The organism is Carnobacterium mobile DSM 4848, from assembly GCF_000744825.1.
In the GTDB taxonomy this organism is placed as follows: domain Bacteria; phylum Bacillota; class Bacilli; order Lactobacillales; family Carnobacteriaceae; genus Carnobacterium_A; species Carnobacterium_A mobile.
In genome coordinates, this window is the sequence record NZ_JQMR01000001.1 from 461372 (window position 1) to 692057 (window position 230686).

Sequence of the window (230686 nt, forward strand, 5' to 3'; positions counted from 1 at the left end):
TTTATCCCCAGAAGATTTTCCGAATTTGAAAAACTATCTAGGTCAAACCCTCATTACAACTGACGGGACTACTTTGTTAGGTGCTGATGATAAAGCAGGAATAGCAGAAATCATGACGGCAATGGAAATTTTACTTGCTGATTCAACAATTAAGCATGGAACAGTACGGGTTGCATTTGGACCAGATGAAGAAATCGGAATAGGAGCAGACCGATTTGATGTTGCAGGTTTTAATGCGGACTTTGCCTATACGATGGATGGGGGGCCGGTCGGAGAATTAGAATACGAAAGTTTTAATGCAGCTGCTGCGATTGTGAACATCCAAGGAAAAAATGTTCATCCTGGCACAGCTAAAAATACAATGGTCAATGCATTAAAGATTGCGCTAGCTTTTGATGCTGCCTTGCCGCAAGATGAAGTTCCTGAAAAAACAGCCGGCAGAGAAGGATTTTACCATTTGCTTGGATTATCAGGTGAAGTTGAAGAAGCACGTATGGAATATATTATTCGTGATCATGACCGCACTAAATTTGAAGACCGTAAGGCTTTTATGTTAGGAATAGCTGAAAAATTAAATGCTGATTATGGTACTGAGCGTGTAACAGTTGATCTCAACGATTCTTACTACAATATGGGAGAAATCATCGAAAAAGATATGACGGTGATCGATCTTGCGGAACAAGCTATGAAAAACTTGTCTATTGAGCCTATCATTGAACCTATCCGAGGCGGTACAGATGGTTCGAAAATTTCATTTATGGGATTACCGACTCCTAATATTTTTGCTGGCGGTGAAAATTTCCACGGTCGTTATGAATTTGTTGCTGTTGAAAGTATGCAAAAAGCTACCGATGTCATCGTTGAAATCATTCGCTTAAATGCTGGAGAAAAAGATTAACATGCTCTATCTCTTTAGTTATGTCGTTATCTTAAACGGTTGGCTCTTTGTTTTAATGGGAATAGATAAAAAAAAAGCTCAAAACCATCAGTGGAGGATTCCAGAGAAAACATTACTGCTGTTCGGTATAATTGGCGGAGGTTTAGGCGGTTTACTGGGAATGCAGCTATTCCATCATAAAACGAGTAAACTGCGCTTTAAACTCAGCTACAGTTTAGGAACAGCACTAGTGGTTGGTTTATTCATTTATTTTTCCTAATCATCGATAAAAGACGAAACAGACTTTAGCTATAATGAGTCTATTTCGTCTTTTATGATATATAAAATAATGGATAGTACTTTTTTTAGCAGATCATTTAAAAGAGAGCCAGTTTTTTTATGGATATGTTAAAATAAAGAAGCGAAGAACAAACAAAAGAGGTGAAGGACCGATGGGATTACAATTTATTTTAGGCCGGATCAATCGAGACAAAAGAGGCGCCATGTTAGATGAAATTGCGGAAAACTTAACTAACAATAAGCAAGCAAAAGTCTTTTATTTAGTTCCAGATCATATTAAATTTGAAGCAGAAATGACCGTTTTGAAACGTCTTGGGGAAATCCCGCCTTTTAATGAAAAACCTTTAATGGGCATGATGAATCTGCAAGTCTTTAGTTTTAGCCGCCTAGCATGGTTTTGGCTGCAAGATACAGATCTATTCGTTAAACCGCAACTATCCGCTTCTGGTTTATCTATGTTGGTAAGAAAATTATTGATCCAATATGAAGAACAATTGACTATTTATCGAGGAGAAGTTCGTAAAGCAGGATTTGTTGAGCAATTGACCGACTTATTTACTGAATTAAGAACGGGTCGTATTACTCAAGATGATTTGGCTTATTTGATTATGCAATTAGGCTCAACTCCTCAAGAAGCAGATTTTCAATTGAAATTGAAAGACATCTCATTACTTTATCAAGCATTTGATCAAGCTTTAGCAGGAAAGTACATTGAAACTGAAGATATATTAACAGCATTGACTGAAAAAATAAATGAAATGGATTTATCTGATACAACAATTTACATTGAAAGCTTTTTTCGGTTTACTGCTCAAGAACAAGCATTAGTTGTGGCGTTAATGAAATCCGCTAAGCAAGTCACTGTGGCATTAACATTAGATAAAGGTTACCCGACAGAAAAACCGGAATTGCATGAATTATTTCAAGCAGCGGGTGAAACATATTACCAATTGTATCAAAGCGCTCGTTCAGAGAATATCCCAGTAGCTCCTGATCGAGTGATTCACCAATTGGATGCAGCTTATTGTGAGGAATTGAATCAGTTAGAAGATTTCTGGGTAGAAACCAATAAACTTTCACCAATAAATTATCCTCCGTCTCAGCAGCAAACGACAATGGAAAACTGCATTGAAGTGTGGGCAGGAGAAAATAAACAAGCAGAAGTTGCCCATGTGGCCAAGGAAATTCGTAAACTGGTCAAAAGCGGACAATATCGTTATCAAGATATTTTGGTTTTAACGCGGAATATAGATGATTATTTAACCATTTTAGACCCGGTTTTTAATGAAAATGGCATTGAAACGTTTATTGACAGTGCAGACGTGATGAACCAACACCCATTAGTTGAATTTTTAGATGCTTTACTGATGATCAAACGTAAAAATTGGCGTTATGCTGATGTCATGCGTTTTTTGCGTACAGAGTTGTTTATTCCTCAAACTGATATAAACTTACCAGCTGAACGCGATGTCCGTGTCCGTATCATGCAGCAACAAGTTAATGCTTTCAGAGAGCATATTGATGTAACAGAAAATGTAGTGTTAGCTTACGGGTATGAAGGATACCAATGGACGATGAAAGAGCCGTGGCATTATACTCGGTTTTATTACGAAGATACCAACTTCCAATCAGACACCGATCAGCGCATTGAACAAATCGCTAATGAAATCCGCTTTATTTTAAAAGACACGTTGCTGCCTTTCTTTAAGCAACTCGACCAAGCAGAAACGGGGAAAGAGGCTGCTAAAATTGTCTACTTATTTTTAGAAAAAATTGGAGTCGATCGTCAATTGGTTTTCTGGCGAGATCAAGCGATAGAAAAAAACGACTTAGAAACAGCTAAAAAACAAGAACAGACATGGCAGGCTTTTTTGGGGCTGCTAGATGAATATGTGGAAGTATTAGGCGAAGAAAGTTTTGATTTAGAAAGCTTTCAAACGATTCTGGCTGCTGGTTTTGAAACGGCTTCTTATAGTATTGTTCCGCCAAGCATTGACCAAGTTGTTTATTCAGGTCTGGAAGGAACCCGTATCGGAACTGCTAAAGTGACTTTTTTATTAGGAATGACCGATGCTCATTTGCCAGCAAGAAGTGAGAATAAAAGTATCTTAACTGAAGAAGATAGAGAGTTAGTTGCAAGCTTTTTAGATCCATCAAAATATTTGAGACCATCTGCAGAATCATTGATGGCTACAGAACCTTTTATTGCTTATGAAGCTTTTTTAGCTTCTTCAAAAAAATTGGTTTTTACGTATCCTGTTAGCGATGACTCTAAAGACGCGCCTAAATTATCTCCATACGTATCAAGAATTGTTGAGGGATTTCACTTGCCGATTCAGTTTAAAGCTGGTGAGGTTACCTCATTGGAAAACCCTACTTCTGCTGAATTATTAGATTTTATTGGGACACGCCGGAGTACTATGAGCCAATTATTATTAGTTTTACGGAAAGAACAAGATCAAAAAGGACAACTAGACCCTTTTTGGATCGGTATCTACCGTTACTTTAAACGCCATAAAACTATTTCTGCCACCTTTAATCATTTACTGGTCAGTTTAGTGAAAAAGAATATTCCGCACCCTTTAAAGAAAGAGATTGCTACTGCTCTGTATGGCAAAGATTTATATTTGTCTGTTTCTCGTCTCGAAACCTTTTATGCAGACCACTATGCACATTTCTTACAATATGGTCTCCGCTTAAAAGAACGAAACGTTTTTGGATTATCTCCAGCCGGAACCGGAGAGTTTTTCCATGACGCATTAGACCAATTGTTTAAATCACTTTTAAGCCGTAATGTGAGTTTTCATGAAATAGATCAAGAAACGATCAATGGGATTACCGATGAAGTATTAACAGCTCTTTATGGTAAAGCCAGGTTCTCGATTTTATCTGCTTCTAATCGCATGAAATTTATTCGTGAACAATTAGGTAAAACAGTCAAACGGATCGCTTGGGCACTTGGTAAACAAAGCAGAAGAACAAATATGAAAAACGTGCAGACAGAAGTTCTTTTTGGACAGTTGGCTAATCAAAAAGGAATAGAAGGGTTAGCTTTTCCTTTAAAAAATGGCGGAAACTTATTTATCCGCGGGAAAATCGATCGTGTGGATGCGCTTGAAGTCGGACAACAACATTATTTAAGTATTGTAGATTACAAATCAAGTGCTCATGCCTTTAGTTATCAAGATGCTTATTACGGATTAGCTATGCAAATGATCACGTATTTAGATACCGCACTTGCAAATGCTCCGCAATTGATTGGGTATAAAGCTAAACCTGCCGGAGCTTTTTACTTGCATGTTCAAAATCCTTTTATTAAAGGAGATAAAATCATAGATGGCGACACCTATACAAATGAACTATTAAAACAATTTAGATTAGATGGTCTTCTGCTGGAAGAAGAAGACTTATTGATGGCACTCGATCCTACAATTGAGCCTTCGACAGCTTCTTTGGTCTATCCTTTCAATCAACTTAAAAATGAAACTTTAAAATCGAACAAATTTGTAACACTTGAAGAGATGGAGGCACTAAGAAAACACAATCAAAAGTTGATTTTAGATGCCGGCAATCAAATTATGGATGGTGTGACAACTCTTAATCCTTTTTATGAAAAAAGACAGTTCATTTCTTCAGTCAATGGAGAATTACGTGCTGTATCACAATTTGATGCCATGCTCCCTGAAAATAATTACCGCAGGATGGAAAAATTATCACGTGAAGAAATTCTTAAAAAAATAAAAGAAGAAGAGGAGGAATGACTGTGATTCCAATTAAACCTCAAAATAGCCGTTTTACTGATAGTCAATGGGAAGCTGTCTATCAAGCAGGTCATAATATTTTGGTCTCTGCCTCTGCAGGATCTGGTAAAACCACTGTTTTAGTGCAACGTGTTATTGAAAAAGTTAAATCGGGTACCAATATCGATGAATTGCTAATTGTGACGTATACGGAAGCTGCCGCTAAGGAAATGAAAGAACGTATTCAAGTCGCTATTCAACAAGCCATTACAAGTGAAAGCGAGCCGGATAAAAAACGACACTTAATACGCCAATTGTCTCTCTTAACACAAGCTTCTATTAGTACACTGCATGCTTTTTGCTTGCAAGTTATTCGTCGGTATTATTACTTGATTGATCTAGATCCAGTTTTTCGCTTATTAACAGATGAAACGGAAATCCTCTTACTAAAAGAAGATGTTTGGGAAGAAGTTAGAGAAGAACTTTATGGAGAAGAAATGAGTGCGTTTAAAAACTTAGCCAGTTCTTATTCAAATGATCGCAGTGACAGCGGTTTAACAGAACTGATCTTTTCCTTGTATGAATTTTCAAGAGCCAATCCCGACCCTGATTATTGGCTGGAACACCTTTCAGAACTGTATACGACGGATACAGAAAATTTTACAGCAGGGACGTTATTTCAAAAGTTAGTAAAGCCGCAGATTTTAGATATTTTAGTCAGTTTGATTGAACTTGGCATCACAGCTAAACAAATCGGAGAAGGTACAGAGGAGTTGAGGCAGCAAACAGAACTCATCGGTGCGGAAGTAGTCCATTTACAAGAACTACAAGATAGAATAGCTGCTGATGACTATCAAACAGCTTATCAGTTATCTCAGTCCTTTGAGTTTAACCGTTGGAAAGCTGTAAAGAAATCAGCTGATGACAGTATAAAAGAAGCTGGAGCTGAAATGAAAACGATCCGTGATCAGATCAAAAAACGCTATAGTGAAATGCAAGGCTCCTACTTTAATACGTCTTTAGAAAATCAAGTGGAAATTATGGGCAAAGCTGCTCCTTTAGTCGAAGAAATGGCACGTGTAACAGCTCTTTTTACTCAAGCTTATCGAGCACGAAAAGACGAACGTAATTTGTTGGATTTTAATGATCTAGAACATTTGACGTTGCAAATATTAGCTCACTACACAGGATCAGAATGGATTCCAAGTGAAGCTTCTTATCACTATAAAGAGAAATTTAAAGAAGTCATGGTCGATGAGTACCAAGATATTAATCAATTACAAGAAAACATTTTACGCTGGCTTGTTCAAGCCGATTCGGAAAAAGGAAATTTATTTATGGTAGGGGATGTAAAACAATCCATTTATTCTTTTCGTTTGGCAGATCCCGGATTGTTTTTAACTAAATACGAAGCGTATGAACAGAAAAATGGGGGTGAGCGGATTATTTTAGCTGAAAATTTCCGTTCCCGCGGTGAAATCCTGCATTTTACTAATCTCATTTTTGAACAACTGATGGATAAAGACGTTGGCCAAATGGACTATGACGAATCTGCACAACTGATTCAAGGATTTACAGCATTTCCAGAAACCAATCAACACGAAACAGAGATTTTGATCTATGAAAAAGGAACAGATACAGTTGAAGAAAACGAAGAAGATGCAGTAGACTGGAACATGCGGATAGACGATAAAACAGAAGGCGAACTTTTGATGGTCGGACAAAAAATACAACAATTGATTCAAGAAGGGTTTCAGATTTATGATAAAAAACTACAGCATAATCGGCCTATTTGTTATCAAGATATCGTCTTATTAACACCTACTAAAAAAAATAATTTAGTTTTATTAGAAATTTTCAAGCGTCTTTCAATTCCTTTACAAGTAAACGATACACAAAATTACTTTCAAACGACTGAAATCACTATTATGATGTCCTTACTAAAAATTATCGATAACCCTTATCAAGATATTCCTTTAGCTGCTGTTTTACGTTCGCCAATCGTCGGCTTAGACGAAAATGAATTAGCTTCTATTCGAATCAGCCAAAAAACGGGTGAATATTACGAAGCACTGCAGACATTTCATGCTTCTTATCCCGGTTTTGAAAAAGCTAGCCACTTTACAACAGCTTTATACAACAAAGTGCATCTTTTTCTAGAACGGTTAGTCAAATGGCGTGAAGAAGCGCGAAGAAATCATTTAGTTAGCTTGATTTGGTCCATTTACGAAGATACACATTTTTTAGATTATGTTGGAGGAATGAGTTCAGGAAGGCAACGGAAAGCTAACTTACATGCCTTATATGAACGGGCTGCAAGTTATGAACAAACTAGTTTTAAAGGATTGTTTCAATTTGTTCGTTTTATCGAGAAGATGCAGGAAAAGGATAAAGACCTAGCTGAGCCTACAGCTCTTGCCATGGATGAGGATGCGGTTCGGGTGATGACCATTCACGCAAGTAAAGGGCTAGAATTTCCAGTTGTTTTTGTACTGGATTTAACGAAACGTTTTAATCTGCAGGATATTCGTAAAGGCTATCTTTTTAACGAGGAATATGGAGTCGGAACGGATATCAAAGATTTAGAACGGCGGATTCGTTACCAATCTTTGCCGGAAGTTGCTTTAAAAGTAGAGCAGAAAACAAAATTATTATCAGAAGAAATGCGTAAATTATACGTTGCCTTGACACGTGCTGAGGAAAAACTGTTTTTAGTTGGCTCTTATAAAAATGCAGAAGCTGCTTGGAAAGAATGGGGCATTATCAGTGCTCATCAACCAACCGTTTTACCAAATGACATTCGTTTTACAGCAAACAGTCTGATGAAATGGATTGGCTTGTCGTTGATTCGCCATCCAAATGGCCAAAATCCTTTTCTATCTGTTACTGCAAACAATCGGACAATCAGTCAACACCCTGCAACGTTTTCTGTACATTTTTATAATGAGTCCATGATTCAAGAGCAATTGATACAAGAAGACCAAGAAATAGATGAACAATGGATTGAAAAGCTTAATACTGCCAGTGCAGCCAATAAACTTTCTGAACAAGCACAAACCACTTTAAATGAGGCACTAGCGTTGATGAATTATGACTATCGGTTTGAAAAAGCGACACATACTACCAGCTATCAATCAGTTTCTGAAATCAAGCGTCTCTTTGAAGAACCCGATGATGGCCAAATGGTAAAGATCGATATCAATCAACCACGAAATCAAAATCGGTATGTAGAAGACCGGCTAGCTCGTCCTAAATTTATGGCTGAAGTGACCGTTCCTACAAATGCTGAAATTGGAACAGCTACTCATCTTGTGATGCAATCGATTGATTTAACCAAACCGGTCTCTAAAGAATCTATTGAAGCTTTGATTCAGGATTTGCTTGACCGAGGCATGCTGCAAGAGAAAGTAGCCTACAAAATTGACAAAACCAATATCGTACGTTTCTTTGAAACGGAACTAGGGCGACTGATCTTATCGCATCCTCAACAAGTTACACGAGAAGCACCTTTTTCATTATTGCTAAAAGCAGAAAAGATTTTTTCTGACTTAGATCAAGCGGCTGATGATAAAATATTGGTCCACGGAATCATTGACGGTTATTTAGAAATGGGTGAAAAAGTGATTCTCTTTGATTATAAAACAGATCAGGTAGCGCATTATGGGACAGCTGCTGGTGAGAAGATGAAAGAGAAGTATCAAGGCCAATTGAATCTTTATCGACGTGCTTTGGAATCTATCTTGGACAAACCAATAACTGCGACTTATCTTTGCTTATTAGCGAATGGAGAAGTGATTTCACTTTAGGTTATAAAAGAGAGCAGAACGAATAAAAGAAACCATGAGTTTAACTGGGAAAAAACAACAAAAAAAGAAAGCAGTTTTTTATTCTGCTTTCTTTTTTTGTTGTTTAATTTAAGTTGTAGTTCACACCTGGAGTATAAGTATTATTGGCATCCCATAATAGGAACTCGTCTACACCTGCTTCATGTAACGCACGAATTTGGTCTTCTACTTGTGCTGCACCGTATTCGATATAGTTGCCAGCACCCAAATAGGAAGCTGTAAAGTCTTGTAACCAAGGTCTTGATTTAGGCGGAGTTTCTAATCCTTCTAAAAGTTCATTTTCAACTTTCATATATTCCGTCACTAATTTGTAAGGTTCTAAATCAGGCTTCGAAATGCCAAAGTAAGAACCCCAGTGGCTTGGATAAATCATTGAAGAAATAACATCTACATTATTAGATATTTTACTGAAATTTTGACCAATGCCAGGAGCTTCAGGTACGGTTGCTGAATAACCAAAGATATCTACTGAAACTTCAACTCCATACGGCCGTAGTTCTTCACGAGCGTATTCAACAAAATCTGTAACCGCTGAGACGCGTTGTTGAACTTCATCTATTTCACTATCTTGGTAGTCGCCGCGTGAGTAAGTTAAGCTATCACTTTGCGTTTCGAACCCTTCAGGGAAACGGACATAGTCAAATTGAATTTCTTTGAATCCCATTTTAGCTGCTTGTTTAGCTACTTCAACGTTATAGTCCCACACATCTTTTGAAAATGGGTTAACAAAAGCATCGCCATTGCCATTTTTCCAAACGCTGCCATCGGCACGTTTAAATGACAATTCAGGTTTAGCTTCCGCTAATAAAGTATCTTTAAAGACTACGATCCGTCCAATCGGATAAATTTGATTTTTTTCCAAATTTTCCATCATTGTCTTAGGATCACTGACAAAGTCTTGCGTGCTTTTCTTCACCGTCTCATTGTCTGAACCGATATCCATTGTAATGTTCCCAGTATCATCTTTAACATCAATTACCATTGAATTCAAACCATTTGTTGTTACAAAATCAGATAATTCAGCCATTTTTTGTGTTCCGCCAGCTGAGTAGGCTGTAACATAAATACCTTTAACGCCTTTTTCCGGATAGGGGATATCAATGCCGCTGTCATATGAAAATTGAGCCGGAAATTTCTTTGGAATACTTAAAAGAGGTTGACTATTGATTTCGATGGGCTCAGCTTGCTTTTCATCTTCTGCTTGTGCAGCAAAAGGAACAGCTAGGAAGAGTGATGCACTTAAAATAAATGTACCCATCCATTTTTTAGTATGTGTCATTCGTTTGATCCCTCGCTTTCTGGAGATTCAATTAGAGCAGGATCGATCAGAGTATACCCTTGATCTTTTAATCCTTCTGCAATATCAACCGCTGCTTCATTTGTCCAAGCACGGTCGTGCATTAATAAGTTAGCTCCATCACCTAGATACTCGGTATGCAACATAATATCAGTCAAGGCTGCAGCATCTTGGTATTCAGGTTCCCAGTCGTAACCATAAGTCCAATTCATAAATACCATATCTTCTTCTGCTATTACTTCAGCTGAAGTATCTGTATTTATTCCGAATGGCGCACGGAAGAAGCGAGGTTTAACACCGATCGTTTCATAAATCAGTTCATTTGTTTTCAAAATTTCTTCACGTTGTTCTTCCGGGCTGATAGAACTTAGATCTGCATGAGTTTGTGTATGGTTTCCAATTTCGAATCCCATATCGTAAATCTCTTTTAATTTTTCTTTTCCTTCATCCGATTCAATATACATTCCATTGATGAAAAAGACTGCAGGAGCGTTGATTTCCTTCATTTTAGTAGCGATTTCAACCGCGTGCTCATCTGGAGCATCATCAAACGTCAACAAGGCAACTTTTGTATCATCTCCGTCATTTAACGGTTCAATAACGAATGTATCTGGATTCACTCGGTATGTATATTCTTGAGGTTGTGTTTCATCTTTTTTCGCTTCTGATGAATCAGCTTGCGATTCACTGCTTTCAGTGCTAGCAGACTCTGAAACGGCTTCAGAAGATTGAGTTAAAGCTGATTCTGAAGACTTTTCATCAGATTGTGCCGGGTCATTCGTTTGGCAAGCACTTAACAATAAAGCACTCATTAAAGTAAAACTTAAAACTGTTTTTTTCATTATTTTACACTCCTTAACTTATTTACTTGATTCTGATAATGAGTTTAATTTTTCTTCTGCTTCGGTACGTTGTTTTTTCAGCGTTTTAAATTGCTCATTCAGTTGGTTCAAAAGCTCTTTTGTTTTAGTATCTTCTTCATTCAATTTAGTAATGCCGTCTGTCAAAGTTTTATAAGTAGCTTCTTCATCAGCTAATGATTGGTAATATGTTTCTTCTTCCTTCAAGTTTTTTTCATATTGCTTCGAATAGTCATCAAGAGAAGCAGTAAGTTTTTTTATTTCTTCAGATAAGCCCTCAATTTCTTCTTTAGGTACTTTATCGCCATCGTTTTCAGCTAAACTTTTTTGTGTTTCTTTCATTTCACCAGTGGCTTTTTTTATCGCCGATATTGCTGTTTTCCGGTTCTTAACGTTTTCAAAAACAGGAGCAGTTCCATCAGAGAATTGAGTCAAACTATCGCTTTCATCCAATGTCTTTTCAAAAGTTTCCTGTAAAGCTTTTTCTTGCTTAGTCACTTTGTTTAATTCTGACAACAAGGTGTTTTCTTCAGGTTCGATTGCTTCAGTACTTTTCAAAGCATCTGCAATGCCGTCATTTGCACAGCCAGTTAAAAAGAAAGCGGCAGCTAATGCATAAACTGTTTTGGTTCTTTTTTTCATTATGTAAGTCTCCTTTTTTTCTAAGTATCGTTCAGTCAATTCTATTTTTATCGTTCCTGATAAATAATTTTATTCCTTCCATTACATTATATTTACTAGCAACTTTTATTAGTATAACAAAGCTGACACAATTACCCAAATGATAACAGTTGTTTTCGGACTATTATTTTTTCTCAAGAGGGAATAATAAAAAAAAAAATAATCCTCATCCAGTAACTGGAGGGATTTTAAAAAGACAAATTAGACTGCAACTCTCATGGACGAATTGCTCAGTCTAACTAGGCAACAGAATACAAACTTTGTTTAGCATCTTCTTTGTGAGTATAGACGACAAAATCTTCTTGATCATAACCTATTTCCATTCCTTTTTGGTAGGGTACGGAATCGGGATGAACAATAATATACCGCATTAAAACTCGGTGTGTGCTATCTTCCAAATCTAGTGCCAAATGATAATCCTCATTTTTAAACAAGAGGCCTTTAATTTGCCAAACTTTTTCAATAGTTGCTTGTTCCATTTAAACATCTCCTTTCTTTATCCTTTAACTATTTTACTCTTTTTCTAATCAAAAGCCAATAAAAACGTCTTACAATATGCACTTTTTTTTCCTGCTGGTTTAAAATAAAAAGCTATCTCTTATTTCATATATCAGGTAAAATGGAAATAGACTAGTTTCAATAGATTATGGGTAAAGAGAGGGTTACAAATGTTTTTATATTATATTTTCGCAGCTGTTATTATTGGAATTGATCAATGGACAAAATATTTAACGGTTACGCATATTCCTTTACATGATGTAGTAGAAGTGGTCCCGGGTGTCTTATCGTGGATGTACCTACAGAATTCTGGCGCTGCATGGAGTATCTTAGAAGGCCAAATGTGGTTTTTTTATCTGATTACGCTTGTGGTAGTCGGCGTCATCATCTATTACTTACAAAAATATGGCAAAAACAGCCGTTTGTTGTCTATTGCCCTGGCTTTTATTTTGGCAGGAGCAGTCGGTAATTTTATTGATCGTCTCCGAATCGAATATGTGGTAGATATGATTCGATTAGAATTTATTGATTTTCCTATTTTTAATGTAGCCGATATGTCATTATTTATTGGCGTCGCATTAATGCTGTTGTATGTCGTGCTCGATGAAACAGATAAAAAAAGAAAGAGTCAGCAATAAAAGGCAGGGCCTATTATAAAAAAGGAGTTTTTACATGTCACAAACCTATCAATTTAAAATAAATCAAGAAAAAGGACGTTTAGATAAAGTTATTGTAGAATTACTGCCGGCGATCACTCGTTCGCATATCCAACAATGGATTAAAGAAGGGGCTGTAACAGTCAACGATAAGCAAGTCAAAGCCAACTATCACGTGCAAGCGGGAGATATGATTTACATTGAGGAGCCTGAGCTAGTTCCTTTGGATGTACAGGCAGAAAACATTCCCATTGAAGTTGTTTATGAAGATGACGATTTGTTAGTCGTCAATAAACCGCAAGGAATGGTGGTTCATCCATCTGCTGGGCACCAAACAGGTACGCTGGTCAATGCGTTGATGTACCATACTAAAAATTTATCTGGTATCAACGGAACCATTCGTCCTGGTATTGTTCACCGTATCGATAAAGATACCAGCGGATTATTAATGGTCGCAAAAAATGAACGTGCCCATGAGAAGTTAGCTGCCCAGTTAAAAGACCATACTTCTTTACGTGAATACTATGCTTTAGTTCATGGAGTCATTCCTCATGATAAAGGAACGATCGATGCTCCATTGGGCCGGTCAAAAAATGATCGAAAAAAACAAGATATTATCGACGACGGTCGTTCAGCTATTACTCATTTCCAAGTGCTAGAACGCTTTAACGATTTCACACTGGTTTCTTTACAATTGGAAACTGGAAGAACCCATCAAATTAGAGTGCACATGAAATATATTGGTTACCCGCTTGCAGGTGATCCAACCTATGGACCGCGCAAAACTCTACCAGGAAATGGTCAGTTTTTGCATGCACGCGTTCTTGGCTTCAACCATCCTACAACAGGCGAATTTTTAACTTTTGAAGCTCCGCTACCGGAAATTTTTGAAAATACTTTAACTGAATTAAGAGAAAACCGTTGACTTTTATTTAACTGAACGGTAAAGTCGTTACTAACAAAGAGAAAAAGATATCCTTTAATCCCAGTCCTGTGAGGCTACAAAGGAGCATACACGTATGAGTGGACCATTGTCAGATTATCGCCTGCAGTGGAACTCATGATGCCCTTTTGCCAAATAGGTAAAAGGGTGTTTTAATGAAGTACAGTACTTATTCATTAGTCATTAGATCCAAGGAGGAACAAACATGAAATTTAAATCTGAAGTAGAAGTGGTAGATGAAGCTGCTATGAAACGTGCTTTGACTCGGATTACTTACGAGATCATTGAACGAAATAAAGGTATCGAAGATTTAGTTCTGGTGGGCATCAAGACCCGTGGAATTTATGTCGCTGAACGAATTGCTGCACGCATGCAGCAGATTGAAGGAGTTGCTATTCCGGTCGGCAAATTAGATATTTCTCTTTATCGCGATGATGTACACACTAGTGATGGACGTGAACCCGAAATAAAAGGAACGGATATTCCTTTTTCTATTGAAGGCAAACAAGTCATTTTAATTGATGACGTTTTGTTTACCGGACGGACGATTCGAGCTGCTTTGGACGCATTAATGGATATTGGACGCCCCAGTAAAATATCGTTAGCTGTGTTAGTTGACCGTGGGCATCGAGAATTGCCAATTCGAGCTGATTTCGTTGGAAAAAATATTCCTACTTCCTTAGAAGAACAAATCAAAGTAGCTATGCAAGAAGTGGATGGCGAAGACCATGTACTGATTCAAAAATTAAATTAATCATTGTGAAGCTTTAATTGAGTCCAGAGAGACACAAAAGGTCACTACTACTATTCAGCCGTGTTAAGGTTGCCTTCGCGCGGAGTCTGAATAATGATAGAACCCAACTGTCTCAATAGACGGTGGGTTCTTTTTTTTACCAAAAAAGGTCCTGCCATTACACCTCATCCAAGAGCTGGAGGAAAATATATTAGGTAATTGAGAAATCAGGATGCCGGGTTTTAAGTTTGGCATTTGCCATGGGTTCATACATAAAAGGAGGAGTAAAAATGAAAGAAGCTATAGAGCGTACACGTTTAGATCATTTTGTTTCGGTTGAGACATTGGAAAACGAAGAGGTGACAGCATTGATTAAGCGAGCAGGCGAACTTAAGTGGGGTGCAGCTCCTCAATATGCTAGAACCAAATATGCAGTTAATCTTTTTTTGAAAGCAGTACAAGAACCCATAAAAGTTTTGAAATGGCAGAAAACAAGCTAGGGTTGAACGTAATTGATTTTGAACCTTCGACGAGTAGCCTGACAAAAGGAGAGAGTTTATACGATACAGTGTTAACAATGGCTGCTATTGGGGTCGATGTTGCCGTCATACGACATGGGTCTGAATCTTTTTATACCGAGCTGATCAATAGTCCGACTATTTCTTGCTCTATTATCAATGGCGGTGATGGAGCCGGACAGCATCCAAGTCAGTGTTTACTAGACTTGATGACCATCTATGAAGAGTTTGGTACTTTCGAAGGACTGAAAGTAGCCATTGTAGGCGATTTAACTCATTCACGTGTTGCAAGATCCAACATGCAGATGCTGCAACGTCTAGGCGCTGAGATTTACTTTTCAGGTCCTCCAGAATGGTATAACCCATCCTTTGACCAATATGGACAATATCGGCCACTAGACGAGTTAGTTAAAATGGTTGATGTGATGATGCTACTGAGAGTGCAACATGAACGCCACGAAACGTATGGGAATTTCTCTACAGCTTCGTATTTAGAAAAATACGGATTAACTGCTGATAGAGAACGTAACATGCTAGGTCATGCGATTATCATGCATCCTGCACCGGTTAACCACGATGTGGAATTGCAAGGTACATTAATGGAATGCCCGCGTTCTCGCATTGTGACTCAAATGCAAAATGGCGTCTATGCTAGGATGGCTATTTTAGAAGCTGTTTTAGCACATTAAGAAGCTGCCGGTACAAAAAGCAGTTTACAAAAAGACTAACCAAACAATAGAAGGAATGAGGGATAACAGTGTCATTATGGCTTAAAAATACAACGATTATCAATCAGCAGGGGCAGCTGGAAGCAAGTGAAGTATTTCTAAATAAAGGCATCATTGAAGCTGTCGGATCTGACTTGTCTTTTCAAGGAAAACGGGCAAATCAGATCATCGATGCTCAAGGAGCTTTACTTACGCCTGGGTTGATTGATGTACATGTTCATTTACGAGAACCGGGTTTTTCAGAAAAAGAAACGATTAAAACGGGAACAATGGCGGCTGCTCGCGGCGGGTTTACGACTATTTGTGCAATGCCTAATGTGAAACCTGAACCAGATACCGTCGAAAAACTGAGGGCTGTACAAGAAAAAATAAGAACTGACGCTGTAGTAAAGGTTTTGCAGTATGCGCCGATTACCAAAGGGTTAAGCACTGAACCACTCACCGACCAAAAAGTATTGCTTTCAGCTGGAGCTTTTGCGTTTACAAATGACGGAGTGGGAGTACAAACTGCCGGGACAATGTACTTGGCTATGAAAGAAGCGGCTAAAAATAAAACCGTTATTGTTGCACATACAGAAGATGAGTCTTTATTATTTGGCGGAGTGATGCACGAAGGCACCCGCAATAAAGAACTGGATTTGCCCGGTATCTTAAGTGTTACTGAATCCAGTCAGATTGCGCGCGATGTATTGCTCAGCGAAGCTACAGGCGCTCATTATCATGTCTGCCATGTTTCTACTAAAGAAAGTGTTCGGATTATCCGTGATGCTAAACGAGCTGGAATTCCTGTAACAGCAGAAGTAACCCCTCATCATCTGCTATTGACAGAACAAGACATTCCCAAAGACTCAGCACTTTATAAAATGAACCCGCCATTAAGGAGCCCGTCAGACCGTGAAGCTCTGATTGAAGGGTTGCTAGATGGTACGATTGATATGATTGCAACTGATCATGCACCTCATACAATTGAGGAAAAAAATGGCAGTATGATGCAGGCACCCTTTGGGGTAACCGGCAGCGAAACAGCTTTCTCTTTATTGTATACGCACTTTGTTGAAAAAAATATCTTTACATTAGCTCAACTAGTAGAGTGGCTGACGATACGACCAGCAAAAGTTTTTGGTCTGAGTGCAGGTACTATGGAAATTGGACAAAAAGCTGATTTGGCTTTGTTTGATCTGCAAACTGAAAAAGAACTTCTTGCTGAAGAATACCAATCAAAAGCAATTAACACACCCTTTACCGGATGGAAAGTAAAAGGACAGACATTTATGACTATCGTTGATGGAAAAATCGTTTATACAGGAAATTGCTAAAAAAGAAACGCTTATGATTATAAAAAAGCGGCACAAGGATAGATGAAAAGCAGTAAAAAAGAAAAGCAAACTTTAGGAGGCGGTTAGTATCAATAAATTAAGCGTATCATTACCAGGACTGGATTTAAAAAATCCTATCATGCCGGCAAGCGGAACTTTTGGTTTTGGCGATCTTTATACAGATCGCTACGATTATAGTATCTTAGGAGCTCTGATCATCAAATCAACAACACTTGAATCGCGAATCGGCAATGCTGAACCATGTTACCATCATTTGGACAATGGAGTATTAAATGCCGTCGGTTTACGCAACCCTGGTGTTGATGTGATCGTTAATGAAAAATTGCCAGCTCTAGAAAAATTTGACACGCCGATTATTGCAAGTGTAGCTGGAACAACGATTTCTGATTATGTAGAAGTAACAAAAAAACTTTGTCACTCGCCAATTGTGAAAGCTCTTGAAATCAATCTGTCTTGTCCAAATGTAGCAGATGGAGGATTAACGTTCGGTTCAAATCCTGAAGCTGTTTATCAGATGACCAAAGCGGTCAAATCAGTGGCTACTGTTCCAATTTATGTTAAATTAACACCTAACGTAACGGATATTACTGAGATCGCTAAAGCTGCTGAAGCTGGCGGAGCAGACGGGATCAGTGTGATCAATACACTTTTAGGCATGAGTATTGATTTAGAGACCAAACAACCTTTTTTAGCCAATAAAACGGGCGGCTTATCCGGTTCGGCTATAAAACCGATTGCCGTTCGAATGATTTACCAGGTTTCCCGGGCTGTATCGATTCCCGTCATCGGGATGGGTGGCATTTCGACAGTCGATGAAGTTCTTGAAATGCTGATGGCAGGTGCTAGCGCAGTAGCCATAGGAACAGCTAATTATAACAATCCTATGATTTGTAAAGAATTGATTGAAGCTTTACCAGGGCGAATGGATGAACTAGGAATTGCATCTATCGAATCCTTGATCAAAGAAGTAAAGGCAGGTCAGAATAGTGAATACTAAACCCATTATTGCGTTAGATTTTTCAACAAGTGAAGAGATAAAACAGTTTTTAAGTCATTTTAAAGATGAATCGTTATTTGTCAAAGTAGGGATGGAGCTTTATTATCAAAATGGTCCTGAAATCGTTAAGTATATGAAAGAACTAGGGCATGAGATTTTTTTAGATTTGAAATTACACGATATACCGAACACGGTCAAGCGATCCATGAAAGGTCTGGCAGCTTTGGATATCGATATGATCAATGTACATGCAGCTGGAGGCAGTGAAATGATGGAAGCTGCAATGGATGGTATTCTTGCGGGCACTCCAGCCGGGAGTACGCGGCCGGATTTAATTGCCGTTACTCAGCTGACTTCGACTACGCCCGAAGCTATGCGGAGAGAACAATTGATCGAAGTTCCTTTATTGCAAAGTGTTATCCATTACGCTCAATTAACTCAAACAGCCGGATTAGATGGGGTCGTTTGCTCTGCTTTAGAAGCACGGCTGATCAAAAAGAATACCGCTTCGGACTTTTTATGTGTAACTCCCGGGATCCGACCTAGCGGCGAAGAAAAAGGCGATCAGAAACGGGTCGCTACACCTACATCAGCTTATGAAGAAGGGGCCAGCCATATCGTGGTCGGTCGTCCCATTACATTGGCCCAAGACCCCGTAGCAGCTTATCATTTAATCAAAAATCAATGGAACGGAGATAAATATTAAAATGACAGTCGAAAAAACAATAGCAAAGCACTTATTAGATATTAAAGCCGTAAGTTTAAACCCAACTAGTCCCTTTACTTGGGCAAGCGGAATGAAAAGCCCAATTTATTGCGATAATCGTATTACGATGGGGTATCCGTCGGTTCGAAAAAAGATCGCACAGGATATGGCAGATTTGATTCGAGAAAATTATCCTGATGTAGAAGTGATCGCCGGTACGGCTACAGCGGGAATCCCACATGCGGCGTGGGTTGCGGAAGTATTAGATTTACCTATGGTCTATATCCGCAGCAAAGCAAAAGATCATGGCAAAGGCAACCAAATTGAAGGCCGGTTAATACCCGGACAGAAAATGGTCGTGATCGAAGATCTCATCTCAACAGGCGGAAGTGTCATTGAAGCTTGTGAAGCAGCAGCCAAAGAGGGGGCAGAGATCCTTGGGGTAGCTGCTATCTTCACTTATGAATTGCCAAAAGGGATAGAAAATTTTAAACAACACGACATCTCATTAAAAACATTAACGAACTACACGACTTTAATTGAAGTTGCATTAGAAACGAAAACCATCGAATCAGAAGAGGTCAGTCTATTAAAACAATGGAAAAAAGATCCGTTGAATTGGAAAAAATAATGGCGTTCAGCAAACCTGTTTGCTGAACTACTGCGGTAATAGGAACAAAATAAAAAAGCCTTCAAGAATAGTGTGTGAATAATATCCTTGAAGGCCTTTTTGTCTTAATTTACTAGTTACTAGAACTGACAAACCGATTTTTTGCAGCACCTTGACCACAAACGAAGAGCAACAGAGCTGCTCCTACTAACAGCCATAACGGACTATCCCAGCTATTCGTTACATCATGCAGATATCCAAAGAGCATAGGGCCAATTGCAGCAAGCAGGTACCCAAAAGACTGAGCCATACCGGATAATTCTGCTGCTTGATGTGCATTTTCGGTTCGTAAGCCGAAAAACATCATCGCTAGGCCAAAAGCACATCCTCCTCCAATACCAATCAAGACAATCCATAAAATAATTAAACTCGAACCGCCATAAAGCAATCCCAAAATACCTGTTATTAGTAAAATTGATGTTATGCTGACTAATAAGCGTTGATCAGACATACGACCAGCAACAATAGGGATAATAAAAGTAAAAGGAAGCAAAGCCAGTTGCATCATGGAAAGCAGCCATCCTGACTGATCAGAACTTATTCCTTGTTGCATCACTATTTCAGGTAACCAAGCAATTAGGACATAGAATACCAATGATTGGAGTCCCATGAATAAAGTTACTTGCCAAGGCTAATGGCGAACGCCATAAATTGACTTTAGCCTGTGTTGGTTTGATATACGTGTCGGCTGCTTTTAGATGGTGCTGTTTTTTCATTTGCGGCATCCAAAAGAAGATGGAAAGAAAGCTTAATATTCCCCAAATTCCTAGAGCACCTTGCCAGCCATAACCTGATTTCATCATAATAGGGATGCTAATACCTGAAGCTATAGCTCCAAACAAATTCATCGAAATAGAATACACACCAGTCATTACCCCAATTTTTCTAGGAAATTCTCGTTTAATAAGACTTGGCAGCAAGACATTACACACAGAAATAGCGAGTCCTAGCATAGCTGTTCCAATATATAAATTAGCCGTACCAGATGTAGAACGGATGAGGATACCAAAAGTCAAAAAAATAATTGCACATAAAACCATAAACTCTATACCAAATTTCCGTCCTAACCTAGGCACAAAAGGTGAAATAAAGGCGAAAGCGAGTAGAGGGAGTGTAGTAATCATACCAGCTAATGCATTCGATAGTTGTAATTGATCTCTAATGTGACCAACTAACGGTCTGACCGAGGTTAAAGGAGCTCGCAGATTGGTCGCTATAAAATGATTCCTAAAATCATCATCCAAGCTTTCGGTTGATTCTTAACCTCTTCGGTTGTTTTTATACGTTGGTCGATATTAAAGTATTTTGGCAAATTCATCTTCATTCCTCCTGATAATTCTCATAACTGAATAGTGCTAACTAGTTTTTCTAGCTATTATCATTCCAACAGTTACTTTCCAAACTTCTTTTTCTTTTTGTATATTGTAATAAATAAAAAAACAAATACAGTATGTATTATACAAACGATGGGTTGTCTATTTAAATTTTTATGTTACCTAAAAAGCCCATAAAAAAGTAACACTCGGTTATCCAGTAGGATAGATAATCGAGTGTTACAGCTTAGGAATTGTTAGCTAATGATTTAAAAAGAATCATTCTAGATCTTCTTCATGATAATTAGAACCTTTAACAAATTAAATCTAAACCTTTAATTTATCCACTAACGCTTTATCAGGCGTTACAAAAACCGTCCGTTGCCCTTCATAAATCACAAAACCTGGTTTAGCACCATTGGGTTTGCGTATCTTTTTCACTTCTACGACGTCAACAGGAACAGAAGCTGACAGCTGTGATTTTGAAAAGTAAGCAGCGATATTAGCTGCTTCCAAAATGGTTGTTTCAGAAGGATCATTGCTTTGAATGATCACATGTGAACCAGGAATATTTTTCGTATGCAGCCAGATATCGGATTTTCTAGCTGTCTTCAAGGTCAACTGATCATTTTGTAAATTGTTTTTTCCAACCAGAATGGAATCACCGTCACTTGACACATATTTGTCAGGCGCACTGGCTTTTTGTCTTTTTTGTTTTTTCTTCGTTTTCTTTTTCAAATAGCCTTGCTGAATCAATTCTTCTTTGATCTCAGCAATGTCTTTAGGCGTTGCAAGTTCTAATTGAGTTGAGACAGAATCCAGGTAAGCAATTTCTTCATTAGTCAATCGAATTTGTTCAGTAACAAAAATAATGGCATTTTTTAATTTTTGGTATTTCGAAAAATATTTTTGCGCATTTTGAGAAGGAGTGCTTCTTGGATTTAAAGCAATGGTCACCGGCCGATCGTCATCATAAAAATTAGCTAACGTGACTTCCGTTTGCCCTTTATGCAACTCATGCAGATAAGCAGTCAACAGTTCGCCGCGGATTCGATAATCATCTGCTAATTCTGTTTCATCCATTGTTTTTTCAAGTTTTTTTAATTTTTTAACGTTTCGCTGCAACTCAGTTTGTAACACATGGATTAAATCTGCTCCTTGCTGCTGTACGCGGTCCTTTTCCGCTTTACTTTGATAATACTGGTCTAAAAGAGTACTCAATGTGGGATAGCTTTCAGATTCTCCAGCTAAACTAAGATAAGGAACCGGTGTAAAGAACGTTTTTTTCTTTACTTGTGTTAAAGTAGGTGCAATTTTACCTTGCCGAATCGTTTCAATAAAAGATTGCAGAACTTCCGGAAGCTTATCCAATTGCTCCTCACTGCGGTAGACTAGTTCACTGGCTGTATCCGAGCCAATTCCTTGATAGGTTTGTTGGAATTTTTTAGTCAAGGAAAGCTCAACAGGATTTTCAAGCACTTCAATTAAGGTTGCATTGGTCGTTTCAAATGGATTTAATTTATCTTGATGAGGAGGCGTAACATACGTTGCACCTGGCATCACTGCTCGATAAGTATTTTGACTAGCAGGAACGTGTTTGATCGTGTCCATGATTCGCTGCGTGTCTTGTTCAACCAAGAACAAATTACTGTGTCGTCCCATCAATTCAACAATCAGCATGATATTTTGGACGTCCCCTAATTCATCACGACTTTTAAATGTAAAATGAATCATGCGGTCATTTCCAACTTGTTGAATATTTTCTAAAACAGCACCTTCTAAATGTTTCCGCATCACCATACAAAAATTAGGCGGAGAACTTGGGTTTTCATATGGAATCTCAGTCAACTGAATCCGAGCATAACTAGGATGCGCAGATAACAACAGCTTATGATTTTTCCCATTCGCACGTATGACTAGTATGATTTCATTTTTATACGGTTGATGTACTTTAGATACTCGGCCGTTGCTGAGTGCATAACGTAACTCATCAACCATTGCATGGGTAAAGATACCATCAAATGACATATTTTTCCCTTCTTTCTTTAGAATAGATTATTTAAACAGCTGCTTTCTTTCATTTAAAGAAAAACAACGACAATCTATCGTTATTATGATCGTATGTTTAATTATAACATGTTTAGTAAGAATGTATATGCATCAAGGAAGCCACATAGAAATTCAACTTAAAAATACAAAACAGTTGAAAAAGATATTTAAAGAAAGGTAAAATACAACTAATGACTATTTTAGAAATAGGAAAATCTAACTTTAAAGGAGAATATAATGGATTGGTATTATGAAGGAGAACGAGGACCTGAACACTGGAAAGACATCTGCCAAGCTTTCAAAACAGCAGAAGAGGGCAGTTTGCAGTCTCCCATTCAATTGAGTGAAAACGAGGTCACAAACAAAATCAGTCAACAGTCGCTAACGATTCATTACCATACGACACGTTTTGAGACATCTTTTTTTAACCATACAGTGCATTTGAGTCCCTTGGCAGGAGAAGGGTTGAATTCAGTCTTTTTTAATCATAAAAGATACATACTAGAGGATCTGCATTTTCATTTACCAAGCGAACATGAAATCAATCATGAGTCTTTTCCGTTAGAATTGCATTTGGTGCACCGATCAAGAGAAAATGAATTACTCGTTCTAGGAATTACCGTTCTTCCAAACAAAGAACCAGCAAACCAAGAAATGGCTCGTATGGACAGTTTAGCTTTAAACCCAAGAATTTCTGGGCGCGGGCTAGAAGTTCCGATTGACTTAGCTAATATTTTACCGGCCAAACAACAATTTTTTCATTATAGCGGTTCTTTAACAACACCGCCGACTTCCGGACCCGTAGAATGGATTGTTTTTCGACATCAAACTTATATGCGCAAAGGATTGTTGCAAGCTTTCAAAGAGAACGTTGGCAAAACAAACCGTCCGTTGCAGCCGATCGCTAACCGGCCTATTTTTTTATCTGAATAAAATAAAACATTCTTAAAGAAAATGATTATTTGTCTTGACTCTTATGAAAGCAACGAGTAAGATAAATCTAATAAGTTTTTAATCAACCAAAAGGAGTGTTTGTCATGAATCCATTTTTACCTATCGCTATGAATTTAAATAATCGTTGGCAAAGCCAAGATAGATAGGTTGATTTATGAAGCTTCTTCATAGGTACAACCTTCAGGGAACACGCTGAACTTGTATCTATGTTGGTTTATTTGAACACACGTGAAAACGACCTGCATAGAGTAAAACATTTATTCTATGTGGAGTCGTTTACTATAAACAGCTACCACAAGTACTTTTGTGGAGCTGTTTATTTTTTTATCTTCAGTAGTCAAAATAATAGAGATAAAGGAGCAAAATAAGATGTCTTTTCTTTTTATGAAACGATGGCAGTACTTGGAGAAAACAATTCAATAGGAACGAAAGATTCGTTAACTACTTACTTTGGAGGAAAAAACATGAAAAAAATGATTGGGTTTATCAGTGTATTAGCACTAATTTTAACATTTGCATTTTTTACCGAACAAACTAAAACAACCACTTCAACAAAAAAAGAGTTACCCATAGTAGGTGTCTTACAACTAACCAGCCATCCTGCTCTTGATAAGATTTATGAAGGTATCATTGATGCTTTAAACGAAGAAGGATTCATCGATGGAAAAACCATGGTATTGGACTTTCAAAATGCTCAAGGCGATCAAAGCAATTTGAATTCTATGAGCGCTCGATTCGTAAGTCGGAATGCAGCAGTTATGGTGGGCATCGCCACTCCAGCTGCTCAAGCTCTAGCGAATAGTTCTCAAGAGATCCCGATTATTTTAGGAGCCGTTAGCAATCCCGAAGAAGCTGGGTTGGTTGCCAGCAATGAAAAACCTGGTGGGAATATCACCGGTGTCAGTGATCTGACTCCAATTAAAGAACAGTTTGAATTGATCAAGGAACTTTTACCAGAAGCAAAAAAAATCGGTATTCTTTATTCATCGAGTGAAGACAATTCGCTTGTTCAAGCTGAACAAGCTGCTGAAATTGCTGCCGCTATGGGATATGAAACAACTACTTTAACTGTCTCTTCAACGAATGACGTTTCACAAGTTAGTTCTTCATTGGCTAGCCAAGTAGATGCTATTTGGGTTCCAACAGATAATACCATAGCCAGTGCGATGAATACCGTGATTGCGGCCACTGACGCCAAACACATTCCGGTTTTTCCTGCTGTGGATACAATGGTAGAAGAGGGCGGACTAGCAACGATCGGGTTAAACCAATACGAATTAGGAAAATTAACGGGTAAAATGACAGCAGCTGTTCTTAAAGGCGAAAGTGATCCGGCAACCACTCCGGTGCAATACCTTGAGCAAGGAGAAATAATACTCAATGAAGAAAAAGCAAAGGAATTAGGAATTTCTATTCCGCAAACCTTGTTAGACCAAATGGCAAATCACTAATTTAACTATATCTAAGAAAGAAGGTCATATCAATGGATTTAATTGTAACCGCAACAGCACAAGGTTTGTTATGGGGCATAATGGCTTTAGGCATTTTTATTACTTATCGGATTCTAGATTTACCGGATATGACAGCTGAAGGCTCTTTTCCATTAGGAGCTGCTGTTTGTGCCCGTTTGATTCTTTCTGGCGTTCATCCGCTGTTGGCATCACTAACAGCCTTTGCTATCGGAGCTCTGGCAGGGCTTATCACCGGTTTTCTAATTACTAAAGCAAAAATACCAGGACTATTAGCGGGTATTTTGACTATGACGGGACTTTATTCTATCAATTTGCGTATTATGAACCGTGCAAATTTAAGCTTATTAGGCAAACAAAAAATAACGGACTCGCTAAGCCGATACAACTTGCCGCCTCAGTTTGATACTATTTTTATGGGGATCTTTCTAACGGTCTTAATTATCGCTGCGTTAGTTCTTTTCTTTAATACAGAATTAGGCCAAGCAGTGATTGCTACGGGAGATAATGAAAAAATGGCACGGTCATTAGGAATATCAACCAACCGAACAAAAATACTGGGTTTGATGTTATCGAATGGCATTGTAGCTGCAGCAGGAGCCTTGATCGCGCAAGACAATGGTTATGCAGATATCAGTATGGGTATTGGTACCATCGTTATCGGATTAGCTTCCGTGATTATTGGAGAAGTTATTTTTGGTAATTTATCTTTTGCCAATCGATTGATTTGTGTAATCCTAGGAGCTATTATTTATCGCTTCATTATTATGTTTGTCTTGCTGGTAGGGCTTCAGCCAAATGATTTAAAATTGATCTCTGCCATTATTTTAGCTTTCTGTTTAGCTTTACCAAGTTTAAGAAATAAACTAAATTTAAACTTTTTTAATAAAAAGGAGGTTCTTTAATTGACAACATCCTCAGTCTTATCGATTCAACATATTACTAAAACTTTTTATCCTGGAACAGCCAATCAAAATCAAGTATTAAAAGGCTTGAACCTAGAAGTCCGACAAGGTGATTTTATAACAATTATTGGGGGAAATGGTGCTGGGAAATCTACGTTGTTGAACAGCATTTCAGGGAATTTTCTAATTGATCAAGGATCCATTAAAATCGAAGACAAAGAAATTACTAAATTAAAAGAAGAACAACGTGCAGGGATGATCGGACGGGTATTTCAAGACCCATTACTGGGGACTGCGCCGCGTATGACGGTCAGCGAAAACTTATCCATCGCTTATCGCCGCGGGAAGAGAAGAACGCTACGCAAAGGCAGTTCTCTAAAAGAAAGAGAATTCTTCAAAGAGATTTTAGCTAAATTGGGCTTGGGTCTGGAGAACCGCTTGGACAGCGAAATGGGTTTGTTGTCTGGCGGACAGCGACAAGCGATAGCCTTATTGATGGCTACTATGAAAAAGCCAAAATTACTGTTACTAGACGAGCATACTGCTGCACTTGACCCTAAAACGGCCAAGATCGTCTTAGAATTGACAAATAAGCGAATTGCCGAAGAACAGTTAACTGCACTAATGATTACCCATAATATGCAAGATGCTTTAAATTACGGCAATCGTTTGATTATGTTGGACCAAGGAAAAGTAGTGGTGGATGTCAAAGGAGAAGAAAAAAGTAAGTTAACTGTAGCTGCTGTGTTAAATTTATTCCAAGCTTCGACAGAAAAATCCGTCCTCTCAGATGAAATGCTTCTTGGATAATGGGCTTTTACTAAATTTCAAGAAACAATCATAAAACAATTGCAGTAAAAAGAGCATTTCCCTTGAAAAATCAAGCTTTATTCGCTATAGTTGCTATATGAAACAATAATGATTGCATATAGCAACTATAGCTTGGTGAAGGAGTTTTTTTATGGATACCCTCATTTCTACTCATGAATTAATAAAGGAAATAGATAGTTTTCAAACTCGATATACTTCCATTGAACAATCGGTATTGAAAAAAAATCGACTTAATCGATCTGCTTTTTTTATTATGCGTCACCTTATTGAACAACCATTGACCTTAACCGAATTAACTTCTTCTTTCTCCTTAAATAAGTCTACATTAAGTAGACAAGTAAATGACTTAGTAAAAAAAGGGTGGGTTATTAAAGATAGTGGAAAAGACAAGCGGTTCATGTACCTAGTGTTATCAAAAGAAGCTAAACAGCTTATTAATAGCGTACACTTCGAAATAGAACAACAAGTGACTCAGATTTTTAGCTCTTGGCCCAATGACGAAAAACAGTTATTCATTATTCTTCTGAGACGCATCAACCGAAGAATAGAATTAGCAACTGATTAAAGAAGAGTTTATAAAAAAGGCAGGAGGAAATAAAATGGATGAAAAGACATTAGGGGAGCTTCCCAAAGATGAGCTGATTCAATTAATCATTGAACAAAGTACTGCACTAAGCTTATTAGAAGATCAATTAGAGAGTGAGACGGAAGAAAATCGCTTTTTTAAAAGTTTAGGATTTGTAGAAGGCTATATAGATTATAGTGACTATTTCATCACTTTTTTTGAGGACGAAAGTGACGGAACAGCTAAAAAAGGCAGTATTTTTTTAGGGCTTTTTAATGACTTCATTCAAGATTACGGTACAGATGCCGTTTTAAAACTATTAGACCAATACATGGAAGACCATATTTAACCAAAATAAGCTAGAAGAGTTTACAGACTCTTCTATTAATTGGTACACTAAAGTTATTATTAGAATGGTGGTGACGGTTGTGACTATAGAAAATAAAAAAATCATTGCACTGGTCAGCGACGATTTCGAAGATTTAGAGTTATGGTATCCTGTTTACCGATTAAGAGAAGCGGGTGCGACTGTAAATCTAGTCGGAGAAGAAGCAGCGAAACAATATACTGGTAAATACGGTGTTCCTGCGGTTTCTGATCTTAGTTTTAAAGAAATAAATGTAGAAGAATACGATGGAATTTTGGTTCCTGGTGGCTGGTCTCCCGATAAATTAAGACGTTATCCGGAAGTTCTTGATTTCGTGCGTCATTTTGATCAAGTAAAGAAACCAATCGGACAGATTTGTCATGCAGGATGGGTACTGATTTCAGCCGGAATTTTAGAAGGAGTTAACGTAACAAGCACACCAGGGATTAAAGATGATATGACAAATGCTGGAGCAATCTGGCATAATGTACCAGCTCTTACAGATGGGCATATTATTTCAAGTCGTCGTCCTCCTGATCTTCCTGAATATATGAAACACTATATTGCAGCTTTTGAATCGGATAAAAAATAAATAAGAAAAGAACAGAACAGCAATCTTTTGAACGGATTGCTGTTCTTTTATCTACTCTCTACGAGTAATGGAGTTAAGCTTAATTTAAGAAAGGTGTTGAGAAACTATGCTTAAACCAGGTGATATGATTGGTCTAATTTGTTGTTCAAATGGAAAAAGACCATCAGAAAGACAGCTTATTGAACGATTAGTTGTTTGTTTAGAGCAAGAGTTTCAATTACAGGTTCGTCTAGCTACTACTATCTACCAAAAGAATTCAACTATTTTCAGCGGAACAGCGCAAGAACGTGGAAAAGCTTTAATGGCTCTTTATAATGATCCTGAGATCAAAATGATTTTTGACTTATCAGGCGGAGAAGTTGCTAACGAAGTTCTTCCTTATCTTGATTATACTTCCATTAAATATGCTAAAAAACCCTTTGTCGGTTACAGCGATTTAACAGTTATGTTGAATGCTATTTATGCACAAACGGATGGCGTCGGTTATAATTTCCAATTACTCACTATTCTAGAGGGTCAAAAACAAAAAGAGCAATTCCGAAAGGCTTTTATAAACAAACATTCTCTATTTTTTTTACGCTATGAGTGGTTAACTCCTCCAGTCAGCTTTTCAAAACCTGTTATCGGTGGAAATATACGGTGTTTTTTATAGCTTGCCGGTACGCCTTATTGCCCAAATGCAGCTGGACGTGTTTTGTTGCTGGAAGCAAGAGGAGGAAAGATAGAGCAGATGGCTGCTTATTTTGCTCAACTAGAACAAATAGGCATATTAGAAGCCTGTAGTGCCATCTTATTGGGACAATTCACAACTATTGAAGCTGAAAACCAAACAGAAGAATTAAAAAAATTAGTCTTAAGCTACTCAAGACGTCACCATTTTGCTGTTTTAAAAACGAATCAAATTGGTCATTCTTCAGACTCTTTACCTTTTCCAATAGGGACACCGGTAACTTTTTCTTAATTTGTCCTACTAAACGTAAACGGATTCTGTCTGCTTTTCTAAAATCATTTTGTTTTTAATGCTATTTTTTTATACTTGTTGTAAAATGAATTTATATATTTTTACATAGAAAGAAGGGTGACAATGTATCAAAAAAATAGAAAAGCTTATCGGATAGCTATTTTAGGGATCTTATCAGCTATTATTATTGTTCAAAATTTCGTACCGCTTTTAGGTTATATCCCTATTCCGCCATTAAATCCAACGATTATTCATATTACCGTTATCATTGCTGCATTAACTCTAGGTACAAAAGATGGAATGATTATCGGTGGCGTATGGGGGATCAGCCGATTTATTAAAGCTTTTATTGCCCCAGCATCACCATTAGATTTATTATTGTTTACTAATCCGCTTATTTCTATTGTGCCGCGTATTCTTGTTGGGTTTGTTGCCGGATATGTTTATCATTTATTTAAAAATAAAAAAGAGAAAGATTCATTGGGAATGATTCTTTCTTCTGTGTTGGCTTCGTTAACCAATACCATACTAGTTTTATTTTTTATTTACCTCTTTTATAAAGACGATTATGCCACAGCATTAAATGTGGATGTGTCTAATTTAGCAAAAGCTTTAGGTGCAGTAGTCTTAACAAATGGACTGGCGGAAGCTATAGCTGCTGCTATTATCGCTCCAGTCGTTGCAAAAGCTTTAAAACGTTTTAAGACAACTTGATAAAGTCAACCTTCTTCAAATAAAACTAAAACCCCCTTTGAAATTAGTTGTAGAAAGCTAACTTCAAAGGGGGTAGTTTATTTAACCGTTTTTATATTACAGTAACTCTTTTCTTAATTCTTCTGCAGACTTACTTGAAAGATACGCCGGAGGAACATCTAATACACTGAAAGCGCCAGATTTTCCGTCTTCTTTAAAACGATAAGCTGCTCGTGCATAAGCTACTAGAATAGAGGATGTAAATTCAGCGTTGCTTTCTAATTCCAGTTGAAATTCAGCTTTTTGTTTATTTCCGGTAGCTGAAGTAGCTGTCCGAATAACAAAACCACCATGAGGCATTTTTTGGTGTTCTTTAGCAAATGTTTCTTCATCAATAAAGTGAACAGTTGTATGGTAAGGTTCGAAATAATCCGGCATTGTTTTGATTTTTTTCTCAATCAATCCTTTGTCTGCATCTTCCTCAGCCACTACGTAACACACACGTTCATGTTTTTCTCGAGTGGATAAAGTAGGATTAGATCCGCTTCTAACTTCTTCAAGGGCTTTTTCAATAGGGATCGTATATTGTACTCCTGCTTTAACTCCATCAATTCGGCGGATAGCATCTGAATGTCCTTGACTTAACCCTTTACCCCAAAACGTATAGGTTTCTCCAGCAGGCAAGACCGATTCTAAAACAGCACGATTTAGTGAAAACAAACCTGGATCCCAGCCAACCGAAATAATGCTGACATGATCATTTGTTTTCGCCGCTAGATCCATATCTTTAAAGTATTGAGGGATATGGTTATGGTTATCATAACTATCAATTGTAGAAAAATATTTCGCTAAGGAAGGTCCTTGTTGAGGCAAATCTGTTGCTGAGCCACCGCACAAAATTAGAACATCGATTTTATCTTGATAATCTAATATGTTATCTATACTTACAGCTGGGAGTTTAGAAGTCAGTTCTTCTGGATTCCGTCTTGTAAATACTGCAATACCTTCCATATCTGGGAAATTATCCAGGGCTAATTCTACGCCTTTTCCTATATTTCCATAACCGACTAAGCCGATACGAATGTTTTTAGTCATATTACCACTCCATTCATCAATTTCTTTTGGTACTTGCCTATTATAACCCAACAGCAAAAAAAAGTATTTATTTTTTTAAATCACGAACATACGTTCTAATTATATTTAAAAAAATAACTTAATGTGGTATGATTTAAATATAGAAATGTTTAAGGCGGTGGCTAACTCTCATTAAAAAGGGGTGATGCCTATGTTTTTTTGTTTGGCTTTCCCCAGAAAGGAAAACCCATGAGTATTTTCGAATCCTTAATGTTTGCATTAGCTTTTGCAACGTTGGTTTTAAAAATCTCAACAAACAACAAAAAAAAGTAACCGTCTGAACTTTAGCGAGTAGGACGATTACTTTTTGTTTTCTCTTATTGGCTACCGTCTTTAACGGTTCTATAAAAGAGGGGAATGTTGACGCATTTCTCTCTTTTCTCTTATAGTTTAACATGCGGTAACTGTTTTTTCAAATACATCTATTTTTCTTTGAAACAAGTTGTAATCATAGAGGTATAAAACTGTAATCTATTGCTAATATCCAACTGACCAATATATGCTATTATGATATGGGAAACAGAAAGGACAGATACAAAATGAAAAACTCTAATAAACCTACACGTTCTGATAAATATAGTAAAAATCGGACTATTGCTAAAGTCGCTACATTAATTGCAGTAGTAACGGTCTTTTTAATGTTTGTTATTTTTGGTATTTGGTTACTCGGAGAAGGAGATAATCAAGCTTCAAACGAATCTATGCAACAATTATCTAGCAGCATCAACACCGCTTCTACTTCAAAAGAACAAGAAACAGAAAGCCAGTCAGCTTCCTCTAGCATAAACAAACAAGAAGACGAAAAAGATGAGGATGAAAAAGAAAGTGAAGATCAAGATGCTGTTGAAACTGAAGAAACAGAACCTTCAGATGATAATGTTACTTCAGCGATTACCGGCGACTGGAAACCAGTAGCAACAGAACAAGAAGGACCACATTCGACTAATTATAGTGACGGTTCTCAAGATAGGAAAGAAATCAAACAAGCAAATGCCAATGCTACTGGTATTGCGGTAGATGATATGATTGAATGGCGAGTAGAGAATGGCGGAGATCAAAAAGTAGTCGCGACCGTCTCAGATAGTCAGCAAACTAAAACTTTCCGTGTTTATTTAACTTGGGTCGACAATGAAGGTTGGCGACCAACTAAAGTAGAGCAATTAAAAGCAAACGATAAAAGATAATAGCATCTAAATTGAATGAGAAGCTGATACTAAAAGAGATTTTCAATTAGTATCGGCTTTTTTTCACATGTAAGGCCAATAAGCGCTTATCATTTCTATTCCTACTTAAAAAAGTGATATGATGGTTTTAAGAAACTGTAACAAAGAATATGTTGTAGGGAGGGTGAAACCATGCGCTGGAAAGACAGAAGAAAAAGCAGCCATGTAGAAGACCGCAGAGGGAGCAGCATGGGAGGAAAGACATTAGTAGGGGGAGGAATCAGCGGTGTTCTCATTCTATTAGTCTTTACTTTTTTAAGCGGCGGAGATTTTGGAGATTTCTTAAATTCAGCCTTATTGGATACGGGTACTAATACAACTACTGCTCCATATCAAGAAACTGAAACAGAAGCCGAGCGAGCTGATTTTGTTTCTGTAGTCTTGGCAGATACAGAAGATGTTTGGACGGATGTTTTTCAAGATTATGGGTATGTTTATAAAGACCCCACATTAGTCCTTTTTTCCGGTTCTGTTCAATCAGCTTGTGGCGTTGCAGGCTCTTCAACTGGTCCGTTTTATTGTCCAGGAGATGCAAACTTATATATTGATCTAAGCTTTTATGATGAATTAAGCCAGCAATTTAATGCCCCAGGTGATTTTGCAATGGCTTATGTGGTAGCCCATGAAGTAGGCCATCACGTCCAAACGCAATTAGGGTTAACAAAACAATTGGATAGTTTGCGAAATCAATTAAGTGAAACTGAATTTAATCAATATCAAGTCCGGTTTGAACTGCAAGCAGACTACTTAGCTGGAGTTTGGGCTCATTATGCTCAAGGATTAGGCTATTTAGAAGAAGGGGATTACGAAGAAGCTATCAATGCTGCCGGTGCAGTAGGGGATGATCGCCTTCAACAACAAGCACAAGGGTATGTGGTGCCTGAAAGTTTTACTCATGGTACTTCTGATCAAAGAATGTATTGGTTTGATCGCGGATTTAAATCTGGCAACTTAGAAGATGGCGATACATTTAATGGCGAAGCTAAGTTTAAACTTCCTTAAAAAAATAGTTTTCCAAATGGTCCTAAGACAGCTTTATTGCAAAGCAGAATGATGGAGGTAATGATGAAAAATCTTGAAAAAAATTTTAATATTGTCGAAGAAGTTTTAAATAAAACAGAAAATGAAATAAAAAAGATGAAACCAGTTAATATTTTATTAATAGGGAAAACAGGCGTTGGTAAAAGCACTTTAATCAATAATGTTTTTCGAGAAAATTTAGCAAAAACTGGGATTGGTCGTCCGATCACTAAACATTTAAGAAAAATTACAAAAGAAGGAATTCCCATTGCTTTGTATGATACTCGAGGTTTAGAACTGAATCTTGAAGTACAAAAAGAAATCCAGAAAGAAATATTTTCTACTATTTCAGAAGGGAAAAAGCACTCAACTAATGAAGAAATTCATTTAGTTTATTATTGTATCAATGCTAATTCTTCACGAATCGAACCTCTAGAATTAGAGTTGATTAAAACCTTAAGTGCTGAAGTTCCTGTTCTAGTAGTTTTGACTCAATCAATTGGCAAACCGGCAAAGGAGCTTAAAGCCTTTATTGAAAATCTTAATTTAACTATTTATGGTGTTATCAATGTCATGGCTCAAGAATTTCCTGTTTCTGACGAAATTTCCATCCCTTCTTTTGGTTTAAAGGAATTGATTGAACGCAGTTTTGAAATTATTCCAGAGGAACAAAAAAAAGCTTTTAACAATGCCCAACAAGTAGATATTGAACGCAAAGCAAAATCTGCCCGTAGTTGGGCGTCTACCTATATCGCAACTTCATTCGGAATCGGCTTTGTTCCCATTCCGTTTTCCGATGCTTCTATTTTAGTGCCTATGCAAGTAACGCTATTGGCTCACATTACCGCTATTTTTGGCATCTCTATGGATAAAGCGACTATTACCAGTTTAGTAGCTGCGATTGGAGGAACCGGTGGAGCTACCTATGCTGGTAAGTATATTGCCTCTAACCTTGCTAAGCTGATACCAGGAGTCGGAACTATAGTGGGCGGATTGATTAGCGGAACAACTGCTTCTATCCTTACTACAGCATTGGCAATGAGCTATATCGAGGTTATGACGGTTATTGCAAAAGGCGAAAAAGAAGGGAAATACCCTGATTTAAATAATATTGAGCAGCTTATGCGTGAGAAATTTGAAAATCGTTTAAAAAAAGGGAAGATAGCAACTGATAGGAAAGATCCTGATTCAGATTTACCAGTAAATGAAAATCAGCAACAAAAAACTAAAAAGAGATGGTCCTTATGGAAGAAAAAGAAGTAAATAATAAAGATTTTAGCAGACGCGTTTTTATTGGAGTAGAACTAGAAAGTATAAAAGAAGAGTTAGTCTCATTACAAAATCAATTAAAACCTTATGTTAAAAAAGGAAATTTTGTTTTTCATGACAATTTTCATCTAACGCTTCAATTTATTGGAGAAATAAATGAACAAGATTTATGCCCGTTAAAAGAAATTATCACAACAACTGCCCAAAGTGTAAGACCCTTTGAGATCAAAGTAGATCATCTAGGACAATTTACCAAGAAAAAGAAACAAGTGGTTTGGCTGGGGCTTAAAAACAATCCATTATTATTTGAATTATATACAACCTTACAAAAAGCTTTTCAGGAAAAAGATTATTTTGAATTAAAAAAACCAGCTTTTTTGCCTCATATCACTATTGGCCGACAAATGGTTTTGAAAGATCCTTTAGAAGAACTAGAAGGTAACTTAGATAGGCCAAATGCTAAACTACAAGTAACAAAAATTGTTTTATATGAGAGTAAGCAACTAAATGGGCGTCTTCGGTATGTACCGATTTTTCAGCAAGTGCTATAAATTTTTTAAACAAAGAAGTACTCTAGCTTGCTACTTGTTCTTTTTAGCTCTCTTTTTATAAAAAAGAGAGCAGGGAGTAAGAGAGAAGAGGGAGGGGAGCTGAAAGTTCTAGTATTCCAAAAGAACTTCTGGCTAATTTTTTATATGGATCTTGATATACAGTAAAATAATTGTAGAAAAGAATCAAAAAGTGCTTAACTCAGTCGGTTTAAGCGCTTTTTGATTTTTTGTCTATTTTTGCTAAATTTATAATGATTAGATTAAAAAGCCCCAAAATCTTCCTCTTTTTTTGTTGAAAAATCCTAATAATTTTTATATTGATTACTATTTCTCCTATTGTAGATTTACTAAAACCGAGTCTAAACATAAAGGAGAAGGCTATTATTCTATCAAAACCAAAAAAATTATCTAAATAAAGGGAAAAGCGCTATTTTTCCCTTTAAATAAAAGGGTTTTCTTTGTTGCTTAGAACAAGCAATTTCAATGCGTAAACCTTATTTGGTTAGCAAATAAACTAAGTTTTTGCTTCATTAAAGCTCTTTAAAGGGATTTTCATCCAAAAAAAGGTTTGTATTGCTTTAATCAGCCTGATTTTTCAAAATAACCCTTTATTCTCTAAATTATGAACATCAGCATTAAATACACTAAACAAATCCTACAGCTAAAATTCATTTTAAAAATTGAATACATTCAATTCAGTTTTTTACAGATACGATCAAGTGAATAAAAAATATTGGCTAGTCGATTTAAAAACATTTTTTATTTTCTACTGTATAAATAATTTTAGCGAGCGAATCAAAAAAACTAAAAAATAAAATATTCTAAACATCATGACCATACAGTATAAAATATTTTGCTAAAGACAATAATTTTCTATAGAGAAGTATTTTTATTTACTAAGAAACACTAAAATTGTATCTGAACGGTTAAATGATTTAAAAAATAGAAAACGAATCAGAAAGAGAGGATAATGGACAAAAGTTATGGAACCTATATAAGGTACTAATTTCAATTTTCGTTAGTTTACATAATATATATTATACGCAGTAGTATATAAACTAGAAACGTACGTTTTTTCAAAATTCGACTGTTTTTACAGACCCTTTTAAGCTCATTTCAGATTAGTTCTATGGATATTCCTATTACTTGTTCTCTAAAACGTTTTAAATGTAAGTTTCTTTTACTCATAATTGCTATCAAAACGAGTAGGAGGAACCTTACGGTTCCGACCTCTCACACCACCGTACGTACCGTTCGGTATACGGCGGTTCAATAACTTGAGTATCTTGTTTGGGCAGACGCATACAGTTGGGATAAATCTTTTAATCCCCACTTTATGAGTCTGTCTTTTGTTATAGCTGTATGAATAATGTGGTTTTTGGATGTTCTCCAGTACCCTTTTCGAGAAGCAGCTAATTTTAATGCGTCATCATGTTGGATACCATATCTTTTTAACATAGTATAACGTGTTTTAACTTTCTTCCATCGTTTCCAGATAAGTTGCCGAAGCCTGTGGTTTAACCAGGATTGTGTTTCTGCTATAAAGGTTTTCATATAACTGATACCATAATAATTAATCCAACCAACGGTAACTTGATTAATCTCTTTTACAATGTTCAGGAAAGTTCCTGGTCGTTTACGACTAGTTAGTTTTTGAAGTTTGTCTTTGAATCTTCGTTGTGCCGACTTAGCAGGTCGGCATCCAACTTTCCCATGTGGTTCATAATATGGAATCCTAAAAACTTCGCTTTTGTTGGAGTGGTCACCTTGCTTTTCTTTTGATTTACTGTTAGTCGTAAATCTTTTTCTATATACTCAGTAACACTCTCCATGACTCTTTCACCAGCACGCTGACTTTTAACATAGATAACGAAATCATCCGCGTAACGAATAAATTTATGCCCTCTTCTTTCTAGTTCTCGATCTAGTTGGTTTAGATATACATTTGCGAGTAAAGGTGACAGTGGGCCACCTTGCGGTGCCCCCTTATCTGTTTCGATATAGATATCTTTATCTAATATCCCAGAGCGAAGAAATTTCCAGATTAACTTTAATACAACTTTATCTTGGATAAATTCTTCTAAATAGGCTCTAAGCTTTTGATGGTGGATGGTATCGAAATAACTTTTCAAATCGCAATCGACCACTATTCTATACCCTTCTTCATAATATTCTTCCGCTTTTTGTATGGCTTGATGGGCACTTTTACCTTTACGGAAACCAAAACTATTATTTGAAAAATAGGGGTCAATCATTGGGTCGATAACTTGCAAAATAGCTTGTTGAACAACTCTATCAAGTACACTTGGAATACCTAAATAACGTTTAGAACCATCTGGTTTTGGTATGGGCACTCTTCGAACAGGTTGAGGTTTATACGTACCGTCCTTTAGTTTCTGTACTAACGTTGGGTAATATTTCTTCATATGGTCCTCTAGCTCTTCGACCGTGATACCATCTATTCCTGGAGCTCCTTTATTTTTTCGTACTTTTTCATACGCTTGCCATAGATTACCACTCTCTATGACTTTATCTATTAACGTGATACCATCTTGTTCTTTCATCTCCATGCTGTCACTACTACGCGCTCTTACATACTCTTTCGCTTCCAGCTTGTCCCTTTGTAAGAAGCCATCTTTTCGGTCTTTACCACGATGTTTTCTGCGATTTTGTAGTGACTTCACCTCCTTGTTTCTTCAAGATTATTATTGTTCTGCCCTTCAGAGAACGGCGTTCTCCTACTATGGCATCTGCTGACTTCTCACTATTCGTTGTTACTACGGTGTTTGCCGCTAGTGAGACCTCCCCGGGTAAGAATGATAACCTTCCACTCATGTCACTGCCTCATTTACTGTAGGAGATTCGTGCAGTATAGGACTTCACTTTATTTGGCAAGCTCGTCCATCTCCAGTCAGCCTTGTATGAGATTTCTGTTCGTCAGTGCGAGTGTTTGCGTCCAGCTTCCTTCAGATTCCTCCTCACGGGGGACACCCTTGCTATTCGCTAACAGTTCCTACTGCAAAGCCTGTAGTGGACTTTCACCACCAAGTTATCACCCATGCCGGGCGCACCAAAAAACCAGATTGAATTCAACTATTCAATCTGGTTTACTCTACTTTTATTTTGTTTCTTTGTTATTTAGTTAATGCAGCTGTTAATTGCGGCACAACTTGTTTTTTTCGTGAAACTACTCCTTTTAAAGTAGCTTTGTTATTTTCTAATGTAACTTTAAAAGCTTCTTCTACAGCTTCCATTGGTGTTCCTGCCGCTAATACAACTGAATCACTATCTAAAATATTCGTAACGACTAAAACAAATAAATCATAATTATTTTCTAAATTAGCTTGAGTCATTGCTGATTCTAATTCAGCTTGTTTAGAAAACACATCATTTACGTCTACAACGTTTACTTGAGCGATTCGAACACTTTTATCTCCCATTGGGAAACTTTTAGCATCCATAGTCAATAATTCTTCTACTGATTTTTGACTTAGATCCGTACCGGCTTTTAACATGTCTAAACCATACGTTTCACTATCTACACCCGCAATGTCAGCTAATTCTTTTGCTGCTTTAACATCTTCTGGAGTGCATGTTGGAGATTTAAACAACAAACTGTCTGAAATAATAGCAGATAACATCAAACCAGCTAATTCTTTAGGGATCTCAACTGAATTTTCTTTAAATAATTTTAAAATGATCGTATTTGTACAGCCCACAGGTTCTGCACGGTAATACAGCGGATTAGCTGTTTCGAAATTAGCTATACGATGATGATCGACAACAGACGTTATTTCTACGTCTTTTATATCTGAAACACTTTGTTGGAACTCATTGTGATCGACCAACATGACTTGTTCTACTTCATTTGCTGCGGTTTCTATAACACGCGGCGCTTCAAAGTTAAAATAGTCCAATGCATAACGGGTTTCTTCTCCTACTTCGCCTAAGGCAACTGCTTCAGCTTCTACCCCCAACTGATTTTGCAGGTAAGCAAACGAAATAGCCGATGCAATCGCATCTGTATCGGGGTTTTGGTGTCCAAAAATCAATACTTTCTTCATATTATAACGCTCCTTTATTTTCATAACTTCACCTTCTATTATTCACTAAATCAGGATTTTAGTCTAGTAGAATAGTCGGTTTTTTCTAAATACAATTTAAAATCAATTAGAAATTTTTTAATTCTCGGAATCAATTCTTTATCCTTACGGTAGATAAAAGACAATTGGAAAAAGATAGGCGGATCAAAAGAAAGCGCCGGAAACTCGAGCTTTTGCTGATGATTGAAAACAAAGGAATAAGGCAATGCCGTAAAACTCTTTGTCGACTTACTAAACTTATATAATTGCTGTGGAGTGGTAAAAAAGCCAGAAATAGATGGCCAATCCCTCATTTGGTTTTTAAATTCTTCACGTAATAAATCATTCATATAGTATGTATCTGGATAGACGGTCCATTGGTGATTCGTTGTTTGTGCTAATGTAATCGCTTCTTGGCCATTCAATTCTTCTTTATGATGGATAAATAACAATTCTTCTTCAAAGATTTTCTCGGCAGTATAGGATTTCCAATTTTTTATTTTTTGATCGGGCAAATACATAATAGCTAAATCAATACCATTGTTTTCCAATTTATTCCAAATTTCATCGCGACTCAGCATCAATAAAGTTAGTTGTATACCAGGATTTATTTTAAAATAGTAACTGAAAAAATCAATAAACACTTTATCTTCAATAGAAGATAATAAGCCTATTTTGATTTCTCCTTTATTGGTATTTGAATTCTTTTGTATCTTATCAGCTGCATTAATCAGAACCGCGTAAATAGAATGGGTCGTTTGCAGCATCGTATGTCCTGCTTCTGTCAAATACAGCTTTTTACCAACTGAATAAAATAAAGGAGTGCCTATTGTTTTTTCTATTTTTTTAATTTGTTGAGTCAATGCCGGTTGTGTAATCCCTAAAATCTGAGCAGCTTTTGTATAATTCATCGTTTCTGCCAATTGAAGAAAATAGTCTAATGTCTTTGAAGAAAACATTTCCGGCTTTTTCTGTTCCATCGTATCCCCTCCTTTGTCCTATTATAACGTAAATCTTATAAATTAGTTCAATGAAATCAAAATATAGAAGTGCAAAAAAGCGTTTAGCTCTCAATCTAACAAAGGATGTATCCTTCCTAATAAATCAAACAGGTAGGCTGCTTTTTAGAATACATATAAATGAACATATAAAAAAGAGCGAGACTTTTGTCTCACCCTCTTTTCAACTGCTTATTCTTCTTACATCATTTCATATAGTTTGTATTGGTCTACATGCAATAACCTTTTAGCATTCTCAATACGTTCTGTAGTGGGAGGTTCAATATCCTTTAACTTGTAAGGAATATTTAAAGCAGCATACTTATAGACACCTAATTTATGGTAAGGTAAAATTTCTACTTTCACTACATTTTTTAAAGAGTGAATAAACGTATCTAGACGAATGAGATCTTCGTCGAAATCCGACTTTTCAGGGACCAGCACATGTCGAATCCACACTGGCTTCTCGATTTCAGATAGGTATTGAGCCATATTTAAAATATTCTTATTCGACATCATCGTTAACTCTTTGTGTTTTTCATCATCAATATGTTTGATATCAAATAATAATAAATCCGTATACTCCATCAGTTCTTGAAATCGGTCGAAAAAAGGTTGATCGTATGTGAATGGCTGGCCACATGTATCTAAGGTTGTATGCACTCCTTGAGCTTTAGCTTTTTTAAACAATTCAATTAAAAAGTCTATATGCAGCAAAGGCTCACCACCACTGATCGTGATCCCCCCTCTTTCTCCCCAATATTCACGATAACTTAACGCTTCATCCAGCAATTCATCTGCTGTATAAGGTGTTCCCCCGCCCATATTCCATGTATCAGGATTATGACAGAACTGGCACCTCATACGACATCCCTGCATAAAAGCAATGAAACGAATGCCTGGGCCATCAACCGATCCGAAACTTTCAGTTGAATGAACATAACCAACAGCTGAATTCCCCATCTAAAAAGCCCCATTTCCTTTAAATTCTTTCTTTGTAACAAGCCAGTGAATAAGATTATGCTAATGGTTTTAGCAATTTCTATTTTTACATATTGTCGTGCATTGTCCGATTGATAACATCCAATTGTTGTTCTCTTGTAAGCTTAATAAAGTTAACCGCATAACCAGATACACGAATTGTAAGTTGTGGGTAATCTTCTGGATGGTCCATGGCATCTACTAAAGTTTCCCGATTAAAGACGTTTATATTTAAATGGTGTCCGCCTTTTTGAGCATAACCATCTAACATGCTTGCTAAATTAGCTTGTTGTACGTCATCTTCTTTCCCCAAAGCTTTCGGGATGATAGAAAAAGTATTAGAGATTCCATCTAATGAATAACTATAAGGCATTTTTGCTACAGAATTTAAACTTGCCAAAGCGCCATGTGTATCCCGCCCATGCATTGGATTTGCTCCAGGAGCAAACGGTTCACCAGCACGGCGTCCATCAGGTGTATTTCCTGTCTTTTTGCCGTATACAACGTTAGAGGTAATCGTTAAAATAGAAGTCGTGTGTTTTGCATCCCGGTAAGTTGGGTGTTTTTTGACTTTTGTCATAAAGGTTTTCAGTAACCAGATACCAATTTCATCTGCCCGGTTATCATTATTGCCGTATTTAGGGTATTCCCCTTCAATTTCATAATCCACTACTAAGCCATCATCGTCACGAAGAGTTTTTACTTTAGCGTACTTAATAGCAGATAAAGAATCAATAACGACTGAGAAACCAGCGATTCCTGTAGCCATTGTTCGCATGATTTCACTGTCATGCAAAGCCATTTCAAGGCGCTCATAAGAATACTTATCATGCATATAGTGAATAACGTTCAACGTATTTAAATATAATCCTGCAATCCATTCCATCATATCTTCATATTTTTCCATTACTTCTTCGTAATCGAGGTATTCTGAAGCGATTGGTTGATACTTAGGTCCTACCTGAGCTTTAGATTTTTCATCAATGCCCCCATTGATAGCATATAAGAGAGTTTTTGCTAAGTTGGCTCTAGCTCCAAAGAATTGCATTTGTTTACCAATTCGCATAGCAGAAACACAACAAGCTATCCCATAGTCATCTCCCCATTCAGGACGCATGATGTCATCATTTTCATATTGAATCGCACTTGAAGCAATTGAAACTTTTGCACAAAAGTGTTTAAAGTTTTCCGGTAAACGAGTTGACCAAAGAACCGTTAAGTTTGGTTCTGGTGCAGGACCTAAATTAGCTAACGTGTGAAGAAAACGGAAGCTGTTTTTTGTGACCATATGGCGACCATCTTCGCCAACACCGCCAATCGATTCTGTTACCCATGTAGGGTCGCCAGAAAATAATTCATTATAGTCAGGCGTACGTGAGAACTTGACTAATCGAAGTTTCATAACAAAATGGTCCACTATTTCTTGAGCTTCTGCTTCATTCAGTGTTCCATTCAGTAAATCACGTTCTATATAGATATCTAAGAAAGTGGACGTACGGCCTAAAGACATCGCTGCTCCATTTTGTTCTTTTACTGCTGCTAAATAACCCAAATACAACCATTGGAAAGCTTCTTGTGCAGTTTCAGCAGGTTGAGAAATATCAAACCCATATATCTGCCCTAATTCTTTTAATTCTGTTAACGCTCTGATTTGTTCATTTAATTCTTCTCGGTTTCTTATAACCGTATCACTCATGGTACCATAACCAGTATTGTTTAAATCTTTTTTCTTATCTGCAATCAAATGATCTAACCCGTAGAGTGCGACACGGCGGTAATCGCCAATAATTCGTCCACGGCCATAGGCATCGGGCAACCCTGTAATAACACCGCTGCGGCGAGCAGCTCGCATTTCTGGAGTATAGGCATCAAAAACACCTTGGTTATGAGTTTTACGGTATTCGCGAAAAATATGTGAAACTTCTGGATCAATCTCAAACCCATAAGATTCAGCAGATTGTTCGCTCATGCGGATGCCTCCAAAAGGCTGTAACCCACGCTTGAATGGTTTTTCTGTTTGAAAACCTACAATCTGTTCTAATTCTTTATTTAAATAACCTGCAGAATGAGATGTAATGGTAGAAACGACTTTTGTATCCATATCCAATACCCCGCCTGCTTCACGCTCGGCTTTATTTAATTCCATAACTTGATCCCAAAGATCAGAAGTTGCTTGAGTAGGTCCTTCTAAAAACTCATCGTTTCCATCATAGGGTTTATAATTCTGTTGGATAAAATCACGAACATCGATTTCTTCTTGCCATATTTTCCCTTTAAAGCCTTTCCATTGTTCCATTTTAAATAAACCTCCTTATTGTTATTCGACTGGATAAACTAATACTTTACATTGCTCATTATAACACATGCAAAGGATAAAACAACTGAGATTTCGAAAATAATTTCTTTCTCGTTAAAAAAATTCTTTGGTATTTACCTAAACAATCTTTTTTCGCAATATCGTTTAATAATCATCGTTAAAAAGTAAATTTGATTACCATTTCACATACTTTGTTGAAAATGGGGTATAAAAAAAGCATGCAAACTAGCTGCATGCTTTTTAGGTTAATTATTTACTTCATAAATCATTTTTTCATGAACATCGATTGGAGTACCATCTGCTACTTCATCTAATATAAAGGAACCATTAGAGTACCGGTCACTCATTTGATAGTTCGAGCTAGCTAAATGTATGGATTTGCCTTTTTCAGTCTCTATTGTATATTCATGGTCTTTATTTCCATCTAACAAGAATGCCACACGATGCGGATTGTTCTTTAATTCTCTTAAAACCAATAAACCGCGTTTTGCTCTGCCTAATGTATCAAAATCATTAAGGTTCATTTTTTTAACGGAGCCTCGATGAGTAAGGATCAGTATTTCTGATTTAGAAGCCTTACTATCAAACAGCACACCATTTACAATATAATCGTCCTTTTTCAAGTTGATGGCTTTTACGCCGGCTGCTTTCGCTCCTACTATAGGCACTTCCTCCAATGGAAAACGTAAGCCAAAACCTCGGTGAGTGACTAAGAACACATCCTTACCCAGTTGTTCTTGCGAATAAATAACATTGGTAACTAGATCTGTTTCAGTTTTCAGTTTCATTGCAACAAAAGACTTGGTTCGATAACTCCGACCGGCAGTCAAACTTTCTGCACTGGTTTGCTTAATAAAACCTTCTTTACTAATAAGTGTAAAGGTCGTTTCCGGGTCAAATTCGTTTAATCCAAACGCTTTAAGCACCATTTCGTCTTTTTCAAATGTAATGTTTTGAGAAAGGTGTTCACCCATATCTTTCCATTTTAATTCTGCAATTTCGTGAACTGGACGATAGATCACATTTCCTTTAGTCGTAAACAGCAAGAGATGATTTAAGGTATTTAATTGTTCAATAAAAATAGGGTAATCGCCTTCCCGTACACCGATCTCTTCTGGCTTGGATGCACCATAAGAACGTAAGCTCGTTCGTTTGATATAGCCTTCTTTTGTAACCGAAACAATTACTTCTTCTTGCGTTACCAGCAATTCAGTTTCTACTTTTAATTCTTCTATTTCTGCTTCAATCATTGTTCTACGAGGATTGCCATAATTTTTTTTGATTTCAGCAAGTTCTTTTTTCATCACTCGCTTCATTTCCGCAGAACTGGTTAAAATCTTTGTAAAAGAAAGAATAGCTTTCTTGAGTGTTTCAGCTTCTAGCTCTAGAGCTGTAATATCTGTATTGGTTAAACGGTATAATTGTAAAGAAACAATCGCTTCTGCTTGTGCTTCAGTGAATGCAAACTGTTCCTTGATATTTTCTTTTGCATTTTTCTTATCTTTACTACTGCGAATCGCAAAAATAACTTGGTCTAAAATAGAAAGGGCTTTGATCAAACCTTCAACGATATGAGCCCGACTTTCTGCTTTTCTCAAATTAAATTGTGTCCGTCGAGTAATGATTTCACGTTGGTGTTCAAGATAAGCTTCTAACATACGAATAATGCCTACTTGTTTAGGCCGCTTTTTATCGATAGCTACCATATTAAAATTATAAGAAATTTGCAAATCAGTGTTTTTGAGCAAATAAGTTAAAATCCCTTGAGTATTTACGTCTTTCTTAAGTTCTACTACGATTTGCAGTCCAGTCCGGTCTGATTCATCGCGAACTTCAGCGATTCCGTCTATGCGTTTATTGATACGGATTTCATCTAATTTACGGACCAGTACAGCCTTGTTGACATCATAAGGAATTTCATTGATCACGATTTGTTGTTTCCCGCCTCTTAAGTCTTCGATTCTAGTCTTAGAACGAACAATTACTTTTCCTCTTCCAGTCTCATAAGCTTTTCTTATCCCGTTTACGCCTTGTAAAATTCCGCCTGTTGGAAAGTCGGGTCCTTTCAAATGAGTCATCAATTCCGGCACGGTTGCCTGAGGATGATCAATCAAATGGATCGTTGCATCAATTACTTCAGTTAAGTTATGTGCTGGAATATCCGTTGCATAACCGGCAGAAATACCTGTTGCGCCATTAACCAGTAAGTTAGGGTAGCGTACAGGTAAAACAGTAGGTTCTTCATCCGTATCATCAAAGTTTAATACAAAATCGACGGTTTCTTTATCAATATCCTGTAGTAATTCTGAGGCTATTTTAGCTAGACGTGCTTCTGTATACCGCATAGCAGCCGGAGGATCTCCATCCATACTACCGTTATTCCCATGCATTTCAATCAATTCTTCACGTTGCTTCCAATCCTGGCTCAATCGTACCATGGCTTCATAAACACTGCTATCGCCATGCGGATGGTAGTTACCAATCACATTCCCAACCGTTTTAGCCGATTTGCGGAACCCTTTTTCATAGGTATTTCCTTCTACATTCATTGCATATAAGATCCGGCGTTGCACTGGTTTTAAGCCGTCACGAATATCTGGAAGCGCACGTTCCTGGATAATGTATTTGGAGTACCGGCCAAAACGGTCTCCCATTACTTCTTCAAGCGTTAATTCTTGAATATCCGCTCTATTCTCCATCTACAGCACTTCCTTTATGTTCTAATTCTGATGTTTCCATTAGCTGTTCGTTTTCCAATATACTGTTGCTTTCTTCAAGCGAAAACTCCACATGAGATTCGATCCACTTACGACGCGGTTCAACTTTATCTCCCATTAAAACAGCTACACGGCGTTCAGCTTGAGCAGCATCATCGATTCTGACACGGATAAGCGTTCTAGTGTCTGGGTCCATGGTCGTTTCCCACAGTTGCCCAGCATTCATTTCTCCTAATCCTTTATACCGCTGCAAAATATAATTCTTGCCAAAAGCTTTCGTCACATCGACCAATTCGTCATCAGTCCAAGCATAAGCAATTTTTTCTTTTTTCCCAGTTCCCTTTGATAATTTATATAAGGGCGGCATCGCTAAATAAATTTTTCCGGCTTCAAATAAAGGTTTCATATATCGGTAGAAAAACGTCAATAATAACACTTGAATATGAGCCCCATCCGTATCGGCATCTGTCATGATAATAATTTTATCGTAATTACAAGCTGCTAAATCAAACTCTGGCCCTACTCCGGCACCAATCGTATAAATCATAGTATTGATTTCTTCATTTTTCATAATGTCTTGTAATTTCGCTTTTTCAGTATTGATGACTTTTCCGCGTAAGGGTAAAATCGCTTGGAATTTACGGTCCCGTCCTTGTTTTGCAGAACCTCCAGCTGAATCTCCTTCGACTAAATACAATTCATTTCGCTTCGCATTTTTGCTTTGCGCTGGTGTGAGTTTTCCTGATAACAGCGAATCATTCTTTTTCCGTTTTTTCCCATTTCGGCTTTCTTCCCGTGCTTTTCTAGCCGCGTTTCGTGCTTCTCTTGCTGAAAGAGCTTTGCGAATCAATTGTTGGCTTGTTTCTCCATTCTCTACTAAGTAAAAACCTAATTGTTCGCCGATTACTGCTTCAACTGCTCCACGGGCCTGTCCTGTACCTAGCTTGCTCTTCGTTTGCCCTTCAAACTGAAGCAAGTCTTCAGGAATACGTACAGAGATGATTGCCGCCAATCCTTCTCTAAAATCGCTGCCTTCCAGATTTTTGTCTTTTTCTTTTAACAAATTGACCTTACGAGCATAGTCATTAAAGCTCTTTGTTAAAGCTGTTTTCATACTAGATTCATGAGTTCCGCCGTCTTTTGTTCTGACATTATTAACAAAAGACAAAATATTTTCGGAATAGCCATCATTGTATTGGAAAGAAAATTCTACTTCAATCTCATTATTCTCTCCTGAAAAATAAGCTACAGGGGTAAGGGTATCTTTATCCTCATTTAAATAAGCTACAAATTCTTTTATTCCTTCTTCATAATGAAAAACATCTGATTGGTCATTTCGTTCATCAATCAATTCAATTCGAAGGTTTTTTAATAGAAAAGCTGATTCTCTTAAGCGTTCAGAAAGAACATCATAGGAATATTTTATTGTAGAAAAAATTGTCGCATCTGGTTTAAAATGGACAGTTGTTCCATTTTTTTTCTGACTATTTTTTTTCTTCGTTAACGTTCCTTTAGGTTTTCCACCATTAACAAACTCTTGCTTGTACTCAATACCATCTCTAACAATCGTAACCGTAAGCCATTCTGAAAGTGCATTAACAACACTGGCTCCAACGCCGTGTAACCCGCCAGAAGTCTTATAGCCGCCTTCTTGTCCGAATTTACCACCAGCATGCAATACCGTGAAGATAACTTGAACTGTTGGAATGCCGGAAGCGTGCATCCCTATCGGCATCCCGCGTCCGTTATCTTTTACACTGACACTATCGTCTTTATGCAACGTCACTACGATTTCATTTCCATAGCCAGATAAAGCTTCATCTACTGAATTATCTACGATTTCATAAACCAAATGATGCAATCCTCTTGTATCTGTAGAACCAATATACATTCCTGGTCGTTTACGTACAGCCTCTAGCCCTTCTAGGACTTGAATAGAAGCATCGTTGTATTCTGTTTTTCTTTGCATGTATAAAAACTCCTTAAATCCTTATTACGTCATACGTAGCGGCAAAAATTAACATGCGTTCAAAAGAAATTTCTTCTCTTTCAACGTCTTTCATTAACATTTTCACTTTGTAGTCATCCGTTTATTTCGTTAAGCATCTATTCAATAATACTCTAACTATAAGGGATTGAAAAGAAAAAATCACCCTTTTTATTTAAAAACCGAAAGTATGTTCGTATACAAAAAGTATACGCCATGCTTTCTTATTAAACAAGTTTCATTATAAAAAAGCAAGTTAAACTCTATAAAGAATTTTTATGGTCATTTTTTTCTTTAAGTTTAGCTCTATTCTGCTTTCAGCTCATTCGCATTACTCGATTTTTACTAGCCTTAAAATAAAATAAATGGTAAAATATGGCGTATCGGCAATTAAATTGCTGAGTTAGGAGTGAATAAAGTGCTTAAAATAATCCTTATGTTCATTACAGCCTATTTACTCGGTTCCATTCCATCTGGAGTATGGATAGGCAAAAAAATCTACGGAAAAGACATCCGGAATTATGGCAGTGGAAACTCTGGAACGACGAATACTTTTCGGGTTTTAGGAATAAAAGCTGGAATTCTTGTTTTGTTTGCTGATGTTTTAAAAGGAACTCTTGCAGCTAGTCTGCCTTACTTGCTCCATTCTGATCTTAATCCAATGGTGGTAGGACTCGGAGCAATCATAGGACACACCTTCCCTGTTTTTGCGCAATTTAAAGGTGGCAAAGCCGTAGCAACGAGTGCCGGTGTACTATTAGCCTATAACCCGTCATTTTTTATTTATTGTGTGTTGTTGTTTTTGGTTATTTTATTTTTTTCACGTATGGTCAGTTTTTCCAGCATGCTTTCCTTGCTGATTATAACACCCTCTACTCTTTTAACAAATGACTGGATTTTAACAACTATTGCTGCACTCTTAACTATTTTTATTATTTACCGACATAAAGACAATATAAAAAGAATACGCACGGGTACAGAAAGTAAGGTTCCATTCGGTTTCGGTTATAAAAAAGATTCCAAGTAATGAATTTAACCTTGCCAAACCAAACGCCTGACAGAATTAAACTGTCAGGCGTTTTTTTGATGGTTTACTCGATTGTGATGTCGTAGTGACAATTAAATTGTCCATTCGGTTCCAATAGCTGTATTCCCATTTTTTCTTCTAATTTCCCGCTTGCATCAGTTGCATCAGCAATTCCAAACCAGGGTTCAATACAAACTAACGGAGCATCCTGTTTAGCAGGAGACCAAATCCCTACATAAGGGAAATTCTCAAAAGAAACAGCAATTCCATGCGGTGTTTTATCAGAGCGAATAGAAAAAGTATTTTTATTCTTTGTCTCATAAATTAAAGCATCTTGATCAAATAAAGCTCTTCTCAAAGCAATGTCTGTATTTGTCTGCCCCAATGTCCGGTTTTCGAGATCCAAATAGGAACCTTTCAATGGGATAAGTGTTCTTGAGCGTTTAGGAAGAAAACTCAAGTAATAGTCTTCAAAAGAAGTCTCATTCGTTAAAGGAATATTAAATCCCGGATGTCCTCCGATTGAAAAATACATCTTTTCTTGATGGTTTAAATTTTCTACTCGATAAGCTACTCTAATCGTCTGCTTTTCTAACGAGTAGGTCAGCGTCAAACGGAAATCAAATGGGTAATGTTCTTTAGTAGCTTCACTTGCTGTTAATTCTAAAGCTACTTCAGATTCACTTTGATGGGTCACATTAAAAATATAATCTCTGGCAAAGCCATGTTGTGACATATGATAAGTCTTATTATTGTATTCATATTGGTCATTTTTTAACCGGCCGACAAAAGGAAATAAAACCGGAGCTTGCCTTTTCCAGAAAGAAGGATCTCCTTGCCATAAATATTCAATCTGGTTTTCTTTGTTTTTGACACTAGTTAATTCTGCCCCTTTTTCAGAAACAGTAACGACTAGATATTGATTTTCTAATGTGATCACTTTTATTCCCCCAGTAACCTTTTATTTATTAAACAAACCTATTATTTAATAAATTCGCTCTTTGTTTAATGCATCGATGAATTTTGTATTGTGAACTCGGATATAGGTTCCTTTCATTCCCAATGACTTAGATTCAATAATACCACCAGACTCTAACTTTCTCAACGCATTCACAATAACGGAACGTGTTATCCCGATTTTAGCTGCTACGTTTGAAGCAGTCAAACGACCTTCCAGTCCATTCAATTCTTCAAAAATAGCTTGGACTGCTTTCAGCTCACTATAAGATAATGTCTTCATAGCGATTTGAACATTTGCAATGTCTCTAGCTTCTTCTTCGATTTGGGTTGATTTTTTATATAAAATCTCAATCCCTACAACTGTAGCAGCATGTTCCCCTAATATCAAATCGTCATCGTTAAACTCCGGTGATAAACGAGCTAGCAGCAAAGTGCCTAACCGTTCTCCAGCTGCGTAAATAGGAATAATGGTCGTCAGTCCATTTTTGAATAAATCTCGTGTTTCAACTGGAAAAACGGTATAGTCGCTCTCAATTCCAATGTTTGAACGTGTTTCGCTGATTTCAAGCATGCTGGCAGCATACTCGCAAGGAAATTCCTTTGCCGTTAACATCTCTTTTACACGTTCATTGTTGATTTCGTGTTTTTCATTGTATCCTAACAGGGTTCCTGCTTCATCGATGAGATAAGCATTCACATTCAATATATCTGCAAGTATACCAGCCATATCAGTAAAAGGCAGCTTGCCTTCTTCAGTCGGATCGTTATTCACTACCCCGCCTTTTTTTGTAGCATATTATTTATTTTACGCATTTTTTGAAGCAAACCACTCATAGGCTAATCCTCCAAGCATATATTATAAAATGTATCGGCTTAAATCTTTATCTTCAACGATATGGGCAATTTTTTCATTGACATAATTTTGCGTGATCGTGATTTCTCCCATTTGCATATCTGGTGCTTCAAATAACAGATCTTCCAATAGTCTTTCTAAAATCGTGTGTAAACGACGAGCTCCGATGTTATCCGTTTCTTGGTTTACCCGATAAGCAATATCTGCTAGCTGCTCAATGGCTTCAAAAGTAAAGGTTACTTCAATATTGTCTGTCTCTAATAAAGCAACATATTGTTTAACCAACGCGTTATTCGGTTCTGTTAAAATTTTAACAAAGTCTTCTTTTGACAGATCATCTAGTTCTACACGAATTGGAAAACGTCCTTGTAATTCCGGAATTAAATCACTCGGTTTAGATACGTGGAAAGCACCTGAAGCAATAAACAGGATATGATCTGTTTGGATCGTTCCATATTTTGTAGTCACTTGTGAGCCTTCAACAATCGGCAATATGTCACGTTGAACACCTTCACGAGATACTTCCCCTGAGTTGCTGCTTCTAGATGTGATCTTGTCAAATTCATCGATGAAGATAATTCCAGAATTTTGAGCTAATGTGATAGCTTCAGCATGGATATCTTCTCGGTTAACTAATTTTTCTGATTCTTCTTGAATTAAAATATCAAGAGCTTCTCTAACTGTTACGGAGCGCTTTACTTTATTTTTTGGACGTAAAGCTCCTAATGTATCATTCAAATCAATACCCATTTGTTCTAAACTGGCATTCATAGGAGAGTTCATTGTTTTTTTGCTTTCTTCAACAGCAATCGTCACTTCTCTGTTATCTAATAAACCATCACGAATTTGTTGTTTAATGGTTTCCCGGTTTATCGAAATAGATTCTGGAACTTCTGTTTCAGTTTCATCATCTTCTTCGCTATCTGCACTTGGATTCAATCCCATACCTTTCAGCATAGCTTCAAATGGATTAGGCGCAGCTGTTTCTTTTTTCTCTTTTTTAATACCTGGCACTAAGATTTTAGCTAAGCGATCAATGGCTATTTTTTCAGCTTTTATATACACACTTGAATATTGACGCTTTTCAACCAGCAAAATCGCTGCTTCAACTAAATCGCGTACCATCGATTCTACATCACGACCAATATACCCTACTTCAGTAAATTTAGTAGCTTCTACTTTAATAAAAGGTGCTTTAACAATCGTAGCTAAACGGCGCGCAATTTCTGTTTTCCCTACCCCTGTTGGCCCAATCATCAATATATTTTTAGGTGTAATATCTTTTTGGAAATCTTCATCTAGTTGCAAACGACGGTACCGATTGCGTAAAGCTACAGCAACTGATTTTTTTGCGTTGGTTTGTCCAATAATATAATTGTCTAATTCTGCAACAATTTCTCTGGGTGTCATATTTTCTAAAGTATTCATTCTTTTCTCACGTCCTTATAATTCTTCAACAACGATGTTGTGGTTAGTATAAACACAAATATCTGCAGCTACATTTAAACTTTCTTCTGCAATTTCTGCTGCAGTTAGGTCCTTGCCATATTTTTTTAATGCTCGTCCTGCAGAAAGAGCAAAATTCCCACCGGAGCCAATCGCTAAGATACCATCATCTGGTTGGATAACTTCGCCTGAACCTGAAACGAGCAACATCTCATCTTTATTCATCACAATCAGCAAAGCTTCTAATTTTTGAAGCGCTCGGTCTGTCCGCCATTCTTGTGCTAATTCAACTGCAGCACGCGTTAAATTACCTTTGTATTCATTTAATTTTGCTTCAAATTTTTCTTCTAAAGTAAATGCATCGGCTACGCTTCCAGCAAAACCAACTAGTACTTTATCATTGTAGATTCGGCGCACTTTACGAGCTGTGCCTTTCATAATGACACTTTCACCCATCGTGACTTGTCCGTCTCCTGACATGGCACAAGCCCCGTTGTGTTGGATTGCAAAAATCGTTGTAGCATGAAATGTTGTCATTCTTTTTTCCTCCATCATCATCTCGTCAGCTAACTTAACGTATTAAGCACGTGGATGAAACTGACGATAATTTTTTTGTAAATGTTCTTTTGTCACGTGTGCATAGATTTGCGTGGAAGACAAACTGGCATGACCCAACAATTCTTGAACGGTCCGCAGATCTGCTCCATTATTTAATAGATGAGTAGCAAAAGTATGCCTTAACATATGAGGGTGAATATCCGCAGTTAAACTGCTCTTTTTTATAATCTGATTCAAAATATATTCAATTCCTGAAGCCGATAGTTGATCGCCATATTGGTTCACAAATAGATAGTCATGTTCTTTATGGTATTTTGTCATTAACAGAGAACGCCCTTTTCTAAGGTACTCTTGTAAAGCGACAGCTGCATAATGACCAAACGGAACGTAACGTTCTTTGTTGCCTTTCCCATGGATCAAAACGACACTTAAATCAAAATCGATATCTTTTAATTGAATGTTTTTACATTCACTGAGCCTTATTCCTGTTCCATAAAGAACCTCTAAAAGAGCTTCATTCCGAAAATCAAGCGGCTTTTCTCCTTTAACAGCTTGAAATAAAGCATCCATCTCTTTTTCATAAAAAAATCGAGGCAAACGAAGCGTTTTCTTTTTTAAATGGATATAAGAAAACGGATTTTCCGTTACAGCTTGATTTTTTAAAAGAAATTGATAGAATGCTCTCAGGCTTGATATTTTTCTTGAAATGGTATTACGGCTTAATTCTCGTTGGCTCAATTCTCCCAAAAAAATGCGAACATCTTGTAAAGTGACCTTTTCGTATTGAGTGTCACCAGTTGCCGCTAAGAAATCTGAAAATTCAGTAATATCTTCTTCATATGCTTTTTTAGTGAGCTCAGAATAATGACGTTCAGTAATCAAATACCGCAAAAAAACTTCTTTCATTTCCAAATTATCCAAAAAAACCCTCCACTCATATGACAAAATTACTTTATCATAGAAATAAAGGGAATACAATTGAATATGCTGAATGCTTTTTAAACTTATTGATTTTTTAATCTATTTCATTAAGAGAGCTAAAAAAGAACATCTAAACTCATTAACTTTGAACTTCCTCTTTATAATCACAATTGCTGCAGATAACTTGTTTTTTCCCTTTAGTTTTCTTTTCAACTAAATAATGATCACATTTTGGACAGTTTCTGCCAATCGGTTTATCCCATGACACGAATTCACAAGCTGGGTACCGATCACACCCATAAAACAAACGATTTTTCTTAGATTTTCGTTCAATGACCTGACCTTCTTTACATAACGGACAAGTGACACCAATTTCTTTGACAATCGCTTTCGTATTGTGACATTCTGGAAAATTACTGCAAGCATAAAACTTTCCATATCGCCCAAGCTTAATGACCATTGGATGGCCGCATAGATCACAATCGAATCCAGCAGGTTCATCTTTGATTTGAATTTTTTCAATCGTTTCTTCAGCATTTTTTACTTCTTTAATAAAAGGGTGATAGAACCGATCAATTACATTGACCCATTCTTCTTTTCCTTCTTCAACAGCATCCAAGTCTTTTTCCATTTCTGCTGTAAAATGAATATCTACGATTTGCGGAAAGAATTCTACAACTAAGTTATTTACAATAACACCTAATTCAGTTGGTTCAAAACGTTTACTTTGCAATTTCACATAGTACCTTTTTTGAATCGTGTTCAGCGTCGGGGCATACGTAGATGGACGTCCAACACCATTTTCTTCCAGTGTCCGAATCAATGTCGCTTCAGAAAAACGCGCAGGCGGCTGTGTGAAGTGTTGTTTAGGTTCAATATCAACAGACTTAACCACATCTCCTATTTCTAATTCAGGCAAGCTGTTTTCTTTTTCTTCTTTGCCGTCATCTGTCCCTTCCACATAAACTTTTTGGTATCCAGGAAATTTAAGAGTGGAACCATTTGCTCTAAATAGAACTGTATTTTGAACAATATCCACTTTTACCGTATCAAAAATAGCAGCTGTCATTTGACTGGCAACTAAACGTGACCAGATGAGGTTATACAATTTATATTGATCTTTAGTTAAATATTTTTCAATTTCTTGAGGTGTTCGCATCACACTTGAAGGACGAATTGCTTCATGCGCATCTTGAGCACTAGCTGCTTTTTTAGCAATACGCGGTTTTGAAGCAGCGTATTCAGCACCAAACTCTTTAGTAATGTATTCAGCAGCTTCATTTTTAGCCGAATCGGCAATACGTGTGGAGTCTGTTCGCATATATGTGATCAGCCCAATAGCACCGCCGCGACCTAATGATATTCCTTCATACAACTGTTGAGCAATCATCATTGTTTTTTGTGTTCTGAAATTTAACTTCCTAGCGGCTTCTTGTTGCAAACTACTCGTTTTAAATGGCAAAGCAGGATTCCGTTTGCGTTCTTTTTTGGTTACTTTGGTTACTTCAAAATCTTTGCTTTTTATTTCTTGGATGACTTTTTGAACATCTTTATTGTTTTTTAACTCCATTTTTTTACCGTTTAATCCATAGAAAGAAGCTTTAAATTTTTTGGTGCCTTTTTTAAAGTTTCCTCCAATACTCCAATATTCTTCCGGTTTAAAGGCATTGATTTCATTTTCTCGATCACAAATCAGTTTTAGTGTAATCGATTGGACACGACCAGCACTTAAGCCTTTTTTTACTTTTTTCCATAAAATCGGACTTAGTGTATACCCAACCAAACGGTCGAGTATTCTTCTCGCTTGTTGAGAATTAACTAATTCCATATTAATAGAACGAGGTTCTTTAAAAGCGCCTTTAACAGCTTCTTTTGTGATTTCATTAAAGACAACTCGATTCTTGTCACTTCTGTCTAAACCAAGAAGGTAGCTAAGATGCCAAGCAATAGCCTCTCCTTCTCTGTCCGGGTCAGCTGCTAGAAAAACTTTCTCAGCCTTTTTTGCATAACCTTTTAATTCTTTTATTAGTGGTCCTTTGCCGCGAATAGAAATGTATTCTGGTTGATAATTATTTTCTACATCAATTGCCATGCGGCTTTTCGGTAAATCCCGAATATGACCTAAACTGGCAACAACTTTATAATTTTTGCCTAAATATTTTTCAATTGTTTTTGCTTTAGCCGGCGATTCAACGATCACCAAGTATTTATAGGCCAATGGAATGCTCCTTTCAAATGAGCTCTTATTTTCTCCTTTCAGCTTTTTTAATAGTTGAAAGAGAAATCGTTAATCATCTTATGCTATCCAATGCCCTTTTGTCAACTATTGAAATCCCGACCCAGCTAAAAACTTGTTTTTTTAACTATAATATAGAAGAGTTTTTTCACTATTTCTCTTTTTTTGTGAGGGTTCAATAGGACAATTCCTCTAAAATATGCTCAGCTGTCAAAACACATTTGGCCCCATGTAAAATCAATTCATTTGTACCTGTTGAATAAGGGTTAGTAATTGCTCCGGGAACAGCAAAAACTTCTCGTCCTTCTTGCAACGCAAGATTAGCTGTAATCAAACTTCCGCTACGAGACTGTGCTTCGACCACTAATGTCCCTACAGATAGTCCTGCGATAATACGATTTCTCATTGGGAAATGTTGTTTCAACGGTTTTTCGCCTATAGGGTACTCAGACAGCAGCAAATGATCTCTGCCGATTTCAGCTTGTAACGCTTTGTGTTCAAATGGATAAGCGAGGTCTAATCCAGTTCCGACTACCGCAATCGTTTTTCCTTTTTTTGAAATGGTCTTTTGATGAACTGCATAATCAATTCCTTTGGCTAATCCGCTGACCAGAACAAAGTCATTTTCTATCAATTCAGGAAGCAATTGGTCTAAAACAAAGAGGCCATATGCTGTGTTTTTCCTAGCTCCTACAACCGCTAGCAGCTTCTGTTCCAATAAAGCTAAGTTTCCTTGGTAAAAAAGCACAACAGGAGGATTGTAAATTTGTCTTAAATATTCAGGATAGCGGTTATCTAAAATCGTCAACCAATGAATGTGTTCTTTTTTATACCGCTCCATCACTGCTTCTAGTTGAATAGCTGCATAACTGTTTAAAAAAATGGCTGTATTCTTTGAGGATAAGGCTGCTTTTATTGCCAGCTGTGCAGCAGATAAACCAGTATCATCTAATAAAGCCGTTAACATTCGAATTTGGGTGATGGGGCCTACTCCCCGGCAATGTGCTAGATGAAAAATTTTATTTCTTAGTAAATGATCTTCCATTCTGTTTGCTCCTTTTCCTAATAGTAATTATGACACTAATATCAAAAGTACTATCCGCAAAATCATCCCCTATTCATTTATTTTCAAAAAAAAAATAGAGAAGGATGAGACAACAGTCTTATCCTTACTCTATTTTTTAATTCTTTTTCTTAGCGTGTTTTAAAATAGAGTTAATTTTTCTCTCACTGGAGCAAAAGAATGGCGGTGAATCGGACAGACTCCTAATCGGTCCAATCCCTCTAAATGATTTTTAGTTCCATACCCTGCATTTTTAGCAAAGTCATAACCCGGATAGAGAAGATCGTACTCAGCCATTATTCGGTCACGTGTCACTTTTGCAATAATACTAGCCGCTGCAATCGACAGACTTTTAGCATCGCCTTTAATGAAACTTTCTTGCGGAATCGCTGTCGGCAATTGCATCGCATCAATTAAAAGATGGTCGGGAACGATCGGTAATTGCTGGATAGCCTCTAACATAGCCAATTTAGTAGCCTGGTAGATGTTTACTTCGTCAATGATATCATGTTCTTTTATGCCAATACCGATTCCTAAAGCCGTTGCTTGAATTTCATCAAATAATTGTTCTCGTTTTTCATGGGAGAGTTGTTTTGAGTCATTGATCCCCAAAATAGAAACATCTTTTGGTAAGATGACTGCTGCTGCTACCACTGGTCCAGCTAAAGGACCACGTCCGACTTCATCAATTCCAGCAATCATACTATCCTCTTGGTTGTTCCACAATCGGTTTTCAATCTGCAGCATTCTTTGTTGTTGTTCTTTTAAGTCTTGCTGTTTCTTAAAACTTTTTTGCCATGATTTTAAAGCTGCGGCGACTCCTTTTCTCGGATCGGCTTGCAGAACAGCCAATCGTTCATCGAGTGGGTGATCAATCGTTAAAAGTAGTTTTTTTATAGCCGCAATCGATAAAGGTTTATCCATCTTATTTTTCACCTGTTTCTGATAAGGGGGTAGATGGAACTGTATCAAGTGTATAACGGCCTACTTTTCCATTTCGTATTTCATAAATAATCATTTCTGCTGCGCGGCTGTAATCTTCTCTAAATCCTCTTCTTTCACTAATCAACATTAACAACTCTGGAGGCGTCAAAGCCAACTCTGCTGCAGATAAATTATAGCGAGCCGCTAAATTTTCAGGATAATTTTTTTGAAATCTTTCTATTCCATATAAAGCTATATCATCCAACTGCAAAATAGTATCTTTTATGGCACCTGTCAAAGCTAGTTTTTTACCTGTTTCTGGATCTTCAAATTTTGGCCATAAAATACCCGGCGTATCCAATAAATCCAGCTCTTTATTTAATCTTAACCATTGTTGTGCTTTCGTAACACCCGGTCTGTTCCCTGTTTTAGCAATATTCTTTTTGACAAATCGATTGATCAAAGTAGATTTTCCAACGTTTGGAATGCCGATACTCATTGCCCGGATAGCTCGTGGTTTTCGCCCTTGAGCCGCCATACGGTCAAATTTAGGTTTTAATAATCTTTTGGCCTCACTCATTACTTTTTTCATCCCAATACCTTCTTGAGCTACGATCGGCACAGCAGAAATTCCTTGTTTGTTAAAATAAGCTACCCATTTTTGAACTAAAGCAGCATCAGCTAAGTCGCTTTTATTTAAAATGACAATGCGCGGCTTCTCTCCAATTAATTCGTCTAAAATAGGGTTGCGACTAGAAAGCGGGATTCTGGCATCTACTAATTCAAAAACGATATCTACTAGCGTTAATTTTTCTGTTACTTGTCTTCTGGCTTTAGCCATGTGTCCTGGAAACCACTGAATTGTTGTCATTTTTTTCTCTCCTTTACTATTTTTCATAAAAAAAGGTGACGAGCATGCTGCTCATCCCTTTTTTAATGAAGCTTTTTTTTATTAATGGTTGACCATTCCAAAATCTTTTAAAGGCCAGATGCGTATATCTGTTGTTCCTGTGACTGTAGCAGCATCAACAAATCCAAAAGAACGGCTGTCTTTTGAGTTGGTTCGATTGTCTCCCATTACAAAATAAGAACCTTTTGGAACTTTTTCCATACCGGTCACTGAAGCTAATGTGAAATTATCCGTCAGTACCTCTCCAGGTGCTAGGTTTGCTTTAGCTTCATCTAAATAAGGCTCCTTAACAGCTTCTCCATTCACATACAGCTGATCATCAGTAACCATTATTTCATCACCTGGCACGCCAATGACACGTTTGATGTATTGTTTACCAGGATCATCGGGTGCAGGGAAAACAATCAAATCAAACCGTTCTGTTTTTTCGATTTTATTTAAAATCAGTCGATCTTGATCATGCAATGTTGGGTACATTGACTCTCCATCCACACTTACGGGCACAAATAAAAAATGACGAATAAGTAAAAAGATAATCACTGCTACAATAATGTATAAAAGCATACTGCCCGCTTCTGCCGCCCAGCTTTTTTTCTGATTGTCTTCGGGTTTCTTTTCCCCGTTATGACGAATACGCCTAGCCTCAAAAGACTCTGTTTGAGAATCTCGTCCATCCGAATAAGTTGTTTTACTCATTAATTACCACGACCTTCTGCTAATTTATTGAACAATAGACAAACGTTGGAACGGAAAATAAATCATTGATGTTTCACCAATAATAGCAGATGCAGGTACGGAACCAAAATAACGACTATCATTACTTGATCTGCGATTATCCCCTAAAACAAAATATTCATCTTTAGGTACCACAATTTTACCTGTCAACTCTTCTAATGTAAAATCAGAAGTCCATGAACCGCCAACATTTTTCACAAAGTCATTTTCTAAAAAAGGTTCTTGCACTAATTTATCGTTGATATACAATTCATCATTTTCGTATCTTAACGTTTCATTAGGTAATCCAATCACTCTTTTAACAAGTATCCGATTGGAAGCATCTCTAAAGACGATTAAATCAAACCGATTGATATGATAAATTGTTTTCACAATAATTTGATCATTCGGTTGAAAAGTCGGCATCATGGAATTTCCTTCAATGGTCATTGGCAGAAAGACAAAGTTTCGAAAAAAAGCTGTCAGTACCACTGCTAATAAAAAGGGTTTAAACCAATTCCATAACTGGTTCTTCCATGTCTTTTTCTCCATATCTGTCGCCCCAAACTTATCTATTTATCTTTATCATACAAGAAAACAGCAAAAATAACTATTTATTTCCAACGGTTATTCGATAAAAAAAGGAAGAAGCATTTACTCATCTTCCTTTTTCATCCTTAAGGGTTTCGTTTAGTTCTCTTTTAAATAATCTAGCCCTTTTTTATATTGTGTATCGTTATCTTTTATTAAATTGCGCAGACTTTCGAGCATTTCCGCAGTTGTATCTCCAGTCACTATACCATCTTCATCCAATTGGTGATCGGCTTGAAATTGTTTTACCGCTGCTGTCGTTTTTTCATCAAAGTAACCATCAGCTGATCCAACAGAATAGCTTAAAGCATCTAGTACTTGTTCGATATTTTTTACTTCATCTGACACATCGCCTGATTTGTATTCCTTCGTACTGTCGATGACTAATAGTTTTGTATAAGCAGGTAATTCTACTGGTAGAGTGGGTTCGATGCCTTTTTCATTGATCCATTCACCATTAGGCATTAACCATTTAGCGATTGTCAATTTCAACTCACTTTTATCAGGAAAAGCGGCAACCGTCTGAACAGTTCCTTTTCCAAACGTTTTTGTTCCAATAATTTGCATATTAGCTGATTCTTTCAACGCTCCTGCTAAAATTTCAGAAGCACTCGCACTACCTTCATCCACCAATAAAACAGACGGTTCGGTAACTTTAAAATCGCCCATCGTTTTGTTATCTGCCACAATTTTAACCGCTTCTTGGTCTTTTTCTTGTGTCTGCATGATGGTTGAACCTTCTTCAACAAACATATTAGAGATGTTCAATGCTCCCTCTAATAAACCACCAGGATTTTGTCTAACATCAAATATAAACGATGTTGCTCCTTGTTTTCTTAACTCTTTAACCGCTGTTACCAATTCATCATAAGTCGGATCTGAAAAACTAGTAATTGCAATATATCCGATCGTTGGATCCGTTTCATCTAAATTGTAAATCACTGTTTCTACAGGAATCGTATCACGTGTAACAGTCACTTCAAATGTATTGTCGCCTCTTTGAATCGTTAAAACGACATCGGTTCCTTTTTCACCTCGAATAAAGGATACGGCCTCATTTAAAGCCAAACCAGATAAGTTTTTGTCGTCTGCCTTTAAAAGAATATCATTGGGTTTTAAACCCGCTTTTTCTGCAGGCGAACCTGCGATTGGAGAAACAATCATGATGGAATCTCCTTGTTTCATTACTTCTGCACCAATACCTTCAAAAGAAGCAGATATCGTGTCATTTAAGGAAGTTGATTCTGAAACGTCCAGATACTGTGTATAAGGGTCCCCGACAGCGTCTACCATACCAGTCAATGCACCTTCGATTAATTTATCTCCGTCAACGTCTTGATAATATTTGGTTAAAAGCTGCTGATAAACAGCTTCTATTTTAGAAAATTCTCCGTTATTTTGCGTCGTCTGTTCTTCAAGAAGCGCTTTTTGTTCATTTCTTTCTGTTATAACGTAGGTAATTCCAACTGAAACAACAGCTACAGCTAACAGGGACATAAGATAAGTTCCTATTTTTACGTTTACTTTCTTTTTCTTTTCTGGTTCTTCCTGCATACTGCAACTCCTTTCATAAGTGAATAGAATAAAATGCCTCTCTAAGCGATAAGTTTCCATTGCTCCTTATCCATTGGTAGAACTAAGAGCACTGTTTTTCTTCCACTTGTATCTGTTTCTTTATGATTAACTTTCTTTTGATTTCACTACTGCTTCAAGTGCCACGATCATCATATCATTAAATGTACGCTCACGTTCTTGTGAAGATGTTTCTTCTCCTGTGAGTAAATGATCACTGATGGTTAAAATAGCCAATGCTTTACGGTTGTATTTTGCTGCTAGAGTATATAGACCTGCTGCTTCCATTTCAACAGCAAGGACTCCATAATCGGCTAATTTCTTTTTATCTAATTCTTCATTATAAAAACGGTCTGCTGATAAGACATTTCCAACTTTTATATTCATACCTTTTTCCATTCCCACTTCATAAGCGGTTCTCAGCAAATCAAAATTTGCTAACGGAGCAAAATCCACTTGGTTATGGAAAGTATGCCGGTTAATACTTGAATCCGTTGTAGCGCCTTGAGCTAACACAACATCTCGCACTTTAACATCCATTTTCATTCCGCCAGCAGTGCCGACACGTATGAGGTTTTTAACTTGGTAACTTGTAATCAACTCTTCCGCATAAATCATCATAGACGGTAATCCCATGCCCGTTCCTTGAACAGAAATACGTTCTCCTTTATATAACCCCGTATAACCGAACATATTTCGTACGCTATTGTATTGTTCTACATCCGTTAAAAAAGTTTCAGCTATATATTTCGCCCGTAAAGGATCTCCTGGTAATAAAACCGTTTCAGCGATTTGTCCTTCTTTTGCTTCAATATGCACACTCATTTTAGTTTCCTCCTAGTTTAGTAGTTTGTTATGCTTGGTCTTTTTCGATGTATCTTTCCCAAGCTACATCAAATATAGTCATTTCTGGTAAATAGTCACCATTTAGTTCTAAATACTGGCTGATTTCTTGGTAGTTCTCTGATTGTTTAGGAAAACCTACATCTAAGTATACATCATTAGCAAACAAGGTAACTGCATCTTTTTTATGAGGATCCCTTTCTGTCATCAAATAATGGTAAAACGAACGTCGCATAATGCTATTTCTCCTCCTTAGCGGTCACATAATCTTTCCGTTCTTGCTGTTCTTGTTCATAACGCACTGGATGGTGCCGGTAAAAGTCTTGATGTGCTGCTTCTGCCGGATAAAAAACAGTAGCGGTTTCGATTGTTGTCACTATCGGTTTGCTGTATCGACCACTCAACTTAAGCTGCTCTTTTGATGCTTCTGCAGCCGCACGCTGTTCCGCGTTCTTTACAAAAATAACCGGTCGATAATTGTCGCCACGATCCTGGAATTGACCCATCGCATCCGTTGGATCTGTTTGATTCCAATAAATTTCCACCAATTGTTTATATGAAATAATCGTTGGGTCAAAAGTAATCTCTACTGCTTCTGTATGTCCAGTAGTTTGGGTCAGTACTTCCTCATAAGTGGGGTCCGTTGTATGTCCACCCGTGTAGCCTGATACAACACTGTCAATTCCCGGCTGCTCATCGAACGGTTTTACCATACACCAAAAGCAGCCTCCCGCAAAAATTGCTGTCTCTTTCATACTTTTCCCCCATTTCTATTTTATCGATCAGTTATTAATCAGCTGGCAAGTAAACCGTTAGACGAATATCATCTTCTGCTAAATCAATTTTATTGGCTGAAAAATGTATCCCGCTCTTTAAATAAAATTCATTTAAATTGAATACAATCATTTCTTTTTGGCTATTGATAGCCACCCATTTTGGTATTTTCAATTGATCTTTTATCATATTCATCGCAAATGAAATCGGTAAATTTAATGTACCGACAGAAATGTTGGTGGCTTTAAATTGTAAATTGCCGTTTTCCATCACAAAAGGCTCTAAAAAAAGTGCGAACTGCACATCATGACCGAATAATTGAAAAGTTCCCTTTAATTGTGCCTGATCTTCTAGACTAAACTCAAAATCAACTTGATCGTTTGCAAGTTCTTCATCAATGTATTTTGTGACTAATTGATTCAGGTCTTTTTTATGGGCTTGGATTTGAAAAGCCATTTCATCTGTTCTTGGTTCCTCAATTGTAAGATTCGGTTCTCCTTGAATAACAGCGGTTAATTGGCTGAATACCCAGATCACAGTGCCTAATACAATTGAAAGCAAAATAAGAAAAGCCCATTTCCAAAAGTTTGGCGTTGTTTTGTTGTTAATTGGTTTGTTGGTGGTTCTTTTTTCTTTCATACTAACTCCCTTTCTTAAACATAAAAGTCACTGCTCAATCTGCAATCGTCCGGTTTTTTACAAGCGCTTGATACAATTCATCCGCCATCAATTCATAGCCTTGATCATTTGGATGAAACAGGTCTTCTTCATACAATAAAGGATTATTAGCCGGCTGGTCATCCGATGAATCCCCAATTGTATCTGCCGGTGTTGTCTGTCCATTCAAGTCAAATAACTCACTTAATGAAAGATAAGTCGCTTGTTCTTTTTCAGCTAGCTGTTCAGTTTCTTCATTCCAAGAATCTAACACTTCCTGCATTTCAGTCACTTCAGGAAAAAGATACGCATAAGGGTTATAAATGCCAAAAATATAGACTTGCGCTTTTGGATTCAGCGAGTGAAATTCTGTTAGAATAGCTGTTAGATTTTCTTGATACTTTTTTTTCGGTTCAATAAAACTGTCTTGATTTATTTTCAGCTGTTCTCTTTTAAAGGTTTGAATCAGATCATTTCCGCCAGCAGTCAATACAATAACTGTTGCTTTTTCCAAGTCAGAACGCACATCTTCTTGTTGCTTGATTCTTTCTAAAATCTGGTCACTGCGTTCGCCGCTTATCCCATAATTTTTTGTCGTTACTTCTTGGATGCCGGTTGTTTCTCTCAATTGGTTGGCAACCAAAGGAACATATCCTCCGTTTTGCGTACTGTCCCCAACTCCTTCTGTTAACGAGTCACCTATGGCAACTAAATAAACTGATTGGTCAATTTCTTCCTGCTCTTGCTTTTTGGCTTGTTCTGTTTTGTTTAAAAAAAAGTTTAAACCTTGGATAACGATGAACGTTCCCAACGCCACAATCACACACATGAACAAAAAAGAACGCACTTTTTTCATCGTCTTCAACTCCATTTTTTATACTAAGACACTTTCTTTATCTTTTCGTGCTTTACTTTGTATAATAAACAATCGCATAAGCACCTTTTCCGGTATGCGTAGCTATAACAGGACTTGTCTGATCCATCGTCATCGGAACATCAGGCATCGCCTTTTGAAAGTCCTCTTTTAATGCCTCAATATAGTCATAATCAGCTGCATGTGAAAAAGAAACTTCCATCACGCCTTCCGTTTGAGCTAATTCTTCTTTCAGCTTTTGATTCCATTTATTGATTGGCTTCATTCCTCTGCCTTTAACTCGGCTTTCTAACTTGCCTTCAACAAGTTCAAAAATCAATTTCATATCGATCAAATTTGAAACAGCTCCGACTACTCGGCTGACTCTTCCCCCTTTGACCAGATTTTCCAATGTGCGTACACAAATAAACAAACGGGTATTTTTTCTAACTGTTTCAATATGATTTAAAATGGTCTCTTTATCTGCGCCGGAAGCTGCTAGTTTTGCGGCTTCGAGAACTTGAAAAGATAGTCCCCGATCGGTAAATTTGCTGTCAACGACTGTGACTGCTGTCTCCGTCATTTGAGCCGCTTGTCTGGCCGCATTAACTGTACCGCTTAAGGATTCAGTCATATGAATGGAAATCACTTCTCCGCCTTCCATTCCTAATTGGTTATAGCATTCTATAAAAGTCCCTATTGGAGGCTGACTTGTTTTAGGCAAGGCTTTAGCTATTTCCATTCGATCCATAAATTCCTCTTTTTGCAGCGTTTCTCCATCTACATACGATGCTCCATCAATTAAAATAGTTAAAGGCAACACGTGAATGTTAAACTTCTCTATTTCTTCTGGAGTTAATTGAGCTGATGAATCGGTAACGATTGTTATGTTTTTCATTTCTATTTCATCCCATCTTTCTTCATGCAATTTCTGTAAGGCTCATGTTATACTGACTGTAAACACTAAACTCATTTGATTTTGCTTATTTATACAAGATTATTTCCCTATTTACACATAGAATAGTATAACAGATTCTCGAATCTTCGTATACTTATCTGTGGTGGTTTAAGTAAGCAATATTGGGATAGGAGGCAAATAAATGGAAAAAAAGAATCTTCAGGAAAAAACGGTCTTTTCTCAAAGATACCTCGTGATAAATGAAGTCTTTAATGCTGTGACACATGGAATCGGTTTTGGATTAAGCATTGCCGGATTGGTCATTTTATTGTATAAAGGATCTCAAACTGGATCTGCTCTTGAAATCGTTTCGTATGCCATCTATGGTTCGACTCTTATTCTCTTGTACCTTTGTTCTACGCTTTACCATAGTTTAATCTTTACACGAGCCCGTAAATTATTTAAGACAATTGACCATATGAGTATTTTTCTCTTAATCGCCGGCACTTACACTCCATATACACTTATTACGATCGGAGGCCCAATGGGGTGGAGTTTCTTTGGCATTGTGTGGGGCATTGCTATTCTCGGTGTTATTTACAAAGCCATTTGGATCAATCATCTTCAGAAATTTTCTACTTGGATTTATATAGCTATGGGTTGGCTTTGTGTTTTTGCCTTAAAGCCCATTTATCAAGGGTTAGGATCTCAAGGCTTTTTACTGCTTGTCTTAGGCGGTTTGTCGTTTACGATTGGCGCTATTTTTTATAGTCTTCGAAACGTTCGGTTTATGCACGTGCTTTGGCACCTATTTGTATTAGCTGGTACTGCTTTTATGTACTTTTCTATTCTCTTTTATGTTTAAATTTGTTGTCACTAAAAACGCTTTAGGATAAAAGTCCTAAGGCGTTTTTAGTTCTATTTTATTTTCTTCGATAGGTTTCAAATGTATGAGCGTACTTATTGCGCTCATCGACTATTCCTGTATCCATATCAACCAATTGCCATTTAGACCAATCCAGATCCGGCATAAAGGTATCTCCTTCGAACTCACCATCGATCATTGTCCGATACAACACATATGCATTTTTCTCAAACAATTTAAAAATATCCGAACCACCAGTAATAAAAGTAATGCCTTGATAATGATCCGCAAAGTCCAGTACTTCTTTTGGGCTGTGCATCACCAATACCCCTTCTGCTTGATACTTTTCATCTGTCGTCATCACAATATTGATACGATTAGGTAAAGGCCGTTTATTCATTCCTTCAAATGTCTTTCTTCCCATTACAACAGCATTTCCTTGAGTTTTTTCTTTAAAAAATTTTAGATCATTCGGCAAACGCCAAGGAAGCGTTCCTTTATTTCCAATAAGACCTTGTTGATCTTGTGCCCATAAAAATGCAATCATTTTTTTCACCACTTTTGTTTTATTGTTTAAACTGCAATTGGAGCTTTGATACCAGGATGGGGTTGGTAATCTTCCAATAAAATATCTTCCATTTCAAAATCAAATATACTTGTTTTTTCTTCATTTAATTTTACAGTTGGAAACTCTTTTGGTTCTCGCGTCAGCTGTTTTTCCATTTGTTCCATATGATTTAGGTACAAATGAGCATCACCTAAAGTATGAACAAATTCTCCTACTTTTAAACCTGTTTCATGAGCAATAAGATGGGTTAGCAGCGCATAGCTGGCAATATTAAAAGGTACACCTAAAAAGATATCTGCACTTCTTTGATAAAGTTGACAACTCAACTTTCCGTCCGCTACATAGAATTGGAAAAGTGTATGACAAGGCGGTAAAGCCATACCTGGTACATCTTCAGGATTCCAAGCAGATACAATTAATCTTCTGGAATCAGGAGATTTTTTGATCATATCAATCACATCTTTTAATTGATCGATTGTTTCGCCTTGAGAAGTTTTCCAATTCCGCCATTGGGAACCATAAACATTGCCTAGTTCTCCATATTGAGCAGCGAATCGTTCATCATCTAAAATACGCTGACAAAAATCAGCTTTTTCACTTTGATAAACTGCATTAAAAGCTTCATCTTTTAGGGCTCTTCGGCCAAAATCGGTCATATCTGGACCTTCGTAATCTGCGCTTTTCACATAACGCTCGAATGCCCATTCATCCCAGATATGATTATTATGCTGTAAAAGGTAGCGTATATTTGTGTCACCTTTGATAAACCAAAGCAATTCACTTTTGATTAATCCAAAAGGAACTCGTTTTGTTGTCAATAAAGGAAACCCTTTTTGAAGATCAAAACGCATTTGGTAACCAAATAGGCTTTTTGTGCCTGTTCCAGTTCTATCTGTTTTCAAAGTGCCTTCTTTTAAAACTTTTTTCCCTAAATTTAAATATTCAGTCTCCAAGGTTGTTCCTCCTACTTGCCTTTAATTGCTCTCAAATTGACTTAGGTATTCCCAACGGGTCATTTTTTCTTCTAATTCCTTCTCATTCAATGTCAAAGATTCTTGAAGTTCTTGCAACAGTGTAAAATCGCTGCTATTTTCACTCATCTTTTTTTGTATCGTTTCAATTTCGCTCTCTAACTCAAAAAGTTCATCTTCAATGGTCTCCCATTCTTTTTGTTCTGTATAGGTTAATTTCTCTTTAACATCTTTACTTTTTGAAGCTTTTGGTTTTTCTTCAGAAATAGGTTTTTTATGATCTGAACTTTTTCCTTGATTGGCTGTTTTTTCCATTTCTTCTTCTGCAATAAACGTGGTGATATTCCCATAATAAGGAACAACTTTTCCTTCACCTTCAAATATTAATAATTTTTCAGTGGTTTTATCAAGAAAATACCGGTCATGCGAAACTGAGATGACGGCTCCAGGGAATGTTTCAATGTAGTCTTCCAAGACAGTCAATGTAGCAATGTCCAAGTCATTTGTGGGCTCGTCTAATAATAAAACATTTGGCTGCTGCATCAATAATTTTAACAAATACAACCGTCTTTTTTCTCCACCGGACAGTTTGCCAATCAGTGTTCCATGACTAGATTTTTCAAATAAGAATTGTTCCAATAAATTAGTCACGCTGATTCTTTCTCCGTTAGAGGTTTCGACTTCTTCTCCTACTTCTTGTAAAAATGAAATAACCCGTTTGTTAGGATCCATTTCTTCAGTGGTTTGAGTATAGTACGCAATTTTAACCGTTTCGCCTACAACTAGCGTACCAGAATCTAACGGGATACGGCCTGCCAGGACGTTTAGCAACGTTGACTTACCAGCACCGTTTTTGCCGCTGATTCCAATGCGATCTTTTGCTTGAATCAATAAATTAAACTCTTTAATGATGGGGTGTCCTGCAAATGTCAAAGAAGCCTGTTGTAAATCGAGAACTCGTTTTCCAATACGTGCTCCTTCTAAATTCATTTCAACAGATTCATCGCTTTTTACTTGATGCAAGTTTTCTTCTAAGTCATTAAAACGATTGATACGCGCCTGTTGTTTTGTTGAACGAGCTTTTGCTCCTGTTCGCATCCAAGCCAGCTCTTTTGTATACAATTGTTTGCGCTTATGCTCAGCCCGAATAGAAGCCTCTTGACGTTCTGCTCTGGCTGTAATATAGGCTTCATAGTTGCCGGTATACATAATGGCTTGACCATGCGAAAGTTCGATCATTCGATTCACGATTCGGTCTAAGAAATACCGGTCATGTGTCACTAACAAAAGCGCTCCTCGGTAACCACTTAAGTAATTTTCAAGCCAAGTAATGGTTTGGAAATCAAGATGGTTTGTTGGTTCATCCAATACCAATAAATCGGGCTCTTGTATCAACACTTGAGCTAATCCGACTCGTTTCCTTTGTCCGCCTGACAGCGTCGCAATGGATTGATCTAAATCGATAATACCTAATTTACTTAAGATGGTTTTAGCATTTGTTTCTGCCAACCACGCATCATGATCATTCATCGCTTGTTCTGCTTTTGAATACGCATTTTGATAAGCCTCGTTCATCGGATCGAGTGTCAGATGTTCTAACGCTTTTTCATAATTTCTCAGCGCTACTAAAATCGGTGTATCTCCTTCAAAAAGAGCATCAAAAACTGTTTGTTCAGATTTTAATTCTGGTTCTTGCAATAAGTACCCAATACGATAATCTTTCGGAGTTTGAATTTCACCTTTTTCGCCGCTGTCTCTGCCTGTAATAACGTTCAATAAGTTACTTTTACCCGTACCGTTAACGCCAATCAACCCTACGCGTTCTCCAGTTCTAATGGAAAAACTAATATTATCGAATAAAACCTTTTCTCCATAGGTTTTCGTTAAATCGATTACTTTCATTTCTTTCATCATTAATCTCCACTTTCCCATAATTAGTGCTCTTTATTTGATCTATTCTATCTTAACATAATTGAACTGAAAAAAATTTACCTTGCTTACTATTATTAGAGGTAAGTCTTAAAGGCTGCCAAGTCTTGATAGATCGTTTCTAGTAATGTACGATTATAAAAAATTGAAGCTGGATGAAAAGTCGGGAAAACACGGTATTGTTTTTTTGACCACGAAAAACTTTGTGCGTCTAGTGAAGCTACTTCTTGAATAGGTCCCACATACAATTGTCCGTGTACTTGAGTGATCTTTGCTTGATCTCCGACTAACCGTTGAAAACCAATATTGCCCATCGCTAAAATAATCGGCGGGTCTATTTCTTTGATTTCATAATCCAACAGGGGTGCATGGGCTAGAATTTCTTTTTTACTCGGTGTGCGATTGTACTTACGCATAAAAAATTCTCCGGTTTTTCTATCTACTTTTTCTTTTTCACGATAGGGCCGGCTTCTAAATGTACTCGTCATATATACTTCTTCACGGGTCACACCTAAAAACTCGAAAAAATTCATGAGTTCTTTTCCTGCTCTGCCTGTAAAAGGAACACCGCTGACTGTTTCAACTTCTCCAGGAGCTTCTCCTACCAGCATAAAACGCGGATGTTTAGGCCCTATTCCCCATAGGAAACCTTCTACAGAAAATCCCGCGTTGCGTTCTTTTGCCAGATCCATTAATTCTTGTGTTAAAGCCGTTTCCATTTTTCAGGCATCTCCTTTCATTAGAGTCATTTAGCTGCCTCTCGTTCTAAAATAAACCCGTTATTTTTCCATCTTCTGTAATATCCATTTTTAAAGCTGCTGGTTTTTTTGGTAAACCTGGCATCGTCATGACTTCTCCAGTCAATGCGACAATAAAGCCAGCGCCTAACTTTGGAACAAATTCTCTAATGGTGATATCAAAATTTGTCGGACGGCCTAATTTTAGAGGATCATCTGATAAGGAGTATTGTGTTTTGGCCATACAGACCGGCAAATGCTCCCAACCATTTTCTGAAAATAATTGCATTTGCTTCAAAGCTGTTTTTGAAAACTGCACTTCAGAACCGCCATAAATCGTTTTTGTGATTTTCTCTACTTTTTCTCGAACAGTAGTAGCCGCAGCTTCATATAAAGGAACAAATTCAGGTTTTTGGTTTTCAATCACCTTCATTACTGCTTCGGCTAGTTCTACTCCGCCCGCTGGACCATTTTCCCACACTGAAGTAACGGCTACCGGTATCGCTAAAGCATGAAGCAAATCAATTAAACAAGCTTCTTCTTTAGCCGTATCTTCTGAAAATTCGTTGATTGCCACAACTACCGGCAAGCCATAGCGATGGATGTTTTCGATGTGTTTTTGCAAATTAGTAAAGCCTTTTTTCAAAGCTTCCACATTTTCTGTTTTCAAATTTGTTTTAAGAACACCGCCATGCATTTTCAGTGCACGAATCGTTGCCACAATCACGACCGCATCAGGCGCTTTTTCTAGCTGCGGAACTTTGATATCTAAAAATTTCTCTGCCCCTAAATCAGCGCCAAATCCTGCTTCTGTTACAGTATAATCCGCCAACTGCAAGGCGGTATGTGTAGCTAGAACGCTATTGCAGCCATGAGCGATATTGGCAAATGGACCTCCATGTACTAAAGCAGGGGTATGAAATAACGTTTGAACCAAGTTAGGTTTGATGGCATCTTTCAGTAATAAAGCCAAAGCTCCTTGAACCTCTAAATCAGCTACTCTAACCGGTTTATGATCATAAGACTCACCTATCACGATTTGGGACAATCGTTTTTTCAAGTCTTCTATATCTCTAGCTAAACATAAAATTGCCATCATTTCACTGGCGACAGTAATGTCAAACCCATCTTCACGCGGCACACCGTTGACTCGGCCGCCTAATCCGACAACTACATTTCTTAAAGAACGGTCGTTCAAATCTAGGGCCCGTTTCCACGTAATCGTCGTTGGATTGATTTTACAGGTATTTCCTTGATAAATATGGTTATCGATAAAAGCCGATAACGCATTATTCGCTGTAGTTAAAGCATGCATGTCTCCAGTGAAATGCAGATTAATATCATCCATTGGCATAACTTGCGCATGACCACCACCGGCTGCTCCACCTTTCATGCCCATAGTAGGTCCCAAAGAAGGCTCTCTAAGCGCTAAAATAGCAGATTGGCCTAAGTGACTCAAAGCATCGGCTAACCCCACAGAGACTGTTGTTTTCCCTTCTCCGGCAGGTGTGGGGTTAATCGAAGTAACTAAGATCAGTTTTCCCATCGTCTTTCTCTTCTCAAATGTGTGATTGAGACGGGTTAAATTAATTTTAGCTTTATACTTTCCATAGAGATCTAAATCATCTTCCGATAACGCAAGCTTTTCCGCAATTTCAACAATCGGCTTCATTTCATTTTTTTGAGCTATTTCAATATCTGACAACATGCACATTTCCCCTTTCGACTAAAACAATCAGACGCTATATCTTCAATTGTTCATTTTCGCTATTTTCAATTATACAATAGTTGACTCAAAAGAAAAACCTTCGCCTGCTTGGATGGCAATCGAATAAGAAATAAAGCTAAAAACACTCTCTATCGCTACTTTCCATTTGACGAAAGCGGTTAACATTCCTATAATAATAGGGGTAAGCCGTTTCTTCTTGTATCCTCTTTATTTTTTTGCGCAAGTTGGCTTAAGGTTGGTTGAAAAATTCGTTAAGGGGGACTGTCAGATGGAAAATGGAACAGTTAAATGGTTTAGTAATGAAAAAGGGTATGGATTCATTGAATACAATGAATTGGAGGATATTTTTGTTCATTTTACCGGGATTGAAAATGAAGGATTTAAATCATTATCAGAAGGACAGCAAGTTGCATTTAAAATCGTAGAAGGCACACGAGGACCTCAAGCAACGAACGTGGTTGTGATTAACCAACTTTAAACGTCTTATTCAACTAATGGATTGCTTTTAATTAGTTTAACTTACAAAAAAAACGATAACTCGTCTGAGTTTATCGTTTTTTAAGTTTTTATTCTTTATTCAGATTAATGGTATTTATTTTTACTATTCCTAAAGCTGGACTAGTATGCTGAAGTGCACTTAATAAGTGTTTTTTATTTTTTTTGTTTAAATAAAAAATAATGGGCTCAACCGAATCAACTTGTTCCATTTGAATCAACCGCTGTTCTGAAAAAGTTAATTTAGTTAAATTAGAAACCGGGTAATCCGTTACTTTGATCCCTCTAAAATACCTTAATGTAAGCTTGCCTTCAGATAAAGTCAACGAAGACCCCAAACCAAAATATAAAAGAATGAGACTCGCCAACCCGAGGACAATACTGATACTAAAATGTTGGGCTTCTAAAAATCCTATCAGACTTAAGAAAAAAAATAGCCAGCAAAACGACCAATAAATAATTTGATAAGCGGGCTCTAAAGAAAGCCTAACTTTTAATTGCCTTTCTATTTTGCATACCCCCCGTTCATTTAGCACATCTTTAAAATTATCATAACACAATTTTTTTTTAAAACCAATGTAGAAGAAGAAAGGAAAAAGTTTATATGTTAAGAATGTATACAGACGCATCAACTAAAGCTGATCCAGGTCCAAGCGGTGTTGGGCTTGTCTTTATCAGTGAAGGACTACATAAACAATTAGCTATCCCCCTAAAAAAAGAAATGAGCAACCATGAGGCAGAATTTGAAGCAGTAATTGCAGGCTTAAATTATCTGGTAGAAGAGCAATTGGCCTCTCATGATTTATTGATGTTTTCAGACAGCAAAATCGTTGTAACTGCTGTTGAACGTAATTATGTTAAAAATCAAAAGTTTCGGCAGTATCTCCTAACGATCAACCAACTTTTGCAGCACTTTCCTTCATTCAGTATGCAATGGATCCCTGAAGCACAAAATAAAGAAGCAGATCATTTTGCACGTCAAGCGTTACAGCTGCGGTTAAAAGCAAATCCTTCATCTTCGTAAAAAAATAGTTTAACACTCATAATTCCCTATTCTACAAAAAAAGGTCCTTTGTAATCGTGTTGGTAATTCTCAGATAGTGAAATTTCCTCCGAAAACTTCAAGACTGTAGAATAGATTCATTTTTCTTACCAACATCAAAAATAATAGAACCCAAAAAAAGCGCTAAGAAAAGTCATTCTTAGCGCTTTTTTTCAATGTTTATTTTTTTGGCCCACGCGGCGGGCGAGTTCCCCAATATTGAAATAAATCGGTTCTGAGAGCGCCATTGTATAATTTGCGTTTTTTCGTTGCTCGTTCACCGTAATGTGTTTCAAAAGTTAAATCGCTTGTTAGAATATATTTGCTCCAAGTCTTTAAAGGTCGATAAACTTCACCCATCTGCTTGTAGAGCGCTTGAATTTCTTCTTCTTCACCTAACCGTTCGCCATAAGGAGGGTTAGCCAGAATAACACCGTATTCTTTTTCTGTTGTAAAGTCTGCTAATTGCATCTGTTTAAATACAACACTATCTCCTACTCCAGCTTCGATCGCATTTTGTTTGGCTATTTCAATCATTTTAGCGTCTATATCAGTTCCCACGATATCTAATTCAATTTCATGATCGATTGCTGCTTTGGCTTCCGAACGCACTTCTTTCAAAATCGATTGATCAAACCATTCCCATTCCTCAAAAGAAAAACTACGGTTAAGACCCGGTGCAATATTCCGACCAATCAATGCAGCTTCGATTGGAAGTGTTCCTGAACCACAAACTGGATCATAAAACGGCCGATCTTTGCGCCAAGTTGTCAGCGAGATCAAAGCTGCTGCCATATTTTCTTTTAATGGCGCTCCACCCTTAGCGATTCGATAGCCGCGTTTAAATAAACTAGGCCCGGTAGTGTCTAATGTCAAAGTTACTTTGTCTTTTAATAGCGCAACTTCTAATTGATACAAGGCTCCAGTTTCAGGTAACCTCGTCCGGCGATGATAAACTTCGCTCAAACGATCCACGGTAGCTTTTTTTACTAATGCTTGACAATCAGACACACTGTAAAGAGTTGACTTGATTGATTTGCCCGCTACTGGAAAATTAGCATCCATTGGCAAATAATCTTCCCAAGGCAATGCTTTTGTCTTTTCAAACAGTTCATCAAACTCATAAGCGTCAAATTCTCCTACAATGATCTTTACTCGATCAGCAGTTCTTAACCACAAGTTTGTTTGAGCAATGTCTTTCTCCGTACCTGTAAATAAGACTTTGCCGTTTTCTACTTGGCATTCATAACCCATGCCACGTAATTCTTTCCCAACCAAGGCTTCTATACCGCTAGCTGCAGTTGCAACAAGTTGAAATTGTTTCATTATTTTTTCTCCAATTCTTTTTTATTCGTTTTATGAAGAGCATCGAAAAGCAAAGATAAATATAAAACCCTCCGAAAAGGAGGGTTTTATACCTGAATCTGTAAATTTCTGTAAGCCATGTTCTGTCTCAGATAAAATGTCAGGGTCACTTTTATCCGGAGGTAATTATCTGTCTGCAATTACTGCCTCTTCCATCGGTTCAATTCCCTAGGAAAAGTGCCCCTACCAAAGTTTGGGTTGCTCGCTCGAGGGGTTTACCGCGTTCCACCAATACCGTTTCCCGCATTGCTTCGTCACTGTGGCACTTTCAAGAATACTCAAGCATAGTCTAAGACCTTAGCCCTTTTTTCTGCCGTCACTTTATCCAAAGATAAAGGCCTTAGCTTATTGTTTCGCTAAGCACGAACACTACAAGCATCGCAGCTTGTGCGAGCATGGACTTTCCTCAGCCTAGTCAAGCTAGACCGCAATTACCCGAAATTTACAAATAAATTAATGCTTGTTTCTACTCGTTTTCTTCTGTTTCATCTAATCTTGAACCAAATACGTGTCTTTCTAAATTAGATAAACGTTTTAAGATATCAAAGTTCGTTACCGTATTATTAGGCTGTGCTGATGAATAAGCTGGTTTAGATAAAGTAGCTTGTTTCGTTAATTCATCTACTTTACTTAGCAAACGTTCATTTTCGGCCTTCAACTGCGTAAGTTCTTTGTTATATGATTCATAATCACGAATCACATCATCTAAGTATTCGTCCACTTCTGCAGGATTGTATCCACGCATACTTGTTTTAAATTCTTTTTGCAAAATATCTTTTGTTGTTAACGTTCTATTTGCCATGACTGCACCTCTTTTTATCCTTCATTCATGATACGGCATTAATTCTTAATAGAATAGAATCTCTTAAGGGTATTATAGCAAAGAAAAGCAGAAATAAAAACTAAATTTTACATAATTCCGTATAATTCCTTTTCTCTTCCTCTTTTGCGTTGTTTTTATCAAATAAAAAAAGCGTTTATTCTTCAATTGCCGTGTTTTGTAATTGGTCAAAATCGATTAAGCGGCATTCATAATCGATTGATTCTTGTTTTGCTAAAATAGCTTTATACAACCATTTGGTCTTTCCTTCGCTTTCAGTATCATAAACCAACAAAGCTGCTTGGGTATGCTCCAACAGAAAAGACTGATGATTTTTTAGTTGAGAAGGATCTTTATACGGCTGATGTGAGACCGATTCAACAAAGTCGGCTAATGTTTTTAATTTCGCTAGTTTCCCTTGATTTTGTTCATTCCAGTTAGAACCGAATTCAAGAAAAGGAAAAATCAATCCCTGCTTAATATCTGGGTATTCTTGTTTTAGCTCATCAACGACTTCCATCGTCCACTGTTCCACTCCAAATTGGCCAGTTGTCAATATCCATTTGACACCCTCTTCAATATAGAGACGAATTTCTTCCTTTAAACATTTTTTTATGACCGCTATTTTAGGATCATCCTCTTTAAAAATCCCTAATTCAAATGACCGATAGCCGCTAACTAATAAATTTGTTACCAAGTCTTCTCATTCTCCTTTTCTTTCGAGTGCCGTATTTGATATAATAGGATACAGGAGTGTGATAGAATTGGTTATAAAGTATCCAAATGGCAAGAGCTACTCTCATGATGCCGAAAAGATAAAGAAAAAGCAAATAAAAAAGAAAGACCTTTCTTTTAGTAAAAGGGGTATGACTTTAGAAGAGGAGTTAAATGAAAGCAATGCTTACTACTTGGCTTTTGGCAAAGCGGTCATTCACAAAAAACCGACTCCTATTCAAATAGTTCAAGTGGATTACCCTAAACGCAGCGCAGCCGTTATTAAAGAAGCTTATTTTCGGCAAGCTTCTACTACAGATTACAATGGAGTGTACCGGGGTTTTTATTTAGATTTTGAAGCTAAAGAAACAAAAAATAAACTTTCATTTCCGCTTAAAAATTTTCATCAACATCAGATTACACATATGCAGCACTGTTTGAAACAATCTGGACTTGCTTTTGTCATTTTGCGATTTTCAGCCAGTAACCGAATCTTTCTTTTAGAAGCAGCCCATTTGATCCAATACTGGGAAAATCAAACTAAAGAAGGACGAAAATCGATTCCTTTAAAAGACCTTGAAAAAATAGGTTACGAGTTGTATTATGGACTATCGCCTCGTATTCCTTATTTAGATATTGTTGACCAATTGATCGCCCAAGTAAGGAAATAAAAACAGTTTTACTGCTGTTACATCTCACAGAATTTGAAGGAGAAGAATACTATATGTCAGAAAAAAAAGAAACGATGTCTCGTGTCTCGAAAAAGCAAAACGATAAAAAGAAACGTTCTCAATCAACTAAAAAGAAAAAAACTTCAACAAAGTCTCTCTGGAAAAAGATTATTTGGGGTATTTTGTTAGCTATTCTAGCAGTTTTGATTGCTGGTGCTGGTTTATTTGTGTATTATGCTTCTTCTGCTCCTAAATTATCTGAAAAAGACATTACGGGTTCCATTTCGTCAGATATTTTAGATGATCAAGGGAATGTCTTCTATACTTTAGGAGGTCAAAAGCGCGAACTTGCTAAAGAAGATGAAGTACCACAAGTTCTAAAAGATGCGATTATCTCGATCGAAGACCAACGTTTTTATACGCATAAAGGAATCGACCCTATCCGGATCGGCGGTGCGGTAGTAGCGAACTTTACGAATGGTTTTGCTTCACAAGGCGGTAGTACCATTACCCAGCAGCTGGTTAAACTCTCGGTTTTCTCCACTAATGAATCTGATCAAACGTTAAAAAGAAAAGCTCAAGAAGCCTGGTTAGCTTTAAAGTTGGAAAGAAAATATACTAAAGAACAAATTTTGACTTTCTATATCAATAAAGTTTATATGTCGGATAATAATTATGGAATGAGTACAGCGAGTGAATATTACTATGACAAACCACTTAGTGACTTAACTTTACCAGAAGCTGCTACTCTTGCCGGATTGCCACAATCGCCTAATTCATATAATCCTAAAACGCATCCTGAAAAAGCGAAAAAAAGACGCGATTTAGTTTTAGATATGATGGTAGAAAATAAGAAAATAACCGCTGCTCAAGCGGAAGAAAGTAAAGCCGTACCGATCGAAGAAGGTTTAATTGATCGAACAGAAGAACAAACGAATGAATTAGTTTTCGACTCTTATATTAAAGAAGTCATTTCAGAAGTAGAAGAAAAAACGAACTTAGATCCCTATACTGCCGGATTGACCATTCAGACTAATTTAGATATGGATGCACAACAGCGCCTGTATGATATTCTAAATTCTGATGAATACATTGCTTATCCGGATAAAGACATTCAAGCCGGTGTTTCAATGGTCGATGTGCAATCGGGACAATTAAAAGCTATTGGCGGTGGCCGTAACCAAGAAGTGCAATTGGGTACAAACCGTGCCTCAGAAATGAATCGTAGTATCGGTTCTACAATGAAGCCTCTTTCAGTTTATGGACCTGCTATTGAATATTTAAATTACTCTACCTATGAACAAGTAAAGGATGAACCTTATACCTTTAAGAGCGGCGATCCTCTTTATAACTACGATAAAAGTTATTTAGGACAGATCAGTATCCGGAAAGCTTTAGTAGATTCAAGGAATGTTCCAGCTGCTAAAATTCTTCAAGAAGTCGGTTACGCTGATTCAACGAAGTTCTTAAACAATTTAGGTATTGATCCTTCTAGTTGGAACAACAATAGCGGTTTAGTCGAATCAAATGCTATTGGCGGAGAAGTAACACCTATCCAACTTTCAGCTGCTTATGCTGCTTTTTCTAATGGCGGTGTTTACACTGATCCTTATACTGTTTCAAAAGTTACTCTTCAAAATGGACAAGAAATTGATTTAACTCCAGATTCTAATCAAGCGATGAAAGAATCAACAGCTTATATGATTACAGATATCTTAAAAGAAACGGTTAACACAGGAACGAACAGTGACTTGGTCCCTATTGCTGGAGTACCTCAAGCAGGAAAAACCGGTACGACCAACTATACGGATGAAGAAAAAACTAAGCACAATATCCCTAGTAATGGAGTGCCAGATTCATGGTTTAGCGGCTATTCGAGTAATTATTCGATCTCTGTTTGGGTGGGCTACGATAAAAAGTATGAGGATGGCCATTGGCTAAGTCCTAGTTCTCAACAATTGCCACGAAAAATTTATCGTTCGCTGATGTCTTATGTTTCAGAATCAGTTACCAATAACGATTGGACTAAACCGGCTTCTGTTGTGGAAGTTGCAGTGGAAAATGGATCAAATCCAGCTAAACTGCCAGGACCTAACACTCCTTCTGATAAGATTGTTAAAGAACTATTTGTAAAAGGAACACAACCTACAACTGTTTCTACTTCTTTTGGTGAAAAATTAAAGGCACCAAGTGGATTAAAAGCAGCTTATGATGAAGAAAAAGATGAAATCTCTATCAAATGGGATGCTTATTCGCTTACAAATAAATCCGATTCTGCTAGTTATGTCTTAACCGTTGGCGGGCAATCGTACGAAACTTCTGACTTATCTTATGTGGTACAAAATCCACCAGAAGGAAAAGTAGACATCACCCTAGCTGTTAAAGTAGAAGAGAAAACTAGTCCAAAAGCAACAACTTCAGTAACTGTTTCACCTAAAAAAGAAGAGGAAGACAGCAGTTCTGACAGTTCTTCAGAAAGTTCAGAAGACAGCTCTTCAGAAAGTTCTTCAGAGAGTTCGAAACCAGACAGCAGCTCTGATACCGCTTCTGATTCTGCTAGCGAAAGCAGCAGCTCAACTTCTTCCTCTTCTGAGGAATCGTCATCCTCATCTACATCTTCTGATAGCGAAAAAGAAGATGCACAAGAAAGCTCTTCAGAAACAGCACCTGAATAAATACAAGAAAAGCTCTTTATCCTTTTGGATAAAGAGCTTTTCTGCTGCTTTTGTTGGTTCTTTTTTTCTGGTGTTGGTAAGGAAATTTCCTCCGGACTACAGGGTTACTTGTGGAAAGCCATGGGATCGTTTTGAGCCGAAGAACGTGTCTCAAAACTTACAAGTTCAAACTCAGCGTAGCGGCTAAAGCCTAACGCTAAGTAATTCTCCTTGTATCCTTTTCCATGGCTACAAGCAACTCCCTATTCCTCCAAAAATTTCTGAGATGTGTTTCTAAATCGTTTCGAATGAGAAGAAAACCAGTTTCGTTACTGACCAACGTCAAATGTTGTAAAACCCTTTTGTTCGCTAGACCGTCTCTAATGAATACTTCCTTCTTTACTAACTGCTTAACAAAAGAAAACTCTATAAAAAGCTTAATCGTTTACCATTTTTTATAATATGCTATACCAATAAAAGACTAAAAACCGTTTCGTACTCTGATACAAAGCAGTTTTTAGTCTTTTCTTTTTTCCAACACTTAGAATAACTCAATTGGGTTTTATTTTAAACCCACTAATTGAAGGCAAACCGTATGGTCATGGTTTCTTGCTGTACATTGATAGCGTCCAAAAAAAATCAATCGATGATGAGCTATGCTCCACATTTCAGGCGGTAATTTTTTCATTAGAATTTCTTCTACTTGCCGCACAGTTGCATCCGGCGGACAAATCCCTAAGCGCTTTGTTACTCGTTCTACGTGAGTATCAACTGCTATTGCCGGAACATTAAAAGCTACACTCAACACTACATTTGCTGATTTTCTGCCAATACCTGGAAGAGATTCTAATTCTTTTCTTGTACGAGGAACTTCCCCATTAAACTCATCCACTAATTTTTTGCAGCAGCCTTTTATATATTTTGCTTTATTCCGATATAATCCAATCGTCTTAATGGCATTCATAATGTCTTCTAACGGTGCTGTTGTAAAGGCTTCTGGAGTTGGATAGCGGTCAAATAAGTTAGGCGTAATCTTGTTGACAGATACATCCGTTGTCTGAGCGCTTAACATTACAGCAATCAAAAGTTCAAAAGCATTACGGTGGGTCAATTCACACTTAGCATCTGGAAAAAGCTCTCCCATAGCTTCAATTACTTCAACTGTCTTTTTTTTGCTTAACATCCGATCTCTCCTATGTTACTCATTATCATTTAACCAGTTATGCAAGGGTACTTTTGTGCCGATTTTTTTATCTGTTGATGGATTAACGGAAGTAGCTTTATTTTGCCGGTGACGTTTAGCTTCTTTTTCTACTTGGTCTTTAGAACGAATATTTTTACGCTCCCAGTTTAATAAAATCCGATCCACGTACTTCAAATTGTAAACCTGACTTAAAACGGCTTCTCTTAAAGCCAGCTCAATTAATTCAACAGGGTATTTATCCTCATCAAGCCACATACCGATTGTCTGAATTTCAATTGGTGATAATGTTCTGCCGAATTCTGCTTCAAAACGACGGAATAGTTCTTGTTCAGACAATTCTTGTTCCTGATGGTGTTCTTCTTTTTTTGTTTGCTCTAATAAGAGTGCCAGCCTATCCCAAAGCAGTGTAAGACTATATTGATCATTTGTCTTTCCCTCAGTATTTTTTTCGGTCTCAATGCTCAATACTTTCTTTTGGATCAGATCATGAATACACTGAAAAACTTCAGCGGAAGAAATATCCATCCGTTTGGCAATTTCTTCCGTGTCAGGGAATAAAATACCGCTGTCTATAAAAGATTTTAGCTGTAAAATCAAAATCAACTGTTCATTCGTCAACCCAATTTCCCGGTATTTTTTTAAAAGGATAGTTGAGACAGTCGTATTTCCAGCTTCAAGCCAGGCATGTAAAAGTTGATGATTCATTTTTATTCTCCTTAATAATTTCCTTTTTTCCATATTTACCAGAGATGGTAATTAAGTTAAATCTTATGCATTGAGAAAAAGACAGTAACTCAAGAAAACTTAAGTTACTGTCGTTCATTTATGTTAAGGATAAATACGGTTTAACAAACGTGGAAACGGAATAGATTCTCGAATGTGTTCTGTACCACAAATCCAAGTTACTGCTCGTTCTAGCCCTAAGCCAAAGCCTGAATGCGGAACAGAACCATATTTACGTAAATCTAAATACCAAGCGTAATCTGCTTCTGTTAGCCCGAAATCTTTGATTCGTTCTGTTAAAGCTTCGAAGTCAACTTCACGTTCACTTCCGCCGATAATTTCTCCATACCCTTCAGGCGCAATTAAATCTGCACATAACACAACATCTTCACGCTCTGGGTGCGGCTTCATATAAAATGCCTTGATTGCTTTTGGATAATTCAAAATAAAAACAGGTTTGTCAAATTGATTCGCAATAAAAGTTTCATGCGGAGAACCAAAATCATCACCCCACTTGATATCATCAAAGCCGTTTTCATTCAATAATGAAATAGCATCATCGTAGGAAATTCTTGGGAAAGGCAGTTTCGTATAATTTTTCAATACTTCTTTATCGCGCTCTAAGACGGATAAGGCGTAATCACAATTATCTAAAACGCTTTGAACGATATAAGCTACATATTCTTCTTGTACTTCTAAACTTTGTTCATGATCCATAAAAGCCATTTCCGGTTCTATCATCCAAAATTCAATCAAATGACGGCGTGTTTTAGATTTTTCTGCCCGGAACGTTGGTCCAAATGAAAAGACTTTACCGAAAGCCATTGCTCCAGCTTCCATATACAATTGTCCACTTTGAGATAAGTAAGCTTCTTGGTCAAAGTACTCTGTATGGAACAATTCAGTAGAATCTTCAGCAGCATTTGCTGTTAAAATAGGCGGATCAATTTTTATAAAGCCTTCTTTATGGAAGAAGTTATACGTTGCCATAATAATTTCATTGCGGATTTGCATAATGGCATGTTGCTTAGATGAACGCAACCATAAATGGCGGTGATCCATCAAAAATTCTGTACCATGTTCTTTAGGTGTAATTGGGTAATCGTGGCTTTCTCCAATTACTTTGATTTCTTTTACAGTTATTTCATAACCAAATTTTGAACGGCTGTCTTCTTGGATCACTCCGGTGATTTCGATAGCTGTTTCCTGTGCTAACCCTTTAGCTAATTGAAAAACTTCTTCATCTACTTCGCTTTTTACGACAACCCCTTGAAAAAAGGCTGAGCCGTCACGTAATTGTAGAAAAGCAATTTTTCCACTGGATCTTTTATTCGCTACCCATGCTCCGATAGTTACTTCTTCGCCAACATGGTCTTTAGATTCAATAATTGAAATATGTTTCACTGTTGTAGACTCCTTTGGTTTAAATATTAACTACTTTCACTTCATTCCGTATTCAAAAGTAGTATGGACGTTTCCTATTATAACCAACTTATTCAAAGTTAGCATTAAAAATTACGAAAAATTTTGCCATTCCTTAACTTAATAAATTTACTTAGATATTTTCAATATCTTTTACCCATTTTCCTTCTTTAGCTGTTACAACATAATACCCCAAGCGCCCGTTTTTTTGCTTATAGGCAACTTCCCATACAGGAACACCTTCTTCAATCCCGACACGTGTTTCTAAAAGTTCGGCAGGCTTTTTTGTTTCCCAGACAATTTTTTTAGCAGCTTGTTCAGAAATGAATTCACCTTGTTTTAAAGTGAGCACTTTTCCTCCCTTTTGTTCTACAATAACCAGTAACTTTTCTTTTTTCTGATTTGTGCCTGATACACTGAAATAGGTTTCTTCATTATTATACCAATAAAATTCATCAGTAGTTGTCATTCCAGCTGTTTCTTTGGCAATTTTAATGGCTTCAGCTTTTGCTTGTTTTAACGGCTGGCGACTTGTATTAAATAAAAAAATAGAAAAAACTATTACAATGGCCATTAAGATCGTCAATAGACTAATTATCGTCTTTTTCATAACATCCCCACTTTTACTTGTTTCTTTTCATTGTATTTATTGTTCGTCTTTTAAGAAAAGCGGCAATTCACGCCCTAAGTCTTCTTTCGAGATAACCTCTTTTGTCATTTCAGACGGTAAAGCTGTCAACATCTGTTGACCATAAGACGTATGAACCAATCGGTCGTCTAAAACAAGCAGGACGCCCTTATCTGTTTCCGATCGAATCAGCCTTCCTAAACCTTGTTTCAAGCGAATGGTTGCTTTTGGTACCGCATCTGCCATAAAGGGGTTTATGCCTTCTCTTTCTAGCCATTGATACCTCGCTTTAGTAAAAGGCCGGTCTGGTGATTCAAAAGGTAAACGCGTGACTACGATCAATCTTAATGATTTGCCTGGTAGGTCCACCCCTTCCCAAAAACTATCAGCGCCTAATAGAATCCCTCCAGCTGAATGGAAAAAGCGTTTTAACATGCGGTCACGACTGCCGGATAAACCTTGTGCCAGCAATTCACGGCCTAAAAAGGCTGAATGTTGCTGGATCAGATCATAAACAGCTTGCAATGTCTCATGTGAATTAAACAAAACCATCATGTTTTCATTTGAACAATGGACGAGCACTTCTAAATATTCCACTATCATTTGAGCAAACTGTTTTTTAGACAATTGTTTGATTGGTTTCAATTCTTTCGGTATCCATAACTTTGCTTGATCTCGATAATCATATGGCGTAGGAATAAGCAATTTGCGTAACGGTTGCTCCCCTAATTGTTTTTCGAAGTACGTAAAAGCCGAATTTAACTCTAATGTGGCACCAGTATATAAAATAGATTTTGTTTGTTCCACTAATTTTTTCCTTAAAAATTCGCTGCTGTCGATTCTGGAACGCTTGATCACAAAACTATCCTTAGGGCTCTTTTGTTTAAACGAAAACCAAGTTACTTCATTTTGTTCGCTATTTTGAAAAATGTGCTGAAAAATAGCTGTTTGTTCTTCAAGCGTCTGCATCAATTCAAAAAAATCATCCATTAAGTGACGTTCTCGTTGCGTCAACTGTTTTCTTTGAGCAAGAGCTTGTTGGGTTACTTCCATTCCTAAAATAGTGACATCTTGCAACAAAGCTACTACTTTTTTAGTGAGTTTCCTTAATTCGAGCGACCAACTTGTTGTTCGAACAAACTGTAAATCAATTTGATCTTGTTTTTTTTGCGCTTCAGTCATTTCTATGTGGCAATACATTACTAATTCTTCAAAAAAAAGAGACAGCTCTTCTTCTAGAGCCAGTGTACTCATTTCGATCAAATTTAATTGAGACGTTTGAATCCCAACATTTTTAGGAACCAGTTGATTCAACCGGCCTAAAAAGCTTTTTTCTTCCGCTAATTTGCCAACCAATCTTAAAAGGTGCTGATTGCGATAATAAGAAAAAATTTCGCTTGACGCTTCTGTAGCAACATCTGCTAAGTGATGGGCTTCATCAATCACGATTTTTTGAACATCGGGCAATATAGGTTCTTTACGATGTAAATCATGGCATAAAAAAGCATGATTCGTAATGATGATACTCGCATTCTTAATCTTTTCTTGCGCAAACAAATAAAAATCCTGTTCATAAAACGGGTCTTCTTGCATAGTATCTACCCAACCGCGATGGCGAATTTTATCCCAAAAAGGCTGAAGGTAATTCGTTAAGTTTAATTCATCTAAATCGCCCGTAGTGGTTTCCGTTAACCACGTTAAGGTACGCATTCTTAGTAGAGCATCCAGTTGATTTTCAACAGGATCTTTTAACACTTCTTGGAACTTGGCAAGGTGAATATAGTGTCGTTTGCTTTTTAAAACAGCTGTTTGGATTGTAAACGGTAAAATTGCGTTTAATTGTTTGCTATCTTTTTCAAACAACTGTTTTTGTAATAAAGTAGTATACGTACTAATGACCACCGGCTCTTGAGGAGTAGCTAGGTAAGCTAGCGGCAACAAATACCCTAGTGTTTTTCCTGTTCCGGTAGCTGCTTCAATCGCAAAATGTTCAGATTGGTGTTCTGATTGATGTTCTGAAAAATAATCATAAACTTCATCCATCATTTTAATTTGCGGTGTGCGCATCGTTAACTTCTGTTGAAATAATTCTTCTTTTTCTTTGTTTGTGACTGGATAATGGACGGGAACGCGATGGGTTCTCTGTTCATAATCCACCGTCTTTTGCTGTAAGGCCAAACCTTCTTTGACGATTAATTGCTTAGGCAATGGTGGGCGTTCTGTATACATCTCGCTCAGTGTATCTTTAAAAAACTGACCTGTTTGCATTGTACAATGATAAGCTAATTCTACCAGCTTTTCAACCGTTACTAATGGCAACTGTTTCAACTTTTTCTTTAACATTAAAAATAGCTCCGCAGTTACATAAGCATCACTATCTGCCTGATGCGGATTTTCGTGTGAAAAATTAAAGGCTGCGGCTAAATCATTTAAACGAAAACTGGGTTCCGTCGGCAATAATATTTGAGCTATCTCAACCGTATCTATTCCACTGATTGACAACGGCGGCAGTCCACAGCGAACGAATTCTTCTGAAAGAAACCGATAGTCAAATTGAATATTGTGCGCCACAAAAATACACCCATCTAATAAGTTGAAAATAGTGGTCGCGACATCTTCAAAATAAGGTGCATGAGCAACTTTTTGATTTGTAATCCCGGTTAACTGTTCGATTTGTTTTGAAATGCTCACAAGCGGGTTAATATCAGTGGCATATTGTTGGACGATCTTTTCATCTTCAATCAATACACAACCAAACTGAATAATGCGGTCTCCGCTGGCCACATTTCCTCCCGTAGTCTCAATATCTACTACGGCATATGTAACTTTTTCCTTCACTCTAGTCACCTAATTCTAGTTTCTTATTCGGTATTCTTTTCATCTATCATACTATGAAGCAACGGAAAATACAAAAAAACTATGAACCATTATAGTCCATAGTTTCTGATTTTAGTTGTTAGCTAACTGGGTAAATTTCTTCAGCCTTTTTATTTGGATCAATCACAACATATAAATGATTTTCTGCAGAAACAAAGCCTGTTTGATAAGCATTGTCATTTCCGTCAACATCTGATGGGTTATAAGGGAAGTACACACAATCTGCCTCTACGATCACATCTGATTTAGGATGGTCTCCGTCTTTATAAAGAATATCCATTTTTTCAATATCCGGGTGTTTTGTTACCCGTTCAAACATACCTAATTCCAATCCGCCTAAATTAATATCATTGGTGTTCACATTATCAGCTTCTGGGGAAACTTCAATTTTTAAAGATTCGCACGGGAAAATTTCTTGTAATTCTCCACCTTTGATTCGTCCGAAACTTTTACTGATTTGTTTGATCCACAAGTCTCCAATAAATTCTTTTTTAATCGTCCAAGTTTCACCGTTTCTAAAATAAAACTTCAAAGCTGCTACTTCTTTTTTCATTATCATTTCCTCCTTGTGATTGTTTTAACATGTTCATTATATCACAATTAAAAGAAAAATAAAGAGAAATATGCTAATTTGTGAAAAAAATATTTTGAGAGGATAGAAAAACCAATAGCTCGATTTTTCCTTCTCTTCTTTCCCAGGAATTGTGCTTAAGGAGATCTTGTGTTTATGTTGCAAGTGACGTTAGCCTAGTGATCTTTTGATAAAAAATGTGTTAAAAATAAAAAAGATGAAGAATATATCCCTACGATATTGGTAATCACTGAAATCGAAAGCAACAGTTATCTGTCAGAAAGTATACTAATTCCCGCATCAAAAAAAGCAGCATGAGTTGTGAAGTACTCATGCTGCTATACAAATAATGAATGATTAACGTTTCGAGGATTTAGAAGCTTTACGAGCTTTCTTAAGACCTGGTTTTTTATTTGACGTCTTGAATGGGTATGAAAAGACTTGATATGACAGTATTTTGAAAAAAATCATATTGGAGGAATTTGAATAGACTCGAACCTAATGTGTTCTAATTTTGGGTTCTAAAATTGGTAGTATATTTCGTTGCTTTATTTTATATAATCAAGTTTCTAGCTCAACTTATAATACCACTGAATACAAATAAAAAAATGTTTAATTTATTTGTAGGAAATTAAGTATGATACTAGTCTAGATACTTCTATTTTAATCGATGTGTCTATTTATTTTCCGATATTTGAGACAATCATTTAGACTTTCCTGTTATAATTTAATTATTACCTAGGATTGAAGAACAGGAGAATAAAAATGACCCTAAAAAATCACATTGAGCAAATTTTTAAGGATAATACCCAATATATAAACCCTAGTCAAGCTGTGAATCAAGCTAGTTCCTTAGATGCGTTATCTGGAGATCTTTATACAGATTCGACAAGATTTATCTATGAACTTTTACAAAATGCTGACGACTCTTCATCAAATAACAATTTAATTAAAGTATGGATTAAAATCTTCGATGAATATTTAGTTATCGCTCACTCAGGAACCCCATTCAATATACAAGACATTCGTGGAATTTGTAATGTAAATAATGGTACAAAAAAATCTGATATTACTAAAACTGGTTATAAAGGAATTGGATTTAAATCAGTATTTGGGCAGTCTAATTATGTAACAATTTATACTAATAATGAATATCTTAGGTTTGATTCATCGTATAAACATAAATGGGACTGGGAAAAATCTCAAGAAGAATGGGAAATTAATAATGGTAGAGCGTTCCAATTTCCTTGGCAAATTATTCCTATATACACTAAAGAAGAAGAAATTCCAAAACACATCACTCAATTTATAAAAGGAATTAATGCCAACGTTGCAACAATAGTCAAGTTAAATAACGCTAGTGAAACATCTATATCAGTTGAAAAAATATCTCAGAATACAAATTTATTTTTATTCTTAAAAAACATATGTGAAATAACTTTTGATATTGAAAAGTTAAGTACTGTTAAAATTAATAGACCATCAAAAGATAAAATTTCCATTCAAAAAAATAATAGCGAGGAAATTAATTGGTTGGCAAACACTATTCAACTACCTGTTCCAACAAATGTAAAAAATATTTTGATGAAAGAAAAAAACATACCCGATAAATTAATTAATGCTTCTTCAATAGAATTAACTTTAGTAGCTAAATTAGGTAAAAATGGAATTAGTAAATTAAGCCAAGGCGATAAACTGCTATATTCTTATTTACCAACCGATGAACGTAATTATCCTTTGCCGGTATTAGTTAATACCAATTTTCTTACATCTGCCAATAGAGAATCTCTTCACATAGATTCAAAATGGAATCAATGGATTTTCAAAGAAATTGCTATAGAAATTTTTAAATGGATTTCAAAATTAGCTTTAAGCGAATTTAAGTCTCAAGCATATCAGCTAATACCTTCTGAGCTTACTGATAATGATTTAGGTAAAGAATTTAACAGTGGCATTAAAGATGCCCTTAATGAAATTCCATTCATACTCTCCAAAGAAGATGAACTTCTCAAAGTTGAGGAGACCATTGTTGACTATACTTTGTTATCTGATAAATCATTTATAGATTCTCAGAAAATAAAAAATTTCGTATCCAACTGTGGTCCGGATGAAAAAAAGAATATACCTAAAAAATTTGCTAAAGACTTTCAATATTTTCGTAATTTTAAACTACTAGGAGCAAAAAGCTTTGAGTGGAAAAACTTAAAAAACTTTTTAATGTCTCCATACTTTCGTCAATCTCACACTATTGATAGAAATATCGAATTAATAAAGTTTCTTAAAAAAGTTGCTAATTCAGAAAGGTTTGAAGAAGTTTCTAATCAGTTTGTTACAGGACTTCCTTTTATTTGGGATCATAAAAATGTGCTGAATTATCCAAATCAAGTTTGTTTTCCAGAGGCAGGTGACAAGAATTGGCAAAACAAAGATAATGAACTATCATTCATTCACCCTTCACTACTACAATGGTTATCAGAAGATTTAGAAACTAGAAGATGGTTAGAAGATTTAGGGATGACTGAAAAAACAGATATAACTTATATTACTCAAAAAATAATACCAAACATTGAAACTTACATTACTAAAGAAAATGCTATTACTATTGTTAGAGAATTATTCAATTTATATAAAAATGGATCTCTATCTAAAGAAATACTACAACAATTAAATGGACTAAAATTACTAACCACTACTGGTTCTCTTCATTCGGCAAAAGATTGTTATTTTTCGAATTATTATAATCCGAGATTAAAAATTGAAGATTTACTAGAAATAGATAATTTAATAAGTGAATTGTATTGTACTAACCTCAATGAAAAAGATGATTGGAAAATTTTCTTTAAACATCTTGGAGTAGAGGAAGGGATTTCAAAAAAAATATTAAAAGATAAATTCTCCAGTTCAAGTACTGATATAGATATAATCAGCACTTATTTTAATACAGATGATAAAAAATTTAAACCCTTTGTTTCAGAATTTACTGCAAACGAGTTTAGCAATATCACAACTTTAAAGCTTAGCAAATTTACTGAAAATAATTTTAAATTTGCTTCCCCTTTTTGGTCAGATTATATTAATAACTTCAATCCTGACAATATAGAGATTCCTGCGATAGCTTTTTGGGGACGTAATAATTACGAAGGCCGTACAACTGGGGATAAAATACAAAATTATGTTCCTTGGTTGATCAGAAATAAAAAATGCATACCAACACTTTCAAATACATGTGAAACTACACATGAAGTATTTCTTAACACAAATGATATTAAAGATATATCTTCAAAATATTTACCTGTTTTTAATGGTCCAGATTTAACTTCAGATTGGAGAGCTTTTTTCGGATTTAAAACCTCACTATGTCTCAATGATTATTTAACAATACTCGAAAAAATTTCTAATGATATGGATGATAATGGTCGAATAAAGAAATCAAATATTGAAAGAGTTCAATTGATCTATGAAATCTTATTAGATAAATGTGTTAATTGGAGCTCTTCTGAAATTGAAATAGTCAGTAAATGGGCTGAAAATGAGACCTTGTTAAATACAAAAATGGGATTCAGTGAATGTAAAAATCTGAAATGTTTTATTGATGGCAATGAGTCTATTTTTCAAGATCAATATAGTTTCATACTACTCAACGCTGAAAACAGAAAAAATCCCCATTTAGAAATTTTATTCCAGTACTTTGGGGTGCAACTGCTTAAACAAGATGAATTTCAATTAATTTCTACCAAAAAGGAAGAATGTGTACCTCTAAAAAGTAATTTACAATCTATTATTCCTTACTTATTGCTTTGGATTAATAGTAGCTCCTATGCTGATAATTTAAGTATTAACATTGAAAAATTAAATAATATGATTAGTTCATTGATGATTTTTCAATCTGATAAACTAGAAATCACTTATGAAGGGATTAATTTTGTAAAAAGTGTAAATACTCATTATTCAAATTCTACTTTATATGTGACTAATCCATGGAATAGCAATAGTGTATTTTTAAACCTATCAAATATTCTTTGTAATTATCTTGAGTTAACTGGACATGAAGAAAAGTTGGATTTTCTATTAAGATCAACAAAAGAAGAAATTCTTGACTATTTTATACAAGAAGAGCTAGGTATTCCTGAGCAAAGTCTGTATGATGATTTGTCCGATAGCCAAACAACAATAAAAAATATTAATTCGTTTAAAGATATACGAAATGCAATAGATACAGAAAATGTACGTCCTGAATTTTTCCATTTATCTAGATCTGATTATAACTCAATGCTTTATGTTGAAAGTTTAATTTCTAGAGCAGTTCCAAATATACTTGCTCACCTAGGAAAATTACCTGAATATGATTGTTCTCATCACTATAATATTACTGATAGTATAATTGGAGGTATAACTAAAAATGGAAACAACGTAACAATCGTTGCACGTCCCTCTGATAATCATCAAGTATTAATTTACTACACTTCTGAGTTTGATGTTCTAGAACATGTTGATGCAGAACTTTGGTATGAGGATGGGATAAATGTTCCAAAAAAGATTACTCTTGGACAACTTTTGAAAACAACAGGTATAAATAGAATTCCAATAAACAATATTGATATTAAAGAATATAATTGGGAACATTTAGAGCAAAAAACTAAATCTGAAGTATTTGAATTTAATGCAGTTCCATTCGATCCTTATAAAATAGCTCAGATTATTTCTTCTTTTGCTAATACTAAAGGTGGAAAATTAATTTTCGGCATGAAAGAAATAGATATGAGTAAAAATGAAATAGTTGGCCTTAGTGACGATTTCCCAATGTTAGACATTATCCAAAAATCAATTTCTTTACTTTCTATACCTTCGGTTATCACTTATAACTGGATAAAGAATGATGATAAAAAAATATTTATAATAGAAACAAAAAAAGCAGAGGAAGAAATTCTACTTGAAGGTAAAAAATATATTCGTCAGGGTATCCAAAGCATTCACGAAAGAAAAGAAATTCAAATAATCGAACCAGAATATAATAGAACTGTAGCTGTTATTATTGCAATTGAAGAATATGCTCCTAGATCGAGCAACCAAATATCTAAAGTTAAATATGCGAAAGCTGATGCATATTTGTTTAAAAAGATGTTAGAAGAAACTATGTATATCACCGAAGATGATATCACAATGATTATTAACGAAAAGGCATTAAAATCTAATTTAGAATATGATTTAAAAAGCTTGTTCGCTTCTTTGACTGAACAAGACAGATTAATTTTCTATTATGTTGGACATGGGTTCCATAACGGAGTTACTAACTACTTATCAACTTATGATATGCATCCATCCAATATAAATGAAACTGCGATCTCTTTACAACATATATTACTCAATCCTTTACAAGAGTCTAAATGTAAAAATGCTCTTATTTTTATAGATGCTTGTGCACAAGCTTTTCAAAATCCAATGCAACGAAACAGTATTACTGATATAAACGATGAAGAAATTAGAGTTCTTATTAGTGAATTTCCCTACTATGCGACTTTCTTATCATGCCAACCTGGCGAAAGTTCTTATTCTAGTGATGATTTAAAACACGGAATATGGACATATCATTTAGTTGATGCAATGAATGGTAATGTTTCGGATATTCTTTTGGAAAAGAAATATCTTACAGATATATCATTACAAGAGTATCTTTCAAAGAAAGTTCCGATATATACAAAAGAAGAACTTGAATATGAACAAAATCCAAAAGCTGTCTTAGATTCCAGTAGATCAAGTATTATTGTTAAAATTAAGAAAGATATATCTTTTAAATGATTAAATAGGTATGAAAAGACTTGGTATAACATCTTTTGAAAAATTCGTATTGAATGAGTTTGATTACATTTGAATCTAATATGTTCTAAAATTGGTAGTATGTTTCGTTTATTCTATCTATTAAAAATTAAATTTTAAAGGTGATTAGAAAAACATTCTAGTCATTTTTTTATCTGCTTAATTGCTCTAAATTACTTTAAAGCAAATTTAGCTTTCACCTCTTAAATACTAACTGGTAATCTATGAATATAGAATATACTATACTTATTCACTTCAGTAGTTTAGATCCAAGTCTTCTTATGTATATTTTTACTATCTGTAGTTATTGATAAAATTTTGTATTTTAACTATATATAATGATCGTATTAATATTAATAATTTTCGTACTCTTGTAGAAAGTTTTGAAACTTTTACTTTATTTTATTGGTAAGTATTTATAAACCATATTATTTGATTTAGGAAACTTGTTTTCAAATCCTAAACTATGATAAAAGTTAATTAATTCAGATTGGTTTAGTTCGTTTTCTATTTTTTCTATAGCGGTACTAGCAAACAATGTTAACTCTGAAAATCTTTGAACTTCCCCCCAGGCAATTGCTTTTTTCATCATGTAAGTAGCAATCCCTTGGTTTCTATACTTTTTAGCTACACAGACCTTTTCTATCTTTGCTTGATTCTCAATAATTAATCCAAATTCCAATTTACCAATAAGCGTTGCAAAACTTTCATATTGAAGACTGAATCCTAGATCAAATATCCATTGCTCAGCCGGACAATCTAACTTATAGATATAAATTGCAGTAACATTTGTGATATCCAATTGATCAATGACTATATGGTTAGTTCCTTCTAGAATATGCTTTTGATGCTCTTTACAACGTTTATCGTTTACTCTCTGTTGTTCAACTGTTTTTTTATAATAAGAAAGATCTTTTATTTCTTGTTTGTAAAAAGAAAGCTCATTTAGTAATTTTTCTTTCTTAGAGTTTCGATAAAACATTAATTTTCTCTCCTTTAAACTAACTATAATTTCAACCTATATTATACTTATTATTGAGAAGTGCTATAATTAAAATAACATATTTTTTGTTTTTTCCTTAATATAATAAATTATTCCGTAAATTTGCATTACATTAAATAAAAGGAGATAGTTATGAAAAAGATATTCGAACAAGGCGAATTTAAAAATTATTCTCAATATAGTTTAAATGAAGCAAGAGCATCAATAAAAAAAAGCTATCAGTTCTCAGAACCTACAACTACAATTTTTATTTCACATAAGCATGATGAACTAGAAGATCTTAAAGATATTTTAGGATTTTTGGAAAAAAATTTTGATGTGAAAGTTTACATTGATAGTAAAGATCCTTCACTCCCAACAATTACATCAGGAGAAACCGCTTCAAGAATAAAAAAAAGAATTAATGATTGCGACAAATTTATATTACTTGCTACAAATGGAGCTATCGAATCAAAATGGTGTAATTGGGAATTAGGTTTTGGTGACGCAAAAAAGTTTGAAAAGAATATTGCCTTGTTTCCTATGAAGCCGGCAAAAACATCTGATTGGAGTTATAAAGGCTCGGAATATATGTCTATTTATCCTTATATTACGTTTTTTGATGGGTCTGAAACTGATATTGAAGGAAACTTTGTTTCAAAAGGATATTATATTTTTACTGAAAAAAAAGATGGTACCTATATAACCCCTTTCAAAGAATGGCTTTTAGAAAAATAATTTTACTAGCATTTTATGATTTAAGAACAAGGAGTGCATTAAAATAGCAACTATAGAAGAATTTATACGGGAATATACTAGAGCCGTATCAGAAGGTTATGCTGCTGTATTCGCAGGTGCTGGGTTATCCAGAAGCTCGGGATATGTCAATTGGAAAGAACTTGTACGCCCACTTGCTAGAGATATCGGATTAAATGTTGATAAGGAAGATGATTTAATTGCAGTTGCACAATACTATAAGAATGTTCGAGGAAATAGATCTGGTATCAATTCAAAAATTTTAAATGAATTTAATAAAGAAGTAGAAATTAATGAAAATGTCGAAATTATTACTAGATTACCTATTTCAACTTATTGGACCACCAATTATGATAATCTTATAGAAAAAGGCCTAGAATTGAATGATAGAAAAGCTGACATAAAGATGACACAGCAGTCATTAGCAGATAATATTTATGATAGAGATGCTGTTGTCTATAAAATGCATGGAGATTCGAAATTACCTGCACAAGCAGTTTTAACTAAAGATGATTACGAGATTTACGAAAACGAACGCCCTCTTTTTAGAACCGTACTACAAGGTGACTTAGTGTCGAAAACATTTGTTTTTATTGGGTTTAGTTTTGAAGATCCTAATCTAAATTACGTTCTTGGTCAAATTCGAGTTCTCTTAAAGGAATCAACTCGTGATCATTATTGCTTTTTCGAAAAAGTAAAACAAGAAAAAGGAGAAATACAAGAAGACTTCTTGTATCGAAAAGCTAAACAGAAATTACGTATAGAGGATCTGCAACGGTATGGTATACAAGCTATTACCTTAGATAGTTATTCAGAAATTACAAACTTATTATCTGAAATTGAAAATGGATATCTCCGAAAAAATATTTTTATTTCTGGTAGTGCATCTATATTTGCAAAACCTTGGACTAAAGAGAAGTGTGAAAGTTTAGCATATTTATTATCAAAAGAACTAGTTTGCAAGAATTATAAAGTTATTTCAGGTTTTGGTTTAGGAATTGGTTCTTCTGTTGTTAATGGTGCATTAGAAGAAATTATGTCTAGTAAATTTAAACACATTGATGAACACCTTTCTTTAAGGCCTTTTCCACAAACAATTAACGGACTTATCCCAAAAGAAGATAAATGGAAAGAATATCGAACTGATATGATCAGTCAATCAGGAATTGCTATCTTTATGTTTGGTAATAAACTTAAAGATGAAAATCCTGAGATAGCGATGGGGGTTTTAAATGAGTATAAAATTGCTAAAAAAAACAACGTCGCATTGATTCCAATCGGAAGCACTGGATGGGCAGCTAGAGAAATATTTAATGAAGTCAGTCAAAATATTTCTGATTACCCTTATTTAGAAGAACATATTGATATCCTTAGTAAAAGTAATGATCAAAAACAATTGATTAATACTATTTTAAAAATTATAGACAGTTTACAAGTATTTTAGCATATTAAGGAGGAGAATTTATGGCAATAAGACAAGTATTTTTCAGTTTTCATTTTTCGAATGATGTTTGGAGAACTGGTCAAATTAGAAATATCGGTGTTGTAGAAAGTCAACCAATTTTTTCTGATAACGGTTGGGAAAAAGTTCGTTTAAAAAGTGATACATCTATTAAATCTTGGATTGATAATGAAATGAAAAGACGATCATGTCTCGTTGTTCTTATAGGTAGCGAGACGTCTTCAAGAAAATGGGTTCGTTATGAAATTGAGCAAGCTTGGAAACAAGGAAAAGGTATTGTAGGTATCTATATTCATAATCTTGAAGATATAGAGGGCAAGCAATCTTCAAAAGGAGATAATCCATTCAAAAATTTCTGTATAGACAAAACATTTAATTATACTGCACAGCATGATTTACCCGCAGATTCTAATGAAATAAGACTTAGTTCGATTTGTAGTACCTATGAATCAAGTTATCAAACAAGTAAGTATGTATACAAAGATATAAAAGATAATATAGAACAATTGATTGAAGAAGCTATTCAGATTCGCAATAGATACCCAAAATAAATTAACAATATCTTTCGTTAATCATTAAACGCACTATTTTTTAAGACGCTCAAAAATGAGCGTCTTTTTTCTTGTACTAATTTTATATCTAAAGGAGTTAATATTATGATACTTATAAAACAAGTGCGCTCTCCCCCTTCCACAAGTATTACAGCATTTTTATTCAAAAACTAATTAGACATTTAAAGAAGGAAAGAGGAAAAACATATGGAACTAAAATTTGTAATTCCAAATATGGAAGATACATTTGGCAACCTAGAATATGCTGGAGAAGGTCAAATGGAACAACGTCGGATCAATGGTCGGATGACTACCCTTTCTCGCAGCTACAATTTGTATTCAGATGTCCAACGAGCAGATGACATTATCGTGGTCCTACCACAAGAAGCAGGAGAAAAATTCTTTGAGTCAGAAGAACCGGTTAAATTAATCAATCCACGTATTACAGTTGAAGGTTATAAAATTGGAGAACGAGGTTTCTCTAATTACCAATTACAGGCAGACGATATGGTGAAAGCATAAGGAGGAAAAATACATGAGACTCGCACAAGGTATTACGATTGATAAAGAAAAAACATTCGGCCAATTAAAATTCTCTGCACTCCGGAGAGAAGTCTTTTTACAAAATGAAGATGGAACAGTTTCTATAGAGGTCAAAGAACGGACCTATGATTTGAAATCCAAAGAACAAGGGCGTATGATTCAAGTCAGCTTACCTGCTGCTGTTCCCCTAAAAGAATTTGATTATAATGCAGAAGTTGAACTGATCAACCCTATCGCAGATACAGTGGCGAATGCTACATTTAGAGGGGCCGATGTGGACTGGTTTATTAAGGCAGATGATTTGCTTCTAAAAAAACCAAAGATGACTCCCCCTACTCCAAAAGCACCTGAACCAAAAGACAAGTAGGACTAGGTCATGAGGATAAAAAGCCAAAAAGGAAAACGGATTCGAGCAAGTGATACCCATTTGCTCTTCCAGTTTTCCTTTTTTTCTCTTTTCAGTTGTTGGTTATTGTTTCTACTCCCTTTCCATCTTCACTTTCTTCTGTCTACTCATTGGCAACTAGAAGAATTCAAAACCTATTTTTTGAGTTCCTATAGTCTTTGGGTAGTTATTATCAGTGGTTTCATTGTTGCCGTTTTAGCTTATGGCTTTTATCGCTATCGATATGATTCCATTAAAGAACGGCTTCATCGACAAAAATTAGCCCGAATGGTCCTCGAAAATGGTTGGTATGAAACCAAACAAGTAGAAGCATTCAATCTATTTGAAGATGCTCCGTCAAAAACCAAAGAAAAAATCAGTTACTTTCCTAAAATCTACTATCGTTTAGATAAAGGGCTGATTCACATTCAAGTAGAAATCACTTTAGGTAAATACCAAGATCAACTGTTGAAGTTGGAAAAGAAACTAGAGAGCGGCTTGTATTGCGAATTGGTTTCAAAAGAACTCAAAGATTCTTTTGTAGAATACACCCTTTTATATGACATGATTGCCAATCGTATTTCCATTGATGAGGTGCAGGTAGAAAATGGACAATTGCATTTGATGAAAAATCTCTCTTGGGCCTTTGATTCATTGCCACATATGTTAATTGCAGGCGGTACCGGTGGTGGGAAAACCTATTTCATTTTAACGATGATCGAATCATTGTTACGAACGGATGCCGAGTTATTTATTCTGGATCCTAAAAATGCCGATTTAGCGGATTTAAACACCGTCATGCCACATGTTTATTATCAAAAAGAAGAAATTACGTCTTGTGTGGAAGATTTTTACACCCGTATGATGGAACGCAGTCAAGAAATGAAAGAAATGCCAAACTATAAAACCGGTGAGAACTACGCTTATTTAGGATTAGCTCCCAACTTTTTGATTTTTGATGAATATGTGGCTTTTATGGAAATGTTAACGAACAAAGAAAGTATGGCGATCATGAATAAGTTAAAACAAATCGTTATGCTAGGTCGTCAAGCTGGCTTCTTCTTGGTTTTGGCTTGTCAACGCCCAGATGCAAAATACCTTGCAGATGGGATTCGAGACCAATTTAACTTTCGTGTAGCACTCGGCCGAATGAGTGACTTAGGATATGGCATGATGTTTGGAGACGTAGACAAAGATTTCTTTTTGAAACAAATCAAAGGTCGTGGTTATGTGGATACAGGGACGAGTGTGATTAGTGAATTTTATACTCCCCTCGTGCCCAAAGAGCATGACTTTTTAGAAACCATCAACCAATTGAATAAAAAACGCTTAGATAAAGTGAACGCAGAGGAGGAAATTCAGCATGGAGTTTGATACATTAATTTATACATTGAACCAGATTGCGAGAGAAACACAAGATAGTGTAGTAACCGAACACTTCTCTTCCCTAGCGTCGGCTATAGCAAAAAATGGTATTACTGGACTCGTTCCTTTAGAAGAAGATGGGTTAGAAGATGGAGTTCCTTTTGATCACATTTTAGCGGAGTTAAGACAAGGACTAGAACAAGTCTCCTCTTCCCTTGATCGAGGAAAGATAGAAGATGTCTATCGGCAATTGCTCACCTATGGTGTAGACAGCTATGTAAACGAGTAAAACATAGTTATTTAGTATTCCAACTAGATAAGAAACTTGGTTCTAGGATCCGGCCAGACTTGTTTCAGCGGAACTAACCTATAAAGCGCGGTATAGTAAAAGAAAGAGTTTGGAGGAGATCTAATGAAACAGTTTGTTCATGCCGTTTTTACAAGTCTGCAACTGTCTTATTTCATTCGTCAATATGTGTTTAGTGGGATGATCGCAGCACTCGTCTATTTTGGAATTAACCGAACGCCCTCTTTCGATCTGCTCTTAATCCTAAACTTCCTTCTCTATCCGTTTGCCATGTTTGCTTATGATTCTCTTATCCATCTATTGCTAGGAAACACGGTATGGATCATGAGTGGTCTATGGTCGCTTATTTATGGAGCTTTAAAACGAATTCTGATTTTCTTTTTCAGTACTTTGATCGCCCCAATCGGTATGCTCTTGCTTTACTTCATGAATCGAAAAAGAGAAAACTGAAACACACAGGCAGCCTAGGCGATGATGTGCGAAGCGTAAATCATCGTCTAGGCTTGCCTTGTTGGTGTGGCGTAGCCACGCCAACAGGAAGCTTAACCCCCCCTTTCTAACAGGGGGGTAGAAATACACAAATGAATAAGAACAAAGACATAGGAACCTTGAAATACCAGTCTTTGTTCATACGAATAAGATGTCAACTGATACAGAGCTAGTTGACATCTTTTTTGTTTTACAAACAATTATTGGAGGAGTAGATGAGATGCGCTTAGCACAAAGAATTCAACAATTACGCGAAAAACGATTCACATACGGCATTTCACAAAACAAATTAGCAACAGATGTTGGCATTTCGAGGCAATACCTCAGTGAAATTGAAACAGGAAAAGTGATTCCATCGGAATCGCTACTGGATGAACTGGAAGAACTACTTGAACGATACAATCCGGATTTACCGCTAGAAATGTTATTTGACTATGTACGCATTCGCTTCTCTACTACTGATCCACAAAAAGTCATTGAACCGATTCTCAAATTAAAAATGACGTACATGTTGCACGAAGATTATGCCTTCTACTCTTATAACGAACAATATGTCTTTGGCGATATTGTCGTCATGGTCTCTCATGAAATGGAGAAAGGCGTACTCGTTGAATTAAAAGGAAAAGGTTGCCGGCAATTTGAAAATTTTCTATTAGCCCAACAACGAACCTGGTTTGATTTCTTTTTAGATGTCTTTGCAGCTAAAGGGGTATTTAAACGTTTGGATTTAGCGATCAATGACAAAGTTGGCTTGTTGAATATTCCAGAGCTGACAAGGAAATGCCGCAATGAAGAATGTATCTCCGTCTTTCGCAGCTTCAAAAGTTACCGATCGGGTGAATTGGTTCATCCATACGAAAAAGCAGATATGGGCAATACCCTTTATATCGGCTCACTAAAAAGTGAAGTTTATTTTTGTTTATACGAAAAAGATTACGAACAATATATCAAAAATGGGCTTCCATTAGAAGATAGTCCAGTTAAAAACCGATTCGAAATTCGCTTGAAAAATGAACGGGCATTACATGCAGCTATTGATCTTCTGAACAATGGCAATGTTGGGAATACAACCTTCTCTATCATTAATCGTTACATTCGCTTTGTCGATAAAAAACCAGACGCACGTCGGAGTCAATGGAAAATCAATGCAGATTGGGCCTGGTTCTTAGGCGAGAACCAGCGAAAATTACGTCTGACTTCTGAACCTGAACCCTACTCCTTTGACCGTACATTGAATTGGCTGGCTTATCAAGTAGCTCCTACCTTAAAAGCAGCCTTAACGATCGATAAGATCAATCAAACAACCGTCATTAAAGATATGATTCGTACTACAGAACTTTCTGATCGGCACAAAAAAATAGTGCAGCAACAAACCCTTCCAATTGAGGAAGTTATTACAGAATAGGAGGAAATAATTATGAACTTTGGACAAAACCTCTATAACTGGTTTCTATCCAATGCAGAATCATTGGTATTGATGGCCATTGTTGTCATTGGGGTGTATTTAGGATTTAAGAGAGAATTTTCTAAATTAATTGGCTTTCTAATTATCGCTTTGATTGCAGTTGGTTTAGTTTTTAATGCAACAGGTGTGAAAGATGTATTATTAAACCTATTTAATCGCATTATTGGAGCTTAAATTTCATGGTATAATTTGAAAAAAGGATGTGTTTATAGTGGCGAAATCTGACATTTCAAATATATTACCAAATGAATTTTTATCAACACATGAATTATTGTTGTACTATAATGATATAATTGTTGATTTATTGCATAAAGCAGATGAGTTTGATTTATCTAGTTCTAAATTCCAAATCAAGTCTGAACAAAGTTTACCAACAGATGATGAAGATTTTATTGAGTGGATGTTTACCCATGGTTTCGAGACTGAAGCATATGATTATCTTAAAAGTCATTTATTTTTCAGCCTTTTAAGAGACTTCATTTTTTATATGCATGAATCTTTTGATTGCGCTGAACGTGGGAAAGTGACAGTTGCATATACAATTAGTAGAAAACCTATAAAAGATACTCTTTACTATCTCTGTTGGTTATTGGTTGATGATAAGGACTTGCTTGACAACTTAATGTTAAATGAATCAAAAGAATATGATATTTCATCAATCAATTTTAAAACAAAAAAAAGACTCATTAATGAAGCAACAAAAATAACGAAAGCCCCTTATGAAAAAGATTTTATTTTCGATTTAATATATAAAAGAAACTTTAAAAATGGACTATCTAAAGTATGGGATCAATCTTTACATTTAGTTACTGGAAGTCGACATTACCCTACGGAACCGGGAAATTTAAATTTTATTTTTGCTTATGATGATATATGGGATGAATATTGGAGTTTTTACTATGCTACCATGCCTATAATCATGAATTTTTCTATTGAGGTTATTATAAAAATATTCGAATCAATTGCTAAACCTGATTCGACAACGGTAGAAGCTAACAAATGGATCCGGAATTTCAAATTTTTGAATGCAACAAATCATCTCACTAAAGAAACCAATGAGCTATTTAGAAGTGTTCTTGAACACTTAACTGTTACTTGTGAAAAATGTCAAAAGGAATACCAATGTATTGGTACTGTGGCGGATGAATTTATTAATGACTATCTCTATACTTGCCCACACTGTGAAACTCAAGAAAGAGTTGGAGAATATTTTATGAATAAAAATAAATAATTAAACACACGCAGTGAACTGATAACATAGTTCACTGCTTTTTTATCTATACAGAGGACGGTGAACATAATGGAAATGCTAGTCTATATTTCTAACTTGGGGAAATACAATGAGGGTGAGCTAACAGGCGAATGGTTTTCTCCTCCTATTGATATGGAAGAAGTCAAAGAAAAAATTGGGCTGAATGGTGAATATGAAGAATACGTCATTCATGATTATGAACTTCCTTTTAGCATTGATGAATATACACCAATCCATGAAATCAATCAGTTATGTGCGATGGTCGAAGAACTCGAAGGAACACCTCTCTATGATGAATTATCAGAAATTCAAAATATGTGGTTCACTAATTTAGAAGACTTATTTGATCATCGAGATGACATTATTTGTTATAGCGATTGTGAATCTATGGAAGATGTAGCCGCATTTTATGTAGAAGAAACAGGAAAATTAGGTGAAGTTCCTTCAAATATTCAAAGTTATATTGACTATAAAGCTCTCGGTCGTGATATGGAAATTGAAGGCAATTTCTTAGTGACAAGTCATGGAATTTTTGAATACTTGAATTGATACTGATTTAAATCATGATATACTTTGAGTAAAGATCATAAAAGAGTTTTTTTGAATGTGTTATATTTCAGGAAATTTAAAACAATTAAAAAAAGGTAGGGCAAGCAAAGGTTGTGCCATTGAGACCTTTGTATTCTCAGTTTAAAGAAATCAAATATATTGTATTGGTTAAACTTCTTATGGAAAAAGAAAAAAACTCTCTATGCTTTGTTAAAACTAACCTTTTTATAAGCATTTGGCAATATTCGTTCCTACATCTTTTAGCGAAAAGAAACTCTAGAAAATCAGACAATACCTTAAGAGAAAGAAGTTCTTTTAATAATAATAAAACAAAAATTTACAAGTCATTTCTATATGAAAAGCTAGGTAAGGATTTAAATTTAAGCTTATTTTACTCGTCTGATCCTAATGAAAGTTTTTCAGATGAAGAGATCATTAGCGGATGGAACTAGAATAGTTACTCAAATAATCTGTAACTCTTATTTCCTTTCCTTATCAGCCTTTCACAGTAATTAATTAAAAAAATACAAGTGAAATATTTTGGTATGGCACTGAATATTGAACAACCCCTTCAAACTATGTATTAAAGATAAAGACATTTACAATACAAATGTTATTTGGAATAAAAATTAATATTATCTTTGTTTAAAAAATGAAATCTGATACAATTAAGAAAAGAACTTATGTTCGAGGGGGAGCTTAAATGTCAAAAACCAAGAGTAAAGATAATAAGGACTTGTCTTTCGGTAAGATTGTATATTTAGATGAGCAAGCTGTGTTAGATTTTTTACAATTAAATAATGATGGTGAAGAAATAAAAATAATTAAGCAAGTTACTGAATCTGTTGCAGAAGTAGAGGCGCAAGGCTCAGTCGGAAAAGGTTTTTTAATATTGCAAAACTAAAATTATCTGGTAATGCTTCATATAATAAAAATAACGTTATTGAAACACAGCTAACCAATACTTTAATTAGTAGCTTCATGAGTATAATTAAGAAAAATAAATCAGTAATTGTCTCATTGACAGATATAAAACTTTTTATTTATAAAGATTCCCCTGCTTATTATAGAAATCTTGTTCCTATAATGCATATGATTGACGATGTAAATAAGGTTCAATCCTTAAGCGAAGAAGACCGTAAGAACTTTAGTGGCTTTAATATACAAGCCTTGGGAAAAACTTTAGATTTGCTTTCTGGTTATTATGACTTCATTTGTGAAAATAAGGAAGGAGAAAAAATGATAGTTCGTTTTAATATTACTGGGTTGAGAAACAATTACAATTTAAACGATCTAACAAAAATGAATTTGAAACTTTTTGGAATAAAAGTTGGAGAAACTCAAGATGCAAATCTTGAATTTGGAAATCAAATAGATAATATGACTCAAGAACTTTCTAATGAAAAAGTAGGAGTGGACTTTGATGAAGAGGAAGAACAGAATAATTCAAATTACAGTTTACCAATTATCGATATTTTGTTGGCAGGTGTTTAATAAATGGAATTAGACATAAAAGTTTTTTTTGAACCGAAAATAAAGTTTTCTGAACGTTTATCTCAGTTTGACAATGTAGTTTCTTTTAGCGAAGTTACTAAAAATTGGATATCTAATTCATCAATTGAGTCAATTATTGAACCTCTTTTAGATAAAGATATTTGTATAATTACTACTGAAGACTGCTCTGGACTAAACAGTCATGTTTTAGAAAATTTTGATTTTCTTATTAAACTATTTGATTTATCATCTATTGATAAAGTTTGGATCAATAATCCGCCCCACTTTTTCTTAGAAAAAATAACTCAGCATTCACCAGATATCCCTATAGAGTATTATAAGTATTCAAAAATAGATGAATCAATTATCAAAAAAGTTAATCAACAATTTGATGACAATATCATTGGGCAAAAAAAAGCTAAAAATGCAATTTGCAGAAAATTAATTGCCCAAATGATCAGACCATCAAATAAACCACTAGTTTTAATGTTTTATGGAAAACCAGGTATTGGAAAAACAGAAACTGCAAAATATCTTTCAAAAATTTTATATGGTAACGATGGAATTTTACGAGAACAAATGACTATGGTGGGTGGAGAAACAAGTATCAAGTATTTCAAAGCTACTTCTCATTCAGAAGATTCCTTTTCAAAGAAGCTGTTAAATCGCAAATCTAATATTATTTTATTGGATGAGTTTGCTCTAGCTCCACATTTTTTCCATACTTCTTTTTTTCAAATGTTTGATGAGGGAGTATATATGGATCAAAATTTTAATGTTGACGTTAGTAATTCCATAATCATTTGCACATCAAATTTATTATCTATCAAGGAAATGGAAGGAAATATTGATGAAGCTCTATTGAGCAGATTTGATGGATTTATACATTTTACGGATTTTACTAAAGATGAAAAAAAAGTTATTATCAAAAAAATTTTTGACGAATTGGTTGCTGAAGGTGTCATGGACCCAAAATATAGAAAAGTAATTAATGAAGAGGCGATACTTTTACGTGTTAATCACAAGCTAGAAAAACTTCCAAATATGAGAGCTATTAGAAAGTATGTAGAAGATTGTGTCTCTGATAGCTTGCTTGAATATGTTCTAAAATAAGATAATCCAAAAGCATCATAGTGTAATTACTATGGTGCTTTTTTGTGAGGTGAAAAAATTGAAAAAACTAAAAAGCTATACCAGTATTTGGTCTGTCGAAAAAGTTATTTACGCCATCAACGATTTTAAACTCCCCTTCCCTATCACGTTTTCTCAAATGGCATGGTTTGTCTGTAGTTTATTTACTGTCATGCTATTAGGAGATTTACCGCCCCTTTCATTCATTGATGGGGCTTTATTAAAGTATGTTGGTATTCCTGTAAGTTTAACATGGTTTATGAGCCAAAAAACCTTTGATGGGAAGAAACCCTATCGCTTTATTCAAACAACGATCACTTATTTCGTTCGCCCAAAAGTCACCTATGCTGGAAAAACAGTCAAGTTTCAAAAAGAATGGATGAATCAAGACACAACAATTGTAAGGAGTGAGCTGATTGAACTACCCGATTAAATATATTGAAAATAACTTGGTTTTTAATCATGAGGGAGAATGCTTTGCCTACTACGAGCTGCTTCCCTACAACTATTCTTTTTTGACTCCTGAACAAAAAGTACAAGTCCACACAAATTTCCGTCAATTGATCGCTCAAAATCGTGAAGGAAAAATTCATGCCCTACAAATCAGTACTGAACGATCCATTCAAGCGATTCAAGAAAAAAGCAAACAAGCTGTAACAGGACGATTGAAAGACGTTGCCTTTCAACGAATTGATGAACAAACAGAAGCGTTAGTTTCCATGATTGGTGACAATCAACTGGACTATCGTTTTTTTATTGGGTTTAAACTACTGGTCAATGAACAAGAAGTGAATTTAAAAAACTTACGCAAATCGGCCAAAAATACCTTAACGGCTTTCTTCCGTGAAGTGAATCATAAATTGATGAATGATTTTGTTGTGATGCCGCAAGATGAAATCCGTCGGTTTACCAAAATGGCTGATTTGCTTCAATCAAAAATCGAACGCCGCTTTCAGATTCGTCCATTAGATAAGAATGATTTTGGGTATTTAATTGAACATGTCTATGGCAAAACGAGTACGGCTTTTGAAGATTATGCGTACCCTCTCCCATTAAAGAAACAAAAAGAAACGACACTAGTAAAACGTTATGATTTAATCAAACCGACTCGTTCACTGATCGAAGAAAATCAACGATACCTTAAAATCCAAAATGAAGAAGATACCCTTTATGTGGCTTACTTTACTATTGATTCGATTGTCGGGGAGTTGGATTTCCCTTCTAATGAAATCTTTTATTACCAGCAACAACAATTCGATTTCCCAATCGATACATCAATGAATATTGAAATTGTCGCAAACAAAAAAGCCCTCTCTACGATTCGAAATAAGAAAAAAGAATTAAAAGATTTAGATGATCATGCTTGGGAAAATAACAACGAGACCGGAAACAATGTCTTAGAAGCTCTAGAAGATGTAACCGAGTTAGAAACGACTCTCGACCAAAATAAGGAAGCGATGTACAAATTGAGCTATGTGATTCGAATCTCAGCTGATTCTTATGATGAACTCAAACGGCGGTGCAATGAAGTCAAAGATTTTTATGATGATTGGAGCATCAAATTAGTTCGTCCTTTTGGGGATATGATGGGACTCCATAAAGAATTTCTTCCGGCAAGCAAACGCTATATGAATGACTACATTCAGTATGTGACATCTGATTTTATTGCTGGACTCGGTTTCGGTGCTTCCCAACTATTAGGAGAAACAGATGGCATCTATATCGGCTACAACTTGGAAACTGGTCAAAATGTCTATCTCAAACCTAGTCTTGCCAGTCAAGGTGTCAAAGGGTCGGTTACCAATGCTTTAGCTTCGGCTTTTCTAGGTTCTTTAGGTGGCGGGAAATCCTTTTCGAACAATTTGCTGGTTTATTATGCCGTATTATTTGGCGCACAGGCGGTAATTGTTGATCCAAAGGCAGAACGCGGGCTTTGGAAAGAAACCTTGCCAGAGATCGCGCATGAGATTAATATCGTTAATCTAACCAGTGAGGAAAAGAACCAAGGGTTGCTTGATCCTTATGTCTTAATGAAAAGAAAAAAAGATGCAGAAAGTTTAGCGATCGATATTCTCACTTTTCTAACAGGTATTTCGAGTCGTGATGGGGAAAAGTTTCCACTTTTACGAAAGGCCATTCGTTCCGTTACGCAAAAAGAAATACGAGGTTTGTGGTTAGTGATTGATGTCTTACGAGAAGATGAGAATCCGCTTGCTTCTTCTATTGCGGATCACATTGAAAGTTTTACGGACTATGACTTCGCTCATTTGCTTTTTAGTGATGGCTCAACGGAGAATTCGATTAGTTTGGATAAGCAGTTAAACATTCTTCAAGTCGCCGATTTAGTCCTTCCTAATTCTCAAACCAATTTCTCGGATTATACCACTATTGAATTGCTGAGCGTGGCTATGTTGATCGTGATTTCTACCTTTGCGCTTGATTTCATTCATACTGACCGTCAAACATTCAAAATTGTGGACTTGGATGAAGCCTGGTCTTTCTTACAAGTGGCACAAGGAAAATCTCTATCCAATCGCTTAGTACGTGCTGGGCGCTCCATGAATGCGGGGGTCTACTTTGTTACCCAGAATGCGGACGATTTGATCGATGAAAAATTGAAAAACAATATCGGACTGAAATTTGCTTTTCGTTCTACCGATATTCAGGAGATCAAGAAAACGTTAGAATTCTTTGGAGTCGATAAAGAAGATGAAGACAATCAAAAGCGTTTGCGTGAGTTGGAAAATGGACAATGTTTGATGCAAGATCTATATGGTCGCGTGGGCAGGATTCAAGTGCATCCCGTCTTTGAAGACCTCTTTCATGCCTTTGATACTCGGCCGCCTTTACACCAAACGAAATGAGGTGAGCAAATGAAAACAAAAACGAAAAAAGTACTGCTGATCATGCTACTGATGGGATTGACTGTTTTTTTATTGCTTGTTCTCACTGCAACTCTCGTTCAAGCCGCTGGATTAGTGGATGATACCATAGACACTCAAAACCTCTACTCACACTACCCACTTTCTCATTATCAATTAGATTTCTATGTCGATTCAAGTTGGGATTGGCTGCCATGGAATTGGACAGATGGCATCGGTAATCAAGTGCAATATGGCTTATATGCGATTTCCAATTTCATTTGGACGATTAGCTTGTATTTGTCCAATGCAACCGGTTATTTAATCCAGCAAGCTTATACACTTGATTTCATTTCAGATACCGCTAATCAAATTGGCGAGAACATGCAGATTTTAGCGGGTGTATCTTCCAGTGGCTTTTCTCAATCCGGCTTTTATGTGGGCTTCTTATTACTGTTTATTCTGATTATAGGTGTTTATGTTGGGTATGTCGGACTGATCAAACGAGAAACGTCAAAAGCCATTCAAGCCGTCACAAATTTTGTGGTGGTTTTTTTATTGTCCGCAGGGTTTATCGCTTATGCCCCTTCCTATATTCAAAAGCTTAATGACTTTTCAGCCGATATCAGTCAAGCCAGTTTAGATTTAGGTTCAAAGATTATTCTTCCTCACTCAGATAGTCAAGGAAAAGACAGTGTGGACTTGATTCGGAACACCTTGTTTTCGGTCCAAGTTGAACAGCCTTGGCTCTTATTGCAGTTTGATCAGTCCAGTAAAGAAGAGATTGGAGAATCACGTGTAGAAGCACTGGTGTCGATTGATCCCAATACAAATAAAGGAAAAGATCGAGAAGAAGCCGTTAAGGAAGAGATTGAAGAACATGACAATCAGAATTTAACATTAACCAAAACGACTACACGATTAGGAACCGTCTTCTTCCTCTTTTTATTCAATATCGGTATTTCGATTTTTATCTTCTTACTGACTGGGATCATGATTTTTTCTCAAGTCTTGTTTATCTTGTACGCCATGTTCTTACCGGTCAGTTTTCTATTGTCCATGTTGCCGACCTTTACGAGTATGGGAAAATCGGCTTTGATGAAACTCTTCAATACTATCATGTTACGAGCAGGGATTACGTTGATCATTACAGCAGCCTTCAGTTTATCCACGATGCTCTATAGCTTGACAGCCGGGTATCCTTTCTTCTTGATCGCGTTCTTGCAAATTGTTACGTTCGCAGGCATTTATCTCAAATTAGGCGATATCATGAGTTTCTTCAACCTGCAAACAAGTGATTCACAACAAGTCAGCCGCAGTGTCTTTCGTCGTCCACGTCAAATGGCACATCATGGTGCTAGACGGTTGCAGCGCACAGTGAGTCAGACTTTGATTGGCGGAACTGCCGGCTGGGTGGCTGGCAGCACACGCAAACGGCAGAAACAACGTGCTTTGACAGATACTCCAGCTGATCAAACACCAGCAAAAAAGGCGGTTGCTTCCCCTACTCAATCTCAACCTGTCTCACGCAGTTACCGAACTGGACAATCGATTGGAAAAGTAATGGATACAAAAAATCGTGTCCGTCAAACGATGGCAAACAATAAGCAGCAAGTCCAAGAATTGCCAAAGCCTCTTCAAACGAAGAGGCTTCAATCTGTCTCTGATTTAAAACAAGGCATTACGGATGAACAGACACAAACGTCAGCTAAAAAGAAAAAGAGCCTTCCTGTTTCATCTAGTCAAGTAAAGAAAGGGGTAAGAGTAGACAAAAAAGAAGCAACTTCTCCAACGAAAGCACATCAAAGACCGACGACTATCGGTAAAAAAGAAAAACTTCAAAAAGAGAAACCAAGAGATTTGAAGCAAACAAGAGAAGCCGTGACGGCACAAAAACGGCAGCAAGGATCTCATTCAGAACTGTCTGTTATTAAAAGTCATTCTACTGTTCCTAAGCAATGGGTACCCTCGAAGAAAAATATACCTGTTGAGTCACAACGAAAAGAAACAAAGCCCACTCGGTCTTACAAAGTCAAAAAAGAGTTCCGACTCTCTAAAGGGCAACCCTTTAGAAAACGTTCCACTGTTCGCTTGAAACGCCTGCCTCGAAAGAAAGGGGAAATCAAATGAAATGGAAACGAAACTTGATTATTGGTAGCGTGGCTTTTCTTTCTTTTTTTAGTTTATTGCTGTTTGTGGCGATTTTTATGTCAGACGATTCTTCCTCCTCTTCTTCCGCGGGGATGGATTTGGAGGGAAATTCGTTGTCTGTTTCGCAGGATACACTGAAATATCGTTCACTTGTCGAAAAACACGCCAAAAAAGAACACATTGAGGACTATCTCAATGTGTTGTTGGCGATCATCGAAGTTGAAAGTGGCGGTAAACTGCCAGATGTTATGCAGTCTTCCGAGTCAAAAGGTTTACCACCTAATACGATCGATAATCCAGAAGAATCGATCCAACAAGGAGTAACTTATTTTGCAGAGCTTGTTCATTCAGCCAAAAGTTTAGCAGTAGACGATCAAAGTGTAATTCAAGCTTACAACTACGGGGGTAGCTTTTTAAGTTATGTCGCTCAACACGGGAAAAACTATTCTTTTGAGCTAGCCGAAAGCTTTTCAAAGAAACAAGCCAACGGAGAAAAAGCCGCTTATACTCATCCGCTTGCGGTCAATAAAAACGGCGGCTGGCGCTACAATTACGGCAATATGTTTTACGTTGAATTGGTAACTCAATATTTGACCACCACTTCTGAGAAATTCAATGACAAAACCGTTCAAATCATTATGGATGAAGCCCTGAAATATGAGGGGTATCCTTATGTTTTTGGCGGCTATAATCCTACTACTTCTTTTGATTGTAGCGGTTTGACCCAATGGGTTTTTCAAAAAGCAGGGATCTCTCTTCCTCGAGTGGCTCAAGATCAATACGATGTGATGGAACATCTGCCCCTTTCAGAAGCAGAACCTGGAGACCTTGTCTTTTTCCACTCTACCTATGATGCAGGAACCTATGTCACACATGTGGGTATCTACGTTGGAAATAACAGGATGTATCAAGCAGGGGATCCAATTGGCTATGCAGATTTGACGAGTGACTATTGGCAAGCTCATTTGATCGGTGCAGGACGAATCAAAGAATAAAAAAGAAATGAGGAAACTAAAGATGAAAATCCATATCGAACGAAAACCCAAAAAAGCAAAACAACAGAAAATAAAGAAGCCTAAAACGATGCACATTGGAACCCATAAAAAAAGTGTTCTGGCTTTATGGGTCCTTCTGCTTTTGAGTTTGGCTTTTGGTATCTATAAAAATTTTCCTGCCGTTGATCAGCATACGATTCATGAAAATAAAACCATTGAACCCCTGATCGTAGACACTCATGCCATTGAAAGTTTTACTATAAATTTTATTCAAGATTTCTATTCATGGGAAAACAAAAAAGAAGTAATCGAAGGACGTTCTGAAGCAATCAAACACTACCTCACCCCTACTTTGCAAGAATTGAATATGGATACTATTCGTTCCGATATTCCGACAAGTTCAAAAGTGATGGACTCTCAAATTTGGGAAATTGAACCAATAGATAAACAAAATTATGCGGTTATTTATACCGTTACACAAGATATAATCGAAGAAAAAGAATCCAAAGTTTTTTCCTCAAATTATCGTCTAGTCATCTATCAAGATGATCACAAAAATCTAGTGATTACTCAAAACCCCACCATTTGGACAATTCCAGAAAAATCTGATTATGAACCTACTCCTATCTCATCTGATTCTTCCGTAGATTCTGATACAGAGAAGGAGATTCTAGAATTCTTAGAAACCTTCTTCAAACTCTATCCTACGGCGTCAGAAAGTGAATTGACTTATTATGTAAAAGAAAACGTACTACCGGTGATTGGCAAAAACTATCAGTTCTCTGAAGTTGTAGATCCTATCATACAAAAAAATGGTCATCAATATCAAGTCAGCTTAGTAGTAAAATATTTAAATGATGGTTCAAAAAGTGTAATTGTTTCTCAATATGACTTGATTCTTGAAAAACAAAAAAATTGGGAAATTATTAATATAAATAACAAATAGCCGTGGTTAAATCTAATAGAGAATCTGCTTAATTTAGGTTCTCTATTTTGCAATTTTAAAATTTTACATTATCCTGAATCATTCATAGAATTTCATATAGGAACATTTTTTATCAAAAAATTCAGTGAAATGATTTTTTTCCTCCTTTTTCTCTTTTTTAAAAGAAATTTATTCAGTTCCTTCCTAGCGGAAGAAAAGCTTGTTTCTCGTAAAAAAGGGTGCACTAACCCTTTGGTTTTAAAGCAATTTTTAAAATTATTGGTTTACTATAGGTAATTTAAATTCTGAACAATCGTTTCAAATTCTTTATCATATACATTTGCACGACTGAACTGGACTTGAATTCGACGAGCATGATAAGTCAGACGAGAAGCAACTTTAAACAATCTAAAAAGAATGGTATCGATCAGCGACTTTCTTTCTGTTTTTGGAAAGACCAGGTATTTCATTAAAACCATCAGATTATAAGCGATTCCGCTAATCGTCATTCGAATAGCATTCGTCAAAAATGCAGAACTATCTGTTTTATCAAAATAAAAGCCGGACTTGATTTCTTTAATAAAATTCTCCATCGTTCCACGATTTTGATACTTTTCAACTACCTGGTCATTACGAATAGCCTTAGAAAGATTGGTTATCACAAACTCATGACGAAAAAGTAATCCATCATGTGTTGATTTTATCACGACTCGTTGTGGTTTCTTCCATGATTTTGCTTGGTAATCAATCTCAAAGTATTGAACTTCTGTTTCTTCCCAATTCGTATCATCTCCATAGGTGATTAGGTGTTCTGCAATAGTTTGAAGCTTCGTATTGGCTTTTAACCGGATCACAAACTGAATAGGATAATCATCTGCTAGTTCATAAATTTCGGGTGTGGCAAATCCACTGTCTCCACGTATCAGAATGTTTAATTCGGTCGTCCGGTTTTGATAGGAATCTAGTAAGTTGCGAACAAAAGAGCCTACGCCTTTTGAGGCGTATTGATTTCCTGAACGAAGCTTAGCCCCAAGAAAAAGACCGGTAAGTCCATCAAAAGCAAGTAGTGGCTGATATCCGGTGGTCCCATAATGTGCATTATAATCAGTTGATTCTTGCTTACCAAATGTATCAGAATGAGTAGAATCTAAGTCTAAGACCATCTCTTGTGTGGCTTGAGATTCATGGAAAAGTTTGACTAAATTCTGTGTCAACTGATTCAGTTCCTCCAATTTTTTCTGTGGCTTCTGAAAGAAGTCGAGAAATAGTCGATTGTGAACTTCGTTCATCTTCATCTAGGATGAGCTTAAAAATGGGAACATGTCGCAAGGCATTGGCTGCGCGATCCGCCTTAGAACCTGAAATGATTTGATACAGTAATTGAAGAAACGTTGTATTTTTTGAATAGGTAAAGTATTTTCGATTATCTTCAAAGTACACATTTTTCTTTACCAATTGGTCAAAATGAATCTTTTCAAGGAACTCACATATTAGAATAAGTCCGCCATGGGAAGATAATTCTTCATTTTTTGAAGAACTTCGAATATTTTTATTGAAACTTAAACATTTATCGCGTAAGTTTAACATATAGAACACCTCTGTTTTGTATTTTCGTCAAATCTACATTAACAGAAAGCTGTTCTTTTTTCATGCACCAAATGGATGAAAAAGGACATTTCTTATAAAGGTTAAAGAAATACGGTTTGAGAGAGTAAATTAAAAAACTATGAATTATCTGATTATTTTGGAGTAAATTGAGCCAGTGTTTCGGACGGTTAGAGCCATAGTTTCGCCAAAACAGAGCCACCTGTAATAATGGTCAAGGTTGATCCATAATCGCATCTGTAAGCGCTCCACCACCAAGGCGTTTATGCCAGCCTTCTTTAGTAAATTGAGAACAGGAGATGGTGGCGTGTGTCCGATATCGTCTTTCTAAAACTTCTAAAATATCTTGTTGCGTAATGGTATCCGCCGGGATGAGTAACCATTCATCGATGATTAGTAATTCGCAATTCTGATAATTTTTGAGTGTTTTCTTGTGCGTACCTTGCGCTTTTGCGAGTGCTAATTCAGTTAATAAATTTGGCAAACGGATATTACATTTTATCAACGGCAATGTGATAGTTGTACTGAACAGTTGCGATTTTACACAAACCATATTCGTATCGAACTCTCGGAAGTTTATATAGTCGAGGTTTTTCTTCACGTGAACCTTCTCTTTTCTGAAATGGGGAAGTATTGAATTCCTATAACAAAAGTTGGACCGCTTGATTCGCTTCATAGACGCTGTAGAATAAGTTACGCCGTAATTTAGCGAGTATATTTGTGGATACTTTTCCTACCGTCCCTTCAACACTTGCTTTCATTTTAGGTTTTCTAGGCTATGCAGGAAGAATGGCTGTATTGTAATAATCAGACAGTTCACGACATTGAGTGTTTAATACAACTTCTCCATTACGCGGGTGATTAATAACCCCAATTTTTAAGTTATCGCAGATAACTAGCGGTGTAACACCACCAAAAAAATGAAACATATTAACATGAGCAGTAATCCAATTTTCTTGTTTCATATCTGATGTTACTTCTACATAGCTATACTGACTGTAAGGGAGTGTAGCGACAAATAAATAAGCTTTCCTAGGTTCATTCGTGTCAGGATCAATAATGGTCATTGTCTGCCCAGTCCACTTCAACCTTCTCTCCTGGTTGGTGTTTAAAGTACATAGTTGCCTTGTTCGTTTCAATAAATTGATTAAAGTAATGACAAAATTGTGTATAACCGAAGGGAATGCCACCCGTAAGTTGAGTTTCTTTTAAATATTCTCCCAAAAGTAGTTTTTTGTTACGCCAGATTTCCTCAACTCTTGTGTCAACTGTTCATAGTCTGGCATTACCTGAAACGTTTCTTGTTGAGATTTTGGAAATAACTTCTCTTCCAACTCTTGTTCAGTAAGAGAGCGGGCTTTTTCCCAATCCAATCCTATCGCCTTAGCCGCATGTATAACCTTTGAAACTGTATTTCTTGAAACGCCTAAAACTTCTGCAGTTTGCCTCTGTGACAATCGAGCATTTTGATAACGCAAAATTTCCTTGTGCTTATCCATACCAAAAACTCCTTCCGTATAATTAATAATGTAGGTAATTCCTACACTACTGATTATACAGAAGGAGAGTGGCTCTAATACTCCGAATTGCTGGCTCATGTTAAGCGATACAGTGGCTCAGGAAAGACCGAAAGGCCTGGCTCCGCCATGACGAAATAATTAAATGATAATTATCTAATTAGTGTTGTACTCTTAGAGTAGAAATCATAGAGATAAAGTATTTAGTTTTTGGCCTATAAGACCTTTATAAAAATGTGTACATAGTTGTCCTCATTTTAAACTCTTTTGCTTAATATAAGACTTATCATAGAGTATATGAGCTAACTCTTCACTTATGAAAAATATAAGAACCTTGTTTTCTAGGCAATTTCTAATATTATCTCAAATGTTTTCATATTGAGAAACCGAAGAGGGGGCATTTTCTGTGGCTTTCTTTATATTGTACATGATTCCTATAGTATTCTCATAAGTGGTGAGGTTTCAATACGTGAAAGAAATAGATTGAAGGCAGTAAAATAATTCCTTTAGAAGTGAAAGCTAGAATTGCTTGCTACTATTTCCAAAGCTATTTATCGGCCAATATTATGATGGAAATTGAAGAAAAGTTCTTCCATTCTATTTAGAAGAGGAAGAACCGTTAGAAGAAGATATAGTAAAACTGACACTAACTATTTTAAATAATACTTTAGAGAAATAAGAACCTTGCCACTGATATGGAAGAAGTCAGTGGATTTTCTTCCGCATTGGGTGGCTTTATGCCTCGCACTCACTGGCTCTATTCCGCCTAGGAGTCTCAAGCTGTTCGCAATACATATTTTATTCAAACTTCGTAAATACTATTATCTCAAATCGGTAAAAACAAAAAATAACCCTTCTTTGTACACCAATTTTATAAAATTGTTTAATATACCAAGTCCTAATTACCTACCCTCTAAAATTAATTTGTATGTCAAAATTTTTTCTCCGTGTCTAGTGTTTTAGAATTTCAAATAATTTTTTTGATTGAATTTATATTAAAATAGTTTTAGATAAAAACTTTTTATATAGGAACATTTTAATTAATCGAAGTTTTTCTCAATCCAATTTTTAGAATATTCAATTACTGTACCAATCGTCGATCGAGAAAAACAATGTCCTACATTTGGAATTTTCTTATGAACGACTTTCTTAGAATTTAGTACCACCTCATATTGAAGTGGATTATCGAGCTCTCCCGTTACTAACAATTGAGGTGTATCTGTTAGTTGAGAATATAGTTTGCGAATATCTATATTCTTTTCTTCTTTAAGGTAGTCAATGCTTAACCACAATGGACTCAACGGAAAAAGAAATTCCTTATTTCTTTTTATTAGCTTTACTTGATTCCCCTCAGAATGGCATATAGGTAACATAGGACTCCAAAAAATTACTCCATTTAATTTTTCCCCAAGATTTTTTTTTGCAAGTAATGAAGTAATCGCTCCTGCACTCCAAGAGATAAGAATTATATTAGAATCAGGAATTGAATATTGCTTTTTTAAAAAATCCAAGCTACGTTCTAATTCTTGTACGTAGTTAGAAAATAAAGTCTGTTCAAACTTACCACCACTCAAACCTGTACCGATATGATCATATCGGTAACAAATATAACCGGCATTTTTTAATTTGTTAGCTAAAGTATGCCACGAACCATACTCTCCTAAAGAATCATTAGCTAGTGCATGTTCGAAAATAACTATATTTTTTTTTCGGATTGTTTTAGGAATGTACAAAGAACCAGATAACACGTCAGTTGCCATTGGAGTTGAAACAAGATCAAAACCGTCACTATTATTTAATATATAGTTATCCTTTCTTAACAGCGCAAAATTTTGATTATCAATTTCAAAATTAACAAGAAATTGTGCCGATAATTCTGCTATTAACCTATCATATATTAAAGAAGAATTTAGATAATATGTTTCTTTAGTAAAGGAACCTATCTTCTTTTTCTTGGCTTCAAAAGGAAAATCATCTTTATTCCTTAATTCGTTCCAATAATAAACTGTGATATTTTTAGAATTATTCCACTTTAATGAACAAGGCAAGCTTTCTATAAAACCATAGCCTAAACTCTCATTCTCTCCTGAATAAAAGGGCCCACAGATGCTGTCCCACATCCTAATTTCTTCATCCGGTTTAGCCAAATCCAAAATTGTAAATATATCATCAGATCCATTTTCGACAAGCAATTCATATTTTGATTCAATATATTCCAAATCTATATTAGTTACATTTTTTAGAAATGTAGTTGGTGCTGTTACATCTGGATTAATATACACTACTTCTGTAATATTAAATTTTTCAGCAATTTCATCTAGCAAAAAATTTCCTGCTCCTAATCCAATGATTACTTGATAGCTAAGCGAATAATTACTATTAAAACGCTTAACTACATTAATACAAGTCTCTAACATCTTTTTATAAGTTAGATTTTCAATATCTACCCCACTATTTCCTGTATGAGGATAATCAAAAATAGTAACATTATTTCCAGAATTAAATAACGATTTAGCTATTTCAGTGGCAGTAAAACGAATACCAGAAAGACTTCTGTGGTTTACAGAGGGGCAAATTAATATATTTTGCTTATGATTTTTTGAAACCCACTCTTGTATATAAAAAGGAGTATTATTTACAATTTCCCAAGTTTTAATCATCATGTGTTATTTTCCTATATATATAACCTGATAATCCTTTAAAATCCACCACCTCTTGTGTATATATATCTTCTAATGAGATATTAAAAGTCTCTTCAATATGAACATATATCATCATGATATCTAAAGAATCAATTCCTTGATCAGTAAAAGGAATGTTTTTATTTATTTTTGTGACTTTTAATACTTCTGTATTAATTAAGTTTTCGAGTTTCTCTTTAATTGTTTCAAGGGTAATCATATCATAAATCCTTCTTTCATTATCTTATTTATTATCAATTTGAAAACTTTCAGGAGATAAAATTAATCGTTTTAAAATATTAAAATCTCCATCGGGATGAATTGTTTTCAAAATTTCAAGATTTTTTTCTATAGATTCTTCAATATTTCTGTTTCGCTTGTGTGGAATATGATAATTTTTAGCAAATTTATTAGGTAGAATAAGAATGTTTTTAGTCCATAATCTATATCCATATTCAAAATGTTCAAAGCCCCAATCATTAAATCTTTCATCAAAAAGCCCTATTTGATGAATAACATCTCTTGAAAAAGCTGCATTTCCAATTAACATAATAACCCAGTAGTAATCATGGTAAAATAAATTATCCACCGAACTTAACAAGTTGAATACAAGTTTAGGATAGTAGGGTAGTCTACTATACTTTTCCAAAGATTCCTCCGATACATTAAATATGTTTTTAGAGTAATAATCGAAGGGACTTCCTACAGAAACAACCGAATCATACTTTTTAAGTAGTTCTATATGTTCTCTTATGAATTGTCTACCTGGGATTCTGTCCCCATCACAAAAAATTAAATAATCCCCTTCACTATTTTTTATTCCAAAATTTCTTGCACAAGCTCTACCTAAATTTTTAGTATGAAAAATCTTGCAATAATCTGTTTTAACTATCTTTTTTATCATGTCGGAAGATACATTTTGAGTTCCATCTGTGGATCCATCATCTACAATAACTATTTCAAAATCATCTCTCGAAATAGATTGATTTGAAAACCCATTAAGTGTTGCTAATAAAGACTCTTTCTGATTATAAGCAGTGATTATCACACTTATTTTAATTCTGATCATCTCCTACAATTATCATTTATCTAATTGTGAATTAGCGCTGAAACTATTTTCTTTGCTTGTTTCCTATCTTTTTTTCTATTCACATTAATAGGTACAGCATTCAAATAGTAAAATTTTCTTGGTATCTCTCTAGCAGCTAATATATTAGAAAATTTTTCTTTTAGGCTTATTTCATCTAATTCTATTCCAGAGTATATACATACAAGGTAATCTATCTCATTATGATTCATTGGTACAACAATGGCCTCGTCAATTTCTTGACAACTTTCAAATACATTTTCTATTCTTTCTATAAGAATCTTATATCCATTAATATTAACAACATTATCTTTTCTCCCAACTATAACGAGTTGATTATACATATCAAAGTACCCTAGATCATTCGTAAGTAGCCAATCATTTGTAATCCACTTTTTACTATTATCAACATAACCACTAAATATTGAAGGAGTTTTCACACAGACTTCTCCAATTGTTCCCTTAGCAGCATAATTTCCTAGGGAATCAATTATTTTTATTGAAACGTCTTTGATAGGATATCCAACAGACATTGCATCATTTTTATTTGTTTGTACACAAACTCTAGGTCCACATTCAGTCAATCCATATGCATTATATATTTGAGCATTCACAAAAATTTTTTTAGCTTTTTTCTTAATAGAATCGGTTAAAATAGACCCGCTTGAATATATTTTTCTTATATCAGATATTGATATTTTATCTTTTTCTAGTATTTTAATGTATATTTTTAATAGTTTTGGATTTGTAAAAAATATCGTCGTTCTAAGCTCAATAACTTTTCTTAGTTGCCATAGTGGTGACACTTGTTTTGCACCAATATAAATTGGTGTTTTATTTTTCAGACAAACTAAGACTTCTCCAATCATTGTAGATGAATGACAGATACTTTTTGTTATAAATACAGAATCATCTTTTTGTAGATCTAAGTAGGAAATAATATTATCTGCATTAATATTAATAGCAAAATGTGACAGTATTACACCTTTTGGAATTCCAGATGATCCCGAACTAAATAAAATCAAGGCATCGCTTTTATCATATCTTGGAACAAATTTATCTACTATTTTCTGGCAAATAAATGTATACTTTGCATGGTTATCACAATACTTGTAGTCTATTTTTTCGGCATTAAAAAATGCTATAACTCTCTCATTACGTGTAAATCTTTCCTTTAAATTTTTATCTATCACACACTCACTTACCTGAGCTTTTCTAAGTTGATCGGTAATTATGTCTACCGAAAGTAGACTTTCAATTAAAACAACACATTTATTTTGATTCCAACTATCAATAATGTATTCAATGGTTTTTTCAGAATTATCCATTATCAATGCTACTCTTTTTTTCATAATTCACCTCAAATCTCTATGTCAGTTCAGTCACTATGCTTTTATACTCTCTACTTTCAGACAAAAATTCTTCTATTTTCCCAAATAATTGTTTATACAGAGATAAGTTCACTTCATAGCTGTTAATCATATAGTTGCATCCGGAATAGGCTTGGACAATATTATAGACTTCTGTGACATTATTTATAATTTTTTTCTCAATACACCACTCTCCACTCTCTTTTTTTGATAAAATTTTCCCTTCATAAATAAAAGACAATACTCTGCATAGATTTAAAATAGTTGATTCAGGGGCACTTTCTAATTCTTTTTCAGAACCTTTAATGTCGATATAAATACTTTTTACGTATGAATAATCAGGAACACTAGAAAATACCTTTTCTATAGGTGGTCCGTATAAAACTAGTCCACGGCTGTAAAGTAACTTGAAATAAGTTACTAAATCCCAATCATCTTTAAAGTCATCATTTATAATCAACTCGATATTTTGCTTATATATATCCAGCCAATTTTCTGAAAAATGAAGCTCATATGGGATAGGATACTTGATATCTAAACAGTTTTCTTCTTTAACAACGCTGAATTCTACACCTTTTTTGGGAAAGCTGTCCCATAAATTTAAAATACCCTTTAATATAGAAATTTTTTGTTCTCTAGTTACTTCCTTTCTTACAACAATAATTAAATCAATATCGCTAAAATTTTCATTAAAGCAATCGTATGCTATTGACCCATGGATATATATACCGACTAAATTTTCTTTCAAGTTTTGAATAAATAACTTTTTTAATTGATTTAGATTTGTTAAAACGTGTTTATCCATCTCTATTCACTTTCCTTATTTTTCAGTTCTACAATTAATTGTTTTAATATCGCTCGCTCTTTTTTTTCCATAACATCTAATATTTCTACAATTTTATCAGTTGTTGTCTTGCGTACAATATTTTTAGTAACAATGTTATATTTTATAGATAATTTCTTAAGCAATAGTGCTAAAGAAACAATTTCATTCATACTGCCTTTGTAACTACTGCTATCTATAATTATTAACTCCTTTATAAGAAAACTAACAATCTCTAATAGCCATTTTTTATGTTCTAATAGTTTATGTGGTAGTCTTAAATCAATGTTGTCATGCATATTTTTGTAGTATTTATTTATAACAGAATATGTTTCTATTCCAAAGGCTATTTCATTAGATGTATAAAATATATCGGGTATTGTATAAGACAAGTCCCTATCTGATAAATTTACACTTAGTATATAGTTTTCCAATTGTGCTATTAGGTATTGAACATTAAATTTATACTTACATTCATTAACCTTAACGAAAGTAATTTTTTTTTGTTCGTTATTATAGGCTTTCAAGTAATCAAATGAATATGAAAATTTGTCATATTCTACCATTGTTACTTCTTGCTTTCCTCTATTGCTGTATCCTAACAATTTAAATGAAGATAGTTTGTCATCATATCCAACAATTAATTGATCATGAGTAAAATCATTTTTTTTATAATACTCCCTATTTGGTAAAAAAAATTCATTTAAATGAATAAACACATAATAACCTTGAGTTAACTTATTTTTAATAAAATCAATAGTATCTTCCTTTAAAGAGTAGAAAAAATTTCTAGATAATTCATTTACTTCTAAACCAGGAATATCAAATGGTCTAATTAAATAATTCATTATTGCTAAATCTTCATTTTTAAAATTTTTAGAGATAAATACCCCAATATAATTATTATATAACCATCCTTCATAACTTTTATAGTTGGATACTATGTTATATGGAAAAGACTCGTTATTAAAACAATCCATAGTCGGGTGATTATTGATAACTAATTCTACGTTCACAATTATCCTCCTTAACCTTCATTAGCTATCCTAGAAACCTACACTTACTGAGTTTTTTCTAGGTGTTAGAGTATATAAGGTATCAATAAGTATTATATTTACGCTAAAGTCCTTATAATTTTCAATTTTAATATCTATTTTATTATTATTAATTGTTATTTTAATTATGGAGTTTCTAAATAAAAAATTTAAAGATAGGTCTTTAATTTTCAAACATAATTTAGGATTTATTGTCAATATATCATTTTCGATTTGTATCCCTAAAAATCCGTATAATAGTATCAACCATGAACCTGCATAAGCAGCTAAATGGAGCCCATTTCTATATTCTTCTCTTGGATAAAAATCTAAATTAAAACGTGCTGACATTTCCATATAGTTATAGGCTGTTTCTAGTAATCCAGCTCTTGCCGAAACAATACCTGCATGTGTTAGGCTTAAAGAAGATTCATGCATTGTTCTTTTATCATAAAAAATAAAGTTATCAATCATTTCTTCTTGAGAAAACATTGCAGGAAACATTGACATAAACATTAATACGTCACATTGTTTAATAATCTGTGTTTCAATATTTTCAAATGAATTCACTCTATTTCGGAAATTTGTTGAAAATTCTGGCAACCCATTTTTCGCATAATCGGATATAGTTTCATCCTTAAGATTAAAATACCCGTCAAATTGCTCAAACAAATTTCCTTTTTGGAAAGGCACTTTCATCTTATTTAATTTACATTTCCATATCTGGATATTTTTTTCTAACTTACTTTTCGATACAGTCAATTTATCACTACTCAGTTTCTCCAAAAATTGTACACAAAATGAGAAAGCCCATTTTAACATTTCATTAGTGTAGTAGTTATTGCTAACGGAAAGATGGTACTCATCAATTCCCATTACATTTGGAACCTCATAAACATCTAATTTGCTATTATAAACTAAAAGGCTTTCAAAAAAATGACACGACTCTATGAATAGTTCTATGCATTTTTGATTTATAATATCATTATCACCAGTAATATCTAAATATATTTTAATTGAATATATAATATCACTAGTAATATGCATTACCGATTCTCCTGTTTTTTCTTCCATTTTTTTTTGGTTAAGAAAGTCATGTAAGACACTTGGTCCACTTGGAATCCCAGTAGAACCACTTTCTTCCGACCAAAACGCTCCCTTTCTTCCAATATTTTCTGCATTCAATTTTGCTTGATCAAGCGTAGATATCCTATATTCAATTATTTGTTTTGCTTTCTCTGGATAAAAAAATGCATAAAATGGGACAAGATAAATGTCATTATTAAAGAAAAAATGCCCACTGTGGTATTGACTAGTTAAGCCGCGTGCAGGAATATTGTTTTTATCAGGGGAACTTATACTTGCTAATTGGTAAAAGGAATATAATAGACCTTCCATGTCTTTATCTGAGTTATTAATATTAAAATTCAATTCGATATACTTTTTTTCTAATATATCTGTATTATTTTTTTTATAATACTCAAAATTTTTATTTAATTTGTTAATTTTTTCTATTTCCTTTTTTACTGCATAGTACTTTCCATCTGCATAAAATATGTTTTTTCTGACAATACATAGCTCTACTCCTGGGGTTATATACATTGAATGTGCTACTCCATCTCGCTTATATTGCCTAATTTTTGTAGAACTAGAGTTAACAGATGTTTCAACAATTGTTTTAACTCCAAAAAAATTACTATCATTTAATGTTTTGTAAATATACTTTGTCCATCTATCTTTTAAGTCATAATTTAGTAGTTTCCAATGATGTGATTTCACGTTATTTCCAAAAAAACCTCCATGATAGTCGTTTCCATATCGATAATTTACACATGATTCAAAGCAAACAGATCCAGAAAAAGTTTTTGATAGTAGTTTAAAGCGACTAATTTGAACGTTTGAATAAGATAAAGATAATATATCCTCTTTCTTGAGAGTGAATTCATGGCCTGAATCTAGCTTAAAATTTATCAAACTAGTGACCATTCCAGAACAATAATCTAAGCTTTTTTCAAAATTATTAATCTGTATATGATCGAAATTTATATATTCTCCATCAATTATTAACTTAAAATCCATCCAGTTAGGAATCGATATTAATTGATCTTTAGTAGACAAACTATAATCATATACATTAGATATAAATATTCCTGGAATGCTAAAATCACTATCAAATTCTAAAGTATTACGTATGCCAACAAAAGTATTTTCTTGACTAAATACTGTTTCCAAAAATGAATTTTCTTCTTTTATATATTTAAATTCTTTATATTCCATATATCTGTCCTCTTTTAAACCATGACAATTTTTTCAAAAATATTTAATGTCTCATCAAGAATTTCTTTTGTATGAATAGGAGTAATACATATTGGTTCAGGGCATCGTGATAACGGCAATAAAAAACCATACAGTTTGTTTTTGAACGCCTCGTCATAGACTCTCATATGCTTTTCTTTATCCCATGTTTTTATAACTGATTCATAATTATCTTGTAACTCAGTTGTTCCAAAATGGATACTAACACGTCCTCCATATCCACGTGCAATACCCTCTACTTTTTTTCTGTTAAGAATCTCATTAACATTTTTTATGAAATAATCCATATTTTTTTGATTTAACTCATAAACATTAGGATTTTCTTGTAAAAATTTCACTGTATGATAAGCTCCAATGACACTTAGAATTCGCCCATTATTAGTTCCACTAACGATACAGTCACCAACCGGATCCAAAATATCCATATACTCTTTCTTACCAACTATCGCAGAAATTGGAAAACCACCTCCTAAAATTTTACTGATTATCGTAATATCGGGCGTAACTGCAAAATCCTTTTGAGCCCCTCCAATGTTATTTCTAAACCCTGACATAACTTCATCAAAAATTAAAATGATGTTACTTTCAGTACATAGCTTTCTAAGTTTTTTTAAAAAATCATTTTTTGGAAACATTATTGCTGAAGCTAAACATATCGGTTCTAGAATAACGCCCGCTATTTCTTCCTCTGATATTATTTTTTCAAATGATTCTATATCATTATATGCTAAAGATATTACATACTTGGACATTTCAAGTGGTATACCACTTGATCCAGGAAGAGATTCGATAGTCCCATTTGATAGTCTCTTACCAATATTACTAACATCATTAGAGAAATTAAGATAGTCATTTACTCCATGAAAATGCCCTTCAAATTTAATTATTTTTTCTTTAGATGTGATTGACCTTGCCATTCTGATGGCTTGCATTGTAGACTCTGTACCAGTATTAGTAAATCTTACCTTTTCAGCAGAGGGAACATTCTTTACGATTTGCTTAGCCAATTTAAGATGATACTTATTTTCGTATTGAAATCCAAACCCGATATCCTTTGCTTCTTCAAAAACACGACTTAAGTAATTAGGATTATGTCCCAAAAAAAGAGAACCCCATCCCATGCAATAATCTGTATAAATATCATTTTTATCATCCAATAAAAAGCATTTTTCTGCTTTTTTTACAATTAAAGGGTTAATATTCTCCATCTTGTTCCAGCCAGAAGAAACGCTCCCAACAAAATATTTATCAGCATCATTATAATCATACATAATAATTCTCCTCATCTCTAATTTAAATTTTAAAGTATTTATTGTATAATTCTGTTGAAGAATTTGTTCTTTCGTCTGTAAAGATTACTTTTATTTTGTTATCTTCACAGAATTTTTTTTCCATTAAAAAATTTTCATTATCTGAATTCTTGTAATCACTTCCTTTAACAAAATAGTCTGGAGATACCGCTTTCAAAGAATTAATAGCATTAACAGAATTTGACACAATTACTTTATCTACAATATCAATATGAGATAGTATTTGCTCTCTTTCATGTTGGTTATATGCTGGTCTATTAGGCCCTTTATTAATAAATTGATCACCAGTTATACTTACAATCAAGTAATCCCCATACTCCTTTGCTTTAAGCAAATGATACAAATGTCCAATATGAAATATATCAAAACAACCGTGACATAAAATAACTTTATCCAAAAAAGCAACTCCTTAATTTTTATAACGTATCAAAAAATTTTTTAATGATGTACACAATATATTCTATTTCTTTAAATTCATGTTTAGGGTGAATTGGTAGTGATAGTATTTTCTTATTTAAATCTATTGTTTTTTTTATTTCTTTTCTTTCGTTTAAATACAGCTTTTGTTCAGTGATTAGTTTTGGATAGTGAATTTTAGTTTCAATACCGTACTGTTTCAAGTACTCGCGCAATTTATTTCTATCTTCATAAAAAATCATGAATGTATTAAATACTGGAGATGTATTTTCAAATACATGAGGAAAAGTAATTGGATATTCTTTTAAATTTTCTTTATAAAAAGTTGCATATTCAACTCTTTTTCTATTATTACTATTTAAAAATTCCAAATTCAATCTACCTAATACAGCTTGCATTTCATCTAATCTTGAATTTCCTCCAATCATAATACTAGTATCTCGATTGATTAATCCATGATTCCTTAATAACTTCACTTTTTCAAACAACCTAGTATCATTTGTTGTAATAAAACCTCCATCTCCAAATACTGATAAGTTTTTCAATGGATGAAGACTAAAACAACCAAAATCCCCAAAGTTTCCTACCATTTTATTATTAACTTTTACACCAATTGCTTGAGCACAATCTTCAATTACTAGTAAATTATTATTTTGAGCAAATTTTATAATTTCTTCTATATTTGCAGCTAATCCAGCTAAATGTACAGGTATTATTGCTTTAGTGCGATTTGTAATAGCTTTATTAATACAGTTAGGGTCTAGATTCATTGAATCATCTACGTCAATAAATACTGGGGTTGCACCAACTAATTTTATAGCATTAGAGGTTGCTATAAAACTGTTTGCTACTGTGATCACCTCATCTCCTTCTCCTATCCCCAATGCTGAGAGAGACAAAAATAAGGCATCTGTACCATTTCCAACTGAAATTACATGTTTACAATTTAGATACTCTGCAAGTACATTTTCAAATAACTCCACTTCTTTACCTAAAATAAAGGAACCAGATTGTAAAACATTATCGATTTCCTCAAGATAGCGCTCTCTAATTTTTTCGTCAGTTACAGATAATTTTACATATTCAATTTTGCTCAATAGATATCACTCCTGTTTTAATTAATTCTTTTACTAAATCTATATTTCTATATTTTTTTTTCGAAAAGTCTTTTTCATAATTTAATTTAAAGTAATCATCTAGCTCTTTTATTCCTTCTTTTAATGAATATATACATTTAAAATTTAAATCTCTTTCAACTTTTTCAGAACATAATCTATAGCTACGTTGATCAACAATATTTTTAATTACTATCTTAGTTTCATTATCTAATGTTTCAACTACACAATCTGCAATTTCGTTTATAGTTAAATTTTCTTTAGAGACATTATAAATTTCACATTTAGTTTTATCGAAATCTTTAGAAATTATTGCAAGATATGCTCGAACCATATCCTTGATGTGTAAATTAGGACGCTCTTGCTTTCCACCAAAAACCTGGATTTGTTTAAATAATGAAGCTTGATATGTTAAAATATTTACTGATAAATCTAAACGTAATCTATCAGAATAGCCAAATATTGTTGCAGGTCTTAATATAGTATAATTTAGACCAAATTTATTATATGTTTTTAATAAATACTCTTCAATTTCAACTTTAGACTCAGCATAGATAGTTATAGGTTCTAAAGGTAACTCCTCTGTTACATCATCATTATCTTTTATTCCATATACACTTGCAGATGAAGCAAAAATAAATTTTTTCACTTTGTATTTTGCACAAAGATCAATTAAGACTTTACTTGCGTTAACATTAATACTCTTTGTCAATTCTGGATTTATCTCACTGGTTGCGTCATTAGACATAGCCGCTAAATGAATAACAATATCTTTTTCTTTAACTACTTTTTCTACTATTTCTTGATTCCTAATATCTGACTTTATAAAACAAAATTTTTTCAGATATTGCTTATCTATTATCCAATTTTCTCCAAAAATTGCCCAATCAATGACTGTCACATTATGGCCTTTCTTTAATAGTTCTGGAACTAGTAAACTCCCTACATACCCCGCTCCACCTGTTACTAATATATTCATAATAATTCCTCCTTATATATTTTATTGTTTATTCAGGTCTACTTATTGTACAAACATATAATTTACTAATGACTACTTATATTTACTAGCTTGTATTTCAAATAACTTTTTATAATCTCCGTTTTTATTCATTAGTTCTTCGTGATTCCCATATTCAGAAATGCTCCCTTCCTTCATAAAGTAAATCATATCTACATCTTTAACCGAAGAGAGTCGATGTGTAATAAGTACCATAATATTATGTGTAAAATATTCTTTTATTTTTTTAAATAAATTATATTCTGACTGTGGATCTAATGCACTTGTAGGCTCATCTAAAATTATCAAGTCAAATTTACTGTAAAACGCTCTAGAAACTGCTAACTTTTGATTCTGACCACCTGAAAGAGTGACACCCTGTTTATCATACTCTCTTGTTAATTCGCTCTTTATTCCATTTTTTAAACCTTCTATTATTTTTATTAAATCAACATTTCTTAGAGAATTCCAAAGAACTTTACTATCTATATTATTTTCTTTTAATGATATATTTTCTTTAACACTTATAGCAAAAACATTGAATTCTTGAAAAATACACCCTACCTTGTCATAATAATCATTTTTATTTAAAAGCGAAAAATCAGTGTCATTAATTCTGATTTGTCCAGATGTTGGTTTTAATAACCCTAATATAAGTTTAATTAAAGTTGTTTTACCGCTACCATTTTCTCCAACAATAGCAATTTTTTGATTCTTTATTAGCGTAATTGATATATTATTTAGAGAATTTGCTTCTTGATTGTTGTATCTGTAACTCACGTTATCTAACGAAATCTTATTAATCTTATCTTTAAAATGTTTTTTATTTCCCATAATATTATCCTCTTTAACCACTATTTTTCTATACTTTTCAATATAAACACTTGACTCAGAGAAAAATTTTATTGAATTAGATATACTTGATGAATTGAAGGCTATGCTACCAATAGAATTCATTATTGCCGCAAATAACCCTAAAGATATGGTTCGCAGAACAAACAATTCGTACATTGCATATATGGGCAATGACACATAAAGAATAACAATTTTAAATACTTCAGCTAACATTTGATAATAGAAAATTTTCTTTCCCCAATGCATTTTTTTAATAGTAAATTCTTGTATATTATTTCTAAATATTGATAACAGGATATTCTTTAAATTAAGAATTCTTATTTCGCCAGCAAATTCTTTTAAATAGAAAACCCTATCTATATACTCACTTTTTTTATAATATTTTTTTTCAGCAACCGTCTGCTCACTTTTAAAACCTGCTATCTTATTTTCAAATAGCGTATAACTCCCTTGAAATATAAAAACTAGAATGAAAAAATTTTGTCTCATTTTTAACATAAATACTATTACCGTAATAAGCATAGATATATTAAAAACTAAACTCATACATTCATCGATATACGTAGGTCCCTTTTTCTTAATTCCTTTAAACACGAAAAGAAAATCTTCACGTATTTCATTAATGCTTTCCATACTTTTTAAGACACTTTGAAATAATTTTACATTAATAGAACTATTCAACTTATCTATCTGTATGTCTTTATAGTATTTTTCATATAATGAATAAATTAAATGAGTTATAACTAGGTATCCACCAAACCATATAAAAACATTAATTAAGTAACTAAAAGAAACCTTTGTTTGTATTAAATCAAATAAATAGCCTAAAAAAATAACATTCACAAAACCCATAGAAACTCCGTTTAGTAAGCTAACCATACTTGCAACCACAATAAAAATGGAATTTAATTTAAATAGTTTTTTTAAAACAAAATAATTCTCTTTTATTATTTTTATCATCTTTATCCCTCTATGATTTTTTAATTTAAGTAATTCTCAGATTGCCTTTTAAAACTTTTAGCATACTCCCCATTCAATCTAATAAGTTCATCGTGGGATCCACTTTCAATAATTGATCCATCTTTTAAATAGATTATCTTATCGGCTTGCATAGTAGTTGTTAATCTATGTGATATACAAATCACAGTTTTTTCCCAATATTTCTCTTTAACTAGTTCATATAGTTTGCTTTCAGAAATTGGATCCATGGCGCTCGTTGGTTCATCCATAATAACAATCTCTTTCTTTTGATAGACACTTCTTGCAACAGCTAGCCTTTGTTTTTCTCCATACGATAATTCAACACCTTGACTATCAAAATCTGTATATAGAACTGTCTGTACCCCTTCTTTTAACGTTTCAATCTTATCAAATAATCCCACTCCCTTTAGTATATCAATAACATTTATATCAACTACATTATCATTATTTAATGTAATATTTTTATATATTGAAAAAGGAAAAAGTTGAAAATCTTGAAATATAGTTGAGAAAATGTTTCTATAACTCTTAGAATCAAGGTCTGTAATATTTTGTGAGTTACAATATATATTTCCTTTAGTCGGTTCATAAAAACCAAGTAATAATTTAATTAATGTGCTTTTACCTGAACCATTTTCTCCTACTATAGCTATTTTTTCGCCTTTAGATATATTTAAATTAATATTATCCAAACTATTTTTATCGTTACCGTTATATCTAAATGAAACATTTTTGAAACAAAAGTTTAAATTATTAATATTTGATAGTACTTTTGATTCTTTTTTTTCACTTTTGGGAATATATTCGAGAAACAATCTAAAATCTTCTAAATATCTTGAATTTCCATATACTTTTATAATAATTGCAACTATACGCTTAAGAGATTGACTTACATCTCCTAGAGAATCAATTAATAGGAAAAAATCTCCTAATAATAGTCTTTTACTAATTAAAACTTCATACGTTGTATAAACATATGTAATTAAATCAGTTATCACTTCATTTGATAAATAAAAATAATACTGAAGCTTCCATCTTTTTTTTCCATCTCTTCTTAATTGATTTTGTATTTTTACTGAAGACTGGCTGTATTTATTTATTAATAAGTTACCAATTGAAGTTGTAAACAACTCACTTTCAAACTTTTTCATATGAAACACTCTAAATATATATGACCTTCTACGTTCCTCTTTTTGGTTTTTTTCATACAATAGATACTCAATGTTTGTTATTTCTTTACTAACAAACCCACCTACTATGATTGGTAGTATAAGAACTAAAATGAAAAAAGGATTGATTTTATATATAAAGTAACAAGCTACTATTGAATAACTTAAAAGCTTTACAGATTCTTCAAGTAATTTTAATAAATCGAAAATTGTAACACTAGTCCGTTCTAATACTTTAACAAAAGTATCATAAAATTTTGGATTATCGAATTCTTCCATATCAATATTAATTGACCTTCTATAAATCATTTCAAGAACATTTTTTTGTATTTTTAAATTTGATTGCTCTACATAAACGTTCTCGAAGAAAGAATTCATTACATTCGTTACAAGTTTGCAAAATGCTATTCCAATTACTACTACTATCACTTTCTCTAATTCAACATTTTTAGTGAAAGAGTTCATAATATAACTTATCAAAAAAACTGAGCTTGTAAACTCCACTATGCCATTAGCTATATTTAATCCAATGCTAAAAGGGATTCTTCCCTTAGTGACCTTGTTAATAAGTTTTAAAGTATATATTTGAGCTTGAATTATTTGTTTAACATTCACAATATTCATTCTCTCACTTTCTATAAAATTCCATAAATATTTACTAATGATTATAGGCGATATAATAAGTCACTTAGTATTAACATCCAGCTTAGATAGATATTCATTCAAACTATTGATGCTTTTTTTAAATGTACTTTCTTCTTCTGCTAAAGAAAGTCTAAATATCAATTTATTTTCTTTTAATTTTTTAGTTGGAACTAATGTAAAGCAATTAAGTGGATATATAATTAAATTCTGAGACTCAAATAAATCTTTTGCAAATTCAAATTCATTACACGAAAAGTTTAATTTAATCAAACAATTAAATCCTGAATCTATACATGTTATATTATCGATGTACTTTGATAAAGTAAGCGAAAAAGTTCTTAAGTTAGATAAGATAGTTTCTTTGTAATCATTTATATCTTTTTTTTGGACATCATAACTACTCATATGAACTAAATTTGTAACCTTTCCCCTTGCTTCTAGTGCGACAAGAGAAGATAATAACAAGTCTTTTTTTATAGCCTCATGTCCAATTGTAATTGGACAATCACCAAACCTAATAAGATTTGCATAGTTACATACTTCTTTATTAGCTAGAACATATCCTATTCTTAAACCACTTATAGCTCTTTTTTTTGATAAACTATCAATAATAATAAATTTATCCCAGTATTTATATAGCTCTATAGAAAATCCATGGTCTATATTTGAAGAATCACTATATCTACACGGAATGTCTGATCCAATTTTTTCATATATAATATAAATATTATTTTTTTTGCACATTCTAACTACTTTAGAAAAATCTTCGTTTTTGTATAGAGTTCCTGTAGGATTATTAGGTTGAGTTAAAAATAACGCACTAAATTTTATGCTTGATTCGTCTAAAAAACATTGTATATCTTCTGGTTTTGGAAGATATCCATCATTAAAGCTATGACCAAGTAGTTGATAAAATGATAGATTTACGTTTGTTATTGACTGAAAAACAATCGGATATTGCAATCCCAAAACCAAAATATTATCCATTTCTTTCTCTTTAAGAAACTGGAAAATAATTCTTAGTCCATCTGCAGCACCACTAGTCATAAAAGGAGTATAATCATCAGGGAAATTTATATTAAAATAACTAGTCTCATATTGCCTAACCGCATTTCTCAATGATGAAGTTCCTAAGGGACTAGTGTAAATATTAATATCGCTTATACTTATATTCTTTCTTAAAAAATTATCTTTAATAATTGTTGTTGGGTTCAACAAGTTTGTACCGGATGATAATTCAGAACTACTTTGAGTTTCATTTTCAAAAAAAATAGAATCTAATTGAATGTACTCTGTTTCACTCCAGTTAATTTTTTTATACAAAATTATCATCTCCTAATAATTAAAAAATAGAATATTACACAATAGTTTCGCAAATTCAATGAAAGGTTTAATTCGATTGTGAATATATGTGATTTTTGAAGAAGAAATAGATTCGTTCTCAAAACTAATACTTTACAGAGTAAAATAAACCGTCTCATGCTTGTAAAATATAATAAATATTATATTTTACAAGCAATAATTGCTTTTTGATAATTTGCAGCTTGGCTTAACTAAATATAATAAATATTATATTTTAGAGCAAAATTTAAACACCTGACATATTTCAATTAGATTGAAAGCCCATAAGAAGAATTACTAGTTGCTCTAAGTTCACGTTGTTTCCCTCATTTATTAGTATTAACTATATTTTACTACTAAATTGAAGCGCTTTCAACTTTTTTTTTGTGTTTTTTTTAAGTTAACGGATAACTGATTCGCAAATTAAGAAAAATATGCAGAAACGAGTGAAGTTTTAACTAAAGAAATTAAAATAAATAAAATACAAACTTAAACTTGCTCCGAGAAAAATATTATTTTTTGACAAATATTCTTCTCATAGTATAAGCCAGTTTACATGATTCATTACATCATTTTTAGTTAATAAAGCGTACTAGGAGTTTAAGTATTTCTATAATTTAAAAAAGTACATCCGTTTTTTTGTCCGTACTTCTTTTTACTTAACGGCTTTAAAAACTAAGATTTTTAGAAAAAAGTAACTATTTTCTTTATTTTAACTAAGTATAGCCAAATTATTTATTTGGTATACTCAGTTTTTCGGATAATGATAGGTAATAATTTAGAGTTGTTTCGAAAATAGATTTTAATGCATTTTCTGATAGCTCCCATAAACCTTCTTGTAAATCTTCTAATGATAGTTTATTTTCATTATAATTTTGAATCATTTCTTCTATTATTGTCATTTCTTCATTATCCTTTGTGCCCGCCAACCATTTGACTTCTTTGAATGGCTGTTCCGCCTCTTAATAAGCTGCTAGCATGCATTAAAGAAGTAAAACCATACCGTTCTCGGATTCTGTCTATTACTATTTCTAACTCTTCTTTATGGATTGTTTTTTCTGGTGGTTCAAAAAAATTTAATTGTAAATTATTTTTATAATCTATTTTCCCGCAATGAATTGCGATTTGTCTAACAGGTTGTTCGTTATAGTGACTTCTAAACAAATGTAAACCAGGTTGGATATATTTTCATCTGATGGTTAAAACCTTCGTCAACAATATCTCTAGAAAAACCGATAGATAACTGTACTACGCTTATTTCTGCATGGTGTTGCCTTAAACGTGAAGAGATCTCATCAGCCATTTCTCTAATTACGACTTCAATTTCATACTGTTCGGTATAATCTCTTTTTAAAATTTGGCTCTTTCCAAATGATTTTGTTTGAGGTCTATCTTTTTCGGATAGGATACTTTGATCTATACCGTGAGCATGGTAAAAAAGTTGCTCTCCTATTACACCATGAATTCTTTTTAGAGCAGCTACATCGTATTGCGAAAGCTGATAAATAGAATTAATGCCTAATTTGTAAAGATTATGCGCTGTACGTTCTCCAATTCCCCACATGTCTGTTATTGGATGTATTTTCCATATAGTTTTCTGTACATTTTCGTATCGCCATTCTGCTATAAAACTGCGTTTATTTTTTGCTTCGTTATCCAATGCTAACTTGGCAAGCAGAAGATTATCACCTATACCGATAGCTGTTACCAACTTTAACCTTTGCCATATTGTTTGCTGTACTTTTCTAGCAATTTCATAAGTTGTTCCATAAAGTGCATGAGAGTGAGTAACGTCTAGAAAACTTTCATCTATACTATAAATATGAATGTCTTCATCTGATACAAACTCTCTGAAAATATCATTAATCATTCCATTTACTTGAATATATAAATTCATTCGCGGTTCGACTATTTCTATTTTTGAGTTTTTTGGAATTTCAAGTTTTCTTGAACCGGTTTTTATTCCATACTCTTTCTTTACTCTTGGTGAAGCAGCTAGAACTAATCCACCCGCTAATTCAGGATTACTCATAACAACTATATAAGAATTTAAAGGATGGATTCCTCTCTTTACGGATTCAACTGAAGCAAAAAAAGATTTTACATCAATACAAATAAGATCCCGCCTATGTTGACAGGAATAATCCATTTTTATCACTCTTAACACACCCTTTTCAATTATAAGAAAGCATAACTAGTTTAATAATCTCCAATAAATTTTATATCTCAAACCATTTTGTTGTTTTATATTCCTCCACATTCCGTATTAAATCGAAATTGCAAATAACTAATTCTTCTTTTGTTTGTATGTAATCATTTCCTTCATAATAACCACACACCATTCCTATGATGTCCTCTTCGTAAAGGCCATTAAATAACAAGCCCATTTGAACTGCTATCGGTCTATTTTGGCGGTAAGAAGATTCTACTAATTGCGAAATAGTTTCTGGTGATTGTTTTTCTTTTTTATTATTGCTCTGTTCATTTTTAACCTTTAAATTATTCATCATTTCACTATGTTCGGATAATAACATGCCTTGCCACTTAGCCATTTTTCTATCGTTGTAACCAGAAGTAGATGGATTGATGGTTTTATCTTTTTCTCGGTAATTTTTTCCAAGTCAAATCACCTTCTTTATGTTGTTTTTTTATTAATTATACGAACTTACGTTCCCGTTGCAAAGTAATATATAGATTAATGTGTTATAAAATAAAACAGCAACCATTCTAAAAAAATGGTTGCTTCATATAGCTAAATGCATTTCCTTTACTTTTTTTTAGTTTATTTTTCTATCTGTAATTTTTCTGATTCATTATCATATTGGAGGCAACATTTTTTATGTAAATCCTTAATGTTTACTTTCCATCAAAAAACTTCAACCAGATATAAACCAGAGGTGCTACAAAATAAAGCACGACAAGCAATCCTTTAAAAATGGTATAACTGGAATGGCAACAGTTTTTTTGACAAATTTTATAAGGTGTTGATTTTCTTCTCGTATGCTATTCCGATTGTCCTTGACAATGAGCCTCCTCGGATGTGACGATCTTCGGCAGGAGCCAACGGTTAAAGTTAGACTGCCGCGCTAGCGTTAGCACATCCGAGCTCATTATCAAGGATTCGCTGCGCCAACCTCTGGTTACGGTAACCAACCGGTGTCTCGTAGCCAAGTGTGCCGTGCAACCGAAGGTGGTTCCACCAATTGACATAGTCAAATAACTCTAAATCCAATTGTTGTAAGGTTTCAAATGTGTATTGATAGACAAATTCTACTTTCAACGACTTATAAGTTGATTCAGCTACGGCATTATTAAAAGGACAGCCTTTATGACTCAAGGATCGGTTAATGTCAAAAGTTGTTAATCATTCATCAATAGCTTGGTTATCAAACTCTTTTCCATAATCGGTATGAAAAATCTCAACCTCTGTCAGAGGTTGTTTGATACGGCTAAATGCCTTTTTTACTAGAACGGCATCTTTATGTTCACCACAAGAATAGCCGAGATTTTCTCGATTGAACAGATCCAAAATGAAACAGATATAATGCCATCTTTTCCCGACTCGTACATAAGTCAAGTCTGTTACGATCGCTTCTAATGGGTTGTCTCTTAAGAATTTACGATTCAATACGTTTGTCGTTTTTGCTTCATTGCAAGTAGAACGATGTACTTTAAAATAAGCAACAGTATAGCTCGATTTTAATCCTCTATTTTTCATCATTCGACTGATTTTTCGTCGGCTGATCTGAATGCCTCGTTTTGATAAGGCTTTTTTTATTTTTCTTGAGCCGTAGGCCTTTCGGCTGCAGACAAATTCTTCAGCGACCGCTTCTTCAAGTTCTGATTCGTCTTTCTTTGGTTTTGATTGATAATAATAGGACTGACGTGATAGACCTAATATTCTGCACATCGCTGATATAGGGTAAAGATGCTTATTCGCATCGATTACTTGTCTCTTCGTCCGAATATCAGCGCTGCTTGCTTTAAAATATCATTTTCCATTTCTAATTGCTGGTTTCTTTTACGTAGTTCTAACAATTCTTTTTGTTCAGGCGTAAGATTATCTTTTTCTATGAATGAACCACTCGTTTTAGATTGCTTTACCCATTTGTCAAATGCTGAAGCCGTTAGTTCATATTCTCGAATGATTTCTACACGTGGCTTTCCAGCTAAGTAAAGATTGACGATTTGTTGCTTGAATTCTTGTGAAAAAGTTCTTCGTGTTCTCTTAGACATAAAAATTCCTCCTGGTATGTTTTCTTCTAGTCTACACACCTTAATTTTTCTGTCTAGTTAATTGTAGCCTATCCATAAAAATTTGATGAAAGATATGGAGAGTATATTTTTTAAACCATGCAGTAAGGAATATCCTCTTATTTAAGTTTTCCGTTAATTTAAATTTTACTTCAATGTAGCACCTTTTTTAGTCTTAAAAACTATTGCAATTCCAATATATTAACAGTATACTATAACTCCCTTTTTAATAATTACATCAAACAAGACATATCATAAAGCTATTTTCATTTTTTATTTATCTTTATTTCGAAAGGAATTTTTAACTATGAGTAATTTTTATTATTTAATTGAAAAAATTGCAAGAGATACCTTTAAAAGTAACAAATTAACTTTAAATAAACTTCTTTATTTTATAAAAAGTAACAAATTAATTTTCAGTCTTTTTATCGTTGTTGAATTACTTTTGATTACGCTAGTCATATGTAATAGTAGATTAGGTAATTGGAATTGGATTATTCTTCTTGTTATATTTGTCTGTATGCTTTTTATATGCTACAAATCTAGTAAGTTAGAAACAGCTTTAATTATTCCACACAATGAGCTTACAATATTTAAAGAAGTTTTAGAACAACATGGATTCAAAAGAAAAGAAGATATTGAGATGCTGCAAAATGAGATTGAAATCTATTTGTCTAAAGAGATAAATTATCTCACTTCTATTTTTAGTTCTACATCTAAATTATTTTTCTTTCTATTCTGGGTCCCTTCAGGCTTTCTTTTAAATTATTTTTTTTCGCAATTAACAGAAACCTTGAATTTAAGTCAATTAATACAAATTATGTCGTCATTACTACTTGTTACAGTTAATGTAATAGCAATACTTATAGTAGCTATACCTATAGTTAGAACATCAATTTATTCAAATAAAAAACAAATATTTCTTTATTTAGAAGATGTAAAATATTATTATGACGGTTGTGTATTAGAGATTACTGAAAAATAATTCATTTAACTTTTTCTTGCTTAAACAAAAATACAATATTATCAGTTCCATTTCTATTAACGAGAACCAAAAAGACTTCAACTAAGATCATTTTATATGAACTTAATTGAAGCCTTTTTAGTTTATTTATTGTTACATTAAAATATAAACTAACTACTTACAAGTACCTACTAATCTCTATTCCTTAATGCATTTTCTGCTAATCCTTATCAGCAAAAATAATATTTATGGCACTACCGGTAATTTCCAGTAGCTGATATCAATTTGACAACTAATTCTTGTATTAATAAAAAGCAACAGTTCTAAGTTTAATTGTAGGCTATATGAAAATAAGTTTACAAATATTTTTGAATTATATCAGCACCTTAACATTTGATATGTTTTTTGAGTTATATTACATTAAAAATGTAATTGTAACTGCTTACTTTTTAGAAATGGGGTTTAAAAAAATTAATAAAAAGGGGGGAAAACTAAAATAATAGGATTTTAACAAGATAAAATATAATATATATTATATTTTCAAAAAATGCTTATACATAAAAATTAGTTTTCTTTCTTTCTGTTTTTGTTGTCTCTATAGATGTATAAGTAAATGAATGCACCTAAAAAAGATCCTACGAATGTAAAAAAGACTTCATTGATGCCTTTTCCTCTTAAAATTTGGAATAAAGACATAATTAAGCCAAATATCAAAGCTTCAATCCATATTTTCATTTAACTTCCTCATTTCCGAATATTAATTAATATTCTTATATATTTTTTCGTTATAATTATATTGTAAATCAAAACTAATAGGAGGTAAAGAAATGTTAAAAAAGCTTATTGTCGCTCTAATGTCTATAACGGTTCTTTTTTCCATATCAAGTCCAGCAATTGCAGCTGTTAATGAAAACAAATTAAATGAAAATACTAATTGTAGTGATTGTTTAACAGAAGCTCCTGATTCTACCGGAAGCAAAGAAAACATCAAGAAAACAGAAAATATGGTATATGCTTCAGATGCCTTCAAAAACGAAACTAAAACAATGAGTGGCACATTTGATAAAAGCCAAGCGATTATCAACGCTCCTGATAAAAAGGATAATACTGAAGATTCTGATTTTGCGTTCATAACATTGCCAGTAATAAATTCTGAAGATGGACTAAGCAATGTTATGTTTGCGGTTAACTTAAAAGATAAAGAAATCGTTAATGTAAGAAAAGTCTTCATAGATTCTATTGATGACGAAATTGTACAATTAAAGATCGAAGATAATGGAGAAATAATTGCTGATTATTCTTTAACGCCTGAACTGGTTAAAGATAATTTAAATTCTACTGAGCAAAGTTATGAAGAATTATTAGATAATGACCAAGATGCTGGAATCCAACCTTTTGGTTGGTGCGAAACTGCAGTTTATGCATTAAAAGCTTTCGCAGGTACTGCCCAATGTTATCTCACTTGTGGGGCTTTAGGACTTGTAGCAGGACCAGCTGGTTTAGGTTGTGCAGCGATTTGTGCATTATTATTAAATAAACCAATTGACAGTGTACTGAATGATGTATGTAAGTAATATAAGCTTTATAGTTTATGATTGATATGAAGAAAAATATTTAAAGAAATTTAACGGAAGAAAAGCCTAGATATTTTAATAGGTTTTTCTTCCGAATTTTTTATACTACTAGATTATAGATAGTGCTTAGCTTTCTTTCTTTTAATTATTTTTTTATTCAATCCTCAAAAAATAATAATAAATTTTTTGAGTCCATGTTATAATGTTCTACTACTTCTCCATTATTAGAAACTTTTATTACACTAGGAACAAATTCAATTTCTAATTGATTTCTTATCTCACTTATATTCACATCAGTATCCGTATTTTCTGTATCTAAATAATAAATCACGGTTTGCTTTTTTTTCTGCACTTCATTTAATTTAGCTACAAAATTTCTGCAATAAGGATACATAGCTCTCCCAAAATAGACATAAACTTTATCTTCCTCTTCAAACTTTTTGGTTAAACCTAAAGGAGAAATATCGGTTAAGTTTTTTGTATTCTTTTTATATTCATTTTTTTGATCGTTGCTTAAATCATTTTGTGTATTACTTACTACAGATTCTTTATCAGTAGGTGAATCAATATCTACATTCATGTTACTGTTACATCCACTTAGGAATAGTACAATTACTAAAGTCACACAAGATAATATTTTTTTCAAAAAAATTCCTCCTTAATGTAATTTTTCTTATTCATTTTCACAAATATCTGAATTTTTTCAATTGTTAGACAACTATACTTAGCTGATTTGGGTCATAAATGATTTTTCTGATTTCATCAAGGCCTTTCCCTTCAGCTTATTCGCACTATATACACTAAAAAACAAAAATATATTTTTATCTTAACAATCATTCATTTATATTGTTGAAATTAAACTGTTATTCTTCTTTATCTGATCTTCTAAGTAAATAATAACCTAAAATCAATAAGCTATAACCTGCAACTATTTTATGAGTAATTAGTTCAAAAATAACGAGACTAAAAATAACAGCTGAGAGAAACTTGAAGAGTAAACTCCTATTCACTTAATAACCTCCATGCAAACGTCCTATCCTTTTTTTACTTCTATTGTCTAAAATACCAAAATATGAAAAGTATACAATGATGTACAGGCTAACAACCGTTAATTGACTGTTTTATTTTAAGCTACTTTTATCCTAATATAAGCCAGTAAGAACTAAAAAGGCTTACTACTAAATCTTCAAAAACTAATATTATCGATAACATAGAATACAAACACTTTCTAGTACAAAAAAATTTTAAGAATCAGTTTACTAATTATATGAAATTAAAAAAAGTAGTTAGAAACACTAGATTTGAAAAACCTCAACTAAAATAGGTCCAGTTTTTTTACTTTTTTACACAATTCTTTTAAGGATTGAACTTGATTTGTTATATTAGAACCGTAATTCAGTTTTACAAAACCAGTATTGAAATAAATATAATTCATGAACTCATCTATAATAATCAGTCTTTTATTAGCACAAGAAACTCATGCTCTTGAAGATTAAGTAATGAACGAACAACGAAGTTGTGTTTAGTTAAGGTTGCTAACAGATTTGCCTCTTTATCGACAAAACCCTAGATAACTGTATCCAACGCCTCAATAACATGATTCGCGAAGCTTATGTATATAAGAAATCTTATGTCTAAAACTATAGCTAAAATTTTCTGGATTCTAAAATATAATCGTTGTCTACAGCTGATTCAGGGTATTTATAGCTTCCATACTACTTCAATGAATCTTTTTATTTAACTGTGAAATTTTATCCTTTTAAAAAAAGAAGTAGCTGTTTTGATAAAACAACTACTTTGTCGTAGAATAAACTTCCTCAGCACACAAAATATAATACATATTATATTTTGTGTGCCATAATACAAACTTTAATAGTTTAAAGTTTGACTTAACTGAATATAATATATATTATATTCTTATGCAGAATTTAAACATGGGAAGTATTTCCATTAGGTTGTAGGTCACTAAGAAGCTCTACTAATTGTTCTAAATTCATGGTATCACCTCACTTATTAATATTATCTCTATCTTACTACTATATTGAAGTGTCTTCAATCATTTTTGGGAGGTTTTTATGAAAGTTAACGGCATATTAGTTCGTGAATTAAGAAAAAGTAAAGGGTATACTCAAAAAGATTTATGTGGTGGTATATGTGAACAAGCAACTATTAGCAATATCGAAAGGAATGGAACTTGTTCTAATGTTCATATCTTAGCCAAAATATGCAACCGATTAAACATTAAAGTTGATGAAATCATTATCGAAGATTATGAGACTCATGTTAAATCTGTTCTTCAAAGAGTGAAAAAATTATGTTTAGTTTCAAAACATACTGAAGCAAATGAAATTCTAATTAAAGAGATTGAAATGGACCAAGTTACGAACTTAAACTTACTTCGCGAAATCCATTATTATTTAGGAAATACTCTCCTCATAGCAGAAATTAATTTAGATGATGCACTCTATCATTTTCAACGTGCAATGGAACTAGCTCATTATCCTGATATTCTTACTTCTCTTTCAAAGAATGGTATCGGTATTTATTATGAACTAAAGAAAGATAATGAAAAAGCATTAGTTCACTATAAAGAGTCTATTCACATTGCTCGTTCAATCGAAGACTGTCCCCTTCTGCTTAATCGAGTTTTCTTTAATGCAGCCAAATTTTATAGCTTAGAAAAGAAATATCAAGAAGCAGTTCTTTTATGTAATGAAGCACTTAATATAAATGAAAAGAACCAATCCACAGAATTAATGGAATATATTATTTACGAAAAAGCATATAATTCTTACTTTTTAGACGATCCCTCTTATCTGGAACAGTATAATGATGCCTTATCTATGGCTCGAATAAATAAAAATGTACATGTTATAGAGACGATATACGAGGATTTAAAAGACATGGTTCATTTCTCTCCATCAGCTGATTTATTAACTTACTTAGTACGTTCGTCTCAACATTACCAAAATGAGAAATACACTAAAAAAACAATGACTGAGGGAAATAACGGATGAAAAATGAAAATGCTCTGTCTTGTAACTTTAATCCCTTATTCGTTATTTGTTCGGCAATTAATGGATATATTGAAGCAGTCAATCTAATTTTAAAGCGTTATGCTCTCTATATAAATAAGTTATCATTGAGAATCATTTGTGATATGAGAAAAGAGTTTTACATAAAATTGTGAAAGAATATATGCGCTGTAGACTGGAAACAAAGTTAATTATTGCTATTACTAAATTTAATTTACGTTAATTTGTGCAGTTTTCCTTCTTTACCTCTTATAAAGTTCAAAGCTCATACTGTTTCTTCCTTAATTAAGACATAGATCTGGAGGAAAAAGGAGGAGAATGAAAAATTATTGAATCTTTAAATTTGAAAATGGATACTTTTCGCTTGCTGATGTTATTATTCAAAAAACAATTTGATTTTATTGGAAAAACGTGACCGTTTGATAGTATATTTTTTTATTTAAGAAGTAAAACTAAACTTTTAAAAATAATATATTAATAGTCTCTCTTTTAGTGTTGGCAAAATCTTAACGATTTTTAAGCTAACACTTTTTTTGTTGCTTAAAAATACTAGAAACGTTTTTTATATAAGTTAAGTTTTTTATTTCTTGGCAAAACCTCCTTTTCAATTCGTTCTAATAGTGAAGGAGGAACAAGAGCATATAATGATCGTTTCGAAAAAATGGAGGGAATTATTATGTCACCCACAGCCTATGAAAAAAGGCGTATAAGTGAATTTGATAGTTATTGTAAACATGTTCTAAGAAACGAAGCAAAAGACATTCAAAGACAACTGGCACGAAAAAGAAAAGTAGAAATTTCTTTTTCTGATTTATCGGATATGGATTTAAATCAGCTTTATGTATTTGATGACTATAAAACAGATAAACATTTTTTTCACGTAATCAATGAAAAAGTGGCTTTGCAAAGTAGTCATTTGAGCAGCGCCCTTAAAAAACTTTCTGATACTAAACAAAAAGTCATTTTGTTATCTTACTTTCTAGAAATGACGGATCAAGAGATTGGAGAAGCGTTGGATGTAGCTCGAAGTACCGTTCAATATAGACGGAGCGTAGCATTAAAAGAATTGAAAACTGAAATGGAGGAACATGAGCATGAATAAGCCCTTTTATCCACCTGCTTCTTTTACCCATCAGTTCTTATCTCTCTCAGTTATCCAATCTGCTCAATATGGAAATGCAGAGGCTATTCATCTTATTTTGAAGCAGTATGAGCCTTATATGAAAAAATTAGCTTTACGGTTTGTTTATGATGCAAATGGTATACAACAGCAAGTTGTTGATTACTATACTTATCGTCGTTTGGAAACAAAATTAATGACAGCTATTTTGAAATTTTTATAATTGGTATCACTACTATTTTTGAGTGTTCCTTCCTCCTTCATTTTTCTATACCTATTAGAGCTTATAAACAAATTTATGCTTTATAAGTTCTAATAGGTATAGATTACCTACTTGTTCATTGAAAAAGAAAGCACGGAAAAATACCGTTGCAGCATATAGATAAAAATCAGATACACTTTGTTAATGTGGAGCGCCTTGATAATTACGCCATGACTTCTTGATTGAACGAGCGATTCGCTAATTGTCATAAAAGTTATTATGGTGATAACCTCGCTAGGATCCATTGACAAGATAATAATACACCTCTATCGTCATTGTTCGAGCGTTTGAAGCGTCGCAGGCAATGAATGGAGCTGGATGAGACCCATGCAGGGATGAAATTTCCGTGGAGCTATGACTAATAGCCGTCTGATTTTTGAATCTTTTATTTAAAAGAGGAGATGAGATTAATAGCAACACGAATCTATTTAAATAAAAAGCAAACTTGTGATTTTTTAGGAATTGATAACAATACTTTAGATAAGTGGATTAAGCAATATCATTTTCCCATGATTAAAATTGATGGCGTCATTCGTTTTGAAGTGGAAGATATCAAAGAATTCATGGATACTTTCAAAATCCTTTAATTTTTAAGTTCAGCCATCTATAATTGAGGTAACGAAATATACTACCTCATTTTTGATCTTAAGGAGATGAGGAAAATGCCTACAAAACAAACAAACGGAAAGTACAAAACAAATTTACGTTATCCTCAAGAATTTAGAGAGTTAACGGGCATTAAATCAGACAAATTTCAAAAGACTTTTGCAACGAAACAATTAGCCATAAAAGCTGAAAAGGATATGAAGAAAACAATTGCAAAAGCTTTAAGAGAGGAGAATGCGAACGCTCTAGAAGTTAAAGGGAAGATGAAGTTCAAAGAGTTTTATAACACTAAGTGGCTTCCCAGATATGAATTAGGACAAACAGGACGTGGAAATAAAATTCCTAGTGATATTACGATTGAGAATACCAAAGACTTATTCAGATTGCATATCTTACCGATGTTCGGTCATTATGCTATGAATCATCTCAATGGAAACACTGAAATCATATCTGATGAATTAACCACAAAATCTAGAAACTATGCCAATATTAAAATTTTAAAAAGCTATATTCGTTCAATGTTTGATATAGCTGAAATATTAGGTTATATCGAGTTTAATCGAACCACAAAAGTCATTCAAAGTATCACTGCGCCTAAAAAGATTGCATTAGAAGAAAAAAGAATACGTGAAGGAAACCAATCTTTAGCAGTAAACGAATTATTAGATTGGCTAGATGTAGTAAAAACTGAGTTAGAAAAGAAATCACTAAGTCTTCAAGACTATACCCTTTTTATGCTTACTCTATATTTAGGAGATCGCAAAAGTGAAACGTATGCTCTGCAATGGAAACACATTGATTTTGAGAAACATACCATCCACTTAAAATATGCTTTAGATAAAAAGCAAAAACAAAAAAATACTAAAGGTGGAAAAGATACACTTGTTCAAGTATCAGATATAGTCGTAGTCTTACTTCAAGAGTGGAAAGAATTGCAGAAAATAGAATTGCAAAAATTTAAGATCAATCAAACTTCTGAGCAATTCTTATTTACCTACAGTAAACCATCTGGAGAAGTTAATTGTCCGTTGCACATTGATTATTTGAACTACCGAATTGACACTTTAAGAAGACGTCATAAACATCTAGTGCATTTGACTCCGCATAAATTACGCCATACTTTTGCGACTCTAGCTAAACAAGGCGGAGCAGATATTAGTAAAATTTCTGAAGCCTTAACACATTCAGAAATAGCTACAACAAGAATTTATGTGAACACACCAAACGTAGTAAATTTAGATGTCTACAATGCTTTTGATCGGGTTCTAAAACGAAGTGGCTCTCACTAATGTGTTCTAAAATGTGTTCTAAAGGTCAAAAAAAGACACCTTCCAAAATTTGGAAAGTGCCTTGAAACATTGATATATAAACAATATTAACGTTTTGAGAATTGAGAAGCTTTACGAGCTTTCTTAAGACCTGGTTTTTTACGTTATTAGATTAGTTAAATGAAAGAACTCGTTCAGAGTCATCCATATAGTCTTTACCTTGAGCTGGTGCTTCGATTGAACCAAATGGCATTTGTGCGCGTAGTCTCCAATCAGAAGATAAGTTCCATTCTGAATGAACAGCGTCATCGATCAATGGATTGTAATGTTGCAAACTAGCACCAATATTTTCAGTTGCTAATGCAGTCCATACTGAGTGTTGAGCGATTCCAGAAGCTTGTTCTGCCCATACAGGGAAGTTATCTGCATATAAAGCAAATTGTTCTTGTAGGTTTTTAACAATACTCATGTCTTCGAAGAATAAAATTGTTCCATAACCAGCACGGAAAGAATTTAATTTTTCAACAGTTGGAGCAAAGTCTTGTCCTTCAGGAACACCGATTTTCAATGCCGCTTCTGTTAAATCCCATAGTTTTTTATGAGCATCTCCAAATAACACAACTGCACGAGATGTTTGTGAATTAAATGAAGATGGACTTTCTTTAACTGCATTTGATACTAATGCAACGATTTGATCATCAGCTAAAGATACGTCTTTTCCTAAAGCATAAATTGAACGACGCTCTTTTAGTAAATTTGTGAATTGGTTTTCCATGTAAATAATTCCCCCTTAAATGTAACTTACTTAAGCAGTATAACAACTTTCTTTTCGTAAGTAAATAGTTCTTTTGAACCTTCTCTTTGAGTTAAGAATTATCACGCTTTTTCTTGAGATAAGAATGCGCCCAATCCAGCAACTGGTCTCTTTCATTGACAACTTCATCTAATAAAATAGCCCTTTCTATTGCGTCTAAAGCTTCTCCTAACCATTTTCCAGGTTTAGCATTGAACTGCTGCAATAAATCATTCCCCGAAACAGCCATCTCTTGTTTGTTTCTTATTGGTAACGATGCTTTTACTTCTTCCAAATAAGCGATATCAGATTCGCAATTAAAAAAAGGCAGCATAGCTTCAACTTCCAACGCAATGTCATAGCCGCTTTGATATAAAGACAGGCGGGTCAAAGGTGCTTTAAGCCGTTGTTGCAAAGCAATATAAGCTGTTTTGACTCTCTGCATCTCTTTTTTAGAGCATTTCCATTTCCGTAAGAATGGCTCAATTTCATCTTCTGATTTTTCCAGAAAAGCTAATAACAGCGTCCAAGCTGCTAATTGTGTTGGAATTTGACCTTCTAGTCCAGCGAATGATGTCAATTCGTTTTTGTAAAGTGAAAGCTCTGGACAATAATAATACAATTCTGTTTCAATAAACGTTTTTAAGGCTTTTTGTCGGCCTTTCCCTAAAAGAAGCTTCATGAATTCAACTTGGATTCGTTCAACGGCAATGTGTTCGAGAAGAGCATGATTTTTATGAATCGCTTTTTCGGTTTCGTTATCCATCACAAAATCTAATTGACTAATGAAACGGACCCCACGCATCATCCGCAAAGCATCTTCAAAAAATCGTTCTTCCGGAGAACCAACTGCTTTGATCAAGCCTTTTTTTAAATCGTTTTGACCGCCAAAATAGTCAATCACTTGGCCTTCTTGGTCCATCGCTAATGCGTTTACTGTAAAATCTCGGCGTTTTAAATCTTCTTTTAGCGAACGAACAAAAACAACCTCATCCGGTCTTCTAAAATCTTGGTAAGTCGATTCTGTCCGAAATGTCGTTACTTCATAGGTTTCATTTTTTCTCAAAACCATTACCGTCCCATGTTCAATGCCCACATCAAATGTCTTTGGAAAGATTTTTTTGACTTCAGCGGGAAAAGCGCTAGTAGCAATATCCACATCATTGATTTCTTTATTTAGCAAAGCATCTCTGACGCACCCTCCTACAAAATAGGCTTCAAAACCAGCTTCTTGTATTTTTTTAATGATCGGTAAAGCTTTCATAAATTCGTGATTAGAGGTGATCATAGAAGGTTTTCCAATCCATAAATCAATTCGTCTAATTCCATGACTTTTTCACAACCTAAAGCCACTCCTGTCATAAAGGAAGCCCGGTCGTATGAATCGTGGCGAATCGTTAAGCCTTCACCTGTGCTGCCAAATTGAACTTGCTGGTGAGCCACTAAACCTGGTAAACGGACACTATGGATCTTCATTCCTTTGTAATCTGCTCCGCGTGCTCCAGGAATGCTTTCTTTTTCATCTGGATGGCCTTGTTGATGATCGCCTCGTTCTGCATAGATCATTTCAGCTGTCTTAATGGCTGTTCCACTTGGCGCATCTAACTTGTTATCATGGTGCATTTCAATTATCTCTACATCTGGGAAGTATTTAGCAGCTTTTGCTGAAAATTGCATCATTAATACGGCACCGATAGCAAAATTCGGTGCTATTAGTCCGCCTATCTTTTTATCTTTAGATAAATCAGTCAACTTTTTAACTTCGGTTTCTGAAAAACCTGTCGTTCCAACAACCGGACGGATTCCATTTTCTAGTGCAAATTGTGTATTGGCATAAGCAACAGCCGGGATAGTAAAATCAATCCAAACATCAGCGTCTACACTTTGGACTAATGCTTCTTTTTCATTAAAAACGGGCACATCTATTTCAGAAAATTCAGCCATTTCATTTAAATTACTTTCTTTAGCATAAGGATCCAATACCCCGACTAAAGAAAAATCTTTATTTTCAATAACCATTTTAGTGGCTGTAGAGCCCATTTTCCCTTTAAATCCGGCAACTATTATGTTTATCATTTTTTATCCATCCTTTCAAAACGGTCCTTAATTTACATGTTTATTCTATCAAAAAATTCCCTTAAAATGCCAACTAAACTGATCTCTTTTATCTTATCAATAAAATTTCAGCTTGCAAGCACGTTTCTTTTATTTAAAATTTTCAATAAAAAAAGCCAAATCCCTAATGATTCGGCTTTTTTTGTTCTTTTAAAAGATCCTCTTCAATTTCTTTCAATTCATTGGATAATTGGAGAAATTGATCTCGATCATCCGTTTCCAAAGCTTGATCAATTTGCTGCATGACTTGCTGTTTCTTATGATTTAAAGTCAGTGTATTCAACGCATGTTTTACTTCATTTTCTAATTCTACGCTGATAAAGTCATTCCATTTATGATAAGGGTTATCTTCTAAGACTGCCAAGTATTGGGAAGTTTTCCAGGGATCTCTAAAAATAAGTTCCACATATATATCTTCGTGCCAATTCAATCTAACTTCATGAAAAGCTTGTTCAGGGTCATTGAATAAGATTCCGTCTTTGTAAAATGAAAAAGATTCGCCGTCTGTACCGATCGTTGACATCAACATGCCTCTAGGTGTAGTTTCAACAGTTTCAACAAAATGAACTTTATTTAAAACAATGTCATGGTTCAGTAAATAGTTTAATATCCACATCGCCTCTCTTTGCTTTAATTGATGACGATCCAAAAACCATCCAAGAAATTCTTTTTTTGCTTCTAAAGATACCTTGATATTCATTATGAAAACCTCCTCATCCCCTAAGCCTACTCTCATTATAACCTAATCTTTTAATAGTTAGTATTAATTTCTTCTGAAAGTTCCAATATTTCTGCATCCGCAGGTTCTAACAACAAGTAATCGGCTACTGCGTTTTTTATCATCGTCCGTTCTCCTGCTTCTCTGAGGAAATAAATATAGTTTTTTAAGAAATCTTTATTTTGATTTAAAGCAGGATAAACTTGTTGGTAAGCTTTTTCTGCTAGGTCATATTTTTCTAATTTGTCATAAGCTATCGCTGCATCCCAATAGAATTGCGGATCCGATTGACCGTACTCTAATGCTTGTTCAATTAGTGTTGCTGCTTCTTCAAATCGTTCTTGTTTCAACAGCAGATTAATATAAGCCAATTGTAAACTTTCATTATCGGGAGAAAGCGCATTGGCTGATAAATAGTATTCTTCAGCCTGTTCTTCTTGTTCTAATTTAAGAGCAATCTCTGCTCCGATTACAAACAGTTCATAATTGTACTGATCCATTCTCAATCCTGCTTGAACAATTTCAGCAGCTTTTTCAAGTTGGTTTTCTTCTTCCAATCCTTTAGCTAAATTAGGATAAACTGAGGTATAAGACGGATCTAACTCTTTTAGCTTGTAGAAAACTTCATTGGCACGTTTGAATTCTTTCTGTTGCATGTATGTTACCCCTAATTCAAATAAAGCATCGACTGTCTCGTTTTCTTCTACGCTTTGTTCAAAGTACAATACTGCCTGTTCTAAGTCACCTAGAGCACTATAGGCAGCTCCACAACGGCTTGCTAAGTTTATACCTGAAAACTCGCTATATCCTTGAATCATCAGCTCTTCATATCCATGGATGGCTTGGGCATATTTTCCCATTGAAAATTGCAGCTCTGCCAGTGCAAATTGAATAACCGGTTCATCCGGTAAAAGTTCTTTAGCTTTTAATATTTTTTGTTCACTGACTTCATACAATCCTTGAACTTGATAAAGATCAGCGAAAACAAGTAAAGCCTGAGGAAAAGCTTCGCTTGTCTCAGGTACATCAAGCAGCCATTCCATAGCAGCATCGATTTCGTTTGATTCAATTTCGATTTCTGCTAAACCTATTTTTAATTCATCATCTTCCGGGTGTTTGGTCAATAGATGATGATAAATTTGTTTCGTTTCTTCTAAAAAGCCTAAATGATATAAATTACCGGCTAATTGATACAATTGATCATCTGTATCCGCTACTAACGCTTGTTCAAAAAAAGCATGAGCTTCTTTTAGTTGTTGGTTTTGAAGAGCATCAATCATTTTTTGGCTATTATTCATTTATTTTACCTCTTTCATTTACAATCATCTTTTTCAATCTTTTATCTATTTTAACATATTTTTATAGTGATTTGGGATTCAGACTATTTCTATCATCCTAAGACAGTTTTCTCGCAAAAAGCTGATTTTGATAAGTTCTTTTTAATTGTTCATCATTTGACCTCTTTTTATGGCTATTTCTTCTTGAACACAGATTAGTTAAATTTAACAAGTACCTGACGCTTGTTGTTATTTTTGATATACTAACTATGAGATATCACTAACATTGATTTCATCTTTTTAAATAGCTCCTGATTGTTTAACTTTAAAAGTTGATTTTTCAAAAATGGACAAGATGATACACATGTTTTTTTAGAACTGATTTACTACAGGAGGCCGGAAATGACTTTTAAAGAATTTTTAGAATATATCAATGAACAGTTAAGCGGAAAAAGCACTTTTTATGAAAAAGCAATGGAAGACCAACTAGCTCGCAATAGCAGACGTGCTCCTGCTAAGCGATGGAATGAAACAAAGATGGAGCGAGCTGTCGATAAGATGTGGATTGAATTAGTTCGTAGTATCTACGATAAATTTAAAACTATTATCAATTCTAAATCAGCTGATCCCTATCAAGGATGGATCGAATTTATGAACAATAATGAATCTCTAGAAAACTTAGATGAAATGATTGTCGATCTAGAGTTTGAATAAAATTAAACATTGTTGAACAATACTAAGCTAGCGGATGATAAATTTCTGCTAGTTTTTTGCTAGTTTTAGAAACACCCACCCTATAAAAAGGTTGTATAGCATTTGACATTGATCAGTAATGAAACTGATTTTCTTCTCATACAAAATGATTTAGGAATACATCTCAAAAATTTTTGGAGGAATAGGGAGTTGCTTGTAGCCATGGAAAAGGATACGGAAAAAACGAAGCACTGTGGGCATACGCCCAAGTGTATCATGTCTATACAGCTGCTGAAGCAGCAACAGTCATGACAAACTTGTAAGTTTTGAGACACGTTCTTCGGCTCAAAAAGGTCCCATGGCTTTCCACAAGCAACCCCGTAGTCCGGAGGAAATTTTCTTACGAACGTCAGAAAATGAAGAACCTATAAAAACAGCAAAAACCCCTGATTTCTCAGGGGTTTTTAAGTACAGATTATTTAACTGCATCTTTAAGTGCTTTACCTGGTTTGAATGCAGGTACTTTGCTTGCAGAGATTTGGATTTCTTCCCCAGTTTGAGGGTTACGTCCTTTACGAGCAGCACGATCACGAACTTCGAAGTTACCAAAACCAATGATTTGTACTTTTTCGCCTTTGCTCAAAGTTGCTTGAATAGTTTCGAAAACAGCATCTACTGCTGTAGTTGCGTCTTTTTTAGTCAATCCTGTTTCAGCAACAACATTTTCTATTAATTCAGCTTTATTAGCCATGTATATTTCACCTCCCTCGAAAAGAAGAATAGATGCTTTTTTTAAGAAGCAAATAAACATCATAATTTCATTTTTGAGTGGTCCAAAAATGAAGCAATGCGAAATGCTCTATTAGTCATCTAAATAACATTTCATTTAAAAAGATATCATACAAATGCCGTTCCTGCAATGATTTTCATTGCTTTTATCGTAATTTATTGGCTTTTTATCTTTAACTGTTTAAATGTTTGTATCGCTCAATTAAATGTGTTAGAATACCAACTTTGCTTTTTCAAATTCAGTCACTGCCTTTATTTTCGTTGGCGAGTAAGAATTCTAATTGGTGTACCTTCAAACACAAAAGTATCACGGATTCGATTTTCAAGAAAACGTGCATAAGAAAAGTGCATCATTTCTGGATCGTTCACGAAAACAACAAAAGTTGGAGGTTTCACAGCTACTTGTGTAGCATAATAAATCTTCAAACGTTTTCCTTTGTCTGTAGGCGTTGGATTCATTGCTACAGCATCCATGATGACATCGTTTAAAACAGAAGACTGTACTCGTAACCGTTGATTTTCGCTGACGAGTTTAATCATTTCAGGCAGCTTATTTAATCGTTGTTTCGTTAACGCAGATACAAAAACAATTGGAGCATAACTTAAATAAGCAAATTCCTTACGAATATCTTTTTCAAAATCTTTCATCGTACTGTTATCTTTTTCAAGAGTATCCCATTTATTTACTACGATAATAACGCCTTTTCCAGCCTCATGAGCGTATCCAGCGACTTTCTTATCTTGTTCTCTAATGCCTTCTTCAGCGTTCAATACAACTAGAACGACATCAGAGCGTTCAATCGCCCTAAGAGCTCTCAACACACTATATTTTTCAGTTGTTTCATACACTTTACCGCGTTTACGCATTCCAGCTGTATCGATCATAACAAATTCGGTGCCTTCAGCGTCTACAAATTCGGTATCGATTGCATCTCGTGTTGTTCCAGCTATATTAGAAACAATTACACGATCTTCACCCAGCATAGCATTAACAATAGACGATTTTCCTACATTGGGTCTGCCAATAAGGCTAAATTTAATAACAGAATCATCATACTCTTCTTCTGTGTCCTCAGGAAAATGGCTGATCGCTGCGTCTAAAAGATCTCCTATTCCTAAACCATGACTGCCTGAAATAGGAAACGGTTCTCCTAAACCAAGGGTATAAAAATCGAATATTTCACTGCGCATTTCAGGGTTATCTACTTTATTAACTGCTAGTAACACAGGTTTATTCGTACGGTATAAAATCTTCGCTACATTTTCATCGGCATCTGTGACGCTTTCTCTTCCACTGGTAATAAAAATAATGACGTCTGCCTCTTCCATTGCGATTTCTGCTTGGTGCTTGATTTGTTCAAGAAATGGTTCGTCTCCCAAATCAATTCCGCCTGTATCAATCAGATTAAACTCTTTGCCCAACCATTCAGCCGGAGCATAGATGCGGTCACGCGTAACGCCTGAAATATCTTCAACAATAGAAATTCTTTCGCCTACAATGCGATTAAAAATAGTTGATTTGCCTACATTTGGACGACCAACGATGGCGATAACTGGTTTTGCCATTGATTTAGCCTCCTTCTTTTTATTTCTTATTCTTTTAGTTAGTTTATAGAACAAAGCTTGAACTTGCAAGCTTTTGCTGAACAAAACTGATTAAAACAGTAAACTTCAGCTACTTTTTTAAGCTATTTCTCATTTTAAGACAGAAAAAATGACATGCAGCTCGCTTACACCGCATGTCTGTTTTCTCTACATTAGCGTTAATTATTTTTCTTCTTCAGCATCTTCTGTATCAGAAGTAATATCCGATAATTGATCGCCAAGAATGTCACCTAAAGTAAATCCAGTATCTGATTCCGGTACTTCGTAATCAGTTGTTTCTTCTTTTGCTTCTTGATATGGTTTTTCTTCTAAAGCTTTAATACTCAAAGATAAGCGTTGATCATTAGGGTTAACATCTAATACTTTCACTTTGATTTCTTGGCCTTCACTTAATACCTCATGCGGTGTTGCAATATGGTTATGTGAAATTTGTGAAATATGCACCAAACCTTCTACGCCAGGGAAAACTTCTACAAATGCACCGAAACTTGTTAGACGTTTAACGGTTCCATCTAAAACAGAGCCTACTGCTGCACGTTCTTCAATGTTGTCCCATGGTCCAGGTAAAGTATCTTTGATAGATAATGAAATTCTTCCAGTTTCTTCATCGACAGAAAGAACTTTTACATCAACCTCTTCCCCAACTTTTAAAACATCTGCTGGATTTTTAACGTGTTCGTAAGAGATTTGGGAAATATGGACAAGTCCATCTACTCCGCCTAAATCAATGAAAGCTCCAAAATTAGTTAAGCGGGCAACTTTCCCTTTAACCGTTTCGCCTTCAGTTAAATTCTGCATGATCTCTTTTTTCTTCAACTCATTTTCAGCTTGTAAAACAGCTTTATGAGAAAGGATCAAACGATTTTCACTAGGTTCGATTTCCATAATTTTAAATGCCAACGTTTTTCCTTTATAACTTGAAAAATCATCAACAAAATGAACATCAACCATTGAAGCTGGAACAAAACCGCGAACCCCTGCATCAACGACTAAACCGCCTTTAACCACTTCTTTGACAGGAGCTTCAATAATCGTTCCTTCTTCAAAATCTTTTTGGATTTTTTCCCATACTTGTTTAGCATCGATCCGGCGCTTCGATAGTAAATAGCTGCCGTTTTCTTTATCTTTAATTTCTTTTATTACGACTAAATCAACTACATCACCTACATTGACAATTTCTGTCACATCTTCAAAAGGTGCAGCGGATAATTCGTTATTAGGAATAACGCCTTCAACGCCTCCGCCGATAATGCCGACGATAGCTTGTTTATTATCTTGGATTTTTAGAATTTCTCCCTGAACAGTATCGCCAATATGAATTTCTTGTACGCTGTTTAATGCGTCCAGCATTGACTCTTGTTCTGTTGCTTCGTTATTACCTATGTGATCTGTCATGTTTTTGTCCTCCTATTTTAGCCAAATAAATCCTTCTCTACTTATTTTAACCAATTTTCTAAAATAATGCCACCAAAACACCTACAAAAAACTAAGTCTAAACTGATAACCACTAGATTCTTTCGTTGTTGCAAACCATTTGATCCCTATTCAAGGACAGTCAGCTTACTTTTTCAGCGATAATGTCTTTGATTTTTTGAACTACTTGTTCGATCCCTAGACCAGTAGTATCCACTAAGATCGCATCTTCTGCTTGTTTCAACGGAGAGACCGTACGATGCGAGTCCTTATAATCCCGTTCTGCAATTTCTTGTTTTAACGTATCTAAAGGTGTATTTACACCGTTAGATAGATTTTCTTTATAGCGTCTATCTGCTCGTTCATCCACACTTGCAACCAGAAAAATCTTCACTTCAGCATGTGGTAAAACAGCTGTACCAATATCGCGTCCATCCATCACGATTTTGCCTTGATCGGCAATTTTCTTTTGTCTTTTCACTAATTCTTTTCGTACTTCGCTATGGGCTGCAACAACAGACACTAAATTCGTTACATCTGGTTGTCGGATAGCTTCTGTTACTTCTACGTGATTGACAAATACTTTTTGTTTTTTTTCAGAAGGTTCAAAAGATAATTCCATTTTTTTCAATAAACTGACTAAAGCTTGTTCATCTGTAGGATCTATTTTAAACTGCAAGGCTTGGTAAGTTAACGCCCGATACATCGCTCCTGTATCACAATAAACATATCCTAAATCTTTAGCCAGTATTTTAGCTACGGTACTTTTTCCAGCAGAAGCTGGTCCGTCTATAGCAATCATTATTTTTTTATCCATTGTTAGCCTTCTTTCTGTTTTCACATTAAAAGCCGTCCTAAGACGGCTTTTAATGACATGTTTTTACTTATTTTACTTTTAACACTGTTCCTACTGAAACTTCATCGCCAGAAATGCCATTTAAAGTTTTTAATTCTTCAGTTGTCATTCCATGATTTAAAGCAATACGATAAAGATTATCTCCAGCTTTAACGGTATACGTTCCGCCTGTTTCTTCTGGTACTGTTTCTGGTTCATTTTCTTGAACACTTTCAACAGGCTCTTCTTCTGGAGGTGTTTGAACTGGAACATCAGCAATGTCCTCTTCCGGTTCAGATTCAACCGGTTGTTCTACAACACTACTTTCTTCTGAAGATTCGGTATCTTTCTCGCTTGAACTACTAGAACTGTTCTTTTCAGAACTTGATTCAGTACTGCTATTTTGTGTGATCGTTATTTTTTCTTCATCCGGCTTTAATTCTTCTGCTTGACTGCCGCTATTAACATACCAAAGATAAGTTGCTACTGGCAAAATGATCAGCAAAGCTAAAAATATAAACAGCGAAGTTACTATCGGAGAAATTCCTCCTTTGGCTTTTTTACGAGCTATTCTTGACTGATTATCGCTCTCTAAGCCGTCATCGTTATCAAATTTACGAGACCAAATTTCATCATTCTGGTTTTTTTTAGATTTTTTTCCAGCCATCAACTATTCCTCCTAAAGATAATTCGCTTTTATTGTAACATATTTTAATTCAACTTGCTTTATTAATTCGTTAACAAAAATAATTTTGTTAGCGCTTTTTCCCAATTTTTCTCTTTGGTCATTTTACTTTGAAGGTATTCTTCTTGATTGCTCCAAAAACATTCTTCATCTAAACCACAGCTGGAACAACAGTTGAACGGTTTCTCCATTAAAGACTCATTAAAATAATGAAGAATATGGACTCGTTTGCATTCCGTTGTTTGAGCATAGTGGACCATGTAGTCTAGTTGTCTTTCTTTTTGTATTTTCCGTCCCATTATTTGTGATTTAGCTTCTTCTAATGGAACATGTGATAGCAGATAATTTTCAATGATTTGTTTCTGTGTACTGCTGCAACTTCCTTCAATGATTTTTTTATGCCGGTAAGCATACTCTAACATAGCCGAAGTGGGTAAGCCATCTTCTTGCAAGCGCAACTGTAAAAACTGATCTCCAGCTTCGAATAATAAGATAGCCACACTTGGTTTCCCATCCCGGCCGCTTCTACCTACTTCTTGCAGATACGCTTCAACGCTGGCTGGTAAATGATAATGGATAACAAAGCGAATATTTTCTTTGTTGATTCCCATTCCAAAAGCACTAGTGGCACAAATAATATCAATTTCATTTTGGATAAATTGTTGCTGTATTTTTATTTTATCATCATTTTCAATATCAGAATGGTAACTTTCAACTGAAAATCCAGTTTTACTTTTGAGCCAACCCGCTACTTCATCCGCTTTTTTCTTACTAGAAAAATAAATAATGCCCGGTTTAGTCAACTGGTTGATTTGGTTTAAGAGTTGTTCGTTTTTATCTTGATAACAGCTAATAGTAGAATAGGCAATATTAGGACGGTCCACAGAATAAAGGATTTGTTTTGTTTTAGTTTTATCTAAAAATAAAGAGGTTAAAATCTCTTCACGAACGATTTCAGTTGCAGTAGCCGTTAAAGCCATTGTTAAAGGTTCTCCTAATTCTTTACGCGATTTTCCCAATTCTAAATAGTCCAAACGAAAGTCCATCCCCCATTGAGAGATACAATGTGCCTCATCAATAGCTAATAACGAAATTTCTTGCTGTTTAAGCTGGTTCAACACATATTTTTGCTGAAGCATTTCTGGAGAAAGAAAAATAAATTTATATTGAGGCAAATGATTTAATATCCATTCTTTTTCTCGTTTATTCATTAAACTATTGATAGCCGCTACTCTTTTTTCTCCCATCATTTTCATTTGTTCTACTTGATCTTGCATTAAAGACAATAATGGAGAGACAATCAGAACAATTCCATCCAAACAATAACCAGTGAGTTGGTAACAAATTGATTTTCCGGTACCTGTAGGCAGCATCACTAAGGTATTGTCGCCTGATAATGCAGCTAAGATGGCTTCTTCTTGCCCTTCACGAAAGGAGGTATAGCCAAAACGCTGATACAACATTTCTTTGATTTGTGTGTGTTTATTCATTGCGGTGGTTCCTTTCTATCTGAGCTAATCGATACCACAAAAAAAGAATTTCAGGTCTTTTCTCTACAACTTCATGATACGCAATTGTCGGTTGCTCTTCCAAAAGTTGTTTTACTGTATTAAAATTTTTTTCAGACAAAACCAAGGATAAGTCGAATGCCGGTTCCACAATATACAGTTCAATGGTATGTTCCGATACTGTACTAAATTTTAACTGGCGTAATTTGGCTGTTTCTTCGAGAGAATGTCCCTCTAATAGATAGCTTTCGGTAACGATTGCGCTTTGCGTGATCCCGCGGTATTCTTTATTGATTGCTTGATAAATGGAATGAAATAAAGGAACCTCTTGCTGCTGTTCTTCTATTACTTTCCAGATCCAAGATAGAGAATCTAGTAAAAGCAATTCAATCTCAAATGAATCTAACTGATAAGAATCAGCTAATTGTTGTCGTGTCTTGCCGATTTTATGATGGCCTGACAGACAATCCACAATTAGTTCAGCATTTAATGATGGCAACTGCTTCAATAGCAAGATCCATTCTTTACCAAATTGTTCAGCCAGCTCTTGTTTGTTTTTTGATTGCTGTTTCAGCCATTTTTTTAACCACATTTGTTTTTCCCACTCTTTTTCAATCGGCAAATAATGACTGTTGTGGTAGCGTGACTCAGATAGCACTTGCGTAATCAGCAGAATAATCCGCCAAAATTGTTTAAGCGCTGTACCGTTTGACAATAGGTTTAGGTGAACAGGATACGTATGATCCGAAAAGTATTGTTGACAATACAGCCAGCCTTCTTCTGTTAAATAATACTCTTCTTTAACTTCAGCTTTTTTGATCAGTCCTAAGCGGTCTAATTTCTCTATTATGTAGTTGAATTGTTCTCTCTTAAGTTTTGGAAACAAAGAAAAGTAAGAACTCAATTTATAGTGCTGGGCATTATAAAGAATAGAAGCGGTTCTCTTCCCCGTAACGATATGGTAAAGCGTTGCGCCTTTTTTTGAAATCGTTCTAGAAAATAAGGATAAACAGAAACTTTCAAGATAGGTTAATTTATGCAAATTTTCTAGCCTCCTTCTACTGGTTCTTTTAAACCAGTTACTTTTTGCCAAGTTATATTATCCCCAATAACTCATCTGGTAAACATAATATACCAAAAAACGGTTCTGAATACTTTATAATTCTTTAGAACATCAAAAAATGATTCCGCAATTTTTCACGAAATCATTTTTAGTAAGACAAATGAAGTTATTTCAGACAACTTGCTTCAGATAATTGATTTTTAAAAATCCAAGGTTTCATTTTAGCAAAGAGAGCTACAAATACAGTGCTGACAATAATTCCTTTACTTATATTGAATGGAACAACACCATAAAAAACGTATTGTTGTACTGGCCCAACGTTAAAGTTTAACACCGCAAAATAAAGCGGGATTAACACATAGGCGTTTAAAAATGACAAAATGGTAGTCAATGAAACAGTTCCTAGTACATTTGCCAAAACAATATTTTTAGTTGTTTCCGTTTTATTGCGCATCACGTAATAGATCGGTAAGCAATAAGCAATGGAAGCTATTAAACTTGCAGTATCTCCAATCGGATATCCTGCATCTCCACCAGTTTGAATATAATGAAGAATGGTTCGTATGAAAGCTACTCCTATTCCGGCACTTGGTCCGTAAATAAACATTCCAAGTAAAACAGGTATATCGCTAAAATCGATTTTCAAAAAAGAAACACCTGGAATAATTGGAAAAGCAAAAAACATTAAAACAAAGGCTACAGCAGCCAGCATTGAAACCCCGACTAACTTTTTTGTACGACTATTTTGCATAGTAAATCCTCCTGAAAGGATTCATCAGCATGAGCATTCTTGGGCTTACTTAAGAATTTGATCCAAAAAAATATGCTCGTCTAATTTCTCTTCAGAAAATTAAACAGAGCATATGAACACGTTCGAATTCAAATAAGCCCCATCTTCTTTATCCAGACTTTACTGTCGGTACTGGAATTAAACCAGTTCAACCAGATAATGCTATCTAGCTCGTGGACTATACCACCGGTCGGGAATTACACCCTGCCCCTGAAGACGAATCTATTATTTTTTTAGTACTTTTCTGTACTATTAAAGTATACAATGCTTTGTTTCAATTTGCAAGGCTTACTTTCTTTTAGTCAGCTTCATCAAGTTCTTCTATATAAGGAAAGTGAATCCTAAAACTGGTGACTTTGTTAGGCACGCTGATAACTTCAATATATCCGCCATGTTCCTCAACGATATTCTTGACAATAGACAACCCAATTCCAGTACCTGTTTGGCTGCTTTTGCTAACGGTTCTTGACTTATCTGCTTTATAAAAGCGGTCAAAGATATAAGGTATATCTGCTTCTGCAATACCCGGACCATTATCAATTACTTCCATTTGTACCTCATCCGTGATTTTATCTTCATGCACCCATAGTTTCACATGAGCATCATTTCGTTCGGACAAAGATGCGTGACGGATGGCATTATTGATTAAATTAACAAATACTTGGTTCATTTTATCTTCATCCATATAATATTTTTTTACAGAAGGTTCAATTTCCAAGCTCAAATGAACTTGATTTTTTTCTGCCATTCTATTGAAACGAGACAAAATTTTCATGAAAAAGGCTTCTAAATCTACTTCAACTGGAACTAAATCAATGTATCCTGCTTCCATTCTAGATAAATCGAGCATCTCATTAACTAAACGGTTCATTCGTTTAGATTCATCTCCGATAATACTAGCCATTTCATGTTTTTCTTCATCTGTTTCCGCTACATCATCTAGAATGGCTTCACTATACCCTTGAATCATCACTAAAGGTGTCCGTAATTCATGAGAGACATTATTAATAAAGTCGACCCGCATTTTATCTAAACGACGTTCTTTTGTTAAATCTTGCAGGGATACTAAAACACCACGAACATTTTCTAAGTCTTCATCAAATAAAGGAACCAATGAGATTTGAAAATAAAAGTCATTGATCATCGTGTCATGATAAACCTTTTCTGATTTGTTAATGACTTCATCAATTTTGTCTGCTAAAAAATCGGGTAAAGACTGTTCCTCAGTCCCCTCACCATTGTTCCAATTACGCAAAAAGTTTTCGCCTAATGGATTGGACATCAATAGGGTCTTATCTTGATTGTAATAAAGAATTCCGGTAGAAATAGAAGAAACAATATTTTCTAATAATTCTTTTTCTTGGCGCGTTGCAGTTCCAGTAGTTTCTAATGATTTGCGCATTTTATTCATTGCTAACGCCAATTGTGAGAGCTCGTCCTTGAAGTTTATAGGAGCTTCTTGTGAAAAGTCGTTTTTAGCGTATTCAAACGCGATATCTCTTAACGTATTTAACGGTTTGCCTAAACGTTTTTGTAAATAGTAGAAAAATAAAACAGATAATATTCCATAAAAAATAAAATTAATTAGGGTCCACTGGTTCATTTTTTTCTCAGTTTCGTTTAAAGAAGCTAAATCAACAAAAGAATACAACGCACCTTTTTTTCCATCTAACGTAAAATTCTTTATCCGAAACATAAAAAGAGTGTTTTGATTCGAACCAATTTTAGTCTTGCTAATTATCTGAGTATCTCTTCCCATATTTACCGCCTGTGTTACATCTTCATTAGCTAACAACTTCTTTTTGGTAGTGGGCACTGAGGGATCAGTGCCAGTATAGGAATCCGTTACGAGTTGGCCATCTAGATAAACCTCCATAAATAAGTGAGTATCATGTGCTTTAAGTTTGTCTAAATTTTCAATCAAAAAATGTGGTTCTTTTTCTAGATACCCCTCTATTGATTCAATGGACTGTTCATAATCTGCTAGATAGTTTTTTTCTATGTTATTTTGATAAATTCGTCCATATATCTCATTAGTTGTAATAAAACAAAAACCAATGATAAACATTGTGATGCCCCATGTTCGAATCGTAATGCTGTTTAATTTACTCATATATTAGCCTACTTTTTTTCTTCCGAATAAGAATTAAATTTATAACCTAATCCCCAGACAGTCACAATCATTTTTGCAGCTTCTTCAGATTGTTTAGATAGTTTTTCGCGTAAGCGCTTAATGTGGGTATCAACTGTTCTTAAATCACCAAAAAATTCGTATTTCCATACTTCACGCAAAAGCTGTTCTCGTCCAAATATCTGATCGGGTGATTGAATAAGATACAACAAAAGATCGTATTCTTTCGGTGTTAAGTTAACCGGCTTGCCCTCTGCTAAAACACGATGAGATTGATTATCAATTTCAATATTAGGCGTAACAATTAAATTAGGATTTTCTTTTTCTTTCTCTTTCTCCACATGTGTTCTTTTTAAGACAGCAGAGACGCGCAAAACGACTTCTCGTGGGCTAAAAGGTTTTACGATATAATCATCTGCACCTACTTCGAATCCTTGGATCCGATTAATTTCTTCTCCTTTAGCAGTCAAAATCATAATAGGCGTTTCTTTGTGTTCGCGTAATTTTTCCGCAAATTCAATGCCATCCATTTTAGGCATCATAAGATCCAAAAGGATTAAATCATAGTCATTTTCCAATGCCAATTCCAATGCTGCTTCTCCATTTTCTGCTTCAGTGATCACATAGTTTTCGCGCTCTAAATACATTTTTAATAAGCGGCGAATCCTTTCTTCATCGTCTACAATCATTAAGTTTAGTGTTTCGTTTTCCACTGTTTCTGCACCTCCAACATTAAATCCCTTACCAATCTGTTCAATCTTAATTATACACAACTTCCATTTTTGCATATAGTCATAAGTCTTTTTATATGTAGTTTTAGCCCCAGACTAAGAACATGAATAGTGCTATCGCTAGTCTGGAGCAGCTTTTATATTAGTTTATTTCTTTTTTATTTTGCTCCACTAAATTGCGTAGTTGATTAATTTCAAATGATTTCAGCTCACGCCATTCTCCTGGACGTAATCCAGACAAATTCAAAGTTCCGTATGTTTCTCTTTTTAATTTTTGAACAGGGTGTCCGACGGCTTTAAACATATTTTTTACTTGTTGGTTCCGTCCCTCATGGATCGTTAATTCCACCATGGAAACATTTTTGATTTTATCAGCAGAAAGCAGTTTAACTTTTGCCGGCGCTGTCTTTCTCCCCTCGATCACGATCCCTTTTTCTAGTTTGCTTAATGATCGGTTATTAATCAATCCCTCAACTTTTGCAACATATGTTTTATCAATATGAAATTTTGGATGCATCAGCATTTGCGAAAGCTCTCCGTCATTCGTTAAGATCAATGCTCCAGTTGTGTCGTAATCCAAGCGGCCAACTGGATAAATACGTTGTTCCACTTGAGGAAATAAATCAGTGACAACCTGCCGATCTTTATCATCAGAAACAGCTGAAATCATATTTCTCGGTTTATTCAGTAAGAAGTAAACCGGTTCTTCCCGGTCGATTGGAATACCGTCGACTTCTACTTTGTCTGAATTTCCTACTTGCGTTCCTAATTCTGTCACTACTTTACCATTTACTTTAACATGCCCTTTAAGAATAAGTTCTTCCGACTTTCGCCTAGAAGCTACTCCAGCATGAGCCATTACTTTTTGCAATCTTTCCATATTTACCAGCTACCCCTTAACGATCAATTTTTTATTCATTATCTGTTTCTGAAAATTGTTGACTAAATCGTTCGAAAAATAAGTCGGATTCAGTTTCAGCAGAATGTTCTTCTATTTCTGTTAGTTTTGGCAAATCAGCTAATTCCTTTAATCCAAAGTAGTCTAAGAAATAACGGGAGGTTCCATATAATATCGCCCGGCCCGGCCCATCAACTCTACCTTTTTCTTCGATCAAGTCTCTGATCACCAGCTTTTGGATCGCCCCGCTTGTTTGTACTCCCCGTATTTCATCAATTTCCATTCGAGTTAATGGTTGTTTATACGCAATGATCGCTAATGTTTCTAACGCAGCCTGCGATAAATTAGTTGACAATGGCGAAACTGCATATGACTTGATCACGTCAGCGTATTCTTTTTTGGTTGCCAGCTGGTATTGCTCCCCAACTTCTAACAACATTAAGCCTCGTGTCAGCGAGGTATCGCATTCTTTTTGCAGTTGCATTAAGAGTTGATAGGCTTCTTGTGTCGAACAAGATAGAATCGAAGCAATCTCTGCTAAAGATAATCCTTCATCTCCTGCAACAAAAAGCAAGGCTTCAATAGCTGCTGTTTCATTCATCCTCTCACACTCCTTGTTCTTTTGCTGCATATATCAAGATTTCTCCGTATTTTTCTGCTTGCTGAAATGAAACGGTTTGTTCTTTGATTAGTTCAAGCAATGCCATGAAAGTTGTTACCATATCTTTCTTTGTTGGTTCTGTAAAAAGATCGGTAAATCGTATTCCTGTTTTGCTTGAAGATGAAGACACACTAGTTAAAATAAACGCCATTTTTTCACTGATCGTCACCTCTTCAGCCATGACTTTAGTTTGGAGAGGTGCTTTATTCAGCCGCTTTGTCACTAATTTTTGAAAAGCTACTACTAAATCCAATGTACTGATTTTCAATGGTTCAAGTGGAACATTCTTTTGTAATTGGTCTAAATTTTGCGGTTCTTTTGTATAATACTGACTGCGTTCTTCTTCTTTTGTCTTTAAGACCGCAGCAGCTTTTTTATACTTTTGGTATTCCAATAACTGTTCAACTAAGGCGTCTCGAGGATCTTCTCCTTCTTCAATCAATTCAAGCTCCGTATCTAAAACTAGTTCTTGTTTCGGCAAAAGCAGTTTACTTTTTATTGCCATCAAGGTTGCAGCCATAACTAAATAATCGCCTGCAATATCCAGCTCCAACACTTTCATCGTTTGAATATACGTTAAATATTGAGAAGTGACTTCAGCTATAGGAATATCATAAATATCGATCTCTAAATGCTGAATCAAATGAAGCAGTAAATCAAGCGGTCCTTCAAAAGCGTCAATTTTTACATTTATCTCCGACATCGCTCAGTCTTCTTTCTTTGGGTGTTCCGCATTTTCTACTCGTTCATTGGATTCAGTCTGGTTTTGTTTTTTAGCTTTTTCGTGCTCCCATTTAACAATTAACGGACTTGTTTCCAATGTTCCGATCACCTTTTTTTGAGGAAAACTTTCATCCAATGCTTCAAAGATTTTGTAGCTGAGGCCTTCATTGCGAAATGACGGATTGATAGAGATGTGTCGCAACAAAATCAATTCTTCGCCCATTTCTACACCGGCAACTGCAATAATATCTTGCGTTTCTTCTCCGCGCCATAGATAAAGTTTGCGATTTTCTTCTTGCTGATACCATTCCAATTCAGACTGTAAACGCGAGACATCTTTCAAGTCAGGTATAAAAGAAAGTAGTCCCATAGTAATCTTTTCATAGTCATTTTTGTATTCGATTAACATTTCCATCCTCCTAGAGATCTTCGAGGTTCAAAAAGCAAGACGTGAAGAAATGCTTTAAATTAGCGAACGTTCTAATCTCATTAAATCTCTATAGCTTTCTCTTTCAATTGCTAAGAATTCTGATCCATCTTCAACAAACACAACAGGCGGTCTAGGAATTCGATTGTAGTTACTGGCCATTGCGTATCCATATGCACCTGTGCTGAAAACAGCTAAAATATCTTTAGACTGGACTTTAGGCAAAGGCAGATTCCAAATCAGCATATCTCCAGATTCACAGCATTTTCCAGCAATTGAATACAACTCATCAATTTGATCATTCACACGATTAGCGAATACGCCGGTATATTTAGCATTGTACAATGCAGGTCGGATATTATCTGACATTCCTCCATCAATCGCTAAATAATTGCGTACATCAGGAATGGACTTTTGCGAACCGGTTTGATACAACGTGATTCCAGCATCGCCGACTAAACTTCTGCCAGGCTCGATCCAGATTTCCGGCATATCCAAATTCAAGTTTTCTGTCAACATTTCAACTTCATCAATAATTGTATGAATGTATGTGTCAATCGGCAAAGGTTTATCTTCACTCGTATAACGGATCCCGAAACCACCGCCTACATTCAATACTTTTAAGTCAAAGTTTAATGCGCTTTTCCATTTTGCTGCTTGCGTTAAAACTTTATCAATAGCTAGATTAAACCCTTGTGTCTCAAAAATCTGAGAACCAATATGACTGTGTAATCCAATTACCTCAATAAACGGCATATTTATGGCTTGTTTAACTGCCGCTTCTGCTTGTCCATTTTCTAGATCAAAACCAAATTTCGAATCATTTTGCCCTGTAGAAATATAGTCATGTGTATGTGCTTCTACACCAGGTGTCACTCGGATCAGTATGTTCGTTTTCTGTTTACGTTCAGCAGTCAATTCATCTAACCTATACAATTCATGAAAATTATCAACTACAAAACAGCCGACATGATAATCCAAACCTGCAATAAGTTCATCATCTGATTTATTATTGCCATGGAAATGGATTTTTTCACTAGGATAATCTGCTTGAATGGCCGTATAAAGCTCTCCTCCTGATACTACATCAAGAGACATCTTTTCTTGTGCCATCAATTGATAAATAGCTAAGCAGGAAAAAGCTTTACTTGCATATGCCACTTGGGCAGCTACTTTTCTTTTAGCAAAAGCTGCTTTGAATGCACGCGTCTTCGTTTTAATATAGGCTGTATCATAAATGTAGACTGGCGTGCCATACTTTTCAGCCAAATCAACACAATCGACGCCGCCAATCTCCAAGTGATTTTTTTCGTTTATTTTCATTGTGCCTGTTAATAAATTTCCATCCATTTATTGTCCTCATTTCAACTTTTCCCGGAATTTTGCTCTTCCTACTTTAACACAAAATTTATTTTTTCTCAACGCAACAAAAAGAACCCTGCTTCCTAAAAAGAGGGCTCCTTTTGACCTTTTCAATATAAAACCGAATCGAAAAGCAAATTTAGTTAATAGAACACGGGTTACAAAGCTGCTAATATGTTTTTGATAAATAATTTAAATGTTACTTTCACACGTTCCGTTGTCTCAACGACTTCTTCATGATTAAGAGAAGCTTGCATACCTGCTGCCAAGTTGGTAATACATGAAACGCCTAATACTCGTAAGCCAGCGTGTTTAGCAACGATTACTTCAGGAACAGTCGACATGCCGACTGCATCTGCTCCTAACAACCGAGCCATTTTTATTTCTGCTGGTGTTTCATAAGTAGGACCAGAAAAACCGATATAAACGCCTTCTTTTAAATCTAACGCCATTTTTGCAGCGACCTCTCTAGCAGTTTCTTGATAAGCTTTGTCATAAGGTTCGCTCATGTCCGTGAAACGTACCCCTAACGACTCATCGTTAGGGCCCATTAGAGGATTTGCACCTGTATAATTGATTTGATCGGTGATCATCATCAATTCTCCCTGAGTAAATTGTGTATTGATACCGCCTGCCGCATTAGTGACGATCAGTGAATGTACTCCTAACTCTTTCATTACTCTGATTGGAAAAGTAACTTCTTGTAAAGAATACCCTTCATAATAATGGAATCGGCCTTGCATCGCTAAAACATATTTACCGCTTAATTTGCCATAAACCAATTGTCCGGCATGTCCGGTAACAGTCGATACAGGAAAATGCGGAATATCTCCATATGAAATGATAATGGGATTCTCAATCTCATCGGCTAATTCGCCTAAACCTGAGCCAAGAATCAAACCAAATTCAAGTGTTTGAATCCCTTGTTCTTTAATAAATAAAGCTGCTTGTTGAATTTTTTCTCGTAAAGTTGCTGTCATGATGACACTCCTTTTTTCCTATTCTCTCTTACACTAAATGCTTTAAAAAGCTTTCGCCGAATCCGGTGCTCTCCACGCCAAAATTATCAGCAATCGTTGTGCCAATGTCAGCAAAATGTCCTTGAGGTAATTCTCCCCGTTCTTTCATTGATGGAGAGTAAGCCAATAGCGGAACATATTCTCGAGTATGGTCCGTCCCCGGAGCGATTGGGTCATTTCCGTGATCTGCAGTAATCAGCAATAAATCGTCTTCTCTTAACTGTCCGACAATTTCTTCCAACCGCATATCAAATTCTTCAATGGCTTTACCATATCCTGCTACATCACGGCGATGGCCGAATAAAGCATCGAAATCAACTAAGTTTAAGAAACTTAACCCTTCAAAATCTTGGGTCATCACTTTCAACAATTGGTCGACTCCATCCATATTACTCGTCGTTCTAACAGCTTCTGTTACTCCTTCGCCGTTATAGATATCATTGATTTTACCAATAGCAATAACATCTTTTCCTGCTTCACTCAAATAGTTTAACACTGTTTTTCCAAATGGATTTAATGCATAATCATGACGTCCGCTTGTTCGCTTAAAGTTTCCTGGTTCTCCTACAAACGGGCGAGCAATGATACGTCCAATCATATAGGGGTCTTCTTTCGTTATATCCCGAACATACTGACAAATTTTATATAGTTCTTCTAATGGAATAATTTCTTCGTGTGCTGCAATCTGTAAAACAGGGTCAGCAGAAGTATAAATAATCAGATCTCCTGTCTTCATTTGGTGTTCACCGTATTCGTCAATGATTGCCGTTCCGCTGGCAGGTTTGTTCGCTACGATTTTACGCCCTGAAAAGTCCTCGATTTTTTGCAATAATTCTTCTGGAAATCCATTAGGGAAAACGCGGAATGGTGTTTGGATATTTAAACCCATGATTTCCCAATGTCCTGTCATGGTATCTTTACCAACCGATACTTCTTCCAACTTCGTATAGTATCCGACACTGTCTGTTACACTGCGGACTCCTTTTAGCGGACGAATGTTTCCTAGTCCTAATTCTTCTAGATGCGGAATAGTTAATCCTACTTCTTGAGCGATATGACCTAATGTGTCGCTGCCCACATCATTAAATTTTTCAGCATCAGGAGCTTCACCTATTCCGACAGAGTCCATGACGATTAAATGTATTCTTTTATAAGACACGATGTTTATCCCCCTTATTCTTGAATATCTACGCCTTTTATTATAATCAATAAACTTGAAGAATGCGAGAGAAAACTAAAAGAACTTGTTTCTTTTCAAGTTTGCCGCTACACATCGTTCGTCTAAACTGAGTGCTTCAAGCACGTGGATGGTATGTTTTATAAACAGATGACATCCGGTGCGTTGTGATATGCGTATAGATTTGTGTAGTTGATATATCAGAATGTCCCAACAATTCTTGAACTGTCCGTAAATCTGCTCCATTTTCTAATAAATGCGTGGCAAAAGAATGACGTAAAGTATGTGGAGTCACTTCTTTTTCAATGCCTGCTTTTTGAACCATAGCTTTTAGATTTTTCCATATTCCTTGTCTAGTCAATTTTTGTCCATGGTGATTTAAAAAGACATATGACGAACGATTATTAGGTCGTTCTAGTCGGTTTCGACTATGCTGCAAATAAGTTTCAATCCATTTAATGGCTAAATCTCCTAATGGTATAATGCGTTCTTTATCGCCTTTTCCAATAGTTTGGATCAAACCAAGCGAAAGATGCAAATCATCTAATTTCAACTCGGTCAATTCTGAAACACGTAAGCCTGTTGCATACATGGTTTCAAGGATCGCTCTGTCTCTAATCCCTAACGTTTCACTCGTATTTGGGGTTTCAATCAGCCGTTCTACTTCCTTCATCGATAAGATTTTCGGCAATGTCTGTGCTTTTTTAGGCGTATCAATGTGCAGCATTGGATCCACCGAAGACTTTTTTTCTTGCTTTAAAAATTGATGGAATTGTCTAAGAGTTGAAACCATCCTAATAATAGTACCCGCTGATTTTTCTTCTTCTTTCATTTGTTGTAAAAAGGCTAATACGGTATATCGGTCTATATCATTCCATTGATCCAACTTTTGTTCTTTTAAAAAGCAGGTATATTGCTTTAAGTCACGTTGATAACTTTGCGTTGTGTTTTTGGATAAACCGCGTTCAATTGTCAAAAAACGAATATATTCTGCTAACTCTTCTTCCATTTTAAATTTTCCTTTCAACCAATTTTTTATTTCAGATGAGCGAGACAAGTTCGTCCTATCTCAAAAGAAATGTATACCTTCCAGTCGTATAAAAAAGAGCAAAAACGTTTGCCCTTTTTATTTTTTATTCAATTTTACCTTAGCTGGTTCTTATTTTTGGTCTTCATTCGTTGCTTCAACTAATCTTGTTTCGCCATCTTGTTGAACAATTTTTCTTTGTTTCATCAGATTCCCTAAAGCACGTTTAAATTGAGCCTTGCTAATGCCGAAACGTTCTCTAATTTCATTTGCATCGCTTTTATCTGTATAAGGGAAACTTCCAGTAGGTGTACGTTCCAAAATAGCCAACAACATTCCTGCATCATCACTGATTGCTTCATGAGCACGCGGCATGAGTGAAACATTCAAGATTCCGTCGCTTCTGACTCCGATTACACGACCTGAAACAACTTCCCCCAAACGCGGTTCATCTTTTCTTTCAGATGGATGGACAAACCCTAAATAATTGTCTGAGGTAAGGATATAGGTTCCAACTAATTTCAAGCGATAAGCAGTACCTGTAATGTTCTTATTGTTTAATCCTTCATCTCCTTTTTGAGATAAAGATTCGAAAACAGATTCAGGTGCTTGTTTTCCCCACATGCGATCTTTTTCATCGACTTGAATAGTGATCAATAAACGATCCCCTTTTTTTGGCCAAAGGTGTTTAAGTGTCGGCAGTTCATCCAACGAAACAACTACTTCTTTATCCGGCAATCCAATATCCATAAAAACGCCTAAATCTTTACGTGTTTCACTCACTGTAGCCCAGCCAAATTCGCCAACTCGTACGGCTGGTATCTCTTGAGTGAGCATGGTATCTTTGTTCATCGCTACATAAGCAAAACCTTCAACTGTGTCTCCTAATTGGTAATCCATTGTTTCAGTTTTCGGCAGTTTATAAGTTACGCCGTCTTTTTGAATAAAATAAGCTTTTTCATTTATATCAGTCACAAGTCCTGTGATAACATTTCCTAAAGATTTGTTCATTTATTTTTCCTCCATATTGGTCAAACGTTTTTTTACTCTTTTTTTTCTAATCCACTCGCTAAATGAATAAAAGTTCTTCATTTAACTTACGTCCCTAACTAGTTTACCATAATTTTATTATGTCATCTAGAAAAGGAATTAAAAAAGCTCATAAAAAGATGTCGTATTCATCTTTTTACGAGCCCTTTCTTTAAAGTTTTTTATTTTTACATTAGATAGCTGTTGTCGCTCCACGATAGACAATTCCACGACGAGAATCAACTGTAATCAATTCATCTGATAGAATAAGTTTAGTAGCGTCTTCTGCTCCTACGATCACTGGGATTCCCATAGCAATTCCAATAACAGCTGCATGGCTTGTTAAACCGCCATTTTCTACAACAATCGCTGCAGATTTTTCAATAGCTGGCAAGTATTCTTTGTCTGTTGTTTTCACTACTAATATTCCACCTTCAACAGCTTTTACATTAGCTTCTTCGGCAGAAGATACAACAACTGCTTTACCAATAACTGCTTCAGAACCCACACCTTGGCCGTTTACTAATTTAGAACCAATTAATTGGATCTTCATTAAGTTAGTTGTACCACGTTCTCCAACCGGCACACCAGCTGTAATGATAATCAAGTCTCCTTCTTTAGCAAAGCCGCCTTCTTGAGCGATAGTCGTTGCTAAATTAAACATATCATCAGTAGACGATGGTTTTTTAGAAACTGTTGGGTAAACGCCCCATGAAAGAGCTAATCCGCGCATTTGACGTTCAGAGAATGTCACTGCTACAATGCTAGATTTCGGACGGTATTTAGAAATCATTCGAGCTGTATGGCCAGATTCTGTAGCTGCAACGATAGTATGGATATCCAAATTACGTGCTGTGTGGCCAACTGATTGTCCAATCGCTTCAGTCATGTCTGTTTGGCTATATGCTTTCAAAGCAAATGCATCTTGATTGACCAATGCTTCTTCTGTTCGAACTGCAATGCGTGACATAGTTTGAACAGCTTCAATTGGATATTTACCTGCAGCTGTTTCACCTGAAAGCATAACTGCATCACTGCCGTCAAAGATAGCATTTGCAACGTCATTTGCTTCTGCACGAGTCGGACGCGGGTTTTCTTGCATTGAGTCTAACATTTGTGTAGCTGTAATAACAGGTTTACCTACTTGGTTACATTTTTGGATAAGCGCTTTTTGAACGATAGGAACTTCTTCTGTAGGAATTTCAACTCCTAGGTCTCCACGTGCAACCATTAAACCATCTGAAACTTTTAAGATTTCGTCAATGTTATCAACGCCTTCTTGGTTTTCAATCTTAGGAATGATTTGAACATGTGTCATATCTTCTTCTTCAAGAATTTCAGTGATTTCTAATACGTCACTAGCACGACGTACGAAACTTGCTGCAATATAATCAATATCATTTTTCAGACCAAAACGAATGTCAGCAGCATCTTTGTCAGTGATTCCTGGCAAGTTAACGGATACCCCTGGGACGTTAACTCCTTTTTTATTTTTTAATACTCCAGCATTTTTAACTACAGATACTAATTCATTGTTGTCATGATCAATATCCGTAATTTCTAAGTCGATCAAACCATCATCCAAAAGGACATGAGAACCAGGATGTACATCGTTGATTAAATCAGCATACGTAATGGAGAATTTTTCTTTTGTTCCTTCAACTTCGTTCATCGCTATACGAACAACATCACCAGTAGCGAATTCTACACGGCCGTCTTTCATGTTATGTGTCCGAATTTCCGGTCCTTTAGTATCTAATAAAATAGCTACCATTTTTCCGGTAATATTAGAAGCTTCGCGAATATTTTTAATACGCGCACCATGTTCTTCGAAATCGCCATGTGAAAAATTTAACCGTGCAACGTTCATTCCAGCTTCAATCATTTCTACTAAAAATTCAACGGATTCACTAGCTGGTCCAATCGTACATACTATTTTTGTCTTTTTCATTCTGTAATCTCTCCCAATAATCGTTTTTTTAGATATTATCTACATTTATTAATAAGAAATTTCTTGGTTCAATTTATAAAGAGAAACATCAGGCATATGTTTTTGACCTTGTAGAATATCTTCAAACTTATTCTCAACAATATCATTGCCGATCATACCCAATACTAAGCCGCCTTTGCCTTCTTTCAATAAATCAACAGCTTTAGCACCAAAGATACTTGCAAGAACACGGTCGCGTGCAGTTGGAGAACCTCCACGTTGAACATGTCCTAAAACAGTTACACGAGCATGATGGTCACCGTATTCTGCTAATCTGTCAGCAAAATCATTGCCCTTCATTACACCTTCAGCCAGTATAATGATACTGTGTTTTTTACCACGTTCACGGCCTTTTTGGATGGTATTAGCGACTTCTTCCATATTAAATTCTTTTTCTGGAATAATAATTTGCTCTGCTCCGCCAGCAACACCTGCCCACAAAGCGATATCTCCTGCATTACGTCCCATTACTTCAATAATAAAAGTACGAACGTGACTTGTTGCAGTATCTCTAATTTTATCAACAGAATCTAAAACTGTATTAATGGCTGTATCAAAACCGATACAAAAGTCAGTTCCTGGAATATCGTTGTCAATAGTTCCCGGCAATCCGATAGCTGGAAATCCATGTTTGGTTAGAGCCAATCCGCCGCGGTATGAACCATCTCCGCCAATAACGACTAGGCCTTCAATTCCAAATTTTTCTAATTGCTCGATTCCTTTTAATTGTCCTTCTTCTGTTGCAAATTCTGGGTAACGAGCTGAGTAAAGGAATGTACCTCCATGTGAAATCTTATCCCCTACATCTCTTCGTGTTAACTTACGAATGTCTCCTGCTACTAAACCAGCATACCCATAATTAATTCCGTAAACTTCCATCCCTTCATAGAGACCTTTACGGACAACTGCGCGGACAGCGGCGTTCATTCCAGGAGCGTCCCCTCCACTTGTTAAAACAGCGATACGTTTCATATTAATAACCCACCTCATCAGTGTATTTAGTATAAAAATGATTTTCAAGATAAACCTTGAAAAAAATTTTTACATGTTTTCCAGTGTTTATTGAATAAATCCATAAAAAACTCATTCAATTATTAAGCCCACAAAATGATTTTACCATTTTTAGTTGGAATTGTCCTAGTAAAATGATAAAAACCTCTAAAAAATTGTTTTTATTCTTTTTTTTGAAATACTATATTTCCTGAACCGATGATTTCTTCTAAAGCCTTTTGTAATTTCTCTGTTCCATCGACCCATTCACTTTGGTTCAAAACCATTTTTTTATTAGTAGATGCGTAAAATAAAATAACCGGAATGTTTCCCACATACGTTTTTAAGACCTCTTTCAGTTCTTGCAAGGTTTGAGCATCACTTTTGTCAGCGGGTATGCGAATAAAACATTTATCAGAATTAAGCGTTTGATGCAAGACTTTTACATCCTCCATTTGGTCCACTAACACCTGTTTCATTTGATCGCGATTGTTTTCTACTTTCCCTTCTACGTAAAGAATTTCTCCTTTTTCAAGTAAACGACTATATTGCCGATACTTGACCGGGAAAAGTGTCAAGGAGCAATCTCCAGAAGAATCATTTAGGGTTACAAAGGCCATCGGTTCTCCTTTTTTAGTTCGAATACGCCGGACAGATTTCACGAGACCAATTATTTTTCCATATTCACCAACGTGTAAATCTTGAATGAACACCGTCTCTTTTACCGAACTGATTGCTTCATATTGCTCAGTAGGATGCCCTGATAAATACATTCCTAAGTAAAATTCTTCCGTTTCCAGCTTTTCTTCCAAACTTAAGTCTTCAGCCATCTCATATTTAGGTTTTAGAATATCAAATAAGCCAATATTATTTCCGCTTAATTTAAGGCTCGATAGAATTCCTTCCAATGAAGCAATCAATGTTCCTCTTGAAAAGCCTAAGGAATCAAATGCACCAGCATAAATCAACGGTTTAATATGATCTGTTTTCAGCCATTTCGTTTCTAGACGACGAAGAAAATCAACTAAATCACGAAATTTTCCCGATTCTTTTCGTATCTGGATAATTTCCATAATCATTTCTCTTCTTATTCCCTTAATGGTTCCCAGACCAAATTGAATTTGATTTCCGTTCAATGAAAAAGCAAAAAAACTTTTATTAATATCAGGAGGAGAAAAACTGATTTTACGCTTTTTAATCTCCAATACAAGTTCTTTTAATTTAGCCGGATTATTTGAAACTGAATTTAACAAGGCAACAAAAAAGGGTTCAGGATAATGAGCTTTTAAATAAGCCATTTGATAAGCAATAAACGCATACGCTACTGCATGTGACCGATTAAAACCATAATTTGCAAAATGTTCAATATAATCATAAACCTGTGCAGCTGTGTCTTCTTGGTAACCGAGCTCTTTTGCTCCATTAATAAAATGGACCCGTTCTTTATCAATAACATCCTTTTGTTTTTTCCCAATCGCTCGGCGTAAAATATCGGCTTGTCCTAAAGTATATCCTCCCATTTTAGAAGCGACTTGCATGACTTGTTCTTGATAAACCATTACTCCATACGTGACTCCTAAGATACCTTTTAAACTTTCATCTGGGTAGAGAATCGGAACTTCTCCTTTTTTCCGCTGGATAAACAAATCAATTTGTTCCATCGGACCGGGCCGATACAAGGCATTGACGGCTGCAACATCTTCTATTGAAGTAGGACCTAACTTACGCAGCACATTTTTTATGCCTGCCGACTCAAATTGAAATATCCCGATAGTCTCTGCTTTTGAGAAAATTTCCAATGTTGCTGGATCATCCATAGGGATAGACAGCAAATCGAGTTCTATTTTTTTTTCACGTTTGATGAGCTTTAGTGTATGGTCAATGATCGATAAGTTTTTCAACCCTAAAAAATCGATTTTTAATAACCCGATTTCTTCTACGTTCCCCATTGCATATTGCGTTAAATAAATAGATCCGCTGCCTTGTTGCAATGGAAGATACTGACTTAAAGGCTGGTCGCTGATCACGACTCCAGCTGCATGAGTAGAAACATGTCTGGGTAATCCTTCAATTTTTTTTGCAGTTTCAAACAGCAGTTGGTTTTTTTCACTCTTTTGTACTAATTCTCTTAATTCTTTCGATTGTTGGTAAGCCGATTGCAATGTGATACCGGCTATTTTTGGAATCGCATTCGACCAAGTACCGGCTTCGGCTTGGCTCAGTTCAAATACACGAGCCACATCACGCAAAGCCATTTTTGCTGCTAATGTTCCAAAAGTAGCAATTTGGGCGACGTGTTCTTGGCCGTATTTTGTTTTTACATATTGCAGCATTTCTTCACGCCGGTTATCTGGAAAATCCAAGTCTATGTCCGGCATCGTATAGCGCTCTTCATTTAAAAACCGCTCAAATAACAAGTCATACTCTATTGGGTCTACGTCTGTGATACCCAAAACATAGGCGACTAAAGAACCGGCTGCAGATCCTCTGCCGGCACCTGTGACAATGTTTATTTGGTGAGCATAGGCCATTAAGTCCCAGACAATCAGAAAATAATCTTCAAACCCCATTTTATGAATAATGCTTAATTCATAGTTAAGCCGGTCCTGGTATTCTTGAGCAGAGTTGGGTTTTCTTTGCTCCAAACCTTCAAAGCAACGTTCTTCTAAGTACCGTTTTGTGTCCGTTTGAGCGGGTAATGGGTACTTAGGCAAGAGCTGCTGGTGCAATTCAATATCGATATGTGTCATTTCTGCGATTTCCACAGTCTGTTCAACAGCTTTCTGCAAACCAGCTGCTTTAAATTGAGCTGCTACTTGTTCGCTGTTAGGTAAGCTGTAAGGCCCTTCCATAGTTGGAGATGAGGTTAACGAAATATTTTCACCAGAATCAATTGCTCTTAAGACCTTGGTGCTAAAATCGTCTGCTGGATCTAAATAGCGGATATCTCCTAAAGCCGCAGTTGGGATTTGCAGTTGTTTAGCTAAACTTATCACGTTTTCTTGAATAGGTACTAACTCTGGCTGCAATTGTATGCCAAAGAAAAAATGTTCTTTTTCAAAAACAGATCGGTAAGCTGCTGCTGCTGCTTGAGCTTGATCCATTTCTTCTTTTAACAGAAGTGATTCCACTTCGCCATCCATTCCTGGTGTGACAGCTATTAGGTCTTTGCTGTATTTTTTTATCTGTTCAATGTTTAATTTGTTCGTTTTCTCCAGCATTTTTTCACTAGATAGTCTCATTAGATTCTTATATCCTGCTTTATTCTTAGCCAGTAACACAAGCGAATAATCCTGCTGCTTATCTATTGCCCCTTCAAACGCTAAAACCATTCCAATGATTGGTTTGATGCCGTGTTTTTTACACGCTTTATAAAAATCTACAGCACCGTACATAACATTATGATCGGTCAATGCTATGGCCGTATAACCGCGTTCTTTAGCTGTTATTACTAGTTGTTCAATTGATATTGTGCTTTTTAATAAACTGTAGGCACTAATGACTTGCAAATGTACAAAAGACATTTTGGTCACTCCATTCTGATTCCATCTCTTTTATTATAACCTTATCCCTTAGTAATTCGCAAACTGTTTCAGTCCTCTTTTTATCAATTCCTGACAGAAGACTCCCTCTTCTCTAAGGGGGAGATGAATGTCGTTTGAACGTTGTTCAACAAGTTGTATCGTTTTTTGTTCCCATTCAGGCATAAAAAATAAACCCGAAAATGTAAGCGTTACTATTGAAGCGGGACTCTTTTTAGAGTATACTAACAGCACAAGGAGGGGGAACAGATGTTCAAGTACAAAACTTATCGCTACCGGATTTACCCAAACAAGAAACAACAACAGTCCATCAACCAGACGATCGGTTGTGCTCGTTTTGTCTTCAATCATTTCTTACACCAGTGGACTGAAACCTACCAAGAAACAGGCAAAGGATTATCGTACAGTACGTGTTCCTCCCTCCTCACACGGCTCAAAAAAGAAACTGAAACTCTTTGGTTGAAAGAAGTTGACAGTATTGCGCTTCAGTCTTCTCTTGAACATCTGGCGGATGGCTTCGAGCGTTTCTTCAAGAAACAAACCAAGTACCCGCGATTCAAAAGTAAAAAGAACCTTGTCCAATCTTATACCACTAAACAAACGAATGGAAACATCGCTATTTCAGGAAACCAATTGAAACTCCCTAAGATAGGATGGATTCGTTTTGCGAAAAGCAGAGAAGTTGCTGGCAGAATAGTGAGAGCTGCTATTCGGAAAAATCCTTCTGGAAAGTGTTTTGTCTCGCTTTTGTGCGAAGTGGACATTCATCCCTTTCACAAGACGGGTTCTGCCGTAGGCATTGATCTGGGAATAACAGATTTTGCCATTTTGTCCACCGGAAAAAAGAGAGACAACCAACGGTTTACTGCTCAGATGGATAAGAAATTGAAGCGGGAACAACGGAAACTCTCCCGAAAATACGAACAAGCGAAAAAAGACGGGAAAGAGTTGTGGGAAGCCAAAAACTATCAGAAACAGAAACAAAAAACAGCAAAACTCCATGAGAAAGTTGCCAATCAACGAGAAGACTTCTTAAACAAGCTCAGTACAGAGATCATCAAAAACCACGATATCATCTGTATCGAAGACCTGAATGTGCAAGGCATGAAAAGGAACCATAAACTCGCCAAAAGTATTTCCGATGTGTCGTGGTCGGCTTTTGTACAAAAATTGACCTACAAAGCAGATTGGTATGGAAAGAAAGTCATTAAAGTCAGTCGGTGGTTCCCTTCCAGTCAGATCTGTTCCGCATGTGGCCATCGGGACGGAAAGAAACCCTTGAACATACGAGCATGGATCTGCCCGGAATGTGGGATACTTCATGACCGAGATATCAATGCGAGTATCACTATTCTGCAAGAGGGATTGAGATCCTTACAACTTGTATAAAAAACAAAACCGCAGGTACTGCGGGGATAGCTTGGTCCATAAAAGCAACCTCTGACAGTAAAGACATCCGCTGTTAAGTCTACTTTGTTCCCAAGAATCTCCCACTTCTAAGCGACTGCGTAAGTGGGAGTAGTTCAACGTTCTTGCTTTACAATCTGATTAAACGTGATAAAATTAACTTGTACGAGGAGAGGTGTTGAACTAATGAAATATTTTGTAACTTTGTTTTGGGGTTTTTGTATAGGACAAGCCATTAATTACATTGGCAGTTCATTAACAGGTAGTACCTATGACTTTATGACTGCTACCCTTATTGGGCTGATTTCAGCAGTTGTTGTTCTGTTGATCGGACAAGTTCTTCCAAAAACTGTCCACGCAAATACTACAAATGAATAAAAAATAAAAAGCCTTCTTATCTGAATTATAAGAAGGCTTTTTATTTTTTTATTCTTCTATCGGCTGGTAATCAAAGGCCAGCTCTTCTTGTTTCAAGGCAATGGTAACTTTTGTGTTTGGCAATATTTTTCCAGCAATGATTTCTCTTGCAAGTGGTGTTTCAATAGCTTTAGTTAAATAACGTTTTAATGGCCGAGCACCATACATTGGATCATATGCGTTTTGTGCTATCCAAGTTTGGGCTTCTTCTGAAATAGTCAGCTCAATTTCTTGATCTGCTAATCGCTCAGCCAAATCATGTGTTAATTTTAAGATAATCTTTTTCACAACTTCAAGACTAAGCGGAGCAAACAAGACGGTATCGTCAATACGGTTTAAAAATTCTGGTTTAAAATGAGTAGTGAGTAAGGACATGACTTGTTCTTTAACCGATTCTTCAATATGGCCGGTTTGATCCGTTCCTTCTAATAATAGAGATGAACCTAAATTACTGGTCATAATGAGAACAGTATTTTTAAAATCTACTATTCGTCCTTTTCCATCAGTCAAACGTCCGTCATCTAACACTTGTAACAAAATATTAAAAACATCCGGATGAGCTTTTTCAATCTCATCCAGCAACACAATACTGTAGGGATTACGACGGATCGCTTCAGTTAGTTGTCCGCCTTCTTCGTAACCTACATAACCTGGAGGAGCTCCTACCAAGCGAGAAACAGAATGTTTTTCCATATATTCGCTCATATCGATACGAACCATGCGTTCTTGAGAATCAAATAGATTTTCAGCCAACGCTTTAGCCAATTCCGTTTTCCCTACACCAGTCGGACCTAAAAATAAGAATGAACCCAGCGGCCGGTTTGGATCTTGCAAGCCAGCCCGTGCGCGAATAACCGCATCTGTTACGCTGTCTACTGCCTCGTCTTGTCCGATAACGCGTTCGTGTAAGGTATCTGCTAGGTGCAACAGTTTTTCTCGTTCGCCTTTAACCAATCGTGTCACTGGGATACCGGTCATCCGGCCTACCACTGAGGCAATTTCATTTTCAGTAACAGACTCTTGAACCAATCGAGGGGTCTGTTGTTTTTCTTCCGAATTCTCTGCTTCTAATGCTTTTAATTCTTTTTCTAAAGCCGGTATTTTTCCGTGCCGTAATACAGCAGCTTTTTCCAAATCATAATTGCTTTCAGCATCTTCTAATTCACGACGTGTTTGTTCGATTTCAGCTCGCTTGTCACGCAATTTGGAAACTTCTTCTTTTTCAGTCTCCCATTTCATTTTCAATAAATTAGCTTCTTCACGTAAATCAGCTAATTCTTCCCGCAGATTCTCTAATCTCCGCTTACTAGCTTCATCTTTTTCTTTTTTCAAAGCTGCTTCTTCAATTTCCAACTGCATTAATCGGCGCGTTACTTGGTCCAATTCTGTTGGCATTGAATTCATTTCAACTCGAATTGTCGCGCAAGCTTCATCTACTAAATCAATCGCTTTATCTGGCAAGTACCGATCTGTAATATAACGATCAGAAAGAGTTGCTGCTGCCACTAAAGCATTATCATGGATGTTAACACTATGGTGAATTTCAAAGCGTTCTTTTAATCCCCGTAAAATACTGATGGTATCTTCAACAGTCGGTTCATCAACTTGTACTCTTTGAAAACGACGCTCTAAAGCCTTATCTTTTTCCATATATAACCGGTATTCATCTAAAGTAGTTGCCCCGATACAATGTAATTCTCCACGAGCCAGCATAGGTTTCAATAAGTTTCCTGCATCCATACTGCCTTCCGTTTTTCCGGCTCCTACGATATTATGAATTTCATCAATAAATAAAATGATCCTGCCGTCACTTTTTTTCACTTCTTTTAAAACTGCTTTTAAGCGCTCTTCAAATTCTCCGCGGAATTTCGCTCCTGCAATCAAAGCGCCCATATCTAATGAAAAAATCGTTTTGTCTTTTAAATTTTCAGGAACGTCTTTACGGACAATTCGTTGAGCCAATCCTTCAACAATGGCTGTTTTCCCTACACCTGGTTCACCGATTAAAATGGGGTTGTTCTTCGTTTTGCGCGACAAAATCCGAATAACGTTGCGAATTTCTTCATCACGCCCAATAACCGGGTCTTGTTTGCCGCTTTTAACCGCTTGAACAAGATCAATCCCATACTTTTCCAGTGCTTGGTAACTTTCTTCTTGATTTTGCGAAGTCACACGATCGCCGCCTCTCATTTCTTCAATGGCTGTTTTAAGTTGCATTTCGTTTATCCCGTTTGATAAAAGATACGTTGTTAAAACATAATTTTTTAATTTCATTAAAGCCAATAGGACAATTTCTGTAGCCAAATAGTCATCTTGAAAGGATTCGCGCAATTTGTCTGCTTCCGACAATAAGCGGAATAAATTTTGACTCATTGCTTGGCCGTAATTGACTGAACTACCTTCAATAACAGGTAACTTATCTAACTCTTCATCAATTTTATGTTCAAATTCTGCTGTATCCAGACCAACCGTTTGATAAAAATTGTGGGCAAAACTATCTGGCGCCATAAATACTTTCCACAAATGCACAATGTCTATTTCTTGGTGTTGTCTTACTATCGCAATTTGTTGAGCTTCAGCCAACGCCTGCTGCATTGTGGTGGTTAATTTTTCACTATCCAAATTCTGCTCCTCCTTTTTGTTCACTTCTTTATCTTTATTATATTCCTTTGGTCAGAATTAATCAAACAAATGTTCTCGCTTTGAAAACCTGCCTGTTCAGTTATTCTATCAAAAAAAGTAGATGCAGTGAGCTTTTTTTCTCTATCCCAACTCTTACTATAAAGAGGAGGAAAACGTGTGTCAATTATGATGCCTTAAAAATGTCTCCTCTTCTACTTAAGCACTTAAAAGAGCAAGTGACCTATTTCTTTGTAAATTAAAAGACTGTTTCTTATTCATAAAATGAATGAAAAACAGTCCTTAAAATTCTATGCAATTAACGGATGCCTAAAGCAATCCGAGCATAACGGCTCATTTTTGAAGGGTCCCAAACAGGATACCAAACCAATTTAACTTCTGTGGCAGTCACTTCAGGAATATCTTTCATAGCTGTGATAATGTCATCTGTGATCACATCGACAAGCGGACATCCCATGGTAGTAAGCGTCATTTCTACTACACACAATCCCGTTTCATATAAATAAGCATGGTAAACAAGACCTAAATTAACGATATCGATTCCTAACTCTGGATCAATCACTTGTTCTAAAGCAGTCATGATCCGTTCATAAATCTCAGATGCAGCTTCCGGCTCCCACAGTTTAGCTTCATTTTCCATCAGTATTCCTCCTCGTATTTATACGGCTAGTCTACCGGTTCTAATGCAAAAAGTAAATACGTTCAAGATGATTTTGTGAAAAAATTATAAATGTTTAGAAAAGAAGTCAGACATTTCCACAGAAATTAAATAAGGTACTTTGTGGCCTGCCCCAACGGTAGTCGTCAAACTAACATTATTAGCATATGGTTGGCCTTTGATGTGCTGATAAAAATCAAACGTCATCTGATACGGTACAAGCTCATCTTTGGTACCGTGCCAAAAATGTACAGGGCGCTTATTAATAGATTCAGGGTGTTCTGCCAATGAAATAGGATCGAGAGCAGCCAGTTCTTTTGTATATGCCGCTTTCTCGTCAGATGATGCTGCTATCCCTTCAACCCATGTGGAGGATAACAACCATTCAGAAAATGCAATCGGATCAGGGCTGCCCATTAATACAACAGCTGATTTGATCCAGGGAAATTGGGTCAATGCGGCGCACGTTGTTATTCCACCCATTGAAAGACCAGCTACACCAAACCGTTCTGGATCAGAAAGACCCGCTTCAACATAATGGTCTCGAAGTTCCGGCAATTCTTCTAAGCTTTTGGTAACAACATCCCAAAATACAGTTTCTTTTCCTGTTACTCCCTCTTCACTCTTTCGTTCTCCATGCAGATAAGCATCTGGCAGCAACGCTCTATAACCTTTTTTTGCCAATTCATATCCATTGACTAAGCTGCTTTCTTTGCAGCTGGTCCACCCATGGTAAAAGACCACTGTCGGCAGCTGGTTCATTTCTTGACCGGAAGGAGCAATTTCTAATAGGGGCAAACCTGCTATGGCAGTTGATTTGATTGAGATCATTTTAATTTCCTCACTTTATTAAGCATTTATTTTTTTATTATTTATGGTACAGTAAGAATACAGTGTTTTATTCTTTTTAGTTTAACATAAATTAAACAAGGACAGTAAATAATTGGAGGAACCTATGAATAAAAAATTAATCGCCATTGACTTAGATGGCACTACTTTAAATCAACAATCAAAAATCACTTCTAAAACTCAACGAGTTTTTCAAAAGGCCAAAGAAGCAGGCCACATCATTTCAATAGCCACTGGTCGGCCTTACCGCAACAGTAAATATTACTATTCGCAATTAAAAATGGATACTCCGATGATTAACTTTAATGGAGCTTTATGCCACTTGCCGAATGAAACAAGTTGGTCAGATCAATACCATAAAACAATCAGTCGTGAACTTGCTATTGATATGCTCGACTTAAAGAAAGATTTTGATATTCAATTGATTGCAGCTGAATTACTCGATACTGTGTACGCCGATGAAGATTTCTTGCCTTATCCGGATTTTTTTCCAAATGGACAGCAAGATACTCAAAAATTATCAGCTGCTAATTTAAAAAGCGATCCTACCTCGGTTTGTGTCTTTACTGCACAAGAAAACCAAGAACTTATTATCAATAAAATTATTCAGCGTTATGGCGATTTAGTTGAAGTTAGAACATGGGGCGGCCAAACTCCCTGTTTAGAAATTGTTTCAGCCGGAGTTCAAAAAGCTCTTGGCGTTGAGCGTGTCGCCAGCGTTTATGGAATAAAGCAACAAGACATCGTCGCTTTTGGAGATGAAGACAACGATTACGAAATGATCCAATATGCCGGCCATGGAGTCGTGATGCAGAACGGCATTAAGGCTTTAAAAGATATTGCCAATGACATTACTGAAAAAACGAACGAAGAAGACGGATTGGCTCTTTACCTTGAAAACTACCTCGGACTTGCTTAAGCCAAAAGCCGCAAATCAACTTTTCAGTTGATTTGCGGCTTTTCCTATTTATTTAAGAACGGTGTCTTCTGGCTTTTTGCTGGTCTGAATTTAAAAATTCTCCCAACACTTTGTTCGTTCCCATAAAGTTCACGAAAGCTGCTGCATCTGCTTCTTTTACGGCTTGTTCTAAATCATACATTTCATAATTGCTAATGACAATCATTAAGATAGAACGATCGATTCCTGTATAACCGCCTTTGGCAGGAATAATGGTAATACCGCGAATCAGCTTAGCGTGAATAGCTTTCACTAAAGCGTCTGGATCATTTGTCACAATCATGGCGGTTACTTTTTGATGGCTTGTATGAATCATATCCACTACACGTGTCATGACATAAATAGACAACAACGTATACATGGCATATTGCCAGCCATTTAAAAAACCAGCAGCAATCACAATCAAACCATTGATCGTCAATAACAAACTGCCTACTGACCTTTCAGTTGTTTTAGCCAAAACCATAGAAATAATATCTATCCCGCCGGTTGAAAACCCGTATTTTAAAGCGAAGCCGATTCCAGCACCTCCGATAACGCCTCCGAAGATAGCATTCATAATAGGGTCAGTCGTCAACGGACTGATGGGCAGAACAATGGTGAAAAAAGAAATCATTACAGAAGTTAAAAAACTATACAACGTAAAATCTTTTCCTATTTTAAACCATCCTAATAAAGCAATTGGTATGTTGATCAATAAGATAAACACACCCGTATCTATACTGATATGTAACCCATTATTTATTAGATTTGACAGCAATTGTGAGATCCCATTTACACCTGGTGCATAAATATTTGAAGGGATCAAGAAGCTATTCAAAGCAAATGAATTTGTAATCGATGCAAATAAGACAATTACTATTTTTTTTAATTGTTCTTTCCAAAAAATAGGCGTTTTTAACTTTTTCACTTTTCCGGCCTCCTTTATTTCCTTATACAGATTAACAAGATTTCACGGATAAAGAAAGAAGAATTCGCTTGCATAAAAAATATTTTTTTAAAGCGTTCTCTTTAGCCCACTCGTCAGTTATGGTACACTGAATTTACTATACGTTAACAATAGATATTGGAGGAGAAAATATGGCAAAAGAGGCAAGTTTTGATATTGTATCTGAAACCGATCTGGAAGAAGTAAAAAATGCTATTCAAATGACAAAAAAAGAAATTGCTACTCGTTTTGATTTCAAAGGAACGATAAGCGATATTAACCTTGAAAAAGATCAATTGGTGTTTCTTTCAGAAAGCGAATTTAAATTAGAACAAGTAAAAGATATCTTAACTGGAAAATTAATCAAACGAAATGTTTCATCTAAAAATCTTCAGTTTGGAAAAGTTGAAAAAGCCTTTGGTGGAAACGTGCGCCAAGCTGCTGATTTGGTGAATGGAATCAATAAAGAACACGCTAAAACGATCACACAACTAATCAAGCAATCTGGCGTCAAAGTCAAATCGCAGATACAAGAAGACCAAATACGTGTGACTGGTAAAAACAGAGACGATTTACAAAAAGTCATTTCTATTTTACGTGAAGCTAAATTACCAATCGCTCTACAATTCACTAATTATCGTTAAACACCAATAAAGAGGTTGGGGCTTTTGTCCCAACCTCTTTCCTACGTTTAGTCAAGAGAAATATCATCAATAAATACAGATCGTTTTTACTTCGTTGCATTCTCCCTTGGAGAATGAAGATATTGGGAGCTATTTTAGAAAATAAGAACATGACAAATAAACATCCCTTTTCCTATTTTTTTGAAGAGGGTTATGTTATATTAATGTTATAGATTGGCTCTTAGAGGCCGTGTACGCATAGTCGTACTTGGTATGGTTCCTCACCATGGAATGCATACATTTCAGTAGTTTGTTCATGCAGGCTACGACTGCAACCTTGTCCTTCTTGGGGACGGGTTGCTTTTTTAATTTATAATAATAATCTACGATATGATTCGGTGCAGATTTCTGTTGGCGTATCATATTGCGCACGCTAAAAAACAAAATTTTCCTCCCTTTCGGATTGCCACGTTTATTGATATGGTCCTTGCCTGTATAATTGCCAGATTGGTACCTGCGGATATCAATGCCCACAAAGGCATTCAGCTGATTGGACGTTTCAAATCGCCGCACGTCGCCCAGTTCCCCGATCAATAAGGCTGAGGACAGTTCACCAATCCCTGGAATTGTGATGTATAAATCGTGTTCAGGCAGTTCTCTCGCCATATCTATCATCTGGTCTTGGAGTGCTTCCTTTTGGAGGAGTAGGTCCTGAAGTCTTTCCGCATAATAAATGGTCTTTTGACAATGGACACTATTTTCGGTCACAGCTGGATAAGCATCCTGTGCCAAATTGATTAATTCTTCCGCCTTCTTGCGGGCCCGATTTTCAGAGATGTTTTTCCGGGTAGATTTAAGGAATAAGTTTTTTATTTTAGTCGGTGTGGACCGCAAGACGAGGTCGGGGTGTGGGAACAGACTAATCAACGTCAAGGCGTAAGAGTTGATCCGGCTCGAGAAAAACTGTTCCAGCTCTGGGAATACCAGTTGGAGACAGTTGTGCAAGTGCATACGCATTCGTTTGACTTCTTCCTCCACCTCTTGATAGAAGCGGGATAAATCGCGCAGGTCTTGGTAGACATCTTTCTGCACCACCTTCGATGTCCGTCTTTTCCCGGCATGGGTTTGCGCCAACTTGTGGGCGTCTTGTTTGTCGGTCTTCCAGCTCCTCAAAGTATCTTCTTCCAGTTGTTTCTTGGCCTGAAGCGGGTTTAGCAGGGCATAGGGCAGATCGTTCTTTTGACAGAAGGATTCTACCGGTCGTGAATAGACGCCTGTAGCTTCAAAAACCACTTCCGGAGTCTGCGGCAGATTCTGTATTTCATTCAACAGGATGTCAAAACCTGTTCTTGTGTGTGCAACGATGCCTTCCCATAAGCAAGTGTTGCTTTCATAGATTACAGCGTAGCTTTTCTTCATGGAAACGTCTAGCGCTACTACAAACATGTTTTTCTCCTCGCTTTCTTTTTGTTTGAAAGACCCTCACTGATTCATTTCGATTCCCATTTCCTTTACACGGACTCACGGTCCCACATACTTAAAACTGATTCTGAAATGACAGTGAAGGAGCTCGGTTTTTGATTCGGACTCGAAGTCCTGGAGGCTACGGTCGAGCTTCCTTTCACCACTACTATATCCCAAAAAAAGAAAATAGCAGGCAGGAACCCCCGTCGGGGTTTCTACCTACTAATCTTAGTATGTTTTGCATATCCGAATGTTTATGCTAGAACGTGTTCCAAAAAGCAGGTCCAACGTCCACTTTGTCATGCCTGTAGTAGCTTTAGCTACGTACAGATTTGATACACTTAGGCGCTAGCTTAAAGTGATTCTATTAAATACTCGGTTGTCGTGTGACCATACTGCGCTTATTCGTTCCAGTTGCCTTAGTCCTTGCAGCTTTAGCTGCTTAGGGATACGGTATGCGAGGTAGAAGATTCGGGTCTAAACGCTTTTTGTCTTACTCCCTTTATTTGGATCTTTAAAGAGTATCATCAGCGATTGTTTTGATCGTTACCGTCTGGCTGCCAATCAGTAATTTAGAGACAGGGCAGCGTTTTTCAGCTTCTTTTATAAGGTTATCGGCTTCATCGAATGGCATACCTTTCACTTGTGCTAAAGCAAGAACATTAAAGTAAAAGCCAATTCCTGAAGGTTCTCGCATAAAATCAACTTGTACTTCTACACGACTCTGATTCTTTTTCCCTCTAGCTTTTAATAGGGATTGAATCGTAGCGTTTAGACAAGTACTTAAAGAAAGACCTAATAGTTCTTCAGGGTTTGTTCCTGGAGCAGATGAAGTTGGACTTGAAACTGTTACTTTCAATTCATCATTTTTAACATATGCAACTCCGTTTACACCATCTTCGTTCACCATTTCGGCATGAAATAAGCTGCCGGATTGCCCCATAGTCTCACTCCTTTTACAGTTAGTCTTCTTTATTCAGATTTAGTCGGGTTAATGACTGCTTCAATATGTGGAATAACAGCTTTTGCTATGGTAGATCCTGTTACCAGCATTTCATAGAGAGGCTGAACATCAGTGGAAGTTCTGCTGAGCAATCGCATATAAATCTCTCCATCGCCGCCCATGCACACGCGGTAATAACCGGAACGCAGCTCATTCAGTTCATTGAGCCCTTCTAAAACAGCAGCTTTTTTATTAAAATCTGATACAAATGCTAATTGGTGATAAACGATTTGATAATCTATAATGCCTTCTCCTGTATCAAAGACGATCCCAAATGGTAAAGCTTGCTGTTTAGTGATTTGAAACTTACCATTATATAACGTTTGGCCATTATCAATTACTTTTTTTGCTAAAGGAATTTGTTTCTCTTTTAAAATCATTTCGAATTGATCTGTAATTTTAGACAATTGAATACCTCATTTCATTTTCCTAATCGTATTTTCATCATAAGTATAACGTATATAATCAAGGAAATACAAGTTTATCAAAGAAGTTTTCAAAAACAAAAAATGACTCAATACTTTAAGAAAGTCCGCATTTACAGCAACAACAAACGTTTGTTGTTGTTTATTCCATTGCATCTTCTTTTAACGTTGTATTCCTATGAAGTGCAACGTTAGCTTGTTTTTCCGTAACAGCATTTTTCTCGCCTCTTTTATGTAGACACCCTATCAGGATTAATTTTTAAAGGCTTTATTTTTTTAGACTTTCTAAAATACTCATAGCTTGCAGATAATCCGGATTGATAGATCCATCTATATTTTCTTTCACAAGTTGGTAGCCAAATGATTCGTATAGACCGACCGCCGCATGACTCCAGGTTTGCGTATGTAGATAAATCGGTTGGTCCTCACCGTATTGTTGTAATAATTTGGTCGCTTCGCTGACTAGAATAGTAGCCAAACCGTGCCCTTGAAATTCTGGTTTGACTGCTAACCAATGAAGAAGCGGAACGCTCTTTCCTGCGACTTCTTTCCACCAAGCACTGCAAGTAGCTACTTTTTCGCCGTTTTCTGTTTCGATAAATAGCATTCTTTTTCTTAATTCTTCAGGGTAAGGAGCAAAAGCTTTATCAAAATATGCATGTGCAGCATTTACTTCGTCAAATTCTAAAACTGAACACTCAATTTCAGCCCAGGCCTTTTCATCTTCTGGTTGGTAAGTAGTGATTTTAAACTCTGCTGGCAGTTTTTTTTCCCTTATGGGCAAACCAGCTGGACGTTTCATCCAAAATTCAACATATGGAATTGTTTTATCTAACATTTTCACAGCTCCTTCAATATTTATCGCTTTTATTTTCATCTGTTTTTGGATAATACTACTCAGCAAGAATCACAACCTGGAGTATTTCATTCCAAACATATTCTAGCAGTTTCACGAGGAGTTGTCACATTTTCTCTGTATTCCGGAGAATAGGGTATCTAAAAAAAACACAAAATGATCTTTAATCCGTTAGCAAAGTAACAAAGAAAAGATCATTCGTTTTATTCATATAAAGTAAAAATCTATGTGCCTAGCCTAAAAACAATTTATCTGATTTTTTGAACAGTTCAGTTACTTTTTAGATACCAACATCCGAAGCCCATTTAGTATAACGACTAACGTACTCCCTTCATGAATAATCACACTGATTGCAATATTTGATAATCCTAAGAAATTGGCTACGACTAAAAAGATAACAACCGCCATTGAAAAGATAATATTTTGCCAAATAATACGGCTCATTTTTGAAGAAGTTTTATGAGATTGTACCAACTTAGATAAATCATTTTGCATCAAGACTAGATCAGAGACATCTACGGCCACATCTGTACCATCTCCCATCGCAATTCCGACATCTGCGTTGACTAAAGCAGGTGCATCGTTCACGCCATCTCCAACCATGGCCGTCACACCATATTTTTCTTTTTGCTCGTCTATAATTCTAGATTTGTCTTCCGGCATGACATTAGCAATAACTTCATCTATCCCTAACTGTTTGGCGACAGCTTTTCCAGTCATTTCCGAATCGCCTGTAATTAAAGTAGTGTGTATCCCTTGTTGTTTAAAGTAATCAATCGTTGCTTTTGCCTGTTTATTCGGCACATCCATCAGAGCTATCAGGCCGAGAACTTTATTATCTTCAGCTACATATACAACCGTCTTTCCTTCAGTAGCCCATTCAGTATTTAGACGGGTATATTCATCAGAGACACCCTCAAACGAAGTAGGCTTGCCTATACGATAGGTATGTCCGTCATACTCTCCTTCCAAGCCTTTTCCGAGCTGGTTATTTGCTTGGATGTTTAATTTGTTTTTAGCTTTGAACTTATTTAAAATGGCGTCTGCTAAAGGATGATTTGATTCTTTTTCAAGAGCTACGACGATATCGATCATCTTTTCTTGGTTTACAGCATCGGAAAAATAAGCATTTGTTACTACGGGTTTTCCGCTAGTAAGCGTCCCCGTTTTATCAAAAGCAATTGCATCAATCCCAGCTAATTGAGACAGATAGGAACTTCCTTTTGACAGCACTCCTTTTTTAGCTAGATTAGAAGTTGCAGACAAAGTTGCAGATACAGTAGCTGCAGCTAAAGCACAAGGTGAAGCTGCAACTAAAAGTACTAAGCCTTTATACAGACTTTCAGACCATGTCCAATTAAACAGGAACGGAGATAGCACAACCACTAACACTATAGCAACTAAAACAAATGTCACATATTTGGGCTCAAATTTTTGGATAATACTAGCAGCTTTTGTCTGGTTGTTTTGGTTTTGGTTTACTAATTGTAAGATTTTTGAAAAAACTGTATCCTTGTTTTCTTTTGTTACTTCCATTGTAAAAGAACCTGTTCCATTAATCGTGCTTCCAAAAACCCCATCGCCTTTTGTTTTCTCCTTGGCGATACTTTCGCCATTAATAGAAGATTCATCAATCGAAGTAGTACCAGATACAATAATTCCATCAATTGGTATTTGATCCCCATTTAATACTTGAAGTCGGTCTCCAACTTTTAATGTGCTGACGTCTACAATTTTTGTGTCTCCATTAGGCATCATCAACCTAGCAGTTGTCGGGTTCATTTCAAGTAACTTTGTAATTTCTCTTTTGCTTCTTCCTTCAGCATACTCTTCTAGAAAATGAGCACCAGAAAAAATAAGAATCAATAGTGTTCCTTCCCAGAAATTTCCGATCAACGAAGCTCCAATCGCAGCTAAACCCATTAAAAGATGGGAGTTAGGTGCAAATCTTTTTTGAGCTTTAGTGTTTTCAATCGTTTCTCCGATTCCTTCAAGCACAACAACGTGATAACCAGCTGTGATCGTAGCCATTAAAAAGAGACTATTTTGCACTAGTTCTAAATCATTATTTAAAACTAACGCAATAAGTGCTAATACTAAACCAGAAAAATACAAAATAATCGGCATTTTCCCATGATTATGGTTATGTGTGTGATCGTGATCATGACTATGTTTTTCTTGTGACGGGTTTTTTTGAATAGTATCCATTTCTAGTGTCCTCCTATGAAATTATAATTATGTACTCATTTGCCGTCAGACTATTATTCAGCAAATACCTCTTTATAAACTGCTACGCTTCTCCCCGTTTTTCCTAAAGCGTAATAGTTTTGGTTTACATATGAATGAATTTTCATATGAATATATGTTCATTATATCAATTTATGCTATTTTGTCAAGAGATTCGCTGGATAAAAAACAACTTAGAGGATAAGTTCATTCTGTAAAATTATCTGTAGACCAGCTCAACTTTAAAAGAAATTGGATAGTAGTTTACTGCTAGAGTGTGGAAACCAAACAGGATGCATCAGTTTTTTCAATACAAAAAACAGCTATTCTATTTCGTACAAGTACAATAGAATGGCTGTTTTTATTTGTTTACGTTAATAGGTCGTTAGTCAATCACTTCAGTATGGAAACACCGTTTCATATGATTTAGCATTGTCTCTCCAAGATCGGTAAATGTGGCTGCACCTTGTTTGTGAATGACCGTTTTAAATCCTTCTGCATCTGCTCCTGAAACCGTTAAAAAGTCACAAATATCTGTCGTGACCCCAACAACATGAACTTTTTCTACTTCTAATTTTCTTAGTTTTTCAGCTAAGTCAGTTTTAAAAAATGCATTATAGTTTGTTTTGGGCATATACATTACATTTTTATTTCCATTGTTGTCTTGGAACCACTCATTTAAATCTCCATACAACTCTTGCCCTTTTGTACCTATAATGTTATGAGGCGGCCACAGTTCAAAGTGTGAATCATTTGGATGGTGTGCATCCATCGATACAACAACAACATTTTCCTCTGCTAAAAATCTTGTTGCTAACTCCTGAATATAAGGCACTATTTTTTGTGCTGGCTTACCAACAGTTAATGTTCCTTCATCCGCTACAAAATCATTACTCATATCCACAATTAATAAAGCTTCTTTTCCCATTATCAATCAACTCCTAAAAGTATTATGGTTTCACTATTCATACTATTTTCTAAAATAAGTATACCATAAGTAAAGATATCTTCATGCACGTCAGGGAGAAGAGTACAAAAATAAAAAATTGTCGAAATACTGCAGCTAACAGGCAATGGAACTCAGCTTTACCTTAAAAGAAATACAGTTGGATGGGATGTTCCATCATGAGAATCTGTAGCTGAAAATCCAACACATTGACATTATTTTTTCTCTTAAACTATTAAAAAAAGACAAAGAAAAAAGCCCTTGTATCACAAGGACTTTTTTCTTTGTCTCAAACTTAGACAGTAAATCAAAAAATGGATTATCTTCTGATTTCTTTAATACGAGCTGCTTTACCATGTAATGCACGTAAGTAGTACAATTTAGCACGACGTACTTTACCAAAGCGGACAACTTCGATTTTTGCAACACGTGGAGTGTGTAATGGGAATGTACGCTCAACGCCTACACCATTAGAAATTTTACGAACTGTATACGTTTCGCTAATTCCTGCACCACGACGTTTGATTACCACGCCTTCAAATAATTGGATACGTTCTCTAGTACCCTCAACGATTCTTGCGTGAACACGGACAGTATCTCCTGGACGGAAAGCTGGAATATCTTCGCGCAATTGTTCGCTTGTAATTGATTCGATTAAGTTCATTATTTTTTTCTCCTTCCAACAACTATTCATATATCTCTATTCAGACACAGCGGAATACCGTTATTTCAGCAGGCTTTACCCACTCACCAAAATAGTTTACCATATTCAAAAATAGGTGTAAAGTAAATTTCCTTTTTTTAACCTATTTCTTGTTCTTTTTTTATTTCATCCAGCCATTTTGTTTGTTCTGTTGTCAATTCCAGATTTTCGAGCATATCTGGACGTCTCAAATAAGTACGGCGTAAGGATTCTTTTTCCTGCCATTCGGCAATGTTTTTATGGTTTCCACTGAGTAAAACATCTGGAACTTTCATGCCGCGGTAATCTGCTGGTCTCGTATATTGCGGATGTTCCAATAACCCGGTAGAGTGTGAATCTGTTTTAGCAGACTCTTCATTTCCAAGTACTTCCGGCAGCAAGCGAACTGTGGCGTCAATCATGACCATTGCCCCTAATTCGCCACCTGTCAACACATAGTCGCCTAAAGAAATCTCATCCGTGACTAAAGAGCGAATGCGTTCATCGTATCCTTCATAATGACCGCAGATGAAAACCAAATGTTCTTCTTCGGCTAGCTCTTCTGCTACTGATTGGGTAAAAGGCACACCAGCTGGATCTAGTAGTATCACTCTTTTTTTTGTTTCTGGAGTTTCTGATTGAATCGTATCTAATGCACTGAAAATCGGTTGGGCCGTTAATAACATACCCGCTCCGCCGCCATAAGGGTAGTCGTCTACATTACGGTGTTTGTTTTCTGAAAAATCACGAAAGTTCATCACAGAAATGGCTAATAAATTTTTATCAATGGCTTTTCCTATGATCGATTCAGATAATGGCCCTTCAAACATTCTGGGAAATAAAGTCAAAATATCAATTTTCATTAATCTAATAATCCTTCCATAATATGGATCGTGACTAATTTTTTTTCTAAATCAACTTTTAATACGACTTCTTCGATATAAGGAATCAATAAATCCTTTTCGCCTTTACGTTGTACGACCCACACATCATTTGCTCCTGGTGACAAAACTTCCGAAACTTTTCCTATTTCTGTTCCTTCTTCATCTTCAACCGTTAAACCAATAATTTGATGAAGATAATATTCATTTTCTGGTAATTCTTTCAGCTGTTCTGAGCTTATTTTTAAAATGCCGTCCCGATACTTTTCTACATCATTAATATTCGGATGGTTTTCAAAAGATAATAAATCGAATGTTTTGTGTTTGCGATGACTGGCAACAGTTAACTCAATCATTTTTTTCCCCGGCTGATCTAAAAATAATTTGGCTCCTTTTTTGTAACGTTCTTCTGGAAAATCGGTTCTTGAAATTACCCGGACTTCGCCTTTGATCCCTTGTGTATTTACGATTTTTCCTACATTGTATAATTCTGCCACATTATCCCTCATTCTCTTTTATTTTTGTCTTATTTATTGTACCATATGTTCTCGTTCAATAAAGCGAGTTAATGAAGCAAGAGAAATAAAAAAAACCATCTCTTTTAGAAATGGTTTACTTATTTTAAGAATTTTAGCTATTGACAATCGTTAATCTAATACGCTTTGGTCCAGAGACTCTAACGCTGTAAACGATTGTCCGAATAGCTTTTGCTACGCGACCTTTTTTCCCGATTACACGTCCAATATCATCAGGGTGAACAGATAGATGATATTCTGAAAAATCTTTTGATTCTTTGATATCAAGTACTAGTTCCTCCGGGTGATTAACAAGAGGACGAATAATGGTAAGAATTAATTCATTCATGTCAGCCATAGTTCTCATCCTTTTTACTTAGTGTTTTTTGAATCGTGGAATTTTTTCATAATGCCTTCTTTTGAAAGGATGTTACGAACTGTATCAGAAGGTTGAGCGCCATCGGCTAACCATTTTAATACTAATTCTTCGTCCAATTTAACTTCAGCTGGTTCAACAACTGGGTTGTATGTGCCAACAGGCTCGATGAAACGTCCATCACGTGGAGCACGAGCATCTGCAACTACAATACGGTAAAAAGGATTTCTTTTAGAACCCATACGTTTTAAACGGATTTTTACTGCCATATTTCTTACACCTCCATTAACTATCTTTCACTAAGTATATTAACAGGAATTTACATCCTTGTAAAGTGTTTTTTCTTTACACTCTATTTTTTTAAGAAACTTCTCTTAGCGTTTCTTTTTATTTTTCTTTTTAGCTTTTTTCTTATTCTTCCGCACCATTGAGTTCATCGCCATTTTGCCTATTTTACCTTTGACCCCTTGCCCAAACATACCGTCTAATCCATCAAGATTTCCTTTAGACATTTTACTCATCATTTTTTTCGATTCGTTAAATTGTTTGATTAAGCGGTTTACTTCAGCTATTGGACGTCCTGAACCTCTAGCGATCCGACGTCTTCTGCTTTGTGATAAAAGATCAGGATTTTCACGTTCTTTTGGTGTCATAGATAATACAATGGCTTTCATGCGAGCCATGTCTTTTGGATCAATTTGCAGGTTTTCTAAGCCTGGAGCATTGCTCATGCCTGGAATCATTTTTAAGATGTCTTCTATTGGTCCCATATTGCTGACTTGGTCCATTTGTTCAATGAAATCATTAAAATCAAAACTGTTCTCTTTAAGCTTTTTAGCCATTTCTTCATTCTTTTTCTCATCAAAATCTTGTTGGGCTTTTTCAATCAATGTCAGCATGTCGCCCATACCTAAGATACGATTAGCCATCCGGTCTGGATAGAAGGGCTCTAAAGCGTCTAACTTTTCTCCTTGACCGACAAATTTAATTGGCTTGCCTGTAACGGAACGAATAGAAAGAGCTGCCCCGCCACGAGTATCCCCATCTAATTTTGTTAAAATTACTCCGGTAATGTCTAGTTGTTGATTAAAGGAATCAGCTACATTCGCAGCCTCTTGTCCTGTCATTGCATCTACTACTAAGAAAATCTCAGTCGGATCGACAGTAGCCTTAATATCGGATAATTCAGTCATCAATGTTTCATCGATTTGCAAACGTCCTGCTGTATCGATAATAACAAAATCACGGTGTTCTTCTTTAGCCTTTTGAATCCCTTGTTTAGCAATTTCTACTGGACTTACTTTATCTCCCATTGAAAAAACAGGGATATCTAATTGTTCTCCTAATGTTTCCAATTGTTGAATAGCTGCAGGACGATAAATATCTGCAGCAACCATTAAAGGTCGTTTATTCTGTGTTTTTCTTAAGTGATTAGCTAGCTTCCCAGCCGTAGTTGTTTTACCTGCACCTTGTAACCCTACCATCATCACTACAGTAGGAGCTTTTGCAGCCATTTGAATCGTGCTTTGTTCGCCACCCATTAAATTAGTCAGTTCCTCACTAACAATTTTAATGATTTGTTGGCTAGGAGAAAGGCTTTCTAATACTTCTGATCCTACTGCACGGTTGCTAACTGTCTTCACAAAGTCTTTTACAACTTTGAAGTTAACGTCCGCTTCTAATAAAGCAAGGCGCACTTCGCGCATCATTTCTTTTACGTCTGCTTCCGAAACTTTGCCTTTGCGACGCATTTTTGCCATCGCATTTTGCAGGCGTTCTGATAATCCTTCAAATGCCATTTAATTCACCATTCCTTTTATTCTTCATTTGTTTCTTTTTTAAGCTTTTGGATAAACCTTTGCAGTACTTCATCTTTTGGGTAGTGGTCATTTACATAAACAGAAAATTCATCAAGGGTTTCTTCTAACTGAGTGAAATTTTCTACTAAATGAAGCTTGCGTTCATAATCTGTCAGTATCTGCTCTGTTCGTCGGATATTATCATAAATAGCTTGCCGGCTCACTTCAAAATCCTCTGCAATTTCTCCTAAAGAATAATCATCTGCAAAATACAATAACATATAACTTCGTTGTTTTTCAGTTAGCAAAGATCCATAAAAATCGAATAATCTATTCATACGATTCGTTCTTTCTATTTCCACTTTTACCCTTCTTTCTTTATCTCAACTGATGTCAAGTGTTTCTCGTTTACACACCTCTTAAGCGTACTCATTATCGCTTGATTAGTCAATAGCTTTAGCGTGTTTTATCGATATTTTGAGTTAATTGAAACTGCAAATACAGCTTTTTTGTTTCATAAAGAAAGAGGACAAGACAAAAGTCTCATCCTCTTCCTTCTTCTTCATCATTTTTTTGATACGAGCTCTAAAAGTCAGGAACACTATCCCACTTTCTTTATAGCATTTATTTGTTTCGGTATTCTTCAATATTTGACTTAATATTGGATACTTTTGGTCCATAAATGACTTGAGCATTATTGCCTTTAACGACAACTCCAGCTGCTCCTGTTGATTTCAATTGGTTTTGATCAACTAAACCGCCGTCTTTTACGGTTACTCTTAAACGTGTGGCACAGTTATCAACTTCTATTAAATTATCTTCGCCGCCTAGTCCTTCAATAATGGTTTTAGACAATTGGTCTTCTGGACTAACGAGTGTTTCAGAAGTGCTTGAAGCTGTTGCTTCATTAGGACTCGTTGCTAAATATTCATCAATATTTGATTTGATATTAGATACTTTTGGTCCATAAATAACTTGAGCATTATTGCCTTTAACGACAACTCCAGCTGCTCCTGTTGATTTCAATTGGTTTTGGTTAACTAAGTTGCCGTCTTTAACGGTCACTCTTAAGCGAGTAGCACAGTTTCCAACTTCAATTAAGTTATCAGCACCGCCAAGACCCGTTACGATATCATGAGATAGTTCATCTTGAACAGGTACGTTTGCTTTTTCCCCAGCTTTTTTAGCTTGATAATCAGCTTTCGTATACATCTTAGATTCAACTACATCATCTTCACGTCCCGGTGTCTTCAAATCGAATTTTTTAATAAAGAACGTAAAGACAAAGTAATAAACAAATGCGTAAACGATTCCGACAAGAACCACTGGGATCCAGTTTGTTATCCCTTGTCCAGGTAATATACCATATAATACAAAATCAAGTAGTCCACCTGAGAAAGTCAACCCAACACCGACCTGTAGAAAATGCATTAATACAAATGAAAATGCAGCTAGGACACAATGCACGCCAAAATATAAGAATGGCGAAGCAAACAAGAATGAGAACTCAAGAGGTTCTGTGATTCCTGTAAAAATCGACGTTAGAGACGAAGACATCATAAGTCCTTTAACATCTTTTTTGCGTTCTGGTTTAGCTTGCTGGTACATGGCAAATGCTGCTGCTGGGAACCCAAAAATCATAAATGGGAACATTCCAGAGAAAAATTTGGCAGCTTCAGGATCAACCACTTGACCATTACCTAATTGAGTAAAGACAATATTTTGAGCTCCTTCTACTACATGACCACCAATCGTTGCTGTTCCTCCAAGTGCTGTTTGCCAAAATGGCAAGTAAAAAACATGGTGCAGACCTAAAGGAATCAGAGCCCGGTAAATAAACCCATATAAAAAGGTACCAACATAGCCTAAATCAGCTACAACAGAACCTAACCAGGCAATTCCTGAACCGGCATAAGGCCATAGGAAAGAAAGAACCATGCCTGTTAAAACAGCCGCAAATGCTGATATAATTGGAACAAAACGAGTTCCTGCAAAGAATGACAAAGCGTCCGGAAACTCTACTTTATAGAAACGGTTATGTAGATAAGCTACAATTAAACCAATAATAATCCCACCGAAAACCCCGGTATTCATTGTTTCTGAAAATCCTAGTACAGAACCAATCAGGCCAGGAGTTTCTTTTAACTTTTCAAGGTTGCCAAAGTTTACAATGGTACTTGTCATTGAGGCATACATCATAAAGTAAGCAACAACAGCTGATAATGCCGCAACTTCTTTTGCAGCTTTTGCCATACCCAATGCTACAGCTACTGCGAAAAGCAACGGTAAGTTATCAAATATAATTTGACCACAGTCTTTAAAAACCGTTAGAACATTATAAAGAACCGTCCCTTCTCCTAATAACCAATCTAAATCGTACATGTTTACAAAAGAGTCACCTGTAAAAGATGAGCCGACTCCTAACATCAATCCGGCTACAGGCAGCAATGCGATCGGCAACATAAATGTTTTACCCATCTTTTGCAGCGTCTCGAATAATTTGTCTTTCAATTTGTTTCCTCCTCTATAAATGCTTGCTTTTCAGCAAATGAAAATAATAGCTTGTGTTTTCAAAAAAGACCAATCAAAAAGTCTCTGACCTCTTGCAAAACAAGAGATTAGAAACTTTAGGTTTTGAAAACACGTTTATCATCGTAACATATCTTCTACAAAAAAGCTACTTGCTAACGGTTTTAAATCGTTTCTTGGATAAGCTCACTGAATAATCCATAAACATATTCTCCAGGTTCGAATTCCTGTAAATCATCAACGCCTTCGCCTAACCCAACAAACTTAACAGGGATGTCCAATTCTTTCCGAATGGCTAAAACAATTCCGCCTTTAGCTGTTCCATCCAGTTTAGTTAAAACAATTCCTGAGACATTAGTAGTTTGTTTGAACTGTTTAGCTTGAATCATGGCGTTTTGACCAGTTGTGGCATCAAGTACCAATAAAACTTCATGCGGGCCTCCAGGGACTTCCTTTTCAATCACACGTTTCATTTTTTCCAATTCATTCATTAAATTCACTTTGTTTTGCAAGCGTCCTGCTGTATCCACTATTAAAACATCTGCTTCTTGTTGTTTCGCTTGTCGTACAGCATCAAAAACAACCGCTGCTGGATCTCCGCCAGCTTTTCCAGTAACGACATCAACATCTACTCTTTCGCCCCATACGACTAGTTGTTCTATTGCTCCTGCCCGAAAAGTATCTCCGGCTGCTAATAGCACTTTTTTTCCTTCGTTTTGAAAACGTTTTGCCATTTTTCCTATAGTGGTTGTTTTTCCAACACCGTTTACACCAACTACTAAAATAACAGTCAACCCATTTTCATTAAATAAAACTTCAGGCTTTTCAGTATTGTCTTTTTCGTAAATTTCCACCATCTTTTCAATGATTACATTCTGAACTTCGCCTTCGCTTTTAGCATTTTTTAGTTTTACTTCTTGACGCAAAGCATCACTGATCTCCATAGAAGCTTCATAGCCGACATCTGCACCAATTAAAATTTCTTCCAACTCTTCAAAAAAATCTTCGTCGACAGTTCTGAAGTTAGCAAATAATTCATTCATCCGTTGAGAGAAAGACTTACGCGTTTTTTCTAACCCTTTTTCGTATTTTTCAGTTATTTCTGTCTGTTCAACTTTCTCTTCTCCCGTAAAAGCACGTTTTATTTTATCAAATAATCCCATTAGCTTACCCCATTTCTTATTAATTTTCAGTCGGATGTAGTTGTCCAGACTGGTTGGTCTTGTAAAGCAAACTTACGGATCGCATGAGCAACACCATGGTCATCATTATTTTTCGTAATAAATTGGGCAATTTCTTTTATTTCAGGTACGGCTTTTCCATAGCTACTCCGATTCCTGCATATTCAATCATTGCTTGATCGTTTGCTTCATCTCCCAAGGCCATAACTTCATCTGATTCAATTCCTAATAAATCGCATAACACCGCAATCCCTTTTCCTTTATCTACTTCTTTATTCATCATTTCAAGTAGAATTGGCCTAGATTTCATTATTGTATATTTTTTATAATAACTAGCCGGAATAGTCGCAATAGCCTTATCTAAAACTTCTTGGTCGCAACAAAAAACAACTTTATTGATTGCTGCATCTTCAGGTAGTTCAGCCAATGTAATCGACATGTAGGGCAAAGCATTCATTACAGTGGGGTATAACGAATCTCGGCCTTTAGGATAAGGCGGTTCATAAATTTTTTCTAAATCTATAAAATTACAAGGGACATTTATTGCTTGGCTTAACTCATATAATTCCTGGGTTTCTTCACGAGTTAATGTTTTTTGCGATAAAATTTCTCCAGTATCTGTTTTTTGTACTAAACCACCGTTATAAGTGATGCCGTAATCACCCGGCTCTCTTAAGCCCAGTTCTTCTAAAAAGTGGATCATGCCTAACAATGGTCTTCCTGTGCACAAAACCACTTTGATTCCTTGAGCTTTTGCTTCTTTTATAGCTGCTTTGTTTTCTGGAGAAATGGTTCGATCTTTCGTTAATAACGTACCATCTAAATCAATAGCAATCAATTTGATCATTTAACTTACTCCTTTTTTAGCTGTTCTGCAGCCTAAACTCATTTATTTAACCGATAATTTTTCTTTTTCTTCAACTTCTTCTAAGCGAACAGAGACCAGTTTAGAAACACCTGATTCTTGCATGGTAACGCCATATAAAACATTGGCTTCTTCCATCGTTCCTTTACGATGAGTGATCACAATAAATTGAGTATCCCCTTCGAATTTTCTTAAATAACGCCCAAAACGAGCCACATTTGCTTCATCAAGAGCTGCCTCTACCTCATCTAAAATACAAAAAGGCACCGGCTTGACTTGAATAATAGCAAATAATAAAGCAATAGCTGTAAAAGCACGCTCTCCTCCAGACAATAAACTCAACTGTTGCAGTTTTTTGCCGGGTGGCTGAGCAATGATTTCAATTCCTGTCGTCAATAAATTAGTAGGATCGGTTAACTGCAATTCAGCTGTTCCGCCACCGAACAGTTGTGGAAAGACTTGACTAAAACGAACACGAATAGCTTCAAAAGTTTCTGAAAAACGCAGTTTAACTTCTTCATCCATTTCATCCATTGTTTCATATAAACTTTCTTTTGCTTCTAACAAATCATTTCGTTGTTCTGTCAGAAAAGTATAGCGTTCATAAATACGCTCAAATTCTTCAATGGCACCAACATTGACATTTCCTAATTCTTTAATGCTTTGTTTCAGCAGTTTCACTTTTTGAGCAGCCTCTTCAACTGAAATATCTAATGGGTATTCTTTTTCAGCCATTTCATAATTCAACTGATACTCTTCATTTAAATAAACTAAATGATTTTCAATCATCGTTTCGTTTCGATTAAAAGCAATTTCCACTTTCGTTTTTTGCTCTATTATATATTGTTGCTGGTTTTGTTTAATGGTGCCTTTCTGTTCTAGTTGATCCAATTGTTCTTGTACTAGTCGCTGCTGCTCTTTATTGTGAAGCAACGCTCGCTCGCATTTCGTTTTTTGTTCTTTTAAATCAGCTAATTTTGCTACTATCTCTTTCTGCGTCAATTTTTGACTGCCATCTGATTGAGACATGTGTTGCAGGTGCAGTTCAAGCTTCGTTAGTTCTTGTTGTTCATTCGTTAATTGTCCATTAAACAGATCGTGTTCTTTTTTTAAGCTGGTAACTTGTTCTTTAATCGTTGCCAGCTCTGTCATCCGTTGTTGGACTGTCTCATTAGCTGCAAGCTGTAATTGCTCTCTTTCTACATTCTTTGAAGAAGCTATTTCTATGCGGTGATTGATTTGTTCCATTTCTTCTTGGAGAATGGAAAGTTCTTCTGTTATTATCTGAATGCGTTGGTTATACTCTTCAGCTTCTTGTTGAGCTTCTTGTGCTTCAAACTGATAAGCTTTTAGTTCTCTTTGTAAACGAGAATGTTTTTCAGTATTGATTTCAGCAGCATTTTTCAGCTCTTGTTCTTCCAACCGCTGTTGTTCGCCTGATTTTCTAAGTTCCTCAAGTTTTTGTTCTTCTTTTCTGACTGTTTGTTTAAGTGTTCGAACTTCAACTTCTTTAGCTGTTAGTGTTTGTTCCATTTGACTAATTTGCTGTGTCAAAGAAGATAGCTCGTTTTTACGTGAAAAAAGGCTGCTTTGATTTCCTTTTTTATTTGCTCCACCAGTCATAGAACCACCAGCATTCATGACATCTCCTTCAAGTGTCACCACCCGATAACTATATTGAAGCAGTTTAGCTATTTCGTTAGCTGCTTTTAAATTATGAGCCACAATAGTTGTTCCGAGTAAATTCTGAACAATCGAAGCAATTTCGTCCGGGTATTGAACAATGTCACTAGCAATCCCAATAAAACCTGTTTGATTTTTAACTTTCCCTTCAACAGCAGCAGGTAGTCTGCGCGGCTTAATAGTAGACAAAGGTAAAAATGTCGCTCGGCCAGAATGCTTTTGCTTTAAATATTGAATAGCTTTACGTCCGCTTTCTTCATTCTGTACGATAATATTTTGCGAGGCAGCTCCTAACGCAATATCAATAGCGATTTCACTTTCTTTTGGAACAACGATCAACTCAGCCACGGCTCCAACGATTCCGCCAATCTGTTTTTTATGTTTAAGGACTTCTTTGACCCCTTGATAAAAACCAGTATAATCATCTTTCAATTCTTGTAAACTCTCTTTTTTAGCTTTCGCTTGCTGTACAACCCGTAAAGCGTCATACATCATTTTTTCTTTTTTTTCTAAGTGAGTGTATTGTTTTTGAATAGTTGCCTGTTGTTCTTGATACTGCAAGAGTTTTTTCGCTATTTCTTGTTGACTGGCCGTTCTATCAGCGGTCACTGCGGTAAGTTGGCTAGCAACTTCTTTTAATTCCTTTTCTAATGCAGTCATAATAGCTGATGTTTTCATTCTTCTTTGGGCAGACTGACTAAAGGTCCTATCTAAATAGCTTTGTTCATTGCGTAAACTAGTTTGCTGCTGCATCAAATCTATATAGTGATCACGTAATTGTTCGATGGTCTCTTTGCTGTTAGCAGAAAGCATCAAGCGTTCATTTTCCGCTGTTTCAAGTTGTTTTTTTAATTCTTTTTGTTTCTGTATTTTCTCATCGGTCAATGTCTTTACTTGAGTTATTTTTTTTTCTAAGTCAGCTATTTTATTTAATGTTTGACGCTTTGACTGTTCGTATTGTTCTCTATTTTCTTTCGTATGCTTGGTTTGTTCATTTAAAACTTGTTTTTGACCTTCTAATTGTTCATATTGCTGAATGGCTTGTACCAATTGAGCTTGTTCGTTATCAAAAGCATCCGTAAACTGCTGCTTTTGCTGCTTTAACAGCTGCAGGTGTTGCTCAATTTCGTTAGTTTCAGCTTTCATTTGGTTTAATTGCTGATTAAAAGCAGCTATTTCCAATTGCTGAACAGCCCATTGTTCCTTTAGTTGACTAATTTCAACTACCGTTAAAGCTATTTCAACATCCTTTAATTGTTCTTTTTGCAGTAAGTAATCTTTCGCAATACTACTTTGTATTTGAAGCGGTTCAATTTGGCTATCTAGTTCATACACAATATCTTGAACGCGATTTAAGTTATCTTCCGTTTCAAATAATTTTTGCTCTGCTTTTTTCTTGCGTGTTTTATATTTAAACACTCCTGCAGCTTCTTCAAAAATAGAACGGCGGTCTTCCGGCTTACTATTAAAAATAGCTTCCACTTTCCCTTGAGAAATAATAGAAAAAGATTCTTTGCCTAAACCAGAATCCATAAACAATTCAATAATATCTCTTAACCGGCAAGCCTGCCTATTTAAATAAAATTCACTCTCGCCATTTCTATGAAGTCTTCTTGTAATGCTGATTTCCGAAAAATCTAACGGCAGAAAATGATCTTCATTTTCTAATATTAAAGAGACTTCCGCGATATTCAATGGTTTTCGCATATCGGTTCCAGAGAAAATAATGTCATTCATTTTCCCGCCTCGTAAACTTTTAGCTGATTGTTCTCCTAATACCCAACGTATCGCTTCAATAATATTGCTTTTTCCACTGCCATTCGGCCCCACAACTGCGGTTACTCCTTCATGAAACTCAATGGTCGTTTTTTCTGCGAATGATTTGAAACCAGCGATTTCGATTCTTTTTAATTGCACAATAGACTGGCCCCTTTCCTTAAACATGTCATTAATTGAGGATAAGCTCGTGCACGCAGCTTATCCTCAACGTATTTTTATTTGTCTTCTAAAATCAGTAAAGCATTTTCTGCAGCTACTTGTTCAGCTGCTTTTTTTGTTTTTCCTTGTCCTTGCCCCAGTACTTGGCCTTCTGCACTGACCTCAACAACAAACATTTTTTGATGAGCCGGACCAACTTCTTCAACTAAACGGTAATCAATGGTAATTTCGCCTTTTTTTTGTAAATATTCTTGTAAATTTGTTTTGTGATCCATCACATGTGAGAAAGCACCGGATTGAATTTTAGGGAAAATAGTTTGTTTCAAAAAAGCCAACACACTGTCGATCCCTTGATCCAAATATAAAGCTCCAATAAAAGATTCGAATAAATCGCAAAGCAAAGCTGGTCTTTTACGACCATCCATTCGTTCTTCGCCTTTGCCTAAACGTATATAACGGTCAAAGCCGCATTCTTTTGCAAATAAGCTTAAACTTGCTTCACAAACAATTGCAGCTCTTAGTTTAGTTAATTTGCCTTCGGGCAGTTTTGGATAATGCTCAAATAAATACCTTGAAATGATTAATTCCAATACCGCATCTCCCAGAAATTCGATTCGTTCGTTATCTTTTAAATGTTGGTTCCTGTGCTCATTCACATATGATGAATGCGTGAAAGCTTCTTCTAAATAGGCAGTATTTTGAAATGTAATATCATATTTTCTTTTGATCTCTTTTAAAAATGATTCATTCATTTTTTTTCTCCTCTCGACCAGACTTGTCCAATCATTCTTATTATACTGTGTTTTACAGTAAAAATAAATAGTTTCACTGTTTAGCTGTTCAAATCAGCTTATTCTTCTTTCGAAAAAAGCTTAAATAAAAAATCCGGTTCTTAAGAAATGTGTTTTCCTTAAGAACCGGCGGTTTTTTATGAACTTAGTTTAAGTTAGCTTCGATGTAATCTACTGCGTCTCCAACTGAAGAGATATTTTCTGCATCATCATCAGAAATTTCTGTTCCAAAAACGTCTTCTAATTCCATGACTAATTCTACGATATCTAGTGAGTCTGCACCTAAATCATCTTTAAATGTCATTTCATTGGTCACTTTTTCTTCGTCTATTCCAAAACGTTCAACGATTATTTTTTTTATTTTTTCAAAAGTTTCGTTTTTTGACAATCTTTACACCTCCGTTTGGCTTTTCCATTATGACTTACTTTTCACATCTGAACATACTTATTTTACAGATACTTTTTCAGAATGTCTAGACCTTTTTATGAATTGCTTTTTATCCTTCTAAATTATCCAAATCTGCTTGTTTAGCTTCAAACTGATTGACAAGGTCATCAATTACTTTTGAAGCCAACATTTCATGAATTTGCTTAATAGTATAATAAACTGCTTCTTTTCCAGTAGAACCGTGTGTTTTAACCACAGGTGCTTTGACTCCAAATAAAACTGATCCCCCATGTTTAGAGTAATCCAGCACATCTTTCATGCCGGATAAACTATCTTTCAACAAAAGACCGCCTACTTTAGCCTTTGGTCCATTATCATACACCGCTTTTTTCAGCAATTGCATCATGGATAATGCCGTTCCTTCAATTGTTTTTAACACAGCATTTCCAGTATACCCATCTGTTACAACAACATCCGCTACGCCGCTTAACAATTCACGCGCCTCCACATTGCCAATAAAGTTAATACTTGGCTCAGCCTTCAATAATTGATGCGCTCTTTTAGTGATGTCATTTCCTTTATTTTCTTCTGTTCCATTATTCAATAAACCAACAGTAGGGTTGGAAATACCTTGGACAAACTTAGCATACTCACTCCCTAAGATGGCATATTGGTGAATATTCTCTGGTTTAGTATCCGCATTTGCTCCAACATCCATTAAATTAAACGTCTTTTCTGCTTCTGTAATGACTGGCATTGTTACCAATAAACCAGGGCGGTCGATTCCTTTGATGCGTCCGATGATCAGCAATCCTGCTGTCAATAGTGCTCCTGTATTACCTGCTGAAAAAAGAGCATCTGCTTCTTTGTTTTTTACGGCTTGCGCAGCTAAAACCATTGAAGCATTTTTCTTGCGTCGTACTGAGCGAACAGGATCATCTTCACTGTTTATTTTTTCATCTGTATGCACAATTTTAATATTAGGTTCACCTGTTAAGTACTGTTTGATGGCTGTTTCATTTCCATATAAAATGAATTCCATCTCCTTGAATTCCTTGGCTGCTAACACGACTCCCTCTACTATTGCTTTAGGAGCGTTATCTCCGCCCATTGCATCTACTGCAATTCTCATACTGCTGGCCTCCCTATAATTTTCCGCTTTGTCTTTTTAGTTGTTTTGATCGTAGTTTTAAACCTGTTTTTTGCCCATTGTTAGTTAAAGTTGACTCCCGTTAAATTTTCTAATCCAATAGCCTGTCGTAATTCATGATAGGCAGGATTCGTTAAAAAGTCAGGTTGGTTGACTAATGCTGTCGCTTCTTCTCTCGCAGCTTCCAAAGCACCAAAATCACCAATAATGTCGCCAACTTTAAAATCAGGCAAACCAGATTGCTTGGATCCAAATAGATCTCCTGAACCTCTTAATTCTAAATCTTTTTCGCTTAAAATAAAACCATCGTTTGTTTCCGTCATAATCTTCATTCGCTCAATCCCAGTTTCACTTTTTGGATTGGCCACTAAAATACAATAAGATTCTTTATGCCCTCTTCCGACTCTTCCTCTCAATTGGTGCAATTGAGATAAGCCAAATCGATCAGCATCGTAAATCACCATTGTCGTAGCATTCGGCACATTCACTCCAACTTCGATCACGGTAGTTGAAACCAGGACCTGTAATTTATTTTCTTTGAACTCTTGCATAATGGCTTCTTTTTCGGCCGGCTTCATTTTACCATGCAGCAAACCTACCCGGTAGCGCGTTGCGTAGTAAGAAGAAAGATTATTATAAATGTCTGTAGCATTCTTAACATCTAGACTTTCAGACTCTTCAATCAAAGGACAAATTACATAGGCTTGTGACCCTGCTTGTAATTGTCGTTCTATGAACTCTAAGGTTCCTTCAAAATTTTTAGGTCTCGTCCATATCGTTTCAATAGGAATACGACCAGCAGGCAATTCATCAATAACGGAAACATCCATTTCACCATAAGTCGTGATGGCTAATGTCCTGGGTATAGGCGTTGCGGTCATGAATAAAACATCAGGTTCTTTGCCTTTGCTTCGCAACGTTTTTCTTTGATTTACCCCAAAACGATGTTGCTCGTCTGTAATCACTAATCCTAGATTTGCAAAATGAACATCTTCTTGAATCAACGCATGAGTGCCAATGATAACATCTAACTGACCTGTAGCCAATTCTTCTAAAAGAATACGCCGCTCTTTTGCTTTGGTTGAGCCTGTCAATAAGGCTATTCGAACTTCTAAAGGATCAAATAATTGGCTTAAACTTTCCATATGTTGTTCAGCTAAAATCTCAGTTGGAATCATCAATGCCGATTGGTACCCTGCATTGGCAGCAGCAAATAATGCAATAGCCGCTACAATTGTTTTTCCACTGCCCACATCTCCTTGTAATAACCGGTGCATATGTCTTGCTTCTTTCAAATCATTACAAATTTCATTAACGACTCTTTTTTGGGCCGTAGTTAATTCAAAAGGCAGTGTTTTTATAAAGCGGCGTAAGTCTGCTACATCATACTTAATTTGTGTCCCGTGTCCGCTTGCTGTTTGTTTTTTTCGTAAACTTTGTAATTTAAGCTGATACAATAAAAACTCTTCAAAAATAACTTCTCTTCTAGCTTGTCTCGTTTGTTCTTCTGTTGCAGGAAAATGCATTCCATAAATTGCGGCTTGATGAGAAACCAGTCGGTACTTCTTTCTTAAAAAATCCGGCAGCGTTTCCGGTATCAGCTCGTGGTATTCTTGGTACGCTTTTGTGACCAAATCGAACAGTGTTTTTTGTTTGATTCCTTTATTTGTACGGTAAATAGATTCGAAATCCCCGCCATCTTGATTTGCAGAAGCTGTCCCGAGTATCTTGATGCCTGTCAGACTTTTTCGCTTGGCATCCCATTTCCCAAAAACTGCTAATTCTTCCCCTGCAATAATTTTACTTTTTAAATAAGGTTGGTTAAAAAAAGTAATTGAAATAACAGCATGGTCAATTACTAGTCGAAAAGATAAACGGTTTTTTTTAGGACCAAAACGACTTACTACTGCTTCAGAAACCACATTCCCTTTCAAGGTAACTTTTTCTTGATCTTCTATTTCTAATAAATTTTTTTCTTGAATGTCTTCATATCGAAATGGATAATGCGAAAGCAAATCTAGAATAGTAAAGATACCCAATTGGTGTAATGCTTCAAGCCGCTTTTCACCTACAGAAGGAAGAACAGACACTGGATCATAAATTGATTTCCCCATAATATAGCAACCATTATTTAAAACAACAGCTGGAGTGATTAAATACTGGTTGTTTTTCTTCTCTCCCTTCTCTGGTTGTATTTTAGGCTGCTTAATAAACACTTGAAAAATAGACAAAAATAAGTAAAAATAAAAAATTATTTTTATTATTTCTGTCTATTTTCATTGGATTATCAAATTACTCTACTGAAAGCAAATAAGGATAAACAGGTTGCTGTCCTTCATGTATCTCTACTTCTACGTCTGGATAGTCTTGGCTGATTTCAGCAGCAATTGCTTCTGCTTCAGTCATATCTGCTCCTTCGCCTAATAAAATCGTAACGATTTCACTATCTTCAGAAATCATTTTCTTAAGCGTATCTAGCACAGCTTCTTTACGATTGGTTGTGGACACTTTGATTTTCCCGTCAATGATTCCCATATAATCGTCTTTCTTAATGCTGATTCCTTCAATTTCAGTGTCTCGAACAGCAGTTGTGATTTGTCCACTGATGACATTTTCCAACTCTGCACTCATTTCTTTTTTGTTTGTTTCTAAATCATTCAGCTCATTAAAGGCTAACATAGCAGACATTCCTTGAGAAACGGTTCTGCTAGGCACCACAACAACAGGTAATTCACTAACTTCTGCAGCTTGATCAGCAGCCATAAAAATATTTTTGTTGTTTGGTAAAATGATGACTTTTTCAGCATGAATGGCTTCAATGGCTTTTAAGATATCTTCGGTACTAGGATTCATTGTTTGGCCACCGCTGATAACATAATTGACACCTAAGCTCTTAAACAGGCTTTGAACACCTTCGCCTGCAGCAACAGCTATCACACCATAAGGTTTTTTCTCAGCAGAAGCTGTATGATCAGCATGAGCTTCTTCATTTTCTAAAATAGTTTCATGTTGTAACCGCATGTTGTCTACTTTAATTTTTACTAATGAGCCGAATTCTTGTCCATAATTCATTACCTCTCCTGGTTGTTCAGTATGGACATGAACTTTGACAATTTCGTCATCAGAGACAACTAAAAGAGAATCACCTATTTCATTTAGATGATTACGGAAAGTGTCATAATCGAACTCTTGCTTAACTGTTTCTCCTTCACCTATTTTAACCATAATTTCAGTACAGTAGCCATATTTGATGTCTTCTGTTGCAATATGATTAGAAACACTGCGATGGTGTTCAGCATTTACCATTTCTGTCATTTCCTGAGGAGATGGTTGATAAACTTCCACTTCACTAATTTTTCCAGATAATACTTCTAAAAATCCTTCATAAATAAATAGTAGTCCTTGTCCGCCACTATCGACAACGCCTACTTCTTTTAAGACTGGTAATAAATCAGGAGTTCTATCTAGAGATTTTTTAGCTTCGCGTACGATGGCTTCCATCACTTCAACGATATTCTCAGTGGTCTTAGCTTGCTTTTCACCAGCTTTTGCTGATTCACGCGCCACAGTTAAAATGGTTCCTTCAACTGGTTTCATTACAGCTTTATAAGCGGTTTGGACTCCATTTGTAAAAGCAGCAGCAAACTCTTTTGCTGTTAACGTTTCTTTACCTTCAATTGCTTTTCCAAACCCTCTGAACAATTGAGATAAAATTACTCCAGAATTTCCCCGGGCTCCCATTAATAATCCTTTTGATAGAGCCGCAGCTAATTGATCGATATGATCTGAAGTCGTATTGTCTATCGATTTAACTCCACTAGCTAATGATAAATTCATATTTGTTCCTGTGTCTCCATCTGGAACAGGAAAAACATTTAAAGAGTTAACATATTCTGCATTTGTATCCAACCGTTTGGCTCCTACTGAAACCATTTTGCGGAATTGCTTCCCTTCTAACTTTGTAACATTCACCACTATATCCTCCTTCGTCACTTTTTAAAACAAGTGACTATGACAATTTCTTTTTATTTAGTCTTTTAAAACACGTACCCCTTGCACATAAACATTTACTGCATCAGCAGATATGCCCAGCATGGTTTCTAAATCATATTTCACTCTTTCTTGTACATTACGGCTCACTTCAGAAATTTTTGTTCCGTAACTAACAACAATATAAACATCCACCATTACGTTATTGTCTTCTTGTCGAACAACTACGCCGCGCGAATAATTTTCTTTTTTAAGTATATCATTTAAATTATCACGAATTTGGTTTTTACTTGCCATACCAACAATTCCAAAGATCTCAGTTGCGGCTCCTCCTACAACTGTTGCAATTACTTCGTTTGAAATATCAATAACGCCAAATTGTGTTTTGATTTTAACTGCCATGGTAAAAATCCTCCTTTTGGCTAGTCAGCCATGAATTACTCCTTCACATTTTATCATAGCCAGCAGAATAAGAAAAGGTTAATAGGAAAACTCCCCACTTCTTTCTTTTGAAATTCATCCCATTTGTTTGTTTCACAAGTACTTTTTCAATAACAGGGCTTTTTAAAAGAAAACAAACTTTTTTCTTTTAAAAAAGAATGCTGTCAAGTAAAATTCCTTGAAAGAAAGATGTTGCAAATGTTGTCTAATTATGATAAATTATCAAAGTATGAGTGTATAGATTGAAGCCTTGCTTCGAGATATCGGCAAAGGAGGAAAGAATAATGGCTAAAGTATGTGTCGTAACAGGACGTAAAGCAAAAAGTGGTAACAACCGTTCTCACGCTTTAAACAAAACAAAACGTACATGGGGTGCTAACTTACAAAAAGTTCGCATTTTAGTTGATGGAAAACCTAAAAAAGTTTGGGTTTCTGCTCGCGCTCTTAAATCAGGTAAAGTTGAACGCGTGTAATTTCAATAATAAAAAAGAGGTTGAGACTTTGTCTCTACCTCTTTTTTGTTCTATTTTATATGCAGCAGATCTAACTGTTCTTGGGCCTAACTCTTAATCTTTACTTTGAATGACTGCAATTAAACCCGTTTGAAATGAAAAAAGAGTGGTATCTGATACAAATTCATTACTAGCTAATGAAGTGGGGTAAGCAAAATCTGCTTCTTTCAATTGGTATTTGGCATCAAACAAAGTCAGCTTTTCAACAGCTGTCAGACAAATAAAAGCCAAGTATTTTTTATCTTCTTCTTTTTTTAACTCGTATATCCCTGGTTGATAGTAAGAAATACTATTTTGACGATCAGAAATCTGTAACTTTGCAAGATGCGGCCGCACTTTCGGTTGAAAAACCAGCCATAAATTATTCAATAGATGATCCAATCTTCCGCCAGTTGCTCCATAGATCGTCACCTTTTCTGGAACAAATTCAGTAAAAGCCGCTTCTACAGCAATTTCCGTATCCGTGGAATCCTTTTCCGCTTTAAAACGGCGAACATCTTTAACTTCTTTTTTTATCCACTCGAACTCGTCTTTAGAAACAGAATCAAAATCCCCTAAAGCAATGTACGGTTTAATCCCTAATTCCAATAATCTCACTGCTCCCCGATCAACACCAATCCAAAGAAGCCCATCGCGATTCAGCTTATTGAGATCAGGAAGCGTCATTTCCGGTCCTCCAACCAGGATCGCTATTTCAACCATCTTAACAAAGCGCTTCTTTCAATGCTTTTATCTGCTCTGACGGTTGATCAGCTCCATAAATATACGAACCGGCAACAAAAACGCTTGCTCCTGCAGCTTTACATAGTTTCGCTGTTTCAGGAATAATGCCGCCGTCCACTTCTATTTCATAATGGTAGCCTTTGTCTTTCTTCAATTCAGTTAATTGGGTAATTTTATTTACTGCCCCTTTGATGAAACTTTGCCCGCCAAAACCGGGATTAACCGTCATCACCAATACCATATCGACCTCATCTAAAACCGGCATGATTGCTTCTACAGGCGTTCCCGGATTGATCACAACACCCGCTTTAACCCCTTGAGTTTTGATAAGTTGAATAGCACGATGGATGTGATGAGTACTTTCAACATGAACCGTAATAATATCTGCACCTGCTTTAGCAAAAGCTTCAATATACTTTTCAGGATCTTCAATCATCAAATGACAATCCAAAGGTAATTTTGTAATAGGACGAATAGCTGAAACAATATTGGGTCCAAAAGTTAAATTAGGCACAAAGTGTCCATCCATTACATCAACATGGATGTAGTCTGCCCCTCCTGCTTCAACGACTTGTATATCTCTTTCTAAATTGGCAAAATCTGCACTTAAAATTGATGGCGCTATTTTCATTTTTTTCCTCACTTTTCTTTTTTTGTGTATTTTGGTTTTCGACTTTCAATTTCTTCTAAAAATTGTAAATAATGCTGATAACGATACTCTTGAATGAGGCCTTCTCCAACTTCTTTTTGAACTTGACAGCCAGGTTCTTTGCGGTGCATGCATCCTCTGAAGCGACAACGGTCTTGTGCTTCTACAAATTCTGGAAATAATTCAGGCAATTGGTCTGCTTCTATCTCCAAAAAATCAACTGAACTAAATCCTGGCGTATCCGCTACCAGTCCTTGATACAATGGAATCAATTCCACATGACGCGTCGTGTGCTTTCCTCTGCCAAGCGACATAGAAATCTTCCCCGTCTCCAAATTCAATTCAGGAGCAATTTGATTTAACAACGTAGATTTCCCTGCACCGGATTGACCGATAAAAACAGTTAAGCGATTCGAAAAGTAACGGGTCAACTCTTTTTTAGACTGCTCATTGCCCTCAATAGTTGGCAGAATGACTGGATACCCAATAGCTTGGTACTGCTTTTTTAAAGAAACCATTTTTTCTAATGCTTGTTCAGTTAATAAATCCGTTTTCGTAATGTAAATAACTGCTTCAATTGCTTTATGCTCTAGGGTTACTAAAAAACGATCGAGCAAATTGGTTGAGAAGTCAGGTTCGATCGCTGACATGATAATAACTCCCAAATCAACATTTGCCACTGTCGGTCGTATCAATTCATTTTTACGCGGCAACAACTCTTTGAGAATGCCATCTTCTTTACTGCTGCTCTCGAACTCTACGTAATCGCCTACCATTGGAGTTAGTTTGCGTTTTCTAAAATTCCCTCTGCCACGCGTTTGATAGGTTTCTCCATCAACATAAACATAATAAAATCCGCTTAATGCTTTTCTAATTTGTCCTTTTGTCACATGATCCCTCCCATTATAGCTATTCCTTTACATTGAAAAACACTAAAATCCTTCACTTTACTTCATGTTCTATTTTAACATCAAAAAACCTGAAAGACTAGTTTACTTATCTTTCAGGTTCCCTGTATGCTGTATTTATTTTAGGGTGTTACTTCTGTGTTTTCTTCAATCATTTCTCCATCTCTGATAATGCGGTAACTTCCTTTTTTCCCTTCTTGTAAAACAAAAGGTATTTCTATTTCTGTATTTTCGGATATTTCAAATTGTTGATAAATTGTGCCCAACTTATGCTCTTCATCATCAATATAAACAGTGATTGAGTTAGGAACTAGCTGCATTTCTGTACTTTCTCCAGTACTGATAGATGAAGAAACTTTTTCTTCCGATTTTTTATAAGGAATCTCAACCTTTTTTGTAAATGTTTTTAAAGGAATTTCTTCAGGCCCTTGTGAAATCACCACAGAAATATTCGAACCTCCGTATAGAATCTCACCGGCAGTTGGTTCTTGTGAAATGACTTGTCCATCTGCTATATCATTAGAATATTCTTTCGTGATCGTTACATTCAAATTGTTGTCATCTACGTAATCTTGTACTCCTTTTTCGGAATAGCCGCTCAGATCTCGCATTTCAAAGCCAGCTTTCCCCGTACTGACAGTAAATGTGATTGTCGTTTCCTCAGGAATAACCTCTTCATCTTCGTCAATATCTTGAGAAAGGATCAAGCCAGCTTCCACGGTATCACTGCTTTCATCTACTCGTTTAACTGTAAATTTTTGTTCAATTAATTGCGCACGAACTTCTTCATATGATTTGCCAGTATAATCTGAAAAGGCCACTGTCTCTTTTCCTGAACTAACCAGTAAATCGACTGTAGAGTCCTCTTTGATCGTTGCCCCTGTTTTAGGATCCGTACGAATAACTAATCCTTTTTCAACTTCATTATTAGCTTCTTCAACAACGTCTCCTAAGGCCAAATTATAGGCTGATAAGGCTTTAGTCGCCTCGTTTTTTGTCATACCCGTTAAATCAGGCACACTAATATCTTTAGGACTGCTAAACACTAGTACAGCAAATACAATTGCCCCTACTAAAAACAACCCCAATAAAGTCAGCCATAGAGCCTTAGCTTTTTTATTTTTTGGTTTTTTCTCGTTTTTTATTTCATCTTTGTTTGTCTCTGTTCCTTTTTCTGGCAATTCTTTCGATTCGGCTAAAGAACTGTCTGTTACAACTGCTTCTTTTGGTTTGATCGGCTCTAGTACTTTTGTATTTTCCAACATGCTGGCTGGAACAAATTTAGGCTCATTGCTTCTTTGCGGTAACAAAGACGTTGCCAAATCATTCTGCATTTCATGTACAGTACGGTAACGATCTGCCACTTCTTTAGCGGTAGCTTTCAAGACCACATTTTCTAAAGCTTGCGGTATCCGTTGATCATATTCTTTTACAAAAGGAACACTTTCTTGGAAATGTTTCAAAGCGATTGAAACTGCTGATTCTCCATCAAAGGGAACATGACCTGTCAATAATTCATACAGGATAATACCCAAAGAATAAATATCTGATTGATTAGTAGCCATTCCGCCACGTGCTTGTTCTGGCGAGAGATAGTGAACCGAGCCCAAAAGAGAATTCGTTTGAGTAATAGACGTTTGAGACAATGCCACAGCGATCCCAAAATCAGTAATCTTCACTACTCCATCTTCATCAATCAAAATATTTTGCGGTTTTAAATCTCGGTGAATAATGCGATTGTGATGTGCAGTAGCTACTGCGGATAACACCTGATCCATAATATCAATTACTTTTTGGTAAGGAATCGGGAAATGGTTATGAATATATTTTTTTAAATCCGTTCCTTTAACATATTCCATCACAATGTATTGATTGTTGTCTTCTTCTCCAATATCATAAACACTTACAATATTAGGATGGACCATCTCAGTTGCCGCAAGTGCTTCACGCTTAAATCGACGGATAGTATCTTGGTCGTCTCGGAAATCATAGCGCAAAACTTTAACTGCTACATCCCGATCTAAAATTAAATCATGTGCTAAGTATACGTGAGCCATACCTCCACCGCCAACAGTTCCTGTAATCTTATAGCGGCCGTTTAGTTTTCTACCAATCTCCATTGTTCTCTCCCTCCTTCCTGTCAAAAAAATCGATCAGCAGTACTGTTATATTATCGTAACCACCGCGTGCATTAGCAAGCGAGATTAAACTCGTTACTTTTTCTTCAAGTGATGCGCTTCGTTCCTTTAAGATTTCTGCGATTTCCACATCTTTCACCATATTCGTCAATCCGTCCGAACAAAGCAGCAATTGATCTTCTTTTAGAACAGAAACGACCATTAAATCCACTTCTACTTTTTCAGAAGCACCTAAAGAACGCGTTAAGACATTTTTTTGAGGATGCTTTAAAGCAGCTTCATTTGATAGTTCACCGCTTTTGACTAATTCATTAACCAAAGAATGATCATCGGTTATTTGTTTTAATGTTCCATCTGCATAATGGTATCCGCGACTGTCTCCTATATTGGCTACGACTAGCTGATTATCGATGTAAACAGCAGCTACCAGAGTCGTTCCCATCCCTTCTAAATCAGGAAATTGATGAGATTTTTCAACGATCCGCTTATTTTCTGTATTAATATTGTTTAACATCCACTGTCTGACAGCTTCTAATTCATTTACTCCTGTTTCTTCCCAAGCATTTCCTAAATGAGAAACGGCCATTTCACTTGCGACATCTCCAGCTTTGTGACCGCCCATGCCATCACATAAGACGGCTAGCGTGATTCCTTGTTTATTTGTAAAATAACCAGCAAAATCCTGATTATTTTTACGTTTTTTTCCTACATCACTACAAAAAACAATATGCATTTCTTCACCTCGCATAACTTCAAAAGTTTCAACTATTTATTTTTTTCTTAAACAACTGATAAAAAAACCGTCTGTTCCAAAATCATGTGGATAGATTTGCAATAACTGATCGTGAATATTATCCTCTAAATTTTTGTTTACAGCAATCGAAACTTTTTCAAAATCAGTATGGGTTGCCAAGAAAGATTCTACTGTTCCTTGATTTTCTTCTTTTGTGATCGTACAAGTACTATACACCAATAGACCATTTACTTTTAATTTAGGCGCTACACTAGACAATATCGCTAACTGAATTTCTTTTAATCGCTCTAAATCTTGCAGCTCTTTGGTATATTTAATATCTGGTTTTCTTCTCATCAAGCCTAGCCCTGAACAAGGTGCATCCACTAAAATTCGGTCAAAGCTTTCATCTTCAAAAACATCTTCAACTTTTCTAGCATCTAAAGTCCGGCCTTCAACGACTTCTTCTACATGCAGTCGTTTAGCATTGTCTTGCACTAATTTTACTTTGTGGGAATGCAAATCAAGTGCTGTGACTTTGCCACCAGCTGCTGCTGAGAGATAAGAAGCAATGTGCGTTGTTTTCCCTCCAGGAGCTGCACAAGCATCCAACACTTGATGATGAGGCTCAATTTGCATCACTGGAGCAACCAACATTGAAGTTTCATCTTGCACAGTCAATTGACCAGATTGAAATAAAGGCGATGATGCAAAATGCCCACCATTACTGATAACTCCTACAGGCGAAACTTCACTAGCTCGTACATCAAAGCCTTCCTCTTCCAGCGCTTCTACTGCTTCTGCTACAGACAAAAATTTTTCATTTACACGTGCACTGGCATGGCTAGGATTTAAGATAGCCTCTCCTAACTCTTTCGTCTCTGCCAAACCTATTTCATCTACAAACTTTTTAACTAACCATTTTGGCATGCTGATTTCAATACTTAACCGTTCAATAGGGTCTTCCAGAACTTCAAGCGACTTAAACCCTTTACGCTCAGCATTACGTAACACACCATTAACAAATTTACTCACACCAATATGTCCTTTTTTCTTAGCTATTTCTGCTGCTTCAAATAAAATAGCATGAGCTGGGATTTTGTCTAAATAAATCATCTGATAAATCGATAACCGCAATAAATTTTTTACCCAAATATCCACTTTTTTATCTTCACTCAAAAAATCGGATAAATAATAATCTAACGTTAACTTGCGTTGCAAAACTCCATAAACTAATTCTGTTAACAAACGCGCATCTGCAGAAGTCAAATTATTTTTTTGAATGGCTTCATTCAGTAATAAATTAGAATAAGAATGATTTTTTTCTGTTTTTTCTAAAATCGACATCGCAAGATAACGACTCGTTTTTTTAATGTTTCTCTTTTGCGGATTTTGATTATTTTCCATTATAGCCTACCTTTTCTCCAACTGTTAATTGGCTGCCGACTCCGCTTAAGAAAGCTTTCGCAGTCATTTTACTTTTCCCGGCTGGTTGCAGCTCATTTAATTGAAGCACTGTATTTTCTCCACAAGCAACAAAAATGGCTTCTTTTTCAATGCGGATAATGATTCCTGGCAACTCAGACGTCTGCTCTTCTAAAGGCGTTACGTCCCATATTTTTAGCCGCTTATCTTTTAGAAAAGTATACGCACCCGGCCAAGGACGCATTCCCCGCACTTTCCAGTCAATTTCTTTTGCCGTTTTAGTCCACTCAATGATTTCTTCTTCGGCTTTAATATTCGGGGAATAAGTAACTTTTTCTTCATCTTGCTGAATGGGAGTAATTTTCCCTGCCAATAAATCCGGCAAAGTATCCATCAGTAAGTCTCTGCCCAAACGACTTAACCGTTTGAATAAAGTTCCTACATCATCTTTTTCTGTTATTTCCAATGAACGTTGGCTTAAAATAGCACCAGCATCCATTTTCTTTTCCATATACATAATCGTTACACCGGTCTCTTTTTCTCCTCTGATTAGAGCATAATGAACGGGTGCCCCGCCACGATATTTTGGCAAAAGTGAAGCATGTACATTGATTGCTCCATATGTGGGAACATCTAATAACTTTTGCGGCAAAAATTGCCCAAAGGCAGCCGTTACAAGTAAGTCTGGTTGCAACTCAATGATTTTAGCTAATTCTTCAGAACCAGAAATTTTTTCAGGTTGTAAAACTAAAAGCCCATGCTTTAAAGCAGCTTCTTTTACCGGTGTAGGTGTCAATATCTTTTTGCGCCCGACTGGACGATCCGGTTGTGTCACTACAGCTGCGATCTCATAATCAGCAGCAATCAATGCTTCTAAGATAGGTACAGAAAAATCAGGAGTACCCATAAAAATTAGTTTGGTCATTTTATATTTTCCTCCATATAGGTTTCTAAATCTTCAGGCAGAATGGATTGAATAATTTTATCCGTAAACAACTTTCCTTCTAAATGCTCTAATTCATGCTGAAAGACACGCGCTAGATAATCTTCTGCTTCTACTTCATAAGCATCGCCATTCCGGTCAAAATAATTTAGCACAATTGTATCTGCTCGTTCTACTGTTCCAAAAATTTCAGGAAAACTTAAACAACCTTCTACATCAATCGTTTTCCCTGCTGTTTTAATAATTTGCGGATTGATCATTTCAAACAAACCCGTTTCCTCATCTATTTCTACTAAAGCTATTCTGAGAGATTGGTTTACTTGAGGAGCGGCAATTCCGATCCCATCGTTTGCAACCATTGTTTCGTACATATCATCCAATAATTCAAGAATGTCGTCTGTGATTTCCATAACTTCTTTTGCTGGTGTTGTTAACATTGGATGAGGGTATTTTACTATTGGCAAGACAGCCATACTTTTCCTCTTTTCTATGATTAAATAAAGTGCATCGGTTCAGAGTCAATCGCAATTTGTAACCCTTGCACCATCTCTTTTTGTGAATGATCCAGTAATTCTTGTAATTGATTAAATAAGGTCGGTTCATTTTTATACTTGATAATCGTTTGATAATAATAGCGGTTATTTACACGAGCAACGGCTTTAGGTGTTGGACCTAAAAGGATGGTTTCTTCTTTTAGGTGAGGTTTAATGAATTGAACGATTTCCTGCATTTTTTTCGCTGCTTTCAATTCTTCTGCATGGCTTGTTGTAATCAGAATAGTAAAGTAGTAAGGCGGGTAATTGCCGCGATGCCTTAAAAACATTTCTTTTTGATAAAAAGCATCATAGTCATGCTGTTGAGCCAGCTGGATGGCATAGTGTTCTGGATTAAAGGTTTGGACAACGACTTCACCCGTTAAATCGGCACGCCCTGCTCGTCCGCTCACTTGTGTCAATAATTGAAAGGTCCGTTCACTTGCTCTAAAATCTGGCAAACCCAATCCAGTATCTGCATTCAAAACGCCTACTAATGTGATATTAGGGAAATCTAATCCTTTCGCAATCATCTGGGTCCCCAGTAAAATATCAGCTTCTCCATTGCCGAAAGCTGATAATAACCGTTCATGTGATCCTTTTTTTCGTGTAGTATCAACATCCATTCGAATGATTTTTGCTTCTGGTAAAAGTTCATTCAATTCTTCTTCGATCTTTTGTGTACCTGTGCCGTAATAGCGAATTTTATGCCCTTTACAACTTGGACAAATTCGAGGAATAGCTTCTTCATGTCCACAATAATGGCATTTCATCGTTTTGGTGTCCATATGCAATGTTAGCGAAATATCACAATTAGGACATGGCAAAACAAAGCCGCAATCGCGACACATAACGAAGGAAGAATACCCTCGTCGATTAAGCAAGAGAACGGTTTGTTCTTTTTTGGCTATCCGTTCTTTTATCTTACTTTGTAAAAGAAGTGAAAAATTGCCGCGATTGCCTTTTTTTACCTCTTCTCGCATATCCACGATTTCTACTGATGGCAGTTCACGCTGATTTACACGTTCCGGCAATTCAAGCAAGGTATAGACCTTTTTTTGTGCACGGGCACGTGATTCTAAGGAAGGAGTCGCACTTCCTAATACAACTGGGCAATGATGATAATTTGCTCGCCAAATAGCAATATCTCTCGCATGGTAGCGTGGGTTTTCGTCTTGCTTATACGTACTTTCGTGTTCTTCATCAATAATAATAACGCCAATATTTTTAACAGGAGCAAAAATGGAAGAACGGGCTCCAACGACTACTTTCGCTTCTTCCCTTTCTATTTTGCGCCATTCATCATATTTTTCCCCAACTGATAAACCGCTATGCAAAACCGCTACTGCCTCACCAAAACGGCCTTTGAACGAATTTACCATTTGAGGCGTTAAAGCTATCTCAGGAACAAGCATCAAAGCAGATTGTCCATTTTTTAATGTTTCGGCAATCGTTTGTAAATAAATTTCTGTTTTCCCACTGCCGGTTACTCCTTTTAAAAGAAAAATCTCTGAACGTTTTTCTTCTAAAGCTTTTAAAATAGGGGACAAAGCTTGCTGTTGTATGTGGCTTAACGTAAAAGCCGTTGATTTTTCAAACTGTTGCTTTTCAAAAGGATCACGGTAAACCTCTTCTTCAAAAAAAGAGAGCCACTTTTTCTTTTGGCCTTCTCGTAAAACAGCTGAAGAGACAGAAGTAGTTTTCCTGATTTCTTCGACGCTGATTGTTTGTTCATTTAATGATTGAAGCACTTCTAATAATAAACGCTGTTTTGGGGCTCTTTTTCCAAGCCCAATTTTTTCTTCTTCTAATTGCTCAAAAGTTAGATTCGCTTGAATCATCCGTCTCTTTTTAGTTTTAGCTTGGTTCTTAACGACATATGAAATCTCAACCGCTTCTTTTTTCTTTAAATCTAGCAGCTGCGGCAATAAGTTACGCTCAACTGCTTCATCCCAGCTGATTTCACTGCGTCCTTTAAAAAGTTCAAAATACAACTCTTCTGGAATTTCATCTATGACACGTATTTTTTTTTCATACTTAGCCCGCAAAATAGCCGGCAGCATCGTTTGATAGCAAGTAATTTGAAATGAAAAAGTTTTATTGGCCATTTCTTGTCCTAACCATAACATCTCTTTGTTCAACACAGCTGTTAAATCCATTAGTCCTGAAATAGCTTTTAACTCTCCTTCAAAATCGCTTGATTGAGTAATCTCAACAACAAATCCCTGTACTTTTCTAGCTCCTTGTCCAAAAGGAACTTCTACTCGCATACCTGCCATGATTTGATTCTCGAACTCTGCGGGTATGGAGTAATCATAAGGTCTATTTGTCTGCATCGTTGGTACATCTACGATAATTTTAGCAATTGAAACCACTCTCTCACATCCTTACTTTTTCATTCGTTTAATGGCTTCTTCAAAAATTCTTATAGCAATTTCTTGTTTGCTGCGAACAGAAATTTCAACAGGTTGCTCCTCAGGCATAAAGATCGTAACTTCATTTGTGTCTTTATTAAAACCTGCATAGGATTTAGAGACATCATTTGCTACAATCATATCTGCTTTTTTTCGCGTTAATTTTCCACGAGCATATTTTTCGATATCATGGGTTTCAGCAGCAAAACCAATCAAAAATTGGTGCTGTTTTTGCTGGCCTAATTGAGCTAAAATATCTGTTGTTTTATCTAAGAAGATTGTCATCGTCGTTTCATTCTTTTTAATTTTTTGAGCTGCTTGTTCTTTAGGACGGTAATCAGACACAGCTGCGGCCATTACAACAATATCCGCTTGTGCATATTCGTTCATTACAGCTTCCAACATTTCTTGAGCCGAGTTTACTGGAATAAGTGTAACTCCAAAAGGTTCTGTTAACTGTTGTGTCGCAGATACCAAAATGACTTCTGCTCCCAAATCCCTGGCTGCATTTGCCAAACTGTACCCCATCTTTCCAGATGAGTCATTTGTAATATAACGAACTGGATCAATGCGTTCTTTTGTTCCTCCGGCTGTTATGACAACGCGTTTATTTTTTAACGGCAAATCCGGTTGTTGTGTAACTAAGAAGTTTTTAACCGTTTCGATGATGTCAATAGGTTCCGGGAACCGTCCTTTTCCTTCATAACCTTCTGCTAAGAAGCCTGTAGCAGGTTCCATAACAAAACGCCCATCGGCTTCTAAAATTTTAAAATTGCGAACAGTAGCTGGATTTTCTAACATATGAGAGTTCATTGCCGGAACAACAAAAACCGGCGTCGTTGTAGCCAGTAAAGCTGTTGTAACAAAATCATCAGCTATTCCATTCGCTATTTTAGCTATGACATTAGCCGTAGCTGGTGCAACAATTGCAATGTCTCCCCAATCTGCCAGATGAATATGACTAACCTTATCGCTTTCGCGTTCGTCAAATGTGTCAGTATACACATGATGTTTGCTTAGGATTTGAAAAGTCAAAGGTGTCACAAATTCTTGCGCTGATGCTGTCATGGCTACTTTTACATTGGCACCTTGCTTAATGAATTGTCTAACTAAATCAGCAGCTTTGTATACAGCAATTCCACCTGAAACATACATCACTACGTTTTTATTTTTCAACAATTTAGATTGCCTCCTCTTTGATACTTACGTGCCTGAATGATCCCTTTCTATATTTTACTAAAAAAGAAGGCATTTGTCTTGTGAACATCCGCATTCTCTTTCTTTTCTTTCTTCTTTATACAAAAAGAAAAGTACCCCAAAACAGGCAGATACCTATTTTGAAGCACTTAAATAGAGCATACGTTGCAAAATTGACCTGTCTCTAGCAGTTATTCTGTCAAACTAACTGTTGTAGGATCGATAACTAAATCGCCAGCATCAATTTCCTCTAAAGCTCGGCCGACATTTTTATGAGATTGGTATTCTTCCAACATAGGCATTGCTTTGCCGTCTAATTCATGCGCACGTTTACTTGCTAAGATTACCAAAGAATATTTTGAATCGATTTTTTCTAATAAACTATCAATAGATGGATGTAACATCATAGTTTTTTACAGCTCCTCAATCATTTTTTTATACCGGTGAACCACACGTGAAACTTTTAAATGCTCACACTCAATAATACTTTTAATTTTATTTACGGCATTTTCTACTTTGTCATTTTCAACAGCATAATCATAATGCTGCATTAAATTGATTTCTTCAACGGCTTTCATCATCCGGCGCTCAATCACAGCCACTTCATCTGTTCCGCGTCCGACAATGCGTGATTTTAATTCGCCGAGACCAGGAGGAGTCAAGAAAATAAAGATCCCTTCAGGCATTTTTTCTCGCACCTGTAAAGCACCTTGAACTTCAATCTCTAAAAATACGTCTTTGCCGCTTGCTAATGTTTGATTAACATAATCTAAAGGTGTTCCATAATAGTTTCCAACATATTCAGCATATTCTAATAAACCGCCGTTTGCAATCAGCTCTTCAAACTGTTCTTTTGTTCTAAAAAAATAATCGACTCCTTCTATTTCTCCTTCACGTTTTTTTCGTGTAGTCATGGAAATAGAATAGTCCAAGTCATTATCCGGTTGTTCAAATATTGCCTTCCTTACCGTTCCTTTGCCTACACCCGATGGGCCCGAAAGAACAATCAAAAGTCCACGTTCTGTCATGTTAAAATCCTTTCTGTTCTAAAAAAATCATTTTATTCCATCTTTTACAAAAAAGAGGGTTAATCAAAAGTTGCTAAAAAGGATTTGAGTGTATTCATTTCTTCGTTGGTCAATGTTAAACCTTTTCCCATTTTTTCATGATCGGGTGCCCAGTCACGAATATCAAATTTAGGCGGATTTCCATTCCAACTCACTAAATTCAGTTCTTTACGCCAACCTTTATTATTTTCAGAAAGCACTGCTATTTCTTCCATAATTTCATAAGAAAATTTTTGAGCCACTTCGTTCACTCCTCACTATAAACAACTTAAATAAGCTTCTATAAAACATTTGATAATGAGTACTTGCCTTTCAGTGTACCATAAATGCCACTATTTTGTATAATTTTTCTTACAAATTTATATTTTTTATTTGATCCAGACAAACCGCCATCATGAAGACATGCGGCTTTTGCCGGATTAAATAGTTCACTTTCCAGTTATACCATTCTTCCTCCTGATTTCTATCCATTAAATCGGTAAAATAAAACAACATTTTTTTATTTGAAAGCAGCGGAAGGGTTTCAATATACCGGGCTATCCATTCTTCTACCGAATAAGTTACATTAATTGAAAGCAATTGGTCAACCTCTTCAAAAGATGTGCTATTCAGCAATTCTTTATATCTTTCCAGGATCCGCTTTTCAAATGACTCAAATTCGTATACTTGAGTAGGACTGATCATAAACAATTTCCCAATCAATTCATAGATAGCATAAACCAATTCTTTTTTTCCAATTTTTCCTTTCCAGCTCTTGTTTAAAGCAATCAGCAGCTTCCTTTGCTGGTTTTCTGTCTTAAAGAAAGAAGCCGCAAAGCGTTTATCTGGATGGATTAAAAAGGAAGCAAAGCGCCTATAAAACTCTTCGTAATGTTTTTCAAAACCGGCTTTCTCAAAGGTGTACCAACTGCCCTCATAGAAGTCATATGCTTTCATTGTCTCATAATAACCTAATGCAATATTGATATCTGCTCGATTTTTATCAAATAAAAGGAAATTACCTAAAGGCCATTTACTGCCTAATTGGCGAATGGGTATACTCCCATTAGTTAAGGGTCTTTTTAATGAGACTAAGCCATTAATCGGCACGCTGATGATTTCAGTCGGATTTTTTTTAAGTGCCAAATCAATCGGCAAGTCTTCATAATAACCGCCGTCAATATATTCTTTCCCTTCTATTCGCGTAGTCTGCATAGCGGGATAAAAAGAAGCACTGCCGAGTAAATAGAGCCCTAGTTGGCCAAATGGAATATCAGATAAAAAGAATTCTTGGTGTTTCATTGAAGGATATTCAGTCAATGTCAAACCAAATGCTATCTCGCTTTTTCTGATAGCTGCTTCATCTGATACATAGGTATCAATCATACTTTTTAAGGGTGTCGTATCAAATCCTCTTTTTTTTACTGCTGAAAGAATAAAACCGCCTACTGTTCGTCGGTAACTTTTAAAACTAGTCGTTTCAAAAGACTTATTCAGTTTTAACACATGACGGGTTTCTATTGTCCGCCACATTTTTTCAGCTTGTTCGTATTTATTTTGAAGAATCAACGCTCCGTTCAAAGCCCCAACAGAAGTGCCTGTCAAGATATGAATGGGCACGTTTAGTTCTTTTAACGCTTTCCAAACTCCGATTTGATAAGATCCCCTAGCTCCCCCGCCTCCTAATACAAGTGCTACTTTCTCCTCTTGCTTTTTCGCCATAAAGATTTCTTGCAGGCTGTCCTTTTTCATCTGAGTCAACTCCTTAAGGTAAGTATACAGAACCATTTCGTTTTCCGACATCGAAAAGAGTTCAAGAAAAGAAGCGGTAACCAATCTTTTAATTAACTCCTCTATCTCATCTGATATACAGAAAAAGGCAAAATCATTTTTGATTTTGCCTTTTTCTTACCCCATATCTTTTACTTTCATCAAACGAGTAATATTGGCTCTTTCGTTTTCGTCCAATTTCATTTGAATAAAGTAAATGGTTTCTTCTAATTGCGGAATCGTCATGTACTCCAATGCGTTAACCCGACGTCGTGTTTTTTCGATTTCATCTGCCATTAATTGACAAGTCTTTTCTATTTCTGAAAGTTCTAACAACTGCGGCATTACCGCTGACATTTCTTCAATGGATGTATCCAATTCACTATTCGAATTTAAATACCCATAACGCAATTCATTTGTTTCTTCTTTTTCATCATATTGGAAATTCATAACGGGAACAGCTACACTCATAATATTTCTTTCGTACAGTTCCAATTCTACTGAACGAGGAGGAATAGCTACAAGTTCTTCAATGAAATTTTCATTTAATAAGGCTTTAGCCATTACAAAAGACTGCATAGCACTTGTTAATTTAGCTTCTACTTCTGCACGCAGTTCGTTGTTTTTACGGATCAATGTAATAAACTGACGCATCAGCTCATCTTGTTTGTCTTTCAGCAACTTGTGTCCACGTGTAGCAGTAGATAACCGTTCTTTCAAAATAGTTAATTCCATTCGTGTAGGATTAACATTTAATTTTGCCATTTAGACTCACTCCCCTTTCGGCAGATATTCGTCCAGCATGTCGTCTTTGATCCGTTTCAATTCAGTTCTAGGTAAAATAGCTAGTAATTCCCATGCTAAATCTAACGACTCTTCAATTGTGCGGTTTGTATAATTCCCTTGGTTTACGTATTCTTTTTCAAAACGATCGCCAAATTCAGCATACAGTTTATCCGTTTCCGAAAGAGCTGATTCTCCTAGAACGACTGCCAATTCTTTCGCTTGCTTTCCTTCTGCATACGCTGCAAATAGTTGGTTCATAGTGGCAGCATGGTCTTTTCTTGTTTTGCCTTCACCTGTTCCTTTGTCCTTTAAACGAGATAAAGACGGTAAAACGTTT

208 protein-coding genes, 1 other RNA gene, 6 pseudogenes and 1 riboswitch (2 of these 216 cut by a window edge) are annotated in these 230686 nt (G+C 35.5%); of the genes and pseudogenes, 68 read left to right on the top strand and 147 right to left on the bottom strand.

Annotated elements, in window-relative coordinates; translation table 11 throughout:
• The 4 genes from pepT to addA all read left to right on the top strand — a co-directional run.
• A protein-coding gene (pepT, locus tag BR87_RS02090; protein ID WP_035028114.1) for a peptidase T crosses the window boundary here: on the top strand, positions 1–898 show its 3' portion. Its footprint begins 338 nt before the window's first position; only the last 898 of its 1236 coding nucleotides appear in the window; its start codon lies beyond the left edge, outside the window; its stop codon occupies positions 896–898.
• A 1-nt stretch (position 899) separates the two neighbouring features.
• Positions 900–1157 (top strand): DUF1294 domain-containing protein, encoded by a 258-nt coding sequence (locus BR87_RS02095; RefSeq protein WP_156959067.1) that lies wholly within the window; start codon positions 900–902, stop codon positions 1155–1157.
• 172 nt (positions 1158–1329) lie between these two features.
• A complete protein-coding gene (gene addB, locus BR87_RS02100) occupies positions 1330–4938 on the top strand; it encodes a helicase-exonuclease AddAB subunit AddB (protein ID WP_035028120.1) in 3609 nt (1202 codons plus the stop codon).
• Entirely contained in the window at positions 4935–8723 is a 3789-nt protein-coding gene (gene addA / locus BR87_RS02105) for a helicase-exonuclease AddAB subunit AddA (RefSeq protein WP_035028123.1), read from the top strand. The genes addB and addA overlap by 4 nt, the downstream gene beginning before the upstream one ends.
• Before the next feature lie 103 nt (positions 8724–8826).
• Here the strand turns inward: addA and BR87_RS02110 are convergent, their stop codons facing one another.
• The 4 genes from BR87_RS02110 to BR87_RS02125 all read right to left on the bottom strand — a co-directional run bounded on the left by BR87_RS02110 (position 8827) and on the right by BR87_RS02125 (position 12079).
• Complete coding sequence (locus tag BR87_RS02110) at positions 8827–10041, bottom strand: putative glycoside hydrolase (RefSeq protein ID WP_211249964.1); 1215 nt, start codon at positions 10039–10041, stop codon at positions 8827–8829.
• Positions 10038–10901 (bottom strand): polysaccharide deacetylase family protein, encoded by an 864-nt coding sequence (locus tag BR87_RS02115; RefSeq protein ID WP_035028126.1) that lies wholly within the window; start codon positions 10899–10901, stop codon positions 10038–10040. Before BR87_RS02115 ends, BR87_RS02110 begins: the two co-directional genes overlap by 4 nt.
• 18 nt (positions 10902–10919) lie before the next feature.
• Positions 10920–11561: a YkyA family protein gene (locus BR87_RS02120; protein ID WP_035028129.1), complete on the bottom strand. Its 642-nt coding sequence runs from the start codon at positions 11559–11561 to the stop codon at positions 10920–10922.
• Positions 11562–11839: 278 nt separating this feature from the next.
• Complete coding sequence (locus BR87_RS02125) at positions 11840–12079, bottom strand: hypothetical protein (RefSeq protein WP_035028134.1); 240 nt, start codon at positions 12077–12079, stop codon at positions 11840–11842.
• Between the two features lie 189 nt (positions 12080–12268).
• Between BR87_RS02125 and lspA the strand changes: the two genes are divergently transcribed.
• From lspA to pyrE, 8 genes and pseudogenes are all read left to right on the top strand, one after another.
• Positions 12269–12736 (top strand): signal peptidase II, encoded by a 468-nt coding sequence (lspA, locus tag BR87_RS02130; RefSeq protein ID WP_035028137.1) that lies wholly within the window; start codon positions 12269–12271, stop codon positions 12734–12736.
• Positions 12737–12770: 34 nt separating this feature from the next.
• Positions 12771–13679, top strand: coding sequence for an RluA family pseudouridine synthase (locus BR87_RS02135; RefSeq protein ID WP_035028141.1), 909 nt, complete (start codon positions 12771–12773; stop codon positions 13677–13679).
• A gap of 223 nt (positions 13680–13902) precedes the next feature.
• Positions 13903–14451, top strand: a complete 549-nt coding sequence (gene pyrR / locus BR87_RS02140; protein WP_035028144.1) for a bifunctional pyr operon transcriptional regulator/uracil phosphoribosyltransferase PyrR — start codon at positions 13903–13905, stop codon at positions 14449–14451.
• 269 nt (positions 14452–14720) lie between these two features.
• A pseudogene (locus tag BR87_RS02145) lies at positions 14721–15637 on the top strand (aspartate carbamoyltransferase catalytic subunit).
• A gap of 68 nt (positions 15638–15705) precedes the next feature.
• A complete protein-coding gene (locus tag BR87_RS02150) occupies positions 15706–16992 on the top strand; it encodes a dihydroorotase (RefSeq protein ID WP_035028147.1) in 1287 nt (428 codons plus the stop codon).
• Positions 16993–17080: 88 nt separating this feature from the next.
• Positions 17081–18010, top strand: coding sequence for a dihydroorotate dehydrogenase (locus BR87_RS02155; RefSeq protein WP_035028149.1), 930 nt, complete (start codon positions 17081–17083; stop codon positions 18008–18010).
• Positions 18000–18716, top strand: coding sequence for an orotidine-5'-phosphate decarboxylase (gene pyrF / locus BR87_RS02160; protein WP_035028152.1), 717 nt, complete (start codon positions 18000–18002; stop codon positions 18714–18716). The genes BR87_RS02155 and pyrF overlap by 11 nt, the downstream gene beginning before the upstream one ends.
• 1 nt (position 18717) lies before the next feature.
• A complete protein-coding gene (gene pyrE, locus BR87_RS02165; RefSeq protein WP_035028155.1) occupies positions 18718–19347 on the top strand; it encodes an orotate phosphoribosyltransferase in 630 nt (209 codons plus the stop codon).
• Between the two features lie 112 nt (positions 19348–19459).
• Here pyrE and BR87_RS13215 read toward each other — a convergent pair whose 3' ends face one another.
• From BR87_RS13215 to BR87_RS02175, 3 genes are all read right to left on the bottom strand, one after another.
• Positions 19460–19981, bottom strand: a complete 522-nt coding sequence (locus BR87_RS13215) for an MFS transporter (RefSeq protein WP_211249965.1) — start codon at positions 19979–19981, stop codon at positions 19460–19462.
• Positions 19947–20630, bottom strand: a complete 684-nt coding sequence (locus BR87_RS13220; protein WP_211249966.1) for an MFS transporter — start codon at positions 20628–20630, stop codon at positions 19947–19949. The genes BR87_RS13215 and BR87_RS13220 overlap by 35 nt, the downstream gene beginning before the upstream one ends.
• A 396-nt stretch (positions 20631–21026) precedes the next feature.
• Positions 21027–22727 carry an NFACT RNA binding domain-containing protein gene (locus BR87_RS02175; protein ID WP_035028157.1) on the bottom strand — a complete coding sequence of 567 codons (1701 nt, stop codon included), beginning with the start codon at positions 22725–22727 and terminating at the stop codon, positions 21027–21029.
• Between the two features lie 258 nt (positions 22728–22985).
• On the opposite strand from BR87_RS02175, the gene BR87_RS02180 reads away from it, so the two are divergent.
• The 10 genes and pseudogenes from BR87_RS02180 (at position 22986) to BR87_RS02220 (ending at position 30106) form a co-directional block, all read left to right on the top strand.
• Positions 22986–23681 carry a carbonic anhydrase family protein gene (locus BR87_RS02180; RefSeq protein ID WP_035028159.1) on the top strand — a complete coding sequence of 232 codons (696 nt, stop codon included), beginning with the start codon at positions 22986–22988 and terminating at the stop codon, positions 23679–23681.
• Positions 23682–24166: 485 nt separating this feature from the next.
• The gene (gene trpX / locus BR87_RS02185; protein ID WP_035032695.1) at positions 24167–25153 is read left to right on the top strand and encodes a tryptophan ABC transporter substrate-binding protein; all 987 of its coding nucleotides are present in this window, start codon (positions 24167–24169) and stop codon (positions 25151–25153) included.
• Between the two features lie 32 nt (positions 25154–25185).
• On the top strand, positions 25186–26076 hold the full coding sequence (locus BR87_RS02190; RefSeq protein ID WP_035028161.1) for an ABC transporter permease: 891 nt from the start codon (positions 25186–25188) through the stop codon (positions 26074–26076).
• Positions 26077–26886: an ABC transporter ATP-binding protein gene (locus BR87_RS02195; protein ID WP_035028163.1), complete on the top strand. Its 810-nt coding sequence runs from the start codon at positions 26077–26079 to the stop codon at positions 26884–26886.
• A gap of 151 nt (positions 26887–27037) precedes the next feature.
• Positions 27038–27472, top strand: a complete 435-nt coding sequence (locus BR87_RS12535; protein ID WP_051929620.1) for a MarR family winged helix-turn-helix transcriptional regulator — start codon at positions 27038–27040, stop codon at positions 27470–27472.
• Between the two features lie 34 nt (positions 27473–27506).
• On the top strand, positions 27507–27821 hold the full coding sequence (locus BR87_RS02205) for a hypothetical protein (RefSeq protein ID WP_035028165.1): 315 nt from the start codon (positions 27507–27509) through the stop codon (positions 27819–27821).
• A gap of 79 nt (positions 27822–27900) precedes the next feature.
• Complete coding sequence (locus tag BR87_RS02210) at positions 27901–28431, top strand: type 1 glutamine amidotransferase domain-containing protein (protein WP_035028169.1); 531 nt, start codon at positions 27901–27903, stop codon at positions 28429–28431.
• Positions 28432–28537: 106 nt separating this feature from the next.
• Positions 28538–29083: an LD-carboxypeptidase gene (locus tag BR87_RS12540; RefSeq protein WP_051929621.1), complete on the top strand. Its 546-nt coding sequence runs from the start codon at positions 28538–28540 to the stop codon at positions 29081–29083.
• A 12-nt stretch (positions 29084–29095) separates the two neighbouring features.
• Positions 29096–29392: pseudogene (locus tag BR87_RS12545) on the top strand (S66 family peptidase); the annotation flags it as partial.
• Between the two features lie 123 nt (positions 29393–29515).
• The gene (locus tag BR87_RS02220) at positions 29516–30106 is read left to right on the top strand and encodes an ECF transporter S component (protein WP_035028172.1); all 591 of its coding nucleotides are present in this window, start codon (positions 29516–29518) and stop codon (positions 30104–30106) included.
• Between the two features lie 96 nt (positions 30107–30202).
• On the opposite strand, the gene BR87_RS02225 is transcribed toward BR87_RS02220, so the two are convergent.
• Entirely contained in the window at positions 30203–31180 is a 978-nt protein-coding gene (locus tag BR87_RS02225) for a diaminopimelate dehydrogenase (RefSeq protein WP_035028175.1), read from the bottom strand.
• A 578-nt stretch (positions 31181–31758) separates the two neighbouring features.
• On the opposite strand from BR87_RS02225, the gene BR87_RS02230 reads away from it, so the two are divergent.
• The 4 genes from BR87_RS02230 (at position 31759) to thpR (ending at position 35282) form a co-directional block, all read left to right on the top strand.
• Positions 31759–32403, top strand: coding sequence for a YrrS family protein (locus BR87_RS02230; protein ID WP_035028178.1), 645 nt, complete (start codon positions 31759–31761; stop codon positions 32401–32403).
• A 171-nt stretch (positions 32404–32574) separates the two neighbouring features.
• Positions 32575–33444 (top strand): KPN_02809 family neutral zinc metallopeptidase, encoded by an 870-nt coding sequence (gene ypfJ / locus BR87_RS02235; RefSeq protein ID WP_035028181.1) that lies wholly within the window; start codon positions 32575–32577, stop codon positions 33442–33444.
• 63 nt (positions 33445–33507) lie between these two features.
• Positions 33508–34725: a YcjF family protein gene (locus BR87_RS02240; protein WP_084683542.1), complete on the top strand. Its 1218-nt coding sequence runs from the start codon at positions 33508–33510 to the stop codon at positions 34723–34725.
• The gene (gene thpR / locus BR87_RS02245; RefSeq protein WP_035028182.1) at positions 34707–35282 is read left to right on the top strand and encodes an RNA 2',3'-cyclic phosphodiesterase; all 576 of its coding nucleotides are present in this window, start codon (positions 34707–34709) and stop codon (positions 35280–35282) included. The genes BR87_RS02240 and thpR overlap by 19 nt, the downstream gene beginning before the upstream one ends.
• Before the next feature lie 1269 nt (positions 35283–36551).
• Here thpR and BR87_RS13300 read toward each other — a convergent pair.
• The 8 genes from BR87_RS13300 to parE all read right to left on the bottom strand — a co-directional run bounded on the left by BR87_RS13300 (position 36552) and on the right by parE (position 48346).
• Positions 36552–37016, bottom strand: a complete 465-nt coding sequence (locus BR87_RS13300; RefSeq protein WP_084683558.1) for a group II intron maturase-specific domain-containing protein — start codon at positions 37014–37016, stop codon at positions 36552–36554.
• Positions 36929–37966 carry a group II intron reverse transcriptase/maturase gene (ltrA, locus tag BR87_RS02250; RefSeq protein WP_244877016.1) on the bottom strand — a complete coding sequence of 346 codons (1038 nt, stop codon included), beginning with the start codon at positions 37964–37966 and terminating at the stop codon, positions 36929–36931. Before ltrA ends, BR87_RS13300 begins: the two co-directional genes overlap by 88 nt.
• A 450-nt stretch (positions 37967–38416) precedes the next feature.
• The gene (locus BR87_RS02255) at positions 38417–39346 is read right to left on the bottom strand and encodes a manganese-dependent inorganic pyrophosphatase (RefSeq protein ID WP_035028183.1); all 930 of its coding nucleotides are present in this window, start codon (positions 39344–39346) and stop codon (positions 38417–38419) included.
• A gap of 50 nt (positions 39347–39396) precedes the next feature.
• Entirely contained in the window at positions 39397–40344 is a 948-nt protein-coding gene (locus BR87_RS02260) for a LysR family transcriptional regulator (protein ID WP_035028184.1), read from the bottom strand.
• Positions 40345–40563: 219 nt separating this feature from the next.
• Complete coding sequence (gene pflA, locus BR87_RS02265; RefSeq protein WP_035028185.1) at positions 40564–41325, bottom strand: pyruvate formate-lyase-activating protein; 762 nt, start codon at positions 41323–41325, stop codon at positions 40564–40566.
• A gap of 85 nt (positions 41326–41410) precedes the next feature.
• Entirely contained in the window at positions 41411–43639 is a 2229-nt protein-coding gene (pflB, locus tag BR87_RS02270) for a formate C-acetyltransferase (RefSeq protein WP_035028186.1), read from the bottom strand.
• Between the two features lie 266 nt (positions 43640–43905).
• Positions 43906–46359 (bottom strand): DNA topoisomerase IV subunit A, encoded by a 2454-nt coding sequence (parC, locus tag BR87_RS02275; RefSeq protein ID WP_035028187.1) that lies wholly within the window; start codon positions 46357–46359, stop codon positions 43906–43908.
• The gene (parE, locus tag BR87_RS02280) at positions 46349–48346 is read right to left on the bottom strand and encodes a DNA topoisomerase IV subunit B (RefSeq protein WP_035028188.1); all 1998 of its coding nucleotides are present in this window, start codon (positions 48344–48346) and stop codon (positions 46349–46351) included. The genes parC and parE overlap by 11 nt, the downstream gene beginning before the upstream one ends.
• 454 nt (positions 48347–48800) lie before the next feature.
• Here parE and plsY point away from each other — a divergent pair, with 454 nt between their 5' ends.
• Positions 48801–49391 carry a glycerol-3-phosphate 1-O-acyltransferase PlsY gene (gene plsY, locus BR87_RS02285; RefSeq protein ID WP_084683620.1) on the top strand — a complete coding sequence of 197 codons (591 nt, stop codon included), beginning with the start codon at positions 48801–48803 and terminating at the stop codon, positions 49389–49391.
• Positions 49392–49455: 64 nt separating this feature from the next.
• On the opposite strand, the gene BR87_RS02290 is transcribed toward plsY, so the two are convergent.
• From BR87_RS02290 to BR87_RS02375, 18 genes and pseudogenes are all read right to left on the bottom strand, one after another.
• The gene (locus BR87_RS02290) at positions 49456–50331 is read right to left on the bottom strand and encodes an aldose 1-epimerase family protein (protein WP_035028192.1); all 876 of its coding nucleotides are present in this window, start codon (positions 50329–50331) and stop codon (positions 49456–49458) included.
• A gap of 45 nt (positions 50332–50376) precedes the next feature.
• A pseudogene (gene codY, locus BR87_RS02295) lies at positions 50377–51185 on the bottom strand (GTP-sensing pleiotropic transcriptional regulator CodY).
• A gap of 22 nt (positions 51186–51207) precedes the next feature.
• Positions 51208–52632 (bottom strand): ATP-dependent protease ATPase subunit HslU, encoded by a 1425-nt coding sequence (gene hslU / locus BR87_RS02300; protein ID WP_035028193.1) that lies wholly within the window; start codon positions 52630–52632, stop codon positions 51208–51210.
• 15 nt (positions 52633–52647) lie between these two features.
• Positions 52648–53187 (bottom strand): ATP-dependent protease subunit HslV, encoded by a 540-nt coding sequence (gene hslV / locus BR87_RS02305; protein ID WP_035028194.1) that lies wholly within the window; start codon positions 53185–53187, stop codon positions 52648–52650.
• A 42-nt stretch (positions 53188–53229) separates the two neighbouring features.
• Positions 53230–54129 carry a tyrosine recombinase XerC gene (xerC, locus tag BR87_RS02310; protein ID WP_404813292.1) on the bottom strand — a complete coding sequence of 300 codons (900 nt, stop codon included), beginning with the start codon at positions 54127–54129 and terminating at the stop codon, positions 53230–53232.
• 139 nt (positions 54130–54268) lie between these two features.
• Positions 54269–56347, bottom strand: a complete 2079-nt coding sequence (gene topA / locus BR87_RS02315; protein ID WP_035028195.1) for a type I DNA topoisomerase — start codon at positions 56345–56347, stop codon at positions 54269–54271.
• Between the two features lie 193 nt (positions 56348–56540).
• Entirely contained in the window at positions 56541–57410 is an 870-nt protein-coding gene (dprA, locus tag BR87_RS02320; protein WP_035028196.1) for a DNA-processing protein DprA, read from the bottom strand.
• Positions 57411–57569: 159 nt separating this feature from the next.
• Entirely contained in the window at positions 57570–58352 is a 783-nt protein-coding gene (locus BR87_RS02325) for a ribonuclease HII (protein ID WP_035028197.1), read from the bottom strand.
• 1 nt (position 58353) lies between these two features.
• Positions 58354–59223: a ribosome biogenesis GTPase YlqF gene (gene ylqF, locus BR87_RS02330; protein ID WP_035028198.1), complete on the bottom strand. Its 870-nt coding sequence runs from the start codon at positions 59221–59223 to the stop codon at positions 58354–58356.
• Between the two features lie 81 nt (positions 59224–59304).
• A complete protein-coding gene (gene lepB, locus BR87_RS02335) occupies positions 59305–59958 on the bottom strand; it encodes a signal peptidase I (protein ID WP_035028199.1) in 654 nt (217 codons plus the stop codon).
• A 24-nt stretch (positions 59959–59982) separates the two neighbouring features.
• Positions 59983–60528 (bottom strand): signal peptidase I, encoded by a 546-nt coding sequence (gene lepB / locus BR87_RS02340; protein ID WP_035028200.1) that lies wholly within the window; start codon positions 60526–60528, stop codon positions 59983–59985.
• A 138-nt stretch (positions 60529–60666) separates the two neighbouring features.
• Positions 60667–62121, bottom strand: coding sequence for a S41 family peptidase (locus BR87_RS02345; protein ID WP_035028201.1), 1455 nt, complete (start codon positions 62119–62121; stop codon positions 60667–60669).
• A 126-nt stretch (positions 62122–62247) separates the two neighbouring features.
• Positions 62248–62964 carry a purine-nucleoside phosphorylase gene (deoD, locus tag BR87_RS02350; protein WP_035028202.1) on the bottom strand — a complete coding sequence of 239 codons (717 nt, stop codon included), beginning with the start codon at positions 62962–62964 and terminating at the stop codon, positions 62248–62250.
• Positions 62965–62992: 28 nt separating this feature from the next.
• Positions 62993–63217: a YozE family protein gene (locus tag BR87_RS02355; protein WP_035028204.1), complete on the bottom strand. Its 225-nt coding sequence runs from the start codon at positions 63215–63217 to the stop codon at positions 62993–62995.
• A gap of 4 nt (positions 63218–63221) precedes the next feature.
• Positions 63222–63737 (bottom strand): peptide-methionine (S)-S-oxide reductase MsrA, encoded by a 516-nt coding sequence (gene msrA, locus BR87_RS02360; protein ID WP_035028205.1) that lies wholly within the window; start codon positions 63735–63737, stop codon positions 63222–63224.
• Positions 63738–63771: 34 nt separating this feature from the next.
• Positions 63772–64395 (bottom strand): YpmS family protein, encoded by a 624-nt coding sequence (locus BR87_RS02365; protein WP_035028206.1) that lies wholly within the window; start codon positions 64393–64395, stop codon positions 63772–63774.
• Positions 64396–64429: 34 nt separating this feature from the next.
• Positions 64430–65269, bottom strand: coding sequence for a DUF459 domain-containing protein (locus tag BR87_RS02370; RefSeq protein ID WP_035028207.1), 840 nt, complete (start codon positions 65267–65269; stop codon positions 64430–64432).
• Between the two features lie 52 nt (positions 65270–65321).
• Positions 65322–66164, bottom strand: a complete 843-nt coding sequence (locus tag BR87_RS02375; RefSeq protein ID WP_035032705.1) for a DegV family protein — start codon at positions 66162–66164, stop codon at positions 65322–65324.
• Between the two features lie 202 nt (positions 66165–66366).
• Between BR87_RS02375 and trhA the strand changes: the two genes are divergently transcribed.
• Complete coding sequence (trhA, locus tag BR87_RS02380; protein WP_035028208.1) at positions 66367–67029, top strand: PAQR family membrane homeostasis protein TrhA; 663 nt, start codon at positions 66367–66369, stop codon at positions 67027–67029.
• A 58-nt stretch (positions 67030–67087) separates the two neighbouring features.
• On the opposite strand, the gene BR87_RS02385 is transcribed toward trhA, so the two are convergent.
• The 5 genes from BR87_RS02385 to BR87_RS02405 form a co-directional block, all read right to left on the bottom strand.
• On the bottom strand, positions 67088–67576 hold the full coding sequence (locus BR87_RS02385; protein ID WP_035028210.1) for a dihydrofolate reductase: 489 nt from the start codon (positions 67574–67576) through the stop codon (positions 67088–67090).
• 26 nt (positions 67577–67602) lie between these two features.
• On the bottom strand, positions 67603–68550 hold the full coding sequence (locus tag BR87_RS02390) for a thymidylate synthase (RefSeq protein ID WP_035028214.1): 948 nt from the start codon (positions 68548–68550) through the stop codon (positions 67603–67605).
• A gap of 21 nt (positions 68551–68571) precedes the next feature.
• Complete coding sequence (locus BR87_RS02395) at positions 68572–70479, bottom strand: ABC-F family ATP-binding cassette domain-containing protein (RefSeq protein ID WP_035028217.1); 1908 nt, start codon at positions 70477–70479, stop codon at positions 68572–68574.
• Positions 70480–70574: 95 nt separating this feature from the next.
• Complete coding sequence (locus BR87_RS02400) at positions 70575–71216, bottom strand: uracil-DNA glycosylase (RefSeq protein ID WP_035028220.1); 642 nt, start codon at positions 71214–71216, stop codon at positions 70575–70577.
• 46 nt (positions 71217–71262) lie between these two features.
• Positions 71263–72942 carry a formate--tetrahydrofolate ligase gene (locus BR87_RS02405; RefSeq protein ID WP_035028223.1) on the bottom strand — a complete coding sequence of 560 codons (1680 nt, stop codon included), beginning with the start codon at positions 72940–72942 and terminating at the stop codon, positions 71263–71265.
• A gap of 289 nt (positions 72943–73231) precedes the next feature.
• Here BR87_RS02405 and BR87_RS02410 point away from each other — a divergent pair, with 289 nt between their 5' ends.
• A complete protein-coding gene (locus BR87_RS02410; protein WP_035028226.1) occupies positions 73232–73441 on the top strand; it encodes a cold-shock protein in 210 nt (69 codons plus the stop codon).
• 88 nt (positions 73442–73529) lie between these two features.
• Here the strand turns inward: BR87_RS02410 and BR87_RS13155 are convergent, their stop codons facing one another.
• A complete protein-coding gene (locus tag BR87_RS13155) occupies positions 73530–74087 on the bottom strand; it encodes an EbsA family protein (RefSeq protein ID WP_051929624.1) in 558 nt (185 codons plus the stop codon).
• Here BR87_RS13155 and BR87_RS02420 point away from each other — a divergent pair.
• The gene (locus tag BR87_RS02420; RefSeq protein ID WP_035028229.1) at positions 74063–74482 is read left to right on the top strand and encodes a ribonuclease HI family protein; all 420 of its coding nucleotides are present in this window, start codon (positions 74063–74065) and stop codon (positions 74480–74482) included. The two genes, BR87_RS13155 and BR87_RS02420, sit on opposite strands and share 25 nt — an antisense overlap.
• 198 nt (positions 74483–74680) lie before the next feature.
• Here BR87_RS02420 and BR87_RS02425 read toward each other — a convergent pair whose 3' ends face one another.
• The 4 genes from BR87_RS02425 to BR87_RS02435 all read right to left on the bottom strand — a co-directional run bounded on the left by BR87_RS02425 (position 74681) and on the right by BR87_RS02435 (position 77382).
• Positions 74681–75826: a THUMP domain-containing class I SAM-dependent RNA methyltransferase gene (locus BR87_RS02425; RefSeq protein ID WP_035028232.1), complete on the bottom strand. Its 1146-nt coding sequence runs from the start codon at positions 75824–75826 to the stop codon at positions 74681–74683.
• Between the two features lie 106 nt (positions 75827–75932).
• Positions 75933–76308, bottom strand: an RNA gene (rnpB, locus tag BR87_RS12790) — RNase P RNA component class B.
• A 23-nt stretch (positions 76309–76331) separates the two neighbouring features.
• Positions 76332–76667 carry a cell division regulator GpsB gene (gene gpsB / locus BR87_RS02430; RefSeq protein ID WP_035028235.1) on the bottom strand — a complete coding sequence of 112 codons (336 nt, stop codon included), beginning with the start codon at positions 76665–76667 and terminating at the stop codon, positions 76332–76334.
• A 175-nt stretch (positions 76668–76842) separates the two neighbouring features.
• Positions 76843–77382, bottom strand: coding sequence for an SLOG family protein (locus tag BR87_RS02435; protein WP_035028238.1), 540 nt, complete (start codon positions 77380–77382; stop codon positions 76843–76845).
• 67 nt (positions 77383–77449) lie between these two features.
• On the opposite strand from BR87_RS02435, the gene recU reads away from it, so the two are divergent.
• Together recU and BR87_RS02445 are read left to right on the top strand one after the other, a co-directional pair.
• The gene (gene recU, locus BR87_RS02440) at positions 77450–78070 is read left to right on the top strand and encodes a Holliday junction resolvase RecU (protein WP_035028241.1); all 621 of its coding nucleotides are present in this window, start codon (positions 77450–77452) and stop codon (positions 78068–78070) included.
• A gap of 53 nt (positions 78071–78123) precedes the next feature.
• A complete protein-coding gene (locus tag BR87_RS02445) occupies positions 78124–80745 on the top strand; it encodes a PBP1A family penicillin-binding protein (RefSeq protein ID WP_051929626.1) in 2622 nt (873 codons plus the stop codon).
• 541 nt (positions 80746–81286) lie between these two features.
• Here the strand turns inward: BR87_RS02445 and nth are convergent.
• From nth to BR87_RS02475, 6 genes are all read right to left on the bottom strand, one after another.
• On the bottom strand, positions 81287–81907 hold the full coding sequence (gene nth, locus BR87_RS02450; protein ID WP_035028244.1) for an endonuclease III: 621 nt from the start codon (positions 81905–81907) through the stop codon (positions 81287–81289).
• Between the two features lie 15 nt (positions 81908–81922).
• On the bottom strand, positions 81923–82633 hold the full coding sequence (locus BR87_RS02455; protein WP_035028246.1) for a DnaD domain-containing protein: 711 nt from the start codon (positions 82631–82633) through the stop codon (positions 81923–81925).
• A gap of 123 nt (positions 82634–82756) precedes the next feature.
• A complete protein-coding gene (asnS, locus tag BR87_RS02460; RefSeq protein ID WP_035028249.1) occupies positions 82757–84055 on the bottom strand; it encodes an asparagine--tRNA ligase in 1299 nt (432 codons plus the stop codon).
• 151 nt (positions 84056–84206) lie between these two features.
• Positions 84207–84683, bottom strand: coding sequence for a cell wall elongation regulator TseB-like domain-containing protein (locus tag BR87_RS02465; protein WP_035028252.1), 477 nt, complete (start codon positions 84681–84683; stop codon positions 84207–84209).
• A gap of 36 nt (positions 84684–84719) precedes the next feature.
• Complete coding sequence (gene dinG / locus BR87_RS02470; protein ID WP_035028256.1) at positions 84720–87539, bottom strand: ATP-dependent DNA helicase DinG; 2820 nt, start codon at positions 87537–87539, stop codon at positions 84720–84722.
• A gap of 118 nt (positions 87540–87657) precedes the next feature.
• Positions 87658–88131 carry a hypothetical protein gene (locus BR87_RS02475; RefSeq protein WP_035028257.1) on the bottom strand — a complete coding sequence of 158 codons (474 nt, stop codon included), beginning with the start codon at positions 88129–88131 and terminating at the stop codon, positions 87658–87660.
• Between the two features lie 783 nt (positions 88132–88914).
• On the opposite strand from BR87_RS02475, the gene BR87_RS02480 reads away from it, so the two are divergent.
• Positions 88915–93945, top strand: a complete 5031-nt coding sequence (locus BR87_RS02480; protein WP_035028260.1) for a sacsin N-terminal ATP-binding-like domain-containing protein — start codon at positions 88915–88917, stop codon at positions 93943–93945.
• Between the two features lie 415 nt (positions 93946–94360).
• On the opposite strand, the gene BR87_RS02485 is transcribed toward BR87_RS02480, so the two are convergent.
• A complete protein-coding gene (locus BR87_RS02485; protein WP_035028261.1) occupies positions 94361–94945 on the bottom strand; it encodes a GNAT family N-acetyltransferase in 585 nt (194 codons plus the stop codon).
• 153 nt (positions 94946–95098) lie between these two features.
• On the opposite strand from BR87_RS02485, the gene BR87_RS02490 reads away from it, so the two are divergent.
• The 21 genes from BR87_RS02490 to BR87_RS02585 all read left to right on the top strand — a co-directional run bounded on the left by BR87_RS02490 (position 95099) and on the right by BR87_RS02585 (position 113647).
• Positions 95099–95683, top strand: coding sequence for a toll/interleukin-1 receptor domain-containing protein (locus BR87_RS02490; RefSeq protein WP_035028262.1), 585 nt, complete (start codon positions 95099–95101; stop codon positions 95681–95683).
• A 343-nt stretch (positions 95684–96026) separates the two neighbouring features.
• Complete coding sequence (locus BR87_RS02495; RefSeq protein WP_280512187.1) at positions 96027–97145, top strand: SIR2 family protein; 1119 nt, start codon at positions 96027–96029, stop codon at positions 97143–97145.
• Between the two features lie 20 nt (positions 97146–97165).
• Positions 97166–97714 (top strand): TIR domain-containing protein, encoded by a 549-nt coding sequence (locus BR87_RS02500; RefSeq protein ID WP_035028264.1) that lies wholly within the window; start codon positions 97166–97168, stop codon positions 97712–97714.
• A gap of 207 nt (positions 97715–97921) precedes the next feature.
• A complete protein-coding gene (locus tag BR87_RS02505; RefSeq protein ID WP_035028265.1) occupies positions 97922–98236 on the top strand; it encodes a YdcP family protein in 315 nt (104 codons plus the stop codon).
• Between the two features lie 13 nt (positions 98237–98249).
• On the top strand, positions 98250–98624 hold the full coding sequence (locus BR87_RS02510) for a YdcP family protein (protein ID WP_035028266.1): 375 nt from the start codon (positions 98250–98252) through the stop codon (positions 98622–98624).
• Positions 98625–98633: 9 nt separating this feature from the next.
• Positions 98634–100016 (top strand): FtsK/SpoIIIE domain-containing protein, encoded by a 1383-nt coding sequence (locus tag BR87_RS02515; RefSeq protein WP_035028267.1) that lies wholly within the window; start codon positions 98634–98636, stop codon positions 100014–100016.
• Positions 100006–100296 (top strand): hypothetical protein, encoded by a 291-nt coding sequence (locus tag BR87_RS02520; protein ID WP_035028268.1) that lies wholly within the window; start codon positions 100006–100008, stop codon positions 100294–100296. The genes BR87_RS02515 and BR87_RS02520 overlap by 11 nt, the downstream gene beginning before the upstream one ends.
• Positions 100297–100419: 123 nt before the next feature.
• Positions 100420–100764, top strand: coding sequence for a hypothetical protein (locus BR87_RS02525; protein ID WP_035028269.1), 345 nt, complete (start codon positions 100420–100422; stop codon positions 100762–100764).
• Between the two features lie 259 nt (positions 100765–101023).
• Positions 101024–102208: a MobT family relaxase gene (mobT, locus tag BR87_RS02530; protein WP_035032713.1), complete on the top strand. Its 1185-nt coding sequence runs from the start codon at positions 101024–101026 to the stop codon at positions 102206–102208.
• Between the two features lie 12 nt (positions 102209–102220).
• Positions 102221–102442: a hypothetical protein gene (locus tag BR87_RS02535; protein ID WP_035028270.1), complete on the top strand. Its 222-nt coding sequence runs from the start codon at positions 102221–102223 to the stop codon at positions 102440–102442.
• A gap of 37 nt (positions 102443–102479) precedes the next feature.
• Positions 102480–103499, top strand: a complete 1020-nt coding sequence (locus BR87_RS02540) for a hypothetical protein (RefSeq protein ID WP_035028273.1) — start codon at positions 102480–102482, stop codon at positions 103497–103499.
• Between the two features lie 66 nt (positions 103500–103565).
• Positions 103566–104069: an antirestriction protein ArdA gene (locus BR87_RS02545; protein ID WP_455301299.1), complete on the top strand. Its 504-nt coding sequence runs from the start codon at positions 103566–103568 to the stop codon at positions 104067–104069.
• Positions 104070–104248: 179 nt separating this feature from the next.
• Positions 104249–104521 carry a DUF6037 family protein gene (locus BR87_RS13645; RefSeq protein ID WP_425304596.1) on the top strand — a complete coding sequence of 91 codons (273 nt, stop codon included), beginning with the start codon at positions 104249–104251 and terminating at the stop codon, positions 104519–104521.
• Positions 104522–104772: 251 nt separating this feature from the next.
• Positions 104773–104973, top strand: coding sequence for a hypothetical protein (locus tag BR87_RS13305; protein ID WP_051929628.1), 201 nt, complete (start codon positions 104773–104775; stop codon positions 104971–104973).
• Positions 104974–105050: 77 nt separating this feature from the next.
• The gene (locus BR87_RS12795; protein WP_483294795.1) at positions 105051–105563 is read left to right on the top strand and encodes a DUF6414 family protein; all 513 of its coding nucleotides are present in this window, start codon (positions 105051–105053) and stop codon (positions 105561–105563) included.
• Positions 105564–105566: 3 nt separating this feature from the next.
• Positions 105567–106676 (top strand): AAA family ATPase, encoded by a 1110-nt coding sequence (locus tag BR87_RS02560; protein WP_035028276.1) that lies wholly within the window; start codon positions 105567–105569, stop codon positions 106674–106676.
• A gap of 58 nt (positions 106677–106734) precedes the next feature.
• Positions 106735–107127 carry a conjugal transfer protein gene (locus BR87_RS02565; RefSeq protein ID WP_035028277.1) on the top strand — a complete coding sequence of 131 codons (393 nt, stop codon included), beginning with the start codon at positions 106735–106737 and terminating at the stop codon, positions 107125–107127.
• Positions 107111–109558, top strand: a complete 2448-nt coding sequence (gene tcpF / locus BR87_RS02570; protein ID WP_035028278.1) for a conjugal transfer ATPase TcpF — start codon at positions 107111–107113, stop codon at positions 109556–109558. Before BR87_RS02565 ends, tcpF begins: the two co-directional genes overlap by 17 nt.
• A 9-nt stretch (positions 109559–109567) precedes the next feature.
• Positions 109568–111685, top strand: a complete 2118-nt coding sequence (locus tag BR87_RS02575; protein WP_035028279.1) for a CD3337/EF1877 family mobilome membrane protein — start codon at positions 109568–109570, stop codon at positions 111683–111685.
• Positions 111682–112701, top strand: a complete 1020-nt coding sequence (locus BR87_RS02580; RefSeq protein ID WP_035028280.1) for a bifunctional lytic transglycosylase/C40 family peptidase — start codon at positions 111682–111684, stop codon at positions 112699–112701. The genes BR87_RS02575 and BR87_RS02580 overlap by 4 nt, the downstream gene beginning before the upstream one ends.
• A 22-nt stretch (positions 112702–112723) precedes the next feature.
• Positions 112724–113647, top strand: a complete 924-nt coding sequence (locus tag BR87_RS02585) for a conjugal transfer protein (RefSeq protein WP_035028281.1) — start codon at positions 112724–112726, stop codon at positions 113645–113647.
• A gap of 266 nt (positions 113648–113913) precedes the next feature.
• On the opposite strand, the pseudogene BR87_RS02590 reads toward BR87_RS02585, so the two are convergent.
• From BR87_RS02590 to BR87_RS02685, 23 genes and pseudogenes are all read right to left on the bottom strand, one after another.
• Positions 113914–115213, bottom strand: a pseudogene (locus BR87_RS02590) (IS1380 family transposase).
• A 232-nt stretch (positions 115214–115445) separates the two neighbouring features.
• Positions 115446–115832 (bottom strand): ATP-binding protein, encoded by a 387-nt coding sequence (locus BR87_RS02595; protein ID WP_051929633.1) that lies wholly within the window; start codon positions 115830–115832, stop codon positions 115446–115448.
• A 175-nt stretch (positions 115833–116007) separates the two neighbouring features.
• Complete coding sequence (locus tag BR87_RS12565) at positions 116008–116319, bottom strand: DDE-type integrase/transposase/recombinase (RefSeq protein WP_156959072.1); 312 nt, start codon at positions 116317–116319, stop codon at positions 116008–116010.
• Between the two features lie 120 nt (positions 116320–116439).
• A complete protein-coding gene (locus BR87_RS12570) occupies positions 116440–116730 on the bottom strand; it encodes a helix-turn-helix domain-containing protein (RefSeq protein ID WP_051929637.1) in 291 nt (96 codons plus the stop codon).
• A 1058-nt stretch (positions 116731–117788) separates the two neighbouring features.
• Entirely contained in the window at positions 117789–119411 is a 1623-nt protein-coding gene (locus BR87_RS02605; RefSeq protein ID WP_035028282.1) for an alpha/beta hydrolase, read from the bottom strand.
• Positions 119401–119649 (bottom strand): acyl carrier protein, encoded by a 249-nt coding sequence (locus BR87_RS02610; protein WP_035028283.1) that lies wholly within the window; start codon positions 119647–119649, stop codon positions 119401–119403. Before BR87_RS02610 ends, BR87_RS02605 begins: the two co-directional genes overlap by 11 nt.
• A 24-nt stretch (positions 119650–119673) precedes the next feature.
• Positions 119674–120498, bottom strand: a complete 825-nt coding sequence (locus BR87_RS12575; protein WP_084683548.1) for a glycosyltransferase family 2 protein — start codon at positions 120496–120498, stop codon at positions 119674–119676.
• A 20-nt stretch (positions 120499–120518) separates the two neighbouring features.
• Complete coding sequence (locus BR87_RS02620; protein WP_035028284.1) at positions 120519–121868, bottom strand: class I adenylate-forming enzyme family protein; 1350 nt, start codon at positions 121866–121868, stop codon at positions 120519–120521.
• Between the two features lie 16 nt (positions 121869–121884).
• Complete coding sequence (locus BR87_RS02625; protein WP_051929641.1) at positions 121885–122691, bottom strand: aminoglycoside adenylyltransferase domain-containing protein; 807 nt, start codon at positions 122689–122691, stop codon at positions 121885–121887.
• Positions 122692–122693: 2 nt separating this feature from the next.
• Complete coding sequence (locus tag BR87_RS02630) at positions 122694–123725, bottom strand: hypothetical protein (protein WP_035028285.1); 1032 nt, start codon at positions 123723–123725, stop codon at positions 122694–122696.
• A gap of 30 nt (positions 123726–123755) precedes the next feature.
• Complete coding sequence (locus BR87_RS02635) at positions 123756–126020, bottom strand: glycoside hydrolase family 65 protein (protein ID WP_035028287.1); 2265 nt, start codon at positions 126018–126020, stop codon at positions 123756–123758.
• A gap of 14 nt (positions 126021–126034) precedes the next feature.
• A complete protein-coding gene (locus tag BR87_RS02640) occupies positions 126035–127330 on the bottom strand; it encodes an aspartate aminotransferase family protein (protein WP_051929642.1) in 1296 nt (431 codons plus the stop codon).
• Between the two features lie 22 nt (positions 127331–127352).
• A complete protein-coding gene (locus BR87_RS12580; RefSeq protein ID WP_051929645.1) occupies positions 127353–127766 on the bottom strand; it encodes an adenylyltransferase/cytidyltransferase family protein in 414 nt (137 codons plus the stop codon).
• Positions 127767–127785: 19 nt separating this feature from the next.
• Positions 127786–128883, bottom strand: a complete 1098-nt coding sequence (locus tag BR87_RS02650) for a DegT/DnrJ/EryC1/StrS family aminotransferase (protein WP_051929646.1) — start codon at positions 128881–128883, stop codon at positions 127786–127788.
• Positions 128870–129880 carry an NAD-dependent epimerase/dehydratase family protein gene (locus BR87_RS02655; RefSeq protein ID WP_035028288.1) on the bottom strand — a complete coding sequence of 337 codons (1011 nt, stop codon included), beginning with the start codon at positions 129878–129880 and terminating at the stop codon, positions 128870–128872. The genes BR87_RS02650 and BR87_RS02655 overlap by 14 nt, the downstream gene beginning before the upstream one ends.
• Before the next feature lie 72 nt (positions 129881–129952).
• Positions 129953–131713 carry an ATP-binding cassette domain-containing protein gene (locus BR87_RS02660; RefSeq protein WP_035028289.1) on the bottom strand — a complete coding sequence of 587 codons (1761 nt, stop codon included), beginning with the start codon at positions 131711–131713 and terminating at the stop codon, positions 129953–129955.
• 20 nt (positions 131714–131733) lie between these two features.
• Positions 131734–133518 carry an ABC transporter ATP-binding protein gene (locus BR87_RS02665; RefSeq protein WP_169741128.1) on the bottom strand — a complete coding sequence of 595 codons (1785 nt, stop codon included), beginning with the start codon at positions 133516–133518 and terminating at the stop codon, positions 131734–131736.
• A 69-nt stretch (positions 133519–133587) separates the two neighbouring features.
• Positions 133588–134871, bottom strand: coding sequence for a pyridoxal phosphate-dependent aminotransferase (locus BR87_RS02670; RefSeq protein ID WP_035028291.1), 1284 nt, complete (start codon positions 134869–134871; stop codon positions 133588–133590).
• 749 nt (positions 134872–135620) lie between these two features.
• Entirely contained in the window at positions 135621–135791 is a 171-nt protein-coding gene (locus BR87_RS13000; protein ID WP_169741129.1) for a hypothetical protein, read from the bottom strand.
• Between the two features lie 7 nt (positions 135792–135798).
• Complete coding sequence (locus BR87_RS13650; RefSeq protein ID WP_425304597.1) at positions 135799–136053, bottom strand: hypothetical protein; 255 nt, start codon at positions 136051–136053, stop codon at positions 135799–135801.
• Positions 136046–137038: a Y-family DNA polymerase gene (locus BR87_RS02675; RefSeq protein WP_425304604.1), complete on the bottom strand. Its 993-nt coding sequence runs from the start codon at positions 137036–137038 to the stop codon at positions 136046–136048. The genes BR87_RS13650 and BR87_RS02675 overlap by 8 nt, the downstream gene beginning before the upstream one ends.
• Positions 137039–137108: 70 nt before the next feature.
• Positions 137109–137441: a hypothetical protein gene (locus BR87_RS02680; RefSeq protein ID WP_156959075.1), complete on the bottom strand. Its 333-nt coding sequence runs from the start codon at positions 137439–137441 to the stop codon at positions 137109–137111.
• Positions 137442–137962: 521 nt separating this feature from the next.
• Positions 137963–139125 (bottom strand): annotated as a pseudogene (locus BR87_RS02685) (IS3 family transposase).
• A gap of 325 nt (positions 139126–139450) precedes the next feature.
• Between BR87_RS02685 and BR87_RS02695 the strand changes: the two are divergent.
• Positions 139451–140128 (top strand): hypothetical protein, encoded by a 678-nt coding sequence (locus BR87_RS02695; RefSeq protein ID WP_035028297.1) that lies wholly within the window; start codon positions 139451–139453, stop codon positions 140126–140128.
• A gap of 543 nt (positions 140129–140671) precedes the next feature.
• Here the strand turns inward: BR87_RS02695 and BR87_RS13005 are convergent.
• The gene (locus BR87_RS13005) at positions 140672–140842 is read right to left on the bottom strand and encodes a hypothetical protein (protein ID WP_156959076.1); all 171 of its coding nucleotides are present in this window, start codon (positions 140840–140842) and stop codon (positions 140672–140674) included.
• A 92-nt stretch (positions 140843–140934) separates the two neighbouring features.
• Here BR87_RS13005 and BR87_RS02700 point away from each other — a divergent pair, with 92 nt between their 5' ends.
• Positions 140935–141681, top strand: coding sequence for a halocin C8 precursor-like protein (locus tag BR87_RS02700; protein ID WP_035028299.1), 747 nt, complete (start codon positions 140935–140937; stop codon positions 141679–141681).
• 157 nt (positions 141682–141838) lie between these two features.
• Here BR87_RS02700 and BR87_RS12585 read toward each other — a convergent pair whose 3' ends face one another.
• Both BR87_RS12585 and BR87_RS13160 read right to left on the bottom strand, forming a co-directional pair.
• The gene (locus BR87_RS12585) at positions 141839–142327 is read right to left on the bottom strand and encodes a DUF6568 family protein (RefSeq protein WP_156959077.1); all 489 of its coding nucleotides are present in this window, start codon (positions 142325–142327) and stop codon (positions 141839–141841) included.
• 217 nt (positions 142328–142544) lie between these two features.
• Positions 142545–142691: a hypothetical protein gene (locus tag BR87_RS13160; protein ID WP_169741130.1), complete on the bottom strand. Its 147-nt coding sequence runs from the start codon at positions 142689–142691 to the stop codon at positions 142545–142547.
• A gap of 1065 nt (positions 142692–143756) precedes the next feature.
• On the opposite strand from BR87_RS13160, the gene BR87_RS02710 reads away from it, so the two are divergent.
• From BR87_RS02710 to BR87_RS02730, 6 genes are all read left to right on the top strand, one after another.
• Complete coding sequence (locus BR87_RS02710; protein ID WP_035028301.1) at positions 143757–144698, top strand: helix-turn-helix transcriptional regulator; 942 nt, start codon at positions 143757–143759, stop codon at positions 144696–144698.
• Positions 144695–144871, top strand: coding sequence for a helix-turn-helix domain-containing protein (locus BR87_RS13655; RefSeq protein WP_084683551.1), 177 nt, complete (start codon positions 144695–144697; stop codon positions 144869–144871). The genes BR87_RS02710 and BR87_RS13655 overlap by 4 nt, the downstream gene beginning before the upstream one ends.
• A gap of 521 nt (positions 144872–145392) precedes the next feature.
• Positions 145393–145818, top strand: coding sequence for an RNA polymerase sigma factor (locus BR87_RS02715; protein WP_035028303.1), 426 nt, complete (start codon positions 145393–145395; stop codon positions 145816–145818).
• Positions 145811–146059, top strand: coding sequence for a helix-turn-helix domain-containing protein (locus tag BR87_RS02720; protein WP_035028304.1), 249 nt, complete (start codon positions 145811–145813; stop codon positions 146057–146059). Before BR87_RS02715 ends, BR87_RS02720 begins: the two co-directional genes overlap by 8 nt.
• 440 nt (positions 146060–146499) lie before the next feature.
• Complete coding sequence (locus BR87_RS02725) at positions 146500–146685, top strand: helix-turn-helix domain-containing protein (RefSeq protein ID WP_035028314.1); 186 nt, start codon at positions 146500–146502, stop codon at positions 146683–146685.
• Between the two features lie 75 nt (positions 146686–146760).
• Positions 146761–147993 carry a site-specific integrase gene (locus BR87_RS02730; RefSeq protein WP_035028327.1) on the top strand — a complete coding sequence of 411 codons (1233 nt, stop codon included), beginning with the start codon at positions 146761–146763 and terminating at the stop codon, positions 147991–147993.
• A gap of 151 nt (positions 147994–148144) precedes the next feature.
• On the opposite strand, the gene BR87_RS02735 is transcribed toward BR87_RS02730, so the two are convergent.
• From BR87_RS02735 to BR87_RS02755, 5 genes are all read right to left on the bottom strand, one after another.
• Positions 148145–148747: a nitroreductase family protein gene (locus BR87_RS02735; protein ID WP_035028330.1), complete on the bottom strand. Its 603-nt coding sequence runs from the start codon at positions 148745–148747 to the stop codon at positions 148145–148147.
• A gap of 91 nt (positions 148748–148838) precedes the next feature.
• Complete coding sequence (locus tag BR87_RS02740; RefSeq protein ID WP_035028340.1) at positions 148839–150053, bottom strand: CCA tRNA nucleotidyltransferase; 1215 nt, start codon at positions 150051–150053, stop codon at positions 148839–148841.
• Positions 150050–150841 carry a 4-hydroxy-tetrahydrodipicolinate reductase gene (dapB, locus tag BR87_RS02745; RefSeq protein ID WP_035028341.1) on the bottom strand — a complete coding sequence of 264 codons (792 nt, stop codon included), beginning with the start codon at positions 150839–150841 and terminating at the stop codon, positions 150050–150052. Before dapB ends, BR87_RS02740 begins: the two co-directional genes overlap by 4 nt.
• A gap of 163 nt (positions 150842–151004) precedes the next feature.
• Positions 151005–151580 (bottom strand): ReoY family proteolytic degradation factor, encoded by a 576-nt coding sequence (locus BR87_RS02750; protein ID WP_035028342.1) that lies wholly within the window; start codon positions 151578–151580, stop codon positions 151005–151007.
• A 50-nt stretch (positions 151581–151630) separates the two neighbouring features.
• Complete coding sequence (locus BR87_RS02755; RefSeq protein ID WP_035028345.1) at positions 151631–152896, bottom strand: tetratricopeptide repeat protein; 1266 nt, start codon at positions 152894–152896, stop codon at positions 151631–151633.
• A 381-nt stretch (positions 152897–153277) separates the two neighbouring features.
• Between BR87_RS02755 and BR87_RS02760 the strand changes: the two genes are divergently transcribed.
• Entirely contained in the window at positions 153278–153589 is a 312-nt protein-coding gene (locus BR87_RS02760; RefSeq protein ID WP_035028347.1) for a hypothetical protein, read from the top strand.
• A gap of 454 nt (positions 153590–154043) precedes the next feature.
• Here BR87_RS02760 and BR87_RS02765 read toward each other — a convergent pair whose 3' ends face one another.
• The 22 genes from BR87_RS02765 to dnaE form a co-directional block, all read right to left on the bottom strand.
• Positions 154044–154319 carry an HU family DNA-binding protein gene (locus BR87_RS02765; protein WP_035028350.1) on the bottom strand — a complete coding sequence of 92 codons (276 nt, stop codon included), beginning with the start codon at positions 154317–154319 and terminating at the stop codon, positions 154044–154046.
• A 290-nt stretch (positions 154320–154609) separates the two neighbouring features.
• On the bottom strand, positions 154610–155923 hold the full coding sequence (gene der / locus BR87_RS02770; protein WP_035028353.1) for a ribosome biogenesis GTPase Der: 1314 nt from the start codon (positions 155921–155923) through the stop codon (positions 154610–154612).
• A gap of 201 nt (positions 155924–156124) precedes the next feature.
• The gene (gene rpsA / locus BR87_RS02775) at positions 156125–157357 is read right to left on the bottom strand and encodes a 30S ribosomal protein S1 (protein WP_035028356.1); all 1233 of its coding nucleotides are present in this window, start codon (positions 157355–157357) and stop codon (positions 156125–156127) included.
• Between the two features lie 160 nt (positions 157358–157517).
• Positions 157518–158192, bottom strand: coding sequence for a (d)CMP kinase (cmk, locus tag BR87_RS02780; RefSeq protein WP_035028359.1), 675 nt, complete (start codon positions 158190–158192; stop codon positions 157518–157520).
• Positions 158193–158259: 67 nt separating this feature from the next.
• Entirely contained in the window at positions 158260–158877 is a 618-nt protein-coding gene (locus BR87_RS02785) for a LysM peptidoglycan-binding domain-containing protein (RefSeq protein ID WP_035028362.1), read from the bottom strand.
• A 62-nt stretch (positions 158878–158939) separates the two neighbouring features.
• Entirely contained in the window at positions 158940–160385 is a 1446-nt protein-coding gene (locus BR87_RS02790; RefSeq protein WP_035028365.1) for a RecQ family ATP-dependent DNA helicase, read from the bottom strand.
• Positions 160378–161445 carry a YpbB family protein gene (locus BR87_RS02795; RefSeq protein WP_035028367.1) on the bottom strand — a complete coding sequence of 356 codons (1068 nt, stop codon included), beginning with the start codon at positions 161443–161445 and terminating at the stop codon, positions 160378–160380. The genes BR87_RS02790 and BR87_RS02795 overlap by 8 nt, the downstream gene beginning before the upstream one ends.
• Before the next feature lie 187 nt (positions 161446–161632).
• Entirely contained in the window at positions 161633–162217 is a 585-nt protein-coding gene (locus BR87_RS02800; RefSeq protein WP_035028370.1) for an ECF transporter S component, read from the bottom strand.
• Positions 162218–162354: 137 nt separating this feature from the next.
• Positions 162355–162478: riboswitch (FMN riboswitch) on the bottom strand.
• Between the two features lie 76 nt (positions 162479–162554).
• Positions 162555–164369 (bottom strand): sensor histidine kinase, encoded by a 1815-nt coding sequence (locus BR87_RS02805; RefSeq protein ID WP_035028373.1) that lies wholly within the window; start codon positions 164367–164369, stop codon positions 162555–162557.
• 8 nt (positions 164370–164377) lie between these two features.
• On the bottom strand, positions 164378–165100 hold the full coding sequence (locus tag BR87_RS02810; RefSeq protein ID WP_035028376.1) for a response regulator transcription factor: 723 nt from the start codon (positions 165098–165100) through the stop codon (positions 164378–164380).
• A gap of 160 nt (positions 165101–165260) precedes the next feature.
• Complete coding sequence (locus tag BR87_RS02815; protein WP_035028379.1) at positions 165261–165998, bottom strand: pseudouridine synthase; 738 nt, start codon at positions 165996–165998, stop codon at positions 165261–165263.
• Positions 165999–166029: 31 nt separating this feature from the next.
• The gene (gene scpB, locus BR87_RS02820) at positions 166030–166617 is read right to left on the bottom strand and encodes an SMC-Scp complex subunit ScpB (protein WP_035028383.1); all 588 of its coding nucleotides are present in this window, start codon (positions 166615–166617) and stop codon (positions 166030–166032) included.
• Positions 166618–166621: 4 nt separating this feature from the next.
• The gene (locus tag BR87_RS02825) at positions 166622–167380 is read right to left on the bottom strand and encodes a segregation/condensation protein A (protein ID WP_035028386.1); all 759 of its coding nucleotides are present in this window, start codon (positions 167378–167380) and stop codon (positions 166622–166624) included.
• Between the two features lie 3 nt (positions 167381–167383).
• On the bottom strand, positions 167384–167809 hold the full coding sequence (locus BR87_RS02830; RefSeq protein WP_035028388.1) for a RibT protein: 426 nt from the start codon (positions 167807–167809) through the stop codon (positions 167384–167386).
• Between the two features lie 54 nt (positions 167810–167863).
• Complete coding sequence (gene lysA, locus BR87_RS02835) at positions 167864–169177, bottom strand: diaminopimelate decarboxylase (protein ID WP_035028391.1); 1314 nt, start codon at positions 169175–169177, stop codon at positions 167864–167866.
• Between the two features lie 170 nt (positions 169178–169347).
• Positions 169348–170169, bottom strand: a complete 822-nt coding sequence (locus tag BR87_RS02840; protein WP_035028394.1) for a purine-nucleoside phosphorylase — start codon at positions 170167–170169, stop codon at positions 169348–169350.
• A gap of 28 nt (positions 170170–170197) precedes the next feature.
• Positions 170198–171367 carry a phosphopentomutase gene (gene deoB / locus BR87_RS02845; protein WP_084683554.1) on the bottom strand — a complete coding sequence of 390 codons (1170 nt, stop codon included), beginning with the start codon at positions 171365–171367 and terminating at the stop codon, positions 170198–170200.
• A 136-nt stretch (positions 171368–171503) separates the two neighbouring features.
• On the bottom strand, positions 171504–172394 hold the full coding sequence (xerD, locus tag BR87_RS02850; RefSeq protein ID WP_035028397.1) for a site-specific tyrosine recombinase XerD: 891 nt from the start codon (positions 172392–172394) through the stop codon (positions 171504–171506).
• Positions 172395–172544: 150 nt separating this feature from the next.
• Positions 172545–173423 (bottom strand): CvfB family protein, encoded by an 879-nt coding sequence (locus tag BR87_RS02855; protein WP_035028400.1) that lies wholly within the window; start codon positions 173421–173423, stop codon positions 172545–172547.
• 211 nt (positions 173424–173634) lie between these two features.
• On the bottom strand, positions 173635–175392 hold the full coding sequence (pyk, locus tag BR87_RS02860) for a pyruvate kinase (RefSeq protein ID WP_035028402.1): 1758 nt from the start codon (positions 175390–175392) through the stop codon (positions 173635–173637).
• Positions 175393–175440: 48 nt separating this feature from the next.
• Positions 175441–176403, bottom strand: a complete 963-nt coding sequence (pfkA, locus tag BR87_RS02865) for a 6-phosphofructokinase (protein ID WP_035028405.1) — start codon at positions 176401–176403, stop codon at positions 175441–175443.
• 200 nt (positions 176404–176603) lie between these two features.
• On the bottom strand, positions 176604–179945 hold the full coding sequence (dnaE, locus tag BR87_RS02870; protein ID WP_035028416.1) for a DNA polymerase III subunit alpha: 3342 nt from the start codon (positions 179943–179945) through the stop codon (positions 176604–176606).
• Between the two features lie 267 nt (positions 179946–180212).
• Here dnaE and tnpB point away from each other — a divergent pair, with 267 nt between their 5' ends.
• Both tnpB and BR87_RS02880 read left to right on the top strand, forming a co-directional pair.
• On the top strand, positions 180213–181352 hold the full coding sequence (gene tnpB, locus BR87_RS02875; protein WP_035028418.1) for an IS200/IS605 family element RNA-guided endonuclease TnpB: 1140 nt from the start codon (positions 180213–180215) through the stop codon (positions 181350–181352).
• A 204-nt stretch (positions 181353–181556) separates the two neighbouring features.
• Positions 181557–181748 (top strand): YjzD family protein, encoded by a 192-nt coding sequence (locus BR87_RS02880; protein ID WP_035028421.1) that lies wholly within the window; start codon positions 181557–181559, stop codon positions 181746–181748.
• A 48-nt stretch (positions 181749–181796) separates the two neighbouring features.
• Here BR87_RS02880 and clpB read toward each other — a convergent pair whose 3' ends face one another.
• The 3 genes from clpB to BR87_RS02895 all read right to left on the bottom strand — a co-directional run bounded on the left by clpB (position 181797) and on the right by BR87_RS02895 (position 185916).
• The gene (clpB, locus tag BR87_RS02885) at positions 181797–184409 is read right to left on the bottom strand and encodes an ATP-dependent chaperone ClpB (RefSeq protein ID WP_035028424.1); all 2613 of its coding nucleotides are present in this window, start codon (positions 184407–184409) and stop codon (positions 181797–181799) included.
• Between the two features lie 316 nt (positions 184410–184725).
• Positions 184726–185067, bottom strand: coding sequence for a metal-sulfur cluster assembly factor (locus tag BR87_RS02890; RefSeq protein ID WP_035028427.1), 342 nt, complete (start codon positions 185065–185067; stop codon positions 184726–184728).
• 84 nt (positions 185068–185151) lie between these two features.
• Positions 185152–185916: an alpha/beta fold hydrolase gene (locus tag BR87_RS02895; RefSeq protein ID WP_035028430.1), complete on the bottom strand. Its 765-nt coding sequence runs from the start codon at positions 185914–185916 to the stop codon at positions 185152–185154.
• 124 nt (positions 185917–186040) lie between these two features.
• On the opposite strand from BR87_RS02895, the gene BR87_RS02900 reads away from it, so the two are divergent.
• Positions 186041–186853 (top strand): Cof-type HAD-IIB family hydrolase, encoded by an 813-nt coding sequence (locus BR87_RS02900; RefSeq protein WP_035028433.1) that lies wholly within the window; start codon positions 186041–186043, stop codon positions 186851–186853.
• Positions 186854–186905: 52 nt separating this feature from the next.
• On the opposite strand, the gene BR87_RS02905 is transcribed toward BR87_RS02900, so the two are convergent.
• Positions 186906–187802 (bottom strand): YitT family protein, encoded by an 897-nt coding sequence (locus BR87_RS02905; protein WP_084683555.1) that lies wholly within the window; start codon positions 187800–187802, stop codon positions 186906–186908.
• 170 nt (positions 187803–187972) lie between these two features.
• On the opposite strand from BR87_RS02905, the gene BR87_RS02910 reads away from it, so the two are divergent.
• On the top strand, positions 187973–188464 hold the full coding sequence (locus BR87_RS02910; protein ID WP_035028436.1) for a YajQ family cyclic di-GMP-binding protein: 492 nt from the start codon (positions 187973–187975) through the stop codon (positions 188462–188464).
• 195 nt (positions 188465–188659) lie between these two features.
• On the opposite strand, the gene BR87_RS02915 is transcribed toward BR87_RS02910, so the two are convergent.
• The 23 genes and pseudogenes from BR87_RS02915 to BR87_RS03025 all read right to left on the bottom strand — a co-directional run bounded on the left by BR87_RS02915 (position 188660) and on the right by BR87_RS03025 (position 214533).
• Positions 188660–189889, bottom strand: a complete 1230-nt coding sequence (locus BR87_RS02915; protein ID WP_035028439.1) for an IS110 family RNA-guided transposase — start codon at positions 189887–189889, stop codon at positions 188660–188662.
• Positions 189890–190421: 532 nt separating this feature from the next.
• A complete protein-coding gene (locus BR87_RS02920) occupies positions 190422–190850 on the bottom strand; it encodes an OsmC family protein (protein ID WP_035028441.1) in 429 nt (142 codons plus the stop codon).
• A gap of 29 nt (positions 190851–190879) precedes the next feature.
• On the bottom strand, positions 190880–191317 hold the full coding sequence (locus BR87_RS02925) for a hypothetical protein (RefSeq protein WP_156959078.1): 438 nt from the start codon (positions 191315–191317) through the stop codon (positions 190880–190882).
• A 286-nt stretch (positions 191318–191603) separates the two neighbouring features.
• The gene (locus BR87_RS02930; protein ID WP_035028443.1) at positions 191604–192173 is read right to left on the bottom strand and encodes a GNAT family N-acetyltransferase; all 570 of its coding nucleotides are present in this window, start codon (positions 192171–192173) and stop codon (positions 191604–191606) included.
• A 291-nt stretch (positions 192174–192464) separates the two neighbouring features.
• The gene (locus BR87_RS02935) at positions 192465–194399 is read right to left on the bottom strand and encodes a heavy metal translocating P-type ATPase (RefSeq protein WP_035028446.1); all 1935 of its coding nucleotides are present in this window, start codon (positions 194397–194399) and stop codon (positions 192465–192467) included.
• A 403-nt stretch (positions 194400–194802) separates the two neighbouring features.
• Positions 194803–195345 carry a cysteine hydrolase family protein gene (locus tag BR87_RS02940; protein WP_035028450.1) on the bottom strand — a complete coding sequence of 181 codons (543 nt, stop codon included), beginning with the start codon at positions 195343–195345 and terminating at the stop codon, positions 194803–194805.
• Positions 195346–195682: 337 nt separating this feature from the next.
• The gene (gene rplS / locus BR87_RS02945; protein WP_035028453.1) at positions 195683–196027 is read right to left on the bottom strand and encodes a 50S ribosomal protein L19; all 345 of its coding nucleotides are present in this window, start codon (positions 196025–196027) and stop codon (positions 195683–195685) included.
• A gap of 137 nt (positions 196028–196164) precedes the next feature.
• The gene (trmD, locus tag BR87_RS02950; RefSeq protein ID WP_035028456.1) at positions 196165–196908 is read right to left on the bottom strand and encodes a tRNA (guanosine(37)-N1)-methyltransferase TrmD; all 744 of its coding nucleotides are present in this window, start codon (positions 196906–196908) and stop codon (positions 196165–196167) included.
• Positions 196908–197423 (bottom strand): ribosome maturation factor RimM, encoded by a 516-nt coding sequence (rimM, locus tag BR87_RS02955; protein ID WP_035028459.1) that lies wholly within the window; start codon positions 197421–197423, stop codon positions 196908–196910. Before rimM ends, trmD begins: the two co-directional genes overlap by 1 nt.
• Before the next feature lie 133 nt (positions 197424–197556).
• On the bottom strand, positions 197557–197799 hold the full coding sequence (locus BR87_RS02960) for a KH domain-containing protein (RefSeq protein WP_035028462.1): 243 nt from the start codon (positions 197797–197799) through the stop codon (positions 197557–197559).
• 14 nt (positions 197800–197813) lie between these two features.
• On the bottom strand, positions 197814–198086 hold the full coding sequence (gene rpsP / locus BR87_RS02965; RefSeq protein WP_035028465.1) for a 30S ribosomal protein S16: 273 nt from the start codon (positions 198084–198086) through the stop codon (positions 197814–197816).
• A gap of 105 nt (positions 198087–198191) precedes the next feature.
• On the bottom strand, positions 198192–199616 hold the full coding sequence (gene ffh / locus BR87_RS02970) for a signal recognition particle protein (protein ID WP_035028468.1): 1425 nt from the start codon (positions 199614–199616) through the stop codon (positions 198192–198194).
• A gap of 17 nt (positions 199617–199633) precedes the next feature.
• Positions 199634–199978, bottom strand: coding sequence for a putative DNA-binding protein (locus BR87_RS02975; protein ID WP_035028471.1), 345 nt, complete (start codon positions 199976–199978; stop codon positions 199634–199636).
• A 262-nt stretch (positions 199979–200240) separates the two neighbouring features.
• Positions 200241–202127, bottom strand: a complete 1887-nt coding sequence (locus BR87_RS02980; protein WP_035028473.1) for a PTS transporter subunit EIIC — start codon at positions 202125–202127, stop codon at positions 200241–200243.
• Positions 202128–202309: 182 nt separating this feature from the next.
• Positions 202310–203308 (bottom strand): signal recognition particle-docking protein FtsY, encoded by a 999-nt coding sequence (gene ftsY, locus BR87_RS02985; protein WP_035028475.1) that lies wholly within the window; start codon positions 203306–203308, stop codon positions 202310–202312.
• A gap of 26 nt (positions 203309–203334) precedes the next feature.
• Positions 203335–204173 (bottom strand): annotated as a pseudogene (yidA, locus tag BR87_RS02990) (sugar-phosphatase).
• A gap of 42 nt (positions 204174–204215) precedes the next feature.
• Positions 204216–207791, bottom strand: coding sequence for a chromosome segregation protein SMC (gene smc / locus BR87_RS02995; RefSeq protein ID WP_035028477.1), 3576 nt, complete (start codon positions 207789–207791; stop codon positions 204216–204218).
• Positions 207792–207868: 77 nt separating this feature from the next.
• The gene (gene rnc / locus BR87_RS03000; protein ID WP_035028478.1) at positions 207869–208564 is read right to left on the bottom strand and encodes a ribonuclease III; all 696 of its coding nucleotides are present in this window, start codon (positions 208562–208564) and stop codon (positions 207869–207871) included.
• A 184-nt stretch (positions 208565–208748) separates the two neighbouring features.
• Positions 208749–208991, bottom strand: coding sequence for an acyl carrier protein (locus BR87_RS03005; RefSeq protein WP_035028479.1), 243 nt, complete (start codon positions 208989–208991; stop codon positions 208749–208751).
• Positions 208992–209100: 109 nt separating this feature from the next.
• Positions 209101–210123 carry a phosphate acyltransferase PlsX gene (gene plsX / locus BR87_RS03010; RefSeq protein WP_035028481.1) on the bottom strand — a complete coding sequence of 341 codons (1023 nt, stop codon included), beginning with the start codon at positions 210121–210123 and terminating at the stop codon, positions 209101–209103.
• Between the two features lie 80 nt (positions 210124–210203).
• Complete coding sequence (gene recG / locus BR87_RS03015) at positions 210204–212255, bottom strand: ATP-dependent DNA helicase RecG (RefSeq protein ID WP_035028483.1); 2052 nt, start codon at positions 212253–212255, stop codon at positions 210204–210206.
• 178 nt (positions 212256–212433) lie between these two features.
• On the bottom strand, positions 212434–214113 hold the full coding sequence (locus BR87_RS03020; RefSeq protein ID WP_035028485.1) for a DAK2 domain-containing protein: 1680 nt from the start codon (positions 214111–214113) through the stop codon (positions 212434–212436).
• Positions 214114–214170: 57 nt separating this feature from the next.
• The gene (locus BR87_RS03025; RefSeq protein ID WP_035028487.1) at positions 214171–214533 is read right to left on the bottom strand and encodes an Asp23/Gls24 family envelope stress response protein; all 363 of its coding nucleotides are present in this window, start codon (positions 214531–214533) and stop codon (positions 214171–214173) included.
• A gap of 323 nt (positions 214534–214856) precedes the next feature.
• Between BR87_RS03025 and rpmB the strand changes: the two genes are divergently transcribed.
• Positions 214857–215045 carry a 50S ribosomal protein L28 gene (rpmB, locus tag BR87_RS03030; protein ID WP_035028489.1) on the top strand — a complete coding sequence of 63 codons (189 nt, stop codon included), beginning with the start codon at positions 214857–214859 and terminating at the stop codon, positions 215043–215045.
• A gap of 93 nt (positions 215046–215138) precedes the next feature.
• On the opposite strand, the gene BR87_RS03035 is transcribed toward rpmB, so the two are convergent.
• The 16 genes from BR87_RS03035 to BR87_RS03110 form a co-directional block, all read right to left on the bottom strand.
• Positions 215139–215786, bottom strand: a complete 648-nt coding sequence (locus BR87_RS03035) for a thiamine diphosphokinase (protein ID WP_035028491.1) — start codon at positions 215784–215786, stop codon at positions 215139–215141.
• Position 215787: 1 nt separating this feature from the next.
• A complete protein-coding gene (rpe, locus tag BR87_RS03040) occupies positions 215788–216438 on the bottom strand; it encodes a ribulose-phosphate 3-epimerase (RefSeq protein WP_035028495.1) in 651 nt (216 codons plus the stop codon).
• Positions 216439–216446: 8 nt separating this feature from the next.
• Entirely contained in the window at positions 216447–217346 is a 900-nt protein-coding gene (gene rsgA, locus BR87_RS03045; protein ID WP_035028498.1) for a ribosome small subunit-dependent GTPase A, read from the bottom strand.
• A gap of 140 nt (positions 217347–217486) precedes the next feature.
• Entirely contained in the window at positions 217487–219484 is a 1998-nt protein-coding gene (pknB, locus tag BR87_RS03050) for a Stk1 family PASTA domain-containing Ser/Thr kinase (protein WP_035028501.1), read from the bottom strand.
• Positions 219471–220235 (bottom strand): Stp1/IreP family PP2C-type Ser/Thr phosphatase, encoded by a 765-nt coding sequence (locus tag BR87_RS03055; protein ID WP_035028504.1) that lies wholly within the window; start codon positions 220233–220235, stop codon positions 219471–219473. Before BR87_RS03055 ends, pknB begins: the two co-directional genes overlap by 14 nt.
• Before the next feature lie 36 nt (positions 220236–220271).
• Positions 220272–221642 (bottom strand): 16S rRNA (cytosine(967)-C(5))-methyltransferase RsmB, encoded by a 1371-nt coding sequence (rsmB, locus tag BR87_RS03060; RefSeq protein ID WP_035028506.1) that lies wholly within the window; start codon positions 221640–221642, stop codon positions 220272–220274.
• Entirely contained in the window at positions 221632–222585 is a 954-nt protein-coding gene (fmt, locus tag BR87_RS03065) for a methionyl-tRNA formyltransferase (protein WP_035028509.1), read from the bottom strand. Before fmt ends, rsmB begins: the two co-directional genes overlap by 11 nt.
• Positions 222582–223076, bottom strand: a complete 495-nt coding sequence (gene def / locus BR87_RS03070; protein WP_035028512.1) for a peptide deformylase — start codon at positions 223074–223076, stop codon at positions 222582–222584. The genes fmt and def overlap by 4 nt, the downstream gene beginning before the upstream one ends.
• A gap of 20 nt (positions 223077–223096) precedes the next feature.
• Positions 223097–225511, bottom strand: coding sequence for a primosomal protein N' (gene priA, locus BR87_RS03075; RefSeq protein ID WP_035028515.1), 2415 nt, complete (start codon positions 225509–225511; stop codon positions 223097–223099).
• 12 nt (positions 225512–225523) lie between these two features.
• Positions 225524–226729: a bifunctional phosphopantothenoylcysteine decarboxylase/phosphopantothenate--cysteine ligase CoaBC gene (coaBC, locus tag BR87_RS03080; RefSeq protein WP_035028518.1), complete on the bottom strand. Its 1206-nt coding sequence runs from the start codon at positions 226727–226729 to the stop codon at positions 225524–225526.
• Between the two features lie 209 nt (positions 226730–226938).
• On the bottom strand, positions 226939–227154 hold the full coding sequence (gene rpoZ, locus BR87_RS03085; protein ID WP_035028521.1) for a DNA-directed RNA polymerase subunit omega: 216 nt from the start codon (positions 227152–227154) through the stop codon (positions 226939–226941).
• 6 nt (positions 227155–227160) lie between these two features.
• Positions 227161–227775, bottom strand: a complete 615-nt coding sequence (gmk, locus tag BR87_RS03090) for a guanylate kinase (RefSeq protein WP_035028524.1) — start codon at positions 227773–227775, stop codon at positions 227161–227163.
• 59 nt (positions 227776–227834) lie between these two features.
• Positions 227835–228056: a YdbC family protein gene (locus BR87_RS03095; protein WP_035028527.1), complete on the bottom strand. Its 222-nt coding sequence runs from the start codon at positions 228054–228056 to the stop codon at positions 227835–227837.
• A gap of 109 nt (positions 228057–228165) precedes the next feature.
• The gene (locus BR87_RS03100) at positions 228166–229545 is read right to left on the bottom strand and encodes a patatin-like phospholipase family protein (protein WP_051929650.1); all 1380 of its coding nucleotides are present in this window, start codon (positions 229543–229545) and stop codon (positions 228166–228168) included.
• A 156-nt stretch (positions 229546–229701) separates the two neighbouring features.
• On the bottom strand, positions 229702–230328 hold the full coding sequence (locus tag BR87_RS03105) for a V-type ATP synthase subunit D (protein ID WP_035028530.1): 627 nt from the start codon (positions 230326–230328) through the stop codon (positions 229702–229704).
• Positions 230329–230334: 6 nt separating this feature from the next.
• Positions 230335–230686: the 3' portion of a V-type ATP synthase subunit B gene (locus BR87_RS03110; protein WP_035028533.1), read on the bottom strand. Its footprint extends 1025 nt past the window's final position; 352 of the gene's 1377 nt are visible here — the last part of the coding sequence; its start codon lies beyond the right edge, outside the window; it ends in the stop codon at positions 230335–230337.

Coding starts and splice junctions, on each gene's coding strand:
- BR87_RS02095 (WP_156959067.1), top strand. CDS start 900: ATGCTCTATCTCTTTAGTTATGTCGTTATCTTAAACGGTTGGCTCTTT.
- addB (WP_035028120.1), top strand. CDS start 1,330: ATGGGATTACAATTTATTTTAGGCCGGATCAATCGAGACAAAAGAGGC.
- addA (WP_035028123.1), top strand. CDS start 4,935: ATGACTGTGATTCCAATTAAACCTCAAAATAGCCGTTTTACTGATAGT.
- BR87_RS02110 (WP_211249964.1), bottom strand. CDS start 10,041: ATGACACATACTAAAAAATGGATGGGTACATTTATTTTAAGTGCATCA.
- BR87_RS02115 (WP_035028126.1), bottom strand. CDS start 10,901: ATGAAAAAAACAGTTTTAAGTTTTACTTTAATGAGTGCTTTATTGTTA.
- BR87_RS02120 (WP_035028129.1), bottom strand. CDS start 11,561: ATGAAAAAAAGAACCAAAACAGTTTATGCATTAGCTGCCGCTTTCTTT.
- BR87_RS02125 (WP_035028134.1), bottom strand. CDS start 12,079: ATGGAACAAGCAACTATTGAAAAAGTTTGGCAAATTAAAGGCCTCTTG.
- lspA (WP_035028137.1), top strand. CDS start 12,269: ATGTTTTTATATTATATTTTCGCAGCTGTTATTATTGGAATTGATCAA.
- BR87_RS02135 (WP_035028141.1), top strand. CDS start 12,771: ATGTCACAAACCTATCAATTTAAAATAAATCAAGAAAAAGGACGTTTA.
- pyrR (WP_035028144.1), top strand. CDS start 13,903: ATGAAATTTAAATCTGAAGTAGAAGTGGTAGATGAAGCTGCTATGAAA.
- pyrE (WP_035028155.1), top strand. CDS start 18,718: ATGACAGTCGAAAAAACAATAGCAAAGCACTTATTAGATATTAAAGCC.
- BR87_RS02175 (WP_035028157.1), bottom strand. CDS start 22,727: ATGTCATTTGATGGTATCTTTACCCATGCAATGGTTGATGAGTTACGT.
- BR87_RS02180 (WP_035028159.1), top strand. CDS start 22,986: ATGGATTGGTATTATGAAGGAGAACGAGGACCTGAACACTGGAAAGAC.
- trpX (WP_035032695.1), top strand. CDS start 24,167: ATGAAAAAAATGATTGGGTTTATCAGTGTATTAGCACTAATTTTAACA.
- BR87_RS02190 (WP_035028161.1), top strand. CDS start 25,186: ATGGATTTAATTGTAACCGCAACAGCACAAGGTTTGTTATGGGGCATA.
- BR87_RS12535 (WP_051929620.1), top strand. CDS start 27,038: ATGGATACCCTCATTTCTACTCATGAATTAATAAAGGAAATAGATAGT.
- BR87_RS02205 (WP_035028165.1), top strand. CDS start 27,507: ATGGATGAAAAGACATTAGGGGAGCTTCCCAAAGATGAGCTGATTCAA.
- BR87_RS12540 (WP_051929621.1), top strand. CDS start 28,538: ATGCTTAAACCAGGTGATATGATTGGTCTAATTTGTTGTTCAAATGGA.
- BR87_RS02220 (WP_035028172.1), top strand. CDS start 29,516: ATGTATCAAAAAAATAGAAAAGCTTATCGGATAGCTATTTTAGGGATC.
- BR87_RS02225 (WP_035028175.1), bottom strand. CDS start 31,180: ATGACTAAAAACATTCGTATCGGCTTAGTCGGTTATGGAAATATAGGA.
- BR87_RS02230 (WP_035028178.1), top strand. CDS start 31,759: ATGAAAAACTCTAATAAACCTACACGTTCTGATAAATATAGTAAAAAT.
- ypfJ (WP_035028181.1), top strand. CDS start 32,575: ATGCGCTGGAAAGACAGAAGAAAAAGCAGCCATGTAGAAGACCGCAGA.
- BR87_RS02240 (WP_084683542.1), top strand. CDS start 33,508: ATGAAAAATCTTGAAAAAAATTTTAATATTGTCGAAGAAGTTTTAAAT.
- thpR (WP_035028182.1), top strand. CDS start 34,707: ATGGAAGAAAAAGAAGTAAATAATAAAGATTTTAGCAGACGCGTTTTT.
- BR87_RS02255 (WP_035028183.1), bottom strand. CDS start 39,346: ATGAAGAAAGTATTGATTTTTGGACACCAAAACCCCGATACAGATGCG.
- BR87_RS02260 (WP_035028184.1), bottom strand. CDS start 40,344: ATGGAACAGAAAAAGCCGGAAATGTTTTCTTCAAAGACATTAGACTAT.
- pflA (WP_035028185.1), bottom strand. CDS start 41,325: ATGGGGAATTCAGCTGTTGGTTATGTTCATTCAACTGAAAGTTTCGGA.
- pflB (WP_035028186.1), bottom strand. CDS start 43,639: ATGGAACAATGGAAAGGCTTTAAAGGGAAAATATGGCAAGAAGAAATC.
- parC (WP_035028187.1), bottom strand. CDS start 46,359: ATGGAGAATAGAGCGGATATTCAAGAATTAACGCTTGAAGAAGTAATG.
- parE (WP_035028188.1), bottom strand. CDS start 48,346: ATGCAAAGAAAAACAGAATACAACGATGCTTCTATTCAAGTCCTAGAA.
- plsY (WP_084683620.1), top strand. CDS start 48,801: ATGTTCATTACAGCCTATTTACTCGGTTCCATTCCATCTGGAGTATGG.
- hslU (WP_035028193.1), bottom strand. CDS start 52,632: ATGAATACTTTAGAAAATATGACACCCAGAGAAATTGTTGCAGAATTA.
- hslV (WP_035028194.1), bottom strand. CDS start 53,187: ATGACAACATTTCATGCTACAACGATTTTTGCAATCCAACACAACGGG.
- dprA (WP_035028196.1), bottom strand. CDS start 57,410: ATGGAAGATCATTTACTAAGAAATAAAATTTTTCATCTAGCACATTGC.
- BR87_RS02325 (WP_035028197.1), bottom strand. CDS start 58,352: ATGGATAAACCTTTATCGATTGCGGCTATAAAAAAACTACTTTTAACG.
- ylqF (WP_035028198.1), bottom strand. CDS start 59,223: ATGACAACAATTCAGTGGTTTCCAGGACACATGGCTAAAGCCAGAAGA.
- lepB (WP_035028199.1), bottom strand. CDS start 59,958: ATGAGTAAAACAACTTATTCGGATGGACGAGATTCTCAAACAGAGTCT.
- lepB (WP_035028200.1), bottom strand. CDS start 60,528: ATGGAGAAAAAGACATGGAAGAACCAGTTATGGAATTGGTTTAAACCC.
- BR87_RS02345 (WP_035028201.1), bottom strand. CDS start 62,121: ATGCAGGAAGAACCAGAAAAGAAAAAGAAAGTAAACGTAAAAATAGGA.
- deoD (WP_035028202.1), bottom strand. CDS start 62,964: ATGAGTGTGCATATTGAAGCAAAAGAAGGACAAATCGCTGAAACGGTT.
- BR87_RS02355 (WP_035028204.1), bottom strand. CDS start 63,217: ATGCGACGTTCGTTTTACCATTATTTGATGACAGAAAGGGATCCTCAT.
- msrA (WP_035028205.1), bottom strand. CDS start 63,737: ATGAAAGAGACAGCAATTTTTGCGGGAGGCTGCTTTTGGTGTATGGTA.
- BR87_RS02365 (WP_035028206.1), bottom strand. CDS start 64,395: ATGAAAGAAAAAAGAACCACCAACAAACCAATTAACAACAAAACAACG.
- BR87_RS02370 (WP_035028207.1), bottom strand. CDS start 65,269: ATGAAAAAAGTGCGTTCTTTTTTGTTCATGTGTGTGATTGTGGCGTTG.
- BR87_RS02375 (WP_035032705.1), bottom strand. CDS start 66,164: ATGAAAAACATAACAATCGTTACCGATTCATCAGCTCAATTAACTCCA.
- trhA (WP_035028208.1), top strand. CDS start 66,367: ATGGAAAAAAAGAATCTTCAGGAAAAAACGGTCTTTTCTCAAAGATAC.
- BR87_RS02385 (WP_035028210.1), bottom strand. CDS start 67,576: ATGATTGCATTTTTATGGGCACAAGATCAACAAGGTCTTATTGGAAAT.
- BR87_RS02395 (WP_035028217.1), bottom strand. CDS start 70,479: ATGAAAGAAATGAAAGTAATCGATTTAACGAAAACCTATGGAGAAAAG.
- BR87_RS02400 (WP_035028220.1), bottom strand. CDS start 71,216: ATGGAAACGGCTTTAACACAAGAATTAATGGATCTGGCAAAAGAACGC.
- BR87_RS02405 (WP_035028223.1), bottom strand. CDS start 72,942: ATGTTGTCAGATATTGAAATAGCTCAAAAAAATGAAATGAAGCCGATT.
- BR87_RS02410 (WP_035028226.1), top strand. CDS start 73,232: ATGGAAAATGGAACAGTTAAATGGTTTAGTAATGAAAAAGGGTATGGA.
- BR87_RS02420 (WP_035028229.1), top strand. CDS start 74,063: ATGTTAAGAATGTATACAGACGCATCAACTAAAGCTGATCCAGGTCCA.
- BR87_RS13155 (WP_051929624.1), bottom strand. CDS start 74,087: ATGCGTCTGTATACATTCTTAACATATAAACTTTTTCCTTTCTTCTTC.
- BR87_RS02425 (WP_035028232.1), bottom strand. CDS start 75,826: ATGAAACAATTTCAACTTGTTGCAACTGCAGCTAGCGGTATAGAAGCC.
- gpsB (WP_035028235.1), bottom strand. CDS start 76,667: ATGGCAAATAGAACGTTAACAACAAAAGATATTTTGCAAAAAGAATTT.
- BR87_RS02445 (WP_051929626.1), top strand. CDS start 78,124: ATGTCAGAAAAAAAAGAAACGATGTCTCGTGTCTCGAAAAAGCAAAAC.
- nth (WP_035028244.1), bottom strand. CDS start 81,907: ATGTTAAGCAAAAAAAAGACAGTTGAAGTAATTGAAGCTATGGGAGAG.
- BR87_RS02455 (WP_035028246.1), bottom strand. CDS start 82,633: ATGAATCATCAACTTTTACATGCCTGGCTTGAAGCTGGAAATACGACT.
- BR87_RS02465 (WP_035028252.1), bottom strand. CDS start 84,683: ATGAAAAAGACGATAATTAGTCTATTGACGATCTTAATGGCCATTGTA.
- BR87_RS02475 (WP_035028257.1), bottom strand. CDS start 88,131: ATGAAAAAAGAAGTAGCAGCTTTGAAGTTTTATTTTAGAAACGGTGAA.
- BR87_RS02480 (WP_035028260.1), top strand. CDS start 88,915: ATGACCCTAAAAAATCACATTGAGCAAATTTTTAAGGATAATACCCAA.
- BR87_RS02485 (WP_035028261.1), bottom strand. CDS start 94,945: ATGTTTTATCGAAACTCTAAGAAAGAAAAATTACTAAATGAGCTTTCT.
- BR87_RS02490 (WP_035028262.1), top strand. CDS start 95,099: ATGAAAAAGATATTCGAACAAGGCGAATTTAAAAATTATTCTCAATAT.
- BR87_RS02500 (WP_035028264.1), top strand. CDS start 97,166: ATGGCAATAAGACAAGTATTTTTCAGTTTTCATTTTTCGAATGATGTT.
- BR87_RS02505 (WP_035028265.1), top strand. CDS start 97,922: ATGGAACTAAAATTTGTAATTCCAAATATGGAAGATACATTTGGCAAC.
- BR87_RS02510 (WP_035028266.1), top strand. CDS start 98,250: ATGAGACTCGCACAAGGTATTACGATTGATAAAGAAAAAACATTCGGC.
- BR87_RS02515 (WP_035028267.1), top strand. CDS start 98,634: ATGAGGATAAAAAGCCAAAAAGGAAAACGGATTCGAGCAAGTGATACC.
- BR87_RS02520 (WP_035028268.1), top strand. CDS start 100,006: ATGGAGTTTGATACATTAATTTATACATTGAACCAGATTGCGAGAGAA.
- BR87_RS02525 (WP_035028269.1), top strand. CDS start 100,420: ATGAAACAGTTTGTTCATGCCGTTTTTACAAGTCTGCAACTGTCTTAT.
- mobT (WP_035032713.1), top strand. CDS start 101,024: ATGCGCTTAGCACAAAGAATTCAACAATTACGCGAAAAACGATTCACA.
- BR87_RS02535 (WP_035028270.1), top strand. CDS start 102,221: ATGAACTTTGGACAAAACCTCTATAACTGGTTTCTATCCAATGCAGAA.
- BR87_RS13645 (WP_425304596.1), top strand. CDS start 104,249: ATGGAAAAAGAAAAAAACTCTCTATGCTTTGTTAAAACTAACCTTTTT.
- BR87_RS13305 (WP_051929628.1), top strand. CDS start 104,773: ATGTCAAAAACCAAGAGTAAAGATAATAAGGACTTGTCTTTCGGTAAG.
- BR87_RS12795 (WP_483294795.1), top strand. CDS start 105,051: ATGAGTATAATTAAGAAAAATAAATCAGTAATTGTCTCATTGACAGAT.
- BR87_RS02560 (WP_035028276.1), top strand. CDS start 105,567: ATGGAATTAGACATAAAAGTTTTTTTTGAACCGAAAATAAAGTTTTCT.
- BR87_RS02575 (WP_035028279.1), top strand. CDS start 109,568: ATGAAAACAAAAACGAAAAAAGTACTGCTGATCATGCTACTGATGGGA.
- BR87_RS02580 (WP_035028280.1), top strand. CDS start 111,682: ATGAAATGGAAACGAAACTTGATTATTGGTAGCGTGGCTTTTCTTTCT.
- BR87_RS02585 (WP_035028281.1), top strand. CDS start 112,724: ATGAAAATCCATATCGAACGAAAACCCAAAAAAGCAAAACAACAGAAA.
- BR87_RS12570 (WP_051929637.1), bottom strand. CDS start 116,730: ATGGATAAGCACAAGGAAATTTTGCGTTATCAAAATGCTCGATTGTCA.
- BR87_RS02605 (WP_035028282.1), bottom strand. CDS start 119,411: ATGATGATTAAAACTTGGGAAATTGTAAATAATACTCCTTTTTATATA.
- BR87_RS02610 (WP_035028283.1), bottom strand. CDS start 119,649: ATGATTACCCTTGAAACAATTAAAGAGAAACTCGAAAACTTAATTAAT.
- BR87_RS12575 (WP_084683548.1), bottom strand. CDS start 120,498: ATGATCAGAATTAAAATAAGTGTGATAATCACTGCTTATAATCAGAAA.
- BR87_RS02620 (WP_035028284.1), bottom strand. CDS start 121,868: ATGAAAAAAAGAGTAGCATTGATAATGGATAATTCTGAAAAAACCATT.
- BR87_RS02625 (WP_051929641.1), bottom strand. CDS start 122,691: ATGGATAAACACGTTTTAACAAATCTAAATCAATTAAAAAAGTTATTT.
- BR87_RS02635 (WP_035028287.1), bottom strand. CDS start 126,020: ATGGAATATAAAGAATTTAAATATATAAAAGAAGAAAATTCATTTTTG.
- BR87_RS02640 (WP_051929642.1), bottom strand. CDS start 127,330: ATGTATGATTATAATGATGCTGATAAATATTTTGTTGGGAGCGTTTCT.
- BR87_RS02655 (WP_035028288.1), bottom strand. CDS start 129,880: ATGAATATATTAGTAACAGGTGGAGCGGGGTATGTAGGGAGTTTACTA.
- BR87_RS02660 (WP_035028289.1), bottom strand. CDS start 131,713: ATGATAAAAATAATAAAAGAGAATTATTTTGTTTTAAAAAAACTATTT.
- BR87_RS13000 (WP_169741129.1), bottom strand. CDS start 135,791: ATGACAATAATAGAAGAAATGATTCAAAATTATAATGAAAATAAACTA.
- BR87_RS02675 (WP_425304604.1), bottom strand. CDS start 137,038: ATGGATTATTCCTGTCAACATAGGCGGGATCTTATTTGTATTGATGTA.
- BR87_RS02680 (WP_156959075.1), bottom strand. CDS start 137,441: ATGGCTAAGTGGCAAGGCATGTTATTATCCGAACATAGTGAAATGATG.
- BR87_RS02695 (WP_035028297.1), top strand. CDS start 139,451: ATGAGTAATTTTTATTATTTAATTGAAAAAATTGCAAGAGATACCTTT.
- BR87_RS13005 (WP_156959076.1), bottom strand. CDS start 140,842: ATGAAAATATGGATTGAAGCTTTGATATTTGGCTTAATTATGTCTTTA.
- BR87_RS02700 (WP_035028299.1), top strand. CDS start 140,935: ATGTTAAAAAAGCTTATTGTCGCTCTAATGTCTATAACGGTTCTTTTT.
- BR87_RS02710 (WP_035028301.1), top strand. CDS start 143,757: ATGAAAGTTAACGGCATATTAGTTCGTGAATTAAGAAAAAGTAAAGGG.
- BR87_RS13655 (WP_084683551.1), top strand. CDS start 144,695: ATGAAAAATGAAAATGCTCTGTCTTGTAACTTTAATCCCTTATTCGTT.
- BR87_RS02715 (WP_035028303.1), top strand. CDS start 145,393: ATGTCACCCACAGCCTATGAAAAAAGGCGTATAAGTGAATTTGATAGT.
- BR87_RS02720 (WP_035028304.1), top strand. CDS start 145,811: ATGAATAAGCCCTTTTATCCACCTGCTTCTTTTACCCATCAGTTCTTA.
- BR87_RS02725 (WP_035028314.1), top strand. CDS start 146,500: ATGAGATTAATAGCAACACGAATCTATTTAAATAAAAAGCAAACTTGT.
- BR87_RS02730 (WP_035028327.1), top strand. CDS start 146,761: ATGCCTACAAAACAAACAAACGGAAAGTACAAAACAAATTTACGTTAT.
- BR87_RS02735 (WP_035028330.1), bottom strand. CDS start 148,747: ATGGAAAACCAATTCACAAATTTACTAAAAGAGCGTCGTTCAATTTAT.
- BR87_RS02740 (WP_035028340.1), bottom strand. CDS start 150,053: ATGATCACCTCTAATCACGAATTTATGAAAGCTTTACCGATCATTAAA.
- dapB (WP_035028341.1), bottom strand. CDS start 150,841: ATGATAAACATAATAGTTGCCGGATTTAAAGGGAAAATGGGCTCTACA.
- BR87_RS02750 (WP_035028342.1), bottom strand. CDS start 151,580: ATGAATATCAAGGTATCTTTAGAAGCAAAAAAAGAATTTCTTGGATGG.
- BR87_RS02755 (WP_035028345.1), bottom strand. CDS start 152,896: ATGAATAATAGCCAAAAAATGATTGATGCTCTTCAAAACCAACAACTA.
- BR87_RS02760 (WP_035028347.1), top strand. CDS start 153,278: ATGACTTTTAAAGAATTTTTAGAATATATCAATGAACAGTTAAGCGGA.
- BR87_RS02765 (WP_035028350.1), bottom strand. CDS start 154,319: ATGGCTAATAAAGCTGAATTAATAGAAAATGTTGTTGCTGAAACAGGA.
- der (WP_035028353.1), bottom strand. CDS start 155,923: ATGGCAAAACCAGTTATCGCCATCGTTGGTCGTCCAAATGTAGGCAAA.
- rpsA (WP_035028356.1), bottom strand. CDS start 157,357: ATGACAGATCACATAGGTAATAACGAAGCAACAGAACAAGAGTCAATG.
- cmk (WP_035028359.1), bottom strand. CDS start 158,192: ATGGATAAAAAAATAATGATTGCTATAGACGGACCAGCTTCTGCTGGA.
- BR87_RS02785 (WP_035028362.1), bottom strand. CDS start 158,877: ATGGCTGGAAAAAAATCTAAAAAAAACCAGAATGATGAAATTTGGTCT.
- BR87_RS02790 (WP_035028365.1), bottom strand. CDS start 160,385: ATGAATAAACACACACAAATCAAAGAAATGTTGTATCAGCGTTTTGGC.
- BR87_RS02800 (WP_035028370.1), bottom strand. CDS start 162,217: ATGCAAAATAGTCGTACAAAAAAGTTAGTCGGGGTTTCAATGCTGGCT.
- BR87_RS02805 (WP_035028373.1), bottom strand. CDS start 164,369: ATGAGTAAATTAAACAGCATTACGATTCGAACATGGGGCATCACAATG.
- BR87_RS02815 (WP_035028379.1), bottom strand. CDS start 165,998: ATGGAAAGATTGCAAAAAGTAATGGCTCATGCTGGAGTAGCTTCTAGG.
- scpB (WP_035028383.1), bottom strand. CDS start 166,617: ATGAATGAAACAGCAGCTATTGAAGCCTTGCTTTTTGTTGCAGGAGAT.
- BR87_RS02825 (WP_035028386.1), bottom strand. CDS start 167,380: ATGTCGGAGATAAATGTAAAAATTGACGCTTTTGAAGGACCGCTTGAT.
- BR87_RS02830 (WP_035028388.1), bottom strand. CDS start 167,809: ATGTTAATCGAATACAAAAATGACTATGAAAAGATTACTATGGGACTA.
- lysA (WP_035028391.1), bottom strand. CDS start 169,177: ATGGATGGAAATTTATTAACAGGCACAATGAAAATAAACGAAAAAAAT.
- BR87_RS02840 (WP_035028394.1), bottom strand. CDS start 170,169: ATGACAGCAACTTTACGAGAAAAAATTCAACAAGCAGCTTTATTTATT.
- xerD (WP_035028397.1), bottom strand. CDS start 172,394: ATGGAAGAAGAGTTAGCAGAATATATTCGTTTTTTGACAATTGAACGC.
- BR87_RS02855 (WP_035028400.1), bottom strand. CDS start 173,423: ATGAACAAATCTTTAGGAAATGTTATCACAGGACTTGTGACTGATATA.
- pyk (WP_035028402.1), bottom strand. CDS start 175,392: ATGAAAAAGACAAAAATAGTATGTACGATTGGACCAGCTAGTGAATCC.
- pfkA (WP_035028405.1), bottom strand. CDS start 176,403: ATGAAACGTATCGCTGTTTTAACAAGTGGAGGGGACGCTCCTGGAATG.
- dnaE (WP_035028416.1), bottom strand. CDS start 179,945: ATGTCTTTTGTACATTTGCAAGTCATTAGTGCCTACAGTTTATTAAAA.
- tnpB (WP_035028418.1), top strand. CDS start 180,213: ATGTTCAAGTACAAAACTTATCGCTACCGGATTTACCCAAACAAGAAA.
- BR87_RS02880 (WP_035028421.1), top strand. CDS start 181,557: ATGAAATATTTTGTAACTTTGTTTTGGGGTTTTTGTATAGGACAAGCC.
- BR87_RS02890 (WP_035028427.1), bottom strand. CDS start 185,067: ATGGAAAATGAAGCTAAACTGTGGGAGCCGGAAGCTGCATCTGAGATT.
- BR87_RS02895 (WP_035028430.1), bottom strand. CDS start 185,916: ATGATCTCAATCAAATCAACTGCCATAGCAGGTTTGCCCCTATTAGAA.
- BR87_RS02900 (WP_035028433.1), top strand. CDS start 186,041: ATGAATAAAAAATTAATCGCCATTGACTTAGATGGCACTACTTTAAAT.
- BR87_RS02910 (WP_035028436.1), top strand. CDS start 187,973: ATGGCAAAAGAGGCAAGTTTTGATATTGTATCTGAAACCGATCTGGAA.
- BR87_RS02915 (WP_035028439.1), bottom strand. CDS start 189,889: ATGTTTGTAGTAGCGCTAGACGTTTCCATGAAGAAAAGCTACGCTGTA.
- BR87_RS02920 (WP_035028441.1), bottom strand. CDS start 190,850: ATGGGGCAATCCGGCAGCTTATTTCATGCCGAAATGGTGAACGAAGAT.
- BR87_RS02930 (WP_035028443.1), bottom strand. CDS start 192,173: ATGTTAGATAAAACAATTCCATATGTTGAATTTTGGATGAAACGTCCA.
- BR87_RS02935 (WP_035028446.1), bottom strand. CDS start 194,399: ATGGATACTATTCAAAAAAACCCGTCACAAGAAAAACATAGTCATGAT.
- BR87_RS02940 (WP_035028450.1), bottom strand. CDS start 195,345: ATGGGAAAAGAAGCTTTATTAATTGTGGATATGAGTAATGATTTTGTA.
- rplS (WP_035028453.1), bottom strand. CDS start 196,027: ATGAACTTAATCGAATCAATTACAAGCGAACAATTGCGCGAAGATATT.
- trmD (WP_035028456.1), bottom strand. CDS start 196,908: ATGAAAATTGATATTTTGACTTTATTTCCCAGAATGTTTGAAGGGCCA.
- BR87_RS02960 (WP_035028462.1), bottom strand. CDS start 197,799: ATGGCTGACATGAATGAATTAATTCTTACCATTATTCGTCCTCTTGTT.
- rpsP (WP_035028465.1), bottom strand. CDS start 198,086: ATGGCAGTAAAAATCCGTTTAAAACGTATGGGTTCTAAAAGAAATCCT.
- ffh (WP_035028468.1), bottom strand. CDS start 199,616: ATGGCATTTGAAGGATTATCAGAACGCCTGCAAAATGCGATGGCAAAA.
- ftsY (WP_035028475.1), bottom strand. CDS start 203,308: ATGGGATTATTTGATAAAATAAAACGTGCTTTTACGGGAGAAGAGAAA.
- rnc (WP_035028478.1), bottom strand. CDS start 208,564: ATGAATGAATCATTTTTAAAAGAGATCAAAAGAAAATATGATATTACA.
- plsX (WP_035028481.1), bottom strand. CDS start 210,123: ATGAGAATTGCAGTAGATGCAATGGGCGGAGATAACGCTCCTAAAGCA.
- recG (WP_035028483.1), bottom strand. CDS start 212,255: ATGGGGAAATCAATTTATGATCCAGTGTCTGTTCTTCCTTCTGTAGGT.
- BR87_RS03025 (WP_035028487.1), bottom strand. CDS start 214,533: ATGGCAGTTAAAATCAAAACACAATTTGGCGTTATTGATATTTCAAAC.
- rpmB (WP_035028489.1), top strand. CDS start 214,857: ATGGCTAAAGTATGTGTCGTAACAGGACGTAAAGCAAAAAGTGGTAAC.
- BR87_RS03035 (WP_035028491.1), bottom strand. CDS start 215,786: ATGGTTGAAATAGCGATCCTGGTTGGAGGACCGGAAATGACGCTTCCT.
- rpe (WP_035028495.1), bottom strand. CDS start 216,438: ATGAAAATAGCGCCATCAATTTTAAGTGCAGATTTTGCCAATTTAGAA.
- pknB (WP_035028501.1), bottom strand. CDS start 219,484: ATGGAGATTGGTAGAAAACTAAACGGCCGCTATAAGATTACAGGAACT.
- BR87_RS03055 (WP_035028504.1), bottom strand. CDS start 220,235: ATGCATATTGTTTTTTGTAGTGATGTAGGAAAAAAACGTAAAAATAAT.
- rsmB (WP_035028506.1), bottom strand. CDS start 221,642: ATGGAAAATAATCAAAATCCGCAAAAGAGAAACATTAAAAAAACGAGT.
- fmt (WP_035028509.1), bottom strand. CDS start 222,585: ATGACCAAACTAATTTTTATGGGTACTCCTGATTTTTCTGTACCTATC.
- def (WP_035028512.1), bottom strand. CDS start 223,076: ATGGCTGTCTTGCCAATAGTAAAATACCCTCATCCAATGTTAACAACA.
- rpoZ (WP_035028521.1), bottom strand. CDS start 227,154: ATGATGTTACATCCATCTATTGATAGTTTATTAGAAAAAATCGATTCA.
- gmk (WP_035028524.1), bottom strand. CDS start 227,775: ATGACAGAACGTGGACTTTTGATTGTTCTTTCGGGCCCATCGGGTGTA.
- BR87_RS03100 (WP_051929650.1), bottom strand. CDS start 229,545: ATGAAAAAGGACAGCCTGCAAGAAATCTTTATGGCGAAAAAGCAAGAG.
- BR87_RS03105 (WP_035028530.1), bottom strand. CDS start 230,328: ATGGCAAAATTAAATGTTAATCCTACACGAATGGAATTAACTATTTTG.